General features: G+C 46.4%; 137 protein-coding genes, 12 pseudogenes and 1 riboswitch (1 of these 150 cut by a window edge). Of the genes and pseudogenes, 34 read left to right on the forward strand and 115 right to left on the reverse strand.

Annotated features, from left to right (window positions below):
* The 6 genes and pseudogenes from PAV_RS24985 to PAV_RS25010 all read right to left on the reverse strand — a co-directional run.
* Positions 1-586 carry the 5' portion of a lipase family protein gene (locus PAV_RS24985; protein WP_005550781.1) on the reverse strand. Its footprint begins 266 nt before the window's first position, so the window shows 586 of its 852 coding nt (coding positions 1-586); it begins with the start codon at positions 584-586; the stop codon falls past the left edge of the window.
* Between the two features lie 37 nt (positions 587-623).
* Positions 624-1,439 (reverse strand): lipase family protein, encoded by an 816-nt coding sequence (locus PAV_RS24990; protein WP_005550782.1) that lies wholly within the window; start codon positions 1,437-1,439, stop codon positions 624-626.
* A gap of 319 nt (positions 1,440-1,758) precedes the next feature.
* Positions 1,759-4,349: pseudogene (locus PAV_RS24995) on the reverse strand (ABC transporter permease).
* On the reverse strand, positions 4,346-5,029 hold the full coding sequence (locus PAV_RS25000) for an ABC transporter ATP-binding protein (protein ID WP_005550785.1): 684 nt from the start codon (positions 5,027-5,029) through the stop codon (positions 4,346-4,348). Before PAV_RS25000 ends, PAV_RS24995 begins: the two are co-directional and overlap by 4 nt.
* 94 nt (positions 5,030-5,123) lie before the next feature.
* The gene (locus tag PAV_RS25005; protein WP_005550786.1) at positions 5,124-6,125 is read right to left on the reverse strand and encodes a sensor histidine kinase; all 1,002 of its coding nucleotides are present in this window, start codon (positions 6,123-6,125) and stop codon (positions 5,124-5,126) included.
* Entirely contained in the window at positions 6,126-6,809 is a 684-nt protein-coding gene (locus PAV_RS25010) for a response regulator transcription factor (RefSeq protein ID WP_005550788.1), read from the reverse strand.
* Between the two features lie 321 nt (positions 6,810-7,130).
* Between PAV_RS25010 and PAV_RS25015 the strand changes: the two genes are divergently transcribed.
* The 7 genes and pseudogenes from PAV_RS25015 (at position 7,131) to PAV_RS36540 (ending at position 23,937) form a co-directional block, all read left to right on the forward strand.
* Positions 7,131-7,475 carry a hypothetical protein gene (locus PAV_RS25015; protein WP_005550790.1) on the forward strand — a complete coding sequence of 115 codons (345 nt, stop codon included), beginning with the start codon at positions 7,131-7,133 and terminating at the stop codon, positions 7,473-7,475.
* Positions 7,476-7,549: 74 nt separating this feature from the next.
* Positions 7,550-8,727: pseudogene (locus PAV_RS25020) on the forward strand (AMP-binding protein).
* Between the two features lie 152 nt (positions 8,728-8,879).
* Complete coding sequence (locus PAV_RS25025) at positions 8,880-16,181, forward strand: hybrid non-ribosomal peptide synthetase/type I polyketide synthase (RefSeq protein WP_005550793.1); 7,302 nt, start codon at positions 8,880-8,882, stop codon at positions 16,179-16,181.
* The gene (locus PAV_RS37045; protein WP_005550794.1) at positions 16,123-16,977 is read left to right on the forward strand and encodes a phosphopantetheine-binding protein; all 855 of its coding nucleotides are present in this window, start codon (positions 16,123-16,125) and stop codon (positions 16,975-16,977) included. The genes PAV_RS25025 and PAV_RS37045 overlap by 59 nt, the downstream gene beginning before the upstream one ends.
* Positions 16,974-22,421 carry a non-ribosomal peptide synthetase gene (locus PAV_RS32745; RefSeq protein ID WP_005550795.1) on the forward strand — a complete coding sequence of 1,816 codons (5,448 nt, stop codon included), beginning with the start codon at positions 16,974-16,976 and terminating at the stop codon, positions 22,419-22,421. The genes PAV_RS37045 and PAV_RS32745 overlap by 4 nt, the downstream gene beginning before the upstream one ends.
* A 375-nt stretch (positions 22,422-22,796) precedes the next feature.
* Positions 22,797-23,606: a hypothetical protein gene (locus PAV_RS25035; RefSeq protein ID WP_005550796.1), complete on the forward strand. Its 810-nt coding sequence runs from the start codon at positions 22,797-22,799 to the stop codon at positions 23,604-23,606.
* Position 23,607: 1 nt separating this feature from the next.
* Positions 23,608-23,937, forward strand: a complete 330-nt coding sequence (locus tag PAV_RS36540) for a hypothetical protein (protein WP_005550797.1) — start codon at positions 23,608-23,610, stop codon at positions 23,935-23,937.
* 386 nt (positions 23,938-24,323) lie between these two features.
* On the opposite strand, the gene PAV_RS25040 is transcribed toward PAV_RS36540, so the two are convergent.
* The 4 genes from PAV_RS25040 to PAV_RS25055 all read right to left on the reverse strand — a co-directional run bounded on the left by PAV_RS25040 (position 24,324) and on the right by PAV_RS25055 (position 26,923).
* Positions 24,324-24,911, reverse strand: coding sequence for a CPBP family glutamic-type intramembrane protease (locus tag PAV_RS25040; RefSeq protein WP_238555916.1), 588 nt, complete (start codon positions 24,909-24,911; stop codon positions 24,324-24,326).
* A 146-nt stretch (positions 24,912-25,057) separates the two neighbouring features.
* Entirely contained in the window at positions 25,058-25,684 is a 627-nt protein-coding gene (locus PAV_RS25045) for an ABC-2 transporter permease (protein ID WP_005550800.1), read from the reverse strand.
* Positions 25,677-26,543, reverse strand: a complete 867-nt coding sequence (locus tag PAV_RS25050; RefSeq protein ID WP_005550802.1) for an ABC transporter ATP-binding protein — start codon at positions 26,541-26,543, stop codon at positions 25,677-25,679. Before PAV_RS25050 ends, PAV_RS25045 begins: the two co-directional genes overlap by 8 nt.
* On the reverse strand, positions 26,540-26,923 hold the full coding sequence (locus PAV_RS25055; RefSeq protein ID WP_040736825.1) for a GntR family transcriptional regulator: 384 nt from the start codon (positions 26,921-26,923) through the stop codon (positions 26,540-26,542). Before PAV_RS25055 ends, PAV_RS25050 begins: the two co-directional genes overlap by 4 nt.
* A 364-nt stretch (positions 26,924-27,287) precedes the next feature.
* On the opposite strand from PAV_RS25055, the gene PAV_RS25060 reads away from it, so the two are divergent.
* Positions 27,288-29,201: an N-acetylmuramoyl-L-alanine amidase gene (locus tag PAV_RS25060; RefSeq protein ID WP_005550806.1), complete on the forward strand. Its 1,914-nt coding sequence runs from the start codon at positions 27,288-27,290 to the stop codon at positions 29,199-29,201.
* A 104-nt stretch (positions 29,202-29,305) separates the two neighbouring features.
* On the opposite strand, the gene PAV_RS25065 is transcribed toward PAV_RS25060, so the two are convergent.
* The 9 genes and pseudogenes from PAV_RS25065 to PAV_RS25105 all read right to left on the reverse strand — a co-directional run bounded on the left by PAV_RS25065 (position 29,306) and on the right by PAV_RS25105 (position 38,556).
* Positions 29,306-31,687, reverse strand: a complete 2,382-nt coding sequence (locus tag PAV_RS25065) for a polyprenyl synthetase family protein (RefSeq protein WP_005550808.1) — start codon at positions 31,685-31,687, stop codon at positions 29,306-29,308.
* Between the two features lie 169 nt (positions 31,688-31,856).
* Positions 31,857-32,525: pseudogene (locus tag PAV_RS25070) on the reverse strand (TrmB family transcriptional regulator); the annotation flags it as partial.
* Between the two features lie 582 nt (positions 32,526-33,107).
* Positions 33,108-33,470 (reverse strand): PepSY domain-containing protein, encoded by a 363-nt coding sequence (locus PAV_RS25075; protein WP_005550812.1) that lies wholly within the window; start codon positions 33,468-33,470, stop codon positions 33,108-33,110.
* Complete coding sequence (locus tag PAV_RS25080; protein ID WP_005550814.1) at positions 33,416-33,682, reverse strand: hypothetical protein; 267 nt, start codon at positions 33,680-33,682, stop codon at positions 33,416-33,418. Before PAV_RS25080 ends, PAV_RS25075 begins: the two co-directional genes overlap by 55 nt.
* Positions 33,683-33,794: 112 nt before the next feature.
* Positions 33,795-34,337: a PepSY domain-containing protein gene (locus PAV_RS25085; RefSeq protein ID WP_005550816.1), complete on the reverse strand. Its 543-nt coding sequence runs from the start codon at positions 34,335-34,337 to the stop codon at positions 33,795-33,797.
* A gap of 102 nt (positions 34,338-34,439) precedes the next feature.
* Positions 34,440-35,792, reverse strand: a complete 1,353-nt coding sequence (locus PAV_RS25090) for a sensor histidine kinase (protein ID WP_005550818.1) — start codon at positions 35,790-35,792, stop codon at positions 34,440-34,442.
* Positions 35,789-36,486 (reverse strand): annotated as a pseudogene (locus PAV_RS25095) (response regulator transcription factor). Before PAV_RS25095 ends, PAV_RS25090 begins: the two are co-directional and overlap by 4 nt.
* Positions 36,487-36,713: 227 nt before the next feature.
* Entirely contained in the window at positions 36,714-37,850 is a 1,137-nt protein-coding gene (locus tag PAV_RS25100; RefSeq protein ID WP_005550819.1) for an NAD(P)/FAD-dependent oxidoreductase, read from the reverse strand.
* A gap of 310 nt (positions 37,851-38,160) precedes the next feature.
* Positions 38,161-38,556 (reverse strand): annotated as a pseudogene (locus tag PAV_RS25105) (YmaF family protein).
* 197 nt (positions 38,557-38,753) lie between these two features.
* On the opposite strand from PAV_RS25105, the pseudogene PAV_RS25110 reads away from it, so the two are divergent.
* Positions 38,754-40,405, forward strand: a pseudogene (locus PAV_RS25110) (GMC family oxidoreductase).
* Between the two features lie 61 nt (positions 40,406-40,466).
* On the opposite strand, the gene PAV_RS25115 reads toward PAV_RS25110, so the two are convergent.
* Positions 40,467-40,883 carry a DUF1259 domain-containing protein gene (locus PAV_RS25115; protein WP_005550821.1) on the reverse strand — a complete coding sequence of 139 codons (417 nt, stop codon included), beginning with the start codon at positions 40,881-40,883 and terminating at the stop codon, positions 40,467-40,469.
* Between the two features lie 393 nt (positions 40,884-41,276).
* On the opposite strand from PAV_RS25115, the gene PAV_RS25120 reads away from it, so the two are divergent.
* Genes PAV_RS25120 through PAV_RS25130 form a run of 3 tightly spaced genes read left to right on the forward strand, consistent with a single transcriptional unit; the run spans position 41,277 to position 42,351 of the window.
* Complete coding sequence (locus PAV_RS25120) at positions 41,277-41,477, forward strand: hypothetical protein (RefSeq protein WP_005550823.1); 201 nt, start codon at positions 41,277-41,279, stop codon at positions 41,475-41,477.
* 35 nt (positions 41,478-41,512) lie between these two features.
* Entirely contained in the window at positions 41,513-41,812 is a 300-nt protein-coding gene (locus PAV_RS25125; RefSeq protein ID WP_005550825.1) for a spore coat protein, read from the forward strand.
* Positions 41,813-41,832: 20 nt separating this feature from the next.
* Complete coding sequence (locus PAV_RS25130; RefSeq protein ID WP_005550828.1) at positions 41,833-42,351, forward strand: DUF3231 family protein; 519 nt, start codon at positions 41,833-41,835, stop codon at positions 42,349-42,351.
* Between the two features lie 169 nt (positions 42,352-42,520).
* On the opposite strand, the gene PAV_RS25135 is transcribed toward PAV_RS25130, so the two are convergent.
* The 3 genes and pseudogenes from PAV_RS25135 to PAV_RS25145 form a co-directional block, all read right to left on the reverse strand.
* Positions 42,521-42,991 (reverse strand): hypothetical protein, encoded by a 471-nt coding sequence (locus tag PAV_RS25135; protein ID WP_005550830.1) that lies wholly within the window; start codon positions 42,989-42,991, stop codon positions 42,521-42,523.
* A gap of 95 nt (positions 42,992-43,086) precedes the next feature.
* Positions 43,087-44,111 (reverse strand): annotated as a pseudogene (locus tag PAV_RS25140) (serine hydrolase domain-containing protein).
* Positions 44,112-44,131: 20 nt separating this feature from the next.
* Positions 44,132-44,956, reverse strand: coding sequence for a MerR family transcriptional regulator (locus tag PAV_RS25145; RefSeq protein WP_005550833.1), 825 nt, complete (start codon positions 44,954-44,956; stop codon positions 44,132-44,134).
* Positions 44,957-45,233: 277 nt separating this feature from the next.
* Here PAV_RS25145 and PAV_RS25150 point away from each other — a divergent pair, with 277 nt between their 5' ends.
* Positions 45,234-46,778 carry a flavocytochrome c gene (locus PAV_RS25150; RefSeq protein ID WP_005550834.1) on the forward strand — a complete coding sequence of 515 codons (1,545 nt, stop codon included), beginning with the start codon at positions 45,234-45,236 and terminating at the stop codon, positions 46,776-46,778.
* A gap of 109 nt (positions 46,779-46,887) precedes the next feature.
* Here PAV_RS25150 and PAV_RS25155 read toward each other — a convergent pair whose 3' ends face one another.
* Both PAV_RS25155 and PAV_RS25160 read right to left on the reverse strand, forming a co-directional pair.
* Entirely contained in the window at positions 46,888-47,583 is a 696-nt protein-coding gene (locus PAV_RS25155) for an oxidoreductase (RefSeq protein ID WP_005550835.1), read from the reverse strand.
* Positions 47,584-47,643: 60 nt separating this feature from the next.
* Complete coding sequence (locus PAV_RS25160; RefSeq protein ID WP_005550836.1) at positions 47,644-48,270, reverse strand: HD domain-containing protein; 627 nt, start codon at positions 48,268-48,270, stop codon at positions 47,644-47,646.
* Between the two features lie 309 nt (positions 48,271-48,579).
* Between PAV_RS25160 and PAV_RS25165 the strand changes: the two genes are divergently transcribed.
* Together PAV_RS25165 and PAV_RS25170 are read left to right on the forward strand one after the other, a co-directional pair.
* Positions 48,580-48,894, forward strand: a complete 315-nt coding sequence (locus PAV_RS25165) for a DUF1904 family protein (protein WP_005550837.1) — start codon at positions 48,580-48,582, stop codon at positions 48,892-48,894.
* A gap of 82 nt (positions 48,895-48,976) precedes the next feature.
* Positions 48,977-49,162 carry an H-type small acid-soluble spore protein gene (locus PAV_RS25170; RefSeq protein WP_005550839.1) on the forward strand — a complete coding sequence of 62 codons (186 nt, stop codon included), beginning with the start codon at positions 48,977-48,979 and terminating at the stop codon, positions 49,160-49,162.
* Positions 49,163-49,240: 78 nt separating this feature from the next.
* Here PAV_RS25170 and PAV_RS25175 read toward each other — a convergent pair whose 3' ends face one another.
* A complete protein-coding gene (locus PAV_RS25175; protein ID WP_005550841.1) occupies positions 49,241-49,885 on the reverse strand; it encodes an O-methyltransferase in 645 nt (214 codons plus the stop codon).
* A 574-nt stretch (positions 49,886-50,459) separates the two neighbouring features.
* On the opposite strand from PAV_RS25175, the gene PAV_RS25180 reads away from it, so the two are divergent.
* The gene (locus tag PAV_RS25180; RefSeq protein WP_005550844.1) at positions 50,460-50,909 is read left to right on the forward strand and encodes a MarR family winged helix-turn-helix transcriptional regulator; all 450 of its coding nucleotides are present in this window, start codon (positions 50,460-50,462) and stop codon (positions 50,907-50,909) included.
* A gap of 72 nt (positions 50,910-50,981) precedes the next feature.
* On the forward strand, positions 50,982-52,175 hold the full coding sequence (locus PAV_RS25185) for an MFS transporter (protein WP_005550845.1): 1,194 nt from the start codon (positions 50,982-50,984) through the stop codon (positions 52,173-52,175).
* Positions 52,176-52,281: 106 nt separating this feature from the next.
* Here PAV_RS25185 and PAV_RS25190 read toward each other — a convergent pair whose 3' ends face one another.
* Both PAV_RS25190 and PAV_RS25195 read right to left on the reverse strand, forming a co-directional pair.
* Positions 52,282-53,319, reverse strand: coding sequence for an outer membrane protein assembly factor BamB family protein (locus PAV_RS25190; RefSeq protein ID WP_005550846.1), 1,038 nt, complete (start codon positions 53,317-53,319; stop codon positions 52,282-52,284).
* A 248-nt stretch (positions 53,320-53,567) separates the two neighbouring features.
* Positions 53,568-53,801 carry a hypothetical protein gene (locus PAV_RS25195; RefSeq protein WP_040736878.1) on the reverse strand — a complete coding sequence of 78 codons (234 nt, stop codon included), beginning with the start codon at positions 53,799-53,801 and terminating at the stop codon, positions 53,568-53,570.
* A gap of 269 nt (positions 53,802-54,070) precedes the next feature.
* Here PAV_RS25195 and PAV_RS25200 point away from each other — a divergent pair, with 269 nt between their 5' ends.
* The 3 genes from PAV_RS25200 to PAV_RS25210 all read left to right on the forward strand — a co-directional run bounded on the left by PAV_RS25200 (position 54,071) and on the right by PAV_RS25210 (position 57,007).
* Positions 54,071-54,727, forward strand: coding sequence for a class I SAM-dependent methyltransferase (locus tag PAV_RS25200; RefSeq protein WP_005550848.1), 657 nt, complete (start codon positions 54,071-54,073; stop codon positions 54,725-54,727).
* Positions 54,728-54,870: 143 nt separating this feature from the next.
* Positions 54,871-55,179 carry a hypothetical protein gene (locus tag PAV_RS25205; RefSeq protein WP_040736831.1) on the forward strand — a complete coding sequence of 103 codons (309 nt, stop codon included), beginning with the start codon at positions 54,871-54,873 and terminating at the stop codon, positions 55,177-55,179.
* A 583-nt stretch (positions 55,180-55,762) separates the two neighbouring features.
* On the forward strand, positions 55,763-57,007 hold the full coding sequence (locus PAV_RS25210; RefSeq protein ID WP_005550851.1) for a glycoside hydrolase family 19 protein: 1,245 nt from the start codon (positions 55,763-55,765) through the stop codon (positions 57,005-57,007).
* A 130-nt stretch (positions 57,008-57,137) separates the two neighbouring features.
* On the opposite strand, the gene PAV_RS25215 is transcribed toward PAV_RS25210, so the two are convergent.
* Complete coding sequence (locus PAV_RS25215) at positions 57,138-58,694, reverse strand: ABC-F family ATP-binding cassette domain-containing protein (protein ID WP_005550852.1); 1,557 nt, start codon at positions 58,692-58,694, stop codon at positions 57,138-57,140.
* A 260-nt stretch (positions 58,695-58,954) separates the two neighbouring features.
* Between PAV_RS25215 and PAV_RS25220 the strand changes: the two genes are divergently transcribed.
* The 3 genes from PAV_RS25220 (at position 58,955) to PAV_RS25230 (ending at position 60,267) form a co-directional block, all read left to right on the forward strand.
* Positions 58,955-59,536 carry a TetR/AcrR family transcriptional regulator gene (locus tag PAV_RS25220; RefSeq protein WP_040736833.1) on the forward strand — a complete coding sequence of 194 codons (582 nt, stop codon included), beginning with the start codon at positions 58,955-58,957 and terminating at the stop codon, positions 59,534-59,536.
* Positions 59,537-59,602: 66 nt separating this feature from the next.
* Positions 59,603-59,950, forward strand: a complete 348-nt coding sequence (locus PAV_RS25225; RefSeq protein WP_005550856.1) for a DMT family transporter — start codon at positions 59,603-59,605, stop codon at positions 59,948-59,950.
* A gap of 2 nt (positions 59,951-59,952) precedes the next feature.
* Entirely contained in the window at positions 59,953-60,267 is a 315-nt protein-coding gene (locus PAV_RS25230; RefSeq protein ID WP_005550857.1) for a DMT family transporter, read from the forward strand.
* An 82-nt stretch (positions 60,268-60,349) separates the two neighbouring features.
* Here PAV_RS25230 and PAV_RS25235 read toward each other — a convergent pair whose 3' ends face one another.
* From PAV_RS25235 to PAV_RS35375, 3 genes are all read right to left on the reverse strand, one after another.
* On the reverse strand, positions 60,350-61,804 hold the full coding sequence (locus PAV_RS25235; RefSeq protein WP_005550859.1) for an Msr family ABC-F type ribosomal protection protein: 1,455 nt from the start codon (positions 61,802-61,804) through the stop codon (positions 60,350-60,352).
* A 226-nt stretch (positions 61,805-62,030) separates the two neighbouring features.
* On the reverse strand, positions 62,031-62,684 hold the full coding sequence (locus PAV_RS25240) for a GAP family protein (protein WP_005550861.1): 654 nt from the start codon (positions 62,682-62,684) through the stop codon (positions 62,031-62,033).
* 36 nt (positions 62,685-62,720) lie between these two features.
* Positions 62,721-62,864 carry a hypothetical protein gene (locus PAV_RS35375; protein WP_005550863.1) on the reverse strand — a complete coding sequence of 48 codons (144 nt, stop codon included), beginning with the start codon at positions 62,862-62,864 and terminating at the stop codon, positions 62,721-62,723.
* A 247-nt stretch (positions 62,865-63,111) separates the two neighbouring features.
* Here PAV_RS35375 and PAV_RS25250 point away from each other — a divergent pair, with 247 nt between their 5' ends.
* Entirely contained in the window at positions 63,112-63,864 is a 753-nt protein-coding gene (locus tag PAV_RS25250; protein WP_040736834.1) for a MerR family transcriptional regulator, read from the forward strand.
* Positions 63,865-63,936: 72 nt separating this feature from the next.
* Here the strand turns inward: PAV_RS25250 and PAV_RS25255 are convergent, their stop codons facing one another.
* From PAV_RS25255 to PAV_RS25280, 7 genes and pseudogenes are all read right to left on the reverse strand, one after another.
* Positions 63,937-64,854, reverse strand: coding sequence for an aminoglycoside phosphotransferase family protein (locus tag PAV_RS25255; protein ID WP_005550867.1), 918 nt, complete (start codon positions 64,852-64,854; stop codon positions 63,937-63,939).
* 108 nt (positions 64,855-64,962) lie between these two features.
* A complete protein-coding gene (yidC, locus tag PAV_RS25260; RefSeq protein WP_005550869.1) occupies positions 64,963-65,778 on the reverse strand; it encodes a membrane protein insertase YidC in 816 nt (271 codons plus the stop codon).
* Positions 65,733-66,083 carry a hypothetical protein gene (locus PAV_RS25265; protein ID WP_005550870.1) on the reverse strand — a complete coding sequence of 117 codons (351 nt, stop codon included), beginning with the start codon at positions 66,081-66,083 and terminating at the stop codon, positions 65,733-65,735. The genes yidC and PAV_RS25265 overlap by 46 nt, the downstream gene beginning before the upstream one ends.
* Before the next feature lie 273 nt (positions 66,084-66,356).
* Positions 66,357-67,126: pseudogene (locus tag PAV_RS25270) on the reverse strand (ANT(4')-I family aminoglycoside nucleotidyltransferase).
* 188 nt (positions 67,127-67,314) lie between these two features.
* Positions 67,315-67,476, reverse strand: a complete 162-nt coding sequence (locus PAV_RS33835; RefSeq protein WP_005550874.1) for a hypothetical protein — start codon at positions 67,474-67,476, stop codon at positions 67,315-67,317.
* Positions 67,477-67,828: 352 nt separating this feature from the next.
* Entirely contained in the window at positions 67,829-68,806 is a 978-nt protein-coding gene (locus tag PAV_RS25275; protein ID WP_005550876.1) for a phosphotransferase enzyme family protein, read from the reverse strand.
* A gap of 225 nt (positions 68,807-69,031) precedes the next feature.
* Positions 69,032-69,769, reverse strand: a complete 738-nt coding sequence (locus PAV_RS25280; protein WP_005550877.1) for an RNA polymerase sigma factor — start codon at positions 69,767-69,769, stop codon at positions 69,032-69,034.
* Positions 69,770-70,008: 239 nt separating this feature from the next.
* On the opposite strand from PAV_RS25280, the gene clpP reads away from it, so the two are divergent.
* Positions 70,009-70,587, forward strand: coding sequence for an ATP-dependent Clp endopeptidase proteolytic subunit ClpP (gene clpP, locus PAV_RS25285; protein ID WP_005550878.1), 579 nt, complete (start codon positions 70,009-70,011; stop codon positions 70,585-70,587).
* Between the two features lie 55 nt (positions 70,588-70,642).
* Here the strand turns inward: clpP and PAV_RS32750 are convergent, their stop codons facing one another.
* Positions 70,643-71,215 (reverse strand): NAD(P)/FAD-dependent oxidoreductase, encoded by a 573-nt coding sequence (locus tag PAV_RS32750; RefSeq protein ID WP_005550879.1) that lies wholly within the window; start codon positions 71,213-71,215, stop codon positions 70,643-70,645.
* A 487-nt stretch (positions 71,216-71,702) separates the two neighbouring features.
* Between PAV_RS32750 and PAV_RS25295 the strand changes: the two genes are divergently transcribed.
* Both PAV_RS25295 and PAV_RS25300 read left to right on the forward strand, forming a co-directional pair.
* A complete protein-coding gene (locus tag PAV_RS25295) occupies positions 71,703-72,020 on the forward strand; it encodes a magnetosome magnetite crystal formation protein family (RefSeq protein WP_005550880.1) in 318 nt (105 codons plus the stop codon).
* Between the two features lie 613 nt (positions 72,021-72,633).
* Positions 72,634-73,437: a class I SAM-dependent methyltransferase gene (locus PAV_RS25300; RefSeq protein ID WP_005550881.1), complete on the forward strand. Its 804-nt coding sequence runs from the start codon at positions 72,634-72,636 to the stop codon at positions 73,435-73,437.
* A 114-nt stretch (positions 73,438-73,551) separates the two neighbouring features.
* Here PAV_RS25300 and PAV_RS25305 read toward each other — a convergent pair whose 3' ends face one another.
* From PAV_RS25305 to PAV_RS25380, 18 genes are all read right to left on the reverse strand, one after another.
* On the reverse strand, positions 73,552-75,111 hold the full coding sequence (locus PAV_RS25305; RefSeq protein ID WP_005550883.1) for a serine hydrolase domain-containing protein: 1,560 nt from the start codon (positions 75,109-75,111) through the stop codon (positions 73,552-73,554).
* 86 nt (positions 75,112-75,197) lie between these two features.
* The gene (locus PAV_RS25310) at positions 75,198-79,337 is read right to left on the reverse strand and encodes a non-ribosomal peptide synthetase (protein WP_081505825.1); all 4,140 of its coding nucleotides are present in this window, start codon (positions 79,335-79,337) and stop codon (positions 75,198-75,200) included.
* Complete coding sequence (locus tag PAV_RS25315; protein ID WP_005550887.1) at positions 79,277-82,501, reverse strand: non-ribosomal peptide synthetase; 3,225 nt, start codon at positions 82,499-82,501, stop codon at positions 79,277-79,279. Before PAV_RS25315 ends, PAV_RS25310 begins: the two co-directional genes overlap by 61 nt.
* Positions 82,502-82,565: 64 nt before the next feature.
* Entirely contained in the window at positions 82,566-86,309 is a 3,744-nt protein-coding gene (locus PAV_RS32755) for a type I polyketide synthase (RefSeq protein ID WP_005550888.1), read from the reverse strand.
* A 40-nt stretch (positions 86,310-86,349) separates the two neighbouring features.
* Positions 86,350-86,649 (reverse strand): hypothetical protein, encoded by a 300-nt coding sequence (locus tag PAV_RS25325; protein WP_005550889.1) that lies wholly within the window; start codon positions 86,647-86,649, stop codon positions 86,350-86,352.
* Between the two features lie 85 nt (positions 86,650-86,734).
* Positions 86,735-87,901, reverse strand: a complete 1,167-nt coding sequence (locus tag PAV_RS25330; RefSeq protein ID WP_005550890.1) for an acyl-CoA dehydrogenase family protein — start codon at positions 87,899-87,901, stop codon at positions 86,735-86,737.
* A 22-nt stretch (positions 87,902-87,923) separates the two neighbouring features.
* On the reverse strand, positions 87,924-88,172 hold the full coding sequence (locus PAV_RS25335) for an acyl carrier protein (protein ID WP_005550891.1): 249 nt from the start codon (positions 88,170-88,172) through the stop codon (positions 87,924-87,926).
* Positions 88,173-88,176: 4 nt separating this feature from the next.
* Positions 88,177-90,219 carry an acyltransferase domain-containing protein gene (locus PAV_RS25340; protein ID WP_005550892.1) on the reverse strand — a complete coding sequence of 681 codons (2,043 nt, stop codon included), beginning with the start codon at positions 90,217-90,219 and terminating at the stop codon, positions 88,177-88,179.
* Positions 90,220-90,256: 37 nt separating this feature from the next.
* On the reverse strand, positions 90,257-93,994 hold the full coding sequence (locus tag PAV_RS25345; protein WP_005550893.1) for a non-ribosomal peptide synthetase: 3,738 nt from the start codon (positions 93,992-93,994) through the stop codon (positions 90,257-90,259).
* Between the two features lie 36 nt (positions 93,995-94,030).
* Positions 94,031-100,513, reverse strand: a complete 6,483-nt coding sequence (locus tag PAV_RS25350) for a non-ribosomal peptide synthetase (protein ID WP_005550894.1) — start codon at positions 100,511-100,513, stop codon at positions 94,031-94,033.
* Positions 100,514-100,528: 15 nt separating this feature from the next.
* Positions 100,529-101,377 (reverse strand): 3-hydroxyacyl-CoA dehydrogenase family protein, encoded by an 849-nt coding sequence (locus tag PAV_RS25355; RefSeq protein WP_005550895.1) that lies wholly within the window; start codon positions 101,375-101,377, stop codon positions 100,529-100,531.
* A 29-nt stretch (positions 101,378-101,406) separates the two neighbouring features.
* Positions 101,407-102,459: an HAD-IIIC family phosphatase gene (locus tag PAV_RS25360; RefSeq protein WP_005550896.1), complete on the reverse strand. Its 1,053-nt coding sequence runs from the start codon at positions 102,457-102,459 to the stop codon at positions 101,407-101,409.
* 18 nt (positions 102,460-102,477) lie between these two features.
* Positions 102,478-103,734 carry an ATP-grasp domain-containing protein gene (locus tag PAV_RS25365; protein WP_005550897.1) on the reverse strand — a complete coding sequence of 419 codons (1,257 nt, stop codon included), beginning with the start codon at positions 103,732-103,734 and terminating at the stop codon, positions 102,478-102,480.
* Complete coding sequence (locus PAV_RS25370; RefSeq protein WP_005550898.1) at positions 103,724-104,761, reverse strand: cysteine synthase family protein; 1,038 nt, start codon at positions 104,759-104,761, stop codon at positions 103,724-103,726. The genes PAV_RS25365 and PAV_RS25370 overlap by 11 nt, the downstream gene beginning before the upstream one ends.
* A gap of 14 nt (positions 104,762-104,775) precedes the next feature.
* A complete protein-coding gene (locus PAV_RS36550) occupies positions 104,776-105,030 on the reverse strand; it encodes a hypothetical protein (RefSeq protein WP_005550899.1) in 255 nt (84 codons plus the stop codon).
* Positions 105,030-105,365, reverse strand: coding sequence for a hypothetical protein (locus PAV_RS36555; RefSeq protein WP_005550900.1), 336 nt, complete (start codon positions 105,363-105,365; stop codon positions 105,030-105,032). The genes PAV_RS36550 and PAV_RS36555 overlap by 1 nt, the downstream gene beginning before the upstream one ends.
* 23 nt (positions 105,366-105,388) lie before the next feature.
* The gene (locus PAV_RS36560) at positions 105,389-105,775 is read right to left on the reverse strand and encodes a GHMP family kinase ATP-binding protein (RefSeq protein ID WP_005550901.1); all 387 of its coding nucleotides are present in this window, start codon (positions 105,773-105,775) and stop codon (positions 105,389-105,391) included.
* Between the two features lie 39 nt (positions 105,776-105,814).
* Positions 105,815-107,311 carry an argininosuccinate lyase gene (locus PAV_RS25380; protein ID WP_005550902.1) on the reverse strand — a complete coding sequence of 499 codons (1,497 nt, stop codon included), beginning with the start codon at positions 107,309-107,311 and terminating at the stop codon, positions 105,815-105,817.
* A gap of 438 nt (positions 107,312-107,749) precedes the next feature.
* Here PAV_RS25380 and PAV_RS25385 point away from each other — a divergent pair, with 438 nt between their 5' ends.
* Together PAV_RS25385 and ade are read left to right on the forward strand one after the other, a co-directional pair.
* The gene (locus PAV_RS25385; protein WP_005550903.1) at positions 107,750-108,169 is read left to right on the forward strand and encodes a hypothetical protein; all 420 of its coding nucleotides are present in this window, start codon (positions 107,750-107,752) and stop codon (positions 108,167-108,169) included.
* A gap of 195 nt (positions 108,170-108,364) precedes the next feature.
* Positions 108,365-108,466: riboswitch (purine riboswitch) on the forward strand.
* A 163-nt stretch (positions 108,467-108,629) separates the two neighbouring features.
* On the forward strand, positions 108,630-110,378 hold the full coding sequence (ade, locus tag PAV_RS25390) for an adenine deaminase (protein WP_005550904.1): 1,749 nt from the start codon (positions 108,630-108,632) through the stop codon (positions 110,376-110,378).
* Between the two features lie 51 nt (positions 110,379-110,429).
* Here ade and PAV_RS25395 read toward each other — a convergent pair whose 3' ends face one another.
* From PAV_RS25395 to PAV_RS25485, 20 genes and pseudogenes are all read right to left on the reverse strand, one after another.
* On the reverse strand, positions 110,430-111,218 hold the full coding sequence (locus PAV_RS25395) for a class I SAM-dependent methyltransferase (RefSeq protein ID WP_040736841.1): 789 nt from the start codon (positions 111,216-111,218) through the stop codon (positions 110,430-110,432).
* A complete protein-coding gene (locus tag PAV_RS25400; RefSeq protein WP_005550906.1) occupies positions 111,107-112,123 on the reverse strand; it encodes an AraC family transcriptional regulator in 1,017 nt (338 codons plus the stop codon). The genes PAV_RS25395 and PAV_RS25400 overlap by 112 nt, the downstream gene beginning before the upstream one ends.
* A 201-nt stretch (positions 112,124-112,324) precedes the next feature.
* Positions 112,325-113,548, reverse strand: a complete 1,224-nt coding sequence (locus tag PAV_RS25405) for a cytochrome P450 family protein (RefSeq protein ID WP_005550907.1) — start codon at positions 113,546-113,548, stop codon at positions 112,325-112,327.
* 43 nt (positions 113,549-113,591) lie between these two features.
* Positions 113,592-113,894 carry a hypothetical protein gene (locus PAV_RS36565; protein WP_238555917.1) on the reverse strand — a complete coding sequence of 101 codons (303 nt, stop codon included), beginning with the start codon at positions 113,892-113,894 and terminating at the stop codon, positions 113,592-113,594.
* Between the two features lie 77 nt (positions 113,895-113,971).
* Positions 113,972-114,223: a TetR/AcrR family transcriptional regulator gene (locus PAV_RS36570; protein WP_238555918.1), complete on the reverse strand. Its 252-nt coding sequence runs from the start codon at positions 114,221-114,223 to the stop codon at positions 113,972-113,974.
* A gap of 479 nt (positions 114,224-114,702) precedes the next feature.
* Complete coding sequence (locus PAV_RS25420) at positions 114,703-115,236, reverse strand: GNAT family N-acetyltransferase (RefSeq protein ID WP_005550908.1); 534 nt, start codon at positions 115,234-115,236, stop codon at positions 114,703-114,705.
* Positions 115,237-115,258: 22 nt separating this feature from the next.
* Positions 115,259-116,422, reverse strand: a complete 1,164-nt coding sequence (locus PAV_RS25425; protein ID WP_005550909.1) for a bis-aminopropyl spermidine synthase family protein — start codon at positions 116,420-116,422, stop codon at positions 115,259-115,261.
* A 410-nt stretch (positions 116,423-116,832) separates the two neighbouring features.
* Complete coding sequence (locus PAV_RS25430; protein ID WP_005550910.1) at positions 116,833-118,311, reverse strand: protein adenylyltransferase SelO; 1,479 nt, start codon at positions 118,309-118,311, stop codon at positions 116,833-116,835.
* A 406-nt stretch (positions 118,312-118,717) separates the two neighbouring features.
* A complete protein-coding gene (locus tag PAV_RS25435) occupies positions 118,718-120,112 on the reverse strand; it encodes a hypothetical protein (RefSeq protein ID WP_005550911.1) in 1,395 nt (464 codons plus the stop codon).
* Positions 120,113-120,471: 359 nt separating this feature from the next.
* Entirely contained in the window at positions 120,472-120,897 is a 426-nt protein-coding gene (locus tag PAV_RS25440) for a hypothetical protein (RefSeq protein WP_005550913.1), read from the reverse strand.
* Positions 120,898-120,946: 49 nt separating this feature from the next.
* Positions 120,947-121,444, reverse strand: a complete 498-nt coding sequence (locus PAV_RS25445; RefSeq protein ID WP_005550914.1) for a hypothetical protein — start codon at positions 121,442-121,444, stop codon at positions 120,947-120,949.
* Positions 121,445-121,628: 184 nt separating this feature from the next.
* Positions 121,629-124,820, reverse strand: a complete 3,192-nt coding sequence (locus tag PAV_RS25450; RefSeq protein ID WP_005550915.1) for a bifunctional cytochrome P450/NADPH--P450 reductase — start codon at positions 124,818-124,820, stop codon at positions 121,629-121,631.
* A 143-nt stretch (positions 124,821-124,963) separates the two neighbouring features.
* Positions 124,964-125,530 carry a TetR/AcrR family transcriptional regulator gene (locus PAV_RS25455; protein ID WP_005550916.1) on the reverse strand — a complete coding sequence of 189 codons (567 nt, stop codon included), beginning with the start codon at positions 125,528-125,530 and terminating at the stop codon, positions 124,964-124,966.
* A 242-nt stretch (positions 125,531-125,772) separates the two neighbouring features.
* Entirely contained in the window at positions 125,773-128,307 is a 2,535-nt protein-coding gene (locus tag PAV_RS32760; protein WP_167549049.1) for a condensation domain-containing protein, read from the reverse strand.
* A gap of 97 nt (positions 128,308-128,404) precedes the next feature.
* Positions 128,405-130,411, reverse strand: a pseudogene (locus PAV_RS36575) (non-ribosomal peptide synthetase); the annotation flags it as partial.
* A complete protein-coding gene (locus PAV_RS25465; RefSeq protein WP_005550919.1) occupies positions 130,297-133,275 on the reverse strand; it encodes a type I polyketide synthase in 2,979 nt (992 codons plus the stop codon). The pseudogene PAV_RS36575 and the gene PAV_RS25465, both read right to left, overlap by 115 nt.
* A 20-nt stretch (positions 133,276-133,295) precedes the next feature.
* Positions 133,296-142,796: a non-ribosomal peptide synthetase gene (locus PAV_RS25470; protein ID WP_005550920.1), complete on the reverse strand. Its 9,501-nt coding sequence runs from the start codon at positions 142,794-142,796 to the stop codon at positions 133,296-133,298.
* 230 nt (positions 142,797-143,026) lie between these two features.
* On the reverse strand, positions 143,027-143,626 hold the full coding sequence (locus PAV_RS25475) for a class I SAM-dependent methyltransferase (protein ID WP_081505829.1): 600 nt from the start codon (positions 143,624-143,626) through the stop codon (positions 143,027-143,029).
* Positions 143,627-143,732: 106 nt separating this feature from the next.
* Entirely contained in the window at positions 143,733-144,446 is a 714-nt protein-coding gene (locus PAV_RS25480; RefSeq protein WP_005550922.1) for an NAD(P)/FAD-dependent oxidoreductase, read from the reverse strand.
* Positions 144,447-144,646: 200 nt separating this feature from the next.
* Positions 144,647-145,054: an Rrf2 family transcriptional regulator gene (locus PAV_RS25485; protein ID WP_005550923.1), complete on the reverse strand. Its 408-nt coding sequence runs from the start codon at positions 145,052-145,054 to the stop codon at positions 144,647-144,649.
* Positions 145,055-145,274: 220 nt separating this feature from the next.
* On the opposite strand from PAV_RS25485, the gene PAV_RS25490 reads away from it, so the two are divergent.
* Positions 145,275-146,819 carry an FAD-dependent oxidoreductase gene (locus PAV_RS25490; protein WP_005550924.1) on the forward strand — a complete coding sequence of 515 codons (1,545 nt, stop codon included), beginning with the start codon at positions 145,275-145,277 and terminating at the stop codon, positions 146,817-146,819.
* Between the two features lie 96 nt (positions 146,820-146,915).
* Here the strand turns inward: PAV_RS25490 and PAV_RS25495 are convergent, their stop codons facing one another.
* Entirely contained in the window at positions 146,916-148,958 is a 2,043-nt protein-coding gene (locus PAV_RS25495; RefSeq protein ID WP_005550925.1) for a M56 family metallopeptidase, read from the reverse strand.
* Positions 148,951-149,337 carry a BlaI/MecI/CopY family transcriptional regulator gene (locus PAV_RS25500; RefSeq protein WP_005550926.1) on the reverse strand — a complete coding sequence of 129 codons (387 nt, stop codon included), beginning with the start codon at positions 149,335-149,337 and terminating at the stop codon, positions 148,951-148,953. The genes PAV_RS25495 and PAV_RS25500 overlap by 8 nt, the downstream gene beginning before the upstream one ends.
* Positions 149,338-149,626: 289 nt before the next feature.
* Between PAV_RS25500 and PAV_RS25505 the strand changes: the two genes are divergently transcribed.
* A complete protein-coding gene (locus tag PAV_RS25505; RefSeq protein WP_005550927.1) occupies positions 149,627-150,586 on the forward strand; it encodes an NADP-dependent oxidoreductase in 960 nt (319 codons plus the stop codon).
* A 156-nt stretch (positions 150,587-150,742) separates the two neighbouring features.
* Here the strand turns inward: PAV_RS25505 and PAV_RS25510 are convergent, their stop codons facing one another.
* The 4 genes from PAV_RS25510 to PAV_RS25525 form a co-directional block, all read right to left on the reverse strand.
* Positions 150,743-152,617 (reverse strand): ABC transporter ATP-binding protein, encoded by a 1,875-nt coding sequence (locus PAV_RS25510; RefSeq protein ID WP_005550928.1) that lies wholly within the window; start codon positions 152,615-152,617, stop codon positions 150,743-150,745.
* Positions 152,614-154,341, reverse strand: a complete 1,728-nt coding sequence (locus PAV_RS25515; RefSeq protein ID WP_005550929.1) for an ABC transporter ATP-binding protein — start codon at positions 154,339-154,341, stop codon at positions 152,614-152,616. The genes PAV_RS25510 and PAV_RS25515 overlap by 4 nt, the downstream gene beginning before the upstream one ends.
* A gap of 31 nt (positions 154,342-154,372) precedes the next feature.
* Complete coding sequence (locus PAV_RS25520; RefSeq protein WP_005550930.1) at positions 154,373-154,831, reverse strand: MarR family winged helix-turn-helix transcriptional regulator; 459 nt, start codon at positions 154,829-154,831, stop codon at positions 154,373-154,375.
* Positions 154,832-155,086: 255 nt separating this feature from the next.
* Positions 155,087-155,788 carry a CPBP family intramembrane glutamic endopeptidase gene (locus PAV_RS25525; protein WP_005550931.1) on the reverse strand — a complete coding sequence of 234 codons (702 nt, stop codon included), beginning with the start codon at positions 155,786-155,788 and terminating at the stop codon, positions 155,087-155,089.
* Between the two features lie 87 nt (positions 155,789-155,875).
* On the opposite strand from PAV_RS25525, the gene PAV_RS25530 reads away from it, so the two are divergent.
* Positions 155,876-156,622 carry a MerR family transcriptional regulator gene (locus PAV_RS25530; RefSeq protein WP_005550932.1) on the forward strand — a complete coding sequence of 249 codons (747 nt, stop codon included), beginning with the start codon at positions 155,876-155,878 and terminating at the stop codon, positions 156,620-156,622.
* A gap of 161 nt (positions 156,623-156,783) precedes the next feature.
* Here PAV_RS25530 and PAV_RS25535 read toward each other — a convergent pair whose 3' ends face one another.
* The 5 genes from PAV_RS25535 to PAV_RS25555 all read right to left on the reverse strand — a co-directional run bounded on the left by PAV_RS25535 (position 156,784) and on the right by PAV_RS25555 (position 161,581).
* Complete coding sequence (locus PAV_RS25535) at positions 156,784-157,395, reverse strand: RNA ligase family protein (protein WP_005550933.1); 612 nt, start codon at positions 157,393-157,395, stop codon at positions 156,784-156,786.
* 36 nt (positions 157,396-157,431) lie between these two features.
* Positions 157,432-158,391 (reverse strand): AAA family ATPase, encoded by a 960-nt coding sequence (locus tag PAV_RS25540; protein WP_005550934.1) that lies wholly within the window; start codon positions 158,389-158,391, stop codon positions 157,432-157,434.
* Between the two features lie 50 nt (positions 158,392-158,441).
* Positions 158,442-159,020 carry a DNA-3-methyladenine glycosylase I gene (locus tag PAV_RS25545; protein ID WP_005550935.1) on the reverse strand — a complete coding sequence of 193 codons (579 nt, stop codon included), beginning with the start codon at positions 159,018-159,020 and terminating at the stop codon, positions 158,442-158,444.
* Positions 159,021-159,175: 155 nt separating this feature from the next.
* Positions 159,176-160,477, reverse strand: coding sequence for a WD40 repeat domain-containing protein (locus tag PAV_RS25550; protein ID WP_005550936.1), 1,302 nt, complete (start codon positions 160,475-160,477; stop codon positions 159,176-159,178).
* 42 nt (positions 160,478-160,519) lie between these two features.
* A complete protein-coding gene (locus PAV_RS25555; RefSeq protein ID WP_005550937.1) occupies positions 160,520-161,581 on the reverse strand; it encodes a suppressor of fused domain protein in 1,062 nt (353 codons plus the stop codon).
* Positions 161,582-161,830: 249 nt separating this feature from the next.
* Between PAV_RS25555 and PAV_RS25560 the strand changes: the two genes are divergently transcribed.
* Positions 161,831-162,832, forward strand: a complete 1,002-nt coding sequence (locus tag PAV_RS25560; RefSeq protein ID WP_005550938.1) for a cation diffusion facilitator family transporter — start codon at positions 161,831-161,833, stop codon at positions 162,830-162,832.
* Positions 162,833-162,954: 122 nt separating this feature from the next.
* Here the strand turns inward: PAV_RS25560 and PAV_RS25565 are convergent, their stop codons facing one another.
* The 20 genes and pseudogenes from PAV_RS25565 to PAV_RS25650 form a co-directional block, all read right to left on the reverse strand.
* Positions 162,955-164,436: an MBL fold metallo-hydrolase gene (locus tag PAV_RS25565; protein WP_005550939.1), complete on the reverse strand. Its 1,482-nt coding sequence runs from the start codon at positions 164,434-164,436 to the stop codon at positions 162,955-162,957.
* A 115-nt stretch (positions 164,437-164,551) separates the two neighbouring features.
* Positions 164,552-165,750: pseudogene (locus PAV_RS25570) on the reverse strand (NAD(P)/FAD-dependent oxidoreductase).
* Between the two features lie 705 nt (positions 165,751-166,455).
* Positions 166,456-167,676, reverse strand: a complete 1,221-nt coding sequence (locus PAV_RS25575; protein WP_005550942.1) for an MFS transporter — start codon at positions 167,674-167,676, stop codon at positions 166,456-166,458.
* Positions 167,673-168,446 (reverse strand): DeoR/GlpR family DNA-binding transcription regulator, encoded by a 774-nt coding sequence (locus tag PAV_RS25580; protein WP_005550943.1) that lies wholly within the window; start codon positions 168,444-168,446, stop codon positions 167,673-167,675. Before PAV_RS25580 ends, PAV_RS25575 begins: the two co-directional genes overlap by 4 nt.
* 165 nt (positions 168,447-168,611) lie before the next feature.
* Positions 168,612-168,740 carry a carbohydrate-binding protein gene (locus PAV_RS37425; protein ID WP_326101104.1) on the reverse strand — a complete coding sequence of 43 codons (129 nt, stop codon included), beginning with the start codon at positions 168,738-168,740 and terminating at the stop codon, positions 168,612-168,614.
* Between the two features lie 141 nt (positions 168,741-168,881).
* Positions 168,882-170,339, reverse strand: coding sequence for an amidohydrolase family protein (locus PAV_RS25585; RefSeq protein ID WP_005550944.1), 1,458 nt, complete (start codon positions 170,337-170,339; stop codon positions 168,882-168,884).
* Positions 170,340-170,484: 145 nt separating this feature from the next.
* Complete coding sequence (locus PAV_RS25590; protein ID WP_005550945.1) at positions 170,485-171,633, reverse strand: chitinase; 1,149 nt, start codon at positions 171,631-171,633, stop codon at positions 170,485-170,487.
* Between the two features lie 284 nt (positions 171,634-171,917).
* A complete protein-coding gene (locus PAV_RS25595) occupies positions 171,918-173,150 on the reverse strand; it encodes a DUF4179 domain-containing protein (protein ID WP_005550946.1) in 1,233 nt (410 codons plus the stop codon).
* Positions 173,125-173,709, reverse strand: coding sequence for an RNA polymerase sigma factor (locus PAV_RS25600; RefSeq protein ID WP_005550947.1), 585 nt, complete (start codon positions 173,707-173,709; stop codon positions 173,125-173,127). Before PAV_RS25600 ends, PAV_RS25595 begins: the two co-directional genes overlap by 26 nt.
* Positions 173,710-173,878: 169 nt before the next feature.
* Complete coding sequence (locus tag PAV_RS25605; protein WP_005550948.1) at positions 173,879-175,066, reverse strand: DUF4179 domain-containing protein; 1,188 nt, start codon at positions 175,064-175,066, stop codon at positions 173,879-173,881.
* Positions 175,035-175,631, reverse strand: a complete 597-nt coding sequence (locus PAV_RS25610; protein ID WP_005550949.1) for an RNA polymerase sigma factor — start codon at positions 175,629-175,631, stop codon at positions 175,035-175,037. Before PAV_RS25610 ends, PAV_RS25605 begins: the two co-directional genes overlap by 32 nt.
* 203 nt (positions 175,632-175,834) lie before the next feature.
* Entirely contained in the window at positions 175,835-176,827 is a 993-nt protein-coding gene (locus PAV_RS25615; RefSeq protein ID WP_040736847.1) for a DUF4179 domain-containing protein, read from the reverse strand.
* Between the two features lie 29 nt (positions 176,828-176,856).
* Positions 176,857-177,612: a DUF5643 domain-containing protein gene (locus PAV_RS25620; protein ID WP_005550951.1), complete on the reverse strand. Its 756-nt coding sequence runs from the start codon at positions 177,610-177,612 to the stop codon at positions 176,857-176,859.
* Between the two features lie 444 nt (positions 177,613-178,056).
* Positions 178,057-178,308 (reverse strand): GNAT family N-acetyltransferase, encoded by a 252-nt coding sequence (locus PAV_RS33845; protein ID WP_081505834.1) that lies wholly within the window; start codon positions 178,306-178,308, stop codon positions 178,057-178,059.
* 85 nt (positions 178,309-178,393) lie between these two features.
* A pseudogene (locus PAV_RS25625) lies at positions 178,394-181,148 on the reverse strand (cytochrome P450).
* A 107-nt stretch (positions 181,149-181,255) separates the two neighbouring features.
* Positions 181,256-181,815 (reverse strand): annotated as a pseudogene (locus PAV_RS25630) (TetR/AcrR family transcriptional regulator).
* A gap of 159 nt (positions 181,816-181,974) precedes the next feature.
* The gene (locus PAV_RS25635; protein WP_005550955.1) at positions 181,975-182,775 is read right to left on the reverse strand and encodes an ABC transporter ATP-binding protein; all 801 of its coding nucleotides are present in this window, start codon (positions 182,773-182,775) and stop codon (positions 181,975-181,977) included.
* Positions 182,776-182,807: 32 nt separating this feature from the next.
* The gene (locus tag PAV_RS25640) at positions 182,808-183,503 is read right to left on the reverse strand and encodes a FadR/GntR family transcriptional regulator (protein ID WP_005550956.1); all 696 of its coding nucleotides are present in this window, start codon (positions 183,501-183,503) and stop codon (positions 182,808-182,810) included.
* A 127-nt stretch (positions 183,504-183,630) separates the two neighbouring features.
* Entirely contained in the window at positions 183,631-184,350 is a 720-nt protein-coding gene (locus PAV_RS25645) for an SDR family NAD(P)-dependent oxidoreductase (RefSeq protein ID WP_005550957.1), read from the reverse strand.
* 22 nt (positions 184,351-184,372) lie between these two features.
* Positions 184,373-185,803, reverse strand: a complete 1,431-nt coding sequence (locus PAV_RS25650) for an aminotransferase-like domain-containing protein (RefSeq protein WP_005550958.1) — start codon at positions 185,801-185,803, stop codon at positions 184,373-184,375.
* Between the two features lie 130 nt (positions 185,804-185,933).
* Between PAV_RS25650 and PAV_RS25655 the strand changes: the two genes are divergently transcribed.
* Positions 185,934-186,869 (forward strand): DMT family transporter, encoded by a 936-nt coding sequence (locus tag PAV_RS25655; RefSeq protein WP_005550959.1) that lies wholly within the window; start codon positions 185,934-185,936, stop codon positions 186,867-186,869.
* A 100-nt stretch (positions 186,870-186,969) separates the two neighbouring features.
* Here the strand turns inward: PAV_RS25655 and PAV_RS25660 are convergent, their stop codons facing one another.
* The 6 genes from PAV_RS25660 to PAV_RS25690 form a co-directional block, all read right to left on the reverse strand.
* Positions 186,970-187,335: a VOC family protein gene (locus PAV_RS25660; protein ID WP_005550960.1), complete on the reverse strand. Its 366-nt coding sequence runs from the start codon at positions 187,333-187,335 to the stop codon at positions 186,970-186,972.
* 6 nt (positions 187,336-187,341) lie between these two features.
* Complete coding sequence (locus tag PAV_RS25665) at positions 187,342-187,581, reverse strand: hypothetical protein (protein ID WP_040736849.1); 240 nt, start codon at positions 187,579-187,581, stop codon at positions 187,342-187,344.
* A 31-nt stretch (positions 187,582-187,612) separates the two neighbouring features.
* Positions 187,613-188,752 carry a GerAB/ArcD/ProY family transporter gene (locus tag PAV_RS25670; protein WP_238555920.1) on the reverse strand — a complete coding sequence of 380 codons (1,140 nt, stop codon included), beginning with the start codon at positions 188,750-188,752 and terminating at the stop codon, positions 187,613-187,615.
* A 437-nt stretch (positions 188,753-189,189) separates the two neighbouring features.
* Positions 189,190-190,182, reverse strand: a complete 993-nt coding sequence (locus tag PAV_RS25680) for a helix-turn-helix transcriptional regulator (RefSeq protein WP_005550963.1) — start codon at positions 190,180-190,182, stop codon at positions 189,190-189,192.
* A gap of 246 nt (positions 190,183-190,428) precedes the next feature.
* Positions 190,429-191,622, reverse strand: a complete 1,194-nt coding sequence (locus tag PAV_RS25685) for an MFS transporter (protein WP_005550964.1) — start codon at positions 191,620-191,622, stop codon at positions 190,429-190,431.
* Between the two features lie 409 nt (positions 191,623-192,031).
* A partial coding sequence (locus PAV_RS25690) for an exosporium glycoprotein BclB-related protein (RefSeq protein ID WP_040736851.1) occupies positions 192,032-192,788 on the reverse strand: 757 nt, incomplete at its 5' end.

Genomic DNA, 192,788 nt, shown 5'->3' on the forward strand with positions numbered 1-192,788 from the left:
GAATAATGTCATGAATATTGAAAATGCGAATGCTGTTCTTAACCGTTTGATCGAATTTTGATGCAAACACAGGGCTTGCGACACGCGGGCTGCCGTACGTATATACAATAGGTTTCGTAAAAGGAGTGTTAACTGCAATATCATAAGCAGCCAATACGGCTAAGGCTCCTCCTAAACTATGGCCTGTCACAAACAGTGTTTTCGATGTAGAAAGCTTGCTAAGTTCTCTAATCAACGCTTCCCTTGCGGAATGATAGATACATGTGAATCCGCGATGAGTACGTCCAGATTCGTGGACAAACGGATAAGGAATCTGATATAAATCTTGATCCGACTCGTTGTCCTTGAATGTTCGGGTTCCTCTGAAGACGACGATAATTCGACGCTTCGATTGTGCAATATAACCGAACACTTCCTCTTCCGGCTCTTCAACGCCAGCAAGAGCTCGAATGATCCATGAAACGGAAAATCCTTTGGGGAGTACAAATGGTTCTTCTTCAAAAAGTTGATAGGCTTGATGGATCATAGTTGATAGCAAGATGGCGTCTTCTGCGTCAAAACGATGTTCTAATTTGGATACTTTCATCTAGGCAGCTCCATTTACGAATCAAGTCTCTATCCTCTTAGCATGTTCCCTCAAACGGAACGCACATGTTGGCATTGGGGCAAAAACCTGGATTGTTGCTGCATAACATCTCGGCGAAAACAGGGCTCTTCTTGCTGAGGGATGTAAAGTAACATGCAATGTTGTCATTTCGGGTAACCGTATTCAGTTGAAATGCGAGCGGGTACTTGGTTTTGACATGCTGATATCGTATCCCCTGCTTCGTAAACGGAGGCGGATAATGCCGAGCAGGAAACGTGGGAAATGAATCGTGTATATTCACAATCCGAACCTTATTGGCAACCACGCTGTTGAACCGGCTGGCAAAGCGCGGGTCTCCAATACGAGGACTGCCGTACGTATATACGATAGGGTTCTTAAACTTCGTGTTTACGGCAATGTCTAAAGCGGCTAACGTAGCCAAAGCTCCACCATAGTTGTGGCCGGTAATATATAGTTTCTTTGTCGCAGACAGATCATTCAGTTTTTCGATTAGTTTTGTTCTGGTTGATTGATAAATACAGGTGAATCCACGAGAGGTCTTCCCCGCATTTGGAACGAATGGATACTGTACTTGAAGGATGTCATACGCTGCTAACAAATCTGCCGGATAGGCAGCATACCCTCTGAAAGCGATAATGATTTGATCTGAGGACTCTGCAATAAAACCAAACACGATTTCTGTAGGATTCTCAACATTTGCGAATGCATGAATCGTATAGACAAGCTTATATTCCGATGGCAAGACAAGTGTTCCTTCTAAGTACAATGGATACGTCTGATAGCACATAGCAGCAAGCAAGATTGCTGTCTTGCTATGAAAAGAAGATCCCATATTAATAATTCCTCTCTTATGTCCAAGTCGATCAGTTGCTTATGAGCATGGTATTCTTAACAGGGTTAACAACTACGGCTCTCCCCTGTTCTAAGTATATGCCTAGAGACATGATATGGTGTTTTATTTACGTATTCCTGTCGCCACCTCACTCTATTTACATTCACGGGAAATAATACAGCCAGCCGCAGATTGATTATCGACGACTGGCTATTTGCAATTGAAAAATAATATAAGATTTTATTTCATTACATCATGCGTTGTTGAATTTCACTCGCGAGAAGCCAATGTTTCAGGGATAAGCCGCATGGCTTCATTTTTATATATTCTCCTGCTTCAATGCATCGATAATGTTCTCTTTCTTTACCTTGGCACTGGAATATAACATGGCCGAACCGACGATGATAAATACGGCAGCAATGACCGAGAGAATACTCACCCAAGAAAAAGACAACTCAAAATGAAAGCGTTGCGACAATGCGCTATGAATGAGATACATGACGACGAAGCTTAGAGGAAGGCCGAACAAGAGCGATTTCACTCCATAAAAAATGCTTTCGTAGTTCATCATTTTCGCAAAGCCCTTAGGTGTCATACCAACTGATTTCAGCATCGCGAATTCCCGCTTCCGAAGCGATATGCTCGTCGAGATTGTATTGAAGATGTTGGCGATAGAAATAGCTGAAATCAATATGATAAAGCCGTACGAGAATACAGACATGATCAAAATTCTTTGTTCTTCCACGGCTCTGGACTGGTATTCATTCAAAAAGGACAGATTAGAATCTCTGAATTCTTCAATCTCCTGCTGTGTCTTCAAAGGATCTTTGCTTTTTAAAAATAATTGAGACTGACCGTATGCCCCAATCTTTTCATCAATGAGTCGCTCCAAGACACGTTTTGATACGACAATATCTAACTCGCCTACTGCTGATGAACGTATCCCCATAGGCAATTGATCCGTCTTCGCAGCGATGGTTACCTCTTTTAAATCTGTTTCTTTATTTGTTTCTTCGCTTATATAGCTCAACTGGAGACTTTGACCGATTTTTGCATGAATATTCTTCGTTTGCACAAATTTATTGGTCGCCTCGTCCTTATATTGAATCGTATCCACCACGATCGCGGCGGGATGATCTGGATTCATCAGTTGTTCGACATTTGCGCCAACCGCTTTGGCATAGGCTTGCAAGCTCGAATCGTTCATGGCATTAATATTTATGTCATAAAGGTATTTCCCTTCCTTCAGTACACTCCTATCCTTCTTGACCGCTTCTTGCAGCTCATTGGCGATTGCAGCTTCTCCGATCCAGGCGTTAACCCTGTACATTTCCGTCACATTGTATTCGGTCACACCGTCAAGGGATACAATCGATTGAACCGTCGTATCGTCCATTTGATTCCCATTGTTGTACCAGATGTGAATGTCGTAATTAACACCTTCAAGTGAGAGTGCTAGAGATTGCTTGAGATTGGCGGTATAAAATGACACCGTTAAAAACAGGACGATGCTGATTATGATTGAAAATACGGTGGCATGGTATCTTCGTTTATTTCGTTTTATATTTTTCAATCCGATCTCGGCTTCGATGCCGAATAGCTTGCGCATGAGCTTCGACGTTTTTACGGCTCTCCTTGTAAGTTTCACATCGGCAGTTTGGCGAATTGCGTCAATAGCAGAGATCTTGGAAGCTTTTATTGCCGGGACAAATGTCGAAATGAAAATCGTCAACATCGAAACAACGCAGGCAATCAGGAGCGACATTGGCGTGATGATGAGTGTTAATTTTTCCGTAGTCACAAGTGCCCCTTGCATGATGGGATTGATGAACAAGAAGGTTATCCCTATCCCGGCAAGACCGCAGAGGATCCCGATGGGAATGCTGATTGCTCCTATGATGACACCTTCAAAGAACACCGAATTCCGCTTCTGCCGCTTGGTCGCCCCGACGCTTGCAAGCATCCCTAGATGACGGGAACGCTCTGAGACGGATATCGCAAATGCATTGTAGATCAACGAGATCGAGCCGATGATGATGACCGCCATAATGATAACTGATAAAGAAATCAACATGCTGCTAGAGGCTTTGTTTTTCGACAAGCCATAATAGTGAAGCAACTCGTGATTATATAGGACGTTCTCGATGTTGTTGCTATTCGCCAGCTGTTCTGCATGCTCAAACAAAGAACGATCAACGGTTTTCAGGACAACTGCCGCATTGACTCGATCTGTTGCCTTTATACTGGTTTCATCGATATAGCTTATGATGGTATGTCCAGGCGCCCATGCCGGTTCCATGACGGGACGTTTGATGCAGCCTACCACCGTGTATTCCTTATTCGTGATTAGCTGTAAGGATTCAGTCAATTTTCCATTTTCATATCGCAACATCTCTGATTGATCCAGCGGTTTCTCGTTGCCCTTCTCGAATCGTTCGCCGACTGACAAGGTTAAGTGGTCGCCAATTTTATAGTTGACCTTTTCGTTCTTCACGATGGCTTCCGATATCACGACCTCCTTGTCTGTTTGAGGCAGTCGTCCCTTGCTCAACTGAATGGGAAAATGCGTGAAACCCTGTGCATTATACGCCTGGATAAATAAATAGGGCTTACTTGAGTTTTGTTTCCCTACTAACGGAGCATAGCCGAGATCTTGGGTGATCGTGACGACTTTGGTTGCATCATCGTTCTGAATGGCTTCAAGCTGTTCTTTGCTTACATTTTGATAAAGGACATGCCATTCTCCACCATCTGCGATGGTTTGCCTTTTCATGAGATCCAAAAAGAAAAGCCAAGCGTTGCCACAGCCGTCACCATAGCAACCGAAATGATGACGCCTATGATCGTGACCAGTGTACGCCGTTTATTTTGCATCAAATGTCTGATCGTGAGTGTATTGACGATATTCATGGGCGGATCACCTCGTCCTTGGCAATCCTTCCGTCTTCAATGGAAATGATCCTATCGGCCTGCAAGGCGATTCGTTCGTCGTGTGTAATCACGATCAACGTCTGCTGATAGGCCTTATTTAACATCTTTAACAAGTCAACGATCTCACTGCTATTTTTGCTGTCTAAATTCCCCGTTGGCTCATCTGCAAGCATGATCGCAGGATTGCTAATGAGTGCTCTGCCGATCGAGACCCTTTGCTGTTGTCCGCCAGATAGCTGGTTAGGCAGGTGGTTTAGCCGATGCTTTAAATTCAATGTCCCAACAAGCACGTCCAATTGCTTTTTGTCTACCTTTTGTTTATCCAGCAAAAGCGGCAGCGTCATATTCTCTTCCACGGTCAGGACGGGAATGAGATTGAAAAACTGATAAATCAGGCCGATTTGCCTCCGCCGAAAGATGGCCAGCTGCGTTTCGTCCAAGGCATACATGTCTGTATCCTCAACGAACACTTTGCCGCTAGTCGGCCGATCCACACCCCCCAGCAGATGCAGAAGTGTCGATTTTCCCGACCCAGAGGGTCCAATAATCGCGACGAATTCCCCTTTCCGCACGGAAAAAGATACATCATCAAGTGCTGTGACTGCCGATTCGCCTTTCCCATATTGTTTAGACAGATGGTCGATTCGTAAAATTTCCATGTTATAACCTCCATAGCGTTGCTGATGGATATCATTTTATCTGTCCAACATGACTATCCAGTGACTGTGAAAGTGACGATTTAGTCACTTTCGGTTAAATGACCTGCTTATAAATTTTAATCCGAAACGCAGTACCGTTTTTACCGTCGCTCATCACATCGATCACTCCGCTCTGGCTTGCGATAATACTATGAGCCATAGCTAGACCGATGCCGATACTCCCCTCTCCTGCATGCTTCCCTCTATAAAACCGTTTAAAAATGTACGGCAAATCTTCTTTCGGGATGCCCTTGCCGTTATCGGCAATGATAATTTCCGTGAATAGCGCATTTTCTGTAAATGAAATGGCGATTGCTCCGCCTTCCTGCGTATGCTCGACTCCATTTTTCAAAATATTAATGACCGCTTCACATGTCCAATTGAAATCACCAATAAATGAGACGTTGTCATCTCCGTTGATCGTAACCGTCTGTTCCTTAATATCCATCGGAATCAGGACGGGTTCTAACGCCTTCTGGATCAGTTGTTTGACCAATATTGGCTCTTTTTTGAATAGAATTGTTTTGGCATCAATTTTTGATAGCTTTAGAAGTGACGATACAAGCCAATCAATCCGTTCCAACTGAATCCGAATATTGTGGGTGAATTCCATTCTTTTGACTGGCGGCAGATCAGCGCTGCTTAACAAATCCGCCATTACCGTCATAGAGGTAAGCGGCGTTTTGAGCTGATGCGAAATATCTGAAATGGCGTCCGTCAATTGCATTTTGTCTCGCTGCAGCAGCGATCGCTGCTCGGATAGCATAAGTGTCACTTTGTATATGTCATTTTTTAAAATGCTGAGCTCGCCTTCTTGGTTATCGCGTACGTCGAGCGAATCATTGCCGCTGCTGATTTCGCGCAAATAGACAGAAAGCTTCTCAAGCTCGCGGTATCTCCATCTTGTAAATACCAAGCAGCTTCCCATAAGCAGAAGTGAATGGATGACAACAAGTGCTAATGAAGCAGGCGATAAAAAAGCGGCGGCAGCGATCGCTGCTGCGCTGATTGTGCCCATGACTGCCAATAGGAGTTGTATTTCTCGATTGCGGAGCATCTAATCACCAACCTTGTAGCCGAATCCGCGGACCGTTTTAATCAACGTCGGTTGCTGCGGCTCATCCTCCAGCTTTTCCCGCAGTCTCTTGATATACACGGTTAGCGTATTATCGTTCACGAATTCGCCTGCCACATCCCAAATCTGCTCCAAAAGCTGATTTCTCGTAAGAACCTGCCCGATATGATTGGCAAAGATCAGTAACAACCGGTATTCTAATGCGGTCAATAGGATTTCAGCCCGCTCTTTGTACACTTTGCCTTCGAGCGTATTGATGCGTACATTTCCGATATCAATGATTGTTTTTGCATTGGATGGTTTATGGTATCTCCGCAACACAGACTTGATCCGTGACAGTAGCTCGCGAACTCGAAAAGGCTTCGTAATATAATCATCGGCTCCCATATCCAGCCCCATGACGACATTGACTTCATCGTCAATTGCAGTTAAGAAGATAACCGGAATATCTTGCCGCTCCTTCACCATTTTACACAGTTCATATCCGCTTCCGTCTGGAAGCGACAAATCAAACAGGCATAACGCAAATTGATCAATTTCTTCACGAAGCATTTTCTTAGCCGATGCGACATCATGGCACAAAGCGGTATCAAAATGATCCTGCTGCAGTGAGTATTCCAGTCCAGTCGCGATCGTTTTATCATCTTCCACAACTAATATTTTCATTAATCGATCATCCTTACTCTATGATTAAATTCATTCTTTCATCTTGTTGTCGACGACATTATATACTCTATCATTTTCTGATGGGAAGAGGTTTCATGCTTAATTAGCAAGATTAATATTATGCTTAAGAAAAATTTATGTTTATTTTGACATAAAAATTCAAATTACGACATAATCATTGATATACATTTTTTGTATCATAAACTAGAATAAGGGTTGTAAATGATGATAACCATTTCATGGTTTACATTCAATTTACTGAAAAAGAAAGATTTCCGTCGTCGCAAAAGTCCCTTTTACTTTCACAAAGGAGGATATTCAATGAACGAATCCAAATCTGCGCTAATTCAGGCAGTAAGAGACGTCCGCGAGAACCATGTACATGGAGTCACGCTCATTACAGGAGATCGGCAAGAACGGTTTTACAGTTACAAGCAAATCTTTGATAATGCCCTTATGTATTTGCATACCTTGCAAGCTCACGGTATCCGTGCCGGCGACGAGCTTGTATTTCAATTGAACGACGACGAATCGGAGCACTTTATTTTTTGTTCTGGGCCTGCATACTCGGCGGAATCATTGCCGTACCTGTTTCGGTCGGCAGCAATGTGGAACATAAAAACAAGTTTTTTAAAATCTGGGATACACTCCAAAACCCCTATCTAGCGGCTTCTTCGCCTGTTGTGGAAAGATTGCGCACGCACGCCGCAGGTAACGGACAAAGATTGCGTGACATGGACATGATAGCCGATAAGACCGTGTATCTGGAAACGTTGAGAGGCTCCCTCCCCGCTCACGGAACGATTCATCAAGGCTCGTCCCGTTCGATCGCCTTTATTCAGTTCTCTTCCGGATCGACGGGCAATCCAAAAGGAGTCGTTGTGACCCATGAAAATGTATACATCAACACGCGAGCGATCAATAACCGGTTCGGGACAAGGGATGACGACTCATTTTTGTCATGGATGCCGTTAACTCACGACCTGGGCCTAATCGTCTTCCATATCACCCCGCTCATCAAAGGCGTAAATCAATGTATTATGCCTACATCCGTGTTTATACGAAGACCGACGCTTTGGTTCAAAAAATCAATGACCACAACATTACCATCACTTCTTCCCCTAATTTCGGATACAAATACTTTCTGAAAATGTTCAAGCCCGAGATTGCCGCCGAGTGGGATCTATCTAGACTGAGAATTATTTTAAATGGCGCTGAACCCATTTCGTCAGAGCTGTGCAATGAGTTTTTGGATCAGATGGCGCCGTTCGGATTGCAGCGGACAAGCATGAGGCCGGCTTACGGTCTGGCCGAGGCAACGGTTGCCGTCTCCATATCAGATGGCGACACTGAATTTGCGCCTATCCACCTAGATCGCAGCTTGTTGAACATTGGTCAAGAGATTGCCATATCGGAGAAAGCCTCTGAACAAACACTTACCTTTGTCGAGGTTGGACATGCAGTTGATGACTGTGCAATCCGAATTTGCGATGATCATGATCGCATTCTACCAGATAAGGTAATCGGCCATATTCAAATACAAGGGAAAAATGTAACTGCCGGTTATTACAATAACCGGGAAACGACTGCTGACATGTTCACGGCGGATCGATGGGTCAGAACGGGAGATTTAGGCTTTTCCGTAGATGGAAGGCTGGTTATTACCGGACGTTACAAAGATATGATTATCGTGAACGGCCAGAATATTTATCCGCATGATATTGAACGGACAGCAGAAGAAGTCGCGGGCGTGGAATTAGGGAAAATCGCCGCCTGCGGCATATACAACAAAGATAGAGGCGAGGATGATATCGTCGTATTTGTCGTCAGCAAAAAAAAGATACGCACTTCGACTCGTTGTCCGAAAGTCTGGAAGACCATTTATTTCAGCGTGGAGGCTGGAAAATCGCGCGGGTAATACCGATTCGGCAAATGCCGAAAACGACAAGCGGTAAAGTGCAGAGGTACAAATTGGCCCAGAATTATGCCGCTTCACAGGTGGAGGGAAACAACCACAGGAGCCCTGCCCCTGCTTCGACAGAGCGAAAATCTTCATGCCTGGAGCTGATCATGGCTTATTTGCATCATCATTGCAATGCCAAGACCAACCTGAGCAAACATGAATCTTTTGTCAGATTCGGCCTGGATTCGTTAGAAGCCGTCAGAATGATCGATCATGTTGCCGATCGGTTAAACATGGCACTGTCCCCTGCCTTGATCTGGGACTATCCGACGCCGAATAAGCTTGCACAATACTTAGACACGATCGCAAGCGAGCCTTCCGTCCAAGAGCCAGATGCGGATCGCGGATCGATCGAGGATTCAATCGCTATCGTCGGCATGGAAGGGAAATTTCCTGGGGCGGACGGTATCGCGGCATATTGGGAGCTCTTGAAGGGCGGAAAAAGCGCGATTTCCGACATGAGCGACAAAAGGAAAACGTTGTGCGGCATAAATCCCGAATTTCGCATGTTCGGAGGATTTCTAGAGGGCATCGAACTATTCGACAGTGAATTCTTCGCCATCTCCCCAAGAGAGGCGGCATGCATGGATCCCCAACAACGGCTGTTGCTGGAGGTGACATGGAAAGCATTTGAAAATGCCAACATCAATCCGGCTCATCTCAAGGGCGGTGCAACAGGCGTATTTATAGGGGCCAGTTCCACCGATTATCTCTATCTGCCAAAACCAAGCGAAACGAATGCGAAAGAGCCGTATCATGTGTCGGGCGGAGCATTGAGCATAATCGCCAATCGGATTTCGTATTTTTATGATTTCCAGGGTCCGAGCATGTGTATCGATTCTGCTTGCTCGTCGTCATTAGTAGCCATTCATTATGCATGCCAAAGCCTGCTGAACGGGGAATGCGATGCGGCTGTTGCCGGAGGGGTAAACCTATTGCTTTCCGCTAGCATCACGGAAGGATTGCAGGAAGCTAAAATGCTGTCAGAGGACGGGACATGCAAGACGTTCGACGACAGGGCCAATGGTTATGTCCGCGGAGAAGGCTGCGGGGTCGTTATCTTAAAGCGTTTGAGGGACGCGATTGCAGCCGGAGACCGGATTGACGCTGTCATTAAAGGAACGGCCGTTAATCAAGACGGACGCAGCAACGGCTTAACCGCGCCTAACGGAATTGCACAAAGACAAGTGATACGCAAAGCAATCGAGCAGGCACAGATGAAACCTGCGGACATCGGCTATGTAGAGGCTCATGGCACCGGTACCCCTCTGGGCGATCCCATCGAAGCAGAAGCAATTAAAGAGATTTATGGTTGTCCGTCTGCCGGGTACAGCGGCGACGTCTGCTACCTCGGTTCCGTCAAAACGAATATCGGACATCTTGAAGCTGCTGCCGGCATTGCCGGACTGATCAAAACGGTGCTGGCGATTCAGCACGGCGAAATTCCTGCCCATTTACACATGACCAAGCTAAATCGATACATTAGTCTCGATCATTCCCGCCTCCGCATCCCTGTTGAAACGGAAAGCTGGATCAAGCCTGTAAAAGCGGCCGGGGTCAGCTCGTTCGGATTTGGCGGTACGAATGCACACATTATTGTGCAAGAGGCGCCTGCCCGTGCCGACAAGCGACCTGACAATGCCATGAAATCGAGAGCGCATCTGTTGACATTATCATCCCCTACTCTTAAAGGACTGGGTAGACTTGCTTCCACATACGATTCCTATTTACAGCATGCATCCTCGGAGCAATTAAACACTATCTGCGGAACGGCCAATACACGCCGAACAGCATTCCTGCACAGAGCTTCATTTGTTGGCGGCACACGAAAAGAGATACAAGAGAAAGTCCGGAGCTTCTCCGTTCGCGAGGTCGACGGCATTGCAGGAAGCCTTGTCCATTCTCCGAAAATCGTCTTCATGTTTACGGGACAAGGGAGTCAATATGCAAACATGGCCCGCGGCTTGTATGAAAGCTCAGATGTGTTTCGCTTGAACATGAATCGATGCGCCGATTTAGTAAAGGATCGTTTGGATTACTCTATACTGGATGTCATTTATGATATAGAAAATAAATCTGCGGCAGCCCTTCTACATCGCACAGACTATACGCAGTGCGCTCTTTTCGCGATCGAGTACTCTTTAGCACAAGTATGGCTATCGCTTGGAATCGAACCAGCCGCGGTTGTCGGACACAGCGTGGGCGAATATGTGGCGGCATGCATTGCAGGGGTATTTTCTCTTGATGATGCTTTGGCTATAGTTGCCGAGCGAGGAAAGCTCATGGCGCAGAAGTGCGATCCTGGAGCAATGGCGGCAGTCATGGGAGATACGGAGGAGTTGGAAAGCGTGCTTCGCGCCCATCCGAACGTTGAAATCTCCGCCATTAATAGCAGTAATAACTTTGTCATTGCAGGCGCGCCGAATCATGTGGCCGAAGCAACAGATCACCTGCAACGAGCAGGCGTCCATACCGTACCTATTGAGGTGAACTATGGATTTCATTCACGATTAGTCGAGCCAATGCTGCAAGACTATTACGATCTCATAAAAGGATTGAAATGTAATTCTCCCCAAATCCCACTTGTCTCTAACGTAACTGGCGAATTTATCGGGTCAATCACCGCCGAGTATTGGATCAGGCATACGCGGGAAGCTGTTCGGTTCAAAGACGCTTTATATACATTGGTAAATGACGGGTGCAATATCTTTCTGGAAATCGGTGCAAATGCCATACTGTCCCGGATTGGACAGCGGGAATTCAATGATGGCGTTTGTAAATGGATTCCTTCTCTCTTAAAAGGAAGGGATGATGAATATGCCCTGCTCGAAGCTGTAGGCAATCTGTATGTCGCTGGCGGACAAGTCCAATTTGAGGCGCTCTACCCGTTGGACGCTCATGAATGTGCGCAATTGCCGAATTATCCATTTGATTATTCAAATTGCTGGCTAGGCGGTCATATGAATCCGAAATCGCCAAAGGAGGAAGAGTTGGTGAAAACAACCCCAGAAAGCAAAATCGGAACTGCTATTGTTATGGAGATCAAGGGAATATTTGCTGAGCTGTTGAATCAAGACGTTGCAAGAATCGATGAGAATCTGCCTTTATTGGAAATGGGCGCCGACTCGCTCATTCTGATGGAAGTGATTCAAAGGGTAAAAAATAAATATGGAGTAACCTTTTCAGCGCGCGATTTTTTCACCGAAATCACGAGTATTTCCAAGCTATGCACCGCCATCGAATCGGTTATGCCGCATGAAACGTCGCCAGCGCTGACCGAACAATTGCCAAGCCCGACAACCGGCGATTCGCCGTCCCCGGCGCTCTCCAATCCGATGCCCAACGATTCGGAGCTGCTCGGCTTAATGAGCGAACAACTGGCTTCCATGGAACGTGTCATTCAGCATCAATTATCTTTCATCCACAATCATTCGCTGAATGGATCAGCTGTTCAGCCAAGTTCAACGGCGATCCGACCGGAATCTCCAGCCGCACCTTCACTGCCGGCAATCTCTGAAAAAGCCTGGGTTCCCTTTCAAAGATGGCAGGATCAGAAAGAAGAAAGCGTAACAGGCATGCAAGAACAGTATGCCAGAGAGCTTGTGGCGCGATTGGCCGATAAAACAAAAAAATCGAAAGCGTGGATAGCCAAGCATCGCCCCGTGTTCGCTGATTATCGCGGTGCATCGGGATTCAGGTTTTCCACAAAAGAAGTTCATTATTTGCCGGTTGTCGATCACGCGAAAGGTTCGCGTTTTTGGGATATGGACGGAAATGAATATATCGATTTAACAATGGGCTTCGGGGTAAATTTTTTCGGTCACGCTCCCGAGTTTATCGATGATGCTATTAAGGGCGAGCTCCAAAACGGATATGCACTAGGGCCGCAATCCGGGATCGCGGGAGAAGTAGCCGAGCTCATTCACCAGATTACCGGTATGAACAGATGCACCTTTTGCAATACCGGGACGGAAGCGGTAATGGCTTCCCTCAGGCTTGCGCGCGCCGTAACTGGCAGAAATAAGATCGCCATGTTCGCGGGATCGTATCACGGCACGTATGACGGCGTACTGGCCAGCATGTTCAATCGTCCCGGATCTAACGGAGCTTCGCCTATGGCGCCAGGCGTTCCTGCCGGGATTGCGGAAGACGTCATGATTCTTGAATATAATAATCCGAAATCGCTGGAGATTATCCGATCCATGTCCGGCGAGTTGGCAGCAGTACTGGTCGAGCCTGTTCAAAGCCGTCGTCCTGACGTCGTGCCCATAGCGTTTTTGGAAGAGCTTCGCGAAATCACGCGGAGCAGTAATACGGCGCTGATATTTGATGAAGTGATTACCGGCTTCAGAGTTCATCTTGCTGGGTTCCAGGGCATATCGGGGATTCGACCGGATATGTGCGTGTACGGCAAAATCCTTGGCGGAGGCATGCATATTGGAGTAGTGGCCGGCAGTGCGAAGTTTTTGGATGCCGTGGACGGAGGGCAATGGAATTTTGGTGACCGCTCTTTCCCGCAAGCCGAAACAACCTTAATCGCGGGCACGTTCTGCAAGCATCCCATTACGATGGCTTGTACGTATGCCGTTCTGCATCATCTGCTGGAATCCGGCCCGGAATTACAAGAGAACGTCAATGATAAGACAGCCTACTTGGTGCGCGAGTTGAACGATTTTTTCGAATCCGCGAATATTCCCATGAAAATGGTTCACTTCGGCTCCCTTTTCCGGTTCGTCTATCAAGTGAACATGGATTTGTTTTTCTATGGCTTGCTGGATAAGGGCGTTTATATCTGGGAAGGACGCAACTGCTTCCTGTCGACGGAGCATTCCGACGAAGACATCCGAAAGTTAATCCGGATTATCAAGGATACGATGACGGAGCTTATTGACGCCCAAATGTTTCCTGGCGCCTGTATTCCAACTGGGCAGCATGCCTCTGGTAAGGAACTCATCCCCGTTTCCGAGGATCAGAGGGAGTTATGGGTGCTTTCGCAGCTAGGCGATCAGGCAGCCCTCGCATGCAATGAAACCGTGGTACTTTCCCTTAAAGGCCCGCTCCGCCATTCTCTGTTGATAGAGGCACTGAACAGGGTCGTGGCGCGACATGATTCCTTGCGGGTAACATTCGATCATCAAGGTAATATGTTGCCAATTCGGGAGAGAATTCGGGTCGATATGCCGGTGCTGGATCTGAGTTCCGAAACGGATTCGAGCCCAGAATCTGCTGCAATAGATTGGATTCGCGATGACACGGAGCGCCCATTTGCATCGGAAAGCATGTATCGCTGCACGCTGCTAAAATTGACGCCCGAATGGCATTATTTCGTATTTACCGCAAGTCACGTCATCGTGGACGGATACTCTATTGGCATTATTCTTGAAGAAATGTTCGCCGCCTATTCCTCATTGTTGAAAGGCAAGCTCGTTCATTTGTCTGAGCCTTTACAATTAAGAAGTTACTTGGCATGGAAAAAAGAGTTGGAATGCAGCGAGGAGCGTCGAGCCAATAACCTGTATTGGTTGAACAAAATAGGCAGCAAAGCGCCCTTGGATTTGCCGCTTGATAGAAGGCGGCCGCATAAAAAAAGCTATAGTGGCGCCATTGTCCGGCATATGGTCGATCATGCGCTTGCCGATCAGCTGAACCGCTTTTCGCAGCGCAACAAGGTCACTCCTTTCGTAACGTTTTTAAGCGCCTTTGCTTTGCTTCTCAATCGTTTGACAAATCAAACGGATCTGACCGTTGGGGTACCTTATGCCCAGCGAGCTCTGTCTGGCGGATCCAGCTATGTTGGATATGCCATCACATTATTGCCGATATCCATCGAATTGGATGAACATTCTGATTTTGCGCGTTTGCTAAGTCAGGTGAAGGCTTCAATTTTGGAGGCCCAGGAGCACGGCGAATTTTCATTCAGCAGCGTATTCCGGAATCCCGATGCCTCTCATCGGCTAGCACCTCTTGAAGTCGTTTTTAACTATGAACGAAGAGTCAATATCTCGGAGGCTGGCGATATTGTCGTCGATATCATCCCTACTCCCATTACGGCATCGAAATATGAACTCAGTCTCAACGTCATGGAATTCAACCGAAATATTCTTTTGGATCTGACGTATGATCCGAATCTGTTCCAAAAAGATACGATCGAACGTTTTTTAACCTATTACGAAAATATATTGCAAGCCATTATTGAACCGTCCACCGAAAATGCGCCAATCGCGCTGGTTCCTCTCCTTAACGAAGCAGATCGGGAACAGTTGCTTTTTGGCGGAGAACCGTCGGAGCTTCCGCGCGATCATCGCTGCCTGCATGAAGTGTTCGAGACCCAGGCTCGGCATAGGCCCAATGCTGTTGCCGCCGTATATGATCAACAGCAGCTAACCTACGGAGAATTAAATGAAAGGGCCAATCGGCTCGCGCGTCATTTGCGTACGCTCGGTGCAGGGCCTGGCGTGCTGGCAGCAATATTAGTCGAGCGTTCTCTGGACATGCTCGTTGGCATCCTCGGCGTGCTCAAAGCGGGCGCCGCTTATGTGCCAATTGACCCCGCATACCCTGCGGAGCGCATCCACTTTATGATGGAAGACGCAGCGCCGGCCGTTCTCCTTACCCAGTCTCATCTATTGCGCTCCTTGCCGCAGCATGGCCTCGCAACGGTGTGCCTGGATGAAGAGCGGAAAATGATAGAAAAATTATCCGGCGAAGATTTGAAAGCGGAACTGTCTTCCACCAGTCTTGCTTACGTGATTTACACCTCTGGTTCCACCGGGAAGCCAAAGGGCGTAATGATTTCGCATGAGAACGTCGTTCGATTGTTTACGTCCACCGAACCCTATTTCGGTTTTCATGAAGAGGATGTTTGGACCTTGTTTCACTCCTATGCTTTCGACTTTTCGGTTTGGGAAATGTGGGGCGCCTGGTTCTTCGGCGGACGGTTGGTGGTCGTGCCGCATCTGACGAGCCGCTCGCCGGCTGCCTTATATCACTTGCTGGAACAGCACAAGGTTACCGTCCTCAACCAGACACCGTCGGCATTTCGGCCATTCGCTCAATACGAGGATTCGCAAGACTCGTCCAAATTAAGCCTGCGTTATATTATTTTTGGCGGAGAAGCGCTGGATTTACAATCATTAAAGCCTTGGTTCGCTCGTCACGGCGATCGTTCACCCCAATTTATCAATATGTACGGCATTACGGAAACGACGGTACATGTTACCTGCCGCCGAATTACGGCCGATGATATCGGGCCAGACACGGGAAGCTTAATCGGAATTCCGCTTCCGGACATGAAGGTGTACGTGCTTAACCGCCATATGCAGCCTGTACCTCCGGGCGTGCCTGGCGAAAATGTACGTAGGGGGAGCTGGAGTCGCTACAGGGTATTTGAACCGGGCAGAATTGAATAGGGAGCGCTTCGTTCTCGATCCGTTTTCCAATGATCCTGATGCGCGCATGTACAAAAGCGGCGATCTGGCACGCATACGCCATAATGGTGAACTCGAATATCTGGGGCGTGCGGATGATCAGGTAAAAATACGAGGATTTCGCATCGAATCTGGAGAAATCGAAGCAGCTCTGAAGGTACACCCGTCCGTAAGGGAAGCTGTCGTTATTGCGGTCGATGATCCGCATGGAGACAAGCGGCTGATTGCTTATGTAGAAACGGATCAATCGGGCGATATCGTGCCAGCGCTGCGGGAGCACCTTGAAAGCAGGCTGCCTGCTTTCATGATCCCTTCTCTCTTTATGAGGCTGCAATCAATGCCTCTTACCCATAACGGTAAAATCGATCGCGATTCGCTTCCGCAGCCTGGTTACGAAAGAACGGATCTGCAGCCGACCTATGTGGCGCCGCGCAATCCGGCTGAAATGAAAATGGCCGCGATCTGGGAAGAAGTGCTTGGAATAAAAGAAGTGGGAGTGGAAGATAACTTTTTCGAGCTTGGAGGCCACTCTTTGCTCGCTACCCGACTTCTCTCCCGCATTCGGGAAGTATTCCAGACAGAGCTCCCTTTGTATGCCCTGTTCGATTTGCCTACTGTTGCTGGGTTAACCTCCAAGCTTGAAGACATGGGAATAACGGGGATGGATTTGAATCCGGTTCTCCTGTCCGAACTGCTGACTGAGCTGGAAAACTTGCCCGAAGAAGAACGGGAAGCTGTTATGCGTGAACTGCCTCATAAGGAGGATGCTTGGGTATGACGGATTTGCGGGATCGTTTAGCCTCGTTGACTCCCGAGCAGCAAAGAGTGTTGGCAGACCGGCTCGCCAAGGACAAAACACCTCGTAAACCGCCCATAAAACCGCAGTCAAGGAACCTGGCGGGATCCGTTATGTCATTTGCTCAACAAAGATTATGGCTGCTTTATCAGCTTGAACCGGGCATGAATCATTATCATATTCCGTTAGCGTTCGAATTTATCGGAGAGTTGGACATACCGGCCTTACAGCGGGCATGGATCGAAGTCATCCGCCGCCACGAATCGTTGAGAACGCGCTTTGCAGCGATGGAAAATGCACCGGTACAAATCATTGAACCGATCGACGCCGTTCAACCAATGAGAGAATGCGATCTGTATGCAGATGACCGAGCCGTGGACAAATACCGGGAAGCTCGCCGCATGATCGATGAGGAGGCTTTCAGGCCGTTCGACTTGGAGCACGGGCCTCCGTGCCGGGGCTTGCTCATCAAAGCCGGCAAATGGGAGAATTTTCTCCTGTTTGCCTTCCATCACATCGTGTTCGACGGTTGGTCACTGGGTGTATTTCAACGGGAACTGCTAACGCTTTATTCCTGCTACTCGCAGGGAAAGACGTCTCCTCTGCCCGAGATTCCCTTCCAGTATGCGGATTATGCGATTTGGCAGCGCAATTGGTTGACGGAAGAAGAATTGGATAAGCAATTGCAATATTGGTTGAAGACCCTGCATCATGCTCCTTCGGCATTAGAGCTGCCCACGGATCGTCCCCGATCCGCTATGCAAACGTTCCGGGGCGATGCCGCTAAATTGTGCATATCGGAAGCCGTAGTGCAGCCGCTCCTGCAATTGAGCCGTCGGGAGGGCTCAACATTGTTTATGACATTGTTGGCAGCTTTTCAAGCTTTGCTTTATCGCTATTCGGGACAGCACGACTTTTGCATCGGCACTCCAATAGCCAATCGCGGAATGTCGGAAATAGAAGGAATGATTGGCTTTTTCGTAAATACGCTCGTAATCAGAAGCGATCTTTCCAGTAACCCGACATTCCGCGAACTGATGCAGCAAACTAAGAAACAGGTGCTGGGCGCATATGAGCATCAGGATCTTCCCTTCGATCAACTGGTGCAGGCGCTGCAATCCGATCGCGAAACGAGCCATAGTCCGTTATTCCAAGTTATGTTCGCGATGAATGACGATTCGTTTCAGCATATGGTGCAATCGGACGGGCTGCAGATAAAGCTATTTCCGATCGTCGATAAGACGTCGAAATATGATCTCTCAATGACGATAAGCCATATCAGGGATCAAGGACTCACTGCCGAACTGGAGTACAACACGGATCTTTTTGATTCGCAGACCATAGAGAGGATGCTGGAGCATTTTCAACATCTATTGGAAAGCATCGTGCTCAATCCCGACTTGTCCGTAAGCAGCCTGGAGATTATGGGCGAATGCGAGCGGCAGCTTCTGTTATCGACATGGAATCGGACAGAAGCCGCTTATGCGAGCGATATGTGCATCCATGAAATTGTAGAGAAACAAGCTTCCTTATTCCCGAATGCGATTGCGGTGACATCCGGCGCCGAGCAGTTCACCTATCGGGATGTCAACATTCGCGCGAACCGGATGGCCCGCCATCTGCAGCGGATGGGCATTGGTCCGGAAGTACTGGTAGGATTGTTGGCCGACCGTTCAGCCGAGCAAATGATCGGATTGCTCGCAATATTGAAATCCGGCGGGGCCTATGTACCAATCGATCCGGCTTACCCTGACGAACGGATCGCTTATATGATCGAAGATGCCCAAATTCATGTACTGTTGACTCAAGAGCGGCATGCAGAGCGGGTTCGGGTTCGGCACACGAATATGATCGTTCTTCTGTTGGACGGATTCGGCATCATTCCGCAAGATGACGATGAATTGGCTCCCGACAGCGGTGCTGCACCCGGCAATTTGGCCTATGTCGTTTACACTTCCGGTTCGACGGGTCGCCCTAAGGGAGTCGAAATCGAACATCGCAGCTTGCTTAATTTAGTGTCTTGGCATCAGAGCGCGTATCGCATATCCAGCAGCGATCGGGCGACAATGCTGGCCGGTCCCGCTTTTGACGCTTCCGTCTGGGAGCTGTGGCCCTATTTGGCCAGCGGCGCCTCTATTCATATTCCGGACGAGGAAACCCGCTTGGATCCGGATCGCCTCCGTGACTGGCTCGTGAATGAGCGCATTACCGTCAGCTTTTTGCCCACGCCGCTCGCTGAGGCGGTTGTCTCTTTGAACTGGCCTGACGCGTGCTCGCTGCGATGTATGCTTACCGGGGGGGATAGACTGCGTTATTTTCCGCCAGAAACTTTGCCGTTTCTCCTGTTCAATCATTACGGACCAAGCGAAGGAACCGTTGTCGCCACATCATGCCAAGTGCCTGCAAAATCCAGGTCTTCCGCGGAGCTTACAGCACCGACTATTGGCCGCCCGATCGCAAATATGAGAATTTACTTGTTGGATCGGCAGCACCATCCCGTTCCTATCGGCGTTGTCGGCGAATTATACATTGCAGGCCACGGTCTGGCCCGCGGTTATCTGCGAAGGCCCGAACTTACGGCCGAGCAGTTCGGGTACGCTCCTTCTCTTCCAGGGGAACGAATGTATCGAACTGGCGATCTTGCCCGTTTTTTACCAGACGGCTCGATTGAATTTATGGGACGCGCCGACGATCAGATAAAAATAAGAGGATATCGCATTGAACCTGGCGAAATCGAGGCGGCACTTACGCTCCACCCGGCCGTTGAGCAGGCGATCGTTGCGGTAAAGGAGCATCAACCAGAGGAAAAACGGCTGATTGCGTACGTGATCCCGTCAGCCAATACCACTCACGGATTGGATTTAAACGAGCTTCGGCTGCATGTGCAGACCCGGCTTCCAAAATATATGGTTCCTGCGGCTTTCGTCGTTATGGAGGCTCTCCCTATGACGCCTAATGGCAAAGTGGATCGCAATGCGTTGCCGTCGCCGAATTTCACAGACAAAGAGGAATATGTACCTCCCCGAACGCGGACCGAAAAAAAGTTGGCTGACATTTGGTCGCAGGTGCTCGGTATTGAACCCATCAGCATCCATGATAATTATTTCAGTTTGGGCGGCGACTCCATTTTAAGCACTCAAATTGCAGGCAAAGTACGTCAAGTGGGACTCGAAATGAGGCCTAAATATCTTTTTCAATATCAATCGATCGCGGAGCTGGCTCCCGTATTGGAAGCACTGAAGTCGCCCGATCCGCGCGATTGCGGGCAGCGAGAAGTGGCGGGCTCGCTGCCGCTTACTCCGATTCAGCGCTGGTTATTCGAGGAGATGTCCGTTCCCGAGCATTTCAATCAGTCCCTGATTTTGTCCGTAAATTCCCAAATAAGCTATAAAGTCCTGCAGAGAGCGCTCGCCCATGTAGTGGCTCACCATGATGCGCTGCGCCTCCGATTTACGATGGGCCGATCGGGTTGGGAACAGGCATATGCCGCTTTTACGGACGTATCGCCTCTGAAGCGCATCGATCTTCGCAATCAGCCTGCGAGCCTACAGGCAGATGCTTTTTCAGCCGCGATTTCAGAGGCTCAAACCGGCTTCGATTTAAGCGAAGGCATGCTGCTGCGGGCCATCTATTTTGACTGTGGCGCCGGACAGGCGGGAAAGCTGGCATTGATTATCCATCATCTGGCGATAGATGGCGTTTCATGGCGCATTTTGCTGGATGATTTATGCACGAGCTGTCAGCAATTAATAGCCGGCGAATCCGTATCCTTGCCAGCGAAAACCGCTTCATATCAAGATTGGGCACGCAGCCTTGCAGCTCTTGCCGACACGGATCAACTGCGGGCAGAGCTGGAATACTGGTTACATCAAGTCAACTCCCCTCCCCTAATTCCGCTTGATTGCCCAGACGGAGCAAATACGACAGCATCTATGGCAGTTGCGGTATCAAATTTGTCTTCTGATGAAACACGGATTCTGTTGCAGGAGGCTCCATCAGCATTCGGCGCGCAAATTGACGCTATTTTGTTGGCTGCGCTCGGCCGCGCTGTCTCGGGATGGTCGGGAGAAAGAAAGTTGTTTATCCATATGGAGGGGCATGGTAGAGAAGAATTAGTCACGGACATTGATATCTCGCGTACAGTAGGTTGGTTTACGAACATGTATCCATTCATGCTCGAAGTGAAAGAAAGCGCAGATATAAACGCGGATATTCAGGCGGTAAAGGAGCGGCTTCATCGAATTCCTCATCGTGGAATCGGCTATGGCTTACTGCGCTATATGACCGAAAATGATGGTATTTCGAATCAGCTTCGCAAGCTTCCACGACCAATGATGAGCTTTAATTATTTGGGGCAATTCAATGTTGAATGGAGCAAGAGAGAGGAAGCTTTATTCACGCTGGTTGCGGATACGGCAGGACAGGATATTGCGCCAGATTCCGAACGGGTTCACTATATTGACGTGGCGGCAATGGTGACGTCAGGCTGCCTGCACATAAGCTTGTCCTACAGTGAAAATGTCCACCATAAGCAAACGATCGAAAATCTAGCTCGAAGGTTCGAAGGAGAGCTTCGAACCTTGATTGGATTATGCCAGCAATCAAAATGCCATACATCTGTAAACGAGCTGAAGATGAACGATGCAAGCGCGTTTGATACAAGTAGCAAATGGTTCGTTCGCAAAAAGGAGAATCCGCAAGCCGCAATAAGGCTGTTTTGTTTGCCTTATGCTGGAGGAAACGCGTCCATTTTCCGATCATGGCATGAATATGTGCCAGCATTCGCTGAGGTTTGTGCAGTTCAGTATCCGGGCAGAGGCGCGAGACTGCGCGAACCTGCCCACACAAGCATGCCGTCGCTGTTGGAAGCAGTCTCGCATGCGATGAGGCCTTTATTGGATAAACCGTATATTCTGTTTGGTTACAGTATGGGAGCCTTATTGGCATATGAATTGTCGATCTTATTATCGAGGAGCTTGAATCGTCCTCCGCTCAAGCTTATTGTCGCGGGATTGAATGCTCCGTTTGTACAAAGTCCGGTATCGCCCATTCATGATTTGCCCGAGGAAGAATTCCGTAAGCGGCTTCGTCTGAACGGGGGAATGCCAGAAGAGCTGATTGATGACGAGGAGTTGCTGGATCTTTTGTCCCCTTCCCTGAGGGCCGACTTTTCGGTTTGCGAAACTTATGAATATACACGAGGCACCGTACCTTGTCCCATCGTTGCATTAGGCGGACAAGACGACGAATTTCTGTCCAAACAATCGTTGGCATCCTGGCGGATCTTGACCAACGCCGATTTTTCATGCAAGCTGCTCCCGGGAGGACACTTTTTCTTGCACGCTCATCCAGAGCAGTTATTGTCGACAATTAGAAAAGAAATCGAATGCGTCAATACCGAAACTATTTACGCAAGTAAAACATGAATAGTGGAACATGTGGAGTCTGCTGAAATTTTTTCAGCAGACTCCCCTTTGTTGGTTTATCGCCTATAACAGTGGAAGAAAGGAAAAGTCGTTTCCCGGCCCGATGATAAGGAATCGACTTTTTTAATTTACTTAGGTACTTCACGCCCTTGTTGAACTTTTCAATAGTATTGAATAGGCTGAGGTGTATATGTGATCGCTCAGTTTATCATTTTTTTATTAAAATATACGCCGTGCCACTGTATATAAAGGATGGTTGAATAAAAATCCTAAATAAGAAGAATTCTACACATGCATCATCCAATTTCTAGTTATTCAGGATGAAGATCCAGAAAGATTAATTTTCACAAACATCAGTTATTTGGAGGCTTGAAAATGATCTCAATCGTGACCCGCTCCATGATATTCCTTCTCCTCCTTACCTATTTTTCGGATAGCAGCATGATCGTCCGTGCTGACTACAAGGCGCCATCTACAGAAATGATCATAAGTGTAAGGACAAGCCCCTCCGCAACATATGAACATAAAATGGTTTTGAAAAGTAAGGAAGCCATTCGTTTATGGCAGGATAGCATGGAAGAAAAAACAGAACATCGCCCTATATACTCCGACATTTATGTAACGATCACAGAAAATAATAGGACAAGAAATTTCCGTATGGAGCGATCTGGTGTCCTATGGAATGAAGCTGAATCAACACGTCTTATTCTTACTCCCAAAGCAGCGAAGCAGTTACTGGCACATGCTGATTCATTAAGAGAACGTCATTATGGGACGATTATCCCTTGGAATGAAGCAAAAGCACTTCTTCCGAGAAAAAGCATGTTCTCGATTATTGATATGGAGAAAGGGTTGAAATTCCGTGTTCAGCGTCGTGCGGGAAGCAGGCATGCCGATGTGCAGCCGCTAACCAAAGAGGACACGAAGACAATGAAGCAGGTGTATGATGATCATTGGAGCTGGAATCGGAAAGCAATAGTAGTCGTTACAGATGACAATAGGAAAATTGCTGCTTCTATGAATGGGATGCCTCATGGCGGCGACGGGATTCCAGATAATGGGTTTTCCGGACACTTCTGCGTACATTTTTTAGGCAGCAGTACGCATCGATCCATTCATCCAGACTTATTGCATCAGGTGATGGTTTACACGGCCGCTGGAAAAATAGAGGAGTTTTTTACATAGCTTGTCGCCCGAGATGCTCTCGGAAGTATTTATTGAAGCATTGTCTCAACGTGATTTTAACCTCCTTACAGCAGTGTCTGAAGGTGCGAGTTCTGAAACGGTAAACTACTTTCTACAGGAGATGGAGAGCGGAGCGACATATCGGATGATGAAAAGAAAAGAAGCTCCCGATACAGACAACAGGGATCTATTAACTGCAGTATTAGAACTACCTGTTCTCATAAAAAAGAAGAACTTGTCAGAAAAAGGCGTTGCCATTCGATTTGAATTTGCAAGGGAATCCGTTTTTTCACCTTGGAAAATAAGGAATGTAAGTCCCAGAAAAAAATGAAGAGAGCGTAGTTCGCTCTCTTTAACTGTATGATTTTTGTATATGCAATCTAACCATTTGATTTGAATACTAAATAATCGTGTAAGCGGATCAGATCTATATATATCATAAATTTCATTTGCTCAATTCACCTGTTCGAGTGATATGTTTTTTCCGTATGATATGAATCGTACTTAGTATAACGAGCGATATGATAATGCTCCCGAATTGCAGCGTGGCGATAGCGAATAGAGCGCCGAGTCCAGGTTCTGATTCTTGGTAGGTTAAGATTGGTGGTACGCGATATGCATCTGGGAGAAAGACAAATCGCATAATTTCTAAGTATGTAAGGTGAAAACCAATTGACGCCCAGAGACTTCCGGTCCATAAACGGAGCAACTGCAAGCCTATTCCAAAACAAAAATGATTACGATGTAAAAGATGTCAAGCGATACACCTGGTGCAAGCCCAACGAACGCTTGAATTAAGGCAACCGCTGTCGTAACAGACATAAATAGTAAGGTTTGAAATAATACGGACAGCCAAGCTGGGAATCGATGACGCAAAACATCATAAAGGAACCCTCGCAGCCCTAGTTCTTCTGGCAAAGCTTCATATAAAAATGCATATAATGCATTAATGAGCAGCGCAACAAACCACTGATCGGGGGCCTGCCATTTTTCAAAGACAATCCACCCTTGAGCACTGGCAATAATAAGACTCAATGCAGCCAATGCAATTGCCAAGAGACCTCCAGTCATAAAGTGATATCCCCTTCTCCAGGCATATACCGGCGTCTGGGGTTTCATACCAGTCATCCGATAGACATACTGATATAAATACAAAATAATAGGAACAACCAGCCCGCTCATTACAAGACCCTTGACCACATATTGGGCATGCATTGATGGACCGAACAACTGTAAAGTAACATCACCGGAAGATGAGGCTAGAAACAGAGCAGCAACTACGGTTGCCCATCCGGCGAGCAACAAACCCAACCATTTCCTAGTTTGATTTTCTCTCGCGTGCATTACGTTTCAGTCCTTTCATTACGAACAGGAGTAGATTTATTTTCTTGAAAAGACGTCCTTTATCGCACCCATTAGTGCGGATGGGAGTAAAGTAACAGCAAAGTCTTTTATAAGTCTTTTCTCGTGAACATCGCTGCAGTTAAGAAGTAGGAAGCAATGAACAACAGCAAGATGCCGGTCAGAATAAGGTATAGTGTTGGATTACTTTGTAAACCGTTCTCGTGGATCATATTCATCATCAATGCTGTCGGCTGCGCTATAAAGATTAGAATTAAGAAGAAAACACCATTGATAATAGACGTTCCTTTTTTGCTTAGCGAGTAAAAAAGCGGCAAATAAATAGCAGTCATGGCAATTACGATGGCAGCTGGTCCTAGAATATCCATGACCGTTAATTCAGGCTTGTTAAGCCCTGGGTATGTCATTTGAACAAGCGAATGAATGCTATAAGAAGCAATAACTCCAAAAAGTGTACATATAATGGCCGTAATGTATTTCGCTTTGATGATTTGCTTGCGGCTAACCGGCAATGTAACCAGGAAATTATGGTTAAGGTTTTTGATGTCGATCATCGTAGCGAGACTGAGTGTACCGAAAGCCGTATAGATACCCACGAGGTGGATTGATGATGAATGCTTTGGTATAAAAACAACACTGAATACAACAAGATACATGAGAGTTGTCCACAGTGAGCTTTTCAAAGCGATGAAATCTTTCCGAAGCAAATTAAGCATGTACGCATCCTCCCTTGGCGGTGAAATACATGATGTCTTCTAAGGTTGGTTTATCTAGTAGGGCATAATTTCCGAATAAATGCTCGGCCTCCGTTCTGTTATCTACTAATCCTTCGAAGCCAACAGATGTCTCGCGAATCCCGATAAATTTATTGCGAATATCGGAATCGAGAAGCTCTAGGTCGCCTTTTACAATGGCGTATCTCTCGAATACCGTATCTTTCGTTTCATTAAATACGAGTTTTCCTCGATTAATGAAAGCAATGTAGTCGGCAATCCGATCCAGATCGGTTGTGATGTGGGTGGAGAAAATAATCGAATTTCTCTCATTCTGCATCATCTCTGCAAGCAGATCGAGCATCTCTCTGCGGAATATAGGATCAAGTCCAGAGGTTGGCTCATCCATGATGAGGAGTTCGGCATCATGCGATAACGCAACAGCTAGGGAAAACTTCACCTTCATCCCCTTGGATAACTGTTCAATCTTCTTTTTCGGGGACAGCTCGAACTGCTCTAGATAGCTGTTAAACTTCTGTTCGTTCCATTTTTTATAAAAAGGTGCAATCATTTTCTTCATGTCATGAATCGTAAGGTGTTCGTAATAGAAGCAATCATCCGACACGATGCCGATGCGCTGCTTGATTTCTATTTCTTGCCCAGGCATCCCACAGCCGAGTATCTTTACGCTTCCGGCATCAGGTCGAATCATGCCAAGCATCATCTTGATCAAGGTGCTCTTCCCTACACCATTGGGACCAATCAGACCGGTAATGTAGCCCTGTTTCACATCCAAAGATATCTGATCAACGGTGAAATGAGGGTATGATTTCGATAAATTACGTATCTCGATTGCATTCATGGTGTTTGTTCCTCCTCGAACAATAGCTTTATATGATCAATTACATCTTGTTGGCTCATGCTTAATTCCTTGCTTTCACGAATGATCTCTATCATTTTTTCTTCTAATTGTTTCATACGCTGCTCCCGAATGAAGTCTTTATTGGCCCCTGATACGAAAGACCCTTTGCCTACAACTGAGTCGATTAACTTCTCCTTCTCCAGCTCTTCATATACACGCTTGGTTGTGATAACGCTGACTTGCAAATCCTTGGCCAGCTGCCGAATGGAAGGAAGACTGTCCCCTGCACGTAGCTCTCCGCTCAGAATGCTTTGCCTGATTTGGTTCAATATTTGGATGTAAATCGGATCGTTTGATGCGTTGGAAATAATAATTTTCAGGATTTCTCACCTCAATGCTCTTGTCTTTATAATATCTAGTGTGCATATACAATATATACATTATTTCAATTGGTGTCAATATAGTATTTAGTGTATATATATACTATGCACACTATCAATCTACTTGACTTCTGCCTCCGTGTAACGGATTAGTATGAGATACGATATCACTGAAGACATCGGAGTCAAATATTTCGCGAATTAAAAATATATTGAAAATTTTAATTGAAAGACAATATAATAGTTACCAATCCCTATATATGGAATGGTGGTGATATAGAAGGAAAACCGATATGTGGATGCCCATCGTTTTTTGAAAGCGGTGTCACAGTTTTATGATGATTATGTTATGGGAGGGAATTAATTGAAACTACTTCACACAATCCAATGGAGAAAGCTGTCGCTTACACTCGCTGTCGCCTCGTTGGCGACCGCAGGATTCACGCCTGCACTACCTGTTCCTTTCAGTGCTGTACCTTCTGTCTATGCGGAGCAAGACATGTCGAATTCGCTGCAACAAGCCTTCGAATCTGCGGCTAAGGAATTCGGTGTACCGGTGGAAATTTTGATGTCAGTCTCCTATAACCTTACGCGGTGGGAGCATCATAATGGCGAGCCAAGCACATCGGGTGGGTTCGGCATTATGCATTTGACTGATGTATCGAAACAGCAGCCAGAAGAACAGAATCGAACCGCTGACCAAGGGAGTACACTAGAATCGATAGACGATTCGAGCCATCATACTCTCCCTGAAGCAGCCCAACTCCTAAAAATAAATCCAATCTTTCTAAAGAAGGATCCTGTAGAGAACATTCGAGGCGGAGCTGCTCTGCTGGCGAAGTATGCGAAGGACATCGCAGGCAAACTGCCTGTATCGGATTCCGATTGGTATGGTGCTATTGCCAAATACAGCGGCTCACAAGAGTTGTATTACGCTCAGGATTTTGCGGATCAAGTCTACCATTCGATTCAGCAAGGGCTTTCGCGTAAGACGCCAGAAGGACAATCGCTTCGGATGCCAGCCAGAAATGTCAAGCCCAACGTTGAATCGATTCAAACCCTGCACCTGCGTTCAACGATAACGAAAAATGCGGACTGCCCTCGGCTTCTTCCATGCAGATCTATTCCTGCAGCCTATCAGCAGAACGGGATTGACTCGTCAGACTATTCCAACTATGATCTAGCAGATCGTCCTAAATTCGGACCTGATATCCGATATATTGTCATTCATGACACCGAAGAAACGTACCGCGATACAATTGGTATATTTGCAAATCCCAAAAAGAGTGTTGCCGCCCATTATGTTGTTCGTTCCTTCGATGGCGATGTTACACAAATGGTCAATAACAAAGACGTCCCATGGCATGCTGGCAACTACTACTTCAATATGCATTCCATTGGCATCGAGCATGAAGGATATGCGATGGAAGGAGCGACCTGGTTTACTGAAAGGCTGTACCGTTCTTCTGCCGCACTCGTTCATTATTTAGGCGAAAAATATGATATTCCGCTTGATCGCGCTCATATTATTGGTCACAATGAAATACCGGGGCTTACTCCGAAGCGAACAGCGGCAATGCATCAGGATCCTGGCCCATTCTGGGATTGGGAGCACTACATGGAGCTGGTTGGAGCACCGCTCGGCACCGTGCATCGCCTCAAGGACATCGTGACAATCAAGCCTAATTTTAAGAGTAATTTGCCATTAGTCAAGGATGCGCCTCTTCAGCCGACGAACTTCGTTTATTTATACAAGGAGCCTAAATTTGACGCTGATCTCCTTGATGACCCTGCCCTTGCCGTTCAAGACAAGAAAGACGGACTCAGCATAGGCGCTAAAGCAACGACAGGGCAAACCTTCTCGCTCGCAGGCGAGCTTGGAAATTGGACTGCAATCTGGTACGGCGGACAGAAGGCATGGTTCTATAACCCGTTAGGAAACAATGCAGTTGCGGGCATAGGAGAGCTAATCACTCCAAAAGCAGGCGCGGCTTCTATTCCGGTCTATGGTGCGGCCTACCCGGAAGCAGCGGCTTATGCTGCTGATATGAAGCCGAATGAGCTGGCACCACTGCAATACTCGATTGCCCAGGGGCAGTCCTATGTTGCCGTTGAAAAGGTCAATGGCGATTATTACGACGCCCCAGTATTCACGAAAGACCCTTATGCAACCAATAAGCACATTAAAGGCAAAGAAATGTTCTACCGAATCTATTTCAACCACCGCTTCGCCTTCGTGAAAGCTTCTGATGTCGAGAAGGTTGCGAGTGCGGAATGATAAGAAGAATAATCGAAATCATATAACTTATTTCATGTGGTAAAACAAATAGTTCCCCAGATTCTTATCATTTACATAGAATTAGATTCTGGGGACACCCGTTATTAGCGTAATCGATTTACGAGATAATGTAACAGATGCTTCAGGAAAGCAATATTTCGCGGCAATTCATGCAACGCTTCCGCGGCCAGACAGTAGTGCTCCCACATCATCTTTCTTGCCTCATTTGCACCTAGGATGGATACAAAATTCGAGTTGTTGTTCTCCATATCCTGTCCAACCGGTTTCCCAAGCACGTTCATATCCCCTTCTATATCGAGCAAATCATCTTTAATTTGAAAAGCAATGCCTGCATGATAGGCAAATTTCTTCAATACGGCAACCTCGCCTTCTGGAGCCTTGGCAAGAATAGCAGGCATAACTAGGGATGCTTCGAAGGCAACACCAGTCTTATAGTAGCAAATCGCATTCATTTGCTCTAAGGTCAGCCGCATGCCTTTTGATTGCAGATCCATGGATTGGCCCCTGCATAATTCTTCTGCTTTGCGTGCCGAATACTGAATTAGCTTCAGGACGGTCGCTGCATCAAAGTTGTCAAGGGATGATTGTTCCTGAATAGCCTTTTGAATTAAAAATAGAGCGGTAAGCTCCGCTGTGGCGCTGTCATATACACGATGCAAGGTTGCTCTTCCTCTTCGTGTAGCTGCATTGTCCTGTGACGGAAGATCATCAAAGATCAAGGAAGCCGTATGCATAAATTCCAATGATCTTAGCAGGGGCACGAGTGCTGCCGGCTGCAGCCCATACTCATTCACGCCCATTACCCAAGTCAATATCGGACGTATTCGTTTTCCATCTCCATTGAGACTGTAATTGGCCGCATCAAATAGCGGATCCTCTATCGGAAGCGAGCTAGGCTTGCACAAGTGCAGTATGCTGTCAATCTCTTTCCGAATCGTTGCAATCAAAGCCTGGAAATGTTCCTTTTCTTTCCGGTTATTCGCAAGCTGAAGAACGAGTTGATCTCGAAGCAGCTTGTCGAAGAAATCCACGTCATCTGCCTGTTGCACCATTTGTTGAATAAGTAGATGAAAGGCTGAATCTCCAACTGCGAAAATATCCATAATTTCTTCATACTTTGCGGCACCGACACGCTCCTTGCAGCGCTTCAAGCTATTGATTGCCCGATCCAATATTACCTCACGCGTAGCGGTGTCAGAGTGATGAACATGATGAATGATGTGGGAGATAACTGTCCAGTATAATTCAAATGGGTTAATGAGATCCGTTCGTTGTTGACGGTACTTTACATAATAGGTATAGGGCGTTACCGCTCCCTCTTGCAAGTCATCGAGCATATCTGCAAAATCATCCGCCAGTTGATTATAAATTCCATAATAAAAGGTGCGCTGTTCAAACCCTGCATCCTCAGGCGCACGAATAACAGAGCGGACGATCAAGCGTGAAGATGATGATTTTAATATGACGGGTATATAAAGCTCTTCATTTGTATAATTTGCATTTGCCAGATCCTTGACACGATCTATGTTTTGGGCACAAAAAAACACATAGGATTGCTCAAAAAAATGGCGTTCAGTCTGAGGTCTTTGATATTCCTTAATATATTTGAATGCCTCCCGCAGTTCGGAATGAATAAAATGAATGATTTCGTTGTGCTTCCCCTGCCATTCCCCGATATCCGGCACCACTCCTGTAAGCAGCGCCTCTCGAATCATGTTAGAGTATTGTTCTTCTTCTTCGGTAGTTAATGCTCCAGAATCTAGAAGATCGTCAATGAACGGATAGGTCAGTCCATAGCTATATCCCAGTCTGATGGCTTCGCCGAGTTGCTTGGCACGCTCTAATGCTGGAGTGTTGTCGTCCATATTGTCCTTCATATGAAGGACAACACCGATTATGATTTTAATCAGCTTACGCTGGGCATGCTCTGCATTCATTTCCTTCGGAATATGGGAGGATACAGCGTCAAGCTTGTTGATGACCCATATAATTTCTTCTTCAATACCTTCCTTCTGAGCCCATCGATATAATCTAGCCACGCTCATCAACTCTGGCTGAATCTCATCACGATTACGGATAGGTTTAGTTAGCTGCTGCTTAATATCGGCAACGAAACGTGTAATTTTTTCCTGTGTATCAGGAGAATCCAGAGTCTTGCCGAGATCTCTCATATACATATAAGATACACTGCGATGCAAGTAATTTTCTAATTTACCTGACTGATCCAGCCATTGAATATATCGGTGATATTCCTTCGTAGACGGCTTTTTCTTGGTCTTTGAAAAGATGGACAACCATGAATGACGAGGAAAATGGTTCTTTTTCCACAATCGAATATCTTCGGATAAACTAGTGATGTAAGTCTTCTTCTTTAACTGTTCATGGAGTACTGCAAAATATTGTGCTGCTTTCTCCTCAGCATGCTGATACGCTGCATTGGCATGATCAATGATTGCTTCATTCATCAGATGTCTTCCCTCGACTTTGATAAGATTGTTCAATATGCATGACTTCACAATTATTATCATTATACGTACAAGAATATTTTGGGTTACGTATTTTGCCGGGGCACTTTTAAACGCGAAAAAGCTGCCTTCGCAGATGAGGGCAGCCTACGTTAACATACGATGACGTTTAAAAATATGATTTGTATATGCGAAGGATTTGCTCATAATGTTCTCCATATTTCTGGGACAGTTCTCGGTTAAAGTCGAGCTCGATTCGTTCCATCACAATATCATGATAGAAGGCATTTTGAAGTAATTCAGTGAGCGAGGGATGGTTGGTTTCCAGCAGCGACGGCGCAAATTGCTGACCAAAACTTCCTAGAAGTGCTGCTGAATTATCGCAGAGCATGGAAAACTTTCTTGATTCTACGTTTATCCATTCGTCGTTTCGTTTATGAACGAGCACATTCTTTAGACTGCTATTCACTGCGCCGATCGAAATCAAAGTTACGGCTACTCCCCTTTGCTCTGCTTTGATTAGAGCATTTTCTACCCAATGAATGTCTTCGGCCCACACATCAACGACTATGCTCTTAGTCGCGTTGGCAGCGAGCCGTCGAATTGCGCTCTCGATTGCACTTCTCCCTTGCCAACTGTAAAAAGATGGTGATAATTGATCGATTGGCACGGCATCATACATGACGGAATCGGATTCGATCATACGACATATTCCTTTATCCGTTAACGACCGGAGCGCTGCATATACATTTGTTCGGGATACGGATACCCTTTTGGCTACTTCATAGCCAGAGATTCTCGTCTCTTGATAAAGCACCAAATAGCATTTCGCCTCTAACTTCCTGTTTGGCCTTTATAATGATAAATATGAGGATTGAATGCGTCCGTTTACTGTTGTTCCGCCGTATTCAAGGCGATGGCCGACATCTACCGAGGTAATCCCGGAAAAATCGTGAATGTGAACAGGTTGTCCACACCAAGATGGAATATATAATTTATGGGCATGGTGCATGTTCTTCTCTTCGGACTCATAAATAAACCTTGAAATTGAGGTTTCTATGGATATCAATATCCCCTTCAAGCATGTTTCTATATAATATCAGTTTATGTTTCGTTATTTTTGGGAGACAGCGAATGCTTAAATTCATGCTTATTCCCCCAAAAAACGCCAATCGATGTGCAATGTGCAATACATCGATTGGCGTTATGGTGCGCGAGACGCGATGACCTTTTCAATGGGATTTCATTTTTGATCGAACAATACTTGGCGATTGCGTCAGTTGAAGCATCGAATAAATATTGCTATATGCCAGATCATATCAACGCTTTTCATTGAAAGAGGTCTCGCACCACACTGCGTTATTGAATCTTTCGGAAATAGCAAAGAGCGGAACTTGTCCCCTCTTTCATCTGATCATTATTAATCATTGTCCCACTCATGCTCGTCGGCGTCATCTGCCTCTTTTTCCACAATTTTGCCCGTGTACTTATCAATCTTGTATTCAACTTCGCGATTTCCATTGCGAATTTCAATTTCGTAAACGTTCTTGTCGGAATCGATCTCAGTAACCTTGCCCGGCGTTTCCTGAAGAGCGATGGCGACTGCCTGCTCCTTCGAAATGGCAGTCTGGCGATTTTGCGTTTGGCGGCGTACACTCTGGCGCACATTCGCATCATTGTCTTCATCCCGTTCGACCTTGAGCACTTTGCCGGACACGGCATCCAATGTCACTTCGTCGTCATCCTGACTGCCTGCCGTTCTGATTTCGACCTCAAATAACATCCGGCCGTTCTCTTTTTCAACTCTACGCTGCGCACGTCTCCCTTTACTTGTCGAAGAGCAATCTCCTCCGCCTGTTTCGATGTCAGCAGTTGCCGGCTTCCGTGTGACGGATCCTTCATAGAACCGTTAGCCGTGCCTGCGGCTGCGGCCGCACCTACGGCGCCTCCGACCAATAGCAGACTTGCAATGCCTGCAATAATTTTGCGTTTCATACTATGTTGCCTCCTTCAATAGATGTTACCCTTACTATAGACAACGAAAATGAGGATTTAAGAAAAGATAAATGAGAAATCGATGAGAAACGGCCAACATTCGGTACCGGTCTCAATCATCCCAGGTTACGGATTTTACTTCCCCGGTTATTGCATTGATCTGAACGGTTCCATCCGCGCCGTCTTCCTGATCTATTTCGATAAGATAATAAGCGATGCCGCCTGACTGGATCAGATCAATGTCATCGACCTTCCCGTTCACTGTCTTGAGCGCAATAGCGATCGCTTCTTTCTCTGAAATTCGTTTTTTCGGCTCCGGCTTCGCCGCCGTGGGAGGCTTCTGCTTATCCGACTGCTCAGCAGGCGGCTTGGCCTCCGGTTTAAGCGCGGTTTTCTTTGTCCTAGCCATACCCTTAATTTTTCCGTTATTCTTTTCAATACTAACTACATATGTTCCCGAATCCAGCACCATCGTAACCCGGTAGGCGCTAGAGAGCTCGACGACTCCCGCGATCTCCCCTTTGTACATATTTTTGACCTTGCTGGCCGCCTCCACGGCGGATAAAGGCTCGGCAAAGGAGAGCAGGCGAACAAGCTGCCAGATCACAATGGCAAAAAACGCAATTACGGCCGTGCCTAGCCATGCTTTTCTCAATTATGTGCCTCCCTATTTCCGGAATATCTCGAAGATAATTGCTCCCTATAAATGAGCACCGCGAGAAATCGTTAAGATAGCAGCAGTGTCACAAACTCCCCTTCATTGTGCCTGCTTAAATGAAATTTGAACTTTCGTGCCGCGGCCTTCCATGCTTTCGATGTGAATATCGGCCTCCAGAACCTCGACAATTTCCTTAGCCAGCGATAATCCCAGGCCAAAGCCGCCCGTTGCTCTTGTTCTAGCCTTATCTACCCGGTAGAACCGATCAAAAATTTTGTCCAACGAATCCGCTGGGATACCGATCCCGCTGTCGCTAATCTCGACAACCGCCTTTGTCCCAGCTTTTGTGACACTGATTCCGATTGATCCTTCGCTATATTTGCGAGCATTATCCATCACAATATAAAACAGCTGTTTGCATTTTTGAACATCTGTTTCCACGATTATGTCTGATTCTTGCTGCAGCAAGATATCGCGCTGGTAGGCCTTCTGGAAAGCGCGAACCCACTCCTCGATCATTTGTCCCAGATCAATGGTTTCTACTGTGACCGTCCACATCTCGTCATGCTTTGCCAGCAGCAGCAATTGCTGGGTCAGATCCTTCATCCGAATGGCTTCCGAATGTATCGCCTCAACAGATTCATCAAACAACTCGGGCTGCTCTTTCCCCCTTCTTTTCAACAGGGATGCATAGGATTCGATAATTGTGAGCGGAGTTTTCAGTTCATGGGATGCATTGGAAATGAATTGGCCCTGCTTCTCGTAATTGACCTCCAACAAATCCATCATACGATTAAACGTGATACCCATCTGGTAGAGCTCGTCCTTGGACTTCTTCGGCAGCGGAATCCGCTTAAATCGCCCGCTCTGCTGAATATCCCGCATTGTTGCAATCATCGATGAGATTGGCCGGGTAATGAAGTTGCTTAGCAGCTTGGACGAAATCAGGACAGGAAGGATGGCAACCCCGGACACCAGAATAAGCACCACCCGCAAGATATGGAGCATATCAGCGGTGGACTTAAGGCTTTCCATGACCTGCATATTGGCTACCTCGCCGTCTTGCCAGACAATTGGAAGCGACACGAAGACATGCGGAATGCCCTGGACGTCGACAATGCTGCGCTCTTCCTGGCGATAATAAGCAACGGGAAACTCGCGAAGCTCCTTCAGTTCTGGCGCCGCAACCGCCGCGCCCCGCCTTCCGTTCGCATTGACGATCTGGAGAATGCCGCGAAGCGGCACATAGGCCCGCAATAGATCATCCGGCGGTATTGAGGTGCCTGTCTGATTGATTCCAGTTAACGCCTGCTGCGCTTCACCCGCCACTCTGTTCGCTTCGCTATTCAAAATCATGTTGCTGAACATATAATAAATGGCTGTATTCACGATCAGTATGAGCACGATGAACAATACCGCTGTGTAAAGATTTATTTTATTTCTAAGCTTCATCCCGGATCCCTCAGTACATAGCCTACGCCGCGCACAGTATGAATCAACGTTGTATGATAGGGCTTGTCAACCTTGTGGCGAACGTAACGAATATATACATCCACAATATTCGTATCTCCGTAATAGCCATATCCCCACACGCCATCCAATAATTGTTCCCGGCTCAATACCTGTCGGGCATGCTTCATCAGATATGCGAGTAGCTCGAACTCGCGAGGTGTCAGTTCAATCCGGTCTTCCCCGCGCTTTACTTCATGCGTAAGTTCGCTCAAGCTCAGATCGGCGACCGTAATCCACTCAGGCTGGATCTCGGCGGCCGGAGTCTTACGCCGCATGCGCAGCGAGGCGCGTATGCGTGCCAACAGCTCCTCATTCGGAAAGGCTTCGTCACATAATCGTTGGCTCCGAGATCTAGGCCCGATACTTTATCCTCTACGGAGTCCTTAGCGCTCAGCATCACGACCATGATATGCGGGTCATGGGAACGGATGCGACGCAGCAGCTCGATTCCGCTAATGCCGGGCAGCATTACGTCCAGCAGTATCAGATCCCAGTACTGCTCCTGAAACATGCGGTACCCTTCCAGACCGTCTAATGCCTTGCCAACCTCATACCCTTCATATGCAAGCTCCAGTTCCAGCACGCGGGCAATTTTTTCTTCATCTTCGACGATCAGTATTTTAGGCTTGTCCATATATTAGCCTCGCTCTCCCCTGGCATTGGTTTCTCAATAATGATAAGCGATTAGATTCCAAACTCTGCGTTCCCCACATTATAAATTTATTTTCCGTACTCATCAAAAGAGTCGGACTATCGAATCCATGAAAAGAGTAATATCCATTATATCAAATGGGGCTATCGAGAATATTTGAATATAATTACAAGATACCGCAATCGATGCAAATGTAGACTACATGAAAACTATTTGATTTCATTTTCACCGATTGCTTTGCGAATATCATAATCCTCAAGATTGATATCCAGCTCCATGTTGAGTGCCATTTTTGCCAACTGGCTTCCCAAATAAGGACCTGCCGTCAGACCGGATGATCCCAGTCCATTGGCCGTCAAAAGTCCCTCCCAACCAGGCACAGCGCCAATTACCGGAAGGTAACCTGGTGTAAAGGGACGAAATCCAACTCTAACCTCTTGTACGGTACAGTTAGCTAAAGCGGGTGCCAATGTAAGGCCCTTATTCAGAACTTCCTGCATTCCGCCTGCTGTTACTCTTGTATCGTAGCCTTCTACCTCATTTTCATGAGTGGCACCGATTACGATCTTTTGCTGATTGAATGCGAGCATGTATTGATCGGTTGGCGGCATAATTAACGGCCAGGAGCCGGTATCTTGTTGATCGGGAACATGCAGATGCATGATCTGTGCCTTTTGGTAGCTTATTTGAAAATGAAGGCTCAATGGCTTAAATAGTGGATTGGCCCATGCCCCCGCACATACGATAACAATATCAGATGCAAAGCTTTCATCGCCTACCATCACCCCTGTCACCCGTTTCGATTTATACTGAAGCACGGCATCTCCTTGGATCATAGCAGCTCCGTTACGCTGTGCCGATCGCAGCAACGCATCGCGCAGCGCTCGTCCATCAACACGGGCGGCGCCGCTAATATGAACGGAATGATAGCCTCCTGCCAGCAGCGGAAATCGCTTACGGGTCTCTGTTTCATTTAGCGGAGTAATATTGCCGACTTCTGGTGCATCTTCCTTTCTACTATACGCCCGCTCCTCCATCATTCTTAGCTTATCTACATCATCATGAATACAAAGCGCTCCAACTCTGGCATAGCCAGTATCGGTTTCGCCCTCGCTTGTAAGTTCTTGAATCAACTTAGGGTAATAACGTGCTCCTTCCCTGACTAACCGGTACCAGGCCTGATTGCGCCGCTGTGACAGCCATGGGCAGATAATGCCGGCAGCGGCATCCGTAGCCTGTCCACTATCGTTGCGGTCTACAATAAGAACATCTGCCCCCAATTTGGCTAGCTGGTATGCTGTTGATGCTCCAAGAATTCCTGCTCCAACTACGATGACTTTCTTCATGAATACATTCCTTTCCTAACGCACTGTATCCATTATAACGAACTTCGGATGAAAGCATAACCTGAACAATAAAAACGAAACTCGTAGCCACAAAGTAGTGTTGAGCGAGCGATGCCATAATCTCGGTTACTTACTCCCCTCCCTGTGAAAGCAGGTGATGTCAACAAGTTAACGTTAAGGCTGTTTCGATTTAAATGTCTAAAATGGCTAAATGTCTAAAATGGCTTGTCCCACCTTGGTCAAAAAATGAATCGCCCATAACCGAGCAATTCATTTTGGCATTGCAGTGGCTTTAACAGGGATGTAAGTTTCAAAAAGCTCTTCGATTAATCTCAATTCCTGTTTGACCTTTATAATGATGAGCATGAGGAATGCGTCCGTTTACGGTTGTTACTCCTTGAAATAAATGAATATGGCCTCCCTGTGGAACCGGAATAGCGGGTCCTGTTCTACCGCTGATGACATGTGTATGGCCGTCATTAAATGTGGTTTCTGCATAGTACTCATGAGTATGTTGCACGTCATTTGGCGCAGGTTCTGTTGTTCAGGCATATTCGTGGCGATGCCCAATATCTACCGAGGTAATCCCGGAAAAATCGTGTACATGAACAGGCCTTCCATTCCAAGATGTAATATATAATTTATGTGAATGATGCATGTTCTTCTCTTCAGACTCATAAATAAACCCTGAAATTGGGATTTCCATTGCGATCAATCTCTCCCTCATTTTGAATAAGAAGGTTCGTTCTACCTGTTTCTATATAGCAGTAGTCTATGTTGTGTTTTTATACTAGAGCACGGCGAATGGCTAAAATCATTGCAATCTTCCTTAGCTTAGATAGGCACATTTGTGGGAACGACATAATATGCTGAATAAGTCAAATCGTTAGAGGGAGATCACTAATGAGAAAGAATTTAACGTATGATTACATTGTTGTAGGTACAGGTCCGGCTGGAGCTGTTATCGCAAAGACACTTACTGACGACCATCAAACCTCTGTACTTGTGTTAGAGTCAGGCGGAAATCATGATAAAGATACACCGATTATGGATTCGACCTTTGCTCCGGAACTTGAAGAAAACTTCTTTCCGAACTACTTTTGGCAAGGAGAAGGCGTTCCTCAAGAAGGTATTGATGACCGCTCCTTCGAGTGGACTACAGGGCGTCTCTTGGGTGGCGGTTCCTCAATTAATGGAGAGCAATATGTACGACCGACAACGGAAGTGCTCCAAAAGTGGGAACGACTGCTTGGACCCTTATGGTCACCTGAAAAAGCGAAACGCCGATTCAAAAGATTAGAGCATTATAACGGGAAAACTACCAATAAAATGCACGCGGCTATCGAGGAAGAATCAGCATTCGCCAAGCGCCTGAAACGCCTACAGCCATGGCAAGCAAGCTGACGATAGCGATCGAGCGGGCTACGGGGTATCCCACAATTCTTGACTATAATGATCCCGATACTCCGCTAGGGCCATTTACCCGTTGGCAATTATATCAACAACCCGATGGCCGTAGGGAAAGTTCTTCAACTGCCTTCCTATCTCCGGATATTATGACGCCGACTGGTCGGGGTGTTAATAACCGCAAACTTACGGTAATGTTCCGGACAACGGCTCTCCGCATTCTCTTTTCCGGAAAACATGCCATTGGAGTCGAATTTTTGAAGGACGGTAAATGTGTCTGTGCATATTCTCGCAAGAAGGTAATTATATCGGCAGGAATTAATAGCCCGCAGTTATTGATGCTATCTGGAATTGGCCCCGCTAAAGTGTTGAAAAAGGCGGGAATCCCTATCGTCGTTGATAATCCCAATGTGGGACAACGGTTAAAAAACCATACCTTGAATTTTGCCGTATTCACTGCCAATTCGAATGATCGCCCCCTCCCTGACCTCGATCCAAACGCACTATATACGGGAGGAGCTTTCTTGCCTGATCCATCCGGAATCGATCCGGATCAACGGGCGGTTCAGCTTATTGGCATCGGATCCGAAGACAGGTTGACAATCGCAATTTTGTACTTGCAGCCAAAGAGTAGAGGTTCGATCCGCATACAAAGCCCTGATCCGCTGAATATTGTATTGGCGGACGAGGGCTTTCTCACAGATCCAGACGATATGGAGGCTATAAAAAGAATCTATCGAATTTATATAAGAAATATTGCTCAAGAGCTTGCACGGATTGATTCCTCTTATAAACTTCTTTCGCCTACGCTCGATATCATTGATAATGATGACAGGCTCGAACAATTTATTAAATATAATTTCGATCATAATCACCATCAACAAGAATTTCTCCGTATGGCTCCATTATCTAAGGGAGGAGTCGTCAATCGTAGAGGTGAAGTACATGGCGTACAAAATTTGATTGTTGCAGATGCGTCCATCGTACCTTTCACAGTCGATGGAAATACTTCCTCGGCAGCGTATCTCATCGGATATACCATTGCGAAACAATTGTGTAAAAAACCAATACGCAAAAAAATCAACAGACATACTTGGAATGGGAAGGAGAATGACAACAAGGGGCTGTGTGACAGCCCCTTGTTCTAGTCATCTTTACAGTGAATATAAGCTTTTGGCCTATAAAGGAGAACGGTTGCTTATTAGTCGTTTAGCCTAGGAAAGCGATGGAACGTTTCGTTTTTTGGGCAAACGCGATCGGATTGTCAATGGACTCCCAGTGGATATACATTAATCGAGGGTTATCATTTAACCAGTGATTGTGAAGGGCTGTTACCTTTATGCCGTTTCGCTGCAGATTTCGAATCAATCGATTGGCTTGATTCTGGAAAACTGCGGTTTCTCCCAGGCAAAGTGCGCGACCCTGTCTATCCAGAGATTCGAACGAAAACAACTGATACCGCACAAGTGGAGAAGTTGTTCGTCTGCCTAAAATAGTTGCGCGCAGATTTCTTGCTCTGCTTACGAAACAGACAGGCCCCGGATCAATTTCATGCTCCCCTCCCAAAATCGCTGCAAAACGATTGCATAATCTTCGAAATGTAGGACTTACCTTAACATTCGCCATTTTGAACCTCCTTATGGGTTTACAAACAGTGTATTAACAGCTAGAGGGAGTTGTTTATGCGAATGCCTAAATTCCATTTTTTATATGATTCAAGGGATGAATGCTTCATCGTTAAGCATCTGCTCTATCAAGAAGATGTTAAGCGTAAAACGCCGTTATGCTCCTGAGTTTAAGAAGCTGGCGGTATTTATTTGTCGGGTCATTACTGCTCTTAAAGCGTGCGTAGCCGTCTCTGTTACAGAAATGGCATAACTACGGACGAGCATTTTTGCCATCCCAAATAATTATTCAATGCTTTCGATATGGTGAATATTAGCCCTGCTTTAGAGCACATTACTTAAAGATTCAAAAACTGTATCTAAATTTACATGAACGAGATAGGAGGATTTTCTGTTGAATAATCAACTGGCCACCCATGAGGTATTGGAAGTCCATGAGCTCATGAATTTCAAAAACACTTGTATGAATAAAACTGCATCCATGTACAATTTGGTTTCCTGCGAACAGTTAAAAAAATTGATGGAAACTGACATTCAAAATTCAGCTCAAGCGATAGCCGACTATAAGAACATTCTGTCTCGCGTACAACAATAATATGGAATTTTCTCAGAAAGGTGGATGAATGAACGATGAATTACTTGCTGAAAAACCTTACTGGAATGAACGGGATGTCCGATCAAATCGTGGCCTCTGACATGCTTATAACGGCTAAATCTGGAGTTAAAGATTTGGCGGTTGCCATAACAGAAGCCGCAACGCCGGAAATTAGAAATGTTCTTAAAAAGCATTTGGACACTGCCATTCAAACCCATGAAGCAATAACTTCCTACATGGTAGAAAAAGGATTTTATCATCCATATAACGTACACGAGCAGTTGCAGGTAGACATTAACGCTGCAACTACTTCATTGAATTTAATTAACGGCTGAGAGTAAAAGGAGCATAGAAAATGGGAATCTTAAGCGGTAACCCTAAAGATGAACCCCTACACTACGGAGAAATATTTGATGTATGGGCATTTTCAACCAAGGCTAAAGGGTGTGTCTCCGTTTATCGGGCTTACCTCAACCATGCCGGGGACAAGGATCTAAAAAGGTTATTAGAAGATTTAGTAAATCAAGCTGAGCTTGAAGCAAAGGAATGCGATCAAATTCTAATTGAGAATGGAATCGCACCTAGTCCATATCCGCCTGAGAGACCGGAATCTAAACTTGAGGAAATACCTATTGGAGCTCGACTTGCGGATCAAGAAATTGCTCCGTTAATTTCTGCTGATACAGCAGCAGGCATGGTCGCTTGCAGCCAAGTAATGGGGAAATCCATTCGGGAAGACATTGGAGCATTGTTCGGGAAATACCATATGACGAAAACAGCACTAGGATTGAAGGCTCTCGAAATCAGTAAAGAAAAAGGATGGTTAATCCCGCCTCCGCTGTTAATAAAGAGACCAGACGGAAAGGAAGCTTAAAAGGTAACCGGACACAAATTCCAGGCTTAAGAGATGTCCGCTAACTTTACTAATTAAATAAAAGCAAAAAAGGAATCCGCTAAACGGGTTCCTCTTTGCATTCCAGGTATCACACAAGAGAATCAAAAAAGGTCGCTTTTTTGATTTGTTATTGGAGCAGGGCTCCAGCTTAAGGAGTGAGGGAAAAGTAATAAAATTCCCCCTTCTTATTAATCTTGCCCACGATTACAGGCTGTTTATCTTTCTTGAATGTATATTCATTCCATTTAACGGATACTTTATATCCAGCCAAATTGACATTGAATATGGACATAACCTTACCGCTTGCTGCAGAAATCGCTTGCTTCTGGGTGTATTTAGGCTTAGCAAAGGATTTGGCAAAATCTTCGTCGCTGGTCCAATCGATTTTCAGCGTATCGACTTCTGACACTTGATTAGTTATTCCGTCAATCTTGACGCGATGATGTTCGTAGCGATCGGCGAAATACCAGAAGAAGCTGTCGGCGACCTCATCCTTTACCCGAGATATGAGAACAATTTTTATTTTCGCCTCTTTGCTTCTTAATTGGTTGATTGCGTTAGCAGCTTTATGTAACCATTTTTTATCTATTTGTGCTGATTTTTCTTCGCATATAAACACTTTTGCTCCCGGATGGAAAAATATAACTGGATCTATAGACTCATTTCATTGTTAAAAGTTGCACCTTTACTGAAAAATCGTTCTTCATTCCACCATTAGTCTATAACTGCCGGGATAATGCATTCCTTAATCAGTCTCCATCTATCGCGAGGATTCATAATAAATTAGGATGCAATGGCTATGACGAGGTTTTTTCTGGAATGCAGCAGATGATATTTCCGCCATCTCCTATTGCTGCGTATGTAAATATTCCATCCTCTTCGCGCAGCCACCATAAATAACCGTAATGATGAGTGTTCATCGCTGTTGATTCTTCTACCCATGACGCCGGAATAACTTGGTGATCGTTCCATGCTCCCCGATTCAAATAGAGAGCACCAAATCGAGCCATATCACGCGGGCTTAGCGTGAGTCCCCATCCTCCCGTTGAATTGCCGCTCGGATCTTTCACCCACCCTCTCACATTCTTGCCGAATAAATCATCGAATCCGAACGATTGCATCTCATAATCCGGAATTTGGGACATGCCGATCGGTTTGCATAACCGCTCATTTGCCAACTCACGGGCACTTTGTCCCGTACTGCGCGTAATGATCGCTGACAACAGGTGTGCTCCTGCGGTTGAATATTTAAAATCTCCGATTCTTCCTCCTTGGCCAAGCATATCCAGTGTATATTTTACCCAGTCAGACTGCATACACATCTGATCAAGCGGTTCTTGCCAATCTTCGAATGGATACGGTACGGTCATCGTGAGTAGATGCCGTATGGTTATTTCTTGTTTCTGCCTATCAGTTGGATCAGGATCATGTTCGGGGAAAAACTCCAGCACCCTCTGGTCTATATGCTTAATATATCCTTCATCTATGGCAATGCCAATGAGGGCAGATAAGATGCTCTTCGTGACAGATGCCACATGATGCGTATCATGTGGCCCATAGCCGTTGTAATATCTTTCATAAGCAATCGCTCGATTTCTTGCAACGACGATGCCGTTTATATTGCTATACTCGGATTTGAGGATAGAGTCAAGCTTTGACAATTTTTCAGCATCCATTTGCAAGGCTTCCGGATCTGCTGCGACTAGCCATTCTGCAGTTGTCCAATCGATTCTGTTCATATCGCTCTCTCTTTCTGCTGCTATTTTTTCTTTACAGGAAAATAGACCTCTGTAAGCATATCTTCAGGTGATGCAGCGTAAATAGGGTCGGTTATATACACTTCGTACGGTGAATTGACTAGTTCATACCCTTCATGTTCGACCCATTCTCTCAGCTTGGCATATACCGATGTCAATTCTGCATATGGACCGTTCACGATAGACCTCGCACACAGGCCGCCCGGCAAATCTCTTGTTCCTTTCACCGTTTCTTTGATAGGGATGGCGAACTCCGTATCATTACCGAGAGGATTATACTCCGGGCTGTGGTAAATCGTAATGGGGGTGCCGAGCATGGTGAGTCTTTCAACAGCGATCTGTTCATAAAGCCTGCTAAAATACGTTCCGTACCCTTGTGCGTAGTCATTGCTGGTCATCATTCGGCGTGTATACAGGATATTTAAAGATTGAGTTTCGACAAGCTGTACTTCTATTTGATCAAGGTGTGACATGATCGGTATACCCTTTTCTACTCTTGAAATGTCCCCACTCAATTGGGTTAAAGTAAGTTCAAGCGCATGCAACTGAAGTTGTATTTCTCTTTTCTTGCGGTGAAGGAGAGCAGACAATTCTTCCTCAGATTTCTCCCCTTCCCACTCCAGAATGGCTCTAATCTCATCGAGTGAAAATTGATAAGATTTCAAGCGATTAATCAAGAGCATTTTCTTTAGCTGCTTGATGGAATAATACCGATAACCGTTTTCCGAGTTAATCTCATCTGGATTTATTAATCCGATTTCCCCGTAATAGCGAAGCGTTTTTGTTGATACTCCGCAAATCTTTGAGAATTCCCCTATCGACAGCAAAGTGGCACTCCCCCTATTTCAAATATAAGAAATGTTTTATCTCTTGTTCCTTGCTCTACCCCACTGTACAACTTCCCCTAAGGGCAAAGTCAATAGGCTGTTGCTTATGTGCTCGCTATTGAATGCCGATGTTGATGTTCATAATAATAAGAAGTCGAAAATGACATGCTATAAGTGATGAACCGTTCCTGTCATAAAGCTCCCTATGTTCATCCTAGCGACAAGACATTCAAGAACATATTCCATCGTGGAGGATTGCATCGTGGAGGATTGCATCATGCAAAAACAATCTAAAATTTTCTTCGTTCTCTTCCTTTCTTTGCTGCTCATGATTTCAGGTTGCGGTGGCGCAAGCAAGAAAGAAGAGAACAATGCAGGCAAGAACAACCAAGCTCAGGAAGAAAAAGATAAAGGCCAAAAAGATGCTACTTCTGGCGCATCCATGGCGAAGTATACCCCAATTGAGGAACTGAAGAACAGCTATGATATCGTAGTTGTTGGCGCGGGCGGCGCGGGCATGACTGCTGCGCTTGAAGCGAAGGCTGCGGGCATGAATCCTGTTATTCTTGAGAAAATGCCAGTTGCTGGCGGCAATACAAGCAAAGCATCTTCCGGTATGAATGCATCAGAAACGAAGTTCCAGAAAGAACAGGGCATTACAGATAAAAATGACTTGTTTTACGAGGAGACCCTTAAGGGTGGACATAACACAAACAACAAAGATATGCTTCACTTCTTCGTTGACAATTCTGCCAAAGCGATTGACTGGCTCGACTCCATTGGTATTACACTCAACAATATTACGATTACCGGGGGCATGAGTGAGAAGCGCACCCATCGGCCTAAGGACGGATCTGCGGTCGGTCAATATCTTGTCACCGGATTACTGAAGAATGTGCAGGAAAAAGGGATTCCGATATTTGTGAATGCAGACGTTAAAGATATTACGATTCAAAACGGAAAAGCGACAGGAGTTAAGGTAGCATTCAGTCAGCATGGCGACAAAACGATTGCAGCAAAATCGGTGGTAATGACGGCCGGTGGATTTGGCGCCAACATGAATCGTATTGCTCAAGTTCGCCCGGATCTGAAGGGTTATGTGACAACAAACCAGCCAGGAAGCACGGGCGATGGCATTTCTATGATTGAGAAAGCGGGCGGAACAACGGTTGATATGGGACAAATACAGGTTCATCCGACCGTTCAGCAGGAGAACTCCTATCTCATCGGTGAAGTTGTACGCGGCGAAGGTGCTATACTTGTCAACAGCCAAGGCAAGCGGTTCGTGAACGAAATGGCTGCTCGGGATAGCGTAACAGCAGCCATTACTAAGCTGACGGAGAAAAATGCGTTCCTCATTTTCGATGCTGGTGTCCGATCACGTGCTAAAGCGATTGAGCAGTATGAAAAAATGGGCTTTGTCAAAACAAATGACACCGTCAAGGCGTTGGCTGAAGAAATTAAAATGCCTGCGGAACAGCTCCAAAAAACGGTCGATACGTGGAATAGTGCAGTGAAAAATAAGAAAGATACGGAGTTTAACAGAAAAACAGGGATGGATCATGAATTGTCTGCTGCTCCGTTCTATGCGATCAAAATCGGCCCAGGCATTCACTACACGATGGGTGGCGTAAAAATTAATACAAATACAGAAGTGCTGGACAAGGACGGCCGCCCTATCCCGGGTCTTTTTGCAGCGGGTGAAGTAACTGGAGGCTTGCACGGGGAGAATCGGATCGGGGGCAACTCAATCGCGGAGATCATCATCTTTGGTCGTCAAGCGGGTACGAAATCAGCGGCGTACGCTAAATCGGTGAAGTAAACGATATATTAAAACGTTATTTACACTGACAGATAAAATTTGCGGCGTATGTACCAGAAGCGGTAAAAATGGCAATGACCTCACCAATGTGCTGAAAACGGTGAGGTCATTAGTTGTTCCGAAATGTTATGCTCGTACTACTAGCAATTGCTTCGATTTGGTTTGAAGAATAGATAGCCACTCCTACACGCTTCTCATTCGCAACGTAAAACATGGCCTGAGCAACGACTTTCGCTTCAATAGCGAGTCGGCTTGGTATAGGCCTGCCTAGCAAAGAAAAAAGGGAGCGAATAACTTTGCTGCTCAAGTCCTCTAACAATCTAGATTCATGACGCTCTCCTAAGAGCAAGGAGGGGCGGAAGATAGAAAGTGCTTCATAGGATACATGCTGTAACTGTTCTTCAAGCATGCCCTTCATCCGGGCATACCAGAACGGAGACTTCATATTTGCATTCATGGAACTAACGACGAGAAAATGACGTGCTCCTTGTTCCTTACTCAATTTGGCTAACGATGTTGGATAGTGAACGTCTACTTGGTACATGGCTTCTTTTGATTTAGCTTTCTTTATCGTTGTTCCTAGACAACAGAAGACATCATCAACAGCCAATTGCTCGGCAACCTGTTCAAGCTGATCGAAAGAGCAGACGATCTCTGTTAGCTTCGGATGTTTTGTCTCCAGCGGCCTCCTGACAATCGCATACACCTGGTCATAAGTATCGGATTGCAGCAGAATATTTAGCAATTCTCTCCCGATTAGTCCGCTAGCACCAGCAATTAATGCCTGCTTTCCGTTCAACTTCATATCCCCCTTGCCTCATAATCTACAATCAATTGCAGAAAAAACGCTGAGGTCTTTTATTCATTATTTCTTGAATCGATCCACTTCAATCCCGACGCTGCGCAATTTGTTTTCTGCTTCCGCCTCAATCATCTCTTTGAACATGGTTAGCACAGGGCTAAAATCGGTATGCTTGCCCATCAAAAAGCTCATTTCGTATTCAATATCAATCCATGTGCTTATATCTGCCTCGTTATGTTGGATTTGAGCCTCCAGCTTATCCAACGCATTCGCCACTTTGGCTTCATAAGTCTCTTTGCGTTCAAATTCCATCCATAGATCGTACACGTCCAATCCCAAATCGCCGGTTAATGTATCCCGAATCTTTTCTATCGCTTTCATCTCGTTAATCACTTTTTGCTTTCTTAATTGTTCATTTTGAATGGTATCGAATGCAGGGATGTCCTTTGCCTCCGCCTCCACTAAGTCATGAATAATGATCATTTTCAACATTTTCGCTGTATCTATTTTTTGATCTAGATAAGGCTCAATAAGCAAGGCCATCAGCGAAACTCTCCACGTATGCTCAGCAACACTTTCCTGCCTGCCGTTAGACAGCCAGCTATGTCTCAGTTCATATTTTAGCTTCTCGCCCAGCTTAATCACACTAAGCATGTTGGCAAGGTTGGATTTCAATAGTTGTTTTTCCATGTATGCACACACTCTCTCCTCTTGGTGTCTCTGCTACTGTATATGTAAAACAATGAATCTTCCTTCTAGTGTATTAAAAATATTCTGTTCTATCAAACAGGATCTCAAATATCGATATTCTCTTACGTTACATCCTCAACGGGATGGGCTTTGACTTATTCTATCTCTTCCGCGTCTCGATGTTCATCATTTTTTGTGAATGGTAAATAAGTTTGCCGATGAATTTGAGAGTATGGGAATTGACTTTTTATCAGCTTTGCGCCTAAAATCACAATAGCTTATATATTAGAACAGATTGAAGGGATTTATATGCCATACATTCGTTTCAAAGGATTTCAAGATTCATTCGTAGAAGAGATTACACCTGAGGTTGTAGAAAACTTTGCCTCCATTGTTCATATTGAGCAGGAAAAGGTCAAAATTGAGGTGCTCAATGTCCACATTATTACGAACACACCATTATCTGTTGAAATTATGATGTTTCAGCGAGATCAGGAGACGCATGACCAGGTTGCGTTTCGATTGAACGAAATGTTAAAAGAGCGGGGATACCCAGGCGTGCACATCTTTTTTGTTATTTTAAACCCCCACTTATATTATAAAGAAGGACTGCCGCTAAAATAGTGAGTGTCGTGTCCATGCCGATTAATTTCTATATTGTTGCGTACACTATACCTATTGCAGTAAGACTACGGGGGGTATCGGCATGAACGCACAACGAGCTAGGCAAATTGCAAACTCGCCAAAGCTAGCTAACGTCACCTATAATGGAAGGCAAATTTACATTCAACATGTAGATGCAGACAGCCAAACAGCGAGAGTGTTTCCAATCGACGCTCCTGAAGAGGAGCAAAATGTTCCTTTATCTCAATTGATTGAACATTTGGGATAATGTATCCAAAGGTTATCACAAAAAAGTGCCTTATGCGACTATAGGCACTTTTTTTATGCTTATTCGAGTATTCCCTATTCATTTTTTCACTCTCGAAACCGTCATCCCATCACCAATCGGCAGCAGCACCGATTCTAATTGAGGATGATTGGCAACGGTCACATTGAATTTCTTCATAATTTCCGTATATTGTTTTGGCTGAGCATCTGGGTCGGTATCAGCTACACTTCCGCCTGCAAGCACGTTATCTGCAACAATGAGAGCACCCGGTTCTGCTAGCTGGATGCAATACTGCAAGTAGTTTTCATAATTTTGCTTATCTGCATCGATAAAAAAGAAGTCAAACCGCTTTTGGGCACTCGCCAACTGCTTGAGACTGTGCAAGGCTTCGCCAGTCATGTAGGATACTTGCTGTGCGAAGCCGGCCTTGGAGAGATGGCTGAATGCTAGCTGCGCATATTTCTCCTCTAATTCAAGAGAGGTTAATCTTCCTTCATCTCCGAATCCTCTTGCAAGGCAGATTCCGCTATATCCGCCTAATGCGCCGATTTCCAACACCTTTTTGGCCCCGGAGATGGACACAAGCATCGTCAATAGCTTTCCAGAGGACGGGGGTACAGAGATAGAGGGCATCCCATTTACTTGGATAGACGCAATCACTTCCTCCAAGAGAGCATCTTGACTGCAAAAAACAGTATCGATATAACTATTTATTTGTTTCACCGGTGATCATTCCTCCTCATCACTGTCTGCCCCTTCCTTATTCTCTTTATCTGAAGTACTCTTCGAGCGCTTGTCTTGAATGTGTTTGTTGATTTCTTCATTTTCATGGATTTCAAATCATTGTACAAATTCGTTAATGACCATATCGATTGCCCTCAGCACGCCGACTAAAATGGGACGAATTGATCAAACTCTGGCTGATCCAGCTGCTGCTTGAGAGTAGAACGCTTCAGATCAGCATTTCCAAGAATACTAGCGCTCTGCCTCGTCGAAACGTTTTTGGTCAGTGAAGGCGGGAATCTCCCCTGCCACGATGACGCTCGCCTCGTTGATGTTCTTCACGATGATGCCCTTCTTTTGTCAATTCCTTGAATCGATCATTGCTCATGAATGGACACTCCTTAATTGTATACAATTATATTGCTGAATATGATCGTATACATTTTGTTAATGAACATGCAACAGATAAGAGTAGATTGACAATTGGGCATTAGATCTATATAGTTTAGTTTAGTTAACTTAATATATTATTCGCAGTTGCAAGCCATAATAATGATTCGGAAGGAGACTTATCATGAATTCGGATTACCGTAGAGTTGTTCATGACATTAACGACGCCATACAAGATTACTATACGGTCTACAATAAAGGGGCCGGTAAAATTGATGCGTATCAATTAACGGTTCAACAAGAAAATGTGATGCTATTTATCATGCGTCATGAGCGAACAACCGCACATGAAATTGCAAATGCCTTCGCGATTTCCAAAAGTGCGGTTAGTCAAGTACTGTCCAAGCTTGAGTCTCGTGGTTTTATCGTCCGTGAAAGCAATCCGAACAATTTGCGCGAATCGTTTATTCTGCTTGGAGCAGAAGGACAGCAATATGCTGCATGGATTGATGAGGCGGACGAAACCTTTGTCAGGACTTTATTCTCCCAAATTGAACTTGCGGATTTGAAGCAAATGCTCCAAACCCTGAACAAAATTAATCGAATTATGCAGGAATCTACTACAAAACGCTAACATCAAATTGAAATTACAATCTTTATTAGAGTTATTGCATTCCGTTGTTATGTAGAACAGTGAGGAACAATTATGCATTCAGTCACAAAAGAAAAAATGTCATTAGCATTAGTGCTCTTTAATTTATTTATTGCCTATGTCGGAATTGGTCTTGTCGTACCTGTCATGCCCTCCATTGCAAAGGAGATGCATATAAGCGGCCAGACTGTAGGATACCTGGTATCGGCGTTTGCGTTTGCGCAGCTGTTCGCATCCCCATTTACCGGTGTGTGGGTGGACACCTTCGGCAGGAAAAAAATGATTGTATTCGGTCTTATGCTTTTCTCATTCTCCGAGGTACTATTCGGAATTGGTACACAGGCATGGGTTCTGTTTGCCTCGCGTATATTGGGCGGGATTAGCGACGCCTTCATCATGCCGGCTGTAATTGCGTATATCGCGGATCGAACGACAATGGAGAATCGGGCAAAAGTATTAGGATATCAAGCTGCTGCCATTAGCTCCGGGTTCATTATTGGCCCTGGCCTTGGCGGGTTCATAGCTGAATTAGGCATACGTGCTCCCTTCTTCTTCGCGGCAGCATTTGCTTTCATAGCGGGCTTATTCTCCTTGTTCATGCTGCAGGAATCGTTATCGAAGGAACAGATGGAAAATAGCCGTGCAGAAAATGTTCGAGTCCGTTTTTTGGCTGAAATGAAGAAGTCTGTGCAGTCGAACTATTTTATCCCGTTATTAATCGTATTTGTATTGGCCTTTGGATTGGCGGCATACGAGATGATGTTCAGTCTTTTTGTCGATGTAAAATTCGGTTTTACTGCCAAAGATATTGCCTTCATTATTACAATCGGCTCTATATTGGGTGTGGCAGCTCAGATCTTGTTATTTGATAGGATGGTGGCGAAATTCGGCGAGAAAAAGATCATTCACGCATCTTTAACCACAGCGGCCATCTTTATATTGGCAACGGTGTTCGTAAGCAGTTATGTAGCGATTATGGTTGTGACAAGCATCGTCTTTTTCGCATGCGACATCCTACGCCCTGCTGTCACCTCCTTGCTGTCCAAAATGGCCGGAGATAATCAAGGCTTTGTTGCAGGTATGAACTCAACGTACACAAGCTTGGGCATTATAGCAGGACCTGCTATTGGCGGTTATTTATTCGATATGAATATCAACACCCCGTATATCTTTGCATCCATCGTGCTGCTTGCAGCCCTTATGATATCTGTGATATGGAGTCGTAAAGTGAAGCAGCAAACAGAATAACCACAAGCAAAGCGACGGCGGTTGCATAGAACGCCGTCGCTTTGCTTGTGAGTCTTCCACATATTCATTCCATTAACTGCTTCCTGACGATTGCTAATAAATATCGCTACTTTAAGTGCTGCAATTTGTATTGAGATAGCTGGTACCCTTTAGTCACCGTATATAAGTATCCATCGCCGGCATAATAATACTTTCGAGATGATTCATCATATGGATATTCATACATAACTTTTAAAGTCTTGCCGTTCAGCACTTTATTCCCATTCTCAATATTCATTACAATATGATGATCCAATGCCTCGGAAATGGCAGGTATCGGAAGATTAGACTTGATGGAAGTGTTGGCAACTAAGCCTTTAGCATTGTATAAGCTCATGACGCCATCTGCATATACGACATAATTTTGTCCTATGGATTGAATCCACGCATTTCCTGGAATAACTCGTTCCCATCGTGTTTTTCCTTTTGCATTGAGGGCAATCAATTTATTTCCGCTCTTTGGTATATTCACACGGAGAAGAATATCACTGTTGTTAATGACCCAGGTTGCTTCACCTACATAGGTTACCGCTCCATTAGGGAGATTGTAAGTGAACAGCTTGTTTAATTTCGAACCATACACTGCTACCTTCGAATTCCCGATCTCCCCGATTTGAGACACAACATATTGACCGCCAATGACGTTATATATCTGTCCCAGTGCCACTTCAGCAAGCTTTTTGCCATTAGCACTATAGGCATATGCTCGCGGTTTGCTTTTCGCTGTAGGTGCAACCTTTTTATCAGGGTCGATTAGTAAAATCGTACCATCGTTCATCACATGCACGTCCTCGGCATTTGGTACTGGAATTGTCCAATTGCTTTTCCCGGAGGCATTCACGGAGAATAATTTAGTCCCTTGACCATCTTTTACGAGAGCGTACACCGAGCCGATCTTGCTATAAGCAATCTTCGTCCCCCATGGATAGGGAGTTCCTTTTTGATAGAATGTGAAAGACCATTTTGGCTTGCCGCTGCTCTCATCTACGGCAGTGACAACACCTGCTTCCCATACTTTCGTTTGAGAGGCGATATAGGTATTCGAAGCCAAATATACGGTTTTCGTATTCGGAATATGATAGGGCGCCTCAATAAATTGATTCATCTCAGACAAGTTTTTTGCCAACTTGGCTTCGGCAGCGGTTTGCTTACACTACTAGCTGAGACGCTAGTTACAGCACTCAAGCAGAATACAACTGCCAACACGGCACTGCTCCATCTTTTGATCCTTTTGTTCGACAACATGATGTTTCACCACTCCTGTTAATGTATGTAACTACATGGATATATGAACATGTAATATATTAACATGGTCTTTGCAAATTTTCAGGATAAATTCAGGAAAACTTGTAATTAGCTGCACTCCCATACACCGGCAATCCCGCCAGGAATCTCGGGTACATAAATCTGTAAGACGGGAACCATTGGCCCGTCTTGATCAGTCGGCCAACCTAACTCTGGATGGATGTAGAAATGACCGCCTAACCAGCTCCGTCTGCTGTCTTCAGGACGGAATCCTCCAATTTGGGCGGTCGCAGGTTTCTTCCCAAAACTAATCAGCGTATTGAAAACATCCATTTTCGTCATGAACCTCCCCTATATATGGTCATTCGTTATTTTGTATCATTGTAGCAACCTGTTAAGGAGGGTGGCTTTAGTGGAAATGTTTCGTTTGTATTATAGCTTGCCGGGTCATGTATATGAACTTTTCACTGGAAGGAAATACAATCGATCAGACATAATTACCTTAATATGTTAATATAGTACGGAGAATAAGAATGATATATGATGAATCCCACATTACACATTTTACATACTTCTGCATCCGAACTTAGGAGTAAAGGGGCTGTGCATTCATGAAAAATAAAGGGTATATTCCGGCTATGAAGTTCCATTGGTTAACCCCTGTATATGATCCGGTGTTAAAATGGGCTATGAAAGAGAACAAGTTCAAGACCCATTTGGTTCAGCAAGGGAATATAAAGCCAGGTCAACGTATTCTCGATTTGGCTTGTGGAACGGGTACATTAACGCTAATGTTGAAGCAAGCGCAGGGGGAAGCTGAAATTGTAGGGCTTGATGCTGACCCAGAGATATTGGCGATTGCGAAGAATAAGGCAGTACAGAATAAGGTGGACATTGATTTTCAGCAAGGAATGTCCACGGATCTCCCTTTTCCAGATGCTCATTTGGATCAAGTTTTTTCAAGTCTCTTTTTCCACCATTTAACCCTCGAAATGAAGCGCCTAACGGTAGAAGAACTGCATCGCACCTTGCGTCCTGGCGGGACGATTAATATCATTGATTTTGATAAACCGCAAAATAGTTTGATGCGTCTTGCCTTTTACCCGATTCAATGGCTGGATGGCTTCATAACGACCCGGGATCACGTCCACGGTATTCTTCCTGAATTGTACCAGGAAAGTGGATTTGAGAATGTGCAGCAAACCGGTCAGTTTGCGACTATCTTCGGTACGATGCGCTCCTATCGTGCACAGAAGCCGTCGGTATAATGGCATCCTTATTTCATACAACATGAATGAAAATTGTTCTAATCTGCTCTATTGAAAAAGATATATTCTTTCTATCACATTCCCATGTAAAAACGACTCTGACGCAAATTGCGAAAGAGTCGTTTGTTCGTTCTGTATTAAATATGAAAAAGAAGCATATTATTTTAGTTTTAGCTTTTTTGGTCGTTGCGCACGGATTCGGCACATATGCGGCGCTTGACCGTTATTTGAGCAGCAATGCTGAGGTCGAGATTGTAATGGAAATGCCAAATGCGTCAGTGAATGCAGATGGAACGGACTCCGCTGCGAAGCCGGCAGGAAAGACGTTCTCGACTAATGAGCCGAACGGAAAATGGAATGTCGATCTGATGAATATGGAGGTCATGTCCGGTGAAGGAGTCGTCGACATGGCTTCGCTTGATTCCGGAAATACCAGCGAGATGGCCATGTGAAGGAGCGCGAAGCTTTGTCGGCGGTTGACACATATCCGCAAGCAACATTCTCGACTAAATCTTCTACACCGTTACCGCCAGACCTTACCGATAAACTTCGAATCAGAGGCTATGTACAAGGATGGCCAATAACTTCTATCCGGTAAGACAAAAGTGACTTTTGCCGACTTCAGCATGACTAGTCTTCATTCTATCTTTTTAGATACTAAGAATGAATTAGCTGTATAGTTGGAACTATTTTGCAAAAAGCTAAAAGCTGATGGAGAAACATATTTTAATAGAAACGGCAATCCCGCAGTATCTTACACTTGCTGATTGTCGTTTTCTAATATGTATGGCGATATTTTGTTTAAGGAAAACAGAAAAATCCGTATTGATCCTTATTGAAATTATGTTATTATTTACCATGTAGATATTCCTGTTCTTTATGTAATTGATTTTACGCAAGACATATTACACTAAGAATGGGAGCTTTTTTAATTCCAGGTTGAGATCAAAAACCTGAGATTATCTCAAGTGAGGAGTGATAAAGGCTAATTGTTTGATTCTATTTCTTCTTATTTTCTATATAAGGAGGCTTTCTATGAAAAAGATGATCGATAAGAAAGTATTCATGCTGGCAATTGTGATCGTAACCGTTCTTGCATTTCCTTTTACTGCTTTTGCTGCTCTAATTGCCCCATCGTTAGCGGTTAGTGCATCGAATGCAGCTTGTACCTTAAGCTGGAATACGATTAATGGAGCAACAGGTTATGATATTTATCGCAATGGCAATTGGTATAAATGGACAAATACGTTGTCCTACGCTGATACGGGATTGACCAACGGATCAACCTATACGTATGCAGTTGCTGCGCAAAATGATAAAACTAGTCCTGTAGAGACATCTCCGCAAAGCACCAGCAAAGCTTGCACGCCGACTGCCTCAGGCGGCAGCACATTGCCCGCCCCTACTTTATCGCTTCGTGCATCGAATGGAACCTGCAGCTTAAGCTGGAATGCTATCAATGGCGCTACAGGCTATGACGTCTATCGCAATGGCGATTGGTATAAATGGACCAGCGCTTTGTCCTTTTCCGATACGGGATTGACGAACGGAACAACCTATACGTATACCGTTGCCGCACAGAATGACACGACAACTCCTGTTACTACTTCGCCGCAAAGCTCCAGTAAAACTTGCAAACCTGTTTCTGACGGTACCGGTGGCGGCTTTGTCGTTACCGAGGCTCAATTCAATCAAATGTTTCCTAACCGCAATCCATTCTATACTTATTCCGGTTTTGTATCCGCTCTGTCCTCCTACCCTGCCTTTGCCAATACAGGAAGCGACACGATTAAAAAACAAGAAGCTGCTGCTTTTCTAGGAAATGTAGCCCAAGAAACAGGACATTTAAAATACATCGTCGAGTTGGATACGGCAAATTATCCGTTTTATTGCGATAACAAAAATGTTCAGTATCCATGTGCTCCTGGTAAGCAGTACTATGGAAGAGGCCCGCTCCAAATAAGTTGGAACTACAACTATGGTGCCGCTGGCGCTGCATTGGGACTTCCGCTACTGACCAATCCAGACTTGGTCGCGCAGGATTCTTCAGTAGCATGGAAAACGGCCTTGTGGTTCTGGAACACACAGAACGGAGCAGGAACGATGACTCCACATAATGCAATTGTCAACGGCGCAGGCTTCGGGGAGACTATCCGTTCCATTAATGGGACACAGGAATGTAACGGCTCAAATCCAGCCGCAGTAGAGAACCGAATCAATTTCTTCACGAATTTCGCTAAACTGCTCGGTATCTCAACGGGAAGCAAACTCAGATGCTAGTTTTAGCATTGGTGTATATGGCACTCGTATGACTACCAAAGGACTATCAAAGCAGTGTTTCATGTGAATTCATACAATAAAAAAACCGACTCTGTCATATAGCGTCAGAGTCGGTTTTTTACATTATCAGTTAAAATACTTTCGTTGTCCAGGACTCACAGTTCCATGTTTCTGTCACGATATCACGATAGAATTCAGGTTCGTGAGAAATTAGCAGGACGCTGCCCTTGTATGCCTTAAGAGCACGCTTCAGCTCTTCCTTTGCATCGACGTCCAAATGGTTCGTAGGCTCGTCAAGTACAAGCAAGTTCGTCTCTACGTTAATGAGCTTGCACAGGCGAACTTTCGCCTTTTCCCCACCACTAAGCACAGCAATTTTACTCTCAATATGCTTCGTTGTCAGACCGCACTTAGCGAGTGCTGCACGTACTTCGAATTGCGTAAAGGAAGGGAACTCTTTCCAGATTTCTTCGATACATGTATTGTAGTTTGTATCTTTTACTTCCTGCTCGAAGTATCCGATGTCCAGGTTATCGCCCTTCTCTACGGAGCCCGAGATTGCAGGAATTTCGCCCAAGATACTGCGAAGCAATGTCGTCTTCCCGATACCGTTCGCGCCGACGAAGGCGATCTTCTGGCCGCGCTCCATACGGAGGTTCAATGGACGGGACAATGGCTCATTGTAACCAATAACCAAGTCCTTCGTCTCGAATACAAGCTTGCTGGAAGCACGGGAATCCTTGAAGTTGAACTGCGGCTTCGGCTTCTCCTTTGCCAGTTCGATCACTTCCATCTTGTCGAGCTTCTTCTGACGGGACATCGCCATGTTGCGTGTCGCGACACTGGCTTTGTTGCGTGCAACGAAGTCTTTCAAGTCAGCGATCTCCTGCTGCTGGCGCTTATAGGCAGATTCCAGCTGCTGCTTCTTCATTTCATAGACTTCCTGGAACTTGTCGTAGTCACCCACGTAGCGGTTAAGCTCCTGGTTCTCCATATGGTAGATCAGGTTAATAACGCTGTTCAGGAACGGAATATCATGTGAGATGAGAATGAACGCATTCTCATACGCTTGCAGATAACGCTTGAGCCATTCGATATGCTGCTCATCCAAATAGTTCGTAGGCTCGTCCAAGAGCAGGATGTCTGGCTTCTCAAGCAAGAGCTTCGCGAGCAGCACCTTCGTACGCTGACCGCCGCTCAAGTCGTGTACGTCTTTATCTAAGCCGATATCAACCAAGCCAAGTCCGCGGGCCGTCTCTTCGACCTTCGCATCGATCAAGTAGAAGTCTTGATTCGTGAGCGTATCTTGAATCGTACCGACTTCCTCTAGAAGCTTCTCCAGTTCTTCTGGAGTTACGTCTCCCATTTTTCCATACATATCGTTCATTTCTTGTTCCATATCAAATAAATATTGGAACGCGCTTCTCAATACATCGCGAATCGTTAATCCTTTGCTAAGTACGGCATGCTGATCAAGATAGCCGACGCGTACGCGCTTGGACCATTCAACTTTGCCTTCATCCGGTTGCAGCTTGCCGGTAATAATATTCATAAAAGTGGACTTGCCTTCTCCATTGGCGCCAATAAGTCCAATGTGCTCGCCCTTGAGCAGGCGGAAGGATACGTCCTTGAAGATCGCACGGTCTCCAAAGCCGTGGCTGAGTCGTTCTACGTTTAATATGCTCATTCATGACACCTTTTCTTTTATTCTTTGTACTCGATATATTATAAACGTTATCGAGCTTAAAAGTAAGCGTAAATTCACTTAGCCGCATTATGAACGAAAATCATTCACTTTCCGAATCGTTGTGCCGAGTTCGTATGTACATTATGACTCCCTTCTTCAAAAAAGTATAAATGAATCATCATCTTTGACAAATGATCGCCTTTCGAATAAAATGAATGATAGTCAGTCATTTGTGATCGAGTTAGAAGGAGGTCATACTCATCGAAGACAAAAAGGAACGTATTGTTCGTGCGGCTATAGAAGTATTGTGCAGCAAAGGCATTGAAAAGACGAAGGTATCTGATATCGTGAAGGGAGCCGGTATTGCACAGGGCACATTTTATCTTTACTTCCCTTCTAAGCTGGCTGTCATGCCATCCATTGCAGAAGTCATGGTGCAGAAGATTATTGAGGCGCTGCAAAGCTCGGTTGATCAGGACGCCCCCGTTCATGAACAGGTTAAATCATTTATTGCAACCGTATTCCAGCTTCATCATGATGGCCGAGAGCAATTAGCGCTGTTGTATGCAGGATTGGCTTCCAGTGAGCATTTAAAGGAATGGGAATCCATTTATAAGCCTTACTATGATTGGGTTTCTGCACTATTGGAAAAGGCTCAAGCCAATGGCACAATTCGGAAATCGCTAAATACAGCTAGAACGGCACGGATTGTAATTGGAGCTATTGAATCCGCAGCTGAGCAAGTATATCTGTTCGATCAAGCAGATGAATCAGAAATACAAGCGCAAGCGGAAGAAGTATACGCCTTCGTCACTCACGCACTTGGGATTCAGGGCCTGTAGTTCAAGGGCCTAACTTTTTGTCTATAAAATGACTGAATGTCATTCATATTAGGAGGGGCGTAAAACATGAATCGTTCTTGGATGTATGTCATACTCACTTGCCTGTTCGAGCTGCTGTGGGTTTTCGGTTTTAATGTGGCTTCATCGTGGTGGCATTGGGCTATCATTCTCGGAATTATCACAGTAGATTTTCATTTCTTGGCAAAGGCTTGCGAGAAGCTTCCTACCGGTACCGTTTATGCGATCTTCGCAGGAGCTGGAACAGTCGGTACTGCACTGATGGATGTATTGTTCTTTGGCGGGAGTCTTAGCGCAGGCAAAATTGTATTTATGATCGTACTGATTGCAGGCGTAATTGGGCTTAAATTGGCGGATCAAGCTGGCTCGGATAAACAACAGAAAGGAGTTGCGTAACGATGGGTTGGCTGTTTGTATTCTTGGCAGCAATGTGCGAGATGGTCGGGGTAGTCGGACTAAAGAAGTACTCCCAGCATAGAACGCTGCAAAATGGAGTATTCTTCTTAGGAGGATTCGGTGCTTCATTCGCCCTCCTCTATACTTCATTCCTGTATCTTCAGGTTAGTATCAGCTATGCAGTATGGGTCGGGATCGGCACAGCAGGAGCCGTGCTTATCAACATGATTTTCTTCGGTGAAAGCAAAAGCCCTGCACGGATCGTGAGCCTCATCGCCATTATCATTGGGGTTACGGGTTTAAAAGCATTGTCCTGATGAGCTTCTGAGGACACAACTGAACAAAAAACAATAAGCCGCCAAGTCGAACTTAGCGGCTTATTTAGATGCTTCACTACGTTTACATCAAATGCAACTTGTGATCCGAGAGATGGAAGTGAACTTCAGCTGCATGCTCCACGAACTTCTTGTCGTGCGTAACGAAGATGATCGTCCCCTCATATCCGGAAATGAACCGTTCCAGTGCTTCAACAGCATAGATATCTAAAAAGTTGGTCGGTTCATCCAACAATAGAATGTTATACTCGCCTAGGAATAGCAGGCATAGCTGGAGACGAATCGATTCCCCACCGCTCAAGGATCGAACACTCTTCTGAATGTCAGTCCCGATGAACTGCATAGCATGCAGCACACCTCGCAAAAATCCTTCCTCATAGTCGGAGCCATTTTTGACGAATTGCAGCACGGTCTCATTGCTTGTAAATTGATAACTCATTTGACGGAACCATCCCATTTTCGCTTTTGGAGAAATGGTTAAGCCTGCCCCCGCATTTGCAATATGCTCCAATAAGGAGCTTTTTCCGCTGCCGTTTGCTCCAGTAATTGCTATTTTCTTTCCCAACGGAAACTGGAAGTTTACATCTTTTAGCAAAATAGTATCGCCTATCTGGAGTGTTAGTCTGTCTGCCATAATGGGATATTTATTGTGCAATTCCAATGCTTTCGCTTGGCGGAACACGATTTGTCGGTCTTCCTGCACGGCTTCTACTTTTTGTAGCTTTTCCATGCGATGTTCAATTGCGCGCGCGGCACGATGGACTGCTTTTTGGCTGGTGCCTTTCGATTTTGTTTCGAACATGCGGTTTGCCAGTGTCTTCGACTCTTTCCTTGACATGCTGCCTGCCTGCGCAATCTTTTCGGCCTTTTTCATTTTCTCTTGTGCAGCTTTTTCTAGGCGGTTCTTCTCCTTGATGAACTGCTCATGAGCTTGCATCTGCTGTTCGCGCTCCAACCGCTTCTGTTCGATGTAACCGCTGTAGTTCCCTGCGTACACACGTACCTTGCCTTCATGAACTTCCCAAATCGTAGTAACAAGCTCATCCAGTACGACACGGTCATGACTGATCAGGACAAGCGCTCCGCAGTAATAGCGCAGCTCATCGAGCAGGAATGCAATGCCTTCTTGATCCAAATGGGTTGTCGGCTCATCGATGAGCAACGCTTCGTAATAATGAGTCAGCAAGTGCGCCAGCTTCAGCCTTGTCTGCTCCCCGCCGCTTAACCCCTCAGTACAATTCGGAACCGCCAATCTGCCTAGTAACGCTGGATCTGCTTCAGCATCTGCTGGCGCCTCCATTTGCTCAAACAAGCCAAACTCGACATGCCGTTTCACGTTTCCGCTCATGGGTTGAACAATACCTGCAAGCAGCTTGAGAAGCGTGCTCTTTCCTGCCCCGTTCTTGCCAACGATGCCAATACGGTCAAACTGATGTACAGCTAACCGGTCTATCCTGAATACCTCTTTATCTAAATACGTCACTTCGACGTTTGCGAGTTCAAAACAAATGTGTTCCATCTTATATGCTACCTCCGAAATATATTCATTTCGTATCGATAGCCATAGGAATAGGATCGATACGAGCTTCTATCTGGTTAAGAAGAAGCCCGTATTAATAGAACAATAAAAACTGCACGTATCTTCCCTCCTACTTTGTTTCAAGCCTATCGAGCCAAATGGTCTCCATTTAAAGCTACCGCATAATGGTAGCTCCGTCAACAACATTACGTTTCAAAGCTAATCACTATAAATTATCAATGCTGTTAAGTACCAAAATAAGTCCTGCAATACACATGACCCACGAAAGAGCCGAACCCGTGCTTGCAATCTTATCTCGAATTCTCTCCAATGGCTTCTGCATCCAACGACCGAATAAGAGATGCAGTACAAGCAGTACAAGCGGAGGAACAATCATGACGAAATTATAAGCTGCCAGGACTGGAATCCATTGATTCGCTGGCAGATGAGCTGCGGTCATAAGGCCAATCGCAGCAAAATAAGGAAGTGCAGTCGCTACTTCAATTAATGATGTTGTAAAACCTAGTCCGATCATGGAATGGATGCTTTTGGATTTCGGCCGGTATGGTTCGGTCGTCTTCTTCTCAGGAATTTTAAAACTGCCGATAAACAATCCTGCCCCTATAATCGTCATCAGCCAGTTGATTGTCCGGTTCTGAAATATGCCGGATACGGCTTCAAAGGCAGCATCAATGCCCAACATCAGCGATACGCCGACTGCAAAATAAAATCCTGCTACTGTAATCAAGTAAGAGAAAATAAGCGGGATAAGACCTTCCTTGACTGTAATAAGCAAATAAATCGTAACCCCCAGCGTGGCGGGACTGAGAGTGTCTAACAGTGACAACGCTCCAACGGAAAGAAGCAATTCTATCGTCATAATCCCCCTCCTTGTTCAAACGGTTAAGCGCGAGAACTAGTCCTCTTTTTTGAAAATTGTTTTGAATAGATACCCTGCCCCTACCCCAATTCCCACACCTGGTAATGCATTTCCGAGCAATAGACCAATTCCCGCTCCGATGATCGTGCAAGCGTAAATAATAAGATCGCCTTTCTTCACTTTACTCCTTCCTTTCGCTATCTGTTTTTGGTAATTACGTGTCCTCCCTTCCTATCGGCTTTCATTCTACAAGATGACGTTGCGTCATTTTCAAGCCTAATCTATGAAAAAAATTATGGTTTTTCGTCTTTAAAAACCGTTTTTTAAAGAAAATTCAGTTACCGATGAAAAAAGCGGTTGAACGTTACGTTGCGTCATCTTGTATAATGGAGGTTCATGAATATTCCAAAGAAGGTGTTGCGCTACGATTCCGATTCAAGAGGTTACCAAGCAAACTGGCATAACCGTCCGCACGCTGCGCTATTACGATCAAATCGGGCTGCTGAACCCTTCAGCCAAAACGGCTGGCGGGCATCGAATCTACTCTGAGGATGATTTAATGAAATTGAAGCATATCCAATTTTTGAAGCAGATGGGCTTTCGTTTACAGGAGATCGATGAATTATTAGCGATGCAGGATCGGGATTGGTTCGCCAGCCTAAACAACCAGCTGACGTATATATTAGAAGAACAAGAGAAACTAAAGCAAATGGAGCAGTATCTCCGTGAATTAATGCACAGCATGGTCTTCGAAGGCAAGGCGAAAGGTGACGCCGTGCAGAAGTTGATTCAATTGTCTGGCCACAGTAAGGAAACAAGGAAGAAATACCGGGAGCTTATGTTCAAGGAACACGAGCAGAAGCTTTTATCGCGCTTGCCGAACGTTTCCAGCGATGATCCAGATTCATTGGAGTGGATCGCACTTATTGCACAGTTGAAGCAGAATATGGATGCTGGGCCGGATGATCCCCAAACCCAGCGTATCTTGAGGCGCATGTTGGAAAAAGCCGATGATTCATTCTCAGGCGAACCTGAATTTCTTGATAAAATGTGGTCAGTCCGGAAATGCCCGGAACAATCTGCTCAAATCGGACTGTATCCACTGGAACCGGAGCTGTTAGAATTTGTCGAGCAGGCCTATGAAATTTATCTCTCTAGGCATCGAATACGATCAGAATAGATTGAGAGTTTTTGAGTATGGAGTGAAATAGAGCAGCCTTCCTGTGATAGGATGGCTGCTATTATCATGATTCTATTTTTTCATGATTGCTTCAGCAAAAGAAACGGTCTTCAGAAGATGCGCATATTCCTCTGGAGTCGCGCCGCTTTCTACACACCAACACATTCCCATTGCCGTTTCTACATACAGACATTTCCTTATGACATCATTCGGAATCGAAAGCTTCTTGGTGAGAATACCTATAATTTCGTCTATTTTCTCATATAAGTCCTCCGTAATGCTTTCATCAAACTCATTTAATATAAATCGAGGAATATCGAATACAGGATCGCCGATTACACCCTTCGGGTCGATGATCAGGTATTCCCCATTGCTGCCGAGCAGCATATTATCATGATGAAGATCACCGTGCAGCAGCAGATTTTGCGAATAGTTCGAGGAAATGGACAAGCAAATCTTTCTTGCACATTGCATGTGTCTTGTTAATTCAGGGCAATCGTGACGCTGACTCATGTAATCTGTTATCCGCTCAACCCAACCGACATAGGTTGGAAATTTTTCTGCCTCAACAGCCGCAATATGTAAATTCGAATATAGGGAACAAAATATATCTAATCTTCGCTGTAACGAATCCTCGTCCCGCAAGGTAGTACCCGGCTGCAAACGTTCTAATAGGATAACGCCGTTATCGATATCTGCTCGATACACCTTACAGAATCGTTGCCCATCATATTGACGCAGCGTCGAAACTTCCGTCCAAATCGTTTCTGAAGGCTGTCCTATTTTTAGTACCGTATGGCCATCCTGTTCCGAATAGCAAGTGAACACTATGTTTGCAGAGAAGGATGGAATCAGCTGCAATGAGGACAACGACCACTTCTCGGCATAATCATCAATATAACACAGCATCTGTTCATAAAACGTGTTGCCAAATCGCTTTATAATCGTATCGATTTGCTCCTGTGTAAATATGCTAGATAGGCACTCCACATCCATTCCCTCCAATGTCTAAATATCTTCTTATCCATTTTCAAGTATATAAAAAGCTGCCCCACTAGTTCATTCAGGACAGCTTTGTTTGCTTTGTTGTTACGCTTATTAGTTGTTACTAACCGTTGCGGCAGGTTCTACCCTCGTCCGATACAACTTCTTCGCTAGCAGTGTCTGCAGAATAATGAACACGCCGCCTACACACCAATACATCGGTATGACTGCGGGAGTAGTCAGGGAAAACACGGTCATCATGATTGGAAACACGTACCCCATAAACGCAAACTGCTTGCTCTGCATCGGATCCATGCCGATTTGTGTAACTTTATATTGAAAGAAGTAGATGATCCCGACGAGCAGCGGGAGCACAATGTCCGGTCGTCCGAGCTGGAACCATAAGAACGAGTGTGCAGCTACTTCCGGTGTGAACTTAATGGCATAATACAATCCTGATAAGATAGGCAGCTGGATAAGCAGCGGCAAGCAGCCGATTGCCAACGGATTCACCTGATGCTTCTGATACAATTGCATCATTTCTTGCTGCATCTTTGCTTTTGATTCTGCATCCTTCTTATCCTTATATGTGTCTTGAAGAAGCTTCAACTCAGGCTGCAATACGTCCATCTTCTGTTTCATCTTCTGTTGATTGCGATACTGTCTCATCATGAGCGGCATCAGCGATAATCGTACGAGCAGCGTGAGCAAAATCAATGCGAGCCCGTAGCTTCCACCGAAAAATGCCGCGAAATGTTGGATCAGATACACAAACGGATACACGATGTAATGGTTAAAAAAGCCTGGCGTATTAGCATCAACCGCCGCATTAGAACCGCTTACCCCGCATCCGCTTAACAACACTAGGATCACCAGTGCCCCGATTAGAATATATTTTCGTTTGTAGGTGAATACATTGAACTGCTCCATAATAATCCTCCTTGATTGGATAACGTTCTGATTCCAATCAAGGAATGGCAGTCACCTGAATCTCCATCCGGCGCTTCTTTTCGCTTCACACTTCTGGTTAACCAGTGATGAATTTCTGTCCGACCGACGATCCGCTCCTGAGGAAGAACAATTGCGACTCGGCCCCTGTATGCAGGCACTAAGAAGTGATCGACCGCGACATACAGATGTGCAGCGTAAGCATACGTAAGTGAACATATAAGACCGATCGAGATCAAATACGGAATCAAATCAGAAGACACCAGATCCTGGAATTCCAACAGCAATGTATTCACCTCCCCTTTTATGCAGATGAGAACAGTATCTCACATGGAGAGACAAGTTTCAAATCAGGGAAAAACAAACAGTTGGATACAACTTCGTAAACAAGTTTTATCTCAATAACAAGTATGAATGATCCTTTTTCTATGATCGAATCACCGATTCACTACCAGCAGTAAGAAGAAACAAGCTCTGCGAAGAGCAGAGCTTGTTTTCAACGAAGCGCTTATTTGACAACCCGTTCTTCAATCGTCTTTTTAACGCAGCCAAGGATCTCTTTAAAAAGGAATGCGTTCTGAGTGAATCTTATAGTCATGTTCGGCAGCCCATGCGACTAGTCCGTTCCATAATTGTTCGCACGCAGCAATGATACGTTCCGGTTCAGACAACTGTCCGGACATGACCATGTTCGCGACAATATCATAGCCCTTCGGACGTTGCGGGAGCTCCAACGATTCCGGAAGCACCCTGGCTCCTGTTGAGTACAGCTTCCGATTGTGAAGACCGATCAACATGGCGCCGTATTTGGCGAATTGCATGGCCAAATACGGTAAATATGTCTGTGTGCCGGTCCGACTCACATTCCGGAGCTTTCCGATGAACTCATACATCTCCCCTACAAGCACTTCATTAACCGCATTCGCGAAATCCACACTTGATGGTGATTCTGCCGCTTCCTTCAGCTTAGAAAAAATCCGTCTGGATCATAGAGACTTAGCGGAGAGAAGAACGGCCCGTGTGTCAAAGCCCATTCCCCTTCCACTGTTGCAGCATCGTTCAAAACAACGCTTACACTGCGTACATTCACTTCGGCCTTCCAAGGTCCTGCTGACCATTCGTAACTGAAGTCTACCTCTTCTTCCGCGTCCTTCAGCACACAGAACATCTCAATGTCCGAATAAGGCCCGTCCGTACCTCGGGATACGGAGCCATACACCCCGATTGCAACAATTCGATCGGTATATACCTCCTGCAAGCGGTTGGCGAGCTCATAACAGGTTGCCAGTCTTTCATGTCTTGAAATTTCTACAGGTCCATTCATGTTCATCTGTGTATCTCTCCCTTGGTTTGTGTGATTGGAATGAGTGGATACAGATTCATGAATGGAGGGCCGCGGGCTTAACGAGGGACTTTCTTCGCGTGCATAGGAACTCCTCCTTATAAGTGATATCGTCTTTCTTCTACCTGTATATTTTTTCTCTATTTTACCAATTCTCGCTCCATAATGGAACAACTTCATGTGATGTACTTACGTTTACCTATTTTCGCGTTTACCTCCTGCTTCAACATCAAGAGCGCCATTCGGTACAAGGGCAGCTCCATTTCCTGCATGACATATATGAAGGCTTCCTTATCACCTGCCTGTGCCTTTCGAATATAATCTGTATGTATATCCACCTAATTTTGCACCTTCCTTATCTTCTACTTTCTATGTCTCTCATTTGCCAACATTAGATCATGGTAAATAAACAAAGGTTACAAGGAAAAATCTATTATGACGGCACAGTCATAATAGATACATAAGCCACTTTCCTGCCAACACATTTTAACAGGCTGATTTCAATCTAATTACGTGGTCTCCCTTAAATACGACACCAAAATGACAGACCGAAAAAATCAAATAAGAAAACCCCCGATTTCAACGATTTCGTTTGAAATGGAGGTTCTCTACTATTCTATCTATTTTCATTTACTTTTTATCGAGTGCACCTAAAAAAGGTCTCACCTACACCTATACCTATACCTATACCTATACCTGATAAAATATTCGCTCGCCTGCTAGGAATGGCAAACAATGATTCGCACAAAGCTTAGGCATTTTCTCCCGCATCCAATTATGTACGGACTCATTCCCCATTTGAAACGCATAATATCCGATAATCGAAATCAACATCATTCCTTCGATAAGAACAAGCTCTTCCGCAGCTATGTTCATAGTTCCGTAATAGCCCTCTAAGAAAATTTTACGGTGTTCTGAAGGAACCATCATCGCCCCCATGGCGATGTCTGTCAAATCGTATCCTGGGCCGAAGAATCCGAAATCAATAAAGCTTAATCGTCCTACAGGAGACATAATCATATTGCCAAATCCTAAATCACCGTGAATCAATCCCCATCTATCCGTATCGGTTCCGATTTGCTTAAGCTTATCGTTGATGAGATGAATGCACTTCTCGATGATCGCGACATCAGAAGACGCAAATAAACCGAGTTCCAACCCTTTATGTATGGTTTGAATCAAACCGTCATTATATGCAATCCCTTGCTCAGGCCGATTCTTAACACGATCTAGCGGATACCGGCGGTAAAATTCGTGGAGCTTAGCAATGTGAGATCCGAGCTGCTTGACCGATTCTGGATTCTGAAGGTCCTCCTTCTGCAGATCCCTGCCTTCTAGCCACGTTAGTACCGAACAGTTCAATCGCTGTCCTTCATGCTCGATGACGGTAATCAATTCCCCGTCTTGATTGCGCAGCGGCGACTGCACCAGCAGGCTGCTCTCATTCGCCAACGCTTCCAGCATGAGAAGTTCACCAAGCAGGCCTTCATACGTATGCTGCAAGCCTGTCATACTTGCTTTAAACGGCTGATGAACACGCAGGACATAAGTACTGCCGTCAGCTTCGCTCACTTTATATGTCCGATTCTCATTATGCCTCAAGTAAGTGATCTCAGGCTTTTGGAAGCGAAAACGGTGTAAAATGTGATGTAATTGTTCATCTGTCATCTTCAATTTCCTCTCATCGTTAAAAATTAGACATGATCGAAATATCTATACAGCCAGTCTACTTCCTAATGTTGGGATTGTCTACGGCTTGCTATCGGGCACTAAGCCTATTTCTTGGATTATGCTGATAAGGCAAGGAATATCATTTCTACTCCACTGGTCGTAACAGGAGGATTCAAATTGGAAGAAGGTATGAAAGAAGCTGATCCCTGTATGATCTTGGCTTTATGCCGCTAGCACGGCTTCGAAATGTTGGAACATCTGATTATACGCCCGCTGCTTTTGTTTATAGCGCATCTGATTCGACATCGCGTACATATTCAATACAGGAACAAGATCCTGTTCTCCCTGCACAAGTCTTAATACCTCATTGACTTCTCCATTGACAAATGCAATAGTAAGTGCCCGTATGTGGCTTCGAGCTTCTGGATTATCTGGCAGGATCGCTTCTTCCATGTATTCATCTTCCTTCACATCGTGCAGCATCTTTCGTGCTCGATAATATGCAGCCTTCACCGCCCCTTCTGTTGTCTTCAGCTTATTCGCAGTATCAGCAACAGAATACCCGAGTACGCTGCGCATAAGGAGGACGGTTCTTTGCAGAGGAGACAAGTGTGTCATCATATATTGGAAGGCGGCTTCGATGTCAATTGTACTATTCTTCTGTATAGAGTCATTGTGTTCTTGAGATTGAAGTTGCTGCTTCATCAAAATTTGATCAAATCGATGTCTTCGGCGTACTTGATCGATCCAAGCGTTTCTGGCTGTACGCAGGAGCAGCGCTTCAGGATTGTTGTGCTCTATCTCCTTGTTACGGGTTAGAATCTTAACCCACGTATCCTGTACGAGATCCTCGGAATCCCATTTGGAATGTGTGAGAGAGAGGCAATATCTGTTCAGTACGTTGTTCAACTGCTCCAGATTGGGTTGTTCGGTGCTCTGGATTTGATCTGGATTGGTCATCCTTCACAGTCAACTCCTTCATTCATTCGTTCTCGCTTCCACTTCGTCAGCCTTCTTCTTCATGCCTTACATGAATCGTTCATGGCGGCACTTATGGTTTATCTTATCAGTAAACGAACGAAGCATGCATTGCGTTACGCTGCCCAGTGAAAAAACTTTTGTCCGCTGAACCGTATCTTCTGCTGCGATCCATTCGTTTTCTTGATATTCCATGGTGGAAAAACAGAGGAGGTATTACCATGTCAAACTATATCCCTTATGTTGTTGAGCAAACGAGCCGCGGGGAACGCTCCTATGACATCTATTCCCGATTATTGAAGGATCGCATTGTATTTGTCGGTTCTGAAATTACGGATAGTCTTGCGAATAGTATTGTCGCACAGCTCCTTCTTCTTGCAGCGGAGGATTCAGACAAAGACATTTATATGTACATCAATAGTCCAGGAGGCTCGGTCACTGCAGGATTTGGCATCTATGATACGATGCAGTACATTAAGCCGCAGGTTCATACCATATGTACAGGATTAGCCGCCTCCTATGGCTCGATCCTGCTGCTAGCTGGAGCCAAGGGAAAGCGCTTTGCACTACCCAATAGCGAAATCATGATTCACCAACCCCATGGAGGCGCTCAAGGACAGGCAAGCGACATTGCCATCAGCGCCAAGCGCATTCTCAAAATGCGCGAGAGACTTGTGCAATTAATGGCTGACCATACTGGGCAGCCCGTCGAACGAATTGAAAAAGACATGGATCGCGACTACTTCATGTCTGCCGAGGAAGCACTGGAATACGGGATTATTGACAAGATACTCAAATAGTACAGGATACGAGCGATCAAGTTGTCCATTTTCATAGGTAGCTGATCGCACAGGATCAGCCTTCTTTATTAAATCTAGCCAATCGACACGCTTGTAATTTTTCCAATTGCACATTGTCGATAATTTCCTTAGCAGCGAATCGGCTGATAAGCGCTGTTGTACCAGCGGCTAATACAAGGATGTCCGATTCCAAATAACCATTTGAGGTGTGTACGCCTACAACCGTTGCATCTCGTTCTTGAATGCTGGTAACCGTGGTATTGTAAAGGACAATTGCACCATTTTCCTGGGCTTGTTGTAACAACAAGTTTGTTGTGGCAACGGGATCTAGTCCCCCCTCTTCTTGAGCGAAGCTGGCTTCATCGGGATACTCATTCAGATTCGGTTCAAGCTTCATGATCTGTTGTCGATTCAGTTGTTGTACTCGCGAGCCTTCCATGTTCATAGGAACTCCCCAAGACAGCGCACCGCTCCAATCAATATTCAAGTCAGGAAGTTCTTCTTGCAGAGCGTGATATTCTGCGATTGCATCCTCATATAAATGTGGATGTTGTTTGGATAAATAGTACGCGATTGCAGAGCCAACGATTCCCGCACCAACAATGATAATTCTCAAATCTCTATGCATACAAATGTAATCTCCTACTATTCGTTTCACTGAAGCCGAACTCGCCATTTTCCTGGTGAGCTCGGCTTCGTGCATACTATATGGAACAACCTTGTACTTGATGACGACATTCCCCTTTATACGATCTGTGTCCGCATATTGATGCGCTGCTGGAATCTCATGGAACGAGCACCGTTCAATGACCGCTTGCAATTTGCATTCTCACCGGATAACGAAGGTAACGCACAACCGCTAGTTGTACCTTCGTTATTTCGTTGCAATCTGGTGAATAAAATAGGAATTATTTTGATCTAATTATAGGAATCATGCATGTAAGCAGTCATCAAATGTACAACGAGAAGATCGAATTGATAAAGATGAAGCTTGCTCCAGGCTTACAAATTCGTAATGATATTGAAAGCTTGATCGATGGGTAGGGCCAAGGTCTTATTATATGATTTATGTATAAGAACAAGACAAGAATAATGACTACTAGAGGTGAACATAAATGAAGGAAAACAAACTAATATCGGCATTTTCTTACTGGAGTGTTCTATTTGCTCCAATCTTATTCCCCATTATTGCTTGGATTGTAGGTGACTCGGAAACAAGAAGCCATGCCAAACGAGCTCTATGGACTCATCTAATTCCTAGTATCGCAGCCATTATTGCGGTGATGTTGTTTGGTTTAATTGGGGTTAGCGTTCGCGACATCGGTGTCGCATGGGGAATCGGTGCAATTATCGCGTTTTGTGTATGCGGTGTGATTAGCGTGTACTACTTTGTATGGAATATTATCAAAGGGATCCAGGTTATCAATTCTTAATTCATTTCGAATCTGATTCTTCTTCTGCTCGACCAGAAAATTATTTACGCCACACAAAGGTACCTCTTTCGATTGGAATAGAGGTACTTTGTGTGGCGGATCATGTTCAAATTCAATGATAGTATTTTCTTTAATCTTCTATACATTTCCCCGACAATCATATTGGAACGCAGGCTTCGTCTGTAAGAAATAACCATATGAATAGATTATGAAAGGTGACGCGTACAAGCAGCTAGAAATAGAGTTGAAATGCGCCCGTTTTGCATGTGCTGTCAGATCCAAAACATAGCTTTTAAAATACGTATTATATTTATGAAAAGAGTTTCTGGTCAGTTAACCCTGAGAAAGGCACCGACCAAAGTCCCCTCACGTTTAACGGATCCGAACAGGATACTTTACTGTGATTATAAAATGAATCCGAAGCCATCAATCCAAATACCCGAAACTTCAACCTTCATTGGCCCCCGGCAGTTCGTGTTCAGATGCCATATTCTCTCTAGTTAATACATACTCTATTAAAAATAATGGAATGCCTATCTATGTTGGTAATAACAAGTATTTATGGTAATATAAAGATGGATTTCTGAAATACCAAAATTAGGAGTTGTTTTCTATGGATATCAAAACGTATACCCAATCAAACCGTGAAGCTTGGAATGAAGTGAATCCGATCCATCAGGTACATAACCCCGTGAACTTGAAAGAAGCGTTTTTGCAAGAAGGATATTCCACTTTGGACCCCCTAATTACTGAACTGCTTCAAGATCTGGGTCTCCGAGAGAAAAATGTGGCGCAGCTTTGCTGCAATAATGGCAGAGAAGTGTTGTCACTGGTGAATCTTGGGGCGCAAAGCGGAACTGGCTTCGATATTTCGGATCACGCCATTCAGGAGGCAAAGGATCTGGCGGATATATCCGGCTTGCCATGCTCATTTGTCCGCACTGATGTATACGATGTTGATCTGACCGAGCATGCTGGTAAATATGATCTGATCTACATATCGATCGGCGCGCTCCCCTGGCTTCCTGACCTGGGCAAATTTTTCAATCTCGCGGCCAATATGCTGGCGAAGGACGGTCAACTCGTCATTTATGAAATGCACCCGTTGTTAAACATGCTTCCCTTAGAAGGCGAGCCTGAATTTGAAGATCCTTTGAAAATTGCCTTTTCCTATTTTAAAACCGATCCATGGGTTTCCACGAGCGGAATTGACTATGTAGGAAAGACAACCTACGAGGCAAAAACGAATTACAGCTTCAGTCATACGTTGGCATCCATTTTCAACGCCATTATTCAAAGCGGCATCAATATTACGGAATATAAGGAATATCAGCATGATATTTCTAATATTTACGCTCATGTAGAGAAAGAACAGAAGCTCCCGATGAGCTTCACGTTAGTCGGCCAAAAGAGGTAGATTCCACCTAATGGATCGTGACGAGCAGTAGGAGGTACGGTTTTTTCTTTCATGCGCCGTACCTCCGATTTGCACCTGGTTTGCCTTCCCTTCCCCAACCTTTCTCTAGCCTGCTTAATCCTGCATCGTTTCCGTGATGATAGAATCGTCCCTTCTGAAAGTGACAAGCAAGAATGCGTACAGCAGATACAGCACCCCAGGCACCATGCTGCCGTACGCAGCCCATGCCAGCGAAGCCGGTGACCAAACGTTAACAAATTCCCAGGGCAATCCACGGGTTAATTGGTGAAGCAGCAAGATGTAGGATGTACCAAGAATGACGACAAATAGCCCGTGCATACCTAATAAGAAACCTTGCCTCCGATTGTATGGAACTCGTCTTCTTTGCTTATTCCGAATATCAATCAGCCCTTTGCCCGTCAGAATGAGCAGGACAAGTGACAATCCCCCCCATAGTCCCGTAATCCACATCGCTACCTGATCGACGAAAAGAAATCCATTGGTGCTGCGATCTGCCAGCTCGGCATGCTTGCCTGACCAGATATCCATGATTGCCCGCCCCATATGTGCGCCTTGTTCGCTGTTCGTATTCATAAGCAAGGCAATGCCCGTCCGTGCGGCGGGATACAGCGCTACAAATGAGGAAAAAGCAGGATTATTTCCGGCATGGGATATTTCTTGTTTATCTCTATATACGCTCCAGCCGCTTGCATAATAAGAGCCGTCCCTATCCGGCGCCACGGTTCGATCCGGTTCATGTGAAGCTGTTATCAAGGAAGGCCCTATGCCTCCTAATGTTATATCCTGCAGTTGAAATAGCATCCATCTCGCCATATCCCGGGCACTGCTCACGATATAGCCTGCTGGGGTATTTCCGCGATATATTGGAGGCTGATAGTTGCGCTGCCTGCCAAAAAAGACCTTGTGCCCCGCAGCCATATCCTGCGCATAAACGGGCACTGTGGCGGCCACCGTCGAGGTCATGCCCAAAGGCTCAAATACGGACTGTCTCATAAATTGTTCATAGGGCATTCCACTTGCTTTTTCGATGATAAATCCAAGCACGTCATAATTGATTGTCGCATATTCGAAGCTGCTTCCGGGCAATCGTGCCAGTGGTTGATCGACGAGTGCGCGTACAGTCTGTTCCATGGCAGTTTCTGCTTCGCTTGCCGGGATACGGCCGATGGATTCAAACGGAATTCCGCTTGTATGGTGAAGAAGCTGATGCAGCGTAATGATTACCGGTTTCCCGTTATAGGTCATCCGCAGCCAAGGTATATAGCTAGTGACAGGATCGCTTTGCCTCAATAGCCCCTTTTCCTCCAATAGATGCACGGCCAATCCTGTAAAAGCCTTGCTTGTCGATCCCAGTTCGAACAGCGTCCTGCTCGTGACGGGCTTTTGTGCCCCAAGATCCGCATATCCGAAGCCTTCTTCCAGAACGATCTTCCCTTTATGAACCATAGCCAGGGATAATCCGGGAATTTTGCTGGCAAGCATCTGAGCGTGCACATATTGCTTTATGGCTGCAAGCCGCTGTTCTTGAGCATGCTCATCCCCTGCTTGAGCTGCGGGATCGACGTGTGAGGGCATAAGAAGCAGCAACGATACGAATGAAATGATAACGGTAGTCATCAATTGCTTTCCCCGCCGTTTCCAAGAACTGCTCATCGATATCCCCCTTGAATTCAAATCGTTTCGATCAAAAGCAGCAGATGATTGCTCATCTGCTGCTTTTATGACTATGTCCAGGTGATTCAATTTGGTGAATCACTCCGCTTTGCTTCTACGATTCGGCTCAAATCACGAATCGTCATTGCATCGTAAAGCTCCCGAAGCGTGAATTTAACGCTGAAAACTTTACTAATTCGCGTAATGACTTGCGTTGCCAGCAGTGAATGTCCGCCCAGGTCGAAGAAATTATCTGTTACGCCGATTCTTTCAAGCTGGAGGATTTCTTTCCATATGCCGCAGATGACTTGCTCTGTATCCGTCTCGGGGAGGATGATTTCACGCTGTGTGAATGGACTGACGTCCAATTCGGCCAGTGCCTTCTTGTCCAGCTTCCCGCTCGGCGTAGTTGGCATGAACGGCACGAAGATAACTTGATCCGGCACCATATAGTCTGGCAGGGAGTGTTTTAAGTGGGTTCGCAAGGCATTTGCGCTTATATAGTCCCAGCTATCCGCCGCAGAACCCGCGTCGCAAGGGTGCTCCATCCACACGCTCGGCTCGATATATTCTCCGATTCCCTTTTCAAGATCGATATGAACGGGCTGAAGCGTCCCTTTCACCTGATATTGTCCGCTCTTTTCGAACGTTCTGCCCGTCCATTTTTCCCAATCCGAGATGCTGCCCCTGATAGACTGAGATTGAACTGCAATTCCAATCATGCGTGCGCCAGTCCGTTCATGCGTACGCAGCCAATTGTCCTGAAGGTGCCCGTCTTCCCGTCTGAGCGTGCAGTAGTCGGAAAAGCTTAGCTCCGGAAAATCAGATTTTCCTGTCGGACGTACCGGGACGATAACCCGTTCCATCTTATGTCCATGTGCCAGATGCTTGAAAGCGCCAAGCAGTACGGAGGCCAATCCGCGCCCCTGGTACCTCTCATTTACGACTCCGGCAAGAATGAGCAGCGTATTAGGCTCTTTCTTGGCTGCACTATCTTCGAAAGCTTGGATAAGCCCTGAATCCCACCCTTGGGGAAGCCCGCTGTCGGTCTTGTCCCAGCAGATCGGAATGGTGTTGCCGACTGCTGCTACCTCACCTTTGGAATCTGTCAGGGCGAATTGGTATTCCGGAAATTTAACGAATACTTCGGGCCACAGGGCTTGGAATACCTGATCTCCTTCAAAAAATTCGGGCCATGCCGCTAAATGAACGGCATCCATTTTTGGCTTCAGAGAAGGGATCTGTGCAAGGGTGTGCAATTTCAGACGTTCATTATTTACGATGAATGGCTGCAGGGCATCACTTAGCTCGACATATGCGACCAATCCATCCATCCTCTCGTTTTGCACATGAAGGACGGCGCATTTGCCCACACTCTCGTGAGCCACCAAACGACTTTCAACCTCTTCAACCTCCACGCGGTTCCCGCGAACCTTGACTTGGTAATCGACCCGACCGATATACAACAAATTTCCGTCTTCTGTATATTTGGCCAAATCCCCAGTACGATACAACCGTGATTCGGGATCACGGGAGAACGGATTGGGAATAAAACGTTTGGACGTTTCCTCGTAATCGGCAAGATAGCCTCTGGCGAGCGCAGGAGAAGCAATATACAGCTCTCCAGGCACCCCGATTGGCACCAATTGATGATGCTCATCCAATAAGTAGACGCGGTGATTACTGATCGGGCGGCCGATCGGAACTTGATTCCCCTCTGCCCCCCGCTCGCATATATAGGTGACGGAATCCACACTCGTTTCGGTAGGACCGTAATGATTGCTCAGGCTGCTTGCAAAACATTCGAAAAACTTGTCCCGGATCTCCTTTATAAGCGCTGCTCCACCGCACACGACGTGGCGCAGGCTTGGAAGTTCCGGAAAATCGCCACGCTTGCGGGCGTCTACGAAAGCTTCCAGCATAATCGGAACCATCTGCAGTACAGAAACCCCGTGCCGGGCAGCCAATTGACCGATTTGTCCCGGATTTTTGCGTTCCTCCTTGCCGGCAACTACAATCCGTGCTCCATAAGCAAGCGGCCAAAAAATCTCCGGTATGGAAGAGTCAAACGTATAGGTCGTTATCAGCAGTGTTGAATCGCGGTCTGTCAACGGGTAGGTTCGCTGCGTCCACTCAAGCAAATTGACGAGGCCGCGATGCTCAATTTCAATGCCTTTCGGCAATCCGGTCGAGCCTGATGTAAACATTACATAGGCCAAATTTCTAGAATCAAGAGACAGTTGCAGGTCAGCAGGAGATTCCTTTTCCAACTCGGAAGCCTCTTCATCTAGGAGCATCCATTGTTGGAAAGGAAGCTGTTTATCTTGTGCAAGCCGCCCTTCCGAAATGATGATGGACATCCCTGTCCGGTCGGCAATCCACTGCCGGCGCGAATCGGGAAGATCGGGATTCAGCGGAATATAAGCTCCTCCCGACTTTAAAACCGCAAGGAGCGCGATAATCATGTCCTCAGACGGATCGAGCAATATCCCCACCTTATTTTCTGGCCGCACTCCTTTTCTGATTAACGCGCGCGCCAATTGGTTTGATCTGGAATTCAATTCTTGGTAGCTAAGCGTCCGGTCTGCAAATGTCACAGCCGCATGATTGGGCGTTCGGCGAGCCTGCGCTTCAAACAAACGGTGAACACAGGTTGCATCGTTATAAGGGTGGTCTGTCCGATTCCATTCCTCAAGCAGCGTGATTTTGTCCTTTGCAGTCACAAGCTCAAATGTCTCCAGCGGCTTCGATGGTTCGCTTAGCACTTGCTCCGTCAGCAAGAAGAACTGCTCGACCAAACGCTGGGCAGTCGTTCTCTTGAAGAGATCCGTATTATAATTCAGATTGATTTCAATACCGGATTCCAGTTCGTCGAAAACATAAGTAAGATCGAAGCGTGCGCTAATCTCTTCGAAATCAAATGGCTGCACCTTGTAAGACAAGCCTTCAAAACTCAGTTGACTCAACATTTCTCTTTTATTGTTTTGCAAACCGTACATGATGGAAAACATCTTGGTGCGCGACAAATCCGTATCCGGACGCAGTTCCTCAATGATAAAATTGCTTGGATATAAATGGTTGTCATAGGCTTCGATCGACGTTTTCTTCACCTGCGCGGCAAGCTGCTCGAAGCTCATTCCCTCTCTGATGCGGCAACGGAGCAGCATCGCTTTGGCAAATAGGCCGAGCACATGCTCGATCCGGACATCGTCACGATTGGCAATCGGCGAGCCTACAATAAAGTCCTTTTGGTTGCTTAGCCTGTACAACTGTAAATTTAACACCGTTAACAAGAACATGTTCAAGGTAAGGCCTTGTTCCTGGCAATACCGATAAACCCGGCTTTCCAATTCGGAATCGAACCGTCCCAAAATAGTGCCGCCCCGGAACGTCATCTGCGGCGGGCGCGGGAAATCGGTTGGCAGTTGCAATCCGCTAGGAGGATCGGCAAGCTCCTTCAGCCAATATTGCCGATGCTCTTCCAGCTTGCCGGTTCGCACAGCCTCGTTGATCCATTGCATATAGTCAGTGTACTCTACTTCCAAATCCGCCAGTTTCGGCGATCGGCCCATCATTTCGGCATTATACAGTTCATTCAATTCTTTAAAAAGCTGAATGGACGAAGTCTCGTCCCAAATGATGTGATGTGTGGCAAACAAGAAAAAGTAACGATTCCCTTTGAATTCGACGAGTCGAATGCTGAAAAGAGGCCCCGTTTCGAATGAAAATACTTGATTTGCATGTTCTTGGGAAAGCTGCCTAACGGTCGCCTCCACATGGTGTTCGGGAATGTGCGTATAATTCTCGCACAATAAGTGAAAAGGAAAATCCGCCACCGGTGTAATATATTGAAACGGAATTCCGGAATTTTCATCAATCCTGAAATATGCCCGCAATACGGAATGACGCTCAATAAGCATTCTCCATGCCCGCTCAAATGCATCTAGCTGCAAGTGGCCCTCGAACATAATGTCAAAGCTGACATTGTAATAAGGATTGTCTGGTTCCAAAACGTGAAAATACCATTCGGGCAATTGAACCGGCGCAAGTTCGTAGGCATGCTGAGGCGGCCTTTTCAAAATTGGAGACAATTCGCTGATGTTCGACTTCCCTTGTCGCGCTACCTGCTCATCCAAGAAAGCCGCCAGATCCTTGAGAACAGGCGTCAAAAAGATTTGTTGCAACGCAATTTGGATACGTAGCCGATCACGAATCCGGTTGACCACCTTGACTGCGCTGATAGAATGTCCGCCAACGAGGAAAAATTATCGTCAGGCGCGATTTGGGTTGCTTCAAGCGACTCTTTCCAAATGTCGATCAAGGCGGATTCCATCATAGTCTGCGGCTTGGAAGCAAATACTACGGGCTCGTTTTCTTTTAGCGTATCCCGCAGTTTCCTTAGTGCATGCCTGTCGATCTTCTCGCTGGCAAGCAGCGGCATGCCCGGAATGCAAGTAAGATGGGCCGGTACCATATAGTAAGGAAGCTGCTGGTGTAGGTGGTTCCTGAGCGAGTCCGGCTCCAGACCATTTCGGCTTGTATAAAAGGCAGCCAGCGCTTGGCCCCCGTCGGATTCTGGGATGACGATCACCGCGACCTCGTCTACTTCCGGATGCTTGCCGATGCAGCCCTCGATTTCGCCCAATTCGATTCGGAACCCGCGGATTTTAACTTGAAAGTCTATTCTGCTGAAAAATTCGAGCTCGCCCTCCGGCAGCCAACGGCCCAGATCCCCCGTGCGGTAAATGCGGGCCTCCGGATCGTCGCTGAACGGATCAGGGATGAATTTTTCTCCCGTCAGTTCGTCGTTCTTCCAATATCCGCCGCCGACGCCAATCCCGCCGATCCAAATTTCGCCCTTCATGCCCACGGGAGCAAGCTTATGGTACTTATCCATAACATACAACTGCATATTAGGAAGAGGTCGACCGATCGGAATACGAATCTGATGTTCGGTTACAGGTCCCTCCAGCACTTTTTGAGTCACGTCGTCCGAGCACTCAGTCGGTCCGTATGCATTAATGAGCTTGATTTCCGGAAAATGAGAAAACCAAGAATTTACGAGCTTAACGGGCAATTCTTCGCCATTTGCAATCATCCAACGCAAATTCGGCAATTGACGTTCTTCCTTGGACACGAGCCCAACCGTGTCAATAAACGCAAATAACATGGACGGAACCGTTTCTATAATCGTAGCGCCGCTTTTTTTCAAATGCGCTAACAACAGCGTTTGATCTCTGGATGTCTCAAAGGAAACGAGTGAGGTTTGGGCCCCTGCCATAAGCGCCGTCATGGCTTGCCAGATAGATACATCGAAGCTCACGGATGCATTTTGAATGATGACATCCTCATGCGTAACGCCAAGCGTCGTGATCTTCGCATATAAATGATTGATCATTCCATTATGTCTAACAAGTGCGCCTTTGGGGTTGCCAGTCGAGCCTGACGTGTAGATCATGTATGCGATATCGGATGCTGCATTGACATGCTGCGGATTGTCGGAAGGCATAAGGTCGGCATCTGCTTTATGAAGAATCTGGAAATCGGCATCATCGCAGGAATCGAGCTGATCCAGGCAGACAATCGTGCGCACAGAGCGAGAGGACATTCTCCTAGCGCGCTGAAGCAGCGCTCTCTGCGTGATGACAATACCAGCTTCGCTATGCTCCAAAATATAAGACAGCCGTTCATCGGGCAAATTCGGGTCGACCGGCACATAGGCGGCGCCGCTTTTCCATATTGCGATCAATGCCGCGACCCATTCCAGGTTGCGCTCGCTCATGACGGCGACGAATTGATTGCGGTTCGCCCGCTGCTTTCTTAATAGATGCGCTAACCTGTTGGCGCGTTCATTTAATTCCCGATAGGAGACGTCAACGCCTTCAAATGAAAGCGCGATTTGATCCGGCGTGTCCTCTACTTGCTTTTCGAATAAACTTTGAACCGGCTCGTGGGTCGGAAAGTCCAGCTTCCAATGATTGAATTTTTCCATGACCTGCTTTTTTTCCTCATCGACGAGCATGTCCAGATCGGCGATCCGGATGTTAGGAGTCTCTAGTGCATGCTGCAAGAGCTGAATAAAATGAAGACTGAGCCTTTGCATCGTATCTGGGCGGAACAAATCCGAGTTGTATTGGATATAACCGTCAATATAGCCGTCTTTCTGGTACAGCTCGAATACGAAATCGAAGCCGGTAAAGCGGATGTAGTCTAAAGATTTATGGTAAGCAAGTGTCATATCATTGCCTAAATCTACGCTGCTTGCGGCATCCGTTTTTAAGGTGTGAACCTCGAACAACACATCGAATATCGGGTTGCGGCTAAGGCTTCGTTCCACCCCAAGATCCTCAACAATTTTGTCGAACGGGTATTCCTGATTTTCATGCAACTCAGACACAGTCTGCTTCATTCTCAGAACAAAATCCTGAAACAACTCGTCTCCCTCTACCTGATTGCGCACGGGCAGCGTATTCACGAAGCAGCCGATAACGGGCAAGACGTCCGGATGAACGCGACCGGACAGGGATGTTCCGATAATAATGTCTTCATTTCTCGTATACTTGGCGAGCAGTACATTGAATACGGCAAGCAAATACATATAATGGCTGACGTCGAGACTTTCGCATGTCTGCTTGAGCCGTTCCATCCATTCACCATCAATAATGACGGGGACAGTGCTTCCGTTGAAGGATTGCAGGGCCGGACGAGGGAAATCGAGCGGAAAGTTCAGATCAGCTCGTTCTCCCGCCAGCTTGTCCGACCAAAATCGTTTCATGCCGTCCAGCTCTCCTTCGGCAAGACGGTGATTGTGCCAATGGGCAAAATCCGCATATTGCACATCCAGAGGCTCCAGAGGCGACGGCTGGCCATTCAAGAAAGCTGCATAGTTGGCCATGAGCTCAGACATGAACACATCCACAGCCCATCCGTCGGAAATAATATGATGTGCCGCAATCAAGCATAAATGTTCATTTTCGGCCAATCTATACAGATATACCCTTACTAAAGGGGGTTGCTTCAAATCGAACGCCTGGTTCAACGCAGAATCAATTCGCTGATTCAATGCCTGGGATTGCGTTTCCTCCGGCAAACGGCTCAAATCTTCATGCTGAACCTCGAATGGCAATTTCTCATGAACAAGTTGAACCGGATTCCCGTCCTCCTCCATAAAGCAGGTGCGCAGCGTATCGTGCCGGTCGACTATGACTTGAACCGCTTGCTTGAATAGAGCTTCATTCAATGCACCCTGGAGTGTAAACGCGGTTGAAACATGAGTCATGGCATGAACGGAAGCCTCCTGAACAAACTCAAGCTGTTCCGTAAACCAGAACCGCTTTTGCGCATGAGACAATTCGTATTTGTGGATGGCCGCTTCCGCCTCCAAATTCATTTTCACGTTCCATCAATCCTTTCTGAATGCGGTTATCATGCAAGCTGCAATTCCAAGTTTTTTGCTACGACAATGTCTTTGCCTTCGGGATTGATTTCATTTTAGGCCTTGAATCATGTCCTTTGGCGGTCGATTCCAGATACTGACTCAATTTTCTTAACGTTTCATGCTCGAGCAGAACGGCAACGTTCAACTGAATGCCGGTTCTTTTGGAAAGCTCCAGCATGATTTCCATCCCGATCAGCGAGTTTCCACCCAGAGCATAAAAGCTGTCGTCCGGATCGATATGGTGAACGCCCAAACTCCGTTTCCATATTTCAGCCGTAGCTTGTTCAATGTCGGCAAGCTGCATTTCTTTCAGGTTCAACCCTTCGGTGCGTTCGGTTTGAACGAAATCAGATGCGCCAGGGACAACATCCGTAACTGAGGTCGAACGTGCTTGGTTCATCTTCGCCGCAATTTCGTCCGCGAATCGGAACGGCAGTATGCCATGCTGCATAAGATTTTCATTGCGATATTTACTGCGGTAGGCAATTGTCCCAACGAATGATTGGCGAATTCCTTTGCGAATTATGGTGTCTAGCGCTTCGATGCCTTCAGCATTCGTCAGCTTTTCGAACAAATCGTCATCGGCGACCCCATGTTCATAGGACATTCCTGTCTCCGCCCAAGATACCCAATTGATAGTTTGCGTGCGCTTTCCTTGGCGATTGCGATAGGCTTGGAAAGCATCGAGATAAGCGTTGGCCGCCGTATAATCGCCTTCACCAAGGCCGCCAGTCAATGTCGTTGCGGACGAATAGAGGATGAAGAAATCCAGTTGGTCATGATGCGTGCATTTATCCAATATCCATGTCCCCTGAATTTTGGGTCGAACGACCTCGCGAAACTTGGCTTCCTGGCGGTTCAAAAGAAATCCCGATCCCCCTACGGCGGCTCCGTGAACAATGCCTCTGATGCTGCCGTGCTTGGTACGTAGAGCGGCGAAAAGCTCCTGCATGGCTTCATAATCGGCTACATCCGCGCTATAGGGATGAACCTTTGCTCCGAGCTGCTCGATCTCCATAATCGCTGCGATTTTTCGTGCCGTACTTGTCTGGTTCGCATCAGTCAATATTGAAGGCCACATGGAACGATCCGGCAAAGGGGTCCGATTCAACAAAGCGAGATTGACCGGTGATTTAGCCGCGAAATATTTCGCCGTCTCCAGTCCGATGCCGCCCATCCCCCCCGTAATGACGTAGATGCCGTCAGTATGCAACTGCAGCGGAACATCCGGCTCTTCCTCAAACAAAAGCGGAGCGAATTGCTCCGTATAACGCTCTCCGCCCCTAAATGCGACATGATACGAATCGGACGATACGTCCAGTTCCTGAAGGATTGTGGCCAGTGGAGTTTCATCATCCCAATCCACGGCGCGGCATTTGAGCTGCGGATTTTCAAGTCCGACAACCTTGCCCAGCCCGAACAGCGCGGCATGCTCCGGATGAATCTGCGGTTCAAGCTGATTTACTTCTTGCGCATATCGTGCGGTCAAAATAAGCTCAATAGGCTGGGATCGCTGCAGCATTGCCAGGGATTTGACACAAGAAAAAAGACTGTACAAGCCTGCATGGAGCGTGTTCTCCAATTCCGCGAGTGAACGGGGATGGTGGTCGCAGTCCAAGCCGCCCATATGGACGATTTTTGTAAGACGCTCCGCCTTCACGCTTTTGAGCACGAACCGGTAACCTTCTTCCGAGCCGTCGGTAACGTAACGGTAATCGTTCAGCTTCATGTTATGGATATCCGGTACAATCTCGACTTCAATGACGCGTCTCCCTTTCGAACGCCATTTTTTCACCAGCTTTGCCCCGAAACCCGACTTGTCCATAATTGCAAGCACCGTACCCATATCTGATTTGTTCGCTGCTGTAGGAAGCTGTTCCCGGATCCATTTGAGAGAATGAAATTTCTGCTCTTGCGGAAGAACGGGCAAATTCAGCCAGCATGAGCATGCTTCAAATGGATAGGTAGGCAAATTCCGCTTATTCACGTGAAATGGATAAAAGGCTTCCCATATCACCTCGCTACCCTTCACGAACAGCTCCGCCAGCTCAGAAAGCTCACGATCCGCCGGATAGATGCTATCCTTCACATCAGCCTCTGCCGCCATGCCAAAATAATGGCCATACTCCGGGCGATGAGTCAGACCGTGTGCCTCGATTGCCCCCAACCTTAACTGTAAATCGCTTATGCTGGAACACCGTACGGCCAGCCGCCATGGATGGTGGATTCTTCCCGTATTGGCGGTGTAGCATATCTCCGTCAGCGGAATGGGCGCATGTTCGTGCAAAAATGCAGTATAACGTTTAACGAGATGAAGCAGCGCTTCGCGCGTTTTGGCCGACAAAAGCAGCAATTCTTCTCTTTCGGGATAGCTTGTCGATCCTGGTTCGGGAGCTTCTTGTAACACGATGTGGCAGTTTGTTCCGCTCATGCCGAACGAGCTCACCCCGCATCGACGAGGCGTTGCGTCTCGTGGCCAGGGCTTTACGCGGTCATTGACGTACACAGGAGAGCGGATAAAGTCAATTCGTGCATTCGGTTTGTCGAAATGGAGATTTGGAGGCAGTTCCTTGTGCTTAAGAGCCAGCACCGCTTTTATAACCCCGGCAATCCCCGCTGCGTGATCGAGATGGCCGATATTCGATTTGATTGATCCCAATGCGCAAAACTGATTTTTATCGGTATATCGGCGAAAAGCGCGCTGTATCGCATCGACTTCTATCGGGTCGCCCAGCTCCGTCCCGGAACCGTGTCCTTCCAGATAACCGATGCTTTGCGGCTCAATGCCTGCGTCTCTCCAGGCTTGAATAAGAACATCTTCCTGCGACAATACATTCGGCGACGTTATGCCAATGGAGCTTCCGTCTTGATTAACGGCGCTTCCCTTGATTATGGCGTAAATCGCGTCCCCGTCCCTGACAGCCTGAGGCAGCGGCTTCAAAATAAGCGCTGCCACCCCCTCACCCGGACCGGTTCCATCGGAATAGTCATCGAATGATCGGGTTCGTCCGTCCGATGATTCGATGCCGATTCTTTGCGAGGTATCCAGCGGCAAAATATAGGTTTTCACCGAACCGGCAATCGCCATGTCGCATTCCCCAGCGCGCAGGGATTGGCAAGCCTGATGTATGGCAACGAGCGATGAAGAGCACGCCGTATCAATCAGCATGCTTGGCCCCTTCAAATCCAGTAAATAAGAGATTCGGCTAGCGATAATCGAACGGATATTTCCGGCCAGCGCCACGCTCATTGCATCGGGCTCCAACAGTTGCAACATCCGCGAATACTCCCCGTCATCTCCGTAACCGACATATATGCCCGTACGGCTTCCGGCCAGTTTTCTGCCGTCGTATCCCGCATCTTCAATAGCGGAGAATACAGTCTGCAGAAACAGCCTTTGGTTCGGATCCATCAGGCTTGCCTCGCGGGGGGACAGATTAAAAAAACGGTAATCGAACGAATCGATATTGTCGAGACAGGCGCCTTTGTAGAATTTCGCCTGATAGTCCGTTCCATATGCGACCGCCGCATAGCGTTTCGCTTGCTTTTGTCTACTTGCGGAAGGCAGCCTGACACTATCCACCTTGTCCCTGATGTTCTGCCAGAACGCATCCGGATTGTTGGCTTGCGGCATTTGCAGAGACATCCCGATAATGGCCACATCTCTTGAAGATGGAGCTTCATAATGCTCGGCATGCGAAGACATGTTATCGCGTTTCAGCAATGTAACTTTGTCGAACCCCAGCTTTTTCTTTACCATAACGACTTCCTTTCTGCCCCTTTAGCATTCTATGCATCTGTTAATGCGCGTTAAGGGAGAAGCTCCACAGGTCATCCATTCGTTCCGCCAGTTCAGCGGGATGAATTTGTTTGGTTGTCAATATTCTTTTCAGCCACTCTGCCGCTTGCTGCTTTTCTTCCTCGCCAGGGCTTCTTCCTTCACTGTTCAACGTTTCGTTCATTGCTTCCAGCTTGCGGTAAAGCTCGATCACTTCTTTTTCATATACGCCGGCATCCTCATTCTTATTTTCCGCGCTCGCCGCTAACGCCAAGCACTTCGTTACAAATGAGGGAGCGGACTTTTTGGCGAGATTAGGCATAAGCTGCTCCCCTCCGGAATTTGTGAGAACTGCCGGCACAATCCGGCAGTTCTACTTCGTTGCTGCGCCAAGGGCTTGCTGAACCTCAGGCATTGCATGATGCGGCTGCGGTTCTCGTTCCATACTCCAGATAACCGTATGTCGCGATGTTCATTTGCTGAATTTGTGTACTGCCTTCGATAATTTCCGTAATTTTGGCATCTCGCAAATAGCGCTGCACAGAATACTCGTTGCTGCATCCGTTCGCACCATGAAGCTGAACGGCGTCATTCGCTGCCTTAACCGCGATTTGCGACGCAAAATATTTGGCGGCATTCAACTCGTCCCCGGCCTGCAACGCTTTGTTTTGCTTCATAAATCCCGCGTTCAGACATAACAAGCGGGCGGCCTTTGTATTTGCAAGCATTTCTGCAATCATGGCCTGTACCAATTGGAATTCTTTTAAAGGTTGTTTGAACTGAATACGACTCTCCGTATACCGAATCGAATCTTCCAGACATGCTTGTGCAATACCAACTGCCCCGCATGCGACACTGTACTTGCCATACTCTAGAACATGCAGCGCCACATAGGGGAATCCCGTTCCCTCTTTGCCCAGTATATTTTCTTTTGGAATGCGGCAATCGTTCAGGCGCAGCTCGGCCAGCATCGAAGCGCGCGTGCCGTACATACCGTTAATGGGCTCAATGGAAAGGCCAGGCCGATTTTTTTCGACTAGAAATGCGGTCGGTTGACCATTGACCTGGGCAAAAAGTAAAAATACATCCGCCAGTTGTCCGTACGTAATCCATTTCTTCGTCCCGTTCAGCACGTAATGATCTCCGGAAAGCACGGCTTGCGTTTCGATATGCCGAGCGTCGCTGCCGATATTCGGCTCGCTCAGGGCAAACGCGCCGATGGTATGGCCTATTGCCATTGCGGGCAGCCACGTCTCTTTTTGTTCTTCCGTGCCAAAGCGGATGATGGCTTGGCTTGCCATGGTATGAACTGTGAGCAGGCTGCGGATAGACGAACATCCGCGCCCCAGTTCTTCGTTCAGCAGTCCGAACGTAATCATGTCCATGCCAGAACCGCGATATGAGTTCGGGATAAGCGCGCCCAAATAGCCCAGCGAGGCAAGCTTGTCAATTAAGGCTCTTGGCGTTTTCTCCAGTTGGTCATACGAGTTGGCGATCGGCACAATGTCCTGGTCTACGAAATGCTTGAATTGTTCATACTGGGATTGCTGTTCTGGAGTCAGGTTGAAATGCATCGTTTTCACCACCGATCAAATGTCATTGTTTTATTGCGAGCTTGCGCTCAATCAAATCCGACATGCTTTGAATGGTGCGGAAATGTGAGAATTCCAAATCATCATTGTCAAGCACGATGGCGAACTCGGATTCCAAGAACGTGACGAGTTGCATCACGAAAAGAGAATCGACAAATCCGAGCGAGAACAATTGATCGTCGTCGTGCAACTGGACTTGTTTGAAATATTTCGCCAAAAAAGCCCGAATTTTTTCCTTATGCTGTACTTCCATCGGTTTATCCTCCCTTGATAGTTTTGGAGCGCTTCGTCAAAGGCATGCGCTCGAACGGATATGTCGGCAGCGGCAAATGCCGGCATCCTTTCCGGTAAAAGGCGTCCACACAAAAGTCAACCCCGTTCAGCCATAGCTGTCCAATAGTTCGGAGCAGGAAGAGGCGATCGGAAGCGTGCTCGTAAGCATACCGCATGGTCGGAATAGTCTGAAGCCGCTCGCCATCTGCAGCAGACGGATGCTGGCGCACAAAGCTGCATAGTGATTGCCCCGGTCCGATCTCCACGAAAATCGCATCCCCGTCGTGAATAACTTCGTTTATTCCGTCGCTGAAGCGCACAGTTCGGCACAGATGGTCTGCCCAGTATCCGGGGTCTGTTGCTTGTTCTGCCGTTATCCATGTCCCCGTTACGTTCGACAAAAAGGGAATGGACGGAGGCTTCGGTTCATGCTCGAAGATCAGTGCCGACAGTGCAGAGGCGGCAGGCTCCATCATCGGCGAGTGAAAGGCACGATCGGACGGAATGCGGACAGATACTTCACCCATACGGGCAAGACGCCGCTCCAGCTCGCCGATGCCTTCCGCGGTGCCGGAAATGACCAGTGACCCTGGGCTGTTCATCAATGCGATTGTCGTGCCTTCCGGCAGCAGCGGCGAGACCTCGCTTGCTGTCATCGAGACGGCGAGCATCGCTCCCTTCTCCAGCCCATTGATGAGTTGGGAGCGCTTGGCGACGATGGTCAGCGCTTGCTCTAACGTAAATACCCCTGCAATGCAGGCCGCAGTATACTCTCCTAGACTGTGGCCGATCAAGACGTGCGGCTTGATGCCCCAGGATTCCAGAAGGCGTGCCAGCGCGTACTCGACTGTAAACAAAGCTGGATGCGCCCACGACGTCGACTCCCGTTGCTCGCCCGCAGTTCCTGGCGAGTCTCGGCGAAGGATGCGCCGAATGTCCAGTTCCGGCACCGTGCTAAGCTGTTCTCCTCCGCCTGAGTGTTTGGCCGAACGCACCGGATAAAGCTTTTCGCGCAGATCGAATCCCAGGAGAGGCTGCAAAAATTTACAGCAGCCATCGACCGTATCGCGAAAGATCGGTTCCTGCTCATAGATGTCGCGTCCCATGTTCTCATAATGATCTCCAAGACCTGAAAACATGAAAACGAGCTTGCGAGTACTTGCATCGCATGAACTGTCCCAATATCGGCACGCATCCCGGTTCTGCAAAATCTCGACGGCCTCACGAATGCCGGAGGACACCAGAATGCGGCGCTCAGGGAGTGATGCCGCCATGTTATGCAGACTGTAGGCGACATCTCCCAGATTTGCATCAACGTGTTGATTGAGATAGCCGACAAGTTGATCCGTTGAGACCTCCAGTGCCGAACTTGTTCCCGCCGCTAGCATGAGCAGTTCTCCGGCACGTGGTTGCGCGGGCATTACGGTTTCGAGTTCATTCAAGGACGGCTGCCCGTCCGTCTCTATGCGGACATGCTCGCCATCCACACAAAGGACGGCCGTAATGGATAACAGCTTCCGCTCCGCAATATTCCATGGACTTATGACAAAAGTCCCCACGCCCTTGCTCCCTAAAGTCGCACACAGTACAACATCGTTCAGGTTGCCGTTCAGACGGACACGGATATCCAGCAACATGTTCGGCAAACTGTTCCCGTGAATGATCGTAATCGGTAGTGAGGATAGAGCGGCCGTTAATCGAGCTGCGGTCCGCTGTTGAATGAGCTTGCTATCGGCGTAGATCCAAATTCTTCTGCCGAAACCTCGTGTGCATCCAGCAGTCTGCAGAGCCGTCCACGATGCTTCCAAAAAATCGAGTTCGGCCGAATGCATCTCTGCCGCTTCTTGAATGGTCATTTGAAAAAAGCGGGCATCGAATCGATCTTTTTCTTCGATTGCTGTACCTTCTTCCATCGATATGGGGGATGAATTCCACCAATCACGAAAATCACGGGCGTCCTTCAAGAAGCCACCCACTCCCGTTACTGCCAGCTTCATTTCTTCCAAGGCTACATTCACGCTTTTCATTCGCAAGCCTCCTTTCGTCCCATTCCAAGCAAGAGATTTATGCGAGCAGCTCATATTGCTCCACAAAGTCGGCAAGCAATTGATTGTAGCCGAGAACCAAATGATCGAGCCCCTCCTGGCTTAATTTTCTACTGTATTCATAGCAGAATTCCAACCGATCCCTTGTTTCTCGGAATTCGAGTATAAGATCATAACTTCGGGTCAACGCCGAATAGTTGGATATCAGGCCGGACTTTACAAAAAGGGGCACTATTGCCGTATCCGGCAATCCCCCCCGTCTTTCGACAATTGCCGTTTGGAGCGAATGAGATCCGTTGATCCATTTTCCATTATTTATTTCCTTCACAAAAGAAAAGAGCTGGAAGAAATCCTCGATCGCATTAAAATCCACCCTTATCGGCACAACCGTGTCTGTTCGGCTGACAATGGATTGTACTTCCACTGCCTGCTGACCGCTCGCTTGTTGAAGGAGATACATGAACATGCCCAAAGCGACATCATGCGTTTCAAGCCCTTCCCCTTGCGCAAGCTTTCTCAGTTTGGAATATAGCGGTTCAGCACATTCGAAATGCTTGATTTGCCTTGCAGACCCATCGGGCATGCGGGTAAAGAAAACCTGCGGCAACACGACTCCTTCGAATACCTGCCCTGACTGAATATGTGCCCCCTCTTCCCCAATAAATTGCGCAAGTTTGGATATGGTCATATAAGCGAACAAATCCGTAATGCTTACCCGATTTGGGTAGAGCATGTCGATTTGGGCGTGCATCCTCATCAGCAGGATGGAATCGCCGCCTATTTCGAAGAAATTGTCGTGTATGCCGATTCTTTCTGTCGGCAGCAGCTCTTGCCATATGCGCAGCAACTGCTGCTCGATTTCATTGGAAGGAGCCACACAACGCGTTTCGTTATCTCTTTGCATTGCCGGCGCCGGCAGCGAATGCCGATCCAATTTTCCATTGACCGTAAGCGGCATCTTCTCCATATGCACAAAATAGGATGGGATCATATAAGCGGGAAGCCGTTCCTGCAGATAGGATCGTAGTGCGGATTCGGATTGTTGAATGCCTACATAGTAAGCACATAGTGTCCGATGCCCGTTATTTACCTCAACGGCCAACACTGCCGCTTCTCGAATTCCGGAGCAGTTCAGCAGCGCACATTCAATTTCGGCCAGTTCGATGCGGTATCCCCTAATTTTAACCTGCTGATCCACCCTTCCCATATAATCAAGCAATCCGCCAGGCAGCCAGCGCACCAAATCGCCCGTCTTGTACATGCGTTCTCCTGGGAAATACGGACTTTCGTCGAATTTCTCCGCCGTCATCTCCGGCGAGTTCAAATATCCTCGGACAACGGACGGCCCTGCGATCCATAGCTCGCCTTCGGCGCCATACGGCTGAAGTCGACCCAGCCTGTCCACGAGAGCGAAATAATGGTTGGCGATAGCCCCGCCAATTGGAATCCGTCCTTTTGTCGGACTCAAGCATTCATAATAGGTAACGGCAACAGTTGTTTCCGAGGGCCCGTATGAATTGTACAGCTTCATGCCATGCAAATCGTCGCAATAAGACCATTTGAGCTCATCGCCTCCCGATATCAGCAAACGCAGCCTATGATCGGTCAACCTCCCATTCAACTGATGAATCAAATGCGGCGAGCATGACATGAACGTAATCTGTTGTTCTTGAATGCAGTGGACTAGCCGATTGATATCCAGTACATCCGCTCTTGGCAAAATGACCAAAGTTCCGCCCCGCAGCAGCAAAGGAAAAATTTCCTCGACAGACGTATCGAAAGACAGGGATGACTGCCATATCCCGCGGTCTTCAGCCTGGAGCTGATCATACATGAAAGAATAAATGAAGCTGTTCAAATTGCGATGCTCCACCATGACGCCCTTCGGCTTCCCGGTCGAGCCGGACGTATAAATGATGTACGCCAGGTCGCTTATTTCGTTAATGGGTGCCGGATTGCCGGGATCGGATTTCTCGAAATCGAATTCGGACAGAAGCACCGTTTCGATATCGGCGTTATCCAGCTTTTCCAACCAATTCCGCTGAGTAAGAAGGTGCTTGCATCCACTGCCTTCCAGCATATGCTTGATTCGATCGGCTGGATATTCCGGATCAATCGGCATATAGGCACCGCCCGCCTTGAGCACGGCCAGCATACTTACGATCGCATCGGCTGACCGCTCCAAGAGAATTCCAACGACTTGCTCGGGTTCAACCTGCTTGGCGCGCAAGTGATGCGCCAGGAGATTGGCCCGCTTATTGAGCTGTTCATAAGTCAGGACTGCTTGTCCATAAATAATGGCCGTGCGCTGAGGAGAGCATGCAGCCTGCATCTCGAAGTGCTGCTGAATGGTATGCTGTATAGGGATGGGCTGGCAGCTTCCGTTGAAATCGGTCAACAATCGATGCGTATCCTCTTCCGTCATAATATGAAGTTCGTCGACCGAAGCTTCGGGACGCGTGATCATCTCATAAATAAGACAAAGAAAGTGCTTGGATAGCTGAGTTACGAGCTCTAGCGGGAATTTATGCAGCGCATATTGCATTTGAAAATTCAATTCGTTCCCGGGATGTATGCTAAGCAGCATTTCGTATGGAGTCGACTCGCTCATTTCATAATCGGTAAAGCGGATGACTTGCTCTTCATCCTGCATTGCTGCGTTCAAGGGATAGTTCTCGAATACGAGCACAGATTCGAACAGTCCCTCCCTTTTATCGATGTCGCTATATTCATAAACATCGATCAGCGCAGTCGCTTCAAAATCGTTCCGTACACGCAGCGCCTCTTCCATTCGCGCAAGAAGTTCGGAAACCGTCTCCTCCGGCTTGGCAGTTACGCGGAATGGGAGCGTGTTAATATAAAGGCCGACCATCGACTCCATTCCTCGAACTTTGTCGGTTCTGCCGGAGACTGTGGTGCCGAATAAAGCTTCTGCGGAATTGGTATAGCGTTGAAGCAAAATCCCCCAGGCCGTATATACAAATGCAGCCAGCGTTATTTTAAGAGACCTGACACACTGTATCAGTTCCAGCGTTTGTTCGGCCGGTAGCCTGAAGTTGTGGATGCCGGGCGCTTCTTCCTTCTCGGAAGGAGATGGGAACGCGGGGAGCAGCGATTTAGTATCGAACCCCGCAAGATAGGAACGCCAATAGTGCTCCTGCCCGGCTTTGCCTTGCGATTGTACATATTTGAGATATTCCTTATTGCTCGTCTTGATGCCGGGAGCATAAGGAACATTTCGGTATAAGTGCTGATAAGCATCTAGAAATTCGGACAGGAGGATGCCGTTGCTCCAGCCATCGTACAAAATATGATGGTTACTAATCATCATGACGTATTTCTGCTCGCTCTCTTTGCAGAGAGTGACCCGAAACGGCACTTCCGTCAGGTCGAAGCCTTGCCGTTGGTCGTCTTTTTTCAATTGATGGAGAAAATTGCTCCACTGTTCAGCGGGCATTTGGGAGCAATCGTGAAGCGCAACGGTAAAATCCCACTTCTTCAGGACGATTTGCAGTGGTGATTTGAGCTTTTGCCAGCGAAATACGCTGCGCAGCGCTTCGTTATTTGCAATAACAAGATTCCAGGCATGCTGAACCAGATCCGCCTGAACGTCCCCTTCCAGCCATACGCAGAGCTGTTCAAAGTAATGCTCCCTGTCTTGCGGATTAAGATAATGAAAAAGCATCCCTTCTTGCAAAGGAGTCAATCCGATAATGTCCTGTACTTGATCCCTTTCGATTTGCTTTGCCTCCGCCATGCGACTCCGTCCTTTTTTGTTCACGTAGTAAAAAATTCATTTAAACAACATATCAAGCTGCTGCTGTGAAATTTCGACCGTATCGAAATCAGAAGGAGTAAATTGCTCCTCGCGCTCGTTGGCGGCATGAGAAATAATATCCTGCAACTGCTGTACATAAACGCTCATCCAATGCCCGATCGTTTCTTGATCATAAGCCTCGCAGTGATACATCAATTCCAGCCTTAGCCTTCCGTTCATCACCAGGCTGTTCAGCTCTAATTTGGCGCTCATTCGATTATCCGGATGACATTCCATGGCATGTTCTTGATAAACCAGCTCAAACCAGTCATTATCCGCTTCCCTGCCGAATTGCCCCAAATAATTAAAGCGGAACGGCGCAGGTTCGCAGCTTCGTTCGAGGAGATCTCTATTCATATAAGCAAGAACTCCATAACCGATTCCTTTATCCGGAATCTGACGCAGTTGCTCCTTGACTGATTGAATTTGCTTGGATAGAGAGGCCTGCGGCAGTTCCAGCCTAAGCGGAAATAGCGCCGTAAACCAGCCTATCGTCCGTGAAGCGTCAATGCCTTCCAAATGACGCCCATGATTCTCCAGTTCCAATCCGATCAAGGAATGTCCGGTAAAGAAGTGCATGGTTCTGGCAAAAGCGGTTAACATCAAGTCCACCGGTTCGGTGTTGAATGCCCGATGTGATTGTGTAAGCAACGTGCGGGTACATTCATCATCAATCCATGTGACATGGCATTCTCTGCGGCCAGAAGTCCAATCTTTGACTTCCGCGGCTTGAGGAAAGAACCAGTGCTGAGCCTGTTGGTTAGCGCTCCAATAGTCGATTTGCTGCTTGACTTCCGCTTGCTCCGAATATTGCCGCAAGCCTTCGTGCCAGTCGCGAAGAGAGGCTGTTTTGGCCGGCAATGCGACAGGCCGGGACTCGGATAACTGGTCGTATGCAAGCTTGACATCCTCCAGCAAAATGCGCCACGATACTCCGTCGATGACAAGATGATGAGCCGTAATCAGCACATATTCGGTTATGAGTTGCGATGTAAATGCGACTGCTCGGATGAGCAGATCTTTATAGATGTCCAATTTGGATTTCAAGCTTCTTGCTGCTGCTTCGATTTCAAGCATGTTTTGTTCTTCGGATTGCTGCTTCAGTTCATAGGTTTCAAGCGGAAAAGATAGATGCGCATGCTTATTTTGATAAAATAGGGATTCGCCGCCGTCTGCCCGGTAATTCAGCCTTAGTCCGTCATGATGCAAAACGAGCTGCCCAAGCGCAGTACGGAGGCGTTCCAGCACGATCGGCTGTTTCATTTTCAGCAGCACGCTCTGATGGTAATAACCGGGATGCCGGAGCTTTTGTTCAAAAAACCAATGATCAATCGGGAACATTTCCTTATCTCCTGAAATAAGGCCTTGTTCATAATGCTTCGCAACGGCATTCATATCCAGATTCTCGCACAGCGAACCGATAGTTTGATGCTGCAAAATCTGTTTCGTTTCGACCGAAATCCCTGCTTGCTTAAGCCGGGATGAAATTTGGATGGCTTTAATGGAATCTCCACCCAATTCGTAAAACTCATCATGAATGCCTATTCCGTCCAAATCTAGAACTTCCGCCCAGATGCGCGCGCACGTTTCTTCCGTCTCGTTGCGCGGCGCCCCTGTCACCCTGTTCGTACGAATGTTGTCTTGAGGCTTGGGGAGAGCATGGAAATTGACTTTTCCGTTCGCAGTCAAAGGGATATGCTCGACCTGAACGACGTAAGCCGGCAGCATGTAGGACGGCAGCGTGTGGTTCAACTCTTTACGAATGACGGATATCGAAACGGGTCTGGAGGCGATCACATACGCACATAAATAAGCTTGCCCGGCGTTATCTTGTTGCGCCGCCACGACAGCCTCACGGACTCCGGATAGTTGCTGGAGTTCATGCTGAACCTCCTGCAGTTCGATGCGATATCCGCGGATTTTGACCTGATCATCAGCGCGTCCGATATACTCCATGTTGCCGTCCGGCAACCAACGAGCCAAATCCCCGGTCCGGTACATAACAGCACCTAGGCGCTCGGCAAACGGATCTTCTACGAATCGCTCCCGCGTTAAATCGGACCGTTTTAAATATCCTCGTGCAACACCATCCCCGGCAATGTAAATTTCACCAACGCTGAATTTCGGCACAAGCCGTTGACTGCCATCCAGCAAGTAGATGCGGACATTATCGGCAGCTTTCCCGATCGGTACGCACGCTCGCCGAATTTGCGCATCAAACTGATAAATCATGCATCCGACTACGGTTTCAGTCGGTCCGTATTCATTGAAAATCGCAACCTCTCCGCCAAAGCTGTCAAAAACTTCCGAGGCCAAACACATATCCAACTGTTCCCCGCCAACAATCAACGCCGTTACCATCGAATGACGGTTGTCCCATTCCTTAATGAATTTGAGATGAGAAGGCGTCAGCTTTACGATTTGCACTTTATTGTCTTTGAAAATCCGCTGCACGGCCAAATCCTTGTCGTCATCTCCGTAAATCACGATTTTACCGCCTGTTACGAGAGGGGTAAAAATAGAGGTTACGGTCAAATCAAACGAGATTGAAGAATACAGAGGGAAATCAGCCTTCTCCCCGTTTGCGTATACTTTTCGTGCCCACCATATATAATTGACCAGCCCCTGTTGCTCGACCATGACGCCTTTCGGCTTTCCCGTAGAACCTGACGTATAAATAACATAGGCCAACTGACGAGGTAAACCAGAGCGCGTTATCGGCTCGGGACTGCTCTTTTCCAGTAAGGACGGATCGAGCACATCGACCACTCTGCCTGAAAATCTCGGCTTATCGCGCAAATGACCGCCTGTTAACAGAAGCTGCGCACCGCTATCCTCCAACAAATAAGCAATGCGTTCCGCCGGATAATCGGAATCGATTGGCAGATAGGCTCCTCCTGCCTTCATCACGGCCAGAATGCAGACGATCTGCTCTAAGCACGGAGGCAGCAAAATAGCAGCCAGCATGTCCCGCTGCAAGCCATTAGCGACAAGAACGCGAGCCAGGCGATTGGTCTGCTCGTCCAGTTCCCGGTAAGTTAGCGAACGTTGCCCGTCCTCTATGGCGGTATGATCGGGCGTCATGGCAGCTTGATCCTCGACCAGCCAGTGAATGAATGCGTCTTTCGGATAATCGGCTTCCGGGCCTGCCCCCATTCGCAGCAGTTCCTCCTGCTGGGACGAGTTCAAGACGTTTAATTCGCATAATCGATTCTCCGGATTCTCGCACATTTGACTTAAAATCCCGCAATAGTAAGCATTTAGCTCCGATATCATGCCCTGCTCGTACAAATCCAGGCTGTATTCCCAATCGAGCGCGAATGTATCGTCCAAATCCTCCACAATGAGCGAAAAATCAAATTTGGATGATTTCGCGGAATAAGGAACGCGTTCGATGTGAAGCTCGTTCTCCCGCCAGGCTGCTTTGTCCATATTTTGATAGACAAACATTGTATCGAACAGCGGATTTCGGCTCGCATCCCGCCGGATTGGCAATTTCTCAAGCAACCGCTCGAACGGATAATCCTGATGTTCAAGAGCGAGCAGCGTCTTCTCTTTGATTTCCCGAACATATTCGGATACGGTTTTATGGCCTTCCGGCTGACTCCGAATCGCTAGCGTTTGTACGAACATGCCGGCGGTTCGTTCTGTACCGGGAATGGTTCTCCCGGCAGACGATGTGCCGACGACAAGATTTTGCTGTCCGGTACATTGGGCGAGCATAAGCTTGTATGCTGCCAAAAGCACCATATAGACGCTTACGCATTGTTCGCGAGCGAAGCTCCTGCAGCGCTCCGCAAGCTCTTTACTCAGCCTGTCGAAGTAGTGGTCGCCCGCACCAGATAATAGGGCAGGACGAGGAGAACAGGTCGGCATCTCAAGTATGGGAAGTTCTCCCGACATTTCCGCGAGCCAGTAAGCTTGATGCTCTTCAGATAAAGGCTGTTTCTCCCGCCACAAGGCATAATCGGCAAAGGAAAGGGGCGACGGGCCGAGACTCTGATTCAACAGGAGCTGAACGAATTCGCTCATGATGATGTGCATGGATGTTCCATCGATCACGATATGATGAAGATCGATCAGGAACAGATGTTGGTCTTCCGAAGTCTTGCACAGCTTTGTCCTCCAAAGCGGCGCATGATGAAGATCATAAGGTCGAACGAACGAGTCCGCATAATTTTGGATATCGATGCCGCCAAAGACTTCTTCGTAGTCCAGTCTGACAGCAAGGTCAGAGACGGCAGCGATTTGCTGCACGGGTTCTCCATCCTGAAAATCGAAATAAGTGCGCAGCGCTCCATGTCTCTTGACAATTGCCGACCAAGCCTTCTCGACCTGCTCAAAGGATAGCGGCCCTTCCAGTTTCAGGACGGCGGTAATATTGTAGCTTACTCCTTGCTTGTTTAATTGCTGCCAGGCATATATTCGGCGCTGCGGCGGCGTTGTCGGGAATATCGATCTTTCAGAGGGATCGACCTCCATGATGACTTCATCCGCATCGCTCGCTTGAGCATGTTCGATCAAATGGGCGATTTGTCGAATTGTCGGCTGATGAAAAATGTCGTGCAAAGAGATTTTTACGCCGAACTCTGCTCTGATGTTTGCGATCAAATAGGTCAACTGTAGGGAATTGCTGCCCCAATCAAACAAACTGTCAAGTGTGCCGATCTCGTTGACTCCTAATAATCGGCAGCATATTTCCAGCAGCCGTTCTTCCGTCCCCGAAACGGGCATCGCGAGTTGGCGTTCCTGCAGGTGCAATTGAACATACTCGGATACCTGCTCGATGATTTCGGCGAAATGTTGCTGCCGATACCATTCGCCAAGCTTGTAGCGCTGTATTTTCCCGCTCGTTGTTTTCGGGAGCCTGGTAACCGGAACGACATGCTCAACAGTGATACCTAGTTGACGCTGAACATGGCTCCGCAGCGTTACCGCCAGGGGAGCGAAATCTTCCAGCTTGCCGCGATAGAGAACGAACAGGAGCAAATCGTCGCTGGCCGCCTCGGGATTGCTTACTCCGCAGGCCGCTATCGTGCCGAGCTTGATCGGTTCCACAGCTTCGCATACTCGTTCAATATCATGAGGATATACGTTCTGCCCGTTAACGAACAGAATGTCTTTAACGCGCCCGGTTACGTATAACCTTCCATTGCGCATAAAACCGAGATCGCCTGTCCGAAGCCAACCGGTGGACGTGATTCGTTCGGCTGTCGCCGATTCGTTGTTGTAATAACCGGAAGTGACATTTCTTCCCTTCAAGTAAATTTCGCCGATCATCAGCTCAGCCAAATCCGTGCCAGAGCTGTCCCCGATGTATATACAGCAATCATCAACCGGGCTGCCTACATCGACAAAGGACACGCCCTCTCCGGCTTCCGTTTCCTTGACGACGCTTCCGAGTGAGAGATGCTTTCTATTCAGGTGCATCGTATTCAATTCATCTCCGACAGGGGGAAAGGTTACAGCGAGACAAGCTTCGGCCATACCGTATACGGGAAACATCGCATTTTGCTTCAGCCCGCATGGAGCCAATGCAGCCATAAACCGGGCGGCAAGCTCTGCTGAAATCGGTTCCGCTCCATTAAAAATGAGCCGCACATGGGACAAGTTCCATGCTGAAGCCGCCTCTTGTTTGAATTTTCCCAAGAAATATTGATAGCCGAAATTCGGCGATGAAAGTATAGTCGATCGGTGTTCGCTGCATTTCGCCATCCATAGTGTCGGACGGCGAATGAATAAGGAAGTGGGCATGAGATACTGCTGAATTTGTGCGGCTATTGGCACCATATGGCAGCCGATCAATCCCATGTCATGTGTCAAGGGCATCCAACTAAGCGTTGAATCCTCTGATCCTATAGCCGAGCGGTTTATCATCGCAAGTATATTACTAAGCAGGTTATCGTGGGTCAGTATGACTCCCTTTGGTTCTCCTGTCGATCCAGATGAGAATTGGATAAAAGCTGTATCCGACGGCTCTGCCTCATGGACGGCTCCGGGCCTGCAGGATGCGAAATCAATGCTGTCAGCAAACAAGGTGCGCTTCTTCATATCGGACCATCGATCTTGGTAGTCCGCTTTTTGAGAAAAAGCTTCTACGTACGAATAGCTGGTTTCAGCTATCAAAAGCACGGGACGCTTCAACACGTCCCATATTTGAAACAATTTCCTTTTATGCTCATCATTGCTGCCAACCGATACAGGTACCGGAATGAAACCGCCCAGCACGCATGCCCAAAACATTTGAATAAATAGCTCTTCGTCTTCAATTTGGAATAAAATTTCGTCTCCAGGCACGATTCCTTTTTCCTGAAAATAACCGATCAGGTGCCGAGCCCGGTCATACAGGTTTTTGTAAGAAAGAAAGTGTTCCTTTTCACCTCCTTGGATAAAGGTAATTCCTCTATCCTCCTGTCGCCTTACAGCATGAAGCATGTCCGTCAGTCGCCGGAATTCCATCGTTCTGCCTCCTTGCTAACTATAGTTGTAAAAGCCCTTGCCCGCTTTTTTGCCGTACAAACCGGCATCCACCATCTTCTGCAGCAAGGGGGCCGCCCTGAATTTGGTATCCTGATAGCTTTCATAAAGGATATTCAGGGAATCCAATACGGTGTCCAGCCCAATCAAATCCGCGGTTTCCAACGGTCCCATTTTGTGTCCGTAACACTTTTTAAAGATGTCGTCCACTTCCTGGGGCGAAGCGACCTGATCTTGAACGACATAAACCGCTTCGTTCATAAACAAATGAGATATCCGATTCGATACAAAGCCCGGCATATCGTTGACTAGAATGGCTTCTTTGTCCAAGCTGTCCAGAAATCGATGAGCCTGATCAATCGTATCTGCAGAGGTGTGATAACCCCGAATGACCTCAACGGAGGATTTCATATAGACAGGATTCATGAAATGCATCCCGATTACTTTGCTCGGCCGTCCGGTAAAGCTGCCGATGCGGGTAATGGAGATGCACGATGTGTTGGCGGCGAAGCAGACTTCTGTCGGACATATTTGATCGAGTGTTCCGTAAATCTCCTTTTTTACGCATTCGTTCTCCGTTGCGTTTTCGACAATAAAATTACAGTTTGCAACAGCCGAAATCTCCGTGTCGAACGTAACCAGTTCAAGTGCCTGGTCAGCCGTTAACCGGGGGGCTGATCGGTTGATGAGCGGAGCAAGCCGCACGGTTTTCAAAATTTCAGATTTCGCTGCGGCAAGCGCATTCTCGCTCACGTCGATCAGCACAGACGGGATACCGTGCCAAATGAGATCTACCGTCATGCCGATGCCCATGGTACCTGCGCCAATAATGCCAGCCTTATGCATGGCAACATCATCTCCCTGCTCTATTTCATTTAAATCCCCGCATGATTTCCAATTCGAACTCGAATATAGGAAGGAAGCGGCTGTATGATCGACAAGTCGTTTTCGAATACAATGAGATCAGCTTGATTGTAAATTTCCTTGAAGTTGGAAAAACGGTAGGTCATCTCCATCATCCGGTTGCGTCCCGTCTTGCGAAAATCTCCTCGCAGCACTTTATTGGACGCTTTGCATTCTTGCATGATATGACTGAGAAGCACGCTTCCGACCCCGCGTGACATGACGCGGCAGGACATAAGCAATAATTTCATATGCCAGGCTGTATCCCCCATCTCGATCAGCGCCATTCCAATTTTGCCGTACGAGCCGTATTTATCTGTTAATTCGCATACGAGCAGCTTATGTTGCTCCGATGTGCAATAATAGTTCAGTTCCTCGAAATCATAAGTGATTCCCGTAGAATTCAATTGATTGGTTCTTACCGTCAATTCCTCGGCTCGCTTTAAATCCTCATGCTGGGCTTCCGAAATAATGAATTCCATGCGAAGCGAGGCGAGAAATTCTTCTTTGGGCCCTTCAAATTGAAGTTCTTCCTCGTTACGTTTCTGATCCTGCATGTACATGTGCCGGCGTCGAGCCGAATCGACCGTAATGAAAGCCGGGTTCAGCCTTGGATGAACCAGCAGCCCCTGTATATCGTCGGGAGCCCAGCAAGCAATTTCTTGATGAAAGCTTTGAACTTCATCCCGCTCGAAAGGCTGATCGTCCAAAAACAGCATCGAATCCATGCCGATATTTAGTTTAGATTGAATCCAGGCGATATTGGACGACTTGGCGTTCCAATTGATTGCCGGGTACAGAAAATAATCGGCAATTCCGAATTCCTCCAGCTTCGCATATGCATGTGCATGATCGTTTTTGCTTGCAATCGAGTGGAGAATCCCTCGTGCATCCAACTCCTTGATAACCTCGGCTATTCCTGGGCGCAGTCGCACATCATTCGAAGATTCAAGGAGAACGCCGTCCCAAATTGTATGATCCAGATCCCAGATGACGCATTTGAATTCTTTTTCCTTTCGCTCCATTCCGAATACACCCTCCTCTTAAGGATTGATGCTTGCTGCGGCTGCCTCATCCTCCAGCCGTACTTCCAGTATCTCGGATGCCCGATCCAGCGTATCCCGGACTTCCTCGTATGTCCGTCCCGTAACGATTACATAACCTAACCGATCATAAGCGTTATGGGGCAGCCTTACGCGGGAACCGGACTTGGCCGTAATTGTCAATTGCCGCATACCCGGCAACTGCTCGATTCGCTCTCTGCCAAGCACTTCGCGCAACACCCCGGCTTCTTTCGCTGTCAAAAATTGAATGCCGGAAAATCCAACCATCTCTCCGTTCCATGGTTCCGGCTTCATTACTGAGCAGCGAATATGCTGCTCTAGAACGTCAATTCCCGTTGTGTAGCGAATCAATTCTGGAATCATGCCGCCGGCTAGGCGAGCATTAATTTCGATAATAGAGCAGCCTTGTTCCGTCAATTTGACTTCAACGTGGGCGGCGCCGTTTCGAAAGCCTACAGCTTGCAGAGCTGACTCCACGGCGGATCGTATCTCCATTTCGCTTTTCTTGCACAATGGGGCGGGGAAAATGTGTCTCTTCTCTACAAAAAATGGAGCGCCGCCCACTTGTTTTTCCGTAATGCCGATACAGCGCATGGTTTCCTGCCAGCAAAGCATTTCCACGCTGTATTCAGGCGCGTCAATATACTGCTCTACTAGTGCTGTCATTGACGTGGATTGTCCGCGCATATTTACCTGTACGTCCAGAATCAATCGAATTTGTTGTTCTGCTTCCTCTCGGCTCCTACACAGCTTCACGTGGTTCGATCCGCTATCGTCTGCAGGCTTGATTACGCAAGGGAATCCTATGCGACCGATAGCTTGGCCGAGTTCATGAACCGAACGAACGACGGCGAATTCGGGCTGCCTTATTCCTGCCTCCTCCAGCCGCAAGCGCGTCATATGTTTATTGCGGCAGGTCTTGATCGCTTGGGGTGAGTTGCCCGGAAGCTGGCAGCGCTGGCTCAGGGTGGCGATTGTTTCAATATAAAACTCGCTTGTAGTTGCAAAGCCGCAAATTGCACCGCGGTCTATTTCCGAGCCCAGCATTTGTTCGATGTCAGGAATGGAATTAGTGTTGCATACAAGTACGGAACAGCCCGTTTCCATAAGTCCGTCATATCGATCGGGGCAATTGGTCAAAAAAAGTGGCTCCCATCCCATTTCGGCAGCTTTGCGCAGTGCCAGCATGCCCGTACCGGTCGTATTGGCTTCTATGAACACCAGTTTATCGCACACCTGCATATGCTCCTTTCGACTGGGTATAAGACCAGGAATGAACCACGCACTGCTCCGAAACCTGTAAAGGCTCATCGGGAAGCCTTAGTTGGTGAATTCCCTTCTCAAGCCGATACCGTTCGCTATAAATGGTATCGACGTAACGATCGCCTCGATCCGGAAATAGAGCGACGATTTTCGTCTCCGGATTGACTCGAGTACTGATCCACCGCGCAACGGCATATACTGAACCGGAGCTGTTGCCGGCAAATATTTTCTCGCGTTCCGCCAGTTGCAATGTGGCCGCAAACGATTCTTCGTCATTTAACCAATGAACCTCGTCGACAATGCTATGGTTCACATTTGCCGCTACAAGACTGTTGCCTAATCCGCTTTGCAATCGGTCTTTGCGATCCGGTTGACCGAAAATAACGCTGCCGGTCGCGTCAACTGCAACGACGCGCATGTTGGGATTATGTCTGCGCAATTCCGCAGCCGTACCCGACATGGAGCCGCCACTGCCGACGGAAGCAACCAGAATATCCACATGACCAAGATCTGCCACCAACTCTTCGGCAAGCTCCTTATAGGCGCGAGGGTTGTCGGGATTATCGTATTGACGCGGCCAATATGCGTCAGGGTATTGGTTTAGCAGTTCTTGCAGCTTCTCCAGACGTGCCCCCTGCCATCCGTTTTCGTTCATCTTATCTACGATGTATACGCGGCATCCTAATGATGTAAGCTTGGCCATCGTAATCGGGTCGATTCTTGGGTCGGTTACGATATGTACGGGATGGCCCAAATGCGTACCTACAAGCGCAATGCCGCAAGCCATAGTGCCGGAGGAACTCTCCACGATCGGAGCGCCGTCTTTGAGCTGCCCCGCTTTTTTTGCTTCTAGGATAATTTGTTTGGCTACGCGATCTTTCATGCCGAAGGGATTCATAAGCTCCAATTTCGCGTACACATTACCTCTGCACTGCTCATCGAGCCTAAGCTTGACGAGCGGTACGCGTCCCACCGCGTCTACCATGCTTTCATGCAGCATCTCGCGTCCCTCCTTTACTGATCATTGCCGTATAGCAGCGTCGCCGCACCTACTGTCTGGACTGCACCGTTCCCGTTCCGGCCAGGAAATTCGTCATTCTGGCACTGTCGTCCAGCCGTTCCTTTCTTTTTATCCTCATTCCAAGCATGGAACAGGTGCACCTCATCCGCTAGGCGAAGCAACGAGAGGCGCGCAGCATGAAGCTGTTGAAAATGTCTTTTATCGGATTCCGTAAATAAAATGCCAATAAAAGTCCCGCTGTGCGCCACTATAACCCCGAGTGCGTCCACCTGTCGACAGATGGCAAGGACATCGTCCAGCCTTTTTTTTCACATAGTTTCTGGTTCATGATCGCACTGCGCGTCGAAATTTCGCCGATCGTTCGGACGTCTTTGGCGCGAATCGCTTCTGTCATTCGGCACAGCATATCGTCATACTCCCGACACTCCATATTCGAAAAGGGCTTGGGCTTGTTGTTGAACTCGACGGTGTCAAGCTCGCCGCCTTCATCGATTCCCAGCACAGTCAAGAGAGGAGATTCGCCAAGGAACCGGTGAAGCTGGACATGCCTATGGAAAAAGGATACGATTCCACTGTACATCACGCCGTCGGTCGGCTCGATTTTCCTTAAAAATATTCCGTTTGCCGTTCATCAAGCCTCAATTGGAAACAATCGCTGACCGCCCGTATCGTAGCTACAAGATCAGCAGATGAACTCGCCAAACCTTTTCCTACAGGAATATTGCTTTCGATCTCCAGCATTCCACCTGGCGGAAGTCTGTAATGAGATAAGATTAAATCAGCCAACTGTTTCGATTTATGCTTGGAGCTCGGATACACCATAATATCCGAACACTGGTCGTAAGAGGTAAACGTGGCAGTTGAAAAACGATTGATCGGCATGGTAACCAGAAAATCATTGCCGTCCACACTGACACCCTGAAGCAGTTCCCCGAACGTGCCGCAAGCCTTACCCGAACCCGTGCAGATGATGGACATTTGATGCTGCATCATGTTTCCTCTCTCTCCTGTATCTTTGATATCGCTAAGTACTCATTCGTATAGTCCCGATTTGCGGCCGATCCGCCGCTTGTTTGCTTGCAATCGCTCTTTGTGGCTAAAACATTCCTTGACTTGCTCGTCCAGCAGCGACAAAACCTCGGAAGGGCGAACTGAGCCTGAGGTGCATTTGCCCCACAGACTGTGATCAATCGAAAAAGCGATGCGAAGTTCACTTTCCCCAATGTCTATGCTGTATCCGGCTTCGGAGCAAATTTCCTGCAGCAGCGGAGCCGGCGCCTCTTGAGGAAGCTTCTTATCGTTAAGCATGGCGACAATATACCTGCCCGCCAGAACCTGCGCCGTCCGATAAGGAATATTGGCTCTAAGAGCCAATAGGTTGGCTAGGCTGAACCCTCCGAAAAACTCTTGCGTACAGATGCCGAGCAGACGTTCATCTTTAAAATTCAATTGGCGAATGACCGTTGTGAATAACGCCGCTGTATGGCAGGTCGCGTCGATGAGATCCTGAAAATGACGGCCTCCTTCCTTTGCGGTTTCAACCAGGTTTGTATATGGCGTATTACGCTGAATCATGACAAAATCCGTATAGTAGGCAGAGATGTGAGCTGTCTTGCCTCTAATGCGTTCCAAGATGGGAAAATTCTTTTTCTGAGGCATTGCTGAGGAGACACCCGATAAGGAATCGGGTAAATCAATGAAGTGATATCCGCTGCTTCCCCAACTGATAAAATCGGTGGCGAATCGACTCAATGCGACGCCCAAGGTCGATAATTCTGCGGCAATGTGCAGCATCCATTCCTTGGACGCGACGCCGGACAACGCATGTCGTCCCGGACGGGAGAAGCCAAGCTGCTGAGCCAAGCATGTTCTGTCCCATGCCAGTTCCAACCCAGCCATCGCACCTGACCCGAGCGGACATTCGTCGATGTCGTCGAATACAGCCAGCAGCCGGCGAATTGTTCTGCCCAGTTGTTCGCTCATAGCGGATATGTAGAAGCCGGCCGTTATAATCTGAGCTGGCTGATAGTGAGTGTAACCCGGCATGGGAAGATCTGCGGTATTCCTAGCGAGAAAGTGAAGAGCCTCAGTGAAATCCAGCAAATGCTCTGTCACTCGAATTAGTGCATCTCTCGCGAACATCAACTGCGCTGTGGCCTGTACGTCATTTCGGCTGCGATCCATATGCCAAAGTTCCGAGGATGACTGATGCATGCGGCTCATGCGGCTCTGCACGCATTGTTCCAGTGCAAACAGGATATCGGACATATTGCTTTCAGGGTCTGCCCCGATAGAACGCTTCTGCTCAATCTCTTCCAATAGTTTGACGATAGCAAGCATGTCTTTCTCGGAGAGCACTCCTAAGCGCGCATATTCTCTTGCCATTACTTGTTCAATGCGGATGTAATAAGGCAATAGGTATTGAAGCTCGTATTCGAATTGCGGTCGCAACACAAGTTCATTCACTAGCGCGGAGGGCGATTCCCTAATGCGCCCAGTCAGATTTTTCGTCTCATGTCCTATTTCCACCTTATCACCCACCTGGATCATAAATTGTAAGAACGAAGGACTGCATAAAATAGCTGAATTTCTATTTTATACCATAAGCATACTTGAGTTATATGATACAACCATTTATTAGTAGTTTCAATCAAAAAAAATCATATTTCAACACAGGACTGTCTATTAACCAATAAAATACATTTCCAATATAGGAAAAGGCCACTCGTTCAGTAAAATGTTTGTCCCCCTACAAACTCCCGATTAAAGCTGGTGAATCAACTAATCTATTAAATTCGTGTTGAGCCTTATATACAGGAAAGTTGCTGCGCAACCTGCCGGATTTTTATTTCATCGAATGAATTGGTGCAAATATTAAGCCCATACAAAGATTAAAGAAACGGACTTGCTTTTCCGATACATAAAATGACGATACTTTTTTAATAAATGAAGGAGTGAATAAAGAAAATGCGCATTGAATCGCCAATTTACCGATTCTCGCCTGCTGCTAACCGAACCAATCGAGGCCAAGAGGTATTATTTGCAGATACGATGAAAGAAACCGCGAGCAAGGAAGAAGAAAAAGAAGGGGACAAAAAAGGACGTCTCGTCACGGCTCGCGAAGACGGTTACATCAGGCAGTATCTCGTTAGGCCTGACGGCAGCAAGGTGTTATTGAGCGAAACACAGCAAAATGACAGCTTTCAAGCAGCGAAAATCGATCAACTGCCCGTCGCTATCAACTACCTGCATTCCCCACAAAGCGGATTCAGTATGAATACGAAAGAAACGATCGCATTGTTAAACCTGCACGCTGGAGCAGTCATGACACTCCCAGTCAACCAGCAGCAGCTAAATGTCCCGAGCAAGGAATCCGATATGTCTTAATGATCCATGCTCTACAATCAATCACAAAAAAATACAGAGGGAACCTCGCTCCCTCTGTTCTACTGCCCAATCCGTCTCACGAAGTCCTCACGAAGTCCTCCCCCACAGCATTTCCTGCTATTAGGAAAATCCTATTAGAACCTGACTTTTTTCGCGAGGGTTGACGAGAATTAGGACGCCCTATACAATGTAGAGAATTACAACCGCATACTTCTTCGTATAACTTTGGAAATAGGGTCCAATCGTCTCTACCGAGCTGCCGTAAACAGCTTGACTACGAGGATAAGAGCGCTTGTCTCAAGGAGTCGTTTTGAGCCTTTTTAATCGACTTTCTGATACGGACAAGCTTTTCTTGTTCCTTACCGTCAAGCTTTAGTTGTCAAAAACTAAAGCTTTTGTATTTATATGGGCAATACTTTCCCACACTATTTATACAACGAGAAAAGGAATGTGATTTCGAATGAATTGGAGCAAGCAGCATTGGATTAATCGAATTGCCGCAGCAGGCAGAAGGAAGCCTGCCGATCTTGTCATCACGAACGGAAAAATCGTCGATGTCTTCAATCTGGAAATCATGGAAGGCGACATCGCGATTGTAGATGGCATGATTGTAGGTATTGGCGGCAGCTATGAAGGAGAACGCGTCATTGATGCGGAGGGCCGCTATATTGCTCCTTCTTTTATCGATACTCATGTTCATATTGAATCGGCTATGGTCACGCCTGCTGAATTTGCACGTGTCGTGCTTCCGCACGGGGTTACAACAGTCATAACTGATCCGCATGAAATCGCGAATGTCGTTGGGACAGCCGGGATTCAATATATGCTTGATGCTTCTGAGAATTTACCGCTTGACGTATATATCATGCTGCCTTCCTGCGTTCCATGTACGCCGTTCGAACATGCAGGAGCTAAGTTGGATGCTGGCAGTTTGGAACCTTTCTACGCTCATCCTCGCGTATTGGGACTGGCGGAAGTAATGGATTATCCCTCTGTAAGACGCGGTGATGACGATATGGTGGACAAGCTGCTGTCTTCGCATCGGAATGGTCGGATGATTGACGGTCATGGCGCAGGTTTAGATGAGGAGGCTATCAATGTGTACCGGGCAGTCGGCATCCGCAACGATCATGAATGCGTGACAGCCGAGGAAGCTAGAGTGCGGCTGCGCAGAGGCATGTATGTGATGCTTCGCGAGGGATCGGTTGCCAAGGATGTTGAAGCGCTCATCCCTGCTGTAACGGCAAGCAATGCACGCCGCTGTGTGTTCTGCACGGATGACAAGCACTTGGATGAGCTGCTCCATGAAGGCAGCGTTGACCATAACGCCCGTCTTGCAATCCGCTGCGGTCTTGATCCGCTTCAGGCGATACAGATGGCTTCCTTGAATGCAGCTGAGTGCTTCGGATTGCATACGAAGGGCGCGATTGCCCCTGGATACGAGGCGGATTTCCTGCTGCTTGATAATCTGCATGATCTTACGATTGCTCAGGTATATAAAGCCGGCAATAGGGTTGGCGATAACGGACAATATACAGGACCGCAGCTTCATTCTGCTGTTATCCCATCTCAACTAATGAAGACGGTACATTTGCCGGATATTACAGAGCGGGATTTGCAAATCGAACTTGGCAATCAGGAGCGCCACTGTCATATTATCGGCATTAATCCAAATAGTCTGATTACGACTCATCTTGTAGAGGCAGTTGACATTGAGAACGGATATTTCCGTTCTTCCGTAGAGAAGGATCAGTTGAAAATCGCTGTATTTGAACGGCACCATCATACTGGCTGCGTCGGACTTGGCATTGTGAAGGGGTTCGGCATCCAATCTGGTGCGATCGCCTCCACCGTGGCACATGATTCCCACAACTTAGTTGTGGCCGGCAGCAATGATCGGGATATGCTAACTGCCATTCAGGCGCTTCGTCAGATGGAGGGCGGGTTGGTTGTGACGAGTGGTGGCAAGGTGCTTGCCGCGATTGAGCTTCCACTGGCCGGACTGATGGCGATAAATGGTTATACAAAGGTACTCGAGGACATGGAACAGCTTAATGAGGCTTTAGCGCGTATTGGAGCTTCTCAGGAATTCAATCCTTTTGTCACATTATCATTCTTATGTTTGCCTGTAATACCTGAATTGAAGCTGACGGATATGGGGCTGTTTGATTTCTCCAGCTTTACACATATTCCGGTATCTGCTAAATAACGAATTCAAGAGGGCGGCTTCGTGTTGTAGATTAACAACCGCCCTCCCTTACTATTGATGAAGCACGTAATAAATTTCTTCTGCATTCTGAAAATCAACATTTGATTTATCCAAGTCGGCATATTTATGTCCTACCACTAACCCGCATTTTTCTGCGATGCGATCAAATTCTTTTGGCTGATACAGTCTCAAATGAAAATCCTCGTATTCGGTACGTACATGCCTATTATCGATGTACAACTCGTAGGAAATCATCGAGTACAAAATTTGTTTGTCCGTATCGTAAGCATGCTTGCTTCGCAGTGCAACTTCTACGGAGTCCTTCCCTACCCTCCTGCCTTCCTCGAACGCTGCCAATTCCAATTGTTCCTGGTTTACGCTTGATGGATCGCTTCCCCGATAAGACAGATCAGTTGCAACGCTTAACACAATTCGTCCGGTTGAGGTTAAGCAATTCTTCATGACCTTCAGTGCCTTGATCACCTCTTCACGCTTTGTTAACAAGGATAATGATCCAGCCGCAATAAAAATAAGATCATATTTTTCAGCAGTCGTATCAAAGTTGTTAAAATCACATATATCAATACGTGTACTGAAGCCTAATGATGTGAGTTTCTCTATACATCTATGTATCATATCTGCAGACAAATCGAATCCATCGATCTGATAGCCTTGTTCAAGAAATGGGACTAGAAAACGGCCTGACCCGCACATAGGCTCTAATATTCTCATTGTCTTATCAGCATAAGACATCCAGAAGTCCATTTGCTCCTTCGGCGCTTCCGGCTTATCCAAATCATAAAATAAGGAACATAATTCTCCATAATATTGCTTCTCCATACTCTATTCCCCCTGAGCAGTTTTTTAACTGGGACATAAATATCCATGACGACATTGCACTGGCCGTGGCAGCGTTCATCATAAAATTCAAAATCGAGCTTGGATTCATCGTATACAAATTCACTGTTCGGGAACCATTCTTCGAAAATATATGTCCAGGTTGCTTGAACGGCAGCAGCCAGCGGATCTGCATTATAGGCTGCTTCGCTTCCGAAGTAATCGACTGACGGTGTTGTGAATACGGCATACTGCGCCTCAGGAACTTCGACAGTGATCATGTCGGGTGTAACCTTGCTATAATCATCAACGATGACGCCAAATAAATAGACAATATTCCCTTCATCGGATGAGGGGATACAGATTCCCACCTCACCGTGCTGCGGCGGAGTTAATTGCGCATACATTTTACTTTCTAAATTGTCACCGATATACGTATCCCAATAGGCTGCGATGTCTTTCGTATACCCGTTCGCCAGATTCGTGTGAATACCATAGCCAGCTACTTTGAATTCGGATTTCGTTACAAAAATAGGATTCATCCTGTCTCCCTCCAAATGAATGTATAGATGGCTTGAATGCCATGCTTCGAACTTAGTAAGATAAACGGTCGGACTGTAGCCAAATTCTTTGCGGAAGGCTTTGGAAAAACCGCTTGCTGTTTCGAACCCGTAATCTAGGGCAATATCGATAATTTTGCGGTTCGTGAGCAGCGCTCTCCTTGCCTGAATCAGTCTTTTCTTGCGCACAAAATCCATCAGAGGCACGCCTTGGTGAACACTGAACACTCTACAAAAATGAAATACCGAGTATCCGATATGCTCTGCGATCTCAATGGCGGTAAGCTCTCTGGTGAGGTTTGTTTCGATATACTCGATACTGCGCTGAATATCGTCATTGTAATCCAATGCGAGATCTGTCCTTTCTTCTAGCAGTCGTTCGTTGTTCCCTTTATTGTATCTGTTCTGTGGGATAGATGCTGTTCCAATCTTGCTAAAGGCTTTTATGTTTATAAAAAAGAAATGTCCTCAAGCTTGCGTATCATTGATACGACAAAACCTGAAGACATGTGAACGTCGAATTACAGTCAGCGAACTGTGATGAAGAGCCTAAAACAATACAGGCAAGCTCGCAAGTGAACGCATTGAGTCCTTGTTATAGGTCAGATGCTCGGGATCAATTGCGAGGCGCAGATTAGGCAGTCGTCGCAGCAGTGTGCGGAAAGCAACCTGACCTTCCAATCGGGCCAATGGGGCGCCTAAGCAGTGATGAATTCCCTTGCCAAAGGTTAAGTGCTCATTCTCTTCACGCGTAATGTTCAAAGTACCGGGATTCGCAAACTTATGCGGATCAAAGTTGGCTCCATTCAGCGTGATCACAATCATTTCGCCTTTGCGGATCGTCTGACCGTGAAGCACTATATCTTCGCCCGCAATGCGGCTGCCAAGCAAGACTGGACCAGCGAAACGCAATAATTCCTCCACTGCGGAAGGCACCAAAGAGGAATCGTTCTGGAGCAGACGCATCTGATCTGGGTGCTGAAGCAGAGCCAGCGTGCCGTTCGCGATCAGATTGAATGTCGTTTCATGTCCGGCGGAGATAAGCAGCCATATGGTCGATAGGAGCTCATTCTCGCTTAATTGATCACCTTCGTCATAGGTCTGAACGAGACTGCTGATTACATCGTTTCCAGGATTTTTGCGTTTCTCGGTTAGAAGTAATTGAATATATTGAATAAATTCATTCAGTGTGGCAACAACCGCCTCACTTTCCTTCGGATCCAGTGAGGCTTGCCCAAGTGTACGCGTCCATTCTCGGAATTGGCTTCGCTTAGCAACGGGAATGCCGAGCATTTCCGAAATGACGGTGATAGGAAGCGGATAGGCAAAATCCGATACGAGATCCATCTTTCCCTGCTCCTGCACAGCATCCAGCAATTCATCGGCAATCTGTTGAATACGGGGCTGCAGCTCCTCAATCATGTTGGGGGTGAAGGCTTTGGATACCAGCCTGCGCAGCCTGGTATGATCGGGCGGATCAACAGTGAGCATATTCGGCATGTTGATCACCCATTCCATCAAGGCATTCACGGATGCGTTCTCCTCTATGGGTTGTTCCCTTGGTGTCAGCTTGCGGATGTCTTTGATGAAGCGCGGGTCTTTCAATATTGCAACAACATCATCGTGGCGAAATGCGAGCCATGCTTCCCCCATGCCAAAAAAATTATCAAGGCGGTACAGCGGTTCATGTTGCTCATAAAATTTCGAATAAAATGAGACGACATCGTGCATTGGTTCCGTAGTGATAAAGTCGTCACTCGTTAATCTCTTCATATTTTCGCTCCTTTTCACATTCGCCGTTTCCATAATCATTGGGTCATGCATTCGTGTCAGTCGTGTCCGATGCAATTCCATGACGGATCATGCAGCAGAAGCTTTTCATCTCATCAAGCAAGACATCAAGGCATTCTTCCTCAATGTTATCTATATCCTTGAGCTCCTCAATAAACTTCCTTTGGAAATGCTCTAGCGTAATCTTGATCAGCTCAAAAGCTTGCTTGCGCTGAACGCCTTCTCGCAGCTGAACTTTTTCAAATAATCGTTCCCACTCTTGATACCTGAGGGCAATTGCGTGCCCATACTTCAGCTCAATGTCTTCTTTCAGTTCATCAGGCGTCAAATAGAAAGCCTCGTACACCAATTTGTATTCATTCGCGTGTTTACGAAAGTAATTGAGTTTTAAGCGGCTGATCGAATCTATAGCCTCAAAAAATCCTCGTTATCGAGTATGTAGTCCGCTCGAATTTCGCTTGATAACTTTTCAATGCAATGATCCAATAAGCTGAAATACAGCTTCTTCTTGCTGGTGAAATGATGAAATATTAAAGCCTTCGATGTGCCGGCTGCTTCAGCCAGCATCCCGGTCGAAGTGTTTTTATAACCATTGCTCGCGAATACGGATATGCAGGCCCTCAACACTTTTTCTCTTTCGTAGAGCCTTACAGGCAAAGCTTCGCCTCCTTCACTTTTTACTAACCTTTCGGTCAGTATCGATCATATGATGGAACAATCCAAATATGACGTCCATTATCTTGAATTATTGTGAAATTAATCTCAAGACAAAAAGAGTTCAAGCCACTCCTTTGAGGAGACTGACTTGAACATCATATTCCCTATCCATGGTTGTCTGGATCTACGAACAACATCTCTATCTTCGTTCCATCAAGTCCGATAAAGCCATTAGCTTCGCTGCTTTCATTCAACTGGATCCACACCTCAGCCGCTTAACGTCATTACAAATGATTTGAATATCTTCTTCTGTCAAAAATGTACGTGTGTCATGCGAATAGAGCGATGCCAAATATCTACTCAATTATCATGATACTTTTTACCATATGCAACGATTCTGTCTCCCAAAATAGAATCTCCCATGATCTAATTCCCGTTCCACCCCTCCAAGGAAGAAAATTTTGGAATTGGTTTGCTTTTTATTCAAAAAATACACTTGGGTATTCTACAACCCCTGCTACATGTTCCAGAGCATGTTCTCGCAGCTCTAATGCCATAAATGCTTCATCCGGCACTTCAAAGGGTGCCTTTATTCCCCATGTAGTGGCTTGCTTGAAACCGAACTTCGGATAATATTGAGGATGACCGAGTACGATTACAGACTCGTATCCAAGTTGTGCAGCCTGTCGCAGAGCTTCGCATATAAGCTGCTTCCCAATCCCTTGGGATTGGTATTCCGGCAAGACTGCTACCGGAGCCAATGCGAGTGATTGCACGCTGTGCTTATCTCCCTGAATGGTAATGCGGGACAACAGGATATGTCCAATAAGTTGACCATGATTGTGGGCAGCAACCAGTGATAACGCTGGGATGAAACCATCTGATTGTCGAATACGGGATACTAACTCATGTTCCTTCCCATCGCTGTGCTCCATCGCTGCAAATGAGCGCTCCACAACTAATTCTGTAGCTTGATAGTCTTCCTCTGTTTCTTTTCGGATCATAATGTTCATATTCATCCTCCGTTACTTTATTTTACTTTTTCTTACTAATCAAATGAAACGAATCGTTGCCGCATGACAAGCAGCCTCGCTGCTTAAGCTGCTCTATTGTAGCCATCTTCCCTTGGATGCCAACCGTGATCTTGTTCCCGCACCGTTTACATTGGTACTTGCGTATCGTTTGTCTCACTTCGCCAGTGTATAGTGCATCCATGAACCGCCCTTTACATTCTGGCATAGTACGCTCGGTCGTCTTGAGAATAATCATCTGACTTCGATTGGCTATAATCTCCGCCCCTTCGTATTCGTTGAATCGGGGCAATGTTGCACTTGTTGTTATTCCCATTCTTATAAATTCACGCTGCATCGCGAACATGAAGTCAGGTGACTTGTGGGCGAAGGATAAGAATATCGGCAATCCTTTTCTCTTCCGGAGTGCACTAATTCCTCGAGATACAAAGAGGCTCATGCCCTGCAGTGTATAAGGCGGATCGGTAAAGAAACAATCGAATTGACCGTGCAAGCGTGCAGGCAGTTGTTCCCTTAAGTCGTGATGGACGTATTGAATGGGCAATTGCCTTAGCTGCGCTATATCATGAATGTATTGTAGAAATCGTTCATCCACATCAATTACTTGTACGATTGTTTTGGAATGCCCTCCATTAGGGAAAAGTACTTGAAGCAGCAAGCCGATGGAGATACTGACCAAATCATCATCTCCAACGCATAATATCTGCTTGCCTACTAAGGTCTGCTGCCGGAGACATAGAAGTGCTCTTCTCAGGCTTGTCTCCGGCGTACATTTGGATTGATCGATCCGCACATCGACCATCGGACGATGAATCATAATTTCCTTCAGAACGACCAACAGATTGTGGAGCTCGGGATGAGACAAGTCTTCGCAAGCCATCAGCTCCTGATACAGTTTTTTGTTGATTCCCCGATAGCCCCATTGCTCTTCAACCCATACTCTGCCTCTCATCGAGCAGCGTGCTCCCTTATCCTGCTCGATTGCTCCAGCCTTGATAAGCTCCCGTTTGACGGCAGCCGCAACCGGGATGGGAATAAGTGCTGCACGGGCCAGTTCTTTGGTGGATATACCAGGGTTCATGTAACACTCCAACAATAGTTGTTCGATGATGGAAATGCCTTCTTCCAGGCGTACGCTTTCGTTTGCGATTTCGATAAAGTTACGCATTCGTAAATCCCTCCTCAATGGCGGAATGACGTTCATTCATGGCGCAGAAAAAGGGCGCAGAATGAACAAACGTCATTCTACGCCCTTCTTGATTGATGCCTAAATAAGCCCCACAATAAAGCAAAAATCCGTGCTTGAAGAAGCACGGATGCGGGTTCAAAAAATAGGCATACCTATCATCTAAGGCATGTATGATATCCGTTGTTCTTAACTAATTCCGAGGATACGCACATCCACAGCAAATAAACATTGCTAAGCAGCAACACTTCTCACTGGTATTACATATTCCTCATATATGGAATTCGATTAGTTAAGAACGACCGCCAACATCAACATCTCTCCCTAGAAAATTATGCAATCATCGTATCATCCTGGGAAAGTTCATGTCAAGTCAATGCAATGTTTCCGATTCATGTGCCGCAATAAGTTCGGTAAGGGCGCGTTGATGCAGCTGGCAGTGAAGTGTATTCTTCCTGCTCAGTCGAGTACGCAAATGGCTCTGAGAGAACATTCAGCAGGCGCTGCATCACACTATAGTCTCCTTCTTGAGAAGCAGCATCCAATGCCTCTTCAACTCGATGGTTGCGCGGTATGACGGCAGGATTGCTTCTGCGCATAAGCTGACGTACATCATCCTTGGAATGCTGTTGTCGTTCAAGTCTTGCTTGCCACTGCTCATACCAGTGTGCATATTCGGTGCTGCCAAATAAGGAAGAATGTTCTTCGCATATGCCGAGTGTAAGTGCGCGGAACGTATTCGTATAATCCGCACGATGCTTCTGCATCAGATTGAGCAGGTTCTGGATCAGTGTCTCATCTTGTTCTTCTTCATGGAATATACCTAACTTGGCTCTCATGCCATCAAGCCAATTGCGTTGGTATAGATCAAAATATTCACCTAATGTATCTTCCGCTATCTCCACAGCCTTTAGTTCGTTGTCACTAAGCAGAGGCAGGATTGTTTCTGCAAATCGGGCAAGGTTCCACCCCCCAATATTCGGCTGATTCCCGTAGGCGTAGCGGCCTTCCCTGTCGATTGAGCTAAATACGGTATCTGGATGATACACATCCATAAAGGCGCAAGGGCCATAATCAATCGTTTCACCGCTAATCGCCATATTATCTGTATTCATGACTCCATGAATAAACCCGACAAGCTGCCACTTCGCAATGAGCGATGCTTGGCGTTTTATCACTGCCTGAAGCAGCGCCAAATAACGGTTCTCGCTGCCGTCTGCCTCCGGATAATGTCTCTGCAGTGTATAATCAGCCAGTGCGCGAAGATCTTCGATGCCGCACCAATTGGATGCATATTGGAACGTTCCTACGCGCAGATGACTTGCTGCAACACGAGTGAGAATTGCACCTGGAAGTTCAGATTCGCGTATTACCGGTTGACCAGTGGACACCACAGCTAAGCTGCGAGTCGTTGGAATACCTAGACCGTACATCGCTTCGCTAATGATGTATTCACGCAGCATCGGCCCGAGCGCAGCTCGCCCATCTCCGCCTCTCGAATAGGGAGTTCTCCCCGGGCCTTTCAATTGAATGTCGAATCTCTCTCCTGATGGGGTAATCTGTTCGCCAATCAGAATCGCTCTTCCGTCCCCCAGCATATTAAAGTAACCGAATTGATGTCCAGCATAAGCTTGGGCGAGAGGCATTGCCCCTTCAGGAATCGTATTGCCGGCAAGCGTAGCTACGCCATACTCGCTTCTTAATGCTTCTGCACTTAATCCTAGGGAGACAGCGAGCGATTCATTCAGAACACTAAGTCCCGGCGCTCGTACAGGAGTTGGATTCAGTTTGGAATAAAATGAATGTGGAAGACGGGTGAAACTGTTGTCGAAGTTCCATCCTGCGTCTAAATTAGAAGGTCTCTCGTTCATTGTATCTCCTTTTCATTCCTGCTATTTCGTATGTATCGTGCTGTTAGGGTTTGCTAACGTATATTTATTATACCTATTCAGGTAAGCATACGGCTAAGCTAAAGGTAGATAAATTATCGAAATTACGCATCACCTTCTCTATTGTTCTAATGACGACGAAAGGTTCTATATGAGTTAGCTGGTGAATAACTGAAGCAGTTCATCAATAGTAGGAGCAAGCTGGTGATTGCCATTCTTGATTGCAGTAAAAGTAGACATCGCTTGCTTCAATAAGTCAAAACTTTAGTAATAATAGATGAAGAACGATAGTGGATCATATTCAGGTGCATAGGGCAGAACCCCCATCTGGCAGAAAGCTCCTCCACCGAGTCCAACTCGGGTGAGGAGCTTCCTAGCGTTCCTAGAATCAGTCTTCCTGGTATACGCGATGGCGCACGATATCTCCGGGATGCAAAACAAGCAAAGGTCCCCACGATGGATTATGATCATGCATCGATTTTAACAGCAGTATCATCCGCTGAAAAATCATGTCGATATCCGCATGCTGCACCAAGGCGCCCGTCACGGCGGCCGCGACCACGTGAGCTGCGTAGAATCCAGATTGCAAATGTTCAGGCAGCGGACCCGCGGTGCTCAACAAAGCCCGTAATTGCGCAGTGAAGGATTCGTCCAGGTTTCTCCAATTTTGAATTTGATCCAAGCTATGATTTTCCAGCGTATGCAGCTTCGTCGTCATGATGGCGGCAGCCACGATCTTTGCAGACAGCTTGGCTTCCTCGGCGCCAACAACTTTTCCTTCCAGACGGATGTGGGTCAGATCTTTGTCCGTTTCTGTCTCGATGAGCCGCTCCCATATATTAGCCTGGTCGAACTGCAGGGTACCTACGGCATAGGCGGCTAAATATCCTCTCAAAATGTCAGCAGGATGGACGTCACTCTCAGAACCGATATTTTTGAGCGCGGGAATACCCGAATAGGCCGCCCGGATTCCACGGAAATAACCGATTAAACCGATCCCGGCCGCAGGCCCCAGATTGAGTATCCCTAGGACGTCTGATGCCGTCTCGTCTATGCGTTTAGCCCAATACTCAGCTAAATCATTTCCGAGATTGTTCGCGAGAAGAGCCGCTCGTACCGTATCCGCCAATTCTTCAAGCAGTCCCGTATCAGCATGCAAAATATCATGCCCGCCCGTTTCATGACCCAAGCTGGACCAGGCCAGGAGGCCCCGCCGGGCATGAGCGGGAGGAAGACTTACGATACCCGTTTTTAAGCCTATCTGGTCTGTTATGTCAATAGGCAGGGTATACGGACCGAATTCAGGCATCCCCCACTTGACGAGCGGCGGTATCATGCTCAAGTCTGGACGTTTCACTCTCGCTCTGTCCTCAGCGCTTAAGAAACCGTCGTACAGATCGCTTACCATCTCCTGAAAAGCGTCAGTGGCATCCGCATTATAGCCTTCGCCGTTCTGCAGTATGGTTTGTGCGATATCGAACAGCAGAAAGGCCGGTCCTTTGCGCAGGGGATCGTGAATTAAAATGTCGGTGAATCCTTCTGGACCCAGTTGATCCAGCGCTCTAAGGAATGGTTCGACGACTGCGTCCCGGTACAGAACAGGCAGCTTTCTGCGTACTGCTTCCAATCTGCCGCGCAGTTGGTGGTAATCCGTCGGATCGGGCGGACCGGGAATATTGGAAACAACGGCCTTTCTGACATCTTCAACACATTGCGGAAGGTTGCTTATATCGGGTTCGATCGTGACTTCTCCGTTCGTGAGCAACTCGTTTCGTTCAATCATCGTACATCCTCCGTTGTATAAAATCATTTACAGATGTAACATTTCCTGAAAAAATGAAATTATACCAAAATGTAGATTGTCTGCACGGATCCATGACAATGAACAAAAAGAGTAGTACATGCTATACTCGCTGTTGATTTATTTAAGCACGTCACCTCTTCCATTTCATCGTTCATACGAAGCAATATCGAAAAATGGTTATCTCGATAACTGCTTTCATAACATTAACTGCTTCAGAAAAAACGCTTGCATCTACTTTTTTACGTAATCGAACAAAAGGTCATCTTGCAGCTTCCATAACTCTCCTAAGTGCATTATATTTTCCTCGATAAACCATTGATTCGCCTTCACGACGGTTTTCATTTCTCTAGGTGACGCAAGTATTCTCGATATCCCCATAACGCTTCATCCAATTGATCTTCGCCTTCCAATAAAACCATCACAGCATACGAGATCATGTCTATCCATTCGTCGATTTTTCGAACCTGTTCTTGGGAAAGCAGGCCATTGCTCTGCAGCATGCCGTCAGGATATAAAGCCCATGCGCGGGATAGCTGGCAGATGCTCCAGAAGCACGATATCAAGATTCTGTTTACTTGCGGCTTCGCGAACTCATCAGCCAGAACTTCAATGATCTTCATCAGCTCGTGGAAATTATCTTCAATCAATTCACCGCGAAAAGGTCTCAGCATGCCTAAAAATCCATTCGTCATTTTTTCGTGCTCGATATCATCATGATGGAAGGCATGGCATTTGAGAAGAAATAGCGCCTCGTCTTTCGTCATCTTGCCTCTTCCCTTCTGCAAAAGTTAGTATCAATAGCGCTGCTACTACCTACAAAGAGTTTTCTCCCGTTATCTTACAGTTCTCGATAACCAGCCATAAATTGATCTCATCGTATTGTGAGACAATCCCTTCTATCCAGTAGCCTGGATATAAATATTGTGCCGGCGTTCGTTCTCTCAATTTATTGTAATCTGTTACAGCATAAGCATTATCGCTTAATCGGATGATCGCTCCTTGCGGATAAAACATTGCAATTTCCCCGCTAACTGGTTTACCCGGTGGATACTGCTTCTTCGTTCGCTTCCATGCCGCTAGATTAGGCTCAATCGCTTGCTGCCATTCTATTTCAAATTGTTCCTTCGTAAGGATACGATCGTACGCCTCAACAATTACTTCTTGATCGCACAGTACAAAATCGGGCGAAGTGGAAACCTCACAATGTGAATCGCCATATTTGCTTATTTGTCGATATGCCGTTCCGTTCTCGTCTATCTCAAAATAGTACCGATCGTCTTCCTCGACCCCGGCAGCTTCAATATATATCATTGATATTCCCCCTACTAGTCTCTGATCCTAGAAGGTCTCCACTACTTTCAACCTCCAATCAAGTATATAAAGCCTGTCCTTTCAACACAATCACACGAATGACCTAGTTGAACTATCCAAATGATAAAGGGCGCCCATCTAGGGCGCCCTTGTCCTGCAACTCATTTACAACTTGTTTTGGTAATTAAGCTTTTCTGCCTGCCCATACATCTTTCACATATCTCCCGTCGGCCCCGAGCTGCTCCAGCCATCTGTTCGCTTTCGTCTCGCCAACACCATGAACGTCTTGATACATCTGCTTAAGTGTTGCCTCCACATCTGGTGACATAGCGCTTCCATCACCGCACACATAGAATATTGCTCCCTGATCAAGGAGACCGATCACTTCGTGCTGTTGCTGCTTGATAAGATGCTGGACATATGTTTTTGGTTGACCCTCAATTCGAGAAAATGCGGTGTGTACCGTAACAATTCCCTCTAATTGATATTGCTTAAGCTCTTCCTCATAGATATGATCCGTCGCATCTCGACAGCCAAAATAAAGATACGCGCTGCCAAGCGAAATCCCTTGCTCCTTCATGGCCTGCCGGGCTTGAATAAATCCACGAAACGGCGCAATCCCTACTCCGGGTCCTACCATAATAATAGGTGTACTCGGATCCTCCGGCAGCCGGAAATTGGATTGCGGCGGCTGAATGAACATCATGATTGATTCGCCTGGTTGTCTGTCTGCAAGAAAATTGGAAGCAACGCCTCGATATTCATGGCGTCCATTCCAAGCTGGGCTCTGTACGACCCCTACCGTGAGACTAATCTGATTCGGCTGTACGCGAGGGGAACTGGATATCGAGTAGTATCGTATTTTTAGTGGCGGGAGCAGCTCTAAAAAGCGCTCAAACGTCATTAAGCAAGCCTCATATTTTTCAAGTAAATCTAACATCGATACTCGCTTTTCAAGGATGTTCTGTCTGTAGCTCTCTGCCTCAAGCAGTGCTTCTAATTCAATTCGGTGCGGAGGACATACCGTCAATGCGGCAAGCTCGCGAATTTGTGCTCGAGTGGCAGGCTCCTGAAGTTCGACGCTCCGGCTTAGAAGATCATTTATCAGTACAGGGCGATGTAATGGCAAATGGGAAGGACTATTCCCTGTAGTTCGCAACACCACATGATCGCTTCCATTTAAGTCAAATCTGCTGATTACCCGTTCGACTAGATTATCCGCATTGATAGGGAACACGCCTAAATGATCCCCTTCAAGATAAGACACTCCTTCAGGCAATTCAATCTCGATATGGCGTGTACTGCGCCCGTTTCCACCCCTTTGCAGCTCGTGATTGTCGAGGATCGTTGCACAATGGACATTGTATGCATCGGCAAACGGCGATTCAACCGATATGTTTACAACCTCTACGGTTAAAGAAGAAGCTGTCGATTTTTCTATTCCATCAATTCCGTCAAATTTCAAATCCAGTGAACGCATAACTGCTGGCCACAGCTTATCGCGCCACTCCTCCACTTCGGTTTCGAATTCACCGCTGGCATCGCCATGTCCGACAGGCAGCAAACGATTCGCTCCTTTAGCCGCGAGCTGTTCATCAATGAATATGGGAATGCTTTGATAGGTACTAGGCCAGTTATGATCGCCGCAACCAAAGACACAATAGCTAACTCCTTTCAATGATTCTGGCTCCACTTCCTTTAGCCACTTTACGAAGCGTCGTGCATTGCTGGGCGGCTGACCGTTATATGATGCTGTCACAATAAACGTAATGCCTTCCTTGGGCAAGTCCGCTGCATAATCGTTAAGGGGCGCTACTTTGCTTTTGAAGCCTAGTTGTCGGCCTTTCTCCGCCAGTTCGCGGGCAATTCCTTCTGCTGTGCCAAGATTAGAGCCATACAGTACGAGGAGCGGAATATTGTGAGGAAAGCTCGAATTCAGTTCTGAAATGGCTGTTGTTTCTAAAATAGATGGAATGCGCTGACCGCCATGAACGGAAATTGCTTCGTTGCGAGTGCGACGCGGGCGAACTTGCATCGTAAATCCCTCGGGTTTTATCGTGAGCGACTCCATTAGCTTCAATTGATAATTCGTATGATCGATGAGTTCAAAATTTTTGAGAATAAGTCCGAGCATTAGCGTCGCCTCTTGCAGAGCAAATTGCTGCCCGATGCACGCACGCTGTCCGATGCCGAACGGCTTGTAGGCATCGTGGGGAATTCGGCTCGGATCCTCGAATCTTTCTGGGCGGAATTCGTGTGCATCACTTCCCCAGGCAGCAGGATCACGGTGCAATTGAGGGAGCAAAAGGAGCAAGCGATCTCCTTGCTTCATCACATACCTATCCACGAGCAGCGTATCTTGCTTCACAAGCAAGTTGAAGGCAGGGGCTGTCGGCCATAGGCGCAGTGATTCATCGAGAATCATGCGGATATATCTCAAGTTCTTGACCTGTGTATAGGTAGGAACAGGATCCTTCAGTACACGATCTACTTCCTCATAGCCTTTTTGCAGCTTATCACGATTGTTCAGTAGAAAATATAGGGCGAATGACAATAAGCCGCTCGTTGTTTCATGTCCGGCTACCAAGAACGTAATAATTTGATATCGAATGTTTGCATCATCCAATGATTCGCCCGTATCAGGGTCTTTTCCTTTCAGCATATAAGCTAATAAGTCGTTTGCCCCTTCATGATCATGAGCTTTGCGTTCAGCGATTATTTTATCAACTAGGGAGAACATGACATCAATGTCCTGCTGGAATTGCCGCCGTGTTTTGACCATAAGCATATCCTGAATGCCAAGCCGCTGCGCTTGATTCAAGGATTCCTCCAAAGCCCGAACCATACTCGTTACAAACGGGTGAGGCTGATCACGGTAGAAGCTGTTGAAGCGGTAATTAAAGCCGCATAGCCCGATCGTATCCATAGCTAGCCTTGTCATATCCTCTGGCACCTCAATTTGATCATCGGGATTTAGGCGAGACCACTTCTGGATAAGCTGCATCGCTAAATCAAGCATCTTATCGAAGTAGCCTCGCATTGCTGTACGGCTGAAGCTTGGCAATAAAATATTATGGGCCTTTTTCCAGTTCGGATCGTTGGTCTCAGAGGTGAACAATCCGTCCCCTGCGTAGGCGCGCACATTGTTCAAGATTGTTTTGTCCACGATTTTACCGAAGCGCGCAGTGTCGCTAAATTCTTTAGCCAACTCGTAGCCAGAGACAACATGCAGCGTTCCAAATGGGAGCTTCATCCGGTAGATTTCACCGTATTGCTCGGCAAGGTTCATGAATGACAGTATCGGAGTATTTGGATTCAATTGAGGTACATTTCCTAACGGGCCATATGTTTTGGGCTGTGGAATCGAAATTGACATATAATTTTGCCTCCTCGGATGGTATCTAACATTTCGTAAGAGGTAGCTCATAAGATGCCGTGTTGTGCAGGATAGCAATAAAAATCATGATTTCAAATCATAGGAATGAATATTCATTCCGTAATGTGCAGAAGACATCCGAGTTAATGGACTCGGATCGCATTCCAGCAGCACTCCTCCACGCCAGCAAGAAGCTCGTTCGTCTCCTCCAGCACCTCTGCTCGTATTGTTTCGAATAATTTAACAAGAGCCCCATAGAAAATGGAAATCAGTGCATTGGGAGGCAACGGGGAGATTGTGCCCTCCTGTTGTCCTTTGATTAAAAAGTGTCGGATAAAATCCATGCCTACTTCGAATGTCTTCAGACTTTTCTCATCCAGCAATCTAGGATTCAAATGTGAATCTATGAACGAAAAAGCCTCTCTATTTTCCTTTGCAAAATAAATGGTCTGAACAAAAATATGATGGAACTGTGCGCGAGCAGTTGCAGCTTCAGGAAATCCTTGTGAAACGGCATGGAAAAATTGTTCAGTACATTCTTGGAATAAGGAATTCAGCAGCTCCTCCTTGTTCTCAAAGTATCGGTAAATGGTGCCAGCGCCAACATTGGCCCGATCAGCGATCATTGGTACGGTTGTTGCATCGTACCCGCGTGCGGTAAATAGATGTAATGCGGCGTGTAAAATGTCTTCTCTTTTGTTAGTGGACAATCGTATCACCCTTTATGCGGAATGAATGTTCATTCCCTTACATAATATACCATGCGATTCGAAGATTCAAGAACTGAATGCGATAGTTCTAAAATTCATTTTGGTGTAATGAAATCTAGAATGTAATGAAGCTTCCTGCTGAAAGAAAAACGAAAAGAGCAGATGCTTTCGCATTCTGCTCCTTCGCATGAATTTTTCAACCTTCTTATTGGATGTGTCCACATCCCCCCTTTCTGCTCCACTTAAATGAATGCAGGCTCAGGAGTTGCATAGATCAAGCTTGCAATGCTTTGATGCGGATGGAGGCAGAGGTCATTGAACATATTCTGAAGATCCGAGAGCATTTGCAAGATCGATTCGTCGCGGAAACGCGCTTTAAGATAGGTCATATAAATTTGACAGCTCCCCTCCAAAGTCCCAACGACATCAATGCGCAGCGGCGTACCGGAGTTGAAAATCGCAAGCGACTTGCCATACTCGTTAACCAACGGAATCTCATCCTCATCCATTTCGATGGCGATATCAAAGTATGATCCGAGGTTCTGAACAATCATGTATGACTCAAACAGGATCTGATTATCCGCTAGTCCGCTCCACTCCCGGACTTTCTTGAGCGGTGTATAATCATATTTCGTCAATCGAAGCTGCTTCGCTTGAATTTGCTTGAGGATCTGCAATACATTTTCGTCTTCAAGCAAACGTATCCTCATGGGGAGCGTATTGATTGCAGGACCAACTATCTCCTCAATCCCTTCGAATTCCGGGTGTCTGCCAGTCGACATGACGCCGAACAATACATCGCGCTGACCTGTATAACGAGCCAAAAGCAGCGCCCAAGACAATTGAAACACTACGCTCATTGTTACACCACTTTGACGGATTAGCTCTTTCACCGTGTGCGGAGCAGAGACCTCGAATTCGACGTATTGTTTCGCGAAGCCGCCAGTTCCTGACCTCCCCCGATTATGCGGAGCATTTTCGATAAGCGGGGTCGCATGGCGGAAGCCAGCAAGTTCCGCTATCCAATATCGCTTAGATTGTTCTATATCTTGCTGCTGCAACCATGCTATGTAATTCCGATAATTGCGTACCGGCGGCAGCTGATAAGACCTGCTTTCCACCAGACTGTAATAGCATTTGAGCACTTCGGCCAAGACAATAAAATGACTCCACCCGTCCATCAGTAAATACGAACAGCTCATAACCAGGAAATTCTCGCGATCTCCTATCCGAGCAAACATGACTTCATAAGTAGTCGGCCGTTTGATATAAGCAATATTGCTTGCACACAGTTGAACATCCTGATATCGCATCAGTTCATGAAACTGACGGTCAGCATCCCATTCGCGCCAATCCGCGTAGTGAACCGGTATACGAACATTCCGCCGCATGACCTGTATCGGTTGGTCGAATCCTTCATGGAAGATGGACGTCCTCGTTAATGCATAATGATTTGCCACTCGATTCCAGGCCTGTGTCATGAGTTCAGGCTCCAATTTGTCCGTAAAGCGCATGACCATATTTACAAAAAACTGAGCCGGTTCGGGATTGTTCAGCAAGGTATCAAGCATGTAATCTTGTAGCGGCGTAACCGGATATACGTCCTCAATCTCTTCAGGATCCAGGGAGGCAATAGCGGCAACATCGCTTCGGTTCAATCCTACTAATGAAAAGCCCGCAACGGCTTCGTTCTCTCGCACTGCTTTTTCGTCGTGGGCCGCAACCGTTCCCTTGTCGCACTCGGCAATAACTCCGCTTAATTCCGCAACAGACTGATATTGGTAAATTTGCTCATGGGATATCGATACACCCGCTTGTCTTGCACGGGATATCAGCATCATCGTCTTGATCGAATCGCCGCCGATCTCGAAATAGTTCTGATGTATTCCGACCCTGCCAAGTCCAAGCAGATTAGACATTATACCGCACAACAGCTTTTCGATATCATTGCGTGGTTCGTCGGACGGATCATTAGACATGCTATCCTCATTCGGCTTCGGCAGCGCCTTCCGGTTGATTTTGCCATTATTATTGAGCGGAAGTCGATCAAGCGCAACAAATGCCGTTGGAATCATATAATCAGGTAAACGCTCTTTAAGAGCGCGACGAAGGACTTCTATGTCCGGCGCAATCTTTGTATTTCCTGTCATGTAAGCCGTAATTCGTTTATCTCCAGGGATATCCTCCCTCAGGATCACGACCGCTTCTTTTATAGAAGGTTGTGCGGCAAGCGCCGCTTCAATTTCACCAAGCTCGATACGGAAGCCCCGAACTTTCACCTGATCGTCCAATCTCCCAAGAAACTGGATACGTCCATCCGGCAAATAGCGGGCCCGGTCTCCGCTGCGGTATAACCGCGCTCCCTCTCGTAACGAAAACGGATCCAGTATGAACTTCTCGTTGGTCATCGACGGCATTCGCAAATAACCGCTGCCGACCGCGATTCCGCCGATGCACAGTTCCCCGGGAATACCTATCGGGGTTGGCTGCAGCATTTTATCCACAATATATATTTTTGTATTTGCGAGCGGCCTACCAATATGAGCGGGGCTATGCGCATGTCCCGGTTCAATGATGCGATAAGTGCTGGCGATCGTGCACTCCGTGGGACCATATGCTTCATATACATCAAACGGAAGTCCGATTGGAAGCGTTGCGTTCCATTTGTCTCCCCCCGTGAATAAACGGCGCAGAGAGGTATGTTCGGGCCAAGGAATATTGACTAATAGCTCGACTATCGGTGTTGGAAGAAAGGCAAACGTGATCGCATTGTCCACCATCCAGTCTCGCAGCAACTCGGGCTGAAGTCTTATTTCTTCGGGCGGAATCCATAACGATGCACCGCAGATCAGTGACCCCCCAAATTTCCGCGACGGACATATCGAAGCCAACACCGACGGCAAAGCAAACGCGGTCAGTGGACGTTAATGCCGAAATGTCTTTATACCAGTGCATGAAGTTGACAACCGATGCATGCGGGATTATTGTCCCTTTAGGATTACCCGTTGAACCGGATGTATAAATGACATAAGCTGCGTCACTGCCAATGACTTTGTCGATCAGTGGACTCGCCTCTTTGTAACCATTCCGCGAAGCTAGAACGATCCCTTCATGTTCCATCTTGATTCTGGTCTCACAGCGTGATGCGATATGCTCATGCAGAGAACGACTCGTCAGTAAATTAGACGCCTTGGAATCTGCTAGGATATGAGCAATTCGTTCCACCGGCATCTCAGGATCAATGGGCAAGTACGCACCGCCCGCTTTAAGCGCGGCCAATTGGGCAATGACCAGTTCAGGCGAACGGTTGAGACATATTGCAGTAACCGTCCCCGGCCCGCTGCCCTGCTTGAGCAGGTAATGGGCCAGACGATCAGAGCGAGCCGCTAGCTCTATATAGGTTAGAATTTCGGCTCCGTTCTGAACGGCAATCCGGTCCGGTTCTGCCTCAGCTTGTGCGATCACCATCCGGTGAAGGGTTTCGCAAGGGGAGAATTCCTGCTCGGTCCTATTCCATACATTCAGCAGCAGATTACGCTCATCTTCCAGCAATATCGGCAAAGATTTGACAGGGGTGTCTGGATGGTCTGCAATACTGGAAAGCAGCATCAGAAAGTGCCTTATCATTTTCTTCACCGTTGCTTCTTCAAATAGACTTTGATTGTATGTAAAAGTTCCTTTCCAGCTCCCGCCCCTCTCAATCACTTCAAGAGTCAGATCGAAGAGAGTTGTCTCCGTATTTACGTGTAAAGGCTCGAATGTCAGGTCAGCTATTTCTACATCAATTACAGGCGTATTTTGAAGCGTGAACATGACCTGGAACAATGGCGAATAACCCAGGCTTCGCGTCCCAGCCACCTTCTCCACTACAAGCTCGAACGGAACGTCTTGATATGCATAGGCTTCCAACGCATGCTTGCGAACTTGGCGAAGCAGCTCGCGGAACGGCAAATTTGCAGTGATCTCAGAACGAATGACGAGCGTATTGACAAAAAAACCGATCATAGATTCCACATCTTTGTGGTTTCTGCCTGATATCGCGGTTCCAACGCAAATATCTTCCTCACCGGTATAGCGATGCAGCAGCGTCTGAAATGCTGCCATCAACAGCATAAAGGAAGTGGCCTTCTCCTCGGCTGCGAGTTGGAAAAGCCTTGTCGATAACTGCTGCGGAAGATCGAAGCTAAGCTTCTTTCCCGTATATTGCTGCCGTGCAGGGCGCGGGCGATCTGTCGGAAGCTGAAGCAGTTCCGGCGCTCCAGCCAGCTTTTGTATCCAATACGATAACTGTTCTTGAAGCGCGTTCTCGCAGTACCGTTCCCGCTGCCACTCCGCAAAGTCCGCATACTGCACGCGAAGGGCGGGCATGCGCTCCGCCTCTCCGCTAACGAAGGAAAGATAATACTCCAGCAGCTCCTTGCCAAATACATGGTGGGACCAACCATCAGTAATGATATGATGAAAGGAAATCAGCAGTACATGCTCCCTATCAGCAAGGCATAGAAGAATCGCCCTAAGCAGCGGTCCATGTGTGAGATCAAACGGCCTACTAATCAAGGACATATGCTGTTTCACCGCTTCATCCTGTTCGCTTGGCGGTACTTCCCGCAAGTCTTTCCGCTCCAGCGGCATATCCATGTCATCCAGCACGAGTTGATAAGGACTTCCGTCCTCCTCGTGAAATACGGTGCGCAGAACCTCGTGCCGTTTTACGAGTTCCTGCAGGCTTTTCTCGAATGCTTCGACCTGCAAATCTCCCCTCAGCCTCATGCCGTAAACCAAGTTATACGCCGTTGATTCCGGCTCCAGGGTAGAAAATAGCCATAGCCTCTGTTGGGCGTACGAAAGCCGATGCTTTTCTTTTTTTTGGCGAACCGGAATCTCATGCCTGTCAGAGGAAGGAGCGTGATCAGCTTTGACGTCCCCTTGAAGCATTTTTCTAGCATCGCCCGCTGCTTGTCCGATAACTGCGCTCTACGTTGTGCTAACGAATGCCGATTGGTCATGGGTTTTTCCTCTCCTTCCTCTTCTTCTTTTTCCAGCAGTTCGATATAGGCTAGTTCGATAATGTCTGCAAGCTCGGAAATGGTTTCAGCCGCATACAATTCCTGCACATTCAGCGAGATCGGGTACATCTCCCGAATTCGTGATATAACCTGCATTTTATTCAGAGAGTCAGCCCCAAGCTCATAGAATGGAGCATGTATGTCCAGCTCCGGCATGCCGAGAACCTCTTCGAAAAATACAATAAGCTTCTGCTCCACGTACTGACGCGGGCTCTCGTATTCTAGTGGAGCCGGGTATTCCGGTTCCTCCTGTCTTTCATTGCTTTTCGCGTTCGGGAAGGATGCGTCGAAGCCTCTCGAGTTTGGAATTTCATAGCGTTGTCTTTCAAATGGATAAGTTGGCAGCGGCATTCTTCTTCTCTTCTCTAACGCATAACGCGCCTGCCAATTCATTTCGTTGCCCGCTTCCCAAATTGCTGCCAAAGTGTCCGCCCAAGAATGACAGTCGTAGCAGCTTAAAGAATTTTCATCCCCGTTTGTGTAGGTGTGCAGTGGTGATCCGATCGCTATCGCTCTCCATCGCCCATCCTTGAGCGCTTCTGTAATTTCTGAACTTAGCGACCGTTCTCTGATTTTTGCCGTCAATTCCGATTCTTTATATAATGCGATATTCATCTCCGCATTCAAGGTTGGGATGCGGGGAGCAGCAAAGCGTATGCCATTGACTGTATTGGCGAACTTCTCGATGTCTCCGTTTTCTATAAAGTCTTGCCGGGCAAGCGTAAGCTTGAAGGCTTCTTCCAATGAACAACACCCAGCGATGCAGGCGGCCGCATACTCCCCTTCTTCTTTACCCCCAATTCGATCGGGCGTTTGCTCCATGTGATTCAATACTGAAGCAAGACTGTAAGAAGCCGCTACTGAGATCAGTAGTTTTATGCGTGAATTCAATTGCAGTGGATGATGCTGCTGATTAGCGTGGGCATCGTTTAAGAAGCCTTTAAATACGGCTTTCAATTCTAGTCCGCTGACAGACTCAGCTTTTTCAATTGCTTCATTTAATTCGCGGCAGAAGAGCGGTTCAGTTCTGTACAACTCTAGTAACCCGGAAAGGCTCTCCTCCAACCAAGGGAGAAGTATCCATACAGTCATTGGTTGTTCATCTGTGCTCCGAATCTTTTCCGAATCCGGTTTAAAGGCCAGCATGCGCTGTGCATCGGCGGCATTTCGGCAAACGACGGCTTTGCGGAACGGGTATGCTTTTCTGCCAACCTGCGTTGTATAAGTAATTTCTTCGAATGGTATAAAAGGGTTTCTAGTTAAATAGCCAGCCATCCTTTCGCAAGCTGCGGCAAGTGCCTTCTCCGATTTAGCGGATATAAGCAAGCTGTGCCAAGGCCGCAAGCAAGCATCGCTTTCTGTCAGGGGTGCTTCCTCCAGGACGACATGAGCGTTCGTTGACCCGATGCCGAAAGAGCTTACTCCCGCACGCCTAGGATATCTCGCATCTTCCCAGTCCCTCAGTTCCGTATTAACGTAGAACGGGCTTTCCGTAAAATCGATTTGCGGATTCGGTGCTTTAAAATGGAGGGAAGGTGGAATTTGGCGATGATGAAGGGCGAGCACCGTCTTGATGAATCCTGCCACTCCTGCGGCACAGTCGAGATGGCCGATATTCGTTTTAACGGAACCGATTGCGCAGTATCCGATTAAATCTGTCCACTGCCGATAAGCCATCGTTAATCCTTCGATTTCGATTGGATCTCCAACTATAGTAGCCGTGCCGTGGGCTTCGACATATGATATCGTCTCGGGATGGACATCGGCGATCGCCAAGGCTTCTGCAACTACGTCAGCCTGACCTTCCGGGCTAGGGGCAGTGAAACCTGCCTTAAGTGCACCGTCATTGTTAATCGCGGTACCGCGAATTACAGCATAGATGAAGTCCCCGTCTGCCGCGGCCTTTTCTAGACGCTTCAGTACTACGATCCCAACGCCGTTGCCGGGGACACTTCCCTGAGCCTCACTATCGAAAGCGCGGCAGATTCCATCAGGAGACAAAATCATGCCTTCCTGGTACTTGTATCCGGAATGATTGGGGAACGTAACGGTGCTTCCGCCTGCCAACGCAATGTCGCACTCCCCGCTCATAAGAGACTGACATGCCATATGTACAGCGACCAAAGAAGTGGAGCACGCTGTTTGTACGGTCACTGCAGGACCTTTTAAATCAAGCTTGTATGATACGCGACTTGTCAAGAAATCCTTATCATTGCTTGATACAATGGAGGTGATATCTCCCAATCCTTGATCGAGTCCGTAAGCAATAACATGGTTCAACAAGTAAGTGCTTAGCGAGCAGCCGCCATAGACCCCGATCCGTCCGGGATAGCCGTCGGAAATCCAGCCTGCATTCTCCAGTGCCTCATGCGCACATTCGAGAAACAGCCTTTGCTGGGGGTCGGTCCATTCCGCTTCACGGGGATTCATTCCGAAAAAAGCGGCATCAAACATGACCGGGTCATCCAACACCCCTTTTGCTTTAATATATTGGGAATCCTGTAGAACTTCTTCCCGAACCCCCGCTTGCAGCAGTTCCTCATCTGTATAGAAGCGAACTCCTAGATCGCCCTGGCTTAACAGTTTCCAATATGCGTCTACATCCTCAGCTCCGGGAAATCTCCCGGACATGCCGATGACAGCGATTCCTTGCTCCCATAATGTTTCATCTCGTAACAAGTGGTTCACCCCTATTTATTTTATGTTCTTGCTTTTCCTCTGAGATCTCTTTGCCTTTTCATCAGTGATTTGCGTGATTCCACCCTTTCTTCGACATCAGCAATCCGCTCTTTGCGAACGGACGGCTCGAACAGGCGGCTTGCCAATGATGCAATCGTGGGATGCATGAAAAAGTCGGTCAGCTTTATCTGGCTGTTTCGTTCCCTGCGGATTCTTTCAACTAATAGCGCAGCATGCAGTGAATGTCCCCCCAGCTCAAAGAAATTATCATTTCGTCCGACTTCCCGCACATCTAACACTTCCTTCCACATGTCAGCAAGAATTCGTTCTCCTTCATTGCGCGGCAGGGCATCTCGGGATACAGGAGATTTTGTTGCATTCGGAAGAGGCAGTGCATGCTTATTGACCTTCCCATTTGAGTTCATAGGAATGCTGTTTAACTGCACAAAAAAAGACGGGATCATATAGGCAGGAAGACGGCATCCTAAATATTCACGGAGATTAGATACAGGCAGCGGTTCTGGTTCTGCCGATTCATAATAGGCAATCAAATATGTGCTGTTGCCCGCCTCTTCCCCGTCTACGACTACCGCTGCACGGATTGATGGATGGTTGGACAATGCGGCAGCAATCTCGCCAGGTTCGACCCTATTCCCGCGAATTTTCACTTGATCGTCCAGGCGGCCCAAATATTCGATGGTTCCATCGTTGAGGTAACGGGCACGGTCTCCGGTACGATACATTTTTCCGTATCCATCATCGTGATCTCCATTAAGCTCTTGTACGAATCGTTCAGCCGTAAGCTTCCGATTGTTCATATAACCCCGTGCCAGGCCCTTACCTGCGATGTACAGTTCGCCTTCGATGCCGACGGGCTGAATCAGGCCGTGATCGTTCATAATATAAATTCTTGTATTGGCAATCGGCCGACCTATCGTAATGCGCGTATCATGAGTGAGTTCCTTGACGGTCGACCAGACGGTTGTTTCTGTCGGGCCGTACATATTGAACAAACGGGCGCTCGTTATCGTACGGACACGATGCAATAGCGTTTCTGTCAGCGCCTCTCCCCCAATTAGCATATAGCGCAGCGAACCCAGCGCTTCTGCCATGCGGGTATTATCAAGCAGCATCCTCAGCCGGGCAGGCGTCGTTTGAAGAAGCTCGATCCGATGATCCTGGCATAAATGAGCAAGTCGCTCAAGCTCCATTTGTTCCTCATGCGTTGCCATAACCACCGTACAACCTAGCATGAGCGGCAGCAGCGTTTCGAGTACGAAAATATCAAATGAGACAGTCGTCAAAGACAATACATTGTTTATCGTTTCGAGTGGTATTTCTTGAATGATGCCAACGAGCAAATTATGAACCGAACGATGCTCGACCATGACCCCTTTGGGCTTGCCCGTAGAGCCTGACGTATAAATGACATACGCGAGATCTGACGGGCTAACGGATGAACATGGGAATGCAAGGGAGTCTTCTTCGCATGACATAGGCAGCCGATCCAGCAATACGGTTAATTGTTTATCAGGAATCTTCGCCACATGTGCAGAATCCGTTACGACCACCCGACATCCGCTATCGTGTATGATGCTCGCAATCCGTTCTTCCGGAAGAAGCGGGTCAAGCGGAAGATATGCGGCTCCAGCTTTGCCTACACCCAACAAGCTTGCCACTAGCAATATCGAGCGATCGGCAAGCACTGCAACGACTTCATTTCGAGAAACGCCTTGTGATCGAATTGCATGTGCCAACTGTGCAGCTTTTCGGTTCAGCGCCTCGTAGCTCATCTGCTCTCCATTGCAAATAAGCGCGATTTGATCAGGCGTTCTTGCTGCCTGCCTTTCGAAAAGGCCGTGGATAGTCTGTTCGTCCTGAATAGCTACCTGCTTTCCAGCAAACCTAGCGCAAAGTCTTTTTTGCTCTTCGTCGTTCATCAGGCCCATGCTTCTTACTTCCATGTCAGGATTGGAAATGGCCTGCCGCAGCAGCTCAATATAGCAGCTTATCCACCGATCTGCAGTTTCCTTAGCGAACAGCGCCGAAGCATATTCCATATTTCCATGTAAGCCGTTATCGGTTTCGGTTATCGACAAAGTCACATCAAACTTAGCCGCCGAGTAATCAAAATGGTGCTGCCGCAGGCTGGCCCCATCCAAAGCGAGCTCCGCATTCTCCATGTTCTGCAATATGAACATGGCATCGAATATCGGATTGCGGCTCAACTCCCGAGGCGGAGCAACTCGCTGTACAAGTTCCTCAAAGGGATAATCTTGATGTTCCAGCGCACCAAGCACGGACTGCTTGACAACCTGCAAATAGCCAGCGAATGATTGATTGGCGCTTGGGGACATCCGCAGCGCCAACGTGTTCACGAACATGCCTACCATCCTTGCCGTGTCTGCTTGGCTTCGGCCTGCTACTGGCGTTCCGACGATAACTTCTTCCTGATTGCTCAGTTTTGACAACAGTAATCCATAAATTGACACTAACACCATATAGATTGTCGTATTTGTTTGTCTTGCCAGACGCTTTACATTCCTTGTCATTTCCTCATCCAGAAAGAAGTTTACGCATCCTCCCGAATAGCTGCGCAATGCCGGCCGAGGAAAATCAGTCGGCAAGTTCAACACTGGGATCTCCCCGGTGAACTGCTTCATCCAAAATTGTTCCTGCTGCTTTATGGTCTCCGTGCGCAAACTAGTTTGCTGCCATGCCGCATATTCTTTATATTGCAGCTGTAGCGGCAACAGTGTGTTGCCCGCGTACAATTGAGTTAGTTCTTCGGTTATCACTGCGACAGAAGTACCGTCGGATATAATATGATGCATGTCCAGGAGAAGGAGATGACGTTCCGGCTCAAGCTTTACAAGAGCTGCGCGCAGCAGTGGAGCCTGTCCTAAATCAAATGGCCGGATAAAGGAACGGATGAGTTCCTCTGTGTTTTCTCCAATCAGCTCCTTACAAGCAAGCTCAAACTCTGTGTTCGCATGAATTCGTTGAACGGGCTTGCCATCCACGATATGGAAAGAGGTGCGAAGCGGCTCATGTCTCGCGATGAGAGCCTGCAACGCTGCTTCCAGACGCTCTCTGTCAATAAGCCCTATAACTTCCAATGCGGTCGGCATATTATAATTCAACTCTCCGCCCTCCAACTGCTGGAGAACGTACAACCGTTTCTGCGCTGAAGATACGGAATAATAATTTCTCCTCCCGATCCTCGGGATCGTGTCGTAGTCGGCATGTTTCCGATGCTTAATCGTTTCAGCCATTTGTTCGATCGTCGGGTACTGAAACACGTCTCGCAGCGGCAATTGGACGCGCATCTCTTTGTGCAATTTGCTAACTAAAGTGCTTGCCCGCAGGGAATGGCCTCCTATTTCGAAAAAGTTGTCCTTTACGCCGATGCGATTCCCAGGCAACCCGAGCACATCTTGCCAGATGCGCGCAAGCTGCATTTCCGTTTCTGTCCGCGGCGCTACATGTTCCTCGTCATGCCGCAAGCTTACTGTCAAATCATCCAGTGCTCTCCGGTCTACCTTTCCGTTTGTCGTCAATGGCATTTTCGCAACCTGCGAGAAATAAGACGGAATCATGTATGCCGGCAATTTATCCGACAATGCGACTCTCAGCTCTTTGCCCGTTAATTCCCTGTCCGCCACTACATAGGCGCAAAGCTGTTGTGCACCGCTTTCATCAGATTGCGCAATGACGAATGCCTCTCTTACCGAATCGATTGTTAATAACTGGGCTTCAACTTCTCCCAGTTCGATGCGGAAGCCACGGATTTTGACCTGATCATCCATTCGTCCAACATACTCTATCGTCCCGTCAGGCATCCATTTCCCCAGATCTCCCGTTCGATACATCCGATTCCCATTCGAAAATGGATGATCCACGAACTTTTCGATCGTTAAGTCAGGACGATTCAAGTAACCGCGTGCGATCCCGTCTCCGGCAATACATATTTCCCCCGTCATGCCGATAGGCTGTAATCCGTTGCGCTCATTGACGATATAAATGGACGTATTGCTGATCGGTTTTCCGATTGGAACGCTTATGGCATTATCATCCACTTCATTGATATCATGGTAAGTCGCGAATACGGTTGCTTCTGTCGGACCGTATATATTTTTAATAATTCCGGGACCGAGACAGTTCAGCGCTTTGCGTACGTGAGATACGGAAGCGCGCTCGCCTCCGACTAGAATTGATTTCACATGGCGCAGGCATTCCAGGTTTGTGTCGACGAGAAGATGAAATAGCGCAGTTGTAATTACCATTCTCGTAATCTGCTGCCGCTCAATCCGTTCTGCAAGTTGTTCGATATTCAATACCGACTCTTGCGGGATAAGAATGAGTCTGGCTCCGTTCAATAACGTCCCGAAAATATCGAATATCGATCCGTCAAATGAAAAGCTGGAAAGCTGCAATATACGATCCTCTTCGGAAATTTCGAGAAATTTCGATGCATGCACAAAATGCACTACATTTCGATTGGTTGTTAGAATGCCTTTCGGTTTTCCCGTCGTTCCTGACGTGTAGATCACATATGCCAAATGACATAGAGTGGAAACTGGTTCTAAATTTGTCATGTCTTTGCTATATAGATGCGGATCGTCCAACGCCACGATTTTGCATTGCACATGGATTGAATCAAGCAACCGGCGATGTCCCACTATGATTTGAGCTCCCGAATCCTCCAGCATGAAGTGAACTCGCTCCTGCGGATAATCCGGATCGATTGGCAGGTAAGCGCCTCCTGCCTTCAGAATGGCCAGGATGCTTATAATCATCTCGATCGAACGTTCGACCATGATCCCTACTCGTGCATCCGGCACGACACCAGCCGATTGCAGCGTTCGCGCCAGACTATTCGCTTTTTCATTCAGTTCTCGGTAGGTGAGCCGCATGCCTTCGAACTCGACCGCCACAGAATTCGGTGTTTTCTCTGCTTGTTCCTCGAAAAGCTGATGTATCGTCCTCTCTCTGGCATATTCCATCTCTGTACTATTGAAGTTGCTCAAAATTAACGCAGATTCTTCGGGAGTTAACATCTGCAGCGAGGCCAAATCTGCCTTCGGATGATTGATTACCTGGCTGACAAGCTGCTTGAAATGCCCTGCCATGCGTTTTATGGTTTCCTGCTTGTATAAAGCTGTCGCATATTCAATGCTGCACGCAAGCCGGCCTTCTTCCTCCGAAGCCTGGAAGGTCAAGTCGAATTTTGAAACCGGCCGCAAACTTGGCTGCGGCTTCAAGCGCAACCCGAGAATATTCACTTCAGCTTCTTCCGTGTTTTGCAATACAAACATCGTGTCGAATATTGGATTACGGCTCTTATCCGGCGCCACAAGAACCTTTTCTACGAGTTCCGCAAAAGGATAGCTTTGATTCTCCAAGGCTCCCAATGTCGTTTCCTTTATTTCTTCCAAGTAAGTCAGGAATGTTTTGTCCCCGCTCGGATGACTGCGAATGGCTAGCGTATTGACAAACATACCTATGAGCGGTTGTAAGTCTTCGTGCGTCCTGCCGGCAATCGGGGTGCCAACCACAATGTCCTCTTGCCCTGTATATTTGTGAAGCATGATCACATAGACAGTGAACAATACCATGAACAGTGTTGTTCCGGTTTCGGATGACAATCGTACGAGTGCCCTGCTCGTTTCAGCATCCAACTCAAATTGATGCGTATCTCCCTCGAAACTTCGCACGGCAGGTCTTGCATAGTCAGTCGGCATTTCCAATACTGGCAATTGTCCTTCCAGCACGCTTAACCAGTATGCTTCCTGAAGTTTCGCTTCTTCCTGCTGTGCTTCGGACATTTGCCATGCCGCGTAGTCTTTGAACTGAATGCGTAAAGGCATCAGTTCCTCTCCGCCGTACAAGCGGGAAAATTCATCGATCAGAATCGCGGTCGAGACGCCGTCAGAGATAATGTGATGCATATCGAAAAGAAACAGATGCCGATCGTCCTTCAATTCAGCCAAGCCTACCCGCATAAGCGGAGGTTTACTTAAGTCAAACGTCCGGATAAAGGCATTTTCAATTTCCGCCGCTTCTTCCTCGCCAGCATGCATATATTCGATTTCGAAATGGATCTCATCATGTACGCACTGCATAGGTTCGCCGTCAACCAGCTCGAATCCGGTTCGCAGCGTTTCATGTCGCGCAATCAGATCTCGAAACGCCTTCTCAAATTGTTTTCGACACAATGATCCCAAAATCAACACACTGCCGGACATGTTATAGCTTTGATCTGCTCCCTCAAGCTGATGAAGGGTATAAAGCCTTTTCTGGGCAGATGAGATCGCGTAATATTCTCTTTTTTCCGTTACGGGAATAGGTTTGTGCGTCCGCTGCTCCAATTCGCTTATCGCCTGGGCCATTGCCTTAATCGTAGGGAACCGGAATACGTCACGCAGCGGGAGATTGACTTGCAATTCTTTATTAATTCTGCTGACCAGCATTGTTGCGCGCAAAGAATGTCCACCAATATCAAAGAAATTCTGCTTAACGCCGATCTGTTCAACTCCCAACATTTCTTTCCACATGTCTACAAGTCTGATTTCCAATGGAGTCTCCGCCACTTCGTGTTCCTCTTCGACAGGCTCGATAGCTTTCGGCGTTGGAAGTGCATTTCGATTTATTTTGCCGTTGAATGTCAAAGGCAGGCGGTCAAGACGCAGGAAGCGCGCAGGAATCATATAGGTCGGCAATGTTTTCTTTAAGAAACACCGAAGTTCTTTCATATCTAATGAGCACTCGGAAACAACGTAAGCAATAAGATAGTTTTCCCCGCTGCTGTCCATTCGGTCGATTACGACTGCTTGATGAACTCCTGGAAATGCTAGCATTGCTGCCTCGATTTCTCCAAGTTCGATGCGAAAGCCGCGGATTTTAACTTGAAAATCGATGCGTCCGATGAGATCAACATTGCCGTCAACCATCCACTGCGCCAGATCGCCCGTGCGATACAGTCGTTCACCTGGAACGAACGGGCTTGGTACGAACTTTTCCTCACTAATGTCCGGGAGATTCAAATATCCTCTGGCCACTCCCGGGCCGCCGATGCACAGTTCGCCCGGCATTCCTATCGGAACGGGATTGAGCTGCCGATCTACAATATAGAATCGTGCATTCATCCAAGCTTTGCCGATCGGTACGCTTCCCGTCTTCGGCAATAGATCCAGCGGCTCGTCATAGTAACTTGAATCGATTGCCGCCTCCGTCACCCCATAGCTGTTAATAATCCGGAATTGGGAGCCGTAGCGCTCCTGCAATGTCCGGTAATCATTAACACTGCAGCTATCGGAGCTGACGATCAGCAGGCGCATGGAGCTCATATTGAAATCGTGCTCGTATGCGTAATTCATGAACGGGATGATGAGTGCGGGCGTAGATTCGAATATCGTAATTTCAAATTTCTGAATCCAGCCATTTAGCCGAGACGGATCGACCCGGTCTTCTGCCGGGCAAATGATCATCGTCCCGCCATTATAAAGCGTTCGTGCTATGTCTCCGACGAACACGTCAAAAGAAAAGCTCGCAAGCTGAAGGAGCTTTACAGGGAATTGGTCAAGACCGTATTCTCGTCGATTGGCCTCGGCTGTATTCGTAAGGGCCGAATGCTCGATCATGACGCCTTTCGGGCGTCCGGTCGTGCCTGATGTATAAATCACGTAAGCCAGATCAGATGGATTGTTCAGATTAGGCAAGTTCGCATTGTCTCCGTTATTAATCGTTTCGTCGTCCATGCAGAGTACGGTTCGCAGGGACGGCAGTTCCCCAAGAACTGGAGAACGCTGCAGGAAATGCGACTGCGTCAGCAATAATGTCGCCCCGCTATCAACAATCATGAATTGAATGCGTTCCTCAGGATAATCGGCATCGATCGGAACATACGCACCTCCCGCTTTCCATACAGCCAAAACGCCAATGAGCATATCGACGGAACGATCGGCCAATATTCCAACAATTGATGCTCTGCCTATACCGTGGGCTTGCAATGTTCTTGCCAACTGATTTCCCTTCTCATTCAACTCCTTGTAGGTAAGCTTTTTGTCTATGCAGATGACGGCCTCATGGTCGGGATTCTGCTTGGCTTGTTCTTCAAAAGCTTGATGCAATAAGCGCTCCGGGCAATGCGGCAGAAAATGAGGATTAAACTCCGTCAACAATCTGCTCAGCTCCCTTTCCCCGACTATCGACAACTCGCGCACAGTTTGTTGGGGGTTTGAAAGTATCTGATCCGCAATAATAAGCAATTGCTCCATAATTCTCTCAATTTCGTGTTCTTTAAATAATTGAATCCGATAGTCTGCATGCAGGCTCATCTGTTGTAAATCTAAGAAATCCTCGATATGTACAAAAAAGTCATTCGTCTCATGGCCGCAAAATCTAGCGTTCAGTTGAACAGAGATATCGCCATATTGCGTCCAACGAATTGGCGTGTAGTTCAAGGACACGCGAAACAGGTCTTGCATATCTCTTTTCGCATCTCGATCCCGCAAATCTTGGATGAGGTGGTTGTATGGGTATTTTTGATGACGGAAATAGGCTTGCTGCTCTTTGAATACAAGATGGAGTAAGGATTCCAGTGTTTGATCGGGGTCAAACGACAATCGGGTGGCAACCGTGCTTACAAACATTCCTAAGGCTTCTTTCTCGTTCCTGCTTGTACGGTTTGCAAACACGGTACCGACGGGAACATCGACATTTCCCGTATGTTTGTACAGCAGCAGATACATGGAGGTCAGAAAAAAAACAAAGGCACTAATATTGCTTGCTTCGCTAAATGCTCGCAATCGACAGTATTGTTCATCGGTGAGGGTGACGCTGATCCTTTTTGCGTCTGTTAATGGTTCATCAGGGGAAGAATGTTTCAATCCAGTGACTTCCGGCAATGTTTCGAACTTTTTCATCCAGTAACATTTATCTTTTCGATAACGTTCCGACTTCATATAATCTTGGTCGGCATGGATGTACTCCATATATGTGCCTTTTGGAACAGGGAGCGGATTTATCCCGCTTTTTAATGCCGTATAATTATTCATGATGAACTTGCATAATTGATACATGGACACGCCGTCCGCAATGATATGGTTGACTTTCAAGTTAAACCAATATTCTTCATCATTGATTTTCATAATGGCAATCTTATACTTGTCGATTTCGAACATGCTGATCGGGGAGCTGCAAAATCGTTGCATCCATTTTTCGGCTTCCGTGCGGCTCGCCATTTCCAAATAATCGATTGAGGGATGAATATTGGACTCATCTTCAAACCATTGCATGGGTTGATTATGCTGTTCGGTTATGCGAATCCGAAATGCATCGTGATCTTTGATGAGCTTTTGAACAGCCTGCATAAGAAGGGATACATCAATAGCTCCCCTCATTACCATCGTTCCGGCCATCATGCTTAATGTTGTATTCGGATATAAAAGCTCCGTGTACCATATTCTTCGTTGCGCCTGGGTTAAAGGAAATAGTTTTTTATCCATGGTGGGTGCCATCAGTCCTCCTGATTGTTTCGTTTTCCTATCATAAGTAATAGTAGGTTAAGCGAATTCGGAGTTTGTCTTGGCAAAAGGCAGAGGTACTATAATCGCCCTACTTTGTAAAATAGTAGCACCCATAGATTTCGTTTACAATATAATCCTTGGAATTTTAACACAATTGATTTATTTTGAAATGTAGAGTAAACCCAATTAAAAGTAATGCATCTCTCCAAAATGCTAAATTATTATAGCCTCAGCACGAATTGAATAACATGGGCTAATCCAGTGTGTCCTTTCCCTTCTACCCGTTCCTGCTCTCCGTAAAAGAAATGCAGCACTTTTAATCCCCTAGACCAAGCGAGGATATCCGTAGGCTCGTAAAGCATGTCAATATCGGAAGGTCCGCCTGTTCGATAATGGATCTGCTCCTTCGAGTAGACCTCAATCATGATCATGCCGCCAGGCTTTACAGCCTGCTTAAGCTTATTCAGAACTACAAGCTGATCACTATGATGAAAATGACCAAATACCATGATCGCCGCATCATATTCTTTTTGAGGGACATCTTCTGTAAGAAGGTTCATCTGCTTGGTATGCACATGGACATTGTGCTTTAGAGCCAGCTTCTGCGTTTTAGCCAGACCTTTCTCTGAGTAATCAACGGCCGTCACTTCATGTCCCGCTCGCGCTAAATAGACTGCATTTCTCCCCTCACCCTCCGCAAAAGCAATGATGCGTTTGTGGCTGTCTAATCGGTACGCCTGCTCTCGTATAAATGCATTTGGCTCTTCCCCATAATAATATTCTGTTGAATCATATCGCTCATTCCATGGCATGTTCATCATAACCCCTCCTATAAAAATTACATATTTTTCGAAGATACTTTATTGATATCTGATATCGTATTCTGTTCAAAATCTTCTTCCGATAGATCTTGATTTACACGCATTGCTATCCGACTTCCATCGGCCGCGGCAAAGACAACTTGGGAAGGTGAAGAGGAGACCGCATCCCCAGATGCGTAAAACCGGGTATCGTAGTTTTTCCCAATCCTTCTGTCATGATCCCGCCAGATGTTGATAATTCGCAGCCCAATTGCTCTGCAAACGATGTACTCTGTATAAACTTAGGAGTAACAAATCCGCCCGACCTCGATATTTCCGTTCCATCCTCGAATCGAATGTGTTCCAGCAAGCCGTCTGTTCCGATGAACGACGCGATTCTCTGCTCCATAATTTTTATTCCTTTTGTGTACAGTTGAAGCTTCTGATCCGTTGATAGGACTGAATGTCCATTCGTACAGACGACGATATCCCTACTCCATTGATAAAGCAATTTGGCTATATGGAATCCGGAAGCATGCTCAGAAACAATGACAAGCGGTTGATCACGCAGTTCCCAGCCATCGCAATATACGCAATTGAATAAACTTCGTCCATACAGTGGAGCAAAACCGTCAATTTCCGGAAATATTTCCTTTACCCCGGTCGCCAGTATTAATTTTCTGGCTTGAATCCGTTTTCCGGATGCATCTTGCACCTCGAAGTTTGATTCATTTGATTCAATTTTGCTAACCGAAACTGCTTCGCTTTTCAGCAGACTGACAGATGGATATCTCTGCAGCTCGCCATGTGCAATGCGCCGAAATTCAGGAATCGTAATCATAAATCATGATGCTCATCTCCTTATTTGAGATATTACGGACTAATTATATCTATGATACTAATAAAAAATATTTTTGCGATGTAGACAAAACAGGTAAAGCGCCAAAGCATCTCTCCCTAATTGCAATACCAAATCCGTTGGTATTATTACGAATACAAGTTAAATCTATCTCTAAATGAATAAACACTCTCCTAACGGCTTTACGAGTGTTTATTCTTGTTTACTTGTTGAGCAATATCCACCAATTTCTTATTCTTGAGATGATTTTCCATTTTCGCTTCTGCTTCCTTCATTACGGCCTGGATTAAACATTCATCGCCATGAACGAAATTACATTCGAATAAGGAGGCAGTCCCTTCAATGGCATGGATAATATCCAAAAATGTGAGCTCGTCTCGATTACGAGTCAAGCGATAACCGCCATTCGCTCCTGAAATCGATTCAATCATGCCGGCTTTCACAAGCCTTGTTAATATTTTGGACAGGTAAGTTGGAGACACGCCCTGGGTTTCGGCCAATTGTTGTACACCTACCGGTTTTACGGGGGAAGCCTCAATCAGTGTGAGCATGGTGTGCAGTGCATAATTTGTTGCCTTTGTGAATTTCATGAATATACCCTCTTTAATTACAGACTTATTTTGTCTATGATATCTATAAATTGAGGAGATGTCAATGTTAACTACCTAGGGATTGAATTATTCCCTCCTAAATTTCATTCTACCTTTGCACCGTGCTTTTCGAATGTACAATTTTAATCTTACACGGGATTAAATACGTTTTCATAAGGAAATGAATAGACAAAGATAAGCAATCAAGGAGGATCGCTCCATGTTTAATGACCACTCGTCTAATCAAGAACTGCCCCAGTTTCCAGAATCCTATTGGCGGGACTCTGTGAAGATCACCTCCTTCCCAAAACTTGCGGAACATAAGGAAGCCGATGTTGTTGTAGTTGGAGGCGGAATTTCCGGCATTACAACAGCCTATCTCTTGGCGAGGGAAGGACTTCAAGTTGTGCTTGTGGAAGCAGGGCAGCTGCTGAATGGCACGACCGGACATACGACCGCGAAAATAACGGCACAACATGATCTCATTTATGATGAGTTTATTCAACATTTCGGTCAAGAGCAGGCACGATTGTATTACCAAGCCAATGACGAAGCGTTGCAATTTATAAGGCACACAGTTAAGGAACATGGTATTCAATGCGATTTTCGTGAGCGGGATGCTTATATCTACACGAATTCAGATGAATATGTAACGAAGCTTGAACAAGAGCTGGCTGCGTATGACAAACTGGGAATTACCGGAGAACTGGTCACCCATTTCGATCTTCCTGTACCGATGAAAAGGGCTCTCGTTATGCGCAAGCAAGCCCAATTTCACCCGCTCAAGTATGTGGACAAGCTGATCCAGTTGTTCATTCAATTCGGCGGTGTGATCCATGAACAGACTACGGTAGACACTGTGGAGAAGGCTGAGACACCTACTGTCATCACTAGGGACGGTTTCAGGCTGACCTGTAAGCATGTCGTATCATGCTCTCACTTCCCGTTTTATGATGGAATGGGATTTTATTTTGCAAGAATGCATGCTGAACGCTCCTATGTCATTGGGATTCCAAGCAAGACCGACCATTGGGGTGGTATGTATATTAGTGCAGAGAATCCGAAGCGGTCTATCCGTACTGCCTCACTGGATACTGGAGAGAACCTGATACTTATAGGCGGTGAAAGTCATAAAACAGGACAGGGCATCTGCACGATCAAGCATTATGAAGAACTGCAAGCCTTTGCTCAATCCGTATTTGGTGCAACTGAAATATCATACCGATGGTCAGCTCAGGATTTAATAACGCTGGATAAAATGCCGTATGTCGGACAAATTTCATCCACATCCCCTAATATCTATGTAGCAACCGGTTATCGAAAATGGGGCATGACTAATAGTACTGCTGCTGCGCTTCTGCTTCGAGATTTGATATTGGGAAAAGAAAACACATATCGGGAATTGTATACGCCCTCTAGGTTCCATGCTGATCCGGATGTGAAGACCTTCTTTGCTCAAAATGCCGACGTAGCCAAACATCTGATCAGCGGCAAACTTGAAACAGTTCACAACAAACCCGAGGATGTCCCAAATGGTGAGGGCGCCGTCGTTACTGTTGATGGGAAAAGAGCTGGAGCTTATCGAGATGAACAGGGTACGCTTCATATTGTGGATACGACGTGCACCCATATGGGATGTGAGCTAGAGTGGAATCACGGTGAACGGAGCTGGGATTGTCCATGCCACGGATCTAGGTTTTCTATTGACGGTGAGGTAATGGAGGGGCCAGCGAAAAAACCATTGAATAAGATAGTAGAATCCTGAATATTAACGATTCAGGATTCCTTCAATGCACGAATACAATACTTGTTAAACTCAACTATCTCGTAATTCGAATACAGTAAATCAGAACTGACTGCTTCATTTCGTATAGTCGTTAATCATCCATATTTGACCGTTCTCGTTGTACGCTATCCCAAATATACGTTTCCCATCTTTTATAAATTCAGCAGAACCAGGAGCCTTTGGATTTCTCTTCATCTCAAACTCATATAAATCATAACCCAGCAATTCTGGAACAACAGGGAAAGCTGCTGTCATTAACTCTTCATCTGAGATGTTAAGCAGCCTCTTATTGCGTTGCTCGATAGCTTTGGGGTCAACTGGGTACCGCGATAATGAAGAATCATAGATTTGACGAATCTTATAGGTTTTCGGATCAAAGCTAACACCGCCGTCAGTGCCATAAGACAAATACACGGTATTGTAGCTGTCAGAGAAAAGTTTAGATGCAGCAGTGAGCTGATCAACTTTTCTTCCCCGCAGAACAGCAAGCATATATTGACCTTTTTTATTTTCATCTTCCGAAATTTGATCAGGGCCCACATCATAAGACGTAGTAATTTTGTCATTCAAAAAGAGCACTTCAACTCGTTGATCGTGCTGATTTTGTAGCAATCTCGTTTGAACTGTAAATTCATTCGTGTTTGGATCATTAAAAATGGTACGACTTATTTTAAAATTAGGATTTCCTTTGTATCCATTCTCTTGAAGTGCTTGTGCAGCCTTCGTTAGTATTTCAGGGCCAACGGCCTCAGGTGTAAGATTTAAACCTAACTCAACTCTGCTAAGCTTGCCGGTTTGCGAACTTACCCATATGTAGCGATGACCGGGACCGTCGCTTGGTGAGCTTTTGAATTCTAGGAACAAATCCTTCGTTCCTTCTGCGGGCATGATCTTTTTGAGCGCAAGCGGCTTGCCAAGTTGCTGCATGACATCACTAACCGTTTGCTTCACTGTATTTCGGATTTTTTCATTCACCTGGTTAAATAATAGCTCGTTTGCATACAGCTCTAGAATTTCGGATTTCTTCGCCCCTGGTTCTTCCTCCGCTGCATTCGTCAAGGCAACACAGGAAAAAATAGTAATAATCGCAATACCGAGCACGGTCCATTTATACGAGCCTCGTTTGAATAAAGCAATCATGTTGATTCTCCTTTTAATGAGGGATTTGTCGCTTGTAAAACTCGTCGCAACGACAGGTCGAAAGCGGCCTGCCATATTCGCTTCCACCAGCTTGACAATGGTGTATCCATATTGCTTGACCTCATCCGCCTCCAAATTGGAAATGACGCGATCGTCACAAGACAATTCCTGATCTTCCCTCATTTTCTTAGATGCGTACCATAGAATCGGGTTGAACCAATTTAGAATAAGTAGAATGGTAAATAACCAGTTCGTGATAATATCCTTTCTTATGTAATGAACAAGCTCATGAAGCAGGATATGTCTTAGTTCATCACTGCTGAATTGCGCAAAGTACTTGCCTGGCAGCAAAATTTTTGGTCGTAAAATCCCATACAGTGTAGGACTGTTCACTCCATTCGATACTAGAAGCGGCAGTGTTCTCTTTATTTTCAAATCTCCATGGCATTGCTGAAGTACGCGCAAGCTGTCTTCATCGGATACGGCATGGGCTTCTTTCATCATCCTGCGCGAAAATTTGTGATTCGAGAGAAGCACATAGATCGTGATTGCCAATACACCGATTAACCAGCCAAGTGACAATGCAGATTGAATGAATGTAGGGTTTTCGTCATCTGTGACGTTTGACTCATTCGTGTCATACATGCTTTTTTCCTGAATGCTGCTGGATCCGTCCATGCCGGCTGTACGTTCCGCTAATAATCTTGTCATATCATCTTCAACTGCCGAGAAAGGAAACGCAATTGGTTTATCTGCAATTGAAAATAAATTGTACAAGCTGATCGAGCTTTCAGGTACCCAAGGCAGCAGCATCCTGGCAAGCAGTACAAACCAGAGCAAGTACTGCCACTTTATCGGTAGACGATCCTTCCATACAATCCTCACAAACAAGATAAGAATGGCAATGATTGAGGCCATTAAGGAAGTCTTGGCAATCCAATCGAAGATCGTAGTTAACCATGTAAAAAAGCTATTCATTTCTGCGCTGCCCCTCATCAAGTATTTTCTTAAGCTCCTCTACCTCTTCCGTGGATAGCTTCTCTTGCTTCAGGAAATTAACGAACATTGGCTTCAAGGAACCGCCATATAGACGCTGCAAGAAGGAATTGCTTTCTGCCCTGACGCACTCTTCTTCACTAACTAATGGATAATATTGATAGGTCTTCCCTTCCTGTTCATATCCGAGTGCATTTTTTTTAAGCAATCTGTTAATAAGCGATTTTATGGTGGCTGGCTTCCAGTCCGTGTTTTCACCAAGTTTTTCGATGACTTCATTTGCCGTTGCCTTGGCAGTCGCACTCCAGAAGACCTTCATCACTTCCCACTCAGCCTCTGAGATTCGCGGAATCTCTTTCATTTCTACATCCCTCTCTCTGTTGATTACATATGTAATTGATATCTCGCATAATGATTACATATGTAATCATTAAATGTCAAATTTTATTTTCCGCAGCGCACCTATCTGCCTGCATTCACGAAATATCACAATCAATAAGGCACGTAATATATGTTATGTAAACTAATGATGTACTCTTTATATTAGTATAAAATATATCCGTTAAGGGCTATTTTGGATTTTCATCATACAAGAAGCTATACTAGAATAAAATGACCTACGGCAATAAATATAGAAGGAGAGTTTTATTATGATAGGGATCGGTATTGAAAATTATGGAGATGAATCGGCGCTTAAAGTGGTTCATGTTCCGACAGAACCATTAGGATCTAACGACCTACTCATTTCAATAAAAGCTAGTGGGGTAAACCCTGTAGACTGGAAAGTACGGGAAGGACATTTGAAAGAAAGCTTTCCATATAAATTCCCTCTAATCTTGGGGTGGGATGCGGCAGGTAAAATAGCAGCTTGCGGAACGGATGTAAAAGACTTTCAAGTGGGAGACAATGTTTTCTTCCGTCCAGAAATGGAGAAACAAGGCACGTACGCGGATGAAATTGTTGTTCCTGCAAATCTTGTTGCTCCAATGCCTCGTGATTTGACGTATGTCGAAGCAGCATCACTCCCGCTCGTGGGCCTGACGGTATGGCAGGCTCTAGTAGAAGTGGGAAATGTTCAAGCTGGCGATAGCGTTCTTATTTTAGCGGGCAGTGGTGGAATTGGTTCATTTGCCATTCAATTGGCAAAAGCGCTTGGGGCTCATGTGACAACGACAACAAGCGCTAAAAACATTGATTTTGTAAAAGAATTAGGCGCAGATAAAGTGATTGCATACGATCAGGAAAGCATTCGAGATTCAGAAATAGAATTTGATTTTATGCTCGATACACTCGGGGGTTCTTCATTCGAGGAAGCATTAACCTGTATGAAGCTTCAATCAACGGTGGCTACAATATTCGGCGGGCCCAATGAAGTTCGGCCTGATTCCACGAAAAAAATAGAGGTGGAGCGTCAACTGAACGTTGAATATGTGTTCACGCGTCCGGATGGGGAAAACATGAATCATATTCGAGAACTGGTCGAATTTCAAAAAGTTAGACCGATTATAGGGGAAGTCTATCCCATGACGGTCGATGGAGTAAGAAGAGCTCATCTTTCCAATCAAACAGGCCGCACACGAGGTAAGATCGTTCTAAGCAGAGAAGATTGAACTTATAAATTGCGCAAACTAAAAACCAGCTACTATCATGACAAGATAATAGCTGGTTTTTTGTCGCGGTTCAAAATAAGGCAACCACATTAAGTTATAAGAAAAATAGCCCGAGCAACGAGATCCTTCAAGGATTTGTATGCTCGGACTATCGTGTTAAATTGCTTCTGGTGTTGTCGCCTCAAATTGACTATTATAAAGATCAGCATAGAAGCCTTTTTGTTTAAGCAGCTCATCATGAGTACCTTGCTCAAGCACAGTACCTTTGTTCATAACGAGAATAAGGTCTGCATTTCGGATCGTCGACAAACGATGGGCAATCACGAAGCTCGTTCTCCCCTTCATCAGTTCGTTCATCGCTTTTTGGATTTGAACTTCAGTACGAGTATCGACGCTGCTTGTTGCTTCATCCAATATGAGAATGGATGGGTTCGCAAGAATCGCGCGAGCTATCGTGAGAAGCTGCTTCTGGCCTTGCGAGATGTTGGATGCTTCTTCGTTCAAAACCGTATCATAGCCCTTTGGAAGCGTCCGGATAAAGTGATCGGCGTGTGCAGCCTTGGCCGCCCGTATGATTTCTGCCTCCGAAGCCCCTTTTCGACCATACGCAATATTATCGCGTATAGTGCCATTGAAAAGCCAAGTATCTTGAAGCACCATGCCGAACATCGACCGCAGGCGGCTGCGTTCCATGTCGGTTATATCCACGCCATCGATCTTGATGGCACCGCCATTGATTTCATAGAAACGCATCAATAAATTAATGAGTGTCGTCTTGCCAGCGCCTGTTGGGCCTACAATCGCAATCATCTGACCTGGCTTCACGTGAATATTCATGTCAGTAATAAGCAGTTCATCTTCTTTATAACCAAATTGTACATGTTCGAAGTCCACTTGTCCGACTGGATGTGCAATTTCGAGTGGCTTCGCTGCTTCTGGAACCTCTTCTACCTCATCAAGCACTTCGAACACCCGCTCGGCCGACGCAATCGTCGATTGAATGACGTTTGCAATGTTGGCTGTTTGCGCAATTGGTTGCGTGAATTGTCGTGCGTATTGAATGAATGCTTGAATATCACCGATTTCAATGGATTTCTTTGTAACGAGCAATCCGCCAACCACACAAATCAGCACATAGCCGATATTTCCGATGAAGTTCATGAGCGGCATAATCATACCCGAAATGAATTGTGCCTTCCAACCTGATTCGTACAAGCGTTCATTAACCTCGTTAAATTCTTCGAGCGACTTCTCTTCATGACCAAAAGCTTTCACAATATTATGGCCCGTATACATTTCTTCCACATGACCGTTCAGCTCACCAAGTGATTTTTGCTGACTCATAAAATGCTTCTGAGATCTTGAGGCAACCATTTTAATGACGATCGCACTCAGCGGCAATGTAAGCATACAGATAAGGGTTAACAGCGGGCTAATGGTTAACATCATCACGATTACACCAATAATCGTAATAATCGAAGTAATTAACTGCGTTAAACTTTGCTGCAGCGTTGTACTGATATTATCAACATCATTCGTAACTCTGCTTAATATCTCACCGTGTGTTCGAGCATCAAAGTATTTGAGAGGCAAACGGTTCAGCTTATCATTGACTTGCTTCCGCATATCAAATACGATTTTCTGCGCTACGCCTGCCATTACATATTGTTGAATATAACTGAAGAATGCACTGAACAAGTAGAGGCCAACGAGCAACAGCAGGATATTGTTAATAAAGTCAAAGTCCATGACGGCTGGGAGCCCGTTGAATTTCGCCATTGTAAATTCAAACAGCTTAGTTGTTGCTTTACCCATAATTTTAGGACTGACAATCGAGAAAATGGTGCTGCAAATTGCCATTACAAATATGATAATCAGCTTCGTTCGGCTAGGTTTTAAATAACCGAGCAGCCGTTTTAATGTGCCTTTAAAATCCTTAGCCTTATCGCCAGGCATCATCATACCTGGACCCATAGGACCACCGCCGCCATGCTTGCGGCCTGCTTGTGCTGATTTGTTTCGCTCACTCATGCGATCTCCTCCTCTGACAGCTGTGAGGATACAATCTCACGGTATACTTCGCTGGATTCCAACAGTTCTTGATGTGTGCCGATATCTGCGATTCGTCCTTCCTCCAGCACAATGATTCGATCTGCGTTCTTTACCGTACTTACACGCTGGGCAACGATAATGACGGTAGCTGTCGTTGTTTCACTCTTCAATGCAGCCCGCAGCTTGGCATCCGTCTTAAAGTCCAATGCTGAGAAGCTGTCATCGAAGATATAAATCTCCGGCTTACGGATTAATGCGCGCGCAATGGATAAGCGCTGCTTCTGGCCGCCTGATACGTTTGTTCCCCCTTGGGAAATCGGTGATTCATACCCATCAGGCATTGCTGCAATGAAGTCAGCAGCTTGAGCAACCTCTGCTGCATGCTGAATCTCTTTAACAGTAGCATCTTGCTTGCCATAACGGATATTATCTGTAATCGTGCCTGAGAATAGTACAGCCTTCTGCGGCACATAACCAATTTTCTCGCGCAAGTCCTCTTGCGACAGCTCTCTAATGTCTATTCCATCAATAAGAACTCGACCGCTGTCTACATCGTAAAAGCGTGGAATCAGATTCAGCAGTGTTGATTTTCCGGAACCTGTACCGCCAATAATCGCCGTTGTCTCTCCAGGACGTGCGCTGAAAGAAATATTGGATAAAGCCGGATTCTCTGCACCCGGATAACTGAACGTCACGCGATCAAACTCAATATAGCCGCGAAGTCCTTCTGCTTTCTTGACATGCTCTTGATCGCGAATGACAGGCTCCATGTCAAGAACTTCGTTAATTCGAGTGGCTGATGCAGAGGCGCGCGGTATCATAACAAAGATGATCGATACCATGACAAGGGAGAACATAATTTGAGCCGCATACTGAATGAATGCCATCAAATCGCCGACCTGCATGCTGCCTGCATGGATTCGATCTGTACCGAACCATATAATCGCAAGCGTCGAAAAGTTAAAGGCAAGCATAATGACAGGCATCAGTGATGCCATAATGCGGTTCACCTTGACCGCAGTTTGCGTCAGGTCTGTATTGGCTTCATTGAAACGATCCTTTTCGTGCTCCGTCCGATTAAATGAACGAATAACCCGAATGCCAATCAAGCTTTCACGCAGCACTTGGTTCAGCTTATCGAGCTTCTTCTGCTGTGCCTTAAAGAGCGGTATCCCTTTACTGGCTACTAAATAGATTGCTAGGGCCAAGATTGGAATGACAACGGCCAGCACCAACGTAAGCTTGGCATCCTTATTAACGGCCATAATAATTCCCCCGATGCACATCATCGGAGCGCTGATCATCATGCGCAGAATCATGACAAGCACCTGCTGTACTTGTGTAATGTCATTGGTTGTGCGTGTAATAAGCGAAGCTGTACCTATGTTGTCAAATTCTTGCAAGGAAAAATGCTGGACATGGTTAAATACCTTTCCGCGCATCAATTTCCCATAGCCCATAGCAACCTTGGCCGATAAGTAACTGCTCACGATTGCACAGATTGTGCCTCCGATAGCTACTGCCAGCATGAGGCCTCCAATTTTCCAAATGTACGGGACATCCCCCTTCGAAATCCCGAAATTCACTATATCAGACATAAGCGTCGGCAAATACAGCTCCGACAGCGATTGTATGAAGACAAGCGCTAATACAATGCCAATTGGGACTCGGTATGGTTTCAAATACCGAAATAATTTCATCATGCTTCCTCAACTCCATCTCCATCGTGTGACTCTATTTTTCTCTTTCTTGGCTGCGCATTTCGTAATATTCATATACTTTCTTCAATAAATCCGCAAGATGAAGGCTTTCCTCCTCACCTAGATGCTTAATCAAGCCATTAATCTGTTCCTCGAATTGTTTCTGACCTTCTTCTGTCGTCTTGTAACCTTCTTCGGTCAGTTTTACTCGAACCGCGCGCCTGTCTGCCTTATCCATAAACCTTTCGACAAGACCTTTTTTCTCTAGCATGTTCAATGTTTGCGTTACCGTAGGTGAGGTAAGCCGTAAATGACTGCCGATATCGGACACCCGCATTGCAGGCTCCCCTTCTTGAGCATGGCGCTTGATGCAGAACAGCATCATCATTTCACTGCGCTTCTTGCCAGCGTTCATTCGCTGATTCCATTCTGCCTTATTGAATCGCATAAACGATTGGACAAGCTTATAAGCCGTCGTATCTGGATCAAACATTTCCGCATCACCTCATCGTTTCTAGAACATATGTCCAAGTCTCGTCTCTATATTAGATCATCTAACTATTAGGCATTCAAATAATTAGGTTATCTATCTATTTATTTTACCATTGAATTATATACCTCTAAAATATCTGTGTCAAATTGATCTCACCCTGTCTTTATAAGTATTCTGTCAGCAGAAAATGCAAAAAAAGACAACTACGTCCAGAACGAAGTTGTCTAATGATTGCAGGATTATGGTAACCATCATTTACCCAGTCACCGTTAATAGAACACCAATCGTATTCGTAAAGCTATGGACAAGGATAGCGGGCACAACAGAACCCGTTCGTTCGTAAGCCCAAGCGAAAATGACTCCGCCAATGAAATTAACGGGCATAGCATTGGTCGTTGGGTAGTGCGCTGCTGTAAAGATCAACGCGCTAATAAGGATTGCTCCCCCCATTCCAACACGTGTCCGAAGCCAACGATAGATGAAGCCGCGATAAAAGATTTCCTCATATACAGGCGAAATAATCCCTGCCGATACAATACCAAGGAATAACGTAAATAATGTGACATTTTGCTTGAGACTCTCCGTTTTGCTGTTTTCCACCGTATTCCCAAGCAGGCTGGTTAGATAAACTGCAGCCAAGCTGAATATGATAAGTAACAAGATCCAGCCTATGATTTTCCACCAAACTCTAGCAGGAAATGCTCTAACACCTACATCTACCCAAGACAGAGACTTTGGTCGCAAAGCAATAAAATAGGTACCCAGTATTAATGTAATCGCAATGGTGAGACCCGTTAGCGTCCCGGCATATAGCGTATTATCAAACCATTCGACGTACAACTGCTGAAGCGGATATTTAATCACAACAATTACAAATACGAATTCAAGTGCCAGTAAAGCTAGCATTTCGCGCCAAGTCCAAGGATCACTTTTCTTCCACATCTCTGTTATCTTCAAACTTCATCCCTCAATCCTCTGTGTTATAATCCAACTATATTAGGTGACGTTACGTAACCTGCAAGCACTTTTTTCAGGAGGACTGACATGAATCGTTGGACAACAGGACAGGTTTCGAAGATGAGAAATGTATCCGTACGAACATTGCGTTATTATGATGACATTGGTCTGCTTACGCCGAGTCAAAAGGAAGACAACGGTCGACGCTACTATTCGGAGACAGATTTATTTACACTTGAGAAGATCACGCTTTTGAAGTCATTGTCGCTTCCGCTGGAGGATATTCAGCAATTGATAGACAAGCTCTCTTACCGCCATATCTTAACTGCACATTATAACCTTCTTCAGGAGCAGTTAACATCGCTGCAGACGAGCATTTCCAATACAGCCACTCTCATACATATGATTGATATAGAAGGAGATCTTTCTTGGGAGAAGGTATCGAATCTTGTGCAAAACGCGCCTGCAAATTCGAAGCAGTGGATGGATTATTTCGAAGAGGAAGAAAGCGAATTATTGCGCCGTACACTACCTAATCTCGGCAACAGCGACCCGTTAACTCAACAGTATGCGTCCTTGCTGCGGCGGATTGAATGGTGCATCCAACAGTCTATCCTGCCAGAATCCGATGAAGGCTATAAAATTGCAAACGAGATGCATGAGCTGTCGATGATCACATTTGATGGTGATGAGGAGTTAATCGAAAAGTTCTGGGAAGTAAGGAAACGTCCAGTCAGTGAGACGGGGTTATTTCCGATATCCGACGAGGTATTGGAGTTTGTAGAAAGAAGCACAGCGTATGCCCTGGAGCAAGAAAAAGCAGAGATAAAATAATATAGGAAATCTACGCCAGCTGCATGCCGTGTTACGGAGGTTAAGCTGGTTTTTTGCTGTGATCTTATGTATTTCTGCTTCTGATGGGTACTTCCATTATGGATTACATGATTCCCATTCCTTTCTTGTAGTCATTTATCGTATAAAAATCGCAAAATCGATTATCGGATTATGAGTCTATTTGGTTCGATTGGCTTGCTTAACCAGTGCTCATCGGTTTGCACATGATTGCGACGGACAAACTTTGCCACGCTGTCCTTGAATGCATCATATTGAAATGCTGACGTAAGCCGGACAACATAGCCCTCCTGTTCCCCACCGCAGCGCGATTGCATCGTATAGCATTTTTTAGCAGCCTCTTCATCCCATACTCCCCGATACAGCACCGGAACGACAGCAAGCTGAAGCTTATCAGCCCATTCGAGAGTATCATCCCACGATAGGCATATGTTCTGCTCATTCCATACGGAGAACAGCAAGAAATAACTCGGCAAATCCGTATAGTATAGCGAATGCTTCGCGTACACATTTTCACCGCACAATCGATAGCCTTCCGGGATCAGATATTGAATTCCACCATGCAGCATTTTAACAATGTGCCGAGACGGATGATCCTTACTGTCCAGTGAACGAGCATGGATACCATTCGTATACATCGTCGTATTCTCCCCATCCATCTTTTCTGTAACGACAACCTCGCGCCCGATAAAATGATTCGTATTCCGCAATATTTTATCGTCATTCGTATAGCTTCTCGACCATGGAAGGTGCATCGTTTTGGATATTTGATTTTCACTTCGGTCACCTCCTTATTTCGCGAAAGTGTCGGCTTCCGCAAAAAAATACAATTGGGCCAGCATTTCCTCGCCTAGCAAATGATAAATATGGGATGCTCCGGCATCCCCGCCATGCAGGATCTCCATATGGAAGCTGACTAAATTAACGACCTGCAGGATAAGCTCCTCTTCGTACCCCATTTGCTTCAAAACATGGCACGCGATCACGGCAGATACATGTTCATGTCCATAATAAGAGTAGTATCCCCGGCTTTGCTTCCACACCTTGCAGAATGGCTTACCTGCATCATGAAACAGTGCTGCAAGCTGCATAGCCAGCATGTTGTCCCCTTCATAACATACACGCACATATTCAAGCACCGCATAGGTATGCTCAGACAGTGTTTTCGAATGATGCGGGTTCTGCTGGTCATACCCTACCATCAATTGAAAATGTGGGGATTTGGACAAGTATGCAAACATCTCGTCATGATCAGAATTGTCAGCCAGCAGCTGTTCCAGCTCCGACCGCGCAAGCAAAACTTCAGATGGTGCATGCACAATATGAATCTGTTGGAAGCCTTCGCCAATAACCGGAAACTCAAAATGCTTGGCAAACTTGGACAAAACAGCTTCGTCGATTTTGCGCTTTCTTGATTGTGCCCGCTGGATAGCGATATCATAGGGCGTGCTGCACACATGGCATTCAACCGGAAACTCCTTGAACCGCTTCAGAAACTTCAGTCTGCGGTCGCGGTTAACATTGGTTGCGTCAAACACAACATTGCGTCCTGAAGCCAATGCCTGCTCGATTTGGGCAAACGCTTCATCAAATACGAAATACGTATTTTTTTGCTTCGCCTCGTCTCCAAACAGCCTCTGACGAATGGAATCGGTTGCTACATGAATAGCCTTGTGCTGCTTGCAAAGCTCCTTGGCGTAGTGGCTTTTCCCGCTGCCCGGTATGCCAGCCAGCATGTGAATCGAACTCATCGATTTCTCACCTCCTTTCAAGCCGAAAACATAACAGCTGTACGCAGAGTCTATGATTGAATCGTTTGATGCGACCGATGGCAGAAGCATTCCAACGTATGATCATTCACCATGCCGACCGCCTGCATGAATGAATAACAAATCGTGCTCCCTACGAATGAAAAGCCGTCTTTCTTTAGCGTCTTGCTCATTCTATCGCTGATGGCGGTTGTAACCGGAACCTCCTTGATGGTTGCCCAATGGTTCACAATGGGCTGGTTATCTACGAAACCCCATATGTAATTGGAGAAGGAGCCGTAATCTTTCTGGACTTGCAAAAAGGCGCGTGCGTTTTTAACAACGCTTTGAATTTTCAATTTGTTGCGTACGATACCTGTATCATCAAGCAAGGATTGCAGTTTGCTCTCCGTATACTGAACGATTTTCTCCGCCTCGAATTGATCGAATGCTTCACGGTAGTTGTCTCTCTTCTGTAAAATTGTCCACCAACTGAGCCCTGCCTGCGCACCTTCCAAGCACAGCATTTCAAATAACTTGCGGTCGTCGTATATGGGAACCCCCCACTCTTTGTCATGATAGTCCACATATAAAGGCTCATTCTCTTTTACCCATGCGCAGCGTTTGCTCATCGTAGACCTTCCTTCTTTAATAAGAAATTTAACATATTGATTTTATTCGGAAAAAATATAGCAAGTTCGAATACTTCCTCAGTGAAAAACAGGTATTCCATTTTGTCTGCAATCTTCATTGTCAAATCAGCTTAGTTCTCTGTGCCGTACGCCTACTACCAGCGCAGAGGCTCTTCATCCCGCCACAAAATCCAGCGGTCAACCTCTACAATATTCGCAGTACCGATACTATAAGCACTTTTCTCTCCGCTCTTTAAATCTATGAGATGAAGCATACCTCCGTATGTACCTACCGCTAATCGAGATTCATCTGGCGAAGCGACAATACCGTATAATGTGCTGCCGACAAAATATCGCCAAATCTCCTTGCCTGTGCTGTCTATTTTGCGCAAATATCCATAGGCATCACCTAAAATATGCCCGTCTGACAATGCGGCAGCAGCATATACGCGCATCTCATCATTCATAAGCGGCCATTCGTATTCTGTCTCAGGTCGGTGCTGTCCAATGTTATCAAGCGGAACTTGTATCGTTGCCCCATTATAGAAATGACATGCATTGTACCAAACTGCACGGCTATCCTTAGCGAACAACGCATAATGAGGATAACTGGATTGCGGCTCGAACGTATGCACCGTTCCACTCGCAACATCTCGCAATAGATGCTCACTACACTGACTGCCGTACGCCAGCCAGCGTCCATCAGGCGATACAACGCCGTGAGCCATATCGATGTGTGTATCCTCGTAATCATATTCCTGTATATCAGCAAGCTCAGGATGCAGCAGCACAACATCATCTTTTTGGATCAAATAGATGCCGTAATCTGTAACGAGAAGAAGCCGTGTTCCGTTGTCAAACGGAATCGCCTCCACAATGTGGCTTGCTGGATGCTCTGAGTCGGCAAGAGATTCCCAATCAGGCAGAATGGCTTTAATGCTTTGCTGAATGTCTTTCCAAGACCATGCGGCAATCTCTTCGCACTCTTCCAAGCTTGAGACTGTTCCCCGTTTTGTATGTATTCCATGTTCCGTTATAAGCGCAAAATCGTTTCCATCCGAAGAGCAGCCCACATGAACTAGGTTTGAAAGCTCTGTAATGCGATCCTTCTGGATGATAAATATGTTTCCGCCATTTGTACTAACAAGAACAGTTCCATCGTTCAAGCAGACAATGGGTTTAACAGCCTGCTGCTTTTCCTGAAAAGCAGATGTAATTGGCCACGATGCTGGCGGAATCTCCTGCCGCAGCCGTTCGGTATCGCCTGTCCGATTGGCAGCCCTTATCATATCAACGATGTCAGCCGCCATGCTCGAACGCTGATCTTCCCCAGGCTCTTGTTGTGCCTGCTCACAGTTGCTTTCCATTCCGATGCGCACGAATTCATTAATTTCTGCGGCATATCGTTTGCCCTCCGCACGCCACTTCATCGCAATCTCTTCTTTTAACCAGCTCAATGTCGGATTCTCCCCTTGTGCATTGTATCTTTTGTGCCTGCCTTATCCAATAACCTCAACGACGTTGCCTTCTTGATCCTTAATTTCTGTTTTTTCGATCTGAACGACAATACCTTGCACAGACGCAAGTTCAATAACGCCTGCCTTCGGCTCCAGCTTAGCGCTTAGTTCAGCAGCCGTACGATCATCTACGAACAACTGAATTTCATCTTCTATCGTTTCATATGAGGTATGATCGCTGGACTTTATCACGATTCGAACTTCTGATCCTACCAATGTGAATTCTTTACGCTTTAGTACCCGACCCTGTATCAGCTTTCCGATAATAGCGGCTTGTTTCGCCCCGATAAGAAGCTTAGCCGGCTTCTTGCTCAGCCAGCCATTCTTTCCAGATTCCCATCCTAATTGCTGTACGAATAAGAATCCCGTATTCGAGCCTTCTTCCTGCATGCCGCGTTCGACAGCTTTTACAATTTCAGGTACGCGAAGAAGCGAATCCCGATCTAGATTCGTTATGTAATAAGGCAGATGCGATTGGGAAGCGTTCAGTAGGCCGAGTGTATTCCAAGCTTGCATAGCTTCAAGTTCATCTTTTGTTATCCCTACCATCTGGATGAACTCCATCCTGCCATTCGGGGTATCAATTGCAGGCAATTCGAGATCCTGCATGAAAGCTAGGGCCGTTAATTGTGTATCTGAACCTAAGCATATCGGGCCGTTGGCATCCAAATAATCGCCGGAGCGAAATACATTGCCGGAGTTGAATACGTATCTGCCCATATTTTGCAGCAGATTGAGCGCCCATGCGGGAGGTTCCTCTTCCTCGGGCTGCCTGGCAAGTCTGAACGTGAGCTCAAACCCGTAACCGCTATATGCAGCGTGATCTGATTCCTTATCATAAAGCTCTGAAAATCCATAGGTTATAAAATGCCAATGCGGGTATGGTGAATCCGCTTTGTATGCACTTATTCCGTCCAAAGGATCATCACCGCCCAATGCATACGGAATCATTGTTCCATAATGCTTTGGTTCTTGTTTGCCATAAATTTTTGCTAACGCATGATCAATTGCATCCCAACCGGCGGTGCTTGTCTCTTCGCTCATGTGTCGTCTCCTCCCGCGCTTTTTCCATTTTATGATGTAGCTATAACGAAAAAACAAATCTCAACCGAAGCGAAATTCTATCAATCTCCTACCTTGGTAATTATATCAACGATAGATGCAAAAATGAAATCTCGAAACTTTTTTTAATTTAGCCGTATTAATAATTGATTGCATAAAGCTTCTTGTAATAAAATAAGTAAGCTTAGTCAACAATTTCATTTAACTTATTCATGATCTTAGGAGGAAGCAATGGATCCCGAACCGGAACGAGAAACAGTATTAGAACTTATTAAGAAAGGAAACAAGTCTTCTGCAATTGCGATGATTGGCAATGCCTTTATTGCAGCTGCGAAAGGCGTAGGCGCTGCGATGAGCGGCAGTGGTGCGATGTTCGCATCTTCCATGCACTCATTGGCGGATAGTGTGAATCAAGGCTTCGTATTTGTCGGCAGCGTGCTATCTGAAAAGAAGCCTACTCGGCAATTCCCTACTGGGTTCGGTCGAGTCATTAATATTTTTTGCATGGTGGCCGTTATCGTCGTTACGATTATGGCCTATGAAACTGTGCGCGAAGGCTGGCATTTAATCCAGCATCCCGCGCAAACAAGCAGCAGTGCATTTTGGATCAATATCGCTGCATTGATTTTTAATCTTGCGGTTGACGGTGCAATCCTATTGAAAGCAATGAAGGAAATTACCAAGGAAGCTAGAGTTGAAACGCGCGGCTTGGGATTTATCCCGGCATCCTTTAAGCACGTTGGACGCTCTGCACCGCCTACCCGGTTGGTTTTTTACGAGGATTTAGTGGCGGTATCGGGTGCTCTTCTAGCCATGATTGCCGTAGTCATTACATCCATGACGGCATTCAAGGCGTTGGATGGCGTAGTAACGATTCTGATCGGCTTTTTAATGGTTGGTGTTGCTTTTCGCGTCGGGTATGACAACATGGTCGGACTTATCGGCGTGGCGGCTCCTCGCGATGTAGCTGAGAAGGTGGCGCTCATTATTCTTTCCGATCAGGATGTAACCGATATTAACGATCTGCGAATTACACAAGAAGGACGTTACTATCACGTAGATGCCATGATAGAAACGCGCAAGGGCTTATCATTAGCCGATGCTGACGATATCATATTCCGCGTTCAAGATAAACTAATTGCCGATCCCGATATTACGGACGTTGTAATCGGAATTATTGAAGACAACGGGGTAAGGGACTGGACGCCGGAAGCGTTGAACGAATTCGCATAATTTCACATAAAACAAGAGCGGCATGGCTCAAGATGATTCTTGATCCTGCCGCTCTTTTTAGTAAGCTAGATGTTAGCTAGAACGAATATCGCTGTAGATTGCTCTCCCTAGCCGAAAACTTATCAGTTGCCATTACTTTCTCCAAGTCGAACGAGCGGCTTCTCTGTCGGAAGTCCTTCTTCCTTCCATCTGATGATGCCGCCCAGTAAATTCATAACATTCGAAAAGCCGTGCGCTTGCAGAATACTCGCTGCAATCGCGGAGCGCGCTCCTGTCCGGCATTGAACGAGGACTGGCTTATTAGACGGGACTTCAGGAATGCAAGCGGGCAGCGTGCCCAGTAGAATATGTTTCGCCCCAGGCAGATGCCCCTCCTCCCATTCTGCTGTTGAGCGCACATCCACTATTGTTATCTCATCCGCTCGAACCCTACCCACGATATCGGAAGGCGTGACCTCCGTGTAGGATTGTAAATCAGACAATGCGGCCTCGCCTCGCTTGTTGCTCCACATCTCTGTCGTGTTTATTGTACCCGCTATGCGATCTATTCCGATTGACCGCAAGTCCCTTAATATATTTCTGAATTGATCAGTATCGCCTATCACGTATAGAGGGCGATCATCACGAACAAGCCAGCCGGCCCATGTCGTAAAGGAACGCTGATATGGAATGTTAATTGTCCCCTTCACATGCTTCGCTGCGAATGAGGAAGATGGACGAGTATCCAGTACAATGGCTCCATTTTCCGCAAGACGGGTTATAGCCGAGATGTCGCCTTCCATCTGTTGTGGCTCAGGAAGCTGATCGAGCAGTACTGCTCCGTCTCGATTCACATGCTTCATACGCGGAAAATAGGTAGGGGGCTCAGGCTGGCCCGCCAGCAAGGCGGTAATAAAAGATTGTTCCTCATCAAACGACAAGGCCCAATTGAAGCGCTTCTCATAACCGACCGTCGAAGACGGGATTGCGCCAAGAGCCTTGCCGCATGCGCTGCCGGCTCCATGTGACGGCCATACCTGTACATATTCAGGCAGAGTCTTGAAGCGTCGCAGAGAGCGGAACATTTGCCGTGCACCTTGCTCGGCCGTACCAGCCATGCCAACTGATTTCTCCAGCAGATCTGGGCGTCCGACATCTCCTACGAAGACGAAGTCGCCTGTGAAGATGCCCATTGGGCAATCGGCTCCCTCACCCTTATCTGTCACTAAATACGACACACTTTCCGGCGTATGTCCAGGCGTGTGCAGCACCTCAAAACTAATGTTGCCAATGTGAAATTTATAGCCGTCCTTAATAATTCGGTACTTGATCTTACCGCTTCCTGTATCGTCCACGTAGCTGTATGCCCAATCCGGGCCTCCCTCGCCGGACAAATAGAGCGTAGCTCCCTGCCTCACTCCCAATTCACGCGCACCCGACACAAAATCAGCATGAATGTGGGTTTCAGCAACTGCGACAATCGCTAACCCCTCGGCTCGTGCCGCAGTACAATACGGTTCAATATCCCGAGCAGGGTCGATTACAATAGCCTCTCCTGTTGCTTGACAGCCTACGAGATACGATGCATGAGCCAGTTTCTCATCATAAAAATAACGTAGCAGCATGAAACTGCCCCTCCCTTCTATTTTGATTCCTCTAAGCAATTCTCCTATAATCAATTCCCATTTAATCAATTTTCATATAATCAATTCTCGTATGTTCGCACGTTGTACTACTTGCTCACATCCGGCCTTTGAGCATGCCGTGCCAATACATTTTTGGAAGCAGGTCTTTCTTTAGCACGTACATGCTGTACCGTTCCTTCGATTGATCGAAGGGGAACGTTTCTCGCGGTGTCAATTGATAATCGAATTCCGCCAAAATGAGACGGTTATATCCCGTTACGAGCGGACAAGAGGTGTATCCGTCATAGCTGGCATCAAGCGGTTGTCCTGCCAGCCAATTGATAATGTTGCGCGCCGCTACAGGTGCTTGCTTGCGGATAGCCGCCCCAGTCTTGGAAGTCGGCAGATTGCTGCAATCTCCAAGGGCGAACACATTTTCAAACCGCACGTGCTGAAGAGAGTGCTTATCGACTTCTACCCAACCGCCCGGGCCTGAAAGTGGACTGTTCTGAATAAATGATGGGGCGGACATGGGCGGTACGACATGCAGCATGTCATATTTCATGGTCTCTTGTTCTTTTGTATCGACATGCTCAAATACAGCTTCTCGCTTGTCAGCACGGATCTCGATCAGGTTCATTTTGTATTTGGTCGTAATCCCCTTGCGCTCCACAACTCGATCAAGCGCGGCTGCATATTTAGGAACAGCAAATATCGAAGCGTTCCCGGAAGCAAAAATAATGTTGGTTTTAGTCCTGACTCCCATCTGACGAAAAGCATCGTCAGCCAAATACATAATTTTTTGTGGCGCTCCCCCGCATTTGATAGGGGTACTTGGCTGAGTGAATATTGCATTGCCGCCACGGAATTGATGAATGGATTCCCACGTGCTATCCACGTAACGATAATCGTAGTTGCTGCATACCCCTTCTTGTCCGATGCATTCCTTGAGCCCCTTAATATGATCCCAATTCACTTGAATGCCCGCTGTGACGACGAGCGCATCATATTTGATGACTGTTCCCTCAGCAGTGACGATTTGATTCTCACTCGGTTGAAATTGGGCGACCGCTTCCTGCAGCCAGTCTGCTCCCTTAGGGATAAGCGATTGCAAGCTGCGACTTGTTGTCTCCTTTTTAACGACACCCCTCCGACCAATGTCCATAAGGGCTGGTAGTAATGATTCTTCTGCGGATCAATGATTACAATAGATCCTTGAAACGCTTTTGATTGCCGCAGCAATCGTGCCGCAACCGATAATCCGGCACTTCCAGCTCCAACAATAGCGATGGTGTAGTGAAGCTGTATAGGCATCACTTTCCCTCCCTCATTACAAGTTCTATTTACAATGAACACAAGAAAGTAATGTGTAAATGCCCAAATCGTTAGGAAATTGTTCGTAAGCGTATTCAGATATTGCACCAATGGTCAAAATATATGGCTTAAGGAGCATTGCTATGATAATGAAAAAAGCAATTCCACCTTCATTGGTCGTATCCCCGTCAAGTAGACGGTTGAAAAAGAGTTAATTTAAACGGCGATCGATTCCCGGTATTCTACCGGTGATCGGTTCCTAATTATTTCTGTAACCGATCTAGGTTATAATAGGCGACGCATTCGCGAACAAGATATTCGACCTTAGATTCTATATTTGGCTTGGCTAAGTGCAGATTTTCAGTTTTGAGATGCGAGAAAAATGATTCTATACACGCGTTATTCAAGGCGGTTTCCGCGTCTTGAGTGGCTGCTTATAAGGTTCTGACTCGTAAGTTGTTTGCATATGTTTTTGAAGTGTATGAAACCCCTGTGCGCAGTGCAGTATGTATGCGGAAATAACCGTAGAGTGGGTGTAAACAGCAGACATGAAAAATCCCCTCCGGTCAACAATGATTAATCCATGATATCATGGATTAATTTTCCATCGCCTACTACAAGGGGATAATAACACATAATCGAAGATAGGAACTGCTTTTTCTTTAAACTTTCACAAATTATCCTAAAGTGTGTAACACAACAGAATTATGATTCTTCACACAACGTTGCTTCCCGTTGTTCTTGCTTGAAATGTCCGGGACGTGCTGCCAGCCCTTGTAGCTGCTTCGAAGCGAACACAATGAGCAGCATGACAAGCATAACACCAAAAAATAGCCACATGACAGCATGTACTGACCATATATCCATCATTCTGCCGACAGCGATTGGCATGAGCGAACCGCCGAGTCCATTCGCTGCAAGCAATATGCTTGTTGTTCGCTCTGTCATACCAGGCAATGCTTTATTTGCATAAATAAGCATAATTGCGAACATGCCAGCCATGCCCAACCCTAGCAGGAAGCTAATTAGGTAGCCGACCCATGCGTGTGAGCTGAAAGGCATCAGCAGCAGTGCGAGCACACTAATGGTTGTGGACGTCCATAAGAAGCGATAATAGGTTAGCTTCTCAGCAAGAATTCCGCACATTGCACGTCCTATAACCATAGCCAGCCAATATACCGTAACCGTTAATGTTGCATCAGAGGTTGCAACACCCCATCTCTCAATAAAAATGGATGGAAAGAAGTGAACAACAGACACCTCGCTCCCCCCATAGAGCATGAAGTATAATGTGCATAAAATAAGGAAAGGAATGGACTTCCTTGAGTAAGATTTACGCTTGGGTTCAGAGCCCTTATTTACTGTGCGCGTCAACATGGCATCGACATGGCCGAACGACATCCGCTGCCAAGCGATTGCAGTAAGAAGTGCACTTATGCCGAGCAGAAGGAAAGAGTAAGTCCATATCCCGCGTGCGATTAAGAAGCTTGCCACGAATGGTATCGTCAAGGCGCCGATGCCGAAAGTAACCTCCAGCTTGCTCATCGCGATGGCTTGCTTCTCTTTGACAGCGACAAGGATAATTGTACCGATGCCTGACTCCACAAGCCCCGCTCCCGCTCCCGCAAATCCAGCTAACAAAATAACGACTGGCCATGGCGGGAGGAAAAACAGCAGCAGCTCGGCGCTAATCATCAGCAATCCGATCATTACTCCCCGCTTTCGACTGAACCTTCGAGAAATAGCTGGCATACTGAGAACGCCGAGCAGCACGCCGACAAATTGGACAAATACGAGTATTCCGCCGTCCGTATAATTCAAGCCATAGTTCAGAAGCAGTTCAGGAAGAACTGCGCCCATCATGACAAGTGTTACTCCAGTTACTATGTACGATAGACATCCCATCCAAATCAATCTGTTAATCATGGTGCACCTCTTTTGTTAGCAATGATAATTTCAACGCCTATTTCATTTACATGACGCTGCCAATCCGTATCTGGCTCACGATCTGTGACGATAAAGTCTATATCTTCTAAGCCGGCAACACGATGGAACATCGTCTTGCCGAACTTGGAGTGGTCAGCAAGGATAATGACTTGGTCTGCGTTGCGAATCACTTGCCTAATGAGATACGTCTCTTCTTCAAAGTCGGTCGTCAGTCCATTCATAGACAATCCGCAAGTGCCAAGGAACGCCTTGTCGAAGTGATAATCGCTCAACATCTCTATCGCCCGCGATCCATAAATCATGCGTTGATTATTGTCCAGTAGACCGCCAAGTAGCTGAATACGAGCCAAATTCCTTTCTGCCAACATGCCGGCCATATCAATCGAATTGGTAACGATAACATTCCGCTTCGTCTTCATGTATTCTCCCACATATCTTACCGTCGTGGATGAATCCATATATATGTAATCGTCGTCATGAAGAAGACTTGCAGCAACGTGCCCGATCATCTGCTTAGACGTCGTCTCTTTCTGCAGACGCTGACCGTAATTTGGCATCTCCTTCGATATGGTAGGCAGGACGGCACCGCCCCGTGTTCGAATGATGCAGCCTCGTTCTTCGAGCTTGATTATGTCCCTACGCGCAGTATCTCGCGATATAGACAGCAGTTCGCATACTTGTTCAACTTCAATGCGCTTGTTCCTCTTTAGGTGCTCTAAAATGGCAGCCAAGCGTTCTTCTTGAAACATGAACTCTCCCCTATCCCTTTAAGTAAAGTTAAGCATTGTTAAGTGATGTTAAGCGATATTTTTGATTATAAGCAATAGCTGGCAGGTGTCAATAGGAGAAGCGACGCAGTTGAACGAACATAAAAAAGGAGTCCTGATAGCTCAGAACTCCTCGTCTCACTTGATTTAGGATGTAAGCTGCCACAAAGCTGGGGCGTTGGACGGTTCCCACCCTGGCAATGAAGTATGCGCTTGTCGGCATAAGTAAGTCTTTCCCGCATAAGTAAGTCCTTTATGAGTAAGTCTTTCCTGCATAAGTAACTTCGTCGTTGGCCTTATAGCAGTTTGGGTAATTAATCCACAAAAACAACCCGTAAAGGCTGAATCCTTTTAGGTTCAGGCTTTACGAGTTGAACATAGCGATAGTAGTACGTGACACGTACCACGTACCACAGTTTATTTCTGATTGCGAGAGAACTCCTTACTAATCGGGTACGTTTTGAGCTTTTTGAGAATCGCTGTCCGATCGATTAGATGCCCATTCATGACGACCGCATGGATTTGAGTTGTGTTGCGAATATCTGCGAGCGGATTCGCGTCTAGCAGGACGAGATCGGCTAGCTTTCCTACCTCTACCGTGCCCTGCTTATCCTCATTTTCCAAATAGCGAGCCGGATTAATCGTGGCAGCCTGAAGGGCTTGCAGCGGACTTAGTCCCGCTTTGACTAGCAGTTGAAGTTCTTCATGTAGGCTAAAGCCGTAATATAGATTTGGCATCATGTAAGTAGAATCAGTGCCAGCCATAATCGGTACCCCAGCCTCATTCATTTTACGAACTAATTGCAAATTGTTATGTTCCAGTTCCTGATGGATAGCAGCCCCTCTTTTATCCTTGTGCCAATTTTCTATTAATGCTGCCCACTTCTTCTGAACAGCAGGTTCTAAGAAGCGCACTCTTTCATCAGGCACCTGCTTATTTAAGCTTGTCACCGTTACAAGTGTAGGAACCTGCCAAGTTTCGTTCCGTTTAAAGATCTCAAACAGCTTCCCGGCTTCTTTTGCATCATAATGCTTTGCAGCTTTATTTTCGTATTCAAGATACAACAACTGATCGTTATTAATAATACCCGCTTCTGTTTTCTTAACAAGGCTGTTGAAAATACCTGATTTCTTTGATGCTGTAGCAATATGCATCCCATGCAAATGCTCGAAGCTTCTCATACCGTCGTTAGAAGCTTCATCTGCACGTACAGTAAATGGTAAATGACCACTAACCGGAAGTTGCAGCTTCTTTGCTTCCTCCATAGCCACAGCATAAAGTTCTTTAGGTATGTGGGAGTACATTTTAATTTGATCGATCTTATATGTCTTCAACTGTTGTACAGCTTTACGAACCGCTGCTTTATTTTTTAAACTATAGTGATGCGAAGGAACCTCATTATTTGGTGATAGATTAATAACTTTACCAGAATGTACAATGCGCGGAGTCACGATTTCCTGATTATTAATGCTGCGCGTCACTTGAACATGGTGGAGGCTGGAGCCCATCTCCCTAACACCTGTCACTCCGTTTGCTAAAAAATGAGGGACTGCATTATCCATGTAATTTTCCATATGGACGTGCATATCCCATAAACCAGGGATAAGATATTTCCCATTTGCTTTGATCACACGCGCATCGTTAGGAACATCAACGTCAACCGTATCAGCTACTGCTGTAATTTGGTTGCCCTGAATGACAACCGACTGATTTGGTTTCAGCTTGCCTGTCTTCACATCCACAATGGTGACGTCCTGCACAAGTAAACAATTCTTATTACTTGGATTTGGTGGTTCTATTAAGGAAAAGGCAGGCTGGGCCAACATTCCCGATAGAACGATTACAATCAACATGATGACACTGTTCTTAAACAATTACAATCACCCTTTCCTCTAATGTGTAGCACATCAATCAGATGGCTCTCAGGATGAATATACTTGTTCATTCTCATACGGCATAGTGACGAAATGTCATATGATATTTCATCGTATTACGCTATCTCGTTTCCACCATTTTGAGTTAAATTTTACCCTTTGGAAGCGACGGAGTTAGTGCATCCAGATACGAGCGGTGACTATTGGAGAACTCGAAGTTATTGAACTTATCCCAGTTTACTGACCAGGTCATCAGTCCGCGGAAATTCGGATATCCCGTTGAACTGCCGCGCGTTGTGTAGCTGGGCAATTGCACGCCCTTAATAAGCGCATCAAGAGCCTTTTGTACCTCTGCAACTGTAGTGAAGCCGCCTCCTGCATTTGCATTAGCAGGCAATCCAAGCACGATCTGATCCTGGCGCAGCGCTGGGAAGAAGTTGTTTGGATTTTTGGCAACCGGGAACCCAGTTAAGAGCATGTCGGCCATCGCAACATGGAAGTCGGCATTTCCCATCGTATGATACTGATCATCCAGGCCTGTAATTGGGCCAGAGTTGTAGTTCTGTACCTGAAGCCAATCCAGAATATCGCGTGTTGCATAGATGGCAGGCAGATATGCTCCTGCACGACTGTCGCAGCTAATGCAGCTTCCGCCATAAAAAGCATATCCGAGCTGTACGAAGAAGGTTTCGGGCGCCATTGTAAGATAGAAGTTATCGGTTCCAAAGTGGTTATTAATTGTACGGAGAGCTGCAATGAGGTTGACGATAACTGGAGTGGTGGGATTTTTGAAATCACTGTCGCCAGCGTTCAAATAGAGGGAATGTCCTTCGAAGTCCACATCAAGTCCGTTGAAGCCATATTTCTCAATGATCCCAATAACCGAATTGACGAAATTATCTCGGGCTCCGGCGTTTGGGAGTTGAACCTGCCCATTCTGGCCCCCGATAGAGATAATGACTTTCTTGCCTTGGCTCTGCAAGTAAGCGACATCAGCCTTGAAGTCGGCATCCGAATAATTGTAAGGCGTGAAGCCGATTGTACCATTCGTGACGCCAGACGTTGGTTCTGCGAAGGAGACGTTAATGACATCGAACTTAGGAGATACGTCACGGAGCTTGATGAACCCGGAGCCATTATCGAAGTTGTGCCAGTAGCCTACAATCGTCTTGCTGGATACGGCAGCTTGAGCTTGCGGCGCCCAGAGTACCAGGCCTTGCAGGAGCAACAATGCTAGAGCAGCATGTAAGACAATCATCCATTTTCTGTGGGATGTATTCCCTGTGCGTAACATACGTAATCATCCTCCTATAATCCATAATGATAGCGCTTGCAAGTTGTTGATAAAAGATTCGGTTATCCCTCCTATTTCATGACCGGACTTATGACACAACACCTGCATGAGCATCTACAAGGCTCTGTGCGGCTCAGCCTTACAACATCATTATCTAGAAAAGAGGGGCTGATCATAAGGGATAAATTGCAATAAAAGAGGGAGAAATCCCTCTATATGCAAAAATGAGACAGGGCCGATCTCTTCCCCATGATTTCATGGTTCGTAGTGCCGACCCTGTCTATTTATCTTTTCGATTGCGGAATTGGGATCGTAACCTCTAGATTTTTCCAATACGTTCGATCTCCATAATCTTTCTTATCGGTTCGTTTCATACTAAAGTGCTTGTTACTTATTGTAAAGTTATAAGGTTTGATTGTGATCGATTTCGATTTCATCCCTACCGGCGCATACCAATCATTAAGGTGATACTCGGTTTTTGGCAGAGCAGGCGTATAGATGAGTTTGGATGGGCTTAGTACACGCCCATGATCATCCACTATCTCATAGTACATTCTGCTTGCATGATGATCCCCCGATTGTTCCGAAGAGGCCGGAACAGGGCCCATGCTGTCCAGCACTAGACGAGTGGATACAGGAGAGATGTCAAGCTGCTTGACCGTATACGAGAACTTGCCGTCTGACTTGGTCACATTCGGCTTCAGAATAATAGCTCTGTTCTCAACCTTCACTGGAATTTTGAATTCATACGTTTCCTTGATCTGTGTTACTGTCGTTCGAACAGTCAGCTCAAATTCATCCGGCAATGTCGCGACATGCCTGAATTCCAATTTATAGATCGGCTTGTGTGTATCATCCATCATATAATTTTGAAGATGGCCAGAGGATTTGATAGGCTCACCGTTGATTAGAACTTTCGGGTCTCGAACATATCCCTTGGTCTGTTTTTCAACAGGAGTAGCGAAGGCTTCCACGATATGATCATTTACCCCTTTGTATTTTTTAACGATCTTTTTCATTTCCTCTTCCGATATACCATCAAAATATGGAGAACCAATATACTCAGGCAAATTTTTGCCCTCACGCTCAATACGAATGGACAAGCGCGTGCCGTCAAATAATACTTCACTCACCCTTAGCGTAACTCCATCATGCGTAATGCTGATGTTTGGCGTTGATATAATTCCCCGTTCAATCGCTGCGAGAACTGCATCTTCACTCGTCTCGGAAAAAAGCAGCCCGATAACCGGGACTTTTTTCAAAGCTTCCGCCATTGTTGGAGATATATATCCGACTCCAATGAGTCCTATGCCGATAATTGCAGCAGCAGAAGCAACGAATAGTGATCTCTTTATCCAGTTGGGCTTATCCTTAAATTTTTGCTTTCCTGCGGTTTCCCTTTGTTCAATCATATTCATAATTTCATCGCTTCGGCTGTTGGTCAGCGACGAGTCTCTGATCATGTTTTCGATAGCATCTATTTCAGCGTATTTATTTTGATGGGACATAGGTTCCATGGGCATTATCTCCTTTTTGACAAGTACGTTCCATCAGCTTCGTACGTAATCGCTCATATTTCTTGCGTATTGTGGCAGACTTGATACCCATAATTTCACTAATTTCCTCAAAGGTGTACTGCTCCACCGCCTTAAGCAGTAAAATATGCCGCTCTTCAGCCGTCAGATAAGTCAGCAGTTCACTGACTAGCGTTTCATGTTGGGAGAATTGCCGCTCCGATTCCCGTTCTTTACACTGTTCAATCATACGAAACCATCGGCTTCTTTTCTTCTTCACATTCACTAAATGATGATAAGCTACCTTATAAAGCCAAGCGGAGAAGGATGCTTGCCTCTTGTATTGATGCAGATTATCAAAGGCACGGATAAAAATCTCTTGTACGGCATCTTCCGTCTCGGCATGATTTTTTAAAATATAATAGCAATATGTATACATCGGTCGTTCATATTGGTCAAGTATCTTTCTATACGCCTGTTTATCTCCTGCTTGGACTTGTATAATAACTGCTTCTATATCTATACAATTTGCTTCTAATCCCTCGGCAGTAATGGACTGCAAGAGCTCAGCCCCTTTCAAACTTCATTTTTTTAATGTCTACAATTAGGACAAGCCTTTCATGGCATGAATTTTAGGCAATGTAAATTTGGAAGAGCAGAGCAAACACATAGAGAGGGTCGCCCCCTCGCCATGAATTCATGGAGTCGAGAAACTTCCCTCTACATAAAAATTAATCCTGAATGGGAATGGTGAGTTCAAGATCTTTCAAGTATGTTCGATCCCCTTGACTCGTTTTGCTGAACCCCTTCACGATGAATCCTTTGTTGTAAATTGTAAGCGTGAACGGCTTAATCGTGATGGACTTCGGTATGCCTTCAACAGGCAGGTATAATTCATCAACATGATATTCGGTTTTGGGCTTTGCATGAACATAACCAAAGATTCGCGGCTCAATGACGCGTCCCTGGTCATCCAGCATCTCATAATAGACATGGCTGGCGTGATATTTGCCGGTTTGCTCCGGCGTTGCCGGAACAGGACCTTTACTATCCAGAACGAGCCTAGTGGACACAGGCGAAAAGTCGAGCTGCTTGACCGTGTAAGAGAATTTGCCATCGGATTTCGTGATATTCGGCTTGAATACAATGGATTTATTCTCAACCTTCACCGGAACCTTGAATTCGAACGTTTCCTTCACTCCGGTGACATTCAGTTGCATGCTCAGCTCAAACTCATCGGGCAAATTTAGACCCTCCGTATATTCGATACGATAAGCAACATCCTCTAAAGGATAGTCTCCAAAACTGGCTGATCCGTATTGAAAAGGCTGTCCATTTACAAGAATAATGGGAAGCGTGATATACCCCTTTTCTTTTTCTTCCTCAGGCGTCTTTTTTAATTTCTCTCGTTTATTCCCTTTTAATTGCTGAGTATCATTATCCATAATATATGAACTGATGGTGCTTTGGGGCAAATTATCCCCCTTGCGCTCGATAAGAATCGACAAACGAGTGCCATCATACAGAACCTCAGCCAATTTCAAGGTAATTCCATCGTGAGTCACGCTCAGATTAGGCTGTGTTACAATACCGCGGTCAAACGCCAGTTGTGCAGATTCCTCGCTTATATCCGCAAATAATTGTCCGATCATAGGTACTTTTTTCAGGGCTTCTGCCATTGCCGGTGATACATACCCCATAGCGATGATTCCCGCTCCCAATACTAACGTAATAGAAGCAACTAATACAGTTTTCTTCCATACATTCGGCTTGCGTGAAAATTTTTGTGTTCTTGACCAGCCTGCTTGTTCAATGTGATTCATAATTTCATCGCTTCGACTATTAGGCAGCGACGAATCACGAATCATTTGCTCGATTCCATCCATTTCAGCGTAATCCGTGCGCTGCATATGCTCCATGGACCTTCTCTCCTTTTTTACAAATGCGATCCATTAATTTTGCGCGTAATCGCTCATACTTTTTGCGCACAGTAGCAGACTTAAGGCCCATAATTTCACTAATTTCCTCAAAGGTATACTGTTCTACTGCCTTTAAAAGCAAAATATGCCTCTCTTCAGCAGTGAGATAGGTCAATAGTTGACTGACTATCGTTTCATGCTGGGAAAAGGCAATCTCAAAATGCTCATTCTGCTTCTCAACCTGCTTAATTAGATTGAGCCATCGGATCTTCTTTTTCTTTAAATTGATCAAATGGTGATAGGCGACTTTATAAAGCCAGGCGGAAAAGGAAACCCGCCTATTATATTGATATAAATTTTCATAGGCACGGATAAATATTTCCTGAACGGCATCTTCTGTTTCTGCATGATTTTTTAAAATATAGTAACAGTATGTATACATCTGACGTTCGTAATGTTGCAGAATTACTCTGTATGCCTGCTTATCACCGGATTGTACCTCCGCTACAACCTCTTCAATATTCATAGGTTTCACAACTCGTTCCCCAGAGATGTCGGATTGCAAGAGCTTAACTCCTTTCATGTTGACTTATTATATATAACAATCGGAACAGGCGGTTTTGTGACAGGCATTCTAAATTTTTTATTTAGGCAAAATAAAAAGACATTTACCACAATCATCATCTGATGATATGCGAGTAAATGCCTGTTAATAGGCAGTTCCAGTCAAAGCCTTCGCCGTTCTAGAAATCCCCTGCTTTTACTGTATTATCGATTAATCGGTATCGTAACTTGTAAATCCTTCAAATAGGTTCTCTTTCCTTCACTGCCCTTCAGTTTTGCTCCGAGAATGCTCCAATCCTTGCTATTCACCGTATACGTATATGGTTTGATCGTGATGGATGTCACCTTGTCGTCAATCGGAAAGTAGAATTGATCAATATGGTACTTGGTTTCCGGCTTTTTATTGAAAAATCCAATCATTTCTTGATTTATTTCCTTCCCTTTGTTGTCGACAAGCTCATAATAGACCTTGCTTGCATGATACTTCCCGGATTGCTCGGCAGAAGCAGGAACCGGCCCTTGGCTGTCAAGGATAAGTCGGGTAGATAACGGCGACAGTACAAGCTGCTTGACGGTATAGCTGAATTTCCCGGAAGTTTTAGTTGCTTCGGGCTTCACGACGAGCGGCTTGCTTTTCAACTCGATAGGCATCTTGAATTCGAATGGTTCACTAACCTTTGTAACTTCAGCTGTAATCGCAAGCTCGAATTTTTCGGGCGCTTTGACACCTTTTGCGTAATAATAAAATTCATCTTTAGGATCAGAGAGACTGCCAGTGGTCTGTGTTATCGGCTGTCCATCGACTAAAACCTTCGTCCCCCACTTTATGTAGCCCTTTAGCTGATCCTTCTCAGGAACGACATTTTTTTTGATATGCTCATTATTTGGATTTCTCTTTAGATCATCCATGCTGTAATATGGGGATAAGGTACGTTCCAGATTCGCTCCTTCTCGCTTAATTAAGAAGGCCAATGTTGTACCATCGTAGATAACCTCGGCCAAAGTCAAGGTGATTCCGTCATGAGTGACACTCAAATTAGGCTTGTACAAGTAACCCTGCTCGATTGCAGTCGTTTCATTGATGCGTTTGTCTAGTTTCGATGCTGCCGCTGCGGGCATACTGGAACCGATTGTCCCTATGCCAAGCAGTGCTGCCACGGATAAGGCGACGATTGCCGTTTTTTTGAATGGTTTCATTTCTATCAATCTTCCCTTCTAGTTGTAAATCATTTTTGTGTTATCGTTTTGATTGGAATCGTGAGCTCCAAGTCTTTCAAATAGGTTTTCTTATTCGTCATTTTCCCGTTGCTCCCCTTCTCTTCGAGGATAGCCCAGTTTTTGCTGTTAATCGTATACGTATATGGCTTGATCGTGATAGATGTCGCCTTATCGTCCATCGGGTAGTAGAATTTATCGATATGATACTTGGTTTCCGGCTTTTTATTGAAAAACCCAATCATTTCAGGCGCGATCTCGTTGCCGTTGTTGTCTAATAACTCATAATAAACCGGACTTGCATGGTACTTCCCGGATTGTTCGGCAGAAGCAGGAACCGGCCCTTGGCTGTCAAGGATAAGTCGGGTAGAGAACGGCGACAGCACAAGCTGCTTGACGGTATAGCTGAACTTCCCGGAAGTTTTCGATGCATCAGGCTTCACGACGAGCGGCTTGCTTTTCAACTTCACTGGCACCTTAAAATCAAAAGCTTCCTTCACTTTCGTCACTTCGGCCTTAATCGAAAGCTCGAATTCGTCAGGGAGCTTCACACCTTTTGCAAAATATTGCAGACTCTTGTTTGCTCCATTTGCATCAGAGCTGCTGAAGGCAATTGGTTTGCCATCGGCAAGCACCTCACAATCTGGCTTGATGTAGCCTTTGATTTTCTCTTTCTCCGGGTCGGAGGTAAAGGGAAAATCCAGATTCGCCCCTTCTGGACGCAATGCGAAGGATAATGTTGATCCATCGTAACGAACGTCGGTCAAAGTTAAGGTAATCCCGTCATGCTTGACACTCAAATTAGGCTTGTAAAGGTAGCCTTGCTCGATAGCAGCTTTTTCATTGAAGCCATCTATCCTCGGTGCTGCCGTTGCGGGTATGCTGGAGCCGATTGTTCCTATGCCAAGAAGTACTGCTGTAGAAGTGACAATGATGGATTTTTGATCAAACTAAGCTTGTCATTCGATTGATGATTTCCCTCTTTACGGATCATTCTGTTTCACTACTCCAATCTCTCTTGTTTTATAACTGCTGTTTCTACTCTATATAACAATTTCAAATCGGCTATTTGTGACAGGATATAACAATTACAGACGAATATTTTGTGACAGGGGACCTTACTATTATACGAACTGTAAATCTGGCCACAAAAAACGAGCCCAATCAGCTCGTTCTTTGTCCATATTCGTCTTTTACTAATCCATAGAATGCTAAATCGTGATATTGCCCGAATCGACACATATGTTGCTTGAGTGTTTCTTCATAGTTGAGTCCAATCTTCTCCACGATCCAGGATTGGAGGTGTATGCTTCAGCGAATATTTTTTGAAGTTTAAGCTGTTCGAACCCATAAGGTAGAGTCGCTTGAGCCGCCTCTGTACCATATCCTTTGCCCCAGTATGGCTTACCAATCCAGTATGCTAGTTCTCCTCGGTTATGAAATGCTGAGATGTTGATATTCAGGGCATCGTGTACAACCCATGACTTTTATCTGATGATACCGCTTAGCAGCAGCTTTTTATTGTTCTATAGGTTGATCTATCTTTATTTAGATATGCTGAACAGCAAGGTTCTCTGCTTGTATGAAAATAAGGATATCGTCTCCCGGATTGCAAATGGATAAGTAGGCGGAAGTGAGCTCGTTGTTGTGTTCCATCTTTCTTTGATTAGACGCGGCTTCATTGTAATCGATTACGATACTCGGCTGTTGAGAAGTGGGTTCTGAATCAATGCCGATTGGATAATAGCCAGGTTGGAGAGGCGACAAGAGCTGCAAATACTTGTTGAATGGCAGTTCGCATGCTTCATAGGTTTCGAGCAAATGCAGCATGGTGATGCGTTTGGTCAGGATGTGCTCGCGGTAAGCCTTCTCATCTAGCAGTGCTTCTAGCTCTCGCTTGTGCGGCGGACATCGCGTATAAGCCGCTAATTCCCGAAGCTGTGCAGGTGTTGCAGGCTCTTGTAATTGAACACAGTAGCGAAGCAGATCTTGTATAGAGACGGATCGGTCTAGTGGAAAATGGTCAGCCTCATTATGTCCGTTCGCAGTTACGAAAAGTTGGTCATTTTCTTGCAGTTGGAACCGCCTTACCACTCGCTCGACAATCGCTGGGCTGTTGACCGGCAGTACGCCGAGCAAATCCCCTTTCTTGTACGTTATTCCGTGTGGCAGCGCAACCTCGATCTGCCTCGTGCACGTCTTGTAGCTTGTCATATGCAGTACTCGATTATGTTGTACGACAGCTAAGAACGCGTCATGCTTTCGAACAAGCGGGATCGCTGATAGTCTGCTTACAACTTGAACGTGAATCGCGCTTTGTGTTTGATCCCTATCATCCGACGAATTGTCCTCTTCAATGCCGAGAGTCTGCTTTACATTGACCCACATCGTATCTTTCCATGTATGAACCAGCTGCTCGAACTCCCCTCCTGCATCTGCCTCGCCTCGCTGTACAAGCCTCTTGCCGCCTGCTCGTTCCAACTGCTCGTCGATAAATTTAGGTACACTTTGGTACGTATTCGCCCAATTGCGATCCCCACACCCCAATACCGCATACTGCACACCTTCGAGTTCTCCAGGCTGCGTCTCCTCCAACCATTTTACAAACGCTGCTCCATTTTTCGGCGGTCTTCCGTTATAGGATGCGGTCACAATAAGAACAGCACCCTCCTTCGGCAGTCTGCCAACATAATCATGGAGCGGAGCTGCCTCACTTCGGAATCCGTAAAGGCGAGCTTGATTGACGAGCTGATGTGCAAGCCCTTCTGCCGTTCCTAAGTTCGAGCCGTATAAGACAAGCAGCGGTGTAAGATGGGCAGAATTTATTAGAGCACGATCATCAGGTGCTGATTCATCTTTATTCGTTGAACTGTGTTGTTCCGCCTCATTCTGTACAATAGCAGCTGCACCCGTCGTCATACTCGCGACCTGCTTATGATCACGCAACTGTACGCGCATTTGAAAATCTCCCGGCTTCAAAGTTAAGGTCTGCTTCACATTCAATTGGTAATTTAAATGGTCGATCAAGTTGAAATGTTGGAGGATCATACCGAGAACTAACATCGCTTCGTATAGGGCAAACTGCATGCCGATACAGGCTCGCTCGCCGTTGCCGAACGGCTTGTAGGCATGATTCGGTACCTTGGCAGGATCCGCGAATCGCTCGGGACGGAATTCATCGGCATCCTCTCCCCATGCCTCCTTGTCACGGTGCAGTTGTGGTAGGAGCACGCTGACATTGTCCCCTTTGCGCACCTGATACTTGCCGCCGATAACGGTGTCCTCCCTCGCATAGAGGTCAAATCCCGGTGCAGTCGGCCATAAGCGGAGCGATTCATTCAGTATCATACGGATATATTTCAGTTGAAGCACTTGTTGATAGGTCGGGAGCGGGCTTACCAGTACCTGTTCCACTTCTTCATAGGCTTTTTTCAATGATTGTGGATGCTTGAGTAAAAAGTAAAGCGCGAAGGATAAGAGGCCGCTCGTCGTTTCATGGCCGGCAATAAGGAAGGTAATGATCTGATACCGGATGTTTTCATCATCGAGCCCCTCTCCTGTGTCCGGGTCTATCCCGTTCAACATACGAGAGAGCAAATCAGTTTCCCCTTGATTTCCTTGTGCTTTCCGTTCCTCAATGATTTTGTCGACTAGTGTAAACATGGTATCGATATCCGATTGAAATTGTCGTTTTGTTTTGACCATGAAGAAGTCTTGAATCTTCAGGCGGGAGCTTTTTTGCATTGCTTCATTCAGCGCCCGCACCATGCTAACGATAAAGGGGCTGTGATCTTGCCGATAGAAGCTGTTGAATCGATAATTAAAACCGCATATTCCAATCGTATCGAGGGTCAGACGGGTCATATCGTCAGGCACATCAATGCTTTCGTTTGGATTGAGGCGCGCCCACTTTTGGATCAACTGAAGCGCAATATCAAGCATCATGGGATGATAATCCTTCATGGTCTGCTTGCTGAACGTTGGCAGCAAAATATTGTGGGCTTTTCTCCAATTCGGCTCAGTCGTATGACTAGTAAATAACCCGTCTCCGCTGAACGCCCTCACGAAGAGCAGATCGATTGTACACATTTTTATCGAATCGGGTAATATCGCAAACTTCCGCTACAAGCTTGTGACCGGACACGACCAGACTCGTGAATCCGGGGAGCCTTAGCCGATAAATTGGGCCGTATTGCTCTGCGAGCTTGCAGAGGGACAGCGTTGGCTGGTCGCTGTCCATAAGGGGCAAGTGGCCAAGCGGTCCATACGATTTTGGTTCAGGAATGAGTCCTGCTTCTCTCATATACAACATCCTCTCAAATGGATTGATACAAGATACCCATTGTCTATTTCCGCAAGTAAGTAGGAAGGTAGCGCTTCAGGGGGCAAAGTGGACAGTTACATGGAGGCTTATGCGTTCACGCCGTTGTACAGTGTGTCCACAACTAGTTTTGCTGCGCCATTTTTGGCGATATTTCCTTGATGCACTTGCTGCCAAGCAAGGATGAGAAGTGAGTACAGCACATTGACAATCCAATCCGTGTCATATCCTGACGCAGTTGTCCCTTATGCTGAAGTTGTTCGATGGATTGTCGTAAGCGCCGCAATATTTGCTCTTCTGCGGCAACCATCTCCTCATTGTAATACAGTGATGCATCTTGGGTCAGAAAGTGAATTTTGTCCCCTAATGGGATTAGCGCATCCACGAGCTGGGGAATGTACGCTTCATTGTTACTTTGCAAGCGCTCAAGCTGATCCATGGTCTCACCGACGACCTTAACGGCACGCAGACCGAGCTGGAGCATAAGCTGCTCTCTACTCTCGATATAACGGTGCAGTGTCGCGATGCCAATACCTGCATATTCGGCAATGTCATTCAACGAAGCAGTAGGCTTTTCGACTAAGATCTCTGTTGCCGCATCCAGAATCATATGGAGCTTCGCTTCTTTCGATGATCGCGTTTTGTTCATAGCAGTATCCTCATTTGTAGGATTTAAATTATAATGATAGATCTTTCTATCATTTGATATAATTTTAGATCATTTATTACGACATTTCAACACCTTTATCCAATTTTTACATTATAGGTTGCAAAATAAAAAAACGGGCATATTCGCCCGCTTTTATTATCACTTATTGTAATTAAGTTCGTTGGATAGCAATTGAAGAGAGTAGCGCTGGCCCAACTCCTGCCGCACCTCGATAGGCGAATCGAAAAATTCGCTTAGATGCGCTGAGGTTAGTTGATCGGCCGTATTGCCTGATGAAAATACAGTTCCTTGCTTAATAAGCAGCGTTTTGTTAAAGCAGGGCATAATCTCTTCGACATGATGCGTAACATAGATGAGCGTCGGAGCATCAGGCTCGCGTGCAATTGCTTGAATCATGTGGAGAAGATGATCACGAGCGAAGATATCGAGTCCCGTGCATGGTTCATCGAGGATGAGAAGCTTCGGTGAAGCCATCAGCGCTCGCCCTATGAGCATGCGCTGCCGCTCACCCTGCGATAATGTATCATAGGTGCGGTCAAGCAGCCGCTCGCACCCGAGCAGCCGGATTAAGGATAATGCCTTGTCCTCGTCAGCCTGCTCGATGTTCTCGTATATGCCGATCGAGGCGAATTTTCCGCTTAGTACGATCTTCTGCACCGTATCATGCCCATATAGCTTCTGCTGCAAAGAGGTGCTGACCCAACCGATTTGCTTGCGCAATTCACGCAGGTCGAACGTGCCGAATTGCTTTCCAAGGACAGAAACGCTCCCTGAAGTCGGCCAGATATAGCCGTTAATCATATTCAATAAGGTTGTTTTCCCTGAACCGTTAAGCCCAAGGAGGCACCAATGCTCACCTGGGTTTACCTTCCAGGAAACCTGATCCAGAATCATCTTCTTGTCCCTCTTCCAGGCAACATCGCGAACATCTATAACCATAACTTCTCTCCTCTCCTATGTGTATCCGACAGTTATTTATTGCCTCTGCGGCCCTGTTGGGGCTCCAGATTAGCCATCGACAAGCGAACGGCTGTATCAGCGTCTCTGTTCGCAATCGCCTGCAGCAATTGATCATGCAGCTCCGATCGATCCTCATAATGCTGCGTGTCTACAATGAGATGGCTCAATTCACCGCGAAGCGCACTACAGAAGGCGCGGTACAGGTCAATTAGCACAGGATTGTGGCACGCCTCTGCAATTGAACAGTGGAATTCCACATCATGGTCTACATAGGCAGCGTAATTGCCAACCACCAGTGCCTTCTTTCGTTCTTCAAGAAGCTGCTTCATCCGCTCAAGCTCCTTGTCCGTGCGCCGCTCTGAGGCCAAACGCGCTGCCAGAGCATCCATCATGCTTCTTACTTCGGTAATGTGTGCGGTCTCCGCTCTAAGCAGACGCTGCTCCAACGAGTCAGAATCAGAGGGGCGTGAACGAACATACGTCCCGTCCCCTTGTCGAACTTCCAGCACACCGGCATGCACCAGAATCTTGACGGCTTCACGGATCGTCGAACGTCCTACGCCGAACATGTCCATCAGCTCCGGCTCGGTCGGCATGCGATCGCCAGGGCGATAGTGGTGGTTAAGCGCATCGTGCAGCTGTTCAAGCACTTGATCCACCAGTTTGCGGCGAGGGACGGCAGAAAACTTGGGTGCATTCAAATTCATCTGATCATCTCCTGTTATAGAGGAGTATATTCCTTTTTTTACAAATGTCAACGATAAATGAATATTGAATATGACCAAAATGTATAAAAAAAAACCGTGCAAGGCACGGTTGTGTATATCTTTTCGATTAAGCATTCGTATCCTGCATTGCAGGAATATCGATTTCCTTTACGCAGGCTGCTTTGGATAAGCCAATTATGCATGTAACCAGTGAAATGATGTCTTGTACGGGAATGCGGCTGCTGTCATAGGCTTTAAGCGCCTTCTCAGCTCCCTCTTCATAAGGAATTTCTGCGGCCAGTTCACCCGGATTAACGCAGGTAACGGCAATTTGGTCTTTACGAACATGCTCGCGCAGAGCATTTGCAATCCCGCGCAATCCAAATTTAGAAGCAACGAACGACACCTGTGAATTGTTAGTATGTTCTAATCCAGCTGTGGAGCCAATGAAAATGATTTTGCCTGCATCCGATTTTCGAAGGTTCGGCAGCAACGCTTGAATGCAAGTAATGGTTGACGTGATATTTACTTGAATAATGTTAGCGATATCCGCAGGTTCATCTTGTTCAAAATTGTAGTCGTCCTCAAACCCGTTCTGTTCCCATATCCCTACGTTATAAATCAATACATCTATGGCTGCATCCCCAATCGAATGCGCTATACTCGAGGCTGCTTCCTGCTGAGACAAATCCGCTTTCACCCATATTCGCTTCACCCCGTCGTCCACATCCAAGCTGTTCGGGCGATTGCGGGACACCACCCATACTTGATCCCCCTGCTGAGGCAAGCCTCTCACGAATGCGTCTCCTAATCCTTTACTTGCTCCGAAAATGATGAAGTTTTTCATTGTCCCCTTCTCCTTCCCATTTTTATTTCCTTTGGTATGACGGAAAATCGAATCGTGTTGCTAGCTGCTGCGCGAGTTGTGTTAACTGACGCATGCCCTCGCGTATTTGGATTTCGTTCATTAACGAATAACTGAGCCTCACCCAGGACTGATAGCCGTTATTGGGATCACAGATATGCCCGGGAACAAAGGAAAGCGAGTGCTGAAGGCTTTCTTGCAGCAGCATGCTCGCAGATATATGATTCGGCAAACGGAGCCATATGTTCAATCCGCCTTGCGGAGTTGTCCATTGCCAATCGATCGAAGCAGCCGACAGTTCTTCCTCCATTACGTCTCTGCGAATTTGCAGCGCGGTTCTCAATTTTTTTAGATGCTGCTGCATGCGCTCAGATTGAAAATAATGCAGGAATATCTTTTGTGTGACGAGCGGAGTCCCGTTGTCAGCCAGTGATTTGGCCGCAATTAACGGCTCAATCATCGATTTGCGGGCGAATACGGCACAGATGCGAAGTCCTGGAGCGACGTACTTGCTAAAGCTGCGCAAATAGACAACCCAGCCATCTGTATCATACATGAATAATGGCTGCGGCGGTCGTTCATGAAAATACATGTCATGAAATGCATCATCCTCAACAAGGACGCACCGATAACGTTCGGCTAATTCCACGAGCTGTTTGCGTTGGGACGCGGGAAGTATATATCCAGTTGGATTGTGGAACGTCGGATTCATATAGAACATCCTTGGACGATGCTGCTTCATCAGCCGTTCTATCGCTTCTAAGTCATAGCCTTCCGGCGTGAATTCAACTGGAATCAATCTCGCGCCTTGTCCTCGGAGGATGTCAATAGCAGCACTGTATGTCGGGCGCTCGACCAATACAGCATCAAGCGGCCGGATTAGAATTCGCGAGAGCAGATCAATTGCCTGCTGCGCCCCAGTCGTAATCACAATTTCGCCATTGTTCAGCTCTACTCGGTTGCTGCGCTTGAAGTATTGACATAATAGATCACGAAGCTCTTCATCGCCTTGCGGTGTGGAATAGTTTCCCATAAGCTTGGGGTAAATGTCGAATACTTTCTTGACGTAATCCGATAAAAACAGATTTGGAAGTAAGTTGGGGTCTATGATGGCCTGGGAAAACTGATACTCTACCGCTATTCTGTGAATGTCGGACAGTTGGCTGGTCACCTGCAATGCAGACACCCCATTGGGTGTATGATAAACCGCATCAGCAGCTGTCCCAGCACAATCCGGACATACATAGTAACCGGACTTCTCCTTTACATAAACCTTTTCATGCTGCTTCAGCAATTGGTAGGCTTTAAACACCGTCAATCGATTCACGTTAAGCTCTACAGCCAGAGAGCGAATCGAAGGGAGCTTGTCGTGTGCACCCCATTCGCCGCGTTCGATATTCGTTATGATGTAGTCGTATATTTGTTTGGATCGCATGGGTACATCTCCTATCTTCCTCAACCTCATTGTACTACATAAATTCCCAAATATATCCCCGATCTGTTCTACTCTTTTTAAACTGTTCTATCTCCTCACGTATATGATCAATTCAAAAGGAGGAGAAACCATGGTTTTGTTCAATTATGTGCTCATGTGTCTGATTTTTAGCACGACATTTCTTGCCGTGAAAATTGGCGTCGATGCGTCAGCACCGCCATTCTTATCCGGGGGCATACGATTTTTCGTTGCAGGTCTTATTTTATTTATGTGGATGCTATGGCGGAAAAAGGCAAGCCTCACTCTGCTTTTCCATAAGGAAATGTTGATTACAGGGTTCGGTCTTACTTTCGGTACATTCTCCGCATTATATTGGGGGGAACAATATGTATCATCTGGAATGGCGGCGGTATTGTCAGCAACTGGCCCCATTCTGGTTCTGATCATCCAAATCACCATCATGCGCCACAAGCCGTCAGTTCATTCTTTAATTGGCTGCGTCATCGGGTTTATTGGAGTTATTATCATGATGGCTCCGAGCATGGCAGTCTCTGAGCATTCATGGATGCTTATAGGAAGCATCGTGATTATAGCTGGCGAGTTGTTCTACGCAGGCGGCGCGATTTATTCCAAACGAGTTGCTAAACGCTTCGCCGATATCTCACCAATTGCACTAAATGCATCTCAGATGCTGTATGGGGGCGCCTTATTGCTTCTCCTTTCTGCGTTCACGGAGCAATGGCATTTCCAGAACATGCTGTCAACTCGTGCGCTCGGTTCATTGCTTTACTTAATTGTGATTGGTTCCATGATTGGACACAGTCTGTTCTATTGGCTGATTGCAAAAACGACGCCTATCTTTGCTTCAACTTGGTTGTATGTGTCCCCCATGTTGGCGCTTTTCGTTGGCGTGCTATTCTATAGGGAATCACTCACATGGATGTCTGCTGTTGGAGCGATTACGATTCTGATTGGTACAGCGATTGTCAATTACGACAGCCTGAAGCAATTGTTTGAGAAACCCTTAAGAGCTAAGAAACGTTTACAAGATGTTCAGACGCGTTAAGTCGTAATGACACGCTAGGTAGCAATAACGAACTAAGCTCTTTCTGAGTTTATGCTCAGAAAGAGCTTGTTACTTAGCAGCAATATAAGTCGATGAGTATTTAACTTCCTTTCTCTAAGGCCATTACCTCTACTGTAAATCCGCCCGGTGCTTTGATATAGAATGTCCAGCCGTGTGAGCGTTTCGGAGGAGATACTTCGAAACCGTCGTTCTTCAACCGCTGATTCAGTTCATTCACTTTCTCTTCACTTTCTTGTACGAATCCGATATGAAAGGTTTTGGGGTATTGAACTTCTGTTCCTTTCATTAAGGTGAGTACCATGCCGTTGTCGTCAGATAAAAGTGCAAAGGAATGTTCTCTTGGATTTCCGCTCGGGCTTCTGTCAGTAAGTTCGAAGTAGGTCTGCAAAAATTGCTTGGCTGCGGCAACATCCGTGACAGTAAGGTTAAGATGGTTCAGCTTCAAGCTTGATCATTTCCTTTCGAGAAAAATGGTTCTTGATAAGGAGATATGCTTGGAATGAAAATAAAAGTCCACCGCCTCTAAGGAGTGAGGAGGACTTTTCAGCATATAGTGCTTTCGCACACGTTTACCCGTATATTGCTTGCCCAGATCGAAAATGCAGTTTTCCATATTGTGTTTCATTTGCAAAGCAGCAGAACCGGCTTGATAAATCACTTGATTTTGCACAAGCATCTGCAAGTATGACAATAGATGGACCCCCCAATAGACAATGTCACGCTTACTCGCCTTCCTGAGGATGATTTGCGGCTGATTGCGATCGCTGTTGCCGAAATGCCGAAGCACATAATAACGTGATTGGAAGTACGAGCCCGAACGTAGCAACGAATGGAATCCAAGTCGTCTTATTATAATTAATATAGTGAACAGTGTTTGGATGAACGATTAGAGAGAGTACAACCATAAGTATGCCTAAAGGAATGACAACCGTTCGGTAGTTCGCAAGGCGAAATGTCTGTGATAAGCCCAGGCAGGCTGCATAAAAGTAGAGAGACATTTTGAAATAGATCGTGATAAACCACATGATCGCAACGACCACTTCGACATGTTGGATAAAAGATCCGAGCATAATTCTTTTCGCCAGTGTATAGCTTGGATATAGTTGTCGCGCGGTTGTCTCTGCTCCCAGAACGAGAATCGTACAGGCAATAATAAGCGTTAATACGGTACCAGCGAGAATTACGCCAATGTAGAATCCTTTCGCTGCTTTGCGTGTGTCATTGGTGGATGACGGGTAGATCATTAAGAAGACGACTGCAGGGAGTGAGAAAATACACGTGAACAACAGCGTTGCACGCATGAGCGGCTTCATTCCTGTCTCAAGTACAGGCTGAATGTAGTGAACCTTGATATCTGGAGCCGCACAGAACAGGAGAATGAACATTAAGAACAGGAAGCATGCAAAGAGGATTTCTGCAGATCGAGACAAAACCTCCAGACCCAAGCGCACTCCCATTATAACGATTATCGCAAATATAATATTGGTAGCCTCCATCGGGGTTGAAGGCAATATTTGCGTCGTCATAAAACTCCCCATATAATAGAGCAATTCCGCTGCGGTTATGAGTGTAAAGATAACAAACCCTATAGATGCCGCTCGACCGACCCATTTCCCTAATAGTTTCTCATTTAATTGAATAAGTGTATATCCTGCATGTAATTGTCCTACTGCAAGATAAAGTTTGACAAGCAGCAGACCTATTCCAATACTGATTAATGCTGCAATCCATGCATCTTGCTTAACCTCTTCCGCGAGGCCAGAAGGGATAACCAATATTGCAGTACCAACCGAATATAAGAAGACGAGAATGGTAAACTGACGAACGCTTATATCATTATTTTCACCAATTGGCTTCATCATTGCTCCTATTCATCATCCTTGAAGTATACTTGAAATTAGGTTAGTTATCGGTCTATAGATGGCCGCCAGAATATTAAGTGGACTTGGGACTTTTACATGAAGGGCCAGTAACACTCCAATAAGTGTGCTTAAAGCCAGCAGTATGACAAATATGGTTGCTTCGCGTTTACTGCCATTCCTCGAGCGAGTTGGATAATCGATAAGGATGGTGATGGCGGCAACAATCAAGATTCCGATACTAGCCAACATAGACACATGCACCTCCGAGCTCTTCGATTCATATCCGCATCATTTTCATTTGTGCATCCTAATTTCAATTATGGGCGTTGCTCTTCTTTTTAAACTAGCTAAAAAAGATCATTTCGCTCAAAGGAGTGAAATGATCTGCAGATTTCATAATTTATGATGAATGATTTCCCTTACCATCTTAATTCGCCTTATTGTTTGACAACAAGCGCATTGCTTGAAGCGGAGACTGTGGGCCTTCCACATTCACTTGGATTGTAGCCGAAAGTTTTGCGGAAAAGGGAAGCAAAATGGCTTACATTATGATACCCAACGATGATAGAAGTCTGGCTCACATTCGCTTCACCTTGTTCCAATATTCGCCTTGCTTCGTTCATGCGCAGTCCCCGCACGTAACCGAATACAGTAGTTCCGAACAATTCCTTGAACCCAAGCTTCAGCTTATAATCGTTAAGTCCTGTCAATCGTGCCAGTCCGAGCAAACTAGGAGGCTGCTTCCACGTATGCGACAGGATTTCCTTCGCTTCATATAGACATTGGATATCATCAGCAGTCAGTTTGGAAATGACCTGCCGAGCGGCTACCTCCTTATATACCCCATCCAATTGAAGTGCAAGCAGCTCTAGTGCCTTTCCTTCCAGATAGAGTTGTTGAAGCGAACCTTGATAAGGACATTGCTTCATTTGCTCTACAAGCAGCGGAATTTGGGAAGAACCCGCCATTTGCTTGCAGAAGACGGGAATGCGGGCCAAGCGATCAAGCTCTGGAATCTTATTGTCGAAATAGCGCAGATCAATCCGTAGCTCCATATGCTGCATTTGTTCGTTAGGGTACAGTTCCGCATAGATGTTTGCCTCCTGAACATAGATGAGCGTTGACATACCTGGGGTTATAGCGATCTCTTGCGAAGATGCCGACCAGCTTCCGTTGCCTGCCGTTGTATATGATATTTCAAGATGAGGATAGTGGATTTCAACGTCCATAGTTACCGGACGATGGAATTCTGCATTGAAGAAATTAATTTCAAGGCCTCTTCGTATAAGAAACCTCTGTAGATGCCCTGATCCGCTTGGTGCCGGAATGGAATAGATGCGGTTCTGAGCACTTGCTCGTGGTGAAGGGGTGACATCTACGAATTCTCCGAATGCATCGCTTAAATCGCGGGACTCGATGTGCAGTTTCAAGTTTTTCTCCTCCACTCTCAAAATCCATTTTCCATGAATTGTATTGTAATCCTGCTGCAATCTTCATTAATCAGATTTGGCGTTCATGTAATCCCATCCTTCAATCATTTGCTGGATGAAAGCAAGTACATGCACATACCTTTATCTTAAAGAAAATGATAATCATTATCAATACAAAAGAGCGTAACACCCTTTTTTGCGATTTCGATGATGCGCTGCTGATTATTCTCTTGACATTATCTTGTCCTATTTCTCAATAGCTGAATGATTTAATACTGGCTTATTCGATGCGGATGCCAACGTAACGGTCAATAGAAGTACGAGTACGCCAATGATTGCGAATGGAATATGCTTATCCAAACGATACAGCATCGTGCTCACAATGGGTGCAATGACTGCTGATATCCCCTGTACTGCTGAAATAAGCCCTGCAACTCCACCCTGCTGTTCGCTTGATACTGCAAGCGATGCGCCGGTCATAAAGCCCGGCATTAACAATCCTGCCCCTACCCCGAACAAAAAGAACGCAATATAGAAGCTGATCAAGCTGTTAATGAATAGGAAGAGGGCGATACTGCATAGCAGCAATAGCGATCCTATGAGCAGCAACTGCTTAGGCTTCAGCTTCGACGACTTCATTTGAATACCCTGTGTCAATATCATTGCGATTCCTGTCAGCATTAAACCCATTGAGACCATACGGGCAGTTTCTTGCGTGCTGAGGGCCAGTTGGTCTTGAAAGTAGAATCCGCCAACCACTTGAAGTGTAACGATACTAATCATGGTAGTTAGCCCTGCAAATAGATAGAGAGAGATTTTCTGAAACGGACTTACCTTAGGCGGCTTGGTGTGAATCATTGGTTTATGAGTCGGAATTAACAGCAACACGACAAGAAATGCGATGATCGGCAATACCGCTCCAACGTACAAAGGCCATATTAGTCCAATTAACGCGAATATACCTGCGATTGCAGGACCGAGAACAAGACCAAGTCCATTAGCCGCACCTATAAGGGCCATGCCTGAAGAACGCTCCTTCACATCGGTAACGTCCGCCATATACGCCTGTGCGGATGAAGGGACGGCTGGAATGAACAATCCAACCATGGCGCGTGCCGCGATGAGCAATCCAAGAAGCACACTGCCTTTTATTGCCCCATTTAATCCAGCATACATCGTTGCAGTGAATATGACATAACTGACGAACATTCCGATGAATCCGAATAGTATGATCGGCTTTCTCCCCTTGAGATCACTGAGGCGTCCCCATACAGGAGCCATCACGGCCATAGCGACAGAGCCTAATGAAATGATGATGCCTGAATGCATCTCGCTTAACCCCAATTCACGAATGAGCGGCGGCATGACCGGTGCAATAATCATTAACGCCACCATCGAGACAAAAACACTGAAAAATACGCTGAACCTTATTCTAACCATTTTGACTGACACTCCTTTCCCAAAGTAGCTGCTTCAAATGTTTCCCTATGATGATATAAGAAATCGGAATGCTGCGGCTACCGCAAGACGGATTGATTATGCCGGAAAACGGATTATTTTTGATCTTTTTGATCTTGAGGAGAAATCGTTGTAGTTGAGGAAGCCAACATTTTATATATTCACCCCTGTCCAATATGTAGGTGAGAACGAATCTACAAATTTAATAATGATATGCTGATAAAATCTATCCAGTTACAAATTGTGAAAATCAGACAGATTTAAAAGAATATAGTCAATATAAACATGAACCGAACTGGAAATTGATTAATATGAACAAAACAAAGAAGCGGAAGCCTCACCGTCGAATAAGCGTGAAGACTGCCGCTTCTTTGTTATTTCGTCTTAGTTATTATGAAATCGCTACACCAGCGCTTGCATATCCTGCAACCGTAGTACCCGCTGCAAGACCTGTTGTTGTAACTGAGAAGACCATTAACAAGCGAGTCTCTGTTGTTACAGGTATTGCCAACCCTGACGTTACTCCGTGGGATATCGTACCAATTGCTACTACTCCAGAAAGAGATGGTGCTAATGTAACGATAGCTCCTGGAATTGGAGTGAATATGTTGTTCGGTGTAGTCGATTGCCACAATTGGGCCTGTACCGTTGCAGTTGCTCCAATAAGGCTAAGGGCCGCTGTCGTACTGAAGTAAGCAGAGATAGACGTAATTATGCCATTACGCGGCATCGAGAATGCCATGTTCAAAAGCAAACCTGCCGCTCCAGTAAGATCAATCGTTGCACCTAATGCACTCGTGGTCGGTGCAGAGTTTCCAAATCCAATTAGTCCGCCTGTTCCTGCCAATCCGCCTGCGAGCGTGGTCAACAGTACAGGTACACCAGAAGCAAGTGGGATAATTGCTGAAGAACCAGTCGCTCCTGTTACTCCTGTTGCTCCTGTGGCTCCTGTTACTCCAGTCACTCCTGTTACTCCTGTTGCTCCGGTCGCTCCTGTTACTCCTGTTACTCCTGTGGCTCCTGTCGCTCCTGTTACTCCTGTTACTCCGGTCGCTCCTGCCACTCCGGTCGCTCCAGTTTCTCCAGTTACTCCGGTCGCTCCTGTTACTCCGGCTGCTCCAGTAGCTCCTGTGGCTCCTGTGGCTCCT

Origin of the sequence: Paenibacillus alvei DSM 29 (assembly GCF_000293805.1) — a bacterium.
GTDB classification, from domain to species: Bacteria; Bacillota; Bacilli; order Paenibacillales; family Paenibacillaceae; genus Paenibacillus_B; species Paenibacillus_B alvei.

Coding starts and splice junctions, on each gene's coding strand:
- PAV_RS37045 (WP_005550794.1), top strand. CDS start 16,123: ATGTACGTAGGGGGAGCTGGAGTCGCTACAGGGTATTTGAACCGGGCA.
- PAV_RS25335 (WP_005550891.1), bottom strand. CDS start 88,172: ATGGAAGTACAGCATAAGGAAAAAATTCGGGCTTTTTTGGCGAAATAT.
- PAV_RS25315 (WP_005550887.1), bottom strand. CDS start 82,501: ATGAATTTGGAGGCGGAAGCGGCCATCCACAAATACGAATTGTCTCAT.
- PAV_RS25240 (WP_005550861.1), bottom strand. CDS start 62,684: ATGACGATAGAATTGCTTCTTTCCGTTGGAGCGTTGTCACTGTTAGAC.
- PAV_RS25155 (WP_005550835.1), bottom strand. CDS start 47,583: ATGAAGTTGAACGGAAAGCAGGCATTAATTGCTGGTGCTAGCGGACTA.
- PAV_RS25615 (WP_040736847.1), bottom strand. CDS start 176,827: ATGAAACCATTCAAAAAAACGGCAATCGTCGCCTTATCCGTGGCAGCA.
- PAV_RS25580 (WP_005550943.1), bottom strand. CDS start 168,446: ATGTTTCAAGAAGAACGCTTGGCTGCCATTTTAGAGCACCTAAAGAGG.
- PAV_RS25065 (WP_005550808.1), bottom strand. CDS start 31,687: ATGAATGAAGCAATCATTGATCATGCCAATGCAGCGTATCAGCATGCT.
- PAV_RS25225 (WP_005550856.1), top strand. CDS start 59,603: ATGAATCGTTCTTGGATGTATGTCATACTCACTTGCCTGTTCGAGCTG.
- PAV_RS25205 (WP_040736831.1), top strand. CDS start 54,871: ATGAAAAAGAAGCATATTATTTTAGTTTTAGCTTTTTTGGTCGTTGCG.
- PAV_RS32755 (WP_005550888.1), bottom strand. CDS start 86,309: ATGGTAAAGAAAAAGCTGGGGTTCGACAAAGTTACATTGCTGAAACGC.
- PAV_RS25115 (WP_005550821.1), bottom strand. CDS start 40,883: ATGGCGAATGTTAAGGTAAGTCCTACATTTCGAAGATTATGCAATCGT.
- PAV_RS32750 (WP_005550879.1), bottom strand. CDS start 71,215: ATGCATAGAGATTTGAGAATTATCATTGTTGGTGCGGGAATCGTTGGC.
- PAV_RS25165 (WP_005550837.1), top strand. CDS start 48,580: ATGCCATACATTCGTTTCAAAGGATTTCAAGATTCATTCGTAGAAGAG.
- PAV_RS25485 (WP_005550923.1), bottom strand. CDS start 145,054: ATGAAATTCACAAAGGCAACAAATTATGCACTGCACACCATGCTCACA.
- PAV_RS25230 (WP_005550857.1), top strand. CDS start 59,953: ATGGGTTGGCTGTTTGTATTCTTGGCAGCAATGTGCGAGATGGTCGGG.
- PAV_RS25005 (WP_005550786.1), bottom strand. CDS start 6,125: ATGCTCCGCAATCGAGAAATACAACTCCTATTGGCAGTCATGGGCACA.
- PAV_RS25505 (WP_005550927.1), top strand. CDS start 149,627: ATGATAGGGATCGGTATTGAAAATTATGGAGATGAATCGGCGCTTAAA.
- PAV_RS37425 (WP_326101104.1), bottom strand. CDS start 168,740: ATGCAGGAAAGACTTACTCATAAAGGACTTACTTATGCGGGAAAGACT.
- PAV_RS25160 (WP_005550836.1), bottom strand. CDS start 48,270: ATGGAAAAACAACTATTGAAATCCAACCTTGCCAACATGCTTAGTGTG.
- PAV_RS25125 (WP_005550825.1), top strand. CDS start 41,513: ATGAATTACTTGCTGAAAAACCTTACTGGAATGAACGGGATGTCCGAT.
- PAV_RS25420 (WP_005550908.1), bottom strand. CDS start 115,236: ATGAACATTATGATCCGAAAAGAAACAGAGGAAGACTATCAAGCTACA.
- PAV_RS25475 (WP_081505829.1), bottom strand. CDS start 143,626: ATGATGAACATGCCATGGAATGAGCGATATGATTCAACAGAATATTAT.
- PAV_RS25430 (WP_005550910.1), bottom strand. CDS start 118,311: ATGAACGAGAGACCTTCTAATTTAGACGCAGGATGGAACTTCGACAAC.
- PAV_RS25305 (WP_005550883.1), bottom strand. CDS start 75,111: ATGAGCAGTTCTTGGAAACGGCGGGGAAAGCAATTGATGACTACCGTT.
- PAV_RS25340 (WP_005550892.1), bottom strand. CDS start 90,219: ATGAAAAGCGTGAATGTAGCCTTGGAAGAAATGAAGCTGGCAGTAACG.
- PAV_RS25555 (WP_005550937.1), bottom strand. CDS start 161,581: ATGAGCGAAGAGACAAGCACCGCCGGTTGGGATGCAATTGATCATGCG.
- PAV_RS25590 (WP_005550945.1), bottom strand. CDS start 171,633: ATGTTACGCACAGGGAATACATCCCACAGAAAATGGATGATTGTCTTA.
- PAV_RS25560 (WP_005550938.1), top strand. CDS start 161,831: ATGGATCCCGAACCGGAACGAGAAACAGTATTAGAACTTATTAAGAAA.
- PAV_RS25445 (WP_005550914.1), bottom strand. CDS start 121,444: ATGATATATATTGAAGCTGCCGGGGTCGAGGAAGACGATCGGTACTAT.
- PAV_RS25440 (WP_005550913.1), bottom strand. CDS start 120,897: ATGACGAAAGACGAGGCGCTATTTCTTCTCAAATGCCATGCCTTCCAT.
- PAV_RS25530 (WP_005550932.1), top strand. CDS start 155,876: ATGAATCGTTGGACAACAGGACAGGTTTCGAAGATGAGAAATGTATCC.
- PAV_RS25195 (WP_040736878.1), bottom strand. CDS start 53,801: ATGACGAAAATGGATGTTTTCAATACGCTGATTAGTTTTGGGAAGAAA.
- PAV_RS25510 (WP_005550928.1), bottom strand. CDS start 152,617: ATGAGTGAGCGAAACAAATCAGCACAAGCAGGCCGCAAGCATGGCGGC.
- PAV_RS25200 (WP_005550848.1), top strand. CDS start 54,071: ATGAAAAATAAAGGGTATATTCCGGCTATGAAGTTCCATTGGTTAACC.
- PAV_RS25130 (WP_005550828.1), top strand. CDS start 41,833: ATGGGAATCTTAAGCGGTAACCCTAAAGATGAACCCCTACACTACGGA.
- PAV_RS25180 (WP_005550844.1), top strand. CDS start 50,460: ATGAATTCGGATTACCGTAGAGTTGTTCATGACATTAACGACGCCATA.
- PAV_RS25080 (WP_005550814.1), bottom strand. CDS start 33,682: ATGAAACGCAAAATTATTGCAGGCATTGCAAGTCTGCTATTGGTCGGA.
- PAV_RS25500 (WP_005550926.1), bottom strand. CDS start 149,337: ATGAAAGAGATTCCGCGAATCTCAGAGGCTGAGTGGGAAGTGATGAAG.
- PAV_RS25185 (WP_005550845.1), top strand. CDS start 50,982: ATGCATTCAGTCACAAAAGAAAAAATGTCATTAGCATTAGTGCTCTTT.
- PAV_RS25235 (WP_005550859.1), bottom strand. CDS start 61,804: ATGGAACACATTTGTTTTGAACTCGCAAACGTCGAAGTGACGTATTTA.
- yidC (WP_005550869.1), bottom strand. CDS start 65,778: ATGGAGCAGTTCAATGTATTCACCTACAAACGAAAATATATTCTAATC.
- PAV_RS25405 (WP_005550907.1), bottom strand. CDS start 113,548: ATGAAGAGATTAACGAGTGACGACTTTATCACTACGGAACCAATGCAC.
- PAV_RS25685 (WP_005550964.1), bottom strand. CDS start 191,622: ATGGTTAGAATAAGGTTCAGCGTATTTTTCAGTGTTTTTGTCTCGATG.
- PAV_RS25355 (WP_005550895.1), bottom strand. CDS start 101,377: ATGCATAAGGCTGGCATTATTGGCGCAGGTACCATGGGCATCGGCATG.
- PAV_RS25090 (WP_005550818.1), bottom strand. CDS start 35,792: ATGAAGCTTAGAAATAAAATAAATCTTTACACAGCGGTATTGTTCATC.
- PAV_RS25075 (WP_005550812.1), bottom strand. CDS start 33,470: ATGTTATTTGAGGTCGAAATCAGAACGGCAGGCAGTCAGGATGACGAC.
- PAV_RS25025 (WP_005550793.1), top strand. CDS start 8,880: ATGGCTTATTTGCATCATCATTGCAATGCCAAGACCAACCTGAGCAAA.
- PAV_RS25385 (WP_005550903.1), top strand. CDS start 107,750: ATGCGCATTGAATCGCCAATTTACCGATTCTCGCCTGCTGCTAACCGA.
- PAV_RS36560 (WP_005550901.1), bottom strand. CDS start 105,775: ATGATGCAGCATCAAATGTCCATCATCTGCACGGGTTCGGGTAAGGCT.
- ade (WP_005550904.1), top strand. CDS start 108,630: ATGAATTGGAGCAAGCAGCATTGGATTAATCGAATTGCCGCAGCAGGC.
- PAV_RS25565 (WP_005550939.1), bottom strand. CDS start 164,436: ATGCTGCTACGTTATTTTTATGATGAGAAACTGGCTCATGCATCGTAT.
- PAV_RS32745 (WP_005550795.1), top strand. CDS start 16,974: ATGACGGATTTGCGGGATCGTTTAGCCTCGTTGACTCCCGAGCAGCAA.
- PAV_RS25645 (WP_005550957.1), bottom strand. CDS start 184,350: ATGAAAAACTTCATCATTTTCGGAGCAAGTAAAGGATTAGGAGACGCA.
- clpP (WP_005550878.1), top strand. CDS start 70,009: ATGTCAAACTATATCCCTTATGTTGTTGAGCAAACGAGCCGCGGGGAA.
- PAV_RS25015 (WP_005550790.1), top strand. CDS start 7,131: ATGAACGAATCCAAATCTGCGCTAATTCAGGCAGTAAGAGACGTCCGC.
- PAV_RS25295 (WP_005550880.1), top strand. CDS start 71,703: ATGAAGGAAAACAAACTAATATCGGCATTTTCTTACTGGAGTGTTCTA.
- PAV_RS25330 (WP_005550890.1), bottom strand. CDS start 87,901: ATGCATTTCAACCTGACTCCAGAACAGCAATCCCAGTATGAACAATTC.
- PAV_RS25000 (WP_005550785.1), bottom strand. CDS start 5,029: ATGGAAATTTTACGAATCGACCATCTGTCTAAACAATATGGGAAAGGC.
- PAV_RS25640 (WP_005550956.1), bottom strand. CDS start 183,503: ATGAATTTGAATGCACCCAAGTTTTCTGCCGTCCCTCGCCGCAAACTG.
- PAV_RS25325 (WP_005550889.1), bottom strand. CDS start 86,649: ATGCCTAATCTCGCCAAAAAGTCCGCTCCCTCATTTGTAACGAAGTGC.
- PAV_RS25395 (WP_040736841.1), bottom strand. CDS start 111,218: ATGGAGAAGCAATATTATGGAGAATTATGTTCCTTATTTTATGATTTG.
- PAV_RS25435 (WP_005550911.1), bottom strand. CDS start 120,112: ATGATTGAACGAAACGAGTTGCTCACGAACGGAGAAGTCACGATCGAA.
- PAV_RS25100 (WP_005550819.1), bottom strand. CDS start 37,850: ATGAAGAAAGTCATCGTAGTTGGAGCAGGAATTCTTGGAGCATCAACA.
- PAV_RS25360 (WP_005550896.1), bottom strand. CDS start 102,459: ATGGAGCGAAAGGAAAAAGAATTCAAATGCGTCATCTGGGATCTGGAT.
- PAV_RS25535 (WP_005550933.1), bottom strand. CDS start 157,395: ATGCACCTTCCATGGTCGAGAAGCTATACGAATGACGATAAAATATTG.
- PAV_RS25275 (WP_005550876.1), bottom strand. CDS start 68,806: ATGACAGATGAACAATTACATCACATTTTACACCGTTTTCGCTTCCAA.
- PAV_RS25490 (WP_005550924.1), top strand. CDS start 145,275: ATGTTTAATGACCACTCGTCTAATCAAGAACTGCCCCAGTTTCCAGAA.
- PAV_RS25425 (WP_005550909.1), bottom strand. CDS start 116,422: ATGCGTAACTTTATCGAAATCGCAAACGAAAGCGTACGCCTGGAAGAA.
- PAV_RS25650 (WP_005550958.1), bottom strand. CDS start 185,803: ATGCGATCCAAACAAATATACGACTACATCATAACGAATATCGAACGC.
- PAV_RS25170 (WP_005550839.1), top strand. CDS start 48,977: ATGAACGCACAACGAGCTAGGCAAATTGCAAACTCGCCAAAGCTAGCT.
- PAV_RS25215 (WP_005550852.1), bottom strand. CDS start 58,694: ATGAGCATATTAAACGTAGAACGACTCAGCCACGGCTTTGGAGACCGT.
- PAV_RS25605 (WP_005550948.1), bottom strand. CDS start 175,066: ATGGAGCATATGCAGCGCACGGATTACGCTGAAATGGATGGAATCGAG.
- PAV_RS25050 (WP_005550802.1), bottom strand. CDS start 26,543: ATGAATGCAATCGAGATACGTAATTTATCGAAATCATACCCTCATTTC.
- PAV_RS25345 (WP_005550893.1), bottom strand. CDS start 93,994: ATGGCGGAGGCAAAGCAAATCGAAAGGGATCAAGTACAGGACATTATC.
- PAV_RS25280 (WP_005550877.1), bottom strand. CDS start 69,769: ATGACCAATCCAGATCAAATCCAGAGCACCGAACAACCCAATCTGGAG.
- PAV_RS25035 (WP_005550796.1), top strand. CDS start 22,797: ATGATCTCAATCGTGACCCGCTCCATGATATTCCTTCTCCTCCTTACC.
- PAV_RS25450 (WP_005550915.1), bottom strand. CDS start 124,820: ATGTCAATTTCGATTCCACAGCCCAAAACATATGGCCCGTTAGGAAAT.
- PAV_RS25575 (WP_005550942.1), bottom strand. CDS start 167,676: ATGATTAACAGATTGATTTGGATGGGATGTCTATCGTACATAGTAACT.
- PAV_RS24990 (WP_005550782.1), bottom strand. CDS start 1,439: ATGGGATCTTCTTTTCATAGCAAGACAGCAATCTTGCTTGCTGCTATG.
- PAV_RS25470 (WP_005550920.1), bottom strand. CDS start 142,796: ATGGCACCCACCATGGATAAAAAACTATTTCCTTTAACCCAGGCGCAA.
- PAV_RS25010 (WP_005550788.1), bottom strand. CDS start 6,809: ATGAAAATATTAGTTGTGGAAGATGATAAAACGATCGCGACTGGACTG.
- PAV_RS25370 (WP_005550898.1), bottom strand. CDS start 104,761: ATGCTGCATGAAAGCATGGTAGACGCGGTGGGACGCGTACCGCTCGTC.
- PAV_RS25635 (WP_005550955.1), bottom strand. CDS start 182,775: ATGGTTATAGATGTTCGCGATGTTGCCTGGAAGAGGGACAAGAAGATG.
- PAV_RS25595 (WP_005550946.1), bottom strand. CDS start 173,150: ATGGAACCTATGTCCCATCAAAATAAATACGCTGAAATAGATGCTATC.
- PAV_RS25545 (WP_005550935.1), bottom strand. CDS start 159,020: ATGAGCAAACGCTGCGCATGGGTAAAAGAGAATGAGCCTTTATATGTG.
- PAV_RS25515 (WP_005550929.1), bottom strand. CDS start 154,341: ATGATGAAATTATTTCGGTATTTGAAACCATACCGAGTCCCAATTGGC.
- PAV_RS25300 (WP_005550881.1), top strand. CDS start 72,634: ATGGATATCAAAACGTATACCCAATCAAACCGTGAAGCTTGGAATGAA.
- PAV_RS25350 (WP_005550894.1), bottom strand. CDS start 100,513: ATGGAATTCCGGCGACTGACGGACATGCTTCATGCTGTAAGGCGACAG.
- PAV_RS25540 (WP_005550934.1), bottom strand. CDS start 158,391: ATGAGTTCGATTCACATGCTGGCTGGCATACCGGGCAGCGGGAAAAGC.
- PAV_RS25045 (WP_005550800.1), bottom strand. CDS start 25,684: ATGCTTAATTTGCTTCGGAAAGATTTCATCGCTTTGAAAAGCTCACTG.
- PAV_RS25480 (WP_005550922.1), bottom strand. CDS start 144,446: ATGATTACGATTCCTGAATTTCGGCGCATTGCACATGGCGAGCTGCAG.
- PAV_RS25210 (WP_005550851.1), top strand. CDS start 55,763: ATGAAAAAGATGATCGATAAGAAAGTATTCATGCTGGCAATTGTGATC.
- PAV_RS25190 (WP_005550846.1), bottom strand. CDS start 53,319: ATGAATCAATTTATTGAGGCGCCCTATCATATTCCGAATACGAAAACC.
- PAV_RS25495 (WP_005550925.1), bottom strand. CDS start 148,958: ATGAATAGCTTTTTTACATGGTTAACTACGATCTTCGATTGGATTGCC.
- PAV_RS25670 (WP_238555920.1), bottom strand. CDS start 188,752: ATGATGAAGCCAATTGGTGAAAATAATGATATAAGCGTTCGTCAGTTT.
- PAV_RS25655 (WP_005550959.1), top strand. CDS start 185,934: ATGGTTTTGTTCAATTATGTGCTCATGTGTCTGATTTTTAGCACGACA.
- PAV_RS25520 (WP_005550930.1), bottom strand. CDS start 154,831: ATGTTTGATCCAGATACGACGGCTTATAAGCTTGTCCAATCGTTTATG.
- PAV_RS25150 (WP_005550834.1), top strand. CDS start 45,234: ATGCAAAAACAATCTAAAATTTTCTTCGTTCTCTTCCTTTCTTTGCTG.